The sequence below is a fragment of the Mucilaginibacter lappiensis genome (genome assembly GCF_900155965.1).
Classification (GTDB): Bacteria; Bacteroidota; Bacteroidia; order Sphingobacteriales; family Sphingobacteriaceae; genus Mucilaginibacter; species Mucilaginibacter lappiensis.
The window spans coordinates 1-230,686 of record NZ_FTMG01000007.1 but is presented as its reverse complement, the minus strand read 5'-3'; the positions used below and the strand labels follow the sequence as shown (position 1 = coordinate 230,686).

187 protein-coding genes and 2 tRNA genes (1 of these 189 cut by a window edge) are annotated in these 230,686 nt (G+C 42.6%); 89 read left to right on the top strand and 100 right to left on the bottom strand.

The annotated features are described in order from the left end of the window. On the top strand, positions 1-76 hold the final stretch of the coding sequence (locus tag BW976_RS15335; RefSeq protein ID WP_076374186.1) for an amidophosphoribosyltransferase. The gene continues 1,832 nt to the left of window position 1, outside the view; only the last 76 of its 1,908 coding nucleotides appear in the window; its start codon lies beyond the left edge, outside the window; it ends in the stop codon at positions 74-76. 167 nt (positions 77-243) lie between these two features. Here the strand turns inward: BW976_RS15335 and BW976_RS15330 are convergent, their stop codons facing one another. After that, positions 244-900, bottom strand: a complete 657-nt coding sequence (locus BW976_RS15330; RefSeq protein WP_076374185.1) for a LysE family translocator — start codon at positions 898-900, stop codon at positions 244-246. 170 nt (positions 901-1,070) lie between these two features. Here BW976_RS15330 and BW976_RS15325 point away from each other — a divergent pair, with 170 nt between their 5' ends. The 3 genes from BW976_RS15325 (at position 1,071) to BW976_RS15315 (ending at position 3,609) form a co-directional block, all read left to right on the top strand. Next, positions 1,071-2,702: an MFS transporter gene (locus BW976_RS15325; protein WP_076374184.1), complete on the top strand. Its 1,632-nt coding sequence runs from the start codon at positions 1,071-1,073 to the stop codon at positions 2,700-2,702. 92 nt (positions 2,703-2,794) lie between these two features. After that, entirely contained in the window at positions 2,795-3,247 is a 453-nt protein-coding gene (locus BW976_RS15320; protein WP_076374183.1) for a deoxycytidylate deaminase, read from the top strand. A gap of 20 nt (positions 3,248-3,267) precedes the next feature. Further along, complete coding sequence (locus BW976_RS15315; RefSeq protein WP_076374182.1) at positions 3,268-3,609, top strand: DHCW motif cupin fold protein; 342 nt, start codon at positions 3,268-3,270, stop codon at positions 3,607-3,609. Positions 3,610-3,626: 17 nt separating this feature from the next. Here BW976_RS15315 and cmk read toward each other — a convergent pair whose 3' ends face one another. Further along, on the bottom strand, positions 3,627-4,301 hold the full coding sequence (gene cmk, locus BW976_RS15310) for a (d)CMP kinase (protein ID WP_076374181.1): 675 nt from the start codon (positions 4,299-4,301) through the stop codon (positions 3,627-3,629). 154 nt (positions 4,302-4,455) lie between these two features. Here cmk and arfB point away from each other — a divergent pair, with 154 nt between their 5' ends. After that, the gene (gene arfB / locus BW976_RS15305) at positions 4,456-4,863 is read left to right on the top strand and encodes an alternative ribosome rescue aminoacyl-tRNA hydrolase ArfB (protein WP_076374180.1); all 408 of its coding nucleotides are present in this window, start codon (positions 4,456-4,458) and stop codon (positions 4,861-4,863) included. Positions 4,864-5,025: 162 nt separating this feature from the next. Here the strand turns inward: arfB and BW976_RS15300 are convergent, their stop codons facing one another. Both BW976_RS15300 and lon read right to left on the bottom strand, forming a co-directional pair. Beyond that, positions 5,026-5,976: a lipid A deacylase LpxR family protein gene (locus BW976_RS15300; protein ID WP_076374278.1), complete on the bottom strand. Its 951-nt coding sequence runs from the start codon at positions 5,974-5,976 to the stop codon at positions 5,026-5,028. A 121-nt stretch (positions 5,977-6,097) separates the two neighbouring features. Continuing rightward, positions 6,098-8,572, bottom strand: coding sequence for an endopeptidase La (gene lon, locus BW976_RS15295; protein WP_076374179.1), 2,475 nt, complete (start codon positions 8,570-8,572; stop codon positions 6,098-6,100). 369 nt (positions 8,573-8,941) lie between these two features. Between lon and BW976_RS15290 the strand changes: the two genes are divergently transcribed. Further along, positions 8,942-9,583, top strand: a complete 642-nt coding sequence (locus tag BW976_RS15290) for a tetratricopeptide repeat protein (RefSeq protein WP_076374178.1) — start codon at positions 8,942-8,944, stop codon at positions 9,581-9,583. 93 nt (positions 9,584-9,676) lie between these two features. Here the strand turns inward: BW976_RS15290 and BW976_RS15285 are convergent, their stop codons facing one another. Both BW976_RS15285 and gpmI read right to left on the bottom strand, forming a co-directional pair. Next, positions 9,677-10,222, bottom strand: a complete 546-nt coding sequence (locus tag BW976_RS15285; RefSeq protein ID WP_139332308.1) for a hypothetical protein — start codon at positions 10,220-10,222, stop codon at positions 9,677-9,679. A gap of 1 nt (position 10,223) precedes the next feature. After that, a complete protein-coding gene (gene gpmI, locus BW976_RS15280; protein WP_076374176.1) occupies positions 10,224-11,747 on the bottom strand; it encodes a 2,3-bisphosphoglycerate-independent phosphoglycerate mutase in 1,524 nt (507 codons plus the stop codon). A gap of 189 nt (positions 11,748-11,936) precedes the next feature. Between gpmI and BW976_RS15275 the strand changes: the two genes are divergently transcribed. The 5 genes from BW976_RS15275 (at position 11,937) to BW976_RS15255 (ending at position 15,923) form a co-directional block, all read left to right on the top strand. Continuing rightward, positions 11,937-12,332, top strand: coding sequence for a DUF4783 domain-containing protein (locus BW976_RS15275; protein ID WP_084192205.1), 396 nt, complete (start codon positions 11,937-11,939; stop codon positions 12,330-12,332). Between the two features lie 144 nt (positions 12,333-12,476). Then, entirely contained in the window at positions 12,477-13,319 is an 843-nt protein-coding gene (nadC, locus tag BW976_RS15270) for a carboxylating nicotinate-nucleotide diphosphorylase (RefSeq protein WP_076374175.1), read from the top strand. An 85-nt stretch (positions 13,320-13,404) separates the two neighbouring features. Further along, on the top strand, positions 13,405-14,052 hold the full coding sequence (gene plsY / locus BW976_RS15265) for a glycerol-3-phosphate 1-O-acyltransferase PlsY (RefSeq protein ID WP_076374174.1): 648 nt from the start codon (positions 13,405-13,407) through the stop codon (positions 14,050-14,052). A gap of 5 nt (positions 14,053-14,057) precedes the next feature. After that, positions 14,058-14,858, top strand: a complete 801-nt coding sequence (locus tag BW976_RS15260) for a M48 family metallopeptidase (protein ID WP_076374173.1) — start codon at positions 14,058-14,060, stop codon at positions 14,856-14,858. A 306-nt stretch (positions 14,859-15,164) separates the two neighbouring features. Then, on the top strand, positions 15,165-15,923 hold the full coding sequence (locus tag BW976_RS15255; protein ID WP_076374172.1) for a YqjF family protein: 759 nt from the start codon (positions 15,165-15,167) through the stop codon (positions 15,921-15,923). Positions 15,924-15,946: 23 nt separating this feature from the next. On the opposite strand, the gene BW976_RS15250 is transcribed toward BW976_RS15255, so the two are convergent. The 4 genes from BW976_RS15250 to BW976_RS15235 all read right to left on the bottom strand — a co-directional run bounded on the left by BW976_RS15250 (position 15,947) and on the right by BW976_RS15235 (position 21,488). Then, entirely contained in the window at positions 15,947-17,230 is a 1,284-nt protein-coding gene (locus BW976_RS15250; RefSeq protein ID WP_076374171.1) for an anthranilate synthase component I family protein, read from the bottom strand. An 86-nt stretch (positions 17,231-17,316) separates the two neighbouring features. Beyond that, positions 17,317-18,594, bottom strand: coding sequence for an adenylosuccinate synthase (locus BW976_RS15245; RefSeq protein ID WP_076374170.1), 1,278 nt, complete (start codon positions 18,592-18,594; stop codon positions 17,317-17,319). Positions 18,595-18,632: 38 nt separating this feature from the next. Next, positions 18,633-19,100, bottom strand: a complete 468-nt coding sequence (locus BW976_RS15240) for a Fur family transcriptional regulator (RefSeq protein ID WP_076374169.1) — start codon at positions 19,098-19,100, stop codon at positions 18,633-18,635. A 165-nt stretch (positions 19,101-19,265) separates the two neighbouring features. After that, complete coding sequence (locus tag BW976_RS15235) at positions 19,266-21,488, bottom strand: RelA/SpoT family protein (protein ID WP_076374168.1); 2,223 nt, start codon at positions 21,486-21,488, stop codon at positions 19,266-19,268. A gap of 108 nt (positions 21,489-21,596) precedes the next feature. On the opposite strand from BW976_RS15235, the gene BW976_RS15230 reads away from it, so the two are divergent. The 3 genes from BW976_RS15230 to bshB1 are packed head-to-tail and all read left to right on the top strand — an operon-like array spanning position 21,597 to position 23,454. Continuing rightward, positions 21,597-22,214, top strand: a complete 618-nt coding sequence (locus BW976_RS15230) for a DUF4294 domain-containing protein (RefSeq protein ID WP_076374276.1) — start codon at positions 21,597-21,599, stop codon at positions 22,212-22,214. Between the two features lie 2 nt (positions 22,215-22,216). After that, positions 22,217-22,717, top strand: a complete 501-nt coding sequence (locus tag BW976_RS15225; RefSeq protein WP_076374167.1) for a glutathione peroxidase — start codon at positions 22,217-22,219, stop codon at positions 22,715-22,717. Between the two features lie 14 nt (positions 22,718-22,731). Continuing rightward, positions 22,732-23,454, top strand: a complete 723-nt coding sequence (gene bshB1, locus BW976_RS15220; protein ID WP_076374166.1) for a bacillithiol biosynthesis deacetylase BshB1 — start codon at positions 22,732-22,734, stop codon at positions 23,452-23,454. An 80-nt stretch (positions 23,455-23,534) separates the two neighbouring features. Here bshB1 and BW976_RS15215 read toward each other — a convergent pair whose 3' ends face one another. Together BW976_RS15215 and lat are read right to left on the bottom strand one after the other, a co-directional pair. Beyond that, the gene (locus BW976_RS15215) at positions 23,535-23,972 is read right to left on the bottom strand and encodes a hypothetical protein (protein ID WP_076374165.1); all 438 of its coding nucleotides are present in this window, start codon (positions 23,970-23,972) and stop codon (positions 23,535-23,537) included. Positions 23,973-24,210: 238 nt separating this feature from the next. Then, complete coding sequence (gene lat, locus BW976_RS15210; protein WP_076374164.1) at positions 24,211-25,542, bottom strand: L-lysine 6-transaminase; 1,332 nt, start codon at positions 25,540-25,542, stop codon at positions 24,211-24,213. Positions 25,543-26,249: 707 nt separating this feature from the next. Here lat and BW976_RS15205 point away from each other — a divergent pair. Continuing rightward, positions 26,250-26,873, top strand: coding sequence for a hypothetical protein (locus tag BW976_RS15205; protein ID WP_076374163.1), 624 nt, complete (start codon positions 26,250-26,252; stop codon positions 26,871-26,873). Between the two features lie 75 nt (positions 26,874-26,948). Then, on the top strand, positions 26,949-27,368 hold the full coding sequence (locus tag BW976_RS15200) for a hypothetical protein (RefSeq protein WP_076374162.1): 420 nt from the start codon (positions 26,949-26,951) through the stop codon (positions 27,366-27,368). Between the two features lie 30 nt (positions 27,369-27,398). On the opposite strand, the gene BW976_RS15195 is transcribed toward BW976_RS15200, so the two are convergent. The 12 genes from BW976_RS15195 to BW976_RS15140 form a co-directional block, all read right to left on the bottom strand. Continuing rightward, a complete protein-coding gene (locus BW976_RS15195) occupies positions 27,399-28,283 on the bottom strand; it encodes an SDR family oxidoreductase (protein ID WP_076374161.1) in 885 nt (294 codons plus the stop codon). Between the two features lie 271 nt (positions 28,284-28,554). Further along, positions 28,555-29,328, bottom strand: coding sequence for an enoyl-CoA hydratase/isomerase family protein (locus BW976_RS15190; RefSeq protein WP_076374160.1), 774 nt, complete (start codon positions 29,326-29,328; stop codon positions 28,555-28,557). 54 nt (positions 29,329-29,382) lie between these two features. Continuing rightward, entirely contained in the window at positions 29,383-31,215 is a 1,833-nt protein-coding gene (locus BW976_RS15185) for an AMP-dependent synthetase/ligase (protein ID WP_076374159.1), read from the bottom strand. Between the two features lie 100 nt (positions 31,216-31,315). Continuing rightward, on the bottom strand, positions 31,316-32,491 hold the full coding sequence (locus BW976_RS15180) for an acetyl-CoA C-acyltransferase (RefSeq protein ID WP_076374158.1): 1,176 nt from the start codon (positions 32,489-32,491) through the stop codon (positions 31,316-31,318). 104 nt (positions 32,492-32,595) lie between these two features. Beyond that, positions 32,596-34,977: a 3-hydroxyacyl-CoA dehydrogenase/enoyl-CoA hydratase family protein gene (locus tag BW976_RS15175; protein ID WP_076374157.1), complete on the bottom strand. Its 2,382-nt coding sequence runs from the start codon at positions 34,975-34,977 to the stop codon at positions 32,596-32,598. A gap of 114 nt (positions 34,978-35,091) precedes the next feature. After that, positions 35,092-35,544: a DUF2147 domain-containing protein gene (locus BW976_RS15170; protein ID WP_076374156.1), complete on the bottom strand. Its 453-nt coding sequence runs from the start codon at positions 35,542-35,544 to the stop codon at positions 35,092-35,094. A gap of 395 nt (positions 35,545-35,939) precedes the next feature. Beyond that, on the bottom strand, positions 35,940-36,200 hold the full coding sequence (locus BW976_RS15165; protein ID WP_076374155.1) for an acyl-CoA-binding protein: 261 nt from the start codon (positions 36,198-36,200) through the stop codon (positions 35,940-35,942). A 1-nt stretch (position 36,201) separates the two neighbouring features. Beyond that, complete coding sequence (locus BW976_RS15160; protein WP_076374154.1) at positions 36,202-36,660, bottom strand: acyl-CoA thioesterase; 459 nt, start codon at positions 36,658-36,660, stop codon at positions 36,202-36,204. 153 nt (positions 36,661-36,813) lie between these two features. Then, positions 36,814-37,791, bottom strand: coding sequence for an electron transfer flavoprotein subunit alpha/FixB family protein (locus BW976_RS15155; RefSeq protein ID WP_076374153.1), 978 nt, complete (start codon positions 37,789-37,791; stop codon positions 36,814-36,816). Between the two features lie 112 nt (positions 37,792-37,903). Next, a complete protein-coding gene (locus tag BW976_RS15150; protein ID WP_076374152.1) occupies positions 37,904-38,647 on the bottom strand; it encodes an electron transfer flavoprotein subunit beta/FixA family protein in 744 nt (247 codons plus the stop codon). 231 nt (positions 38,648-38,878) lie between these two features. Next, the gene (locus BW976_RS15145; protein WP_076374151.1) at positions 38,879-40,675 is read right to left on the bottom strand and encodes an acyl-CoA dehydrogenase family protein; all 1,797 of its coding nucleotides are present in this window, start codon (positions 40,673-40,675) and stop codon (positions 38,879-38,881) included. A 358-nt stretch (positions 40,676-41,033) separates the two neighbouring features. Beyond that, positions 41,034-41,942: a helix-turn-helix domain-containing protein gene (locus BW976_RS15140; protein WP_076374150.1), complete on the bottom strand. Its 909-nt coding sequence runs from the start codon at positions 41,940-41,942 to the stop codon at positions 41,034-41,036. A 244-nt stretch (positions 41,943-42,186) separates the two neighbouring features. Here BW976_RS15140 and BW976_RS15135 point away from each other — a divergent pair, with 244 nt between their 5' ends. From BW976_RS15135 to BW976_RS15115, 4 genes are all read left to right on the top strand, one after another. Next, positions 42,187-43,410, top strand: coding sequence for an OmpP1/FadL family transporter (locus BW976_RS15135; RefSeq protein WP_076374149.1), 1,224 nt, complete (start codon positions 42,187-42,189; stop codon positions 43,408-43,410). Positions 43,411-43,428: 18 nt separating this feature from the next. Beyond that, positions 43,429-44,751 carry an SGNH/GDSL hydrolase family protein gene (locus tag BW976_RS15130; protein ID WP_076374148.1) on the top strand — a complete coding sequence of 441 codons (1,323 nt, stop codon included), beginning with the start codon at positions 43,429-43,431 and terminating at the stop codon, positions 44,749-44,751. Positions 44,752-45,635: 884 nt separating this feature from the next. After that, positions 45,636-47,054, top strand: a complete 1,419-nt coding sequence (locus BW976_RS15120; protein ID WP_076374146.1) for a glycosyl hydrolase family 18 protein — start codon at positions 45,636-45,638, stop codon at positions 47,052-47,054. An 82-nt stretch (positions 47,055-47,136) separates the two neighbouring features. Continuing rightward, positions 47,137-48,534: a glycosyl hydrolase family 18 protein gene (locus BW976_RS15115; RefSeq protein WP_076374145.1), complete on the top strand. Its 1,398-nt coding sequence runs from the start codon at positions 47,137-47,139 to the stop codon at positions 48,532-48,534. A gap of 64 nt (positions 48,535-48,598) precedes the next feature. Here the strand turns inward: BW976_RS15115 and BW976_RS15110 are convergent, their stop codons facing one another. Continuing rightward, positions 48,599-49,486 (bottom strand): 1-aminocyclopropane-1-carboxylate deaminase/D-cysteine desulfhydrase, encoded by an 888-nt coding sequence (locus BW976_RS15110; RefSeq protein WP_076374144.1) that lies wholly within the window; start codon positions 49,484-49,486, stop codon positions 48,599-48,601. Positions 49,487-49,689: 203 nt separating this feature from the next. Here BW976_RS15110 and BW976_RS15105 point away from each other — a divergent pair, with 203 nt between their 5' ends. Both BW976_RS15105 and BW976_RS15100 read left to right on the top strand, forming a co-directional pair. Then, positions 49,690-50,727, top strand: coding sequence for an RluA family pseudouridine synthase (locus BW976_RS15105; RefSeq protein ID WP_076374143.1), 1,038 nt, complete (start codon positions 49,690-49,692; stop codon positions 50,725-50,727). A 207-nt stretch (positions 50,728-50,934) separates the two neighbouring features. Beyond that, entirely contained in the window at positions 50,935-51,771 is an 837-nt protein-coding gene (locus BW976_RS15100; RefSeq protein ID WP_076374142.1) for an aminotransferase class IV, read from the top strand. A 76-nt stretch (positions 51,772-51,847) separates the two neighbouring features. Here the strand turns inward: BW976_RS15100 and BW976_RS15095 are convergent, their stop codons facing one another. From BW976_RS15095 to BW976_RS15085, 4 genes are all read right to left on the bottom strand, one after another. Next, the gene (locus BW976_RS15095) at positions 51,848-52,681 is read right to left on the bottom strand and encodes a DUF3050 domain-containing protein (protein WP_245834707.1); all 834 of its coding nucleotides are present in this window, start codon (positions 52,679-52,681) and stop codon (positions 51,848-51,850) included. Between the two features lie 419 nt (positions 52,682-53,100). Continuing rightward, complete coding sequence (locus BW976_RS29890; RefSeq protein ID WP_260180801.1) at positions 53,101-53,232, bottom strand: hypothetical protein; 132 nt, start codon at positions 53,230-53,232, stop codon at positions 53,101-53,103. Between the two features lie 49 nt (positions 53,233-53,281). After that, positions 53,282-54,199: a methionyl-tRNA formyltransferase gene (fmt, locus tag BW976_RS15090; RefSeq protein ID WP_076374141.1), complete on the bottom strand. Its 918-nt coding sequence runs from the start codon at positions 54,197-54,199 to the stop codon at positions 53,282-53,284. Positions 54,200-54,305: 106 nt separating this feature from the next. After that, positions 54,306-55,556 carry an exo-beta-N-acetylmuramidase NamZ family protein gene (locus BW976_RS15085; RefSeq protein ID WP_076374140.1) on the bottom strand — a complete coding sequence of 417 codons (1,251 nt, stop codon included), beginning with the start codon at positions 55,554-55,556 and terminating at the stop codon, positions 54,306-54,308. Positions 55,557-55,641: 85 nt separating this feature from the next. Here BW976_RS15085 and BW976_RS15080 point away from each other — a divergent pair, with 85 nt between their 5' ends. Further along, positions 55,642-56,862 carry an ABC transporter permease gene (locus BW976_RS15080; RefSeq protein ID WP_076374139.1) on the top strand — a complete coding sequence of 407 codons (1,221 nt, stop codon included), beginning with the start codon at positions 55,642-55,644 and terminating at the stop codon, positions 56,860-56,862. A gap of 99 nt (positions 56,863-56,961) precedes the next feature. Here BW976_RS15080 and BW976_RS15075 read toward each other — a convergent pair whose 3' ends face one another. From BW976_RS15075 to BW976_RS15045, 7 genes are all read right to left on the bottom strand, one after another. Beyond that, positions 56,962-58,458 carry a RodZ family helix-turn-helix domain-containing protein gene (locus BW976_RS15075; RefSeq protein WP_076374138.1) on the bottom strand — a complete coding sequence of 499 codons (1,497 nt, stop codon included), beginning with the start codon at positions 58,456-58,458 and terminating at the stop codon, positions 56,962-56,964. Further along, positions 58,451-59,005 carry an RNA polymerase sigma factor gene (locus BW976_RS15070; protein ID WP_076374137.1) on the bottom strand — a complete coding sequence of 185 codons (555 nt, stop codon included), beginning with the start codon at positions 59,003-59,005 and terminating at the stop codon, positions 58,451-58,453. The genes BW976_RS15075 and BW976_RS15070 overlap by 8 nt, the downstream gene beginning before the upstream one ends. A 257-nt stretch (positions 59,006-59,262) precedes the next feature. Further along, the gene (locus BW976_RS15065; RefSeq protein WP_076374136.1) at positions 59,263-59,730 is read right to left on the bottom strand and encodes a hypothetical protein; all 468 of its coding nucleotides are present in this window, start codon (positions 59,728-59,730) and stop codon (positions 59,263-59,265) included. A 68-nt stretch (positions 59,731-59,798) separates the two neighbouring features. Further along, a complete protein-coding gene (mazG, locus tag BW976_RS15060) occupies positions 59,799-60,602 on the bottom strand; it encodes a nucleoside triphosphate pyrophosphohydrolase (protein ID WP_076374135.1) in 804 nt (267 codons plus the stop codon). Between the two features lie 86 nt (positions 60,603-60,688). After that, positions 60,689-61,432, bottom strand: a complete 744-nt coding sequence (mnmD, locus tag BW976_RS15055) for a tRNA (5-methylaminomethyl-2-thiouridine)(34)-methyltransferase MnmC2 (protein WP_317042937.1) — start codon at positions 61,430-61,432, stop codon at positions 60,689-60,691. 58 nt (positions 61,433-61,490) lie between these two features. Then, positions 61,491-62,825, bottom strand: a complete 1,335-nt coding sequence (locus BW976_RS15050; RefSeq protein WP_076374134.1) for an MBL fold metallo-hydrolase — start codon at positions 62,823-62,825, stop codon at positions 61,491-61,493. Positions 62,826-63,391: 566 nt separating this feature from the next. After that, positions 63,392-65,464: a M13 family metallopeptidase gene (locus BW976_RS15045; protein ID WP_175614114.1), complete on the bottom strand. Its 2,073-nt coding sequence runs from the start codon at positions 65,462-65,464 to the stop codon at positions 63,392-63,394. Positions 65,465-65,850: 386 nt separating this feature from the next. On the opposite strand from BW976_RS15045, the gene BW976_RS15040 reads away from it, so the two are divergent. The 6 genes from BW976_RS15040 to BW976_RS15015 all read left to right on the top strand — a co-directional run bounded on the left by BW976_RS15040 (position 65,851) and on the right by BW976_RS15015 (position 73,637). Further along, positions 65,851-66,468, top strand: a complete 618-nt coding sequence (locus BW976_RS15040; RefSeq protein ID WP_076374132.1) for a TetR/AcrR family transcriptional regulator — start codon at positions 65,851-65,853, stop codon at positions 66,466-66,468. Between the two features lie 25 nt (positions 66,469-66,493). Continuing rightward, positions 66,494-67,759 (top strand): MFS transporter, encoded by a 1,266-nt coding sequence (locus BW976_RS15035; protein WP_076374131.1) that lies wholly within the window; start codon positions 66,494-66,496, stop codon positions 67,757-67,759. A 17-nt stretch (positions 67,760-67,776) separates the two neighbouring features. Then, the gene (locus BW976_RS15030) at positions 67,777-68,085 is read left to right on the top strand and encodes a hypothetical protein (RefSeq protein ID WP_076374130.1); all 309 of its coding nucleotides are present in this window, start codon (positions 67,777-67,779) and stop codon (positions 68,083-68,085) included. Between the two features lie 30 nt (positions 68,086-68,115). Continuing rightward, positions 68,116-68,673: a cysteine hydrolase family protein gene (locus BW976_RS15025; protein WP_076374129.1), complete on the top strand. Its 558-nt coding sequence runs from the start codon at positions 68,116-68,118 to the stop codon at positions 68,671-68,673. Positions 68,674-69,060: 387 nt separating this feature from the next. Next, positions 69,061-71,712 carry a valine--tRNA ligase gene (locus BW976_RS15020; RefSeq protein ID WP_076374128.1) on the top strand — a complete coding sequence of 884 codons (2,652 nt, stop codon included), beginning with the start codon at positions 69,061-69,063 and terminating at the stop codon, positions 71,710-71,712. 89 nt (positions 71,713-71,801) lie between these two features. Further along, positions 71,802-73,637 (top strand): ATP-binding protein, encoded by a 1,836-nt coding sequence (locus BW976_RS15015; protein ID WP_076374127.1) that lies wholly within the window; start codon positions 71,802-71,804, stop codon positions 73,635-73,637. Here BW976_RS15015 and BW976_RS15010 read toward each other — a convergent pair. Beyond that, a complete protein-coding gene (locus BW976_RS15010) occupies positions 73,602-74,063 on the bottom strand; it encodes a type I restriction enzyme HsdR N-terminal domain-containing protein (RefSeq protein WP_076374126.1) in 462 nt (153 codons plus the stop codon). The genes BW976_RS15015 and BW976_RS15010 overlap by 36 nt on opposite strands. 246 nt (positions 74,064-74,309) lie before the next feature. On the opposite strand from BW976_RS15010, the gene holA reads away from it, so the two are divergent. From holA to BW976_RS14995, 3 genes are all read left to right on the top strand, one after another. Next, a complete protein-coding gene (gene holA, locus BW976_RS15005) occupies positions 74,310-75,332 on the top strand; it encodes a DNA polymerase III subunit delta (protein WP_076374125.1) in 1,023 nt (340 codons plus the stop codon). Positions 75,333-75,623: 291 nt separating this feature from the next. After that, on the top strand, positions 75,624-76,187 hold the full coding sequence (cysC, locus tag BW976_RS15000; protein WP_076374124.1) for an adenylyl-sulfate kinase: 564 nt from the start codon (positions 75,624-75,626) through the stop codon (positions 76,185-76,187). Between the two features lie 48 nt (positions 76,188-76,235). Then, positions 76,236-77,066, top strand: a complete 831-nt coding sequence (locus BW976_RS14995; RefSeq protein WP_076374123.1) for a sulfotransferase — start codon at positions 76,236-76,238, stop codon at positions 77,064-77,066. Between the two features lie 6 nt (positions 77,067-77,072). On the opposite strand, the gene BW976_RS14990 is transcribed toward BW976_RS14995, so the two are convergent. After that, a complete protein-coding gene (locus BW976_RS14990) occupies positions 77,073-77,669 on the bottom strand; it encodes a TetR/AcrR family transcriptional regulator (protein ID WP_076374122.1) in 597 nt (198 codons plus the stop codon). A gap of 87 nt (positions 77,670-77,756) precedes the next feature. On the opposite strand from BW976_RS14990, the gene BW976_RS14985 reads away from it, so the two are divergent. Beyond that, positions 77,757-78,551: an alpha/beta fold hydrolase gene (locus BW976_RS14985; protein ID WP_076374121.1), complete on the top strand. Its 795-nt coding sequence runs from the start codon at positions 77,757-77,759 to the stop codon at positions 78,549-78,551. Between the two features lie 12 nt (positions 78,552-78,563). On the opposite strand, the gene BW976_RS14980 is transcribed toward BW976_RS14985, so the two are convergent. Beyond that, positions 78,564-81,494, bottom strand: a complete 2,931-nt coding sequence (locus BW976_RS14980; RefSeq protein ID WP_076374120.1) for a PAS domain-containing protein — start codon at positions 81,492-81,494, stop codon at positions 78,564-78,566. A 188-nt stretch (positions 81,495-81,682) separates the two neighbouring features. On the opposite strand from BW976_RS14980, the gene BW976_RS14975 reads away from it, so the two are divergent. Then, complete coding sequence (locus BW976_RS14975; protein ID WP_076374119.1) at positions 81,683-82,252, top strand: DUF1572 family protein; 570 nt, start codon at positions 81,683-81,685, stop codon at positions 82,250-82,252. Between the two features lie 4 nt (positions 82,253-82,256). Here the strand turns inward: BW976_RS14975 and BW976_RS14970 are convergent, their stop codons facing one another. The 7 genes from BW976_RS14970 to BW976_RS14935 form a co-directional block, all read right to left on the bottom strand. Continuing rightward, positions 82,257-82,898: an RDD family protein gene (locus tag BW976_RS14970; protein WP_076374118.1), complete on the bottom strand. Its 642-nt coding sequence runs from the start codon at positions 82,896-82,898 to the stop codon at positions 82,257-82,259. 139 nt (positions 82,899-83,037) lie between these two features. Then, the gene (locus tag BW976_RS14965; RefSeq protein ID WP_076374117.1) at positions 83,038-83,796 is read right to left on the bottom strand and encodes a 6-phosphogluconolactonase; all 759 of its coding nucleotides are present in this window, start codon (positions 83,794-83,796) and stop codon (positions 83,038-83,040) included. A gap of 16 nt (positions 83,797-83,812) precedes the next feature. Further along, positions 83,813-84,079 (bottom strand): HPr family phosphocarrier protein, encoded by a 267-nt coding sequence (locus BW976_RS14960; protein ID WP_076374116.1) that lies wholly within the window; start codon positions 84,077-84,079, stop codon positions 83,813-83,815. Then, a complete protein-coding gene (ptsP, locus tag BW976_RS14955; RefSeq protein ID WP_076374115.1) occupies positions 84,076-85,791 on the bottom strand; it encodes a phosphoenolpyruvate--protein phosphotransferase in 1,716 nt (571 codons plus the stop codon). Before ptsP ends, BW976_RS14960 begins: the two co-directional genes overlap by 4 nt. After that, positions 85,788-87,383 (bottom strand): PTS system mannose/fructose/sorbose family transporter subunit IID, encoded by a 1,596-nt coding sequence (locus BW976_RS29725; protein WP_084192204.1) that lies wholly within the window; start codon positions 87,381-87,383, stop codon positions 85,788-85,790. The genes ptsP and BW976_RS29725 overlap by 4 nt, the downstream gene beginning before the upstream one ends. Before the next feature lies 1 nt (position 87,384). After that, complete coding sequence (locus tag BW976_RS14940; RefSeq protein ID WP_076374114.1) at positions 87,385-87,855, bottom strand: PTS sugar transporter subunit IIB; 471 nt, start codon at positions 87,853-87,855, stop codon at positions 87,385-87,387. Then, the gene (locus BW976_RS14935) at positions 87,848-88,252 is read right to left on the bottom strand and encodes a PTS sugar transporter subunit IIA (RefSeq protein WP_076374113.1); all 405 of its coding nucleotides are present in this window, start codon (positions 88,250-88,252) and stop codon (positions 87,848-87,850) included. The genes BW976_RS14940 and BW976_RS14935 overlap by 8 nt, the downstream gene beginning before the upstream one ends. 481 nt (positions 88,253-88,733) lie before the next feature. Between BW976_RS14935 and BW976_RS14930 the strand changes: the two genes are divergently transcribed. The 3 genes from BW976_RS14930 to BW976_RS14920 all read left to right on the top strand — a co-directional run bounded on the left by BW976_RS14930 (position 88,734) and on the right by BW976_RS14920 (position 94,873). Continuing rightward, positions 88,734-91,709 carry a glycosyl hydrolase family 28-related protein gene (locus BW976_RS14930; RefSeq protein ID WP_217696258.1) on the top strand — a complete coding sequence of 992 codons (2,976 nt, stop codon included), beginning with the start codon at positions 88,734-88,736 and terminating at the stop codon, positions 91,707-91,709. Positions 91,710-91,902: 193 nt separating this feature from the next. Next, positions 91,903-93,732, top strand: coding sequence for a glycoside hydrolase family 9 protein (locus tag BW976_RS14925; protein ID WP_076374112.1), 1,830 nt, complete (start codon positions 91,903-91,905; stop codon positions 93,730-93,732). Between the two features lie 16 nt (positions 93,733-93,748). After that, entirely contained in the window at positions 93,749-94,873 is a 1,125-nt protein-coding gene (locus BW976_RS14920) for a redoxin family protein (protein WP_076374111.1), read from the top strand. Between the two features lie 108 nt (positions 94,874-94,981). Here the strand turns inward: BW976_RS14920 and BW976_RS14915 are convergent, their stop codons facing one another. Further along, positions 94,982-97,900: a two-component regulator propeller domain-containing protein gene (locus BW976_RS14915; protein WP_076374110.1), complete on the bottom strand. Its 2,919-nt coding sequence runs from the start codon at positions 97,898-97,900 to the stop codon at positions 94,982-94,984. Positions 97,901-98,723: 823 nt separating this feature from the next. Then, entirely contained in the window at positions 98,724-99,494 is a 771-nt protein-coding gene (locus BW976_RS14910; protein WP_076374109.1) for a ThuA domain-containing protein, read from the bottom strand. A 176-nt stretch (positions 99,495-99,670) separates the two neighbouring features. On the opposite strand from BW976_RS14910, the gene BW976_RS14905 reads away from it, so the two are divergent. Genes BW976_RS14905 through BW976_RS14895 form a run of 3 tightly spaced genes read left to right on the top strand, consistent with a single transcriptional unit; the run spans position 99,671 to position 101,774 of the window. Further along, the gene (locus BW976_RS14905) at positions 99,671-100,216 is read left to right on the top strand and encodes a DUF4468 domain-containing protein (protein WP_076374108.1); all 546 of its coding nucleotides are present in this window, start codon (positions 99,671-99,673) and stop codon (positions 100,214-100,216) included. Between the two features lie 30 nt (positions 100,217-100,246). Continuing rightward, entirely contained in the window at positions 100,247-101,017 is a 771-nt protein-coding gene (locus BW976_RS14900) for a ThuA domain-containing protein (RefSeq protein ID WP_076374107.1), read from the top strand. A gap of 43 nt (positions 101,018-101,060) precedes the next feature. Next, complete coding sequence (locus BW976_RS14895) at positions 101,061-101,774, top strand: ThuA domain-containing protein (protein ID WP_217696257.1); 714 nt, start codon at positions 101,061-101,063, stop codon at positions 101,772-101,774. A gap of 104 nt (positions 101,775-101,878) precedes the next feature. On the opposite strand, the gene BW976_RS14890 is transcribed toward BW976_RS14895, so the two are convergent. The 3 genes from BW976_RS14890 to BW976_RS14880 form a co-directional block, all read right to left on the bottom strand. After that, on the bottom strand, positions 101,879-103,033 hold the full coding sequence (locus tag BW976_RS14890; RefSeq protein ID WP_076374105.1) for a glycoside hydrolase family 18 protein: 1,155 nt from the start codon (positions 103,031-103,033) through the stop codon (positions 101,879-101,881). 35 nt (positions 103,034-103,068) lie between these two features. Beyond that, a complete protein-coding gene (locus BW976_RS14885) occupies positions 103,069-104,241 on the bottom strand; it encodes a DUF5009 domain-containing protein (RefSeq protein WP_076374104.1) in 1,173 nt (390 codons plus the stop codon). A 376-nt stretch (positions 104,242-104,617) separates the two neighbouring features. Then, positions 104,618-105,052, bottom strand: coding sequence for a hypothetical protein (locus tag BW976_RS14880; RefSeq protein ID WP_076374103.1), 435 nt, complete (start codon positions 105,050-105,052; stop codon positions 104,618-104,620). Between the two features lie 352 nt (positions 105,053-105,404). Here BW976_RS14880 and BW976_RS14875 point away from each other — a divergent pair, with 352 nt between their 5' ends. Both BW976_RS14875 and rlmF read left to right on the top strand, forming a co-directional pair. Further along, positions 105,405-105,875 carry a pyrophosphohydrolase domain-containing protein gene (locus BW976_RS14875; protein ID WP_221283360.1) on the top strand — a complete coding sequence of 157 codons (471 nt, stop codon included), beginning with the start codon at positions 105,405-105,407 and terminating at the stop codon, positions 105,873-105,875. Between the two features lie 21 nt (positions 105,876-105,896). Then, a complete protein-coding gene (gene rlmF / locus BW976_RS14870) occupies positions 105,897-106,865 on the top strand; it encodes a 23S rRNA (adenine(1618)-N(6))-methyltransferase RlmF (RefSeq protein WP_076374102.1) in 969 nt (322 codons plus the stop codon). Positions 106,866-106,982: 117 nt separating this feature from the next. On the opposite strand, the gene BW976_RS14865 is transcribed toward rlmF, so the two are convergent. Beyond that, positions 106,983-108,134: an acyltransferase family protein gene (locus BW976_RS14865; protein WP_076374101.1), complete on the bottom strand. Its 1,152-nt coding sequence runs from the start codon at positions 108,132-108,134 to the stop codon at positions 106,983-106,985. Between the two features lie 133 nt (positions 108,135-108,267). On the opposite strand from BW976_RS14865, the gene BW976_RS14860 reads away from it, so the two are divergent. The 4 genes from BW976_RS14860 (at position 108,268) to BW976_RS14845 (ending at position 111,042) form a co-directional block, all read left to right on the top strand. Continuing rightward, positions 108,268-108,945, top strand: a complete 678-nt coding sequence (locus BW976_RS14860) for a pseudouridine synthase (protein ID WP_076374100.1) — start codon at positions 108,268-108,270, stop codon at positions 108,943-108,945. Positions 108,946-109,017: 72 nt separating this feature from the next. Beyond that, on the top strand, positions 109,018-109,296 hold the full coding sequence (locus BW976_RS14855) for a hypothetical protein (protein WP_076374099.1): 279 nt from the start codon (positions 109,018-109,020) through the stop codon (positions 109,294-109,296). Between the two features lie 178 nt (positions 109,297-109,474). Further along, positions 109,475-110,776, top strand: a complete 1,302-nt coding sequence (locus BW976_RS14850) for a DEAD/DEAH box helicase (protein WP_076374098.1) — start codon at positions 109,475-109,477, stop codon at positions 110,774-110,776. Between the two features lie 14 nt (positions 110,777-110,790). After that, positions 110,791-111,042 (top strand): DUF1456 family protein, encoded by a 252-nt coding sequence (locus BW976_RS14845; RefSeq protein ID WP_076374097.1) that lies wholly within the window; start codon positions 110,791-110,793, stop codon positions 111,040-111,042. Between the two features lie 288 nt (positions 111,043-111,330). Here the strand turns inward: BW976_RS14845 and BW976_RS14840 are convergent, their stop codons facing one another. Both BW976_RS14840 and BW976_RS14835 read right to left on the bottom strand, forming a co-directional pair. Continuing rightward, the gene (locus tag BW976_RS14840) at positions 111,331-112,008 is read right to left on the bottom strand and encodes an outer membrane lipoprotein periplasmic chaperone LolA1 (RefSeq protein ID WP_076374096.1); all 678 of its coding nucleotides are present in this window, start codon (positions 112,006-112,008) and stop codon (positions 111,331-111,333) included. A 70-nt stretch (positions 112,009-112,078) separates the two neighbouring features. Beyond that, positions 112,079-114,637 (bottom strand): FtsK/SpoIIIE family DNA translocase, encoded by a 2,559-nt coding sequence (locus BW976_RS14835; RefSeq protein ID WP_076374095.1) that lies wholly within the window; start codon positions 114,635-114,637, stop codon positions 112,079-112,081. Between the two features lie 348 nt (positions 114,638-114,985). Between BW976_RS14835 and BW976_RS14830 the strand changes: the two genes are divergently transcribed. Then, positions 114,986-115,633, top strand: a complete 648-nt coding sequence (locus tag BW976_RS14830) for an ankyrin repeat domain-containing protein (RefSeq protein WP_076374270.1) — start codon at positions 114,986-114,988, stop codon at positions 115,631-115,633. A gap of 149 nt (positions 115,634-115,782) precedes the next feature. Here the strand turns inward: BW976_RS14830 and BW976_RS14825 are convergent, their stop codons facing one another. The 6 genes from BW976_RS14825 to BW976_RS14800 form a co-directional block, all read right to left on the bottom strand. Beyond that, positions 115,783-116,274: a molybdopterin-binding protein gene (locus BW976_RS14825; protein WP_076374094.1), complete on the bottom strand. Its 492-nt coding sequence runs from the start codon at positions 116,272-116,274 to the stop codon at positions 115,783-115,785. A gap of 10 nt (positions 116,275-116,284) precedes the next feature. Then, positions 116,285-117,424, bottom strand: a complete 1,140-nt coding sequence (locus BW976_RS14820; RefSeq protein WP_076374093.1) for a cytochrome-c peroxidase — start codon at positions 117,422-117,424, stop codon at positions 116,285-116,287. Positions 117,425-117,588: 164 nt separating this feature from the next. Then, positions 117,589-119,592: a TonB-dependent receptor plug domain-containing protein gene (locus BW976_RS14815; protein ID WP_076374092.1), complete on the bottom strand. Its 2,004-nt coding sequence runs from the start codon at positions 119,590-119,592 to the stop codon at positions 117,589-117,591. A 308-nt stretch (positions 119,593-119,900) separates the two neighbouring features. Further along, positions 119,901-120,320, bottom strand: a complete 420-nt coding sequence (gene yiaA / locus BW976_RS14810) for an inner membrane protein YiaA (protein ID WP_076374091.1) — start codon at positions 120,318-120,320, stop codon at positions 119,901-119,903. A gap of 106 nt (positions 120,321-120,426) precedes the next feature. Further along, positions 120,427-120,771, bottom strand: a complete 345-nt coding sequence (locus tag BW976_RS14805) for a winged helix-turn-helix domain-containing protein (protein ID WP_076374090.1) — start codon at positions 120,769-120,771, stop codon at positions 120,427-120,429. Positions 120,772-121,030: 259 nt separating this feature from the next. After that, positions 121,031-122,086, bottom strand: coding sequence for a sterol desaturase family protein (locus BW976_RS14800; protein ID WP_076374089.1), 1,056 nt, complete (start codon positions 122,084-122,086; stop codon positions 121,031-121,033). Positions 122,087-122,272: 186 nt separating this feature from the next. Here BW976_RS14800 and BW976_RS14795 point away from each other — a divergent pair, with 186 nt between their 5' ends. Beyond that, positions 122,273-122,740 (top strand): macro domain-containing protein, encoded by a 468-nt coding sequence (locus tag BW976_RS14795; RefSeq protein WP_076374088.1) that lies wholly within the window; start codon positions 122,273-122,275, stop codon positions 122,738-122,740. 400 nt (positions 122,741-123,140) lie between these two features. Here BW976_RS14795 and BW976_RS14790 read toward each other — a convergent pair whose 3' ends face one another. Beyond that, positions 123,141-125,006 carry a M1 family metallopeptidase gene (locus tag BW976_RS14790; RefSeq protein WP_076374087.1) on the bottom strand — a complete coding sequence of 622 codons (1,866 nt, stop codon included), beginning with the start codon at positions 125,004-125,006 and terminating at the stop codon, positions 123,141-123,143. Positions 125,007-125,147: 141 nt separating this feature from the next. On the opposite strand from BW976_RS14790, the gene BW976_RS14785 reads away from it, so the two are divergent. Next, on the top strand, positions 125,148-125,384 hold the full coding sequence (locus BW976_RS14785) for a hypothetical protein (RefSeq protein WP_076374086.1): 237 nt from the start codon (positions 125,148-125,150) through the stop codon (positions 125,382-125,384). Positions 125,385-125,471: 87 nt separating this feature from the next. On the opposite strand, the gene BW976_RS14780 is transcribed toward BW976_RS14785, so the two are convergent. Further along, on the bottom strand, positions 125,472-126,233 hold the full coding sequence (locus tag BW976_RS14780) for an NUDIX hydrolase (protein ID WP_076374085.1): 762 nt from the start codon (positions 126,231-126,233) through the stop codon (positions 125,472-125,474). Between the two features lie 199 nt (positions 126,234-126,432). Between BW976_RS14780 and bglX the strand changes: the two genes are divergently transcribed. The 8 genes from bglX (at position 126,433) to BW976_RS14740 (ending at position 144,691) form a co-directional block, all read left to right on the top strand. After that, entirely contained in the window at positions 126,433-128,745 is a 2,313-nt protein-coding gene (bglX, locus tag BW976_RS14775; RefSeq protein ID WP_084192202.1) for a beta-glucosidase BglX, read from the top strand. Between the two features lie 867 nt (positions 128,746-129,612). Further along, on the top strand, positions 129,613-132,939 hold the full coding sequence (locus BW976_RS14770; RefSeq protein WP_076374084.1) for a SusC/RagA family TonB-linked outer membrane protein: 3,327 nt from the start codon (positions 129,613-129,615) through the stop codon (positions 132,937-132,939). Between the two features lie 26 nt (positions 132,940-132,965). Then, complete coding sequence (locus BW976_RS14765) at positions 132,966-134,786, top strand: RagB/SusD family nutrient uptake outer membrane protein (protein WP_076374268.1); 1,821 nt, start codon at positions 132,966-132,968, stop codon at positions 134,784-134,786. Positions 134,787-134,914: 128 nt separating this feature from the next. Further along, entirely contained in the window at positions 134,915-138,490 is a 3,576-nt protein-coding gene (locus BW976_RS14760) for a VCBS repeat-containing protein (RefSeq protein ID WP_245834704.1), read from the top strand. Positions 138,491-138,569: 79 nt separating this feature from the next. Beyond that, positions 138,570-139,817, top strand: a complete 1,248-nt coding sequence (locus tag BW976_RS14755; RefSeq protein WP_245834703.1) for a vanadium-dependent haloperoxidase — start codon at positions 138,570-138,572, stop codon at positions 139,815-139,817. Between the two features lie 84 nt (positions 139,818-139,901). Next, entirely contained in the window at positions 139,902-141,386 is a 1,485-nt protein-coding gene (locus tag BW976_RS14750; protein ID WP_175614113.1) for an FG-GAP repeat domain-containing protein, read from the top strand. A 48-nt stretch (positions 141,387-141,434) separates the two neighbouring features. Further along, a complete protein-coding gene (locus BW976_RS14745; protein ID WP_139332307.1) occupies positions 141,435-143,009 on the top strand; it encodes an FG-GAP-like repeat-containing protein in 1,575 nt (524 codons plus the stop codon). A gap of 365 nt (positions 143,010-143,374) precedes the next feature. After that, positions 143,375-144,691, top strand: a complete 1,317-nt coding sequence (locus BW976_RS14740; protein WP_076374080.1) for a flavin monoamine oxidase family protein — start codon at positions 143,375-143,377, stop codon at positions 144,689-144,691. Positions 144,692-144,878: 187 nt separating this feature from the next. Here the strand turns inward: BW976_RS14740 and BW976_RS14735 are convergent, their stop codons facing one another. From BW976_RS14735 to BW976_RS14710, 6 genes are all read right to left on the bottom strand, one after another. Then, on the bottom strand, positions 144,879-145,472 hold the full coding sequence (locus tag BW976_RS14735; RefSeq protein WP_076374079.1) for a YdeI/OmpD-associated family protein: 594 nt from the start codon (positions 145,470-145,472) through the stop codon (positions 144,879-144,881). A gap of 406 nt (positions 145,473-145,878) precedes the next feature. Beyond that, on the bottom strand, positions 145,879-146,322 hold the full coding sequence (locus tag BW976_RS14730) for a DUF1569 domain-containing protein (protein WP_076374078.1): 444 nt from the start codon (positions 146,320-146,322) through the stop codon (positions 145,879-145,881). Between the two features lie 3 nt (positions 146,323-146,325). Continuing rightward, entirely contained in the window at positions 146,326-146,739 is a 414-nt protein-coding gene (locus tag BW976_RS14725) for a VOC family protein (RefSeq protein WP_076374266.1), read from the bottom strand. Positions 146,740-146,806: 67 nt separating this feature from the next. Then, positions 146,807-147,229, bottom strand: a complete 423-nt coding sequence (locus BW976_RS14720; RefSeq protein WP_076374077.1) for a helix-turn-helix transcriptional regulator — start codon at positions 147,227-147,229, stop codon at positions 146,807-146,809. Between the two features lie 154 nt (positions 147,230-147,383). Further along, positions 147,384-148,724, bottom strand: a complete 1,341-nt coding sequence (locus BW976_RS14715; protein ID WP_175614112.1) for a family 8 glycosyl hydrolase — start codon at positions 148,722-148,724, stop codon at positions 147,384-147,386. Positions 148,725-148,740: 16 nt separating this feature from the next. After that, positions 148,741-149,688, bottom strand: coding sequence for a LysR family transcriptional regulator (locus BW976_RS14710; protein WP_076374076.1), 948 nt, complete (start codon positions 149,686-149,688; stop codon positions 148,741-148,743). Positions 149,689-149,777: 89 nt separating this feature from the next. Here BW976_RS14710 and BW976_RS14705 point away from each other — a divergent pair, with 89 nt between their 5' ends. From BW976_RS14705 to BW976_RS14695, 3 genes are all read left to right on the top strand, one after another. Continuing rightward, on the top strand, positions 149,778-151,178 hold the full coding sequence (locus BW976_RS14705) for a TolC family protein (protein WP_076374075.1): 1,401 nt from the start codon (positions 149,778-149,780) through the stop codon (positions 151,176-151,178). A 114-nt stretch (positions 151,179-151,292) separates the two neighbouring features. Further along, the gene (locus BW976_RS14700; RefSeq protein WP_076374074.1) at positions 151,293-154,544 is read left to right on the top strand and encodes an efflux RND transporter permease subunit; all 3,252 of its coding nucleotides are present in this window, start codon (positions 151,293-151,295) and stop codon (positions 154,542-154,544) included. Next, positions 154,531-155,652 (top strand): efflux RND transporter periplasmic adaptor subunit, encoded by a 1,122-nt coding sequence (locus BW976_RS14695; protein WP_076374073.1) that lies wholly within the window; start codon positions 154,531-154,533, stop codon positions 155,650-155,652. Before BW976_RS14700 ends, BW976_RS14695 begins: the two co-directional genes overlap by 14 nt. A 795-nt stretch (positions 155,653-156,447) precedes the next feature. On the opposite strand, the gene BW976_RS14690 is transcribed toward BW976_RS14695, so the two are convergent. The 7 genes from BW976_RS14690 to BW976_RS14660 all read right to left on the bottom strand — a co-directional run bounded on the left by BW976_RS14690 (position 156,448) and on the right by BW976_RS14660 (position 163,397). Further along, positions 156,448-157,887 carry a serine hydrolase domain-containing protein gene (locus BW976_RS14690; protein ID WP_175614111.1) on the bottom strand — a complete coding sequence of 480 codons (1,440 nt, stop codon included), beginning with the start codon at positions 157,885-157,887 and terminating at the stop codon, positions 156,448-156,450. 76 nt (positions 157,888-157,963) lie between these two features. Continuing rightward, positions 157,964-158,890, bottom strand: a complete 927-nt coding sequence (locus BW976_RS14685; protein WP_076374071.1) for an aspartate carbamoyltransferase catalytic subunit — start codon at positions 158,888-158,890, stop codon at positions 157,964-157,966. Positions 158,891-158,959: 69 nt separating this feature from the next. Then, a complete protein-coding gene (locus tag BW976_RS14680; protein ID WP_076374070.1) occupies positions 158,960-159,340 on the bottom strand; it encodes a four helix bundle protein in 381 nt (126 codons plus the stop codon). A 64-nt stretch (positions 159,341-159,404) separates the two neighbouring features. Next, positions 159,405-159,953 carry a bifunctional pyr operon transcriptional regulator/uracil phosphoribosyltransferase PyrR gene (pyrR, locus tag BW976_RS14675; RefSeq protein ID WP_076374069.1) on the bottom strand — a complete coding sequence of 183 codons (549 nt, stop codon included), beginning with the start codon at positions 159,951-159,953 and terminating at the stop codon, positions 159,405-159,407. Positions 159,954-160,030: 77 nt separating this feature from the next. After that, the gene (locus BW976_RS14670; protein ID WP_076374068.1) at positions 160,031-160,426 is read right to left on the bottom strand and encodes an ACT domain-containing protein; all 396 of its coding nucleotides are present in this window, start codon (positions 160,424-160,426) and stop codon (positions 160,031-160,033) included. 112 nt (positions 160,427-160,538) lie between these two features. Further along, on the bottom strand, positions 160,539-162,512 hold the full coding sequence (rpsA, locus tag BW976_RS14665) for a 30S ribosomal protein S1 (RefSeq protein WP_076374067.1): 1,974 nt from the start codon (positions 162,510-162,512) through the stop codon (positions 160,539-160,541). A 213-nt stretch (positions 162,513-162,725) separates the two neighbouring features. Beyond that, the gene (locus tag BW976_RS14660) at positions 162,726-163,397 is read right to left on the bottom strand and encodes a hypothetical protein (protein ID WP_076374066.1); all 672 of its coding nucleotides are present in this window, start codon (positions 163,395-163,397) and stop codon (positions 162,726-162,728) included. Positions 163,398-163,555: 158 nt separating this feature from the next. On the opposite strand from BW976_RS14660, the gene tyrS reads away from it, so the two are divergent. From tyrS to BW976_RS14645, 3 genes are all read left to right on the top strand, one after another. Further along, on the top strand, positions 163,556-164,839 hold the full coding sequence (tyrS, locus tag BW976_RS14655) for a tyrosine--tRNA ligase (protein ID WP_076374065.1): 1,284 nt from the start codon (positions 163,556-163,558) through the stop codon (positions 164,837-164,839). Positions 164,840-164,945: 106 nt separating this feature from the next. Further along, complete coding sequence (gene parS, locus BW976_RS14650; RefSeq protein WP_076374264.1) at positions 164,946-165,443, top strand: type II RES/Xre toxin-antitoxin system antitoxin; 498 nt, start codon at positions 164,946-164,948, stop codon at positions 165,441-165,443. Continuing rightward, a complete protein-coding gene (locus BW976_RS14645; protein WP_076374064.1) occupies positions 165,443-165,898 on the top strand; it encodes an RES family NAD+ phosphorylase in 456 nt (151 codons plus the stop codon). Before parS ends, BW976_RS14645 begins: the two co-directional genes overlap by 1 nt. A 119-nt stretch (positions 165,899-166,017) precedes the next feature. Here the strand turns inward: BW976_RS14645 and BW976_RS14640 are convergent, their stop codons facing one another. Both BW976_RS14640 and BW976_RS14635 read right to left on the bottom strand, forming a co-directional pair. Further along, entirely contained in the window at positions 166,018-166,710 is a 693-nt protein-coding gene (locus BW976_RS14640; protein WP_076374263.1) for a PH domain-containing protein, read from the bottom strand. 200 nt (positions 166,711-166,910) lie between these two features. After that, complete coding sequence (locus BW976_RS14635; protein ID WP_076374063.1) at positions 166,911-167,897, bottom strand: LuxE/PaaK family acyltransferase; 987 nt, start codon at positions 167,895-167,897, stop codon at positions 166,911-166,913. A gap of 211 nt (positions 167,898-168,108) precedes the next feature. On the opposite strand from BW976_RS14635, the gene BW976_RS14630 reads away from it, so the two are divergent. Next, on the top strand, positions 168,109-168,780 hold the full coding sequence (locus BW976_RS14630; RefSeq protein ID WP_076374062.1) for a lipid-binding SYLF domain-containing protein: 672 nt from the start codon (positions 168,109-168,111) through the stop codon (positions 168,778-168,780). Between the two features lie 55 nt (positions 168,781-168,835). Here the strand turns inward: BW976_RS14630 and BW976_RS14625 are convergent, their stop codons facing one another. The 3 genes from BW976_RS14625 to BW976_RS14615 all read right to left on the bottom strand — a co-directional run bounded on the left by BW976_RS14625 (position 168,836) and on the right by BW976_RS14615 (position 172,479). Continuing rightward, positions 168,836-169,174, bottom strand: coding sequence for a hypothetical protein (locus BW976_RS14625; protein ID WP_076374061.1), 339 nt, complete (start codon positions 169,172-169,174; stop codon positions 168,836-168,838). Positions 169,175-169,341: 167 nt separating this feature from the next. Continuing rightward, entirely contained in the window at positions 169,342-171,777 is a 2,436-nt protein-coding gene (locus BW976_RS14620) for a penicillin acylase family protein (protein WP_076374060.1), read from the bottom strand. Between the two features lie 183 nt (positions 171,778-171,960). Then, positions 171,961-172,479 (bottom strand): thermonuclease family protein, encoded by a 519-nt coding sequence (locus BW976_RS14615; RefSeq protein WP_076374059.1) that lies wholly within the window; start codon positions 172,477-172,479, stop codon positions 171,961-171,963. Between the two features lie 148 nt (positions 172,480-172,627). Between BW976_RS14615 and BW976_RS14610 the strand changes: the two genes are divergently transcribed. Both BW976_RS14610 and BW976_RS14605 read left to right on the top strand, forming a co-directional pair. Beyond that, positions 172,628-173,233 carry a DUF6624 domain-containing protein gene (locus BW976_RS14610; RefSeq protein ID WP_076374058.1) on the top strand — a complete coding sequence of 202 codons (606 nt, stop codon included), beginning with the start codon at positions 172,628-172,630 and terminating at the stop codon, positions 173,231-173,233. 75 nt (positions 173,234-173,308) lie between these two features. After that, positions 173,309-173,566, top strand: a complete 258-nt coding sequence (locus BW976_RS14605) for a (2Fe-2S) ferredoxin domain-containing protein (RefSeq protein WP_076374057.1) — start codon at positions 173,309-173,311, stop codon at positions 173,564-173,566. Positions 173,567-173,660: 94 nt separating this feature from the next. Here BW976_RS14605 and BW976_RS14600 read toward each other — a convergent pair whose 3' ends face one another. Both BW976_RS14600 and BW976_RS14595 read right to left on the bottom strand, forming a co-directional pair. Beyond that, positions 173,661-174,191: a ferritin gene (locus tag BW976_RS14600; RefSeq protein WP_076374056.1), complete on the bottom strand. Its 531-nt coding sequence runs from the start codon at positions 174,189-174,191 to the stop codon at positions 173,661-173,663. A 120-nt stretch (positions 174,192-174,311) separates the two neighbouring features. Next, a complete protein-coding gene (locus BW976_RS14595) occupies positions 174,312-174,674 on the bottom strand; it encodes a hypothetical protein (protein ID WP_076374055.1) in 363 nt (120 codons plus the stop codon). A gap of 216 nt (positions 174,675-174,890) precedes the next feature. Between BW976_RS14595 and pgmB the strand changes: the two genes are divergently transcribed. The 5 genes from pgmB (at position 174,891) to BW976_RS14570 (ending at position 183,446) form a co-directional block, all read left to right on the top strand. After that, positions 174,891-175,532 (top strand): beta-phosphoglucomutase, encoded by a 642-nt coding sequence (gene pgmB / locus BW976_RS14590; protein ID WP_076374054.1) that lies wholly within the window; start codon positions 174,891-174,893, stop codon positions 175,530-175,532. 110 nt (positions 175,533-175,642) lie between these two features. Further along, positions 175,643-177,955 carry a glycoside hydrolase family 65 protein gene (locus BW976_RS14585; RefSeq protein WP_076374053.1) on the top strand — a complete coding sequence of 771 codons (2,313 nt, stop codon included), beginning with the start codon at positions 175,643-175,645 and terminating at the stop codon, positions 177,953-177,955. A 1-nt stretch (position 177,956) separates the two neighbouring features. Beyond that, a complete protein-coding gene (locus BW976_RS14580; RefSeq protein ID WP_076374052.1) occupies positions 177,957-178,940 on the top strand; it encodes an SRPBCC family protein in 984 nt (327 codons plus the stop codon). Between the two features lie 69 nt (positions 178,941-179,009). Further along, positions 179,010-180,713 carry an alpha-amylase family glycosyl hydrolase gene (locus BW976_RS14575; protein ID WP_076374051.1) on the top strand — a complete coding sequence of 568 codons (1,704 nt, stop codon included), beginning with the start codon at positions 179,010-179,012 and terminating at the stop codon, positions 180,711-180,713. 255 nt (positions 180,714-180,968) lie between these two features. Further along, positions 180,969-183,446: a glycoside hydrolase family 31 protein gene (locus BW976_RS14570; RefSeq protein WP_076374050.1), complete on the top strand. Its 2,478-nt coding sequence runs from the start codon at positions 180,969-180,971 to the stop codon at positions 183,444-183,446. A gap of 416 nt (positions 183,447-183,862) precedes the next feature. On the opposite strand, the gene BW976_RS14560 is transcribed toward BW976_RS14570, so the two are convergent. Both BW976_RS14560 and BW976_RS14555 read right to left on the bottom strand, forming a co-directional pair. Continuing rightward, the gene (locus BW976_RS14560) at positions 183,863-184,258 is read right to left on the bottom strand and encodes a VOC family protein (protein WP_076374048.1); all 396 of its coding nucleotides are present in this window, start codon (positions 184,256-184,258) and stop codon (positions 183,863-183,865) included. Between the two features lie 299 nt (positions 184,259-184,557). Further along, the gene (locus BW976_RS14555) at positions 184,558-185,862 is read right to left on the bottom strand and encodes an NRAMP family divalent metal transporter (protein ID WP_076374047.1); all 1,305 of its coding nucleotides are present in this window, start codon (positions 185,860-185,862) and stop codon (positions 184,558-184,560) included. Positions 185,863-186,485: 623 nt separating this feature from the next. Here BW976_RS14555 and glgB point away from each other — a divergent pair. The 4 genes from glgB to BW976_RS14535 all read left to right on the top strand — a co-directional run bounded on the left by glgB (position 186,486) and on the right by BW976_RS14535 (position 191,848). After that, entirely contained in the window at positions 186,486-188,636 is a 2,151-nt protein-coding gene (gene glgB, locus BW976_RS14550) for a 1,4-alpha-glucan branching protein GlgB (protein ID WP_076374046.1), read from the top strand. Positions 188,637-188,717: 81 nt separating this feature from the next. Then, positions 188,718-188,909, top strand: a complete 192-nt coding sequence (locus BW976_RS14545; RefSeq protein ID WP_076374045.1) for a hypothetical protein — start codon at positions 188,718-188,720, stop codon at positions 188,907-188,909. 180 nt (positions 188,910-189,089) lie between these two features. Beyond that, positions 189,090-191,507, top strand: coding sequence for an ABC transporter permease (locus BW976_RS14540; RefSeq protein WP_076374044.1), 2,418 nt, complete (start codon positions 189,090-189,092; stop codon positions 191,505-191,507). Between the two features lie 38 nt (positions 191,508-191,545). Further along, positions 191,546-191,848: a DUF1330 domain-containing protein gene (locus tag BW976_RS14535; protein WP_076374043.1), complete on the top strand. Its 303-nt coding sequence runs from the start codon at positions 191,546-191,548 to the stop codon at positions 191,846-191,848. Positions 191,849-191,960: 112 nt separating this feature from the next. Here BW976_RS14535 and gap read toward each other — a convergent pair whose 3' ends face one another. From gap to pfkA, 3 genes are read right to left on the bottom strand one after another with little or no spacing between them, the layout of a single operon-like run. Next, positions 191,961-192,956, bottom strand: a complete 996-nt coding sequence (gene gap, locus BW976_RS14530) for a type I glyceraldehyde-3-phosphate dehydrogenase (RefSeq protein WP_076374042.1) — start codon at positions 192,954-192,956, stop codon at positions 191,961-191,963. 7 nt (positions 192,957-192,963) lie between these two features. Beyond that, complete coding sequence (locus tag BW976_RS14525; RefSeq protein ID WP_076374041.1) at positions 192,964-193,812, bottom strand: hypothetical protein; 849 nt, start codon at positions 193,810-193,812, stop codon at positions 192,964-192,966. A gap of 3 nt (positions 193,813-193,815) precedes the next feature. Then, complete coding sequence (gene pfkA / locus BW976_RS14520) at positions 193,816-194,802, bottom strand: 6-phosphofructokinase (protein ID WP_076374040.1); 987 nt, start codon at positions 194,800-194,802, stop codon at positions 193,816-193,818. Between the two features lie 130 nt (positions 194,803-194,932). On the opposite strand from pfkA, the gene BW976_RS14515 reads away from it, so the two are divergent. Further along, complete coding sequence (locus BW976_RS14515) at positions 194,933-195,625, top strand: NUDIX hydrolase (protein ID WP_076374039.1); 693 nt, start codon at positions 194,933-194,935, stop codon at positions 195,623-195,625. Between the two features lie 145 nt (positions 195,626-195,770). Here the strand turns inward: BW976_RS14515 and BW976_RS14510 are convergent, their stop codons facing one another. Together BW976_RS14510 and BW976_RS14505 are read right to left on the bottom strand one after the other, a co-directional pair. After that, positions 195,771-196,631: an N-acetylglucosamine kinase gene (locus tag BW976_RS14510; RefSeq protein WP_076374038.1), complete on the bottom strand. Its 861-nt coding sequence runs from the start codon at positions 196,629-196,631 to the stop codon at positions 195,771-195,773. Positions 196,632-196,942: 311 nt separating this feature from the next. Further along, a complete protein-coding gene (locus BW976_RS14505) occupies positions 196,943-197,134 on the bottom strand; it encodes a hypothetical protein (RefSeq protein ID WP_076374037.1) in 192 nt (63 codons plus the stop codon). 178 nt (positions 197,135-197,312) lie between these two features. On the opposite strand from BW976_RS14505, the gene BW976_RS14500 reads away from it, so the two are divergent. The 3 genes from BW976_RS14500 to BW976_RS14490 all read left to right on the top strand — a co-directional run bounded on the left by BW976_RS14500 (position 197,313) and on the right by BW976_RS14490 (position 198,492). Further along, positions 197,313-198,185, top strand: a complete 873-nt coding sequence (locus BW976_RS14500; RefSeq protein ID WP_076374036.1) for a hypothetical protein — start codon at positions 197,313-197,315, stop codon at positions 198,183-198,185. A gap of 100 nt (positions 198,186-198,285) precedes the next feature. Further along, positions 198,286-198,359: transfer RNA gene (locus BW976_RS14495), tRNA-Arg, on the top strand. A 60-nt stretch (positions 198,360-198,419) separates the two neighbouring features. Next, a tRNA-Lys gene (locus BW976_RS14490) sits at positions 198,420-198,492 on the top strand. Positions 198,493-198,751: 259 nt separating this feature from the next. Here BW976_RS14490 and BW976_RS14485 read toward each other — a convergent pair. Continuing rightward, the gene (locus BW976_RS14485) at positions 198,752-198,982 is read right to left on the bottom strand and encodes a hypothetical protein (protein ID WP_076374035.1); all 231 of its coding nucleotides are present in this window, start codon (positions 198,980-198,982) and stop codon (positions 198,752-198,754) included. A 411-nt stretch (positions 198,983-199,393) separates the two neighbouring features. Between BW976_RS14485 and BW976_RS14475 the strand changes: the two genes are divergently transcribed. After that, the gene (locus BW976_RS14475) at positions 199,394-199,747 is read left to right on the top strand and encodes a TetR/AcrR family transcriptional regulator (RefSeq protein ID WP_076374033.1); all 354 of its coding nucleotides are present in this window, start codon (positions 199,394-199,396) and stop codon (positions 199,745-199,747) included. 335 nt (positions 199,748-200,082) lie between these two features. Here the strand turns inward: BW976_RS14475 and BW976_RS14470 are convergent, their stop codons facing one another. From BW976_RS14470 to BW976_RS14440, 7 genes are all read right to left on the bottom strand, one after another. Further along, positions 200,083-202,446: a PDZ domain-containing protein gene (locus BW976_RS14470; RefSeq protein ID WP_076374032.1), complete on the bottom strand. Its 2,364-nt coding sequence runs from the start codon at positions 202,444-202,446 to the stop codon at positions 200,083-200,085. 78 nt (positions 202,447-202,524) lie between these two features. Further along, entirely contained in the window at positions 202,525-203,976 is a 1,452-nt protein-coding gene (locus BW976_RS14465; RefSeq protein WP_076374031.1) for a RagB/SusD family nutrient uptake outer membrane protein, read from the bottom strand. Positions 203,977-203,988: 12 nt separating this feature from the next. Next, the gene (locus tag BW976_RS14460) at positions 203,989-207,309 is read right to left on the bottom strand and encodes a SusC/RagA family TonB-linked outer membrane protein (protein WP_245834702.1); all 3,321 of its coding nucleotides are present in this window, start codon (positions 207,307-207,309) and stop codon (positions 203,989-203,991) included. Positions 207,310-207,569: 260 nt separating this feature from the next. Further along, a complete protein-coding gene (locus BW976_RS14455; protein WP_076374030.1) occupies positions 207,570-208,703 on the bottom strand; it encodes a FecR family protein in 1,134 nt (377 codons plus the stop codon). A 68-nt stretch (positions 208,704-208,771) separates the two neighbouring features. Then, on the bottom strand, positions 208,772-209,344 hold the full coding sequence (locus BW976_RS14450; protein ID WP_076374029.1) for an RNA polymerase sigma-70 factor: 573 nt from the start codon (positions 209,342-209,344) through the stop codon (positions 208,772-208,774). Between the two features lie 299 nt (positions 209,345-209,643). Continuing rightward, the gene (locus BW976_RS14445) at positions 209,644-210,366 is read right to left on the bottom strand and encodes a hypothetical protein (RefSeq protein WP_076374028.1); all 723 of its coding nucleotides are present in this window, start codon (positions 210,364-210,366) and stop codon (positions 209,644-209,646) included. Positions 210,367-210,530: 164 nt separating this feature from the next. Next, entirely contained in the window at positions 210,531-211,250 is a 720-nt protein-coding gene (locus tag BW976_RS14440; protein ID WP_175614110.1) for a DUF4397 domain-containing protein, read from the bottom strand. 206 nt (positions 211,251-211,456) lie between these two features. Between BW976_RS14440 and BW976_RS14435 the strand changes: the two genes are divergently transcribed. From BW976_RS14435 to BW976_RS14420, 4 genes are all read left to right on the top strand, one after another. Next, positions 211,457-212,422 (top strand): quinone oxidoreductase family protein, encoded by a 966-nt coding sequence (locus BW976_RS14435; protein ID WP_076374026.1) that lies wholly within the window; start codon positions 211,457-211,459, stop codon positions 212,420-212,422. Positions 212,423-212,717: 295 nt separating this feature from the next. After that, complete coding sequence (locus BW976_RS14430) at positions 212,718-215,843, top strand: AsmA family protein (protein ID WP_076374025.1); 3,126 nt, start codon at positions 212,718-212,720, stop codon at positions 215,841-215,843. 78 nt (positions 215,844-215,921) lie between these two features. Next, positions 215,922-217,211 (top strand): DUF885 domain-containing protein, encoded by a 1,290-nt coding sequence (locus BW976_RS14425; protein ID WP_076374024.1) that lies wholly within the window; start codon positions 215,922-215,924, stop codon positions 217,209-217,211. Positions 217,212-217,667: 456 nt separating this feature from the next. Then, positions 217,668-218,675, top strand: coding sequence for a hypothetical protein (locus BW976_RS14420; protein ID WP_076374023.1), 1,008 nt, complete (start codon positions 217,668-217,670; stop codon positions 218,673-218,675). A gap of 143 nt (positions 218,676-218,818) precedes the next feature. Here the strand turns inward: BW976_RS14420 and BW976_RS14415 are convergent, their stop codons facing one another. Beyond that, a complete protein-coding gene (locus BW976_RS14415; protein ID WP_076374022.1) occupies positions 218,819-220,477 on the bottom strand; it encodes an alpha-L-fucosidase in 1,659 nt (552 codons plus the stop codon). A 274-nt stretch (positions 220,478-220,751) separates the two neighbouring features. Here BW976_RS14415 and BW976_RS14410 point away from each other — a divergent pair, with 274 nt between their 5' ends. Then, the gene (locus BW976_RS14410) at positions 220,752-221,633 is read left to right on the top strand and encodes a helix-turn-helix domain-containing protein (protein ID WP_076374021.1); all 882 of its coding nucleotides are present in this window, start codon (positions 220,752-220,754) and stop codon (positions 221,631-221,633) included. A 21-nt stretch (positions 221,634-221,654) separates the two neighbouring features. Here the strand turns inward: BW976_RS14410 and BW976_RS14405 are convergent, their stop codons facing one another. Next, entirely contained in the window at positions 221,655-223,676 is a 2,022-nt protein-coding gene (locus BW976_RS14405) for a phosphatidylinositol-specific phospholipase C domain-containing protein (protein ID WP_076374020.1), read from the bottom strand. A 130-nt stretch (positions 223,677-223,806) separates the two neighbouring features. On the opposite strand from BW976_RS14405, the gene BW976_RS14400 reads away from it, so the two are divergent. After that, a complete protein-coding gene (locus BW976_RS14400; protein WP_076374019.1) occupies positions 223,807-225,267 on the top strand; it encodes a hypothetical protein in 1,461 nt (486 codons plus the stop codon). A gap of 215 nt (positions 225,268-225,482) precedes the next feature. Next, a complete protein-coding gene (locus BW976_RS14395; protein WP_076374018.1) occupies positions 225,483-226,754 on the top strand; it encodes a BamA/TamA family outer membrane protein in 1,272 nt (423 codons plus the stop codon). Here the strand turns inward: BW976_RS14395 and BW976_RS14390 are convergent. Then, positions 226,751-227,473: a hypothetical protein gene (locus tag BW976_RS14390; protein ID WP_139332306.1), complete on the bottom strand. Its 723-nt coding sequence runs from the start codon at positions 227,471-227,473 to the stop codon at positions 226,751-226,753. The two genes, BW976_RS14395 and BW976_RS14390, sit on opposite strands and share 4 nt — an antisense overlap. Positions 227,474-227,712: 239 nt before the next feature. Between BW976_RS14390 and BW976_RS14385 the strand changes: the two genes are divergently transcribed. Both BW976_RS14385 and lysA read left to right on the top strand, forming a co-directional pair. Next, on the top strand, positions 227,713-229,023 hold the full coding sequence (locus BW976_RS14385) for an aspartate kinase (protein ID WP_076374016.1): 1,311 nt from the start codon (positions 227,713-227,715) through the stop codon (positions 229,021-229,023). Positions 229,024-229,159: 136 nt separating this feature from the next. Continuing rightward, positions 229,160-230,350, top strand: a complete 1,191-nt coding sequence (gene lysA / locus BW976_RS14380; RefSeq protein ID WP_076374015.1) for a diaminopimelate decarboxylase — start codon at positions 229,160-229,162, stop codon at positions 230,348-230,350. The last annotated feature ends 336 nt before the right edge of the window (positions 230,351-230,686 follow it).

Below are 230,686 nucleotides of genomic sequence, written 5' to 3'. Positions count from 1 at the left end.
CCCAGGGGGTAACAAAGTAGTTAACCGTGCTTTTGTGAACTGGATGGAGGGTAAAAACCAAAGGGCTTATATGTAAACTTTTATCCTCTGAAGGAGGAATATGATATTCAAGGCGTTGATTTAAATCAACGCCTTTTTTGTTAATCATACAATCTTAATTGTCATTCTGAGCAGAGCGAAGAATCTATTTTAAGATGATGAAACTATGCTAATCAAAAGCTCTCCCTTTAGGGGGCTGGGGGGCTAACTCCCTGCCGGTGCAGAGAACACAAAGTGGGTAACCAGTTTATCCAGAAGTATCAGCGAGGCTATGATCAGCGCGATACCAGCTACCTCATTAAGGCGGTGTACCAGTTTAACCGATATCTTGTCGCGCAATTTATTGGCGTAAAAGGCTTTGGTAACATCCATGCCGAATTGTACAATAAGCACCGTAGCAAACATCACCCCAATTTTAAAAGAGCGGTGTGCAACACCTTCATGAAAAACGGTACTTGCAGTGCCAATAACGGTGATCCAGTGAAATAGTAGGGTGGGGTTAAAAATGCACATCAAAAACCCTTTTAAAAAGTAACCGGCGCGGTTTATACCCGAGGGCACTTTGTTTTCATAGTTCACCTTGCCCTTTTTAAACAGGTAACGTATACCTACACTAAACAATATGATACTACCAATAACACCAGCTATGGTTTTGGTATGGTTAGATATATCAAAATATTGGGAGCCAAATAAAATTGCTCCCACGAAAACCACATCACTGCTAACTACGCCGAGTGCCAATGCAACACCGGCATGAAAACCTTTTTCGATGCTGGTTTTAATAAGAGCAAAAAAGACCGGGCCAGTCAAAAACGTCAACACTAATCCTATCCCCAGTCCCGAAATAATAGCTTCTATCATTATTTAGACTTATGTTCCAAAATTTTGAACCATGCGAATATGCAATTTTATCTCTTAAACAACGAAACTTAAAATTGTGATTTATTTAATTTGAAAAAGAATAATAACATTTACAAAAATTGAATTATGTTTAGCGATTCAAAATACATTCTGTATAACTAAACTTAAAAATGGAACAAAACGACAAAAAAAATTACAGCTCGGCATTATATACGCTGATCACTGTATTTTTCTTCTGGGGCTTTTTAGCTGCATCAAACGGTATTTTTATACCATTTTGTAAAACGCATTTTCATTTAACTCAATTTGAGTCGCAGTTGATCGATTTTACCTTTTATGGCGGATACTTTATAGGCTCATTGATACTTTATTTTGCATCACAAGCCAGTAAGGTTGATATCATGAACAAGTTGGGTTATAAAAATGGTATCATCTTAGGTTTAGTTATATCAGCGGTAGGTGCATTAGGTATGATACCTGCTGTTGCCAGTGGCGCGTTCGGTTTTATATTAGCTGTTTTCTTCATTATAGCTGTCGGTTTCTCCTTACAACAAACCGCTGCTAACCCCTTTGTAGTGGCTTTGGGCCCTGCAGAAACAGGTTCAAACCGCTTGAATTTTGCCGGTAGTATCAATAACATCGGTGCTTTGTTAGGCCCGATTGTGGTGAGCGTGGTATTGTTTGGTACTGCAAACTCCGGCGCTAAGCCAGAGGTTAAAATATCGTCTATCAATAACCTTTACTATATGCTGGCAGCTTTATTTATAGCTGTAGCTGTATTCTTCTGGTTTTCTAACCTTCCGAAGGTTACCAGCGACGAAAAAATTGAATCAAGCCAAAAAGCTAACAAGCCGTTATTTATCATATTCATAGCGTTTTTACTCATCCTGGCTGCTGATCCGTTAAGTAAAGCTATCGGTATCCCGAGCCAGTATTTTGTTTATGCTTCTCTCGCTATAATTGTACTTACGCTTGTAGGTACCATATTTGCTGCTAAACAAAGCAAAGAAGGCTGGGGGGCTATGCAATACCCGCAATTGATTTTGGGTATGCTAGCCATTTTTACCTATGTGGGTACCGAGGTTACTATCCAAAGTAACATGGGCTCGTTATTGAAAACGCCTGAGTTTGGATCCTTCAACGAATCGGACATTGCACCTTATATATCTTTATATTGGGGTAGTTTAATGATCGGTCGTTTTGCAGGTTCAATCGGTGCTTTCAATCTTTCCAAATCAACCAAATACGTTTTATACGTTCTTGTTCCGTTTGTAGCATTTGGCCTGGTATTACTGGTAAATGCAGTTACCGGTGTAAACGTAAGTAACCTGTATGTTTACGCGGTTTGTGTAGCTATACTTATTGTGGCTTTCTTTATTGGTCAGCAAAAACCAACACGTACTTTATCTGTATTAGGTATCCTGGGTGTTATATTTATGCTGACAGGTTTGTTCACAACCGGCAGGGTAGCCACTTTCGCTTTCATTAGCGGTGGTTTATGCTGCTCTATCATGTGGCCGTCTATTTTCTCGCTGGCTATTACCGGTTTGGGTAAATACACCAGCCAGGGATCAGCATTTTTGATCATGATGATATTGGGGGGATCTATTATCCCACCGTTGCAAGGTAAAATTGCCGATGGTAGCAATGATCTTGTGAAAGGCATGAGCGGTATCCATTTCTCTTACATTGTACCGGTATTGGGTTTTGCTTATCTGGCATATTTTGCCTGGAAAGTGAGCCGTGAACTTCGCAGCCAGGGCATCGACCTTGACCACGTGGAGGTTTCGGGCGGACATTAATATTTTACAAGTCATTTTATCATTGGGTCATTAAGTCATTTTTAAATGAAGTAATGACCCAATGACGTTTAATGACTCAATGATTTTAAATTATGAAACCAAGTTTCGATCACATCTTCATGAACCTGGCTAATGATCTGGCTAAGCGTTCGCATTGCGTTAAAGCTCAGGTAGGCGCTGTTTTAACCCGCGACACCCGTATTATATCCATCGGCTATAACGGGCCGCCTGCGCATACTCATAATTGCGATGAAGAATGGCCTGGCGAGGGATGTCCGCGTGATTCAAAGGGGAGTTGCTCTTTGGCGCTGCATGCCGAAGAAAATGCCATACTCTATGCCGTAAAAAATGGTGCTAAGTTGGAGGGTGCTACGTTATATACTACCTTATCGCCCTGCCTGCCTTGTGCCCGCCTTATATTTTCAGCAGGTATTACGCAGGTGTATTTTGATAAATCGTACGCCGAGTACAAAGGTTTAGCCAGCGATGAGGGCGTTGATTTTTTGAATCATTTCGGGGTTAAGGCCGAAAAATTTATGGGATAGAATAACGTAATTCTCAAACTATGTACAATATACCTTTTCAAACTATCGATTGGGCATCAGTCGTGAAAACGGAACACAAAGGCGAAACCGGGACGGCATTCTGGCAAACTTTATTGCTCAATGGTCTTAGAGTTCGCTTAGTGGAATATTCTGCCGGATACCTGGCCGACCACTGGTGTCAAAAAGGGCATAGTGTGCATTGCCTGGAAGGTGAATTTATAAGTGAGCTTCAAAACGGAGAAGCCTTTACCCTGACCAAAGGAATGACCTATATCGTGTCTGATAACCTAAGCTCACACCGGTCAGTCTCTGCCGGTGGTGTAAAACTATTAATTATCGATGGGGCTTTTTTAAAGCCCTAACGGATCTGACTCCAAACTTAAAGAATAAGTGGTTTTACTCTATCCAGGGCAAAGTCCAGCTGATCTTGCGGTGTTAAGTTGGTATTATCCAATATAATGGCATCATCGGCTCTTACCAGCGGACTTTCTTCACGGGTGGTATCCTGGTAATCACGATGGGCTATATTCTCAAATACCTCTTCTAATGTAATTTCAGGGTTTTTATCCTTGATCTCTTTGTAGCGCCTTTCTGCGCGTACTTTAGGGTCGGCGGTCATGAATATTTTTACATCAGCATCCGGGAAAACGGTTGTGCCTATATCACGGCCGTCCATTACTATGTTTTTAGAATGACCCATGCGCTGCTGTTGTTTAACCATCTCTTTACGTACTTCGCGAATGGCCGATACTTCGCTTACCTTATCAGATACCGGCATCAGGCGGATCTCTTCGGATACCTCTTCACCGTTTAGGGTGATGTGGGTCTGATAATCACGTGAATGAAAGTTAAGGTTTATGTTTTTTAATGCTTCTGCAATTTGATCGTGATTGGTCACGTCGATATTGTTGCGTAAAAAATACAAGGCAACAGCGCGGTACATAGCGCCGCTATCCACATAAATAAAATGAAGTTTTTTAGCTAAAGCTTTGGCCAGTGTACTTTTACCACATGATGAATAACCATCAATTGCCACTACTATGTTTTTACTCATAAGCGTAGCTAAAGTACAAATAATTGTGATTTGTTGGTAGGTGAGTAGTTGATTAAGTGAGTAGTTGATTAGGCGGAAGAGCTGCCCACACATTCTGGTAAAATCCACTTAATCAACTACTCACCCAATCCACCTAAATAATTACCTTTGCCGCATGAACCTTACTAAATCTGAGCTGCAAAAAGAAATTACTTATAAAACCTCGCGTAGTGGGGGTAAGGGCGGTCAAAATGTAAATAAAGTATCGAGTAAGGTGGAGCTTTTATTTAATGTAGGCAGCTCCGAACTGTTTACCGAAGAGGAGAAATTACTACTGAACGATAAATTACAAAACCGCTTAAATAAAGACGGTTTTGTACAGGTGATCTGTGACGAGGAGCGTAGCCAATACCTCAATAAAGAGAAAGCTATTGAACGATTGATAGTATTACTCACCCGGGCATTGCAGAAACCCAAAGTGCGTAAACCTACTAAAGTAAGTAAGGCAGCAAAAGCCGCCCGTTTGGATAACAAAAAGAAACACTCTGCCAAGAAGGAAAACCGGAAGGTTGATTTTGATTGATCCTTGAACCGGTGCCTATTTTGTTAAAAAGTGGGTTTACATGGTTTACACTTTTTATGGTTAACATTGAATTAACTAATTGACTATCAATAAATTAATTAGTTTTCTTGCTAAAATGTGTAAACCATGATTTTTATAGAATTCTTGTCGAATTCAGGCAATCTATTTAAATCTGTACGCACCGGTAATGCTGGCCCATTGATGAGACCTTAACATCTCTTCCACATCTTTAGTATGGAAAATGGCTGCTATGTCAAAAGTGAAACGACTGGTGGTAAAGGCCACGCCTACCTGATTGCTGAATATAAATGGCTTTTTATCTAATGTAACCTCGAGGCTGTTTGGATCGTGATTTTTATTGAATAGAGGACCTTGTATAGTGGCATCATAAAGCACGCCATTGATCTGCGGTTTATAGTAAAAGAAGATCTCGTGAGTGTGCAATAATCCTGTTTGATCGGCAGCGGATACCGTACTTTGTGTACTCACTGAGTTGAAAAGCTGGTTAAAATTACCCAGACGGATCAACGGGCCTACACCTGCGCCGGTGAAGCCATTACCCAGGTTTGCGTACGAAGCCAGGCTTACATCAATCCACGAAGCCCTTGCCAGTAGTTTATTATACTCGGCGCCTAAATTGAGTTCCACATTGTTCTTAATCTGGTATTGCCAGCCATTTAAAGCATAAAACCCAAAAGTATTGTGAATGAATTTTTGTATCGGTTCGCCACCTGCTGCCGGGCCAACAATACCTAACTGGGCGCTTAGTTTAAGCGTGCTTTCGTTTTTATACAATAAGTTCAGTGTTGAACCAATGTAGGAGTAGGCCGCGAAAGGTCTGTCGATATAGGAGGCATTAGGAACATAGCCTGATTGTGCATTGTACATTTTTTGCCCAATCTCAAAACCTAAAACTTTATTCTGAAGATCGCCATCGGCTTTTAAAGCTTTACGGTAATAAATAAAGATGCCATTGGTATAATACCTGTCTGAGCCCTGCCCCAGGTAGCCGTCATTATCAGTTTGTATAGCAATTTCGTGACCGCGGGTTTGTGCAAATAGACTGATGGAGCCAAACAGGCACAACAGTGTGAGGAATAGTTTATTAAACATTAGGTTGTTAAATATATCAGCGCCTAATATAGAAAAAAGTAACGTCATTGAGTCATTAACGTCATTAGGTCATTAAATTTTTCAAAATGACCTAATGACGTTAATGACTCAATGATATTATTTAATTAACTACCGCTTTTTCGTCTTCCCTGACAGTAAGATCGATCGGATGACTTACCTTTTCATCCAAAAGGGCAAGCGCAATTACATCGCGCATATCCGCTACATAATGGAACTTCAGATCCTTAATATAATCTTCCTTGATCTCCAGGATATCTTTCTGGTTCGATTTACATAGAATGATCTCTTTGATATTGGCACGTTTGGCGGCCAGTATTTTTTCTTTGATACCACCTACAGCCAATACCCGTCCGCGAAGGGTGATCTCGCCTGTCATAGCCAGGTTAGGTTTTACTTTACGTTGTGTAAATGCCGAAACTAAGGCGGTAAGCATGGTTATACCGGCCGATGGGCCATCCTTTGGTGTGGCGCCCGCCGGTACATGTACATGCACATCCCATTGATCAAACAATTTGGGGTTGATGTTAAAGTAGTCAGAATGTGCACGCAGATAAGCCAATGCAATGGTAACCGATTCCTTCATGACATCGCCCAGGCTACCGGTTAGAGTTAAACGCCCTTTACCCGGACTTAAACTAGCCTCAATAAACAGGATATCGCCACCAACCGATGTCCAGGCAAGGCCTGTAACTACACCGGCAACATCGTTACCTTCATAAAGGTCTTTATCATAAATGGGAGCGCCCAGTATTTTTTCAATATCTTTTTTGTTTACCACAGGATTGTATTCCTCTTCCATGGCAATGTTTTTGGCTACCCCGCGAACTACCGATCCTATTTTTTTCTCCAGTGCACGTACACCCGATTCGCGGGTATAATCCACGATGAGTTTTTCCAATACATCGGTTTTCAAGCTTACATCCTTTAGTTTTAAGCCGTGAGCTTCACGCTGTTTAGGTAGCAGGTGTTGTTTGGCAATCTCAATCTTTTCTTCAATGGTATAACCATTCACTTCAATGATTTCCATCCTATCCAAAAGAGCAGGTTGTATGGTACTTAATGAATTGGCGGTAGCTATGAACATCACGTTTGACAGATCGAAATCCATTTCCACATAATGGTCATAAAAAGTGCTGTTTTGTTCAGGGTCAAGTACTTCCAGTAAAGCCGATGACGGATCTCCGCGGAAATCGTTACCAACCTTGTCAATTTCATCTAATATGAAAACCGGGTTGGCAGCGCCGGCCTTTTTAACTGATTGTATGATACGACCCGGCATAGCGCCAATATAAGTTTTACGGTGACCCCTTATTTCGGCCTCATCACGGATACCGCCTAAAGCCATACGTACATATTTACGACCAAGTGCTTTAGCTATCGATTTGCCTAAAGATGTTTTACCAACTCCCGGAGGGCCCACCAAACAAAGGATAGGGGCCTTCATATCGTGCTTTAATTTGAGCACAGCCAGGTATTCAATAATACGCTGTTTAACCTTATCCAAACCAAAGTGATCTTTATCCAACACCTTTTGGGCACGTTTCAAATCAAAGTTATCTTTGGTGAACTCGTTCCAGGGTAAATCAAGCAATAATTCAAGGTAATTGATCTGTACAGAGTAATCAGCGGCAGCCGGGTTGGTTCTGGCTAATTTTTCAAGCTCTTTGGCAAAATGATCTTTTACCTCTTTGCCCCATTTCTTTTTGAGGGCACGCTGACGCAGATCATCAATTTCCAGATCGGGCGAGTTTCCACCCAATTCTTCCTGGATGGTTTTTAGCTGCTGATTTAAAAAATAATCCCGCTGCTGCTTATCCAGATCAACACGTACTTTGGTTTGGATCTGGTTTTTAAGCTCCAGCATCTGCAGATCAAGCGTTAGGTGTTCCAGTACCATGTTGGCCCGTTCGCGCAGGTTGGCAACTTCCAGCAGGCGTTGTTTGGCCGCCATATCGGCATTCATGTTCGATGAAATAAAATTGATCAAAAATGAAGTGCTTTCTATATTGCGGATAGCTATACCGGCCTCGCTCGGAATATTGGGCGACAGTTGGATAATGTTCATGGCCATGTCTTTAATAGACGATACCATGGCTTTAAACTCTTTATCCTCTTTAGCCTTTATTTCTTTAAACGGTTCAATAGTAGCTTTTATGTAAGGCTCGCTTTGTACCTCATCTTTTAAAACGAAGCGTTTTTTACCCTGAATAATAACGGTGGTGTTACCATCGGGCATTTGCAGCATTTTTATAATAAGGGCAATGGTGCCAATTTTATTTAACTGGCTAAAATTAGGGTCTTCTATCCCCACATCCTGTTGCGCAACTACCCCAATCATGCGATTGCCTTTGTTGGCATCGCGTATCAGTTTAATTGATTTGTCTCTGCCAACCGTTATGGGTATCACTACACCCGGGAATAAAACGGTGTTACGCAAAGGCAGTATAGATAATACCTCCGGCATTTCCTCATTGTTCATTTCTTCCTCGTCTTCGGTAGACATTAGGGGAAAGAACTCCGAGTCTTCATTTATAACCGGTAGAGCATTTTTAAAATCGAATGGATCAAAAGTCATTAATTATATTTTATATATAGATAAAACCGTCATGTTGTCAGCCCGTATCATCATCAAGCTGTTAAATACAGGTAAAACTGCGGTTATTACATGTTGCTACTTATGTTTCAAGAGCTGTGCCAAGTTATGGTAATAATGCTTAACAAGCAATATGGCAGGGCAATGGTTTGGTTATTTGTTTATTTCCAAATCACTTATAAGTTTACTAATTAAATAAGAATTTATTGATAAATATGAAAAAAAGTCATACTATAGCCTTCTGGAATTTTTTGAAAATGATATTTTTTTGAAGAAAAATGCTGTTTGGCATAATAATTCGATATAATGGTAGTTAATGTTATACCGTTTCTGTTTCACTATTAATCGCTAATGAAGTTATCGGTCATCGTATCTTTCCTGATTATATCCTCGCTCGAATCGGCCGTGGCACAAAGCGCCTATGTAAAAATGGGGCAGCAGGCCTTGATGGATGGCGATTTCAGATCGGCTATATCACACCTGGAGAAGGCTTGTATCACCGATTCAACCAATGCCAACGCGCTGTGGATGCTGGGGTACTCCTATTACCATAGCGATAATTATAAAAAATCAATAACTGCCTATACCCGTGTTATTGCCATAAAGCCTGCAGATGCTTCTGCCTATTATTACCGGGCCAGGGCAAAAAGCTTTCTTGGGAAGGATAATCAAACATCCCCAGCCGATAAGGAACTGTATTTGTTAGGAGCTATTGTTGACTTGACCAAAGCTATATCTATCAACAGCGACCCTAATGATAGTAAATTCTACCAAAACAGGGGACTTGCTTATCGTGATTATGGATTGTTCAAACTACAAAATAGCTCACATTTTTATGACCGGGCAAGAGGCATCAATTCTCTCAAAGCATGTATAACTGATCTTGAAAGAGTACTGAATGATAATCCCGGAAGAACGGATATTGCCAATCTGATCGATCAGTCAAAAGATAAACTATCACAGGCTATCGCCCCAACAGTGGCCCGCCATTAATTTTTTTAGTATCAAGTAGTTAGTATCAAGTATCAAGATTTTAAATTCCTGATATCATAATGAAGCTAGTGTCTTGATACTAACTACTTGATACTATTTTTTCAAAATCCCTTCGATGCGGTAGTTGTTGAGCCCCATTAATTTTACATGTTGCCATTTTTCGATCAGATAGGCTGAATCAGGAAAATAACTTAATTTTTCCCTGGTTTCATACAGGAGATTTTTGGTGTGATTAAAAATGAGCACCCATTTTATCTTGCTACCTTCTTTTTTTATCACAATACGAGTGGTGCGCAGGTCAGGATATTTGGCCTGGTATACTATTAAGCTATCTGTGGTTTGAACTTTATAGCTATTTTTCCAGGCTGGCCGGTTAATATCCGATTGTATGAACAGGTTTAGCTCCTGCCCCCAATTGGTAATATGCAGGGTTTTATTTTCCGTTACACCATTATGAGTTACGGTTTTATTAACAAGCGGATTTAGTTTGGTGAGTTTTGCAGTGTCGGTTTTGAAAAAGCCACTGATATCCACATATTTTAATACAGCACCGCTTTGCTTGATATCCGGCCTGCACGATGGCAAGCCGGATATCAGCATGATACCGCCTAAAAAGGCGGTTATGGGTGATAATTTCAATTTATACCAATACATTCCCGGTCATTTCCGCAGGGATAGCTACGCCCAGTATACTTAAAATGGTAGGCGCTACATCGCCTAATTTACCATCTTTTACTTGTTTAACGTCTTTATCAATAATAATACAAGGCACCAAATTGGTGGTATGCGCTGTATTAGGCGACCCATCTTCGTTGATCATATAATCAGCATTGCCATGATCGGCCAGTATTATGAATGAATAGCCATTGGCCAGGCCGGCCTCAACCACTGCTTTGGTACAGGCATCGGCGGTTTCGGCAGCTTTAACTACGGCACTAAAAACACCTGTATGGCCTACCATATCGGTATTAGCAAAGTTAAGACAAACAAAATCTGGCCAGCCGCTTTCCAGTTCGGGGATAATAGCATCACGGATGCCTGCTGCATTCATTTCGGGCTGCAAATCATAAGTAGCTACTTTTGGCGATGGTGCCAGTAAGCGTTTCTCATTATCAAATTCTTTTTCGCGGCCCCCCGAAAAGAAGAAGGTCACGTGTGGATATTTCTCGGTTTCGGCTATTCTGATCTGTGTTTTGCCTGCATTCTGCAAAATCTCGCCCAAAGTTTTGGTCAGGTCCTCTTTGTTAAACACCACCTGTACGTTCTTAAACGTCTCGTCATACGGGGTCATGGTGATATAGCGGATAGCCAGTGGATGCAGATTATATTCAGGGAACGATTTCTGTGTTAAGGCTATACTGATCTCGCGCCCCCTGTCTGTACGGAAGTTAAAGCAGATCACCACATCGCCATCTTTAATTACGGCAAGTGGTTTACCATCAGCATCGACCCTAACAATCGGTTTTACAAATTCATCAGTAACACCTTCTTCGTACGATTTTTTAATCGCGTCAGTAATATGTTGGGTTGCTTCTCCCTCGCCATTAACCAGTAGGTCATAAGCCAGTTTTACCCGTTCCCAACGATTATCACGGTCCATAGCATAATACCTGCCAATAGTAGATGCAATTTTTGCATCAGATCCTTCGATATATTGTTCCAGGTCGGTAACAAAGCCCAGTCCCGATTTAGGATCAGTATCGCGGCCATCCAAAAAAGCATGGATGTATACGTTTTTAACCTCCAATTGCTTTGCTGCATCGCACAAGCCTTTTACGTGCCTGATATGGGAGTGAACCCCTCCATCAGATACCAGACCTATGAAGTGCACATCGCGGTTATTTTGTTTGGCATATTCAAAAGCATCTTTCAATACCGGGATGGTTGGCAGTTCATTATCATCAACAGCTTTGTGAATGCGCCCCAGTTCCTGGTAAACTACACGACCTGCGCCCAGGTTCATGTGTCCAACTTCTGAGTTGCCCATTTGTCCGGCAGGTAAACCTACCGCGGTTCCGGATGCTTCCAATTTTGAATTTGGATATTGCTGCAGCAAACCATCAACAAATGGTGTATTTGCGGCAAGTATAGCGTTCGACTGGTCATTACGGCCATAACCCCAGCCATCAAGAATAATTAATGCGAGTTTTTTTTGATTTTCCACAGCGCAAATATAAAGGCAACGCTGTACTTTATATGATTATTTTTTTAATTTCGGTGGGCGGAATATACTATAGCATGATTTGATAATAATTGCGTACAAAAACAGTTATATCTTATTTGAAGGTCAATAACCCCGTTGATTTTATTAGTAATCCGTGTTGTTTAAAATTTCTGTTTATTAATTAATTATATGAAACTGGTTTGTCTGTCGTCGTTTATTATGCTATTTCTTTTGCCTGGTTTTACCCCGGCCGATCCGATAGATGATGTGGCTAATCTCATAAAACAGGGCAATACCAAAGAATTAGCCAAATTATTTGCCTCCAGTGTGGAGATCACGTTAATGGACGAGGAAAATATTTACTCCCAAACCCAGGCTACCTTAATACTGGATAAATTTTTCTCAAAAAATAAACCCAAAAACATCAAATTACTGCATAAAGTAAACTCAAGTGCCAATTACCGTTTTGGTGTATTTATTTTAACTACCGATACCGGGTTATACCGGGTTGCCTTTACCTTAAAGGATGCCGGTGGTAAAATGTCAGTTATTGAACTTCGGATTGAAAATGAAAAAGTGAAGTGAGTTTAGTCTATAGTCGATGGTCCATAGTCCATAGTCCATGGTTAAATCATGAACAATAAACTATTCTTTACTATGGACTATGGACCATGGGCACCAAAAAATCTGCAAAATGTTGTTACTTTTGAGCTTTAAAAGTTAATACTCTTGGATAAGGAACTAATACACCATTTTATAATTGAGGCTTTAAAAGAAGATGTTGGTGATGGCGACCATACTTCTTTATCAACCATTCCTGCTAATAGCACTGGCAAAGCAAAACTCCTGGTAAAAGATGAAGGCCTATTGGCCGGAGTTGAACTGGCATTGGAGATTTTTAAGGTAGTTGATGCCAATCTTAAAGTAAACGTGTTTTTGAATGATGGGGCTGTTATAAAACCTAAAGACGTAGCTTTTGAGGTAGAGGGCAACTCTCAAAGTATTTTAAAGGCCGAGCGTTTGGTACTGAACTGTATGCAGCGCATGTCGGGCATTGCTACCAAAACACGGCAGATAGTTGATCTGCTAAAAGATACCCATACCCAAGTTTTGGATACCCGTAAAACTACTCCGGGCCTGCGGTATATTGAAAAATGGGCGGTAAGGATTGGCGGAGGTGTTAACCACCGTTTTGGTTTGTATGATATGATACTGATTAAGGATAATCACGTTGATTACTCTGGAGGAATAAGACAGGCTATTGAAAGAGCCAATCAATATCTTATTGACCATAACAAAAAGCTGGCTATTGAAATAGAGGTGCGTAATCTGGATGAGCTTGATCAGGTTTTGCAAACCGGTCATGTGAACCGTATATTGTTAGATAACTTTAACTTTGCTGATCTGAAGCAGGCTGTTAATGTTATTCAGGGGCGTTTCATCACCGAAGCATCCGGAGGTATAACCATCGATAATATACGTGGTTATGCAGAGTGCGGGGTTGATTATATATCAGTTGGCGCATTAACTCACTCTGTTAAAAGTCTTGACCTAAGTCTTAAAGCTATTTGATTTGGGATTTCGGATATTTGATTTCGGATTTAGAGTTTTAAATTTAGCCCTTAGTACCATATCAATTTCGTAATATTGCAGGGAAATGATAACCGTTTATTCAGTTTCAGCGCTCATTCTGGCTTATCTCTGCGGGTCTATACCTACGGCCGTTTGGATAGGGCTGGCTTTTTATGATATTGATGTTCGTGAGTATGGCAGCGGAAACGCCGGTGCAACCAATACTTTCAGGGTGTTGGGTAAAAAGGCCGGTATACCCGTAATGCTGCTGGATATTTTAAAAGGATGGACGGCTACCAATCTGGCTTATTTTATTGGTGTATCAACCACCGGCCCGTCTAATTCTATAGCTTATACCAATTACGCGCTTGCCTTAGGTATAGCCGCTGTAATGGGCCACCTGTTCCCAATTTTTGCAGGCTTTCGTGGTGGAAAGGGTGTGGCTACTTTATTTGGAATGATTTTGGCTATTCATTTGCATGCCGCTTTATTATGTGTTCTGGTATTTGTAATAGTGCTTTTAACTACCCGTTATGTATCGCTTAGCTCTATCGCAGCCGCGTTTACATATCCTATCGGAGTTTCGTTTATTTTTCCAACGTCTATCCGGTCGGTAGTTATTTATGGTATGTGTATCTGTTTGCTCATACTGGTAACGCACCAAAAAAACATCGAACGCTTACTAAAAGGCACGGAGTCAAAAGTTAATTTTTTAAAAAAGAAAACTACCTGATCATCATGAAAAAATTCAGACCTGCCCTTGCTCTGATATTTATCATTGCACTGTATTCCTGTTCAACAGTACCATTAACCGGCCGCCGGCAACTAAGTTTGGTAGGCGATGCCGACGTAAACCAATCGGCCGCCGCAAGCTATAAGCAATTACTAACAGACCCTAAAACAAAAGTGATCACCAGCGGTGCCGATGCGCAGCGCATAAAAAGAATCGGCGCTAATCTTTCGGCCGCTATTGAGCGTTATCTGCAACAGAATGGCTATGCTAATCAGTACAACTTTCAATGGGAATTTAACCTGATACAAAGCAGCGAGGTAAATGCCTGGTGTATGCCTGGCGGTAAAGTGGCCGTATACAGTGGCCTGCTACCCGTGGCTAATACCGACGCTTACCTGGCTGTGGTAATGGGGCACGAGATAGGCCATGCTATAGCACGTCATTCGGCCGAGCGCATTTCGCAACAAATGGCTGTGCAGGGTGTTGGCGGAGCGGTTGGTGTTGCCACAGGAGGCCAATCGTCGGCTACGCAAGGTATCATCAATCAACTTTATGGTGTGGGTGGTAATCTGTTGTTATTAAAATACTCACGCAATCAGGAGTCAGAAGCAGACCGCCTGGGACTTACCTTTATGGCCATGGCTGGTTACGATCCGCATAATGCGGTTGCTTTTTGGCAACGTATGATGGCCCAAAACAAAGGCGGAGCTCAGCCAGAACTTTTAAGCACTCACCCTGCCGATGCAACGCGGATACAGGATATTCAGAACAGGATACCTGAAGCTATGAGATATTACAAGCAATAAAGGGGTGAGTGGTGAATAGTGAGTAAAGAAATTAAACATTCGCCTATTTTATCAAGCGGGCTTGCCCGCACTTAAAAAAAACACCACCGCGCGGTTGTTGGTGTTGTCACCAACAACTTATTATCACCGCTCAAGCAGTAGAATGTTGGTGACAACACCAACATTGGCGAAATATTATAAGCAATAAAGTAGTTTGAGTTGTAAGTAATGAGTTTTGAGTGAAAAAACTTGAATCATTTGCTTTTACTTTAAGATCAGCATTGCGCTTAATACTCAAAACTCATTACTCAAAACTCATTACTGAAAATGGCCAAACGTCAGTTTCTAAAAGCGGAGTGGAAAAATCTGGTGATGCTCAATTACGTGATTGATCCGCAAGTATTAGATGCTTATTTACCGCCGGGTACGGTACTTGATCTCTGGCAGGGAAAAGCCTTGGTGAGCATGGTGGGTTTCGTGTTTGCCAATACCCGTGTGCTGGGCATCAAATGGCCATGGCATGTAAATTTTGAGGAAGTAAACCTACGCTTTTATGTAAAGCATTTTAACGGTAAAGAATGGAAACGCGGGGCTGTTTTTGTAAGCGAAATAGTGCCCAAAAGCATGATAGCCCTTATCGCCAATAATTTATATAAAGAACATTATCAGGCTATGCCTATGCGCAGCTCAATTACTTTAACCGAGGATGACCATACCCAATTTTTATATGAGTGGAAGTTTAAAGGCAAGTGGAATAAACTAGGGGCTACAGCAAGTAATCAATTACAGGATATTGAACCAGGCAGCGCCGAGGAATTTATTTTTGAGCACTATTGGGGTTACAATAAACTCAATAGTGCCAGTACTATGGAATATCAGGTTGAGCATATTTCATGGCAGACGGGCACAGTAAAAGATTATGTTTTTGAAGCTGATGTTGCGGGACTTTATGGCGACACCTTTGAACCTTATTTGAAAAAAGAGCCCGTATCGGTATTTTTTGCCGCCGGTTCGGATATTAAGGTGAGGATGGGAGATAAGATTGTAGTACCGTTAAGTAAGTCCGGAGTCTTTAGCCCTAAATAAGTAAAAAAACGGTGGACTTATGACTAAAGACTATCGACTTGTTCCGTCCCTCCCAAAACCTCCATTACGGCCTGTGCTTTGAGCAGGCATTCTTCATATTCTTTTTCCGGGTCGGCATGGTAGGTGATGGCGCTTCCTGCATGGAACGATAGGTATCGTTTGGCTGAATTGTACAACAGGGTACGAATTACCACATTCAGATCAAAATCATTATCCGGGCTTAAATAACCTATGGCCCCGGAGTATACACCTCGTTTACTGCGCTCATATTGTTCCATCAGTTGCATAGCACTGATCTTGGGAGCGCCGGTCATGCTGCCCATAGGGAAGGTGTTTTTAATGGCTTGTATGGCCGATAAGCCTTCCTGAAGTTCACATACTACAGTTGATATCATTTGGTGCACATACTGGAAGCTGTGTATGCCAAATAATTCTTCGGTTTTAACAGTACCTTGTTGTGCAGATCGGGTCAGATCATTCCGTACCAGATCAACTATCATTACATTTTCCTGCAATTCTTTGGGATGATTGCGTAGTTGTTGTTTGATCAATTCATCAGTTTGCGTATCTGTACCCCGTTTGGCGGTGCCTTTTATGGGTTGCGATATGAGTTTGGTGCCGCGTTTGGCCAGGAAGCGCTCGGGAGATGCACCCAGTATATAGTTCCCTTTCCACTTAAAAAAAGTGCTGAAAGGATTTGGTGATACTGCATTTAACTGTGTAAATATGGCCAGTGGATCTATTTTTGCTTGCTCCGCAAAAAACTCCTGGCAAAAATTGGTCACATAGATATCACCGCGGTTAATATGCTCCTGTATACCCTTCACGGCATCAATATATTCCTGCCGGCTAAAGCGGGATTTTAATACTATAGCTGCTTGTTCTTGATGGATAATGGGTTGCTGTTGATTAATCAGACCAAAAACCTGTTCGGGCTCATCACTAATAATCTCCGTTTGACTGCCTTTAATGATAATTAGATGTAAAGGCGCGAAAAAATAAAGATCCGGAAACTCCAAGCCATCGGGATTGGCAGATGATAGCTGTTCTATTTCATTCTTTAAGTCATAACCGAAGAAACCGGTTATCCAACCAGGGTTGTTTTGACGAAAAGCTTCCAGTTGACCAAAGGCGCTTCCAATTCGTGCGGTCACCTCATCTTTTACCCCAATAGCTATCAGGGTATCAAATTTTCCGTAAGGGTCATTAAACCCGTTAGAGTCAAGGTAACATACCGCATCAAATGACGAGGCCCATTGCAGTGCTTTTTTTTTAAACAGGGGAAGATCTTGAACAGGTATAATCACAGGACAAAAATAGAAACAAAAGTAAAAAGGCCGCGTAACGCGGCCTTTTATAATAATATAACGAATGCCGGTAAGGCATTAGGTTCTTAGTGCATTACCAAAGTTTGTTTCCTGTCTGGCCCTACGGATAGGTATTTTACAGGAACACCAAGCTCTGCCTCTAAATAATCAATATAGGATTGTAGCTTAGCAGGGATCTCTGAAAGTTCGGTAATGCCGGTTATATCCTCATTCCAGCCATCAATTTCTTTCAAAATTGGCTCAGGGCTTACCGAGCAAATATCGTAAGGCATGTAATCAATTTTTTCGCCCAGATAGTTGTAGTGGGTACAAGCATATATTTTATCAAAACCGCTTAATACATCGGCTTTGGTCATTACCAGTTGGGTAACGCCATTAAGCATTATAGCGTATTTTAAAGCCGGTAGATCGATCCATCCGGTACGGCGTGGTCTTCCGGTAGTTGCACCAAATTCATGGCCTGTTTGGCGTAATTCTTCGCCAGTTTCGTTCTCCAGTTCGGTAGGGAAGGGGCCGCCACCAACGCGTGTGCAATAGGCCTTAAAAATACCTATCACTTCACCAATTTGTTGCGGTGCTATACCCAAACCTGTACAGGCTCCGGCAGCAGTTGTATTTGACGAAGTAACAAAAGGGTATGAGCCGAAATCAATATCCAGCATAGCTCCCTGTGCGCCTTCGGCCAGTACTTTTTTACCTTGTTTTATATAGTTGTTAACCAGGTGCTCAGAATCAACCAATGGGAACCGGCGCAGCAGCTCAAGTGCTTCGAAAAACGCAGTCTCGCGTTCAGAAAAATCAGCTACCTCTCCGTACAAGGCTTGCAGCATGGATACATGCTTGTCAACCAGTTTCTGGTAACGTTCTTTAAAATCGGGCAGAGTGATATCACCTATACGTAAACCATTACGGCCGGTTTTGTCCATATAAGTCGGGCCGATACCTTTTAAAGTGGAACCAATTTTGCCATCACCCATCTTTTTTTCATTAGCGGCATCAAGCAATTGGTGAGTTGGTAGTATGAGGTGAGCCTTTTTAGCTATCAGCAAATTCTTTTTTGCTAAAAGGTCATGCCCGGCAGCTTTTAGTTTTTCTAATTCTTTTTTCAGCGTGATTGGGTCAATCACTACACCGTTACCAATCAGGTTCATGGTGTTCTCAAAAAATATACCTGAAGGAATGGTATTTAAAACAAATTTTTTACCATCAAATTCCAAAGTATGCCCGGCATTGGGGCCGCCCTGGAAACGTGCTATCAGGTCGTAACCTGCACTAAGCACATCAACAATTTTTCCTTTACCTTCATCGCCCCATTGGAGGCCTAATAATACGTCAACAGCCATTTATGTAAATTCAGAGTATGATATTAAGGGGGGCAAAGTTATGCTTTTCTGTCACAATTACCCTCTCTTAATTTGGTGCAATTGCCATAAAGATTAAGGGAATGGTGTTTGATCTCAAATTTCAGGATGTCGCCCATCATGCTTTGTATCTGCTGTATGCGTGGGTCGCAAAACTCAACCACCTTACCGCAGTCAATGCAAATGATGTGATCATGCTGCTTATAGCCGTATGATTTTTCAAACTGGGCCATGTTTTTACCAAACTGATGCTTGGTCACCAGATCGCACGATACCAGCAACTCCAGCGTGTTATATACAGTGGCGCGGCTTACACGGTATTTTTTATTTTTCATGTGGATGTATAACGACTCCACATCAAAGTGATCGGTACGAGAATAAATTTCTTCAAGTATAGCAAAACGCTCGGGCGTTTTACGCAGGTTTTTGTTTTCAAGGTAGGCCTCGAAAATTTTTTTAACCAACGCTATTGTATCCTGTTGAGGCATAGTTGTCTATTAAAGAGCCAAAGTTATTAATAAAAGATAGAATCCGAAAATAAGAATCAAGAGCTGAGAGTCAAGAATCAAGATGTGAGAATCAAAAGACAAGAATGTTGTTTTTATGCTTTGTTAAAACATCTTGATTCTTGTCTCTTGATTCTTATTTCTTTCTTAAGAAGCTTTTTCTATTGCCGAATCGAAACGGTTTACTGCGGTGATGCCCTTAACCAGTTTCAGGTTTTTGATCAGGTTGTCCAGGTGCTCGGTATCATTTACATATACCATAAGCGAGCCCTCAAAAATACCGTTATCACTGTCAACCGTTATGGAGCGGATATTCACCTTAAAATCCTGCGATATTACGGTAGTAAGCTTATTGATTAAACCTACATCATCAATACCGGTAATACGTAATCCGGTTAAAAATGCCAGTTCCTGTTGATTTGTCCAACGGGCCTTTACAATCCGGTAACCATAATTAGCCATCAGTTTGGCGGCATTGGGGCAATTGGTACGGTGGATCTTGATGCCATCGCTCACCGTCACAAAACCAAACACATCATCGCCAGGGATAGGGTTGCAGCAATTGGCTAGTTTGTAGTCAATTTTTTGCATATCCTCGCCAATCAGCAATATGTCGCTATCCTTGGCTTTGATGTTGCGTAACAGACTGTGAACCTGTTCCTGCTCAATTTTATCCTGTGGTTTATTTTCAATTACTTTTTCTGAAGCCTGGTAATCTTTCAGGTCCTTCATATCAATAATGCCCTTGGCAATATTGTAAAACAGGTCCTGGGTTGTTTGCAGCTTAAAAAAGTAACTCAGCTTATGTATGTTTTCGGAGTTGTAGGTAATCTTAAGCGATTTTAGCTTACGCTCCAGTATCTCCTTGCCATCTTCGGCAATTTTTCGTTTTTCTTCTTTTAATGCCGATTTAATTTTGGCTTTAGCTTTCGCGGTAACCACAAAGTTAAGCCAGTCCTCCTTAGGTGATTGCTTGCCTGATGTAATGATCTCTACCTGGTCGCCATTTTGCAGTTTATAGCTCAGCGGTACCAGTTTGTGATTTACTTTAGCGCCAATACAGCTGGCACCCACGTCGGTATGTATCTCGAAAGCAAAATCAAGGGCGGTAGCGTTTAAAGGCAATTGGATCAACGCGCCTTTTGGTGTAAAAATGAAGATCTCATCACTAAAGAGGTTCATTTTAAAATCATCCAGAAAGTCGAGCGCATTGGAGTCGGGGTTTTTAAGCATGTCTCTAACCTTTTGCACCCATTGATCAAGTCCGCTGTCGGTAGTTGATTCTTTATACTTCCAGTGTGCAGCAAAGCCTTTTTCGGCTATCTCATTCATCCGCTTGGTACGTATCTGTACTTCCACCCATTGACCACGAGGACCCATTACGGTAGTATGTAGTGATTCGTAACCATTGGCTTTGGGCGATGATATCCAGTCGCGCAATCGGTCGGGGTTTGGGCGGTAAAGATCGGTAACTATCGAATAAGCCTTCCAGCAATCGGCTTTTTCATTTTCAGGTGTACTATCTAAAATCACCCTGATGGCAAAAAGATCATACACTTCTTCAAAAGGTATGGATTTCTTTTTCATCTTATTCCAAATGGAATGTATGGATTTAGGACGTCCGAAAATATCTGCATCAAGGCCCTGTCCAAGTAATACTTTTTTAATCGGCTCAATAAAATCGCGGATGAATTTTTCACGCTCAGCCTTTTTCTCGTTGAGCTTAACTTTTAAAAATTGGTAGGTTTCCCTTTCCATGTATTTCATGGATAGATCTTCCAGTTCAGATTTTATGGTGTATAAACCCAACCGGTGTGCCAGAGGGGCGTACAAGTAAACGGTTTCTGATGATAGTTTAAGCTGCTTATCACGCGGCATAAACTCCATGGTACGCATGTTATGCAAGCGATCGGCCAGTTTGATCAATATTACCCGTACATCATCTGCCAGGGTAAGCAACATTTTACGGAAATTCTCGGCCTGTAAGGAGCTGTTGGTATCAAATACGCCTGATATTTTGGTAAGCCCATCAATAATCTTGGCTACCTTTTTACCAAACTCCATTTCAATATCGTCTAGCGTCATGTTGGTATCTTCAACCACATCATGCAACAGGGCACACACAATGGAGGTGGTGCCCAGGCCTATTTCTTCGGCCGCTATCTGCGCCACGGCAATAGGATGGTATATATATGGTTCGCCGCTTTTACGGCGCATGTCTTTATGGCTTTCCAGTGCCATATCAAATGCTTTACGGATCATGCGCTTATCGCCCTTTTGCAGGGTTGATTTACAGGCACGCAGCAAGGCCCGATATCTTTTTAATATCTCATTTTTTTCCGCTTCCAGGTCAATCACTAACTCTTTCATATGCTGATATTAATGGTATTTCTTGATAAACTTGTAATTATAAATTATTATTACAGATTATATGGAAATACCACAAAAAATTGCTTTAATTTTGTTTTAAGTAAAATTATGAAATTTATTGGTTTTCTGTTTCTGTTTTGTTTAGGCATCATGGGCTCGCTAAAAGCCCAGACAGATAAACCAGCACCCGTAACTATAGGCAAAAATGATACCATCAAAACGGCTATGACCGATCTTGACGGTGAATTGGTGCCCTGGATAGTTACTCCCGAGGTGAAAATTGTTGATACACGTATATTTGCCAGTGAAGCCGACAGGATGGCTTATAACAGGTTAAGGTATAATGTGTTCAAAGTGTTGCCCTATGCGCGTTTTGCGGGGCAGCGTTACCGTCAGTTGCAACGCGACCTGGCACTTACAGGCGATAAGCACAAACAGAAAGAGTTGGTAACCGCCTGTGAAACCGAAATAAAAACATTGTTTAACAAGGAAATAAAAAATCTGACAATTAGTCAGGGAGAGGTGTTGATCAAGCTGATCAACCGTGAATCGGGGCTAACCAGTTACGCTATGGTGAAGGATCTAAAAGGAGGTTTTAAAGCCTTTATGTTTCAATCTGTAGCCAGTATATTTGGCCACAACCTCAAGGAAACCTACGACCCTGAGGAGCAGAAAGATATCGAGGCCATATTGAAACAGGCCGGATATAATTCCACTAACAATTAATAATGGATAACAATAGTATCTACAAGTTTGATGTACAGACATTAAACGGAGAAGAGATTAGCCTTTCGGCTTATAAAAATAAAGTTCTTTTAGTAGTTAACACCGCTTCTCAATGCGGTTTTACCCCTCAGCTTAAAGATCTGGTTAGCCTTAAAAATCAGTTTAAGGAAACAGATTTTGAAATACTTGCTTTCCCTTCAAATGATTTTGGCGGGCAAGAGCCTTTAGAAGGGGCAGAAATTGCCACTTTTTGTGAAAATGTTGGTACCAATTACCCTGTATTTGAAAAGATAAGGGTACGTGGGCCTTACGCACATCCGCTGTATCAGTTTTTTGCTAATAAAAAAGATAATGGTAACCTGAAATCTGTTCCAAGGTGGAACTTTCATAAATTCCTGATCGACAGGACTGGTCATGTAACCGATTTCTATTATCCTTTTACCAAGCCTACATCTTCAAAGATCAGGAAAAAGATCGAACGCCTTTTGCAGGCCGCTTTATAATTCAACACATATTTATGCTTAAATTAGATATATTAGTTTTATCGGTTCATCCCGATGATGCCGAACTTGGATGTTCCGGTACTATTTTAAAACACATTGCCCTGGGTAAAAAGGTGGGTATTGTTGACCTCACCCGCGGCGAATTAGGTACCCGCGGTTCTGCAGAGATTCGCGATCAGGAAGCTGCGGCTTCGGCAAAAATATTAGGATTAACCATAAGGGAAAACCTGGGCTTACCCGATGGCTTTTTTGAAAATACCAGGGAATATCAGTTAAAAATAATTGCCGCTATACGTAAATATCAACCTTCCATTGTAATAACCAATGCTTATCATGACAGACATCCTGATCATAGGCGTGCCGGCGAGTTGGTAGAAACAGCTGCCTTTTTATCTGGCTTGCGAAAAATAGAAACCTCGGCAGACGGCGCTTTGCAGGATGCCTGGCGACCGGATCTTGTTTTACACTTTATACAGGATAATTATATAAAACCTGATATTTTGATTGATGTGACCGATTATTGGGATAAAAAAATTGAAAGTATCCATGCTTTCGGGTCGCAGTTCTATAACCCCGAGTGGGAAGGTGAACCCCAAACTTATATATCTTCACCAGAGTTTATTAGCGTTGTTGCAGCCCGTGCTATGGAATTTGGGAAAAGCATCTCTGTTAAGTATGCAGAAGGCTTTACCAGTAGAAAAATTTTAGGAGTGGGTAATTTATTTTCGTTAAAATAATATCTTTATTAATCTATAATAAATAAGCCGCAGGTTATATAACACTGCGGCTTAATAATAATATGTAAGTAGTTTAATTATTAGGCTTTTATGTATTCGAAGCGGTTGTTCTCATTGCTTCTTTCTCTTCTCAGCTTGTTTTCGTTAGCCAGTTTTAACAGGATGCCTGATAATTCTGATGTTTTGAAATCGGAATCAAACTGATCTTTACAATAGGTCGCGATAGATGATATTGAACGCGAGATATCGAAAAAGTCCGTACTCAATAACTGATTAAGTATTTTAGTTGCACCTGGCTTTTTGCGGCCCGGTATGCCAAAATTTTCATCGTCTGAACGTATTCTGCGCCCTTTTTTAAGGAATAGTTCAGCTCCGTCTGTATCCACTCTATCAGATTCAATCATTACATCTAATAACCGATCGATAATCCTAACCTGTACAGATTCTGATTGGAATGAATTAACAACTTCCGCTACTTCAACAAGTTGTTTTTTTAATTTCTCTATGTGTTTGCTCATGACGTAAAAAGATTGATCCGTAGTCTTTTAATAGGGGGATATTACAAAAGTAACAGAAATAATAATTAAAAATATAGCGTATTTTGTCTAAAAAATAGTATATATTAATATATCACTCCTTTTTACCCCTCAAAAGTACCATTTCACCCTTTCGGAAGCATGGTTGGCCACATATTAAATACAAAAAATCTTTATTCTATTGAATAATCAATTTGCCTGTAACGATATTATTGCATTATTATAAGGTGTGCGATATTCTTTCAAGCATGTTCAATCCTAGGTCAATGTGCTCTTTTTCAATAATAAGCGCCGGTCTGAAACGGATGCTTTTTTCGCCGCATCCCAGGTACATGATATTATTTTGCAACCCTTGTTGTATAAAAGTATCCCGCTTATTTTTATCGGGGAAATCAAAAGCGGTCAATAAACCCTTACCTCTAACATTACTGATAATTGGAGTACGGGAGGCGATATCAGCTAACTGGTCTTGTAAATATTCGCCCATTTTGGCTGCATTATCGCAAAGGTTATCTTCTTCCATGATCTCCATGATCTTTGACGACCTTACCATATCAACCAGGCTGCCGCCCCATGTAGAGTTAATGCGGGATGATACCCGGAAAACGTTATTCTCTACCTCGTCAACACGATTGCTGGCCAGTATGCCGCATACCTGCATTTTTTTGCCAAAGGCCAAAATATCCGGACGGGCTTTTTCGCCAAAATGCTCGTGACACCAGAATTTGCCGGTTAGGCCAACACCTGTTTGCACTTCATCATATATGAGCATGGCTTCATATTCATCGGCCAGTTCCCGTAGTTTTTCCAGGAATTCCCTACGTACATGATTGTCGCCTCCTTCTGATTGTATCGGCTCAATAATAATGGCGCATATATCATCCTTATTTTCGGCAAAGGCTGTCCTGATCTGCGAAATGGAGAACTGTTCTCTTTGCACCAGGTCGTCATGATTGGCGTCACTGTAAGGGAAATTTATTTGCGGTACCGATACCCGCGGCCAGTCGAACTTGGCAAACCATTTTGTTTTATTGGGCTGGGTATTGGTTAAGCTTAAGGTATAACCCGAGCGGCCATGAAAGGCTTGCTCAAAATGTAATACTTTATGCCCTTTTTCCTTTGTATAACCTTTTGCAAAGTTTTTTTGCACTTTCCAGTCCATAGCAACTTTAAGCGCGTTCTCAATAGCTAATGAGCCCCCGGCAATGAAAAATGCATGCGGGAGATAATCAGGTATGCCCACGCGCGAAAAAGTTTCAACAAATTGAGCGTATTGTGTGGTGTAGATGTCGGAATTTGATGGGTTGGTTAAAGCGGCCAGCATCAGGTTTTTTTTAAATTCTTCGTCGTTTACCATTTTAGGGTGATTATAGCCTAAAGGAACGGAAGCGAAGCAGGTGAAAAAATCAAGCAGTGTCCGGTTATATTTAGCATCGTAAATATAAACACCCTTACTTTTTTCCATGTCAAACGTAAGATCAAAGCCATCGGCAAGCACATGCTTCTGTAGGGAAGCCTGCACATTTTCGGGAGAAACAAGTAGGTTGTACATATAAATTTGGTTTATACAAATTTACTAAAATGCGCCTAAAAACAAAAATTAGGCGGTTTTTGAACCGATTGGCGAAAAAGTAACTTTAAATTGTTTAAAGTTACTTTTTGTACCAAAGCCAAAAGTAGTATAGCGAAATGACCTGCAGATTTTGTTAGTCGCGCCTCCAAATAATTCCTAAAAACGGCGCATTTGCCAAAGTGGAGGGGCTGAATAATTAATGATAAAATGAATAATAATCACAGGACTTAAAACAACCCGGTTTGCCCACTACCTGGTCTGAAAACTTTTTAAACCTTAAATTTTAACACTTTTCTGCCCAAAAATGAGGTGGAAACACATGGAAAACGCTTGAAAACCTTCATTTTAACACTTTTTAACAAATTTTAACACGTTTTTGAGCAGTTTTGAAAACTTTAAAAAGTATTAAATATTTGATTGTCAAATAACTAGATAAAAAACAGTCGATTTTTGAGCTATGTTTCTCTTTAACTAAACAGCCCGGATATCTCCTAAAAAGATACCCGGGCTGTTTGATATATAAATATACGAAAAACTTTCGACTAAGGCCTTACGAAGAAGGTAAACTTAATTAGCCCCATTCCATAAAATCAGTGTCATACTTTCTTCCTGATGGCTCTTAAATATAATATATCGTAAATTCGGGTAAACCAATAGTAATACTAATTGCGATTAAGGAATACGTTATGTTACAAAACCGTGTCGATCCTCGAGGAAACATCGTCAAAACGAGTGCACGTGGTGCCTGGCTAGGCAACCGGGGGCAGCTGCATGGCGATACCAAAACCATATTGCGCCCTTTTAAGTTGAAGGCTTGGCTGACCTGTGTGCTAAAATTTAAAGGCAGGCACCGACAGGTAATGGCGCCTAACCTGTATACCGAATTGTTCTTTTTTGATGAAGCCACCGCATTTTCGGCAGGGCATCGGCCATGTTTTGAATGTCGACGGGATGATGCCAACCGATTTAAAACAGCCTGGCTCAAAGGTAATCCTGAATATGGATTTGACCCAAAGGTGCACATCGAAAAAATAGATGAGATCATACACCAGGAAAGGATTGATAAAAAAGGAAATAAGGTAACATTTGAGGCAGCTGTTCATGACCTACCGGATGGGGTATTTATACAGATTGATAACGAACCTTATCTTTTAGCCAACAAAATGATTTGGCATTGGACACCTTCTGGTTATGAACAAATGGCTCCGCTGCCGGTATCGGTAAAGGTGATTGTGCTCACGCCCAGATCTGTTGTTAAAGCCTTTCGTTCTGGTTACCGGCCACAGATGGGGACTGATGATTTGAAATGAGGGGCCGGTCCTTATCCCATAGATAGAGGTTCTGAAAAAATATGATTTTGTAACTTTACCAAGAATCTTATCTATATGAAATTAAAGTTTAAAATTTCACAAACAACTAGTCTTGCCCCGGAAATTATAATTGACAGGATAAAGGCAGAGTTAGACCAAAACAAATACAGGGTTCTTAACATAACTAATAATAGTGTGAAATTTGATGAAAGCCCTTGGAAGCTGATGTGGAATTTTGAAGCTATGAGACGATTGGATGGAGGGAAATTTGACGTTAATTTGCAAGATAATTTAACCTCTGTAACCTTTAGCTATTATCGGAGTCTGATAGGACCCCTCATTATACTAACTGTTATTTCGATTGGTTTAATAAGAGATGGTGAATATTATGCGCCTTTAGGTTTTCTTTTATTTTACGTGATTGCTCTGACTTTCAATGCATTTACCTTAAAAGATGTTGCCAATGAAATGTTAAATGACATCCTGATTTTTTAGAATTTCGGATTTCGTTTTTCGAATTTAATATTACTGTGCTTTGCGGGTTGCCTGTTCAATGCTGTCCCACATTTGATCGGGTATCATTTCCAGACCGCTGAACTGGCCTGCGCCCTGCAGCCATTCGCCGCCATCTATCGTGATCACCTCGCCGTTGATATAGCCCGAAAAGTCAGATACGAGGAACGCTGCCAGGTTAGCCAGTTCCTGATGCTCGCCTACCCGCTTCAGAGGTACACGGTTTTTAAAATCAAACTTTTGCGCCATATCGCCGGGTAGCAAACGTTCCCACGCGCCTTTGGTAGGGAAGGGGCCCGGGGCTATAGCGTTGGTACGGATGCCGTGACGGCCCCATTCCACGGCCAGCGAGCGGGTCATGGCCAGTACGCCGCCTTTGGCACAAGCCGATGGTACTACATAAGCTGAACCGGTAAAAGCATAGGTGGTTATAATATTGAGGATGCTGCCTGGCATTTTTTCGGCTATCCAGTATTTGCCCAGTGCCAGCGAGCAATTGACAGAACCTTTCAGCACAATATCAATAACCGCCGAAAACGCGTTTGCCGAGAGCCGTTCCGTAGGCGAAATAAAATTACCCGCCGCGTTGTTCAGCAGGGCATCAATCCGGCCAAAGGTGGCAATAGATTGCTCCAGCATCTTTTGCACATCATCATAATTGCGAACATCGCAGGAAATGGCTAAAACCTTGCCGCCGGTTTCGGTTTCCATTTCGGCGGCAGTTTTTTCCAGCACATCCAACTTACGACTGGTGATCACCAGATTGGCGCCCAGTTTTAAAAAGTAAGTACCCATAGCTTTCCCCAGGCCGGTGCCTCCACCAGTAACAATAATGGTTTTTCCTTTGAGGGCATCATCTCTTAACATACCTGTGGTTACTGCTGTGCTATTGCTCATGTTTTTTGTTTTGGGAGTCAAGAATCGAGAGTCAAGAATCAAGAATCAAGACAAAAACATCTTGGTAACTCCATATTTCCCGATCAATTAGAAACTTACGAAGTTTTTAATTGATCGTAAGTTTGATTGTTATGTAAGTATTCTCTTGTTTCTTGACTCTTATCTCTTGGTTCTTATTTGGATTAGAAACTTACGAAGTTTTTAATTGATCGTAAGTTTGATTGTTATGTAAGTATTCTCTTGATTCTTGACTCTTATCTCTTGATTCTTTTTAAGCGGTTGTTGTTTTTGATTTTAAATTCTGGATAAGCATTTGCAGGCCTTTGCGTACTTCGGGTGCCCACCATTGTGCCAGCATATGGTTAAGGGCGGTGCTTTGGTCGGCGCTGAGCTTGGTTATCAGCTCCTGGCGCAAGTTTAGTTTACTTTGGCTCCAGGTAACCTGGTTAAGCTGCATATAGGTCCTGATTTTTCTTTCGGCGGTGGTGAGCAGGCTTTCGGGTGCGCTCACCTCATCTATCAAACCAACTTCCAGTGCTTCATTAACTTTCAGGAGCTTGCCTTCCATCAGGTATTGATAAGCCCTGCGCTGCCCCAGCCAAAAAGAGTAAAGCGTAGCCACGCTATCGGGCACAATGATACCTACTGGGATTTCATTTAAGCCGATAATAAACGAACCTTCGGCCATTACTCGGTAATCACAACAAATGGCTAATACACATCCCCCTGCAGGACTATGCCCGCTGATAGCTGCTACCATAGGCTTTTTAAAGGCCACCAACGATCGCTGCAGCGACAGGAAATCGGTCCACAAAGCACGACTTTGGTCCTCATTATACTCGTAGGCCTCAATCAGGTCGATACCTGAAGAAAAGAATCCCGGTTTGCCGGTGATGATGAGTCCGCCTACGCTTGTGTCGTTTTCCAGTGTTTGTATGGCGGTTATCAGCTCTTTAACCATCTGGTGGTTAATAGCGTTTGACCGGCCACGATCGAGCGTTAAAATTGCCAGGCCGTTGTTTATGGTTAATTGGAATGTTGTCATGTTGTGAGTGGTGAGTTGTGAGTAATGAGTAGCTAAGTCAGTGATGAGTTTTCGTTATTTTTTCAAAAACTCACCACTTACAACTGACAACTCACCGCCATGTTCTTCGCCAGAGTAAATCTTGTCAATTTCGGTTTTATATTTTTCCATGATCACTTTGCGTTTCATTTTGCCTGTAGGGGTGAGCTCTCCGCTGTCTATCGACCATTCTTCGGGTAACAAAGTCACCTTTTTCACCTGCTCTACATGGTTAAACTCGGGGTTAAAGCCATCAATTATGGATTGATAAAGCTCAATAACCCGGGAATTCCTGATAAGTTCATTGTGTGATGTAAAGGGAATATTGTTTTCGGCGCACCAGGGTTTTAAATTGGTGTACGAAGGCACTATCAAGGCCGCGGTGAATTTTCTTTCGGGGCCAACCACCATCATTTGCTCAATAAAATGATTTTCTTTCATCTTATTTTCAATTGGCATAGGCGCTACGTACTTGCCGCCAGATGTTTTGAAGATCTCCTTTTTACGATCGGTTATTTTCAAAAAACCATCCTTGTCCAGTTCGCCGATGTCGCCGGTGCTAAACCAGCCATCTTTGATCACTTCGGCCGTCATTTCGGGGTTTTTATAATAACCCACGGTAATGTTTGGTCCTTTGCAAAGTATCTCGCCGTCCTCGGCAATTTTAACCTGTACACCGTCGATCAGCTTGCCAACGGTCCCGAATTTACGGCCGTTAATATAGCAGTTAACCGCAACTACCGGTGATGTTTCTGTGAGGCCATAACCTTCCATCACCGTCATCCCGGCGGCGGTAAATATTTTTTCGAGCTTGATGGGACAGGCAGAACTGCCAATAACGATGGCTTTTACATTCCCGCCAACGGCTTCCCGCCATTTACTATACACCAATTTATCGGCAATGGCCAGTTGTATTTTATACCAAATACTTTGATTTTCGATCTGGAACTGCTCGGCCACTTTTATCGACCATAAAAAGATCTTCTTTTTGATGCCGGTGAGCTGTTGCCCGGCCGCCATAATTTTTTCGAATACTTTTTCAAGCAGGCGCGGCACGGCAGTAAAAATGTAAGGCTTAACCTCTTTCATGTTGGCGCCAATGGTATCCATGCTTTCGGCATAGGAAATGGAGAAACCATAAAAGAGATAAATGTAAGTACACATTTTTTCGAAAATGTGGTTGGGCGGTAAAAAACTCAGAGCCCCTTTGTTTTCAAGGGGGATCTGGTTAAGTACCTTGCCCGATGCTACCACATTACTCACAATGTTTTTATGGGTGAGCATCACGCCTTTGGGGCGGCCGGTGGTGCCCGATGTGTAAATAATAGTAGTTACATCATCCTCACCAATGGTTTTGCTGATGGCCGATAGCCTGTCGCGATAGCCATCTGGTAGGGGTTTTAGTAACACTGTCCAGTTGGGGCAATTGTCCAACTGATCAAAACTATAGATAGCTTTTAACGATGGTATATTGGCGCAAACCGCATTTACTTTATCATATAGGTCCTGACTGCTTACAAACAGGTATTTTACTTCGGCTTCGTTCAGGATCTGCTCCAGTTCTTTGGGATTGCTGTTAGGATACAGAGGTACCAGGATTGCGCCGGTTTGTTGTACCGCCAGATCAGTTACGATCCATTCGGGTCGTCCGTTGCTGATAAGGCCTATTTTATCGCGGCCCTCGGTGGTACCATCGCCGCCCGAAACGCCCAGGTCTAACAGTGCTATGGTTAACTGGTAGATCATGGTGTGGATTTCCTGCGTGCTATATGCCCGCCATACGCCATTTTCTTTGGCATTTAACAGATCGGTCCTGGGTTCCCGGGCCTGAATTTCCATGCAATCAAACAATCTTGCCACTTTTTCCATGTTAAAAGGTATTAAGAGCCCCACCCAACCCTCCCCGGAAGGGAGGGCTTTTAGTAAATAAAAGTCTCCCCTCCCGGGCGAGATTTAGAGGGGGCTGTTGTTATAGTAATTCAAAAATGCCCGCGGCACCCTGTCCGGTACCTACGCACATGGTAACCATACCGTATTTTTTATCCCGGCGTTTTAATTCGTTAAAAAGTTGTACGGATAGCTTGGCACCGGTACAACCCAGTGGATGGCCCAAGGCTATGGCACCGCCATTAACGTTGATGCGATCCATATCCAAATCGAGGCCTTTAATAACCGCCAATGATTGCGATGCAAAAGCTTCGTTCAGCTCAATCAGGTCAATGTCCTGTTGTTTCATACCAGCCTGTTTTAAGGCTTTAGGGATAGCCACCAGTGGCCCGATACCCATAATACGTGGCGGCACACCGGCAACGGCATAGTTCACCAGGCGGGCAATAGGTTTTAAGTTATTGGCTTTTAAAAAGCGTTCGCTTACTACCATTACAAAGGCTGCTCCATCACTTGTTTGTGATGAGTTACCCGCGGTTACTACACCCCTGGCATCAAATACCGGTTTCAGTTTGGCCAATGCTTCTAACGAAGTATCAGCACGTGGACCTTCGTCGGTATCTATTTTAAAGTCGCGGTTTTTCTTTTTGCCGGTTTCGTCCACATAAGTTTCGGTTACATTTACGGCTACTATCTCGTCTTTAAACTTACCCTCTTTGATAGCGTTGATGGCCTTCTGGTGCGAGTTATAGGCAAACTGGTCTTGCTCTTCGCGGCCAACTTTATATTCTTTGGCTACGGCTTCGGCGGTTAAACCCATGCCCCAGTAGTAATCTGGATGGGCCAGGGCTATATCGGCATTGGGTACCACGCGCCAGCCGCCCATAGGCAGCAGGCTCATGCTTTCCACACCACCGGCAATAATACAATCGGCAATGCCACTGTGTACTTTTGCCGATGCGATGGCGATAGTTTCCAGTCCTGATGCACAATAGCGGTTCACGGTCATGCCGGGTACTTTATCGGTATCCAGGGCCATGAGCGATATCAGGCGGGCCACATTTAAGCCTTGTTCAGCTTCGGGTGTAGCATTGCCCACAATTACATCCTCTATCTGATCCTTATCAACATTAGGTACCGATGCCATGAGATGTTTGATCACATCTGCCGCAAGGGTATCCGGCCGGGTAAACCTGAAGCCTCCCCGGGTTGCTTTTCCAACTGCGCTGCGGCTTGCAGCCACTATGTATGCGTTCATATTCTTTTCTGTTTAGTTTGTTGTGGTTCGGGTTTCGAGGGTCGGGTTTCGGGTATTTTAATCTCTCGTACCCGGAGCCACGCAACGCGAACCCCACCACCCATTTAATTCCTTAACACTTTACCACCTGTTATGATCGACTGGATGCGCTCCAGCGTTTTGCGTTCGGTGCACAGGGAAACAAAAGCTTCCCGCTCCAGGCCCAGTAAATATTCTTCACTTACCAGCGATGGCTGCGACAGATCGCCGCCGGCCAGTACGTAGGCCAGCTTTTGCGAAATTTTAACATCGTGCTCGCTGATGTAATTACCACTGTACATGGTATTGGCGCCTACATAGCCCAGGCCCAGGGCCTGTTTGCCCAGCACCCGGATATCGGTGCGCTGAACAGGTTGTACATAACCCTCGTTAGCCAGTTGTAAGCAATGCTGTTTGGCTTCTGCCAGCAGGCGGTTTTGTGATACTACCACCACGTCACGACCTTTTTTTAGATAGCCAAACTCAAAGGCTTCATATGCCGAAGTAGATACTTTAGCCTGCCCAATGGTCAGGAATCTGTCTCGGAAATTGTTGAGTTCGATATCGCCGTCCTGTAATTCGTCCGATAGGCGCAGGGCGAATTCCTTGGTACCGCCGCCGCCGGGGATCAGGCCAACGCCAAATTCCACCAGGCCCATATATAATTCGGCATGGGCAACTACTTTATCGGCATGCAGGCAAAGCTCGCAGCCACCGCCCAAGGCCATTTGATGAGGTGCCGCTACCACCGGAATGGATGAATAGCGAATACGCATCATGGCAGTTTGGAAAGCCTTGATCACCATATTCAGTTCATCAAATTCCTGCTCTACGGCCATCATAAATATCATACCCACATTGGCACCTGCGCTGAAATTGGCGCCTTCGTTCGAAATCACCAGACCTTTATAACTTTTCTCAGCCAGGGTAATGGCTTTGTTAATACCTTCTATCACATCGCCGCCAATGGTATTCATTTTGGTGTGGAACTCCAGGTTGATGATGCCATCGCCGATGTCGGTAATAGTAGTGCCGGTGTTTTTCCAGATGGTATTGGCTTCGCGAATATTGCTTAGCAGTATAAAATTCTCGGTTCCAGGAATTACTTTATAAGTTCTGGAAACGATGTCATAATACTGGCGGTTGCCATCGGCTATTTTATAAAAACTCTCGGCGCCGGAGGCCAGCATATCATACACCCATTGGGCAGGTTTGCTGCCTGCTGCTTCCATGGCTTTTACGGTATCGGCAACGCCAAGGGCGTCCCATTTTTCAAAGGGGCCCATTTCCCAGCCGAAGCCGGCATTAACGGCGGCATCTATTTTATAAAGCTCATCGGCAATTTCGGGGATGCGGTTACTGGCGTAGGCAAAAAGCTGATAGAAAGTGGCGCGGTAAAAATCGCCTGCTTTATCTTTTGCTGCGAACAGGATTTTTAACCGATCCTTTAAGCTGTCGACTGTTTTGGTAATATCCAGTGATGGGAATTTTACTTTTTGCGATGGTTTGTATTCCAGCGTTTTCAGATCAAGCGCGAAGAATTGATTGGCACCATCTACCTTTTCTTTTTTATAAAAGCCCTGCCCGGTTTTGCTGCCCAGCCAATTGTTCTTCAACATGCCGTTCACAAATTCAGGAATGGCGAATAGTTCTTTTGCCTCATCATGGGGTGCGTTCTTGCTGAGGCCATTGGCCACATGCACCATGGTATCCAAACCTACCACATCATTGGTGCGGAAGGTAGCCGATTTGGGGTGACCAATAACCGGGCCCGTTAGCTTGTCGATCTCTTCCACCGTCATGCCGGTTTTTTCGGCATAATGCAATATGCTCATGATGGCGAACACTCCAATGCGGTTACCGATGAAGGCGGGGGTATCTTTAGCCAAAACGGTAGTTTTTCCCAAGAACTTCTCGCCATATTCCATCAGGAAATCGACTACTTCTGGTAATGTATCTTTTGTGGGGATGATCTCTAGTAGTTTTAAATATCTTGGTGGATTAAAAAAGTGACTTCCGCAGAAATGCTTTTTGAAATCGTCACTTCGGCCTTCGGTCATTAAATGGATTGGGATACCCGACGTGTTGGAGGTAATGAGTGTACCTGGTTTACGATATTTTTCGACCGTTTCAAATACCTGTTGTTTAATGTCCAAACGTTCCACCACTACTTCAATCACCCAATCGTAATCGGCAATTTTAGCCATATCATCCTCAAAGTTGCCGGTACTGATGCGCCGGGCAAATGATTTGAGATAGATAGGCGATGGGTTTGATTTTAAAGCGAAATCAAGCGCGTCGTTAACAATTTTATTGCGGGCTTTTTTATCGCCTGCGGGGGCATCTTTTGGTACAATATCCAATAGCAGAACCTGTACCCCTATATTGGCGAAATGACAGGCAATACGGCTGCCCATTACACCCGAGCCCAGAACGGCTACTTTTTTTATAATTCGTTTAGCATTCATAGATTGTGTTTTATTAGAATCAAGAACCGAGAGGCAAGAATCAAGAGAAGAAAAATAATTACAGGTGGTTTTATCTTGGTTCTTGACTCTTATCTCTTGACTCTTTTTCGTTATTTATTCCGCCCGTTCCCAGACAGTTGTGCGGCCAAACAGCGATACGCCGATGTAGCCGCGAATTGATAATGTTTTGCCTTTGTAAGTGATATTGCAGGAGTAGGTTTTTCCGTTTTTAGGATCGTAGATCTTGCCATCGGTATATTTGTCGTCACCATCATGCACAAAGCCTTCCAGGATGTGTAAACCTATGATGGGGCGGCTGCGCAGTTTTTCGTCCTTGTTTTCATCATCTACTTTAGGTTTGCCATTTTTGAGCGGCTCCTTAAGCCATATTATTTTACCGTTAAACTTACCATCTGTGCCTTTGCTGATCTGTATTTTGGCGCTTTTGATATCATTGTACCAAAGCCCCTCAATTTTATCGGTCTGGGCCTTGGCCGCAATATTCACGGATACTACAGTAAGCAGGATTAATACGAAACGGGCGAAATGCTTTTTAGATAATGACATGGCTTTTTTTGATGCTATTGTCGAATAATTAAATATGTCTTTTTGAAGGCTGCCAAATCACCATATATACAACGGCAAATCAGCATCCCTTTTGCAGGAGACAAATACAATTAAACGACAGGGTTAAAAAAAATAATTTAGTATTGGTTTATTTAAAGAATCAAGATATTAGAATCAAGAATTAAGACAAACAGTAATTGTTGGCTATATCCTTATCTTGATTCTTGGCTCTTAATTCTTGGTTCTCATTTATAGTAAACAAATATCCTTTTTAGCGAAGTTTAACAAAGGGCCAAATGGCGGAAACATTTGTCAAAATTTCGGAAATTCTATTTGTGTTACTATAAATTGGTTCATTTAAAGATAGGTGTTTTTTGGGATTATTTTACGCCCCTTTACTTTCCTGACAATTCCCTTACCAGATCAATATATTGCTGGCGGGCAGTATCAGTAGTAACACCTTTTAAATTTAACCAGGCATCATATTTGGCCTTGGCCACAAAGTCAAACATTCCCGGTTGATTATCCGTGTTAATGTCGCCTTCGGTAGCTTGTTTGTATAGGCTATATAAACGCAGCAGCGTATCGTTATCGGGTTTGGCGGGTAACGTTTTACTGTCTGCTACTGCTTTTTCAAAAACTTCTTTTTGATCCATATTATTTGTTTTGATTTTGCGACTTGGGAAGTTCCTCCGCATAGTCGTCGCTTTTGGGCGCTTTGGTGAATAGCTCACCTAATTCGGCAGGTAATGGGGTCAGTTTGCGCTTCACGGTATCTATCCAGGCACCCTGCACCATGATTACAGCGGCTTTAATACCATCGCCGCGATATACCTCCTGCCTGAATGTCCAGCGTGAACCATCGGCCCGGGAGCTGACTACCTCGCAGGTTACTTTGATATGATCATTAATGGTGATTTCGCGCAGATAGTTAAGCTCTTCCTTAAACAATACCGGGCCTATTTTAAGCTCAAAAAGCTTGGTGGGCATGGAGCCGAGGCTTTCGAGCAAATTTAACCTGGCCTGCGCGGCAACATCGGCATAAGCCGAGTGTCGCATATGTTGGTTAGCATCCAACTGGGCCCATATCACCTGTCCTTCATAATAAACATTCATCGTTTTATTTAGCTTAAGGCTTAAAGCACAAAGCTTAAAGCGTTTTTACCTATTAAACCCCTGGCAGCTTTCAGCTTTTCGCTTTCAGCTCTTAATTATGGTTTTGCTTGAAATTTCTTACGGCTTTTAGCTTTCGGCTTTAAGCCTTAAGCTCTACTTCTGGTTTTGCTTAAAGTTCTTTACGGCTTCGGTAAGTCGTGGTAAAATCTCCATGGCATCACCCACCACACCGTAGTTGGCGGCTTTAAAAAAGGGCGCTTCCGGATCTTTGTTAATCACGACTATGGTTTTTGAGCCATTAACTCCAGCCAGGTGTTGTATAGCGCCAGAAATACCTACGGCTATGTACAGGTTTGGTCTTACTGTACCCCCGGTTTGGCCAACATGCTCATGGTGCGGGCGCCAGTGCGCGTCGGCCACGGGGCGGGAGCAGGCAGTACCTGCGCCTAATTCTTTAGCAAGACTTTCGATCAGTCCCCAGTTTTCAGGACCTTTCATACCGCGACCACCGGATACCACCAACTGCGCATCGGCCAGCGGAATCTCACCTTTGATCTTGTTAACCTCTTTAACCTTAATACCAAAATCTTTATCGCCAAAGCTTACATCCAGTTTTTCGATAGTAGCTTTGCCCTCGACTTTGTTTAATTGAAAAGTATTAGGCATCAGGGTGATCACTTTTACATCGCTGGTAATATTCACAAAGGCAAATGCTTTGCCCGAGAATACCGCCTTTTTGATCACGAAGCCATTATCCAGATCGGGATAAGAGAGCGCGCCTGCTACCAAACCTGCCTTTAATTTAGCGGATAAACGTGGCGCAACCGCACGTCCATTGATATCATGTAAAGCGATGATGATCTTACTACCTTCTTTCTGAGCGGCAGCCAGCAATGCGCTGGTGTATGCGCGGGCGTGCAGCTCATCCAGGCGGGCATCGGCCACATGTAAAACTTTTTGTGCACCGTATTGACCCAGGCTTTCCATTTCACTATTGGAAAGGGTGCCTAATACCACAGCGCTTACTGTTGTACCCGTTTTTTGGGCGATGCCGGCAGCATACTGCACAGCTTCAAAACTCTTCTTTTTTATATTTCCTTCGGTATGTTCTACCAATACTATTACAGACATTTTTATAGGTTTTAGACCTCACCCTGCCCTCTCCAAAGGAGTGGGTTCTAAAAAAATTGTTTTTAAAGTCCTCTCCTTTGGAGAGGATTTAGGTGAGGTAATTCATAATTAATTATATCACCTTGGCTTCCGCATGAAGCAATTCTACCAGCTCATCCATGTTATCAGCACTAACCATTTTTATACCAGCTTTAGCTGGCGGCAATTCGTAGGATAAAATTTCAGTTACCGAGCTAACAGCTGCTGGCGCAACCACTTTAAGCGGACGGGTACGGGCGGCCATAATACCGCGCATATTAGGGATGCGAGCTTCGGCAACACCTTTTTGACAAGCGATCACTACGGGCAGGCTGCAGGTATCTGTTTCTTCGCCGCCTTCTATCTCGCGTTTTACAGTGGCGGTTTTGCCATCTGTCTGGATATCGCTGGCAAAGCCGATGTAATCGGTATCCAGCAATTCGGCCAGCATGGCGCCTACGGCTCCGTTGTTATAATCGATGGACTCTTTGCCGCACAGAATCAGGTCGTAACCTACTGTTTTGGCATATTCGGCTATATAATTGGCTGTTTCATAAGGATCATGGCTGTCGGCATCAATGCGTATAGCTTCATCGCCACCTAATGCCAGCGCTTTGCGGATCACCGGCTCGGTATCGACCTTGCCAACGGTTATCAGATGTATATCGCTGGCAATTCCTGCTTCTTTCAGTTCAAGGGCACGCACCAGTGCATACCATTCGTCGTAAGGGTTTATTACATAGGTAACACCCTGGTTATTAATAGCTGTATTATTATCCTTTAGTACAATTTTGGTGCTGGTATCCGGCACCTGGCTTATACACACTAATATCTTCATGTTTTTATTTTAGGTTATGCGGGTTTGGAATCAAGAGATAAGAGTCAAGAATCAAGAAGGTCACAAAAGTTATTCAAAGTTTTTCTTGATTCCTGACTCTTATATTCCTGTCTCTCTTAAAAAGCCCCTGTGAGTCTCCCCACCGGCCTGGTAGGGGAGAATCTCGGTCCTCTTGTCGGGAAGCGTCGAGTGCATAGCACTCCCTTTCCTCTGGAGAGGTCGGGGTTTTCGTTAATAGCAATATTTATTTTCTTCGATCAATTTGGCGGCTATATTTCTGCGGGCCTGTGTAGTATTGATGTCTTCGGTTTTGGTGAAGCGTTTAAGACCCATCAGCATCATGCGGCGTTCGTCGCCATCGGCAAATGAATTGATAGCTTCGCGACCTGCCTTGGCTATGTTACCGGCTGCATCATTGATGTAAACCCGCATAATATCCAGTTGTTCTTTAACAGCATCTTCGCCTTTCATGCTTACCAGTTTTTCAACACGTAACTGTAATGATTCGCTTACGTAAAGCTCTATCAACATATCGGCCAGGTACATTAATACTTCCTGCTCTTTACCCAACTGGGTCATTAGCTTTTGTACTGCCGCGCCGGCTACCATCAAAACGGCTTTCTTGAAATTGGCGATATATTTTTTCTCATGAGTGAACAAGCCCTCATCATCCGAGCCGCCAAAATCAGGTACACTTACCAGTTCGCCGGCTGCTTTCTGGGCAGGGCCCATCAGGTCGAGCTCGCCTTTCATGGCGCGTTTCAGCATCATATCAACAGTAAGCATCCGGTTAATTTCGTTGGTGCCCTCAAATATGCGGTTGATGCGTGAGTCGCGATAAGCACGGTCCATCGGCGCTTCGGCGCTGTAACCCATGCCACCATAGATCTGCACGCCTTCGTCGACCACATAATCCAATGTTTCGGAGGCGTGTACTTTGATAATAGCCGCTTCAATCGCAAATTGTTCGGTACCTTTTAATTTAGCCTGGATGGCGTCCATACCCGATGCTTCATACATTTCGGTAGCTTCCTCCATGTTCTGACTGGCACGGTATATAGCCGACTCAGATGCATAGGTGCGGATAGCCTGTTGCGCAATCTTATAGCGGATAGCGCCATATTTAGAGATTGGCCGGCCAAACTGTTCACGCTCATTGGCATAACGGATAGCCAAGGTAATCACTTCTTTACTGGCACCCACAGTAGCCCCGCCCAGTTTAATACGACCGAGGTTGAGGATGTTAACCGCTATTTTAAAGCCGTTTTGTCTTTCTGATAACAGGTTTTCAACCGGTACTTTGCAGTCATTAAAAAACACCTGGCGGGTTGAGCTGCCTTTGATGCCCATTTTATGTTCTTCGGTATTCAGGGATAGTCCTTCAAAGCCTTTTTCTACGATAAAAGCGCTCAGGTTCTCGTCGTTATCAATCTTGGCAAACACGGTAAAAATATCGGCAAAGCCTGCATTGGTGATCCACATTTTTTGACCGGTGAGCAGGTAATACTTGCCATCGGCCGAAAGTTTTGCACGTGCCTTGCCCGAGTTGGCATCAGAGCCTGCACCCGGTTCGGTAAGGCAATAGGCGCCTTTCCACTCGCCGCTGGCCAGTTTGGGGATGTATTTTTCTTTCTGCGCATCGGTACCGTAATATAAAATAGGCAAGGTGCCAATACCGGTATGGGCCGAAAAAGCTACGGAAAATGAATTGCCCGCACCCAATTTTTCGGTAACCAGCATCGATGTTTTAAAATCTTTACCAAAGCCGCCATATTCTTCGGGAATGGAAATGCTCAACAGACCAAGCGCACCGGCCTCTTCCATCAAGTGTGGCATTAAGCCTTCTTCCTGCTCGTCAATGCGCGCTAAATTGGGTGCTACGTTCTGGGCCAGAAAATTGGTGCAGGTTTCGGCGATCATCAATTGCTCTTCGTTCCATTCTTCCGGAATAAAAACATTCTCAGCCTGTGTTTCCCTGATCAGGAACTCACCTCCTTTTAAGGCTTTTATTGATTCAGTCTCACTCATAGTTCAATGTTTTTAGTATCAAGTAGTTAGTATCAAGTATCAAGATTTTAAATGCTATTCAGATAAACACAAGTGTCTTGATACTTGATACTAACTACTTGATACTTGTTTTTGTTGGTTTTATAATCAGGAGTAAAATTAGAAGCCTTGCCTGCTGAAAAAAAGGGCAGCAATGCGGAGGTATTGGTCAAAAAGTCGGAAAGAGGAATGGAGTGGTGAGTGGTAAGAGACCCTAACAGGACGGAAATTTTCTTTTGTCATTCTGAGGAACGAAGAATCTATTATGGGGTATATAAAGCCGATGAATAGATTCTTCGTTCCTCAGAATGACAAACTGTTTTGAATGGTAATAACCCCATTAATGTGCAGCCACCACCCTATAATCTGATGGAGACATCCCGGTATGTTTTTTAAAGTATTTGCCAAAGGATGATTGATCGGGAAAATGGATGCCTTCGGCTACACGGGCAATGCTGATATCATGGTTGCGGAGCAATACTTTGGCTTCGAGTACAACGGCATCGTCTATCCATTCGCCGGCGGTGCGGCCGGTTACCTCCTTAATGGTTTCGGTAAGGTGCTTGGGCGATACATATAGCGAATCGGCATAATATTGCACGTTGCGGTGTTCTTTATAGTGATGAAAAACCAGTTCCTGGAACAATACATTTAATTCCTGCTTGCGCGTTTGCTTGCCTTTGATCATCACATGCTGCTTTTCGTAAATAGATTCCACCTCGTACAGCATGGTGATTAACATACTTCTGGATATTTCCATCCGGTAGGGATGATGCTCGCGTTCCAGTTTTTGCTGCATGAGCAGGTAAATATCCAGCAGCATTTTGGCATCCTCATGATCGGGGTAGATAACCGGGAGCGAGGCACTTTTAAAATAACTGAACGACTCCAGAAAGTGACTGCTCACATTGTTTTCGGTTAAAAAAGCTTTGGAGAAAACGATGAAACGGCATAAAAAATCATCACTGCTGTTATAGATCCTTAAGATGTGAAAAGGGGTGGCCAGTAGCATGGCATCAGGCTTGGCATCGTAAACCTGCAAATTGGCTTCTACCAACGCATGTCCGCGGGTACAAATGCCTATAATATAACCGTCGGAACGGTAGGGATATTCGCTTAAACTGAGTAACTGCTTTTCGTCGGCAATAAAAAATTCAGGGCTTACGCGCTTGTCTGCATAAAGGTCGGCAAATTTGGAAAGACTAAGCTGAGCGATCTTCTTGCTCACATATCTGGCATTCTTATTCATGTACGGAAAGATATGATTTTATTGTCTAATAATTAATGAAAATTGTTAATTAAACGGTAATAATATTTAATAGTATTGGTGCTAATTATACTATGAATTAAGCTTTCTCCGACTTTTTGACCAATACCTCCGCATTATAGCCCTTTTTTTCCTTTCAAACCATCCTAATTTTATTTTTTAAATAAATACCGTATTGTTCTCTCTCAAAGCAAGCGGCATATTATAAACCAATTATATTTTACTCATGAGAAAACTTATACTATTGCTATTTGCAATAATGCCTGCTATTGCATTTGGCCAGGGTTTCCAGGTTAATCTTCACGGACAGAAACAAATCGGTATGGGCCATACCGGGACCGGCTTGTTGCAGGATGGTGCTTCCGTATTATTTAACCCGGGCGCGCTTGCTATGCTGCCACAAAATTATGTACAGGCCGGCATGAGCCCGCTGCTTTTTAAGTCGGACTTTAACCCGAGCGGTACCACAGATCAGTTTCGTACCAAAAACAAGATAGCTACGCCATTTACGGCTTATGGTGTTTGGGGGCCAAAAGACGCCCGATGGAAAATTGGTTTAGGCGTTTATACCCCATACGGTGGTTTAACCGACTGGGGACAAGATTGGGCAGGTAAGTATTCGCTCGAAAGTCTTAACCTCAAGGCCATTTATTTTCAGCCAACGCTGAGTTATAGAGTAACCGATTTCCTGAGTTTGGGTGCAGGTTTTGTTTATAACCATGGCACGGTTGATCTGACAAGAGCCATTCCGGTGTCTAATTCATCGGGTCAGGATGGGCAGGCTGAATTGAAGGGTAACGGTCATGGATTTGGCTGGAATGCAGGCGCCTTTTTTAAAACCAATGTTGGTTTAACCATCGGGCTTGATTATCGCTCACAGGTAAATACCACCGTGAAAAATGGCGACGCTATTTTCAAAGTGCCATCTTCATTACAAAGCAGCTTCCCACAGCCTAATACTTTTACAACTACACTTCCTTTACCTTCCACATCTTCCATTGGTTTAGGATACAAGCCGTCAAACAAATGGACGCTTGCGGTAGATGTGAACTTTACCAAATGGGATGTGTACAAAACGCTTGGGTTTGATTATGCCAAAAACACCCCTACTTTACAGGATACCTATTCGCCGCGTAATTATAAGAACGGATGGAGTTACCGGGCTGGTGCCGAATATAAAGCCACTGATAAAATATTTGTACGCGGTGGCGGTGGTTATGTTACCACAGCGGTTAATGATGGCTATGTTACCCCAGAAGCGCCGGATGCTAATCGTTATTACTTAACAGCCGGTTTAGGTTATAAAGTAACCAAAAATCTTGATCTGGATGTTTCATTTGAGTACGAACATCTTGATGCGCGCACGCAAACAAACATCGAGTCGCAGTTATCGGGTACGTTTAAAACCAATGTTTATATCCCCGGTTTATCGCTTGCTTATCACTGGTAACATTTAAATTCTAATCAAATGAAAACTTACAGATCATATTTACATATATTTTTAGTTACGGGTTTATTAGGCTTTGGCGCCTGTAAAACCAGTATTAATACACCCGCACCTTCGCGCGGAACGGCCGATTTTTCAAGATACATTTCGGTAGGGAACTCGCTTACCGCAGGCTATGCCGATGGCGGCTTATACCTGGAAGGTCAGTTAAATTCCTATCCAAGTATTATCGCGGCACAAATGCAAAAAGTGGGTGGTGGTACATTTACCCAGCCCCTGTTTAGCACCGATCAGGCCGATGGCTCAGGGCACCTTATATTAACAGGTTTTAATGCTGACGGCACACCTAAAACGCAACAGGTTGCAGCTACAGCCGTACGTGATCAAATAACAATTCCCGGATTTGGCAACGTGGTTCTGTTTGCCAAATACACCGGTGATATCAATAACTATGGTGTACCGGGTATTAAGTTACAGCAAATTACGTATGCGCCTTATGGTAATCTGAATGGTTATTTTGAGCGGTTGCTGCCTGGTAATTCACCAACCAACACCACAACCTACCTGGATTTTGTAACCGCTAAACCTTATACGTTTTTTACAGATTGGTTAGGTAATAATGATGCCTTGTTGTACGCTACCAGCGGTGGTGCAGGCGATGTGTTGACAGATAAAGCCCAATTTTCGCAATTGTATAATTATTCAATTGGACAGTTAACCAAAAGCGGACAAAAAGGTGCTGTGGCTACCATTCCGGATGTTACCGCTGTGCCTTATTTTAATACGGTAACGGTTGGCGCCATTTTAGCCGCTGTACAAAAGGCAAATCCGGCAGCGAAGGCTTTGGTCATTAATGCGCTTAATGCAGATGGTTCTCATTCGCCAAGAGTAGCTACAGCAGCCGACTTGATCGTTCTTACTTTTCCAACCAGTATGATCGGGCAACCTGTAAATACACCTGTTGGGCCTCTTCCATACGGTTTAACCCCTTATACGCCAATTGATGATAAATATGTTCTTGACCAGGGCGAAGTAGCGATGACACAGGATTATGTAAACTCTTACAATGCAACCATTAAAGCCGCTGCTTCGGCAAAAGGACTGGCCGTTTTTGATGCTTATGCTTTCTTAAATAATGTAAAAGCCAATGGATTAGTTGTTGATGGGGTGAACCTGAGTTCGGCCTATATCAGCGGCGGTATATTTTCGTTGGATGGGGTGCACCTAACTCCACGTGGTTATGCCGTTGTAGCTAACGAGTTTATTAAGGCTATTAATAAGCAATATAACGCATCTATACCGCTGGCTAATGTTTCCAGCTATAGGGGAGTTAAGTTCCCATAAAGATATTCAAATAACTATTACTGATCTTACCAAAGCCGTTCTCTGAAAAAGAGAGCGGCTTTTTTTGTTTTATCTTATTAAAATAAGTCAGCACCCCTTTCAAAGAGCAAAAGGCATGTGCGATTCCCTCGGGAAGGGTCAATGTCATTAAGTTAAGGGGAAACGCAAAAGCAATTCCGCAAAAGCCCCCTCTAAACGGCGACGCCCTCATGTAATAATCTCCCCCGGAAGGGGAGACTTAGCTTCAATTTTTTAAAGTCCTTCTTACCGGGGAGGATTTAGGAGGGGCTCCATGTGCTTAACTTAATGACATTGCGGGAAGGGGGGGAAGGGGTTTATGGAATAGGATATTCCGGGCGTATAAACCCCTCCCGACCACTACACCTGCCCAAAGCACCTCCCGTGGGGAGGGAATTAGAAATGCCTCCCTTTGGTCCTTTATCATAATCTTTTGATTTTATAATAAAGACTCACCATAATGCCCAATTTGAACAACTCTCCTTTGATATACCATTATTCCCCAAAGCCATTTTAATTCATCATTCCCAATGCCCAAAGTTTAACTAATAAGTAAACTGCGAGCCAAGCGTATCATGAAAAATATTTTTCATTAATATTTATAATATACTTATCGTAATGATACCCTACAAAAGCACTACAATGCTTGTTATTTAAGCGTATTGTGCTGTATTTAAGCTATTTATAATAAAATATTACATTAGATTTACTTTTATAAAACATACCCTGAATTACTTATTACTATAACTATTGATATCATAATTTGATATTATAAGCACGCAAAACGCCTGCTACCAGGGTTCCTTTTGTTGAAATAGCGTACTAACCAATCATAAATACATTATTAACCACTTAACTCTTAACTTATGAAATTGAATTTTAACTCTTTTCTGCTCCTCGGAGTATTTTCGGTATTATTTGCCTTATCATCGTGTAAAAAAGATAACCGGGCCGATTTTGCACCTGTAAACAACAACGATGCGGCTTCAAAAGGCAAGCAAGGTACTAACGCCGTAACTGCCGCTACATTTAGGGTAGTGGCCTATTTGCCCAGCTGGGAAGGCGATGTAAATGCCGTTCAGTACACTAAATTAACCCATATTATTTATGCCTTTATTTCGCCTACAACCAGTGGGGGCTTAAGTGCTATCGATAACCCAGGCAAATTGGCCAGCATGACCACGCTGGCACACAATAACGGTATAAAGGCACTTATTGCTGTTGGCGGCGGTGGCGGCGGTGATGCTTTTCATACCATAGTGGCAAGTTCCAGCTTACGCACCGCATTTGTGAATACCATGGTTAACTATGTAAATCAGAATAATTTGGACGGTGTGGATATCGACTGGGAATTCCCTTCGGCCGGTACCGAAGCCAACAATTTTGCCTTGATGATGCAGCAACTGGCCAACGCCATGCACGGCATTGGAAAATTAACATCGGCGGCCGTTATTTCAACCGGAGCCACTTATGTAACCAGTACCACCATGACTTCTGTCGACTGGCTCAATATTATGGATTATGATGATAATAATTTTCAGCATTCTACCTATCAATCTGCAGTTGACTGCCTGAACTATTGGAGCGGTCGCGGACTGGCGTTGGAGAAAACCGTTTTGGGCGTGCCTTTCTACGCACGTGACAATAGGGGCGATTACATCACCAAAAACTATAATGATGTATTGGCTTTAGGCGGCAGTCCCAATTCAGATACCTTTCAAAATTATGGCTATAATGGTATTCCTACTATTACCAATAAAACTAATCTGTGTTTTACTCAGGGCGTAGGCGGTATGATGATATGGGAACTAGCCGGTGATGCTACAGGTGCAAATTCCTTGCTTTCAACCATTCATAATGTGATCTTAGCGCAGGGCGGTACCACCCCTCCAACGGGCAGCAATCCACCTATAGGTACCGTAATATCCCTCAAAGGGTTTAACAACGCGTTTGTAAGCGGCGAAAATGGCACACAAGCCATGACCTGTACCCGCACCACAGCCGGCGACTGGGAGCACTTTACCGTGATTGACGCCGGGGGAGGTAAAATCTCCTTACGTAGTATGGGCAAATATGTATCGTCAGAAAACGGAGCGATGGCCATTACCTGTAACCGTGCCACAGCCAGCGATTGGGAAAAATTTGACTGGATAGCCACTCCCGACGGTAAAGTAACCCTGCGTGGCAATAACGGTTTATTCATCAGTAGTGAAAACGGTACCCAGGCCATGACCTGTACCCGTACTACGGCTTCCGGATGGGAATCCTTTACCGTAGGCAACTAAATCAAATGACCAATTAATTAATACCGGCGACTCACCGCCGGTATTAATTAACTATATCTAACTAACCACTAATCATTCATTTATGAAAACAAAGTTTAACTCGTTCCTGCTGCTTTGTGTGGCCGCGGTGCTTCTGGCACTTTCTTCTTGTCGAAAAGACAACAATTTATCACCTTCTGCTCCAACCCCTTCGCCCGATGCGCCCAACAGGCCCTTAGGTACCTCGGCCATTCCTGGGGGTTTTAAGGTAGTAGGTTATTTACCGAGTTGGGCTGGTGCTGTTAACCAGGTTCAGTATTCCAAATTGACCCACATTAACTATGCGTTTGTAATACCAACCGCTTCTGGCGGATTGGGTGCCATTGATAATATTCCAAAATTGCAAAGCCTGGTAAGTACAGCCCATGCCAATGGCGTTAAAGTGTCTATATCTATAGGAGGTTGGAATGATGGCGACCACAGTGCTTTTGAATCCCTGGCTGCCAACTCCGGTACCCGTACCAGTTTTGTTAATAATTTACTTAATATGGTTAACCAGTATAACCTGGATGGAGTCGATATCGACTGGGAGTATCCTGACAATGGCACTTCGGCCAATAATTATTCGGCCATGATGCTGGCGCTGAGTAATGCTTTACATGCCCAGGGTAAATTATTAACCGCGGCTGTGATCTCCAGTGATGGTTCAACAATCAACGCCAATGTTTTTGGCTATGTTGATTTCCTGAACCTGATGGCCTATGATGGCGACGGACCTAACCATTCCCCCTATTCACTAGCTCAAACCTCATTAAATTATTGGATAGGCAGGGGTTTACCAAAAGCAAAAGCCATATTAGGAGTGCCTTTTTACGGCAGGTCGCCCTATACTTCTTATGCCGATATCCTGGCAGGCGGTGGTAGTCCTAATTCAGATACCTGGAACGGGATAGGGTATAACGGCATCCCAACTATTAAAAGCAAAACTTCATTGGCACTTAACCAGGGTGGTGGTATCATGATATGGGAATTATCGCAGGATGTTACCGGGGCTAATTCATTGCTTTCGGCTATTTATGATCAGCTTTCTGGTGGTGTAACACCTCCAAACGGCAGCAATCCACCAATAGGTTCGGTGATCACACTTAAAGGATTTAATAATGCCTTTGTGAGCGGCGAAAACGGCACCACAGCCATGACGTGTACCCGCACCACTGCAGGAGATACCGAACACTTTACGGTGATTGATGCAGGCGGCGGCAAAATATCCCTGCGCAGCAAAGCCAAATATGTATCGTCAGAAAATGGTACTATGGCCATTACTTGTAACCGGGCAACGGCCAGCGATTGGGAAAAATTCGATTGGATAGCTACCAGTGATGGTAAAGTAACCTTGCGGGGTAATAACGGCTTATTTATTAGCAGCGAAAACGGTACGCAGGCCATGACCTGTAACCGTGCTACAGCCTCGGGATGGGAATCATTTACTGTAGGTAACTGATCTATCCCGTATATTAATTATAGTGTAAATGCCTGGTTTCGGAGCCAGGCATTTTTTATGTTGATCAAAATTTATCTTTCATACCTAGTAAACCCCAGATTCCCCCGCTATGAATGGCCAGGATCTTGCTGCCGGGTTCAAAATGGCCTTTGCCGATGAGATCGTAAAGCGCGTACATCATTTTACCGGTATACACTGGTTCAATCACAATGCCGGTAGCGGCTACAAATTCTTTTATAAAACCGATTAGCTCAGCATCGGCTTTGCCGTAACCCCCAAAGTGATAATCTGTATGCAAATCATAATCTGCAGGAGTAATCAGAAATTTGTTGATTTCCTCCCGGATAAATGCACCATTTTTAAATACCGGAACCGCATTAAACCGGGTTTTAAGCTGACGCCTGCTTAAACCGTTGATAATTCCTGCCGCCGTAGTACCTGTGCCGCAGGCGCAAAAAATATGATCGTAAGTTTCGGTAAGTTCATCAACCAGTTCGGCGCAACCCAAAGCAGCTTCCGGCGATGCGCCACCTTCATCAATAAAAAAAGCATCGGTATCATCGCCGTAGTGTTGAGCAAATAGGGCATGTTTATCGCGATAGCTATCTCTGTCGGTAAATACTAACCGCATGCCATGCAGTTTGCATAAAAACAGCGTATCATTATTCACTTGCTCGCCGCGTACTATGCCGGTGGCTTTAAACCCGAATTTTGCAGTAGCTGCGGCAGTAGCCAATAAATGGTTAGAGTAGGCCCCGCCAAAGGTTATTAGGTGATTTTTGCTTTGGCTTTGCGCGGTTTTGAGCAAGTATTTTAGTTTGCGCCATTTGTTGCCTGATATCATGGGATGTATCAGGTCGTCGCGTTTCAGAAAAACTTTTACGCCGTGTTCATCAAACAGCGGGTTGCTGATGGCTTGAACCGGACTGAAAATTTCGAGATCAATATTCATTATTTAGTATCAAGTAGCTAGTATCAAGTATCAAGACATCTTGCAAATGCCAAACTGTTTAAAAATCTTGATACTAATGATCAAATATCAGCATTTTGGTTGTTTGGTGAGGGATATTAAAGTCGCTAATAATCTTGATACTTGATACTAGCTACTTGATACCCGCTACTAGTACGACAAAAAACGATTACTTTTGCCCTCAAATGGCAGACGATACCGAGTTTATAGAGCAGGAAGAACAGGACTTATTTGAGCACTTACGCGTTGTGGTTGACAAAGGGCAATCCCTGTTGCGTATTGATAAATTTTTGATGCACCGGGTGGAGAATGCCTCGCGCAACCGCATCCAGAATGCTATTGAGCTTGAAAACGTGCTGGTGAATGATAAGCCCATTAAATCAAGCTACCGCGTAAAACCACTTGATGTGATATCGGTAGTGTTGCCACACCCGCCTCGTGATACCGAAGTCTATCCCGAAAATATCCCCATCAATATTGTTTATGAGGACGATGATGTGCTGATAGTTGATAAAGCCGCCGGTATGGTGGTGCACCCTGGTTATAATAATTATACCGGTACACTGGTTAACGCCCTGGTTTATCATTTTCAGCAGCTGCCTACCTTGCCAGGTAACGATGGCCGGCCAGGTTTGGTTCACCGCATTGATAAAGATACTTCGGGACTGCTGCTCATCAGCAAAAACGAGCGCTCCATGAACTGGCTGGCCAAACAGTTTTTTGATCACACCATTACCCGTAAATATATAGCACTGGCCTGGGGTGATCTGGAACAGGATGGTACAGTAACGGGCTATATTGGTCGCAGTGTGAACGACAGACGGGTGATGTCGATATATGATGACCCTGAAAAAGGAAAGTGGTCGGTAACACATTATAAGGTACTGGAGCGTATGGGCTATGTTACGCTAATTGAATGTCAATTGGAAACCGGTCGCACTCATCAGATCAGGGCGCATATGAAACATATCGGTCACCCACTGTTCAGCGACGCTACCTATGGCGGCGATAAGATATTGAAAGGTACGGTATTCAGCAAATACAAGCAGTTTGTTGAAAATTGTTTTGAGCTGATGCCAAGGCAAGCCCTGCATGCGCAAACATTAGGTTTTTTGCACCCCACATTAAAAAAACAGATCGCCTTTGAATCGCCGTTGCCGCCCGATTTTGAAAGCGTGCTGCAAAAATGGCGTAAATACACGGAAACAGATATGAGAAATTAGATGTGAGATATGAGAAAAAACGAAATGAAACAATTACAATGTAGATTTCAAAAGAGATCTCATATCTCATATCTCATGTCTCACATCTCATATCTTCCTTACAATGATATGAGACGTTAGACAATAAACCCCATGTACACGAATTGAAAAATGAAAGATGTATCAAAATCTCAAATCTAATATCTCACATCTCATATCTACCTTGCAATGATACCCGTTTTAATCAATTTTAATGGAGATATAATTCCGGCAAACAGCCAGCTGCTTACTATAGCCAATCGAGGTTTTAAGTATGGTGATGGTTTGTTTGAAAGTATGCGTTTAATGAAGGGGCAGCTCAAATTTGCCGAGCAGCATGCCGATCGCCTGCAACGCGGTATGAAGGCGCTTAAAATTGATGGCTACTCGCAAATGGATGCCTGGTTTTTAAAAGATATTTCTGAAGAGCTGGCCAAACGGAATAAGGTAAAACATGGTCGCCTGCGCCTTACTGTTTATCGTGATGCCGAAGGTTTGTATACCCCATCGCAAAATAAAATGGGTTATTGTTTGGAGCTTACCGCATCCGAAGAACCCCGATACTTTCTGAATGAAAAAGGTTTGATCATGGATGTGTTTACCGAGCTACCCAAGCCGTCGAATTACCTGTCCAACATCAAAACTTGTAATTCGCTTATTTATGTGATGGCGGGCATCTACAAAACCCAGAACAAGCTCGACGATGTGTTTTTGCTCAACCAAAGCGGTTTTTTGTGCGAAGCCAGCAGCTCCAATATATTTATCTACTACCAAAATCATTTGTATACTCCTGCTTTAAGCGAAGGTTGTGTGGAAGGGGTGATGCGCCAGGTAGTGATCAAGCTGGCCCAGGATAACAACATTGAGGTTACTGAAGCCCAGATAAATCCCGATATCTTATACGAAGCCGATGAGGTATTTTTAACCAACGCCACCCGCGGCATTCAAACGGTGATGGGCTTTGGCGTACGGCGTTATTTTAACCGCATCAGCAAGGTGCTGATGGATGAGTTGAATAAGTTGTAAGCTACGTTTGGGGTTTTACGTGATACGTTGTACGTTTTTTAACTACATGCAAAACGTACAACGTATCACGTAAAACTTACAACACCGAAGCCACCGGTGCTTTTATAGCCGCCAAAATGCCATCCCACAAAGCAATACGTGTTTGCAGCGCCTCTTTTACGGCTTCTGTTGCTTCTTGCCATTTGGTATCATCATCGCCGCAAAGTTCGGCGGTCATTTGGTAGGCTAATTGGGAATGGTGATCGCCGTCAACTTCAATATGGCGTTCCAGGTAGTACAGCAAAATATCAACCTTTCCTGGCAATTGCTGGCTAAGCTCTTTTACGATGCTCACAAACATATCCGGGATCAGATCCTCACGACCAAAGGTGAATACGGCTGCCTGCACATGATTTTTAGGACTGTCAATCACCTCAAAAGTGTGCTGTACAAAGTTGCGTGCTGCCACCGGGATATCGGCAATGATCAGGGCCTCGTCAATATGTTTGCCAAAATTTAGCTCGTTGAACAGATTGTTGATAGCAACTGCCTGGCTGCCGGCCTGCTGCATGGCACGCAGATAAAGTTCAAAATGGCTGGTGCGGTTACCTGCTTCATCCACATCGCTCTCTTCGCCGGTAACTATTTCGTTGATGAGGTAGCGGGTATTGGAGTTTCCTGTAGGCATCCATGGCGTCACCGTACAGGTTAGTTTTTGTTGCAACGATTTTAATAGCGACATAAAATCCCACACTGCAAATACATGATGATCCATAAAAATGGTAAGTTCCTCCAGGGAGTTAATGTTTTTATAAAGCTCGTGCTGTATTAATTGCGCACGTAAAGGCTGGATCTCGTTTTTTAGCAGGGTGATTCTGTCGCTGTAATTGGCCATGGTAATAAATTTTGTGGCCGCAAAAATAGCAAACATGGTGATTATTAACGAAGTGTTTATTTTATTTTGACTTTGGGTTGATGGGAGATAATAAAATTGTTTGTCATACTGAGCGCAGCGAAGTATCTATTCTGCGATATGAATAGCTTGCAAACAGATCCTTCGTTCCTACCATGGCGTGTCTCCATCATGTCATTGCGAGGAGGAACGACGAAGCAATCTCGTAGCTATTCTTATCGATAAGAACGCGAAGAGATTGCCACGCTATCGCTCGACATAAAATTGATACCTTAATTTAACACGTCATTGCACCCTTAAAAGTCCCGGATTTTATAACTCAAGATGACAAGGGTGGTCACATTCCTTGTATTTGGATTTTAACGCGGATAAAGAAATCAGATCTGATTCGTCTTCACTTTCTTCATAAGCAGTTAAAATATCCTGTTGTTGTGTAGTTAAGCTTGCCAACCAGAATTTTTAGGTTGCAGAGATTGGGTGATCACATCATAAAATTGCGACAGCATTTCAGAGTCATCTATTTGATCTATCAGGTGGTGGAATTCCGACTTTAACTCTGCAAGTTTCATAGTATAAATTTAAGTATATTATTAAAGATTTACAATCTGTTCAATCCCATTACAACCTCATCCCTCTTAAAAAATCCTCAATACCCATGCGCTTTTTACCTTCCAGTTGAATATCAGTCAGACTGATAAAACCATCTTTGGCGGCAAATTTCAGATAGGTTTTATTGTCGGTAAGGAAATCGCCGGGTTGTATGGCGGGCTCGTCTGTTTGTAATTCTGAGCCGTATATTTTTAAAACTTTCCCATTTAATTCGGTATAGGCCGTTGGGATAGGACTAAGCCCGCGTATTTTGTTGTAAATGTTTTGTGCCGGTTGTGTCCAGTCGATCAAACAATCTTCTTTAAAAATTTTGGGGGCGTGTTTCAGTTCTTCGCCGGTTAACAGGGCTGTTTGCGGATGTTCATGATAGCGGCCGCTTTCAACCGCTTTTACGGTTTTAACTAATAATCCGGCACCTTTATTCATGAGCCAGTCGTGCAGTGTACCAGCTGTTTCATGACCTGTTAAAGTTACTTTTTCGGTAAATAACACATCGCCGGTATCAATTTCATGTTTCAGGAAAAAGGTAGTAGCACCGCTTTCTTTTTCGCCATTGATGAGTACCCAGTTAATAGGAGCCGCGCCACGGTATTGCGGTAAAAGCGAAGCATGTAAATTAATGGTACCCTTTGGTGGCATGGCCCAAACTACTTCGGGCAGCATCCGGAAAGCTACTACTACCTGCAGATCAGCATTAAGTGCCTTCAGTTCGGCTAAAAACTCCGGGTTTTTCAGCTTTTCGGGTTGCAGTACTTTCAGCCCGTTGGCTACCGCGTATTGTTTCACTGCCGATTCGCTTACCTTTTGTCCACGACCCGCTGGTTTATCAGGGGCAGTAACCACGCCTACAATGTCGCTACCTGCCTTGATTAGCTCATCTAATGATGCAACGGCAAACTCGGGGGTACCCATAAATACAATTCTCATGTTATTCTTTTAAGTATCGTTATTGGTATCAAGTAGCTAGTATCAAGATTTTGTTTTATGAAACATTCTTTTAAAGGTCGTGATACTTGATACTAGCTGCTTGATACTACTCATATAATAAATATTTACGGCGTATGGTTTTAAACTTAATTAAACCAGGTTCCCAGCTTTTGCGGATCTCTTCCTCACTTTTACCTGCTTCTATCTGTTTCCTTAATTCGGGAGTGCCGGATAGCTTGGTAAAATAGGCGTTAAAGAAATGTGCCTTATCCGGAAAAGCCTTGTATAACTCCATCAGTAACGACAAATCAAGGCGACCCTTCTTCCTGATCATATCTGTACTCTGTGCCCTTAAATCCACACCAAAACATTCTTTGTCTTTCTGTGGTGGATCTTCGCTCATGCCTTTGATACTAAGAGGAGTGAATGAAAAACTGTATTTGCCTTTTAACAAGGGATGGCCTACCTCCAGGAAAGGAAAAAATGTACCGCGGCCCAGGCTTAAGGTGGTGCCCTCAAATAAGCATATACTCGGGTACAGGATAATGGACTGATCGGTATTTAAATTGGGTGATGGGTTTACAGGTAACTTGTAAGGCAAAGAATGTTTGTAGTTGGCTACTCTGATGATTTTTAATTTACACTTGAGGCCGTCCTTTAACCAGCCCTCACCGTTAATCATTTGGGCGTATTCGGCAATGGTCATGCCATGGCTGATGGGTATGGGGTGCATAGCCACAAAGGCGCGGGGCACATTGGCGGTATCTAATATAGGGCCATCAATCAAGTAGCCGTTTGGATTGGGCCTGTCCAGTATCATCAACTCGATATTGTTTTCGGCACAGGCCTCCATCACGTAATGCAGGGTTGATATGTAGGTGTAAAAACGGACGCCTACATCCTGAACATCAAATATCATCAGGTCGAGCCCTTTAAGATCCTCGGCTGTGGGTTTATAGTGTTTATTGCCATACAGCGATATAACAGGTAACCCGGTTTTGGCATCCACATCGTCGTTTACGCTGGCGCCGTTACTGGCATTCCCTCTAAAACCATGCTCGGGCCCGAATATTTTTTTTATGGTAATACCTGCATGCAGCAAACTATCCACACTGGGCTTCAGATTTTTGCCAATAACAGAAGTTTGATTTATCACCATCCCAATATTTTTCCCCTTAAGATAGTTAATATACAGCGGAACTTGATCGGCTCCGGTAATTATTTTGGTAATTATTTCTTCGTCCGGATTAATTTTTGTTGAGTCGCAATTGGTACAAACAGCCGGGCTACCACATGCTGTATTTGCCCATAAAACCGTAATAAAAGCACATTGCAAAAAAATACGTGTCGTCAGCATAAAATATTATGGTTAAACAATTTTTAAAGTAGCAGGTTTAGCAGCAAAACCGCATATTTGCGAAGGTACAAAAAATCATTCTGCATTGAGTTTCGCCTCTTTTATATCAGCCCGGATAACATTTAAGTCAAAACGCACCTTTTCAAAGCTGATTGTGCGCATTGCCATTATAGGCATTATGCTGGGTTTGGGGGTGATGATACTTTCGCTGGCCATTGTGAAGGGCTTTAAGCGGGAGATCCGTGAAAAGATCCGTGGTTTTGCCGGCGACATCAGGGTAGTGAAATTCGATTTGAACAGCTCCTACGAAAGCTCACCTTTTGTGGCTGATCCTAAATTTGAAAACCGGGCGATGAAAAGTCCGTTGATCACCAGGGTAATGCCTTTTGCCACTAAGCCAGGTATCATTAAAGCTAATAATGAAATAGAAGGGGTGGTATTGAAAGGGGTTGATAAAAACTACGATTGGAGTTATTTTAAAAAGACCATGGTGGCCGGTGACGTGATCAATTTTACCGATTCGGTAGAGGCCCAAAAAGAGATCATGCTATCGCAAACTACAGCCAACCGTTTAAAATTGAAGGTGGGCGATAAACTGCTGATGTATTTTGTTCAGGAGCCACTCCGTAAGCGTCAGTTTAAAATAAAAGGAATATTTAGTATTGGGGTGGAGGAGGTAGATAAAACCTTTGTGATAGGCTCTTTATCATTGATCAACCGGCTTAACGACTGGAAGCCGGGCGAAATTGGAGAGTATGAGTTACATGTATCGGATTTTAACCGTGTAGACTATGCTGCTAATAAGCTTGATGATATACTGCCGGTAAAATTACGCTCCTATACCGTAGGAGAGGATTACCCGGCCATATTTGAATGGCTTAACCTATTGGATGTAAACTCTGTAGTGATGCTGGTGCTGATGGTTATCGTAGCGGTGATTAATATGATATCGGCACTGTTGATCATGATCCTGGAGCGAACTTCCATGATTGGTATGTTTAAGGCCATGGGCGCCACCAACTGGAACATACAAAAGGTGTTTTTATTTAACGCAACCTATCTTATTGGGTTAGGACTGCTGCTGGGGAACGCCTTAGGATTGGGTTTAGGTTTCTTTCAACAACAAACCCACTTTTTTAAACTCGACCAGGCATCTTATTACATGACCTTTGTACCCGTAGAGTTTAATTTTACCGATATTTTCCTGCTGAATTTAGGCACACTGGTTATTTGCCTGTTGGTGCTCATTATCCCTTCCATGCTAGTAAGCAAAATATCGCCGGTAAAAGCCATCAGGTTTAAATAGGTTTTTCAGTATCAAGTATCAAGATTGCTTGTATTAGTTGAATACTCCTTTTAAAAAGTCGTGATACTTGATACTAATTCAGCTACTTGATACTTCTTCCTATTTCTTTCCTGTAAAATTGAATTTCAAGTTCAAACCTGCCGAACCAAATTGGATCTGTTGTGAGCCAAGGCCATCAAGCGGGTATTTTAAGAATGGTTCAACAATTAAACGATTGCCTTTACCTACCGGATAGCCAATACCAAAGGACACGTTAAGTGTTTTGGCAAAATAAAAGCTGTTAAAGTTTTTGCGGCTTACATCTTCCGTTGTTTGAGCGGAGGCGCCGGCAGCCGAATAACCATAAACGGAGGTATAGGCCTCGTTGATAAAAGTACCTGAACTTAAACCTGCCGAAACATAGGCATCGGTTTTTTGCGGATTAAATTCATATTTTATATTTACGGGGATATCCAAACCAATTAAACTGGCATTGTAATTTTTAAGCACCGGGAAAGACGAGTTGGCCGTGAACAGAGTCTCCTTATCATAAGGAGCAAAAGCACGCGGAGCTTTGGCTAAGGCATCAAGGCTGGAGGTTGGGGGAGCACTCCCATTATAACTCAATGTGTTTTGGGCCAGCATTACACCGGTTGACAGTTTTAAGTTTTTAGTAAGCCTGATATCGGATGTGATACCCGCACCGGCGTTTACCTGGTTGTGGCTACCTTTGGCATAGTTAAAGAAGGTTGCTGCATACACACCAAAGCGTACTTTTTTATCTTCGGCATATTCCTGTTGGTTTTTTTGTGGCTGTTGAGCTTGCTCGCTGGCAAACAACGCCTCCATACCCTTTTTGGGTGGTTGTGCCTGTTGTTTTTGTAACATGATTGAACCGGTAGTAGTAGCCGGAGCAGTAACAGGGGGGCGTTGTGTATTGGTTTTAGCTATAACAGCTTTGGTGCTATCAACAGGTTTGGTTTTTTTAGTAGGTTCAGTTACAGGGGTATTGGAGCTTTTTGCAGTAGCTGCATATTGTTGCACGTTTGCTTTGGCAATCGCGTTTTTAGTACTGTCAATAACCGGTTTGGTTTTGATAACCGGATTCACCTGCGTATTAGCCAGGAGCTGAGACGCAGGATTTACATTAGTTTTGGCATAAACAGGAGTCTGGGTTGTTGTCGCGCCCAACACAGCAGGGGCAACGACGGGATTATTAGTCGTTGTTGTCTGAGCCGGTTTTTTTGTACTGGCTAAAGGGGCTGCACCTGTATCAGGAGCATTATTTTTATGAGCCGGATTTTGCGTTGCGGCTAATGATGCAGTGTTATCGGCATTTACGGCCTGTTCTGTATGTTTTTTAGCTGGTTTTAAAGCCAGCGTATCTGTAGATTGCTTTTTTTCGGTCATCCATATACCGAGACTTATAAATAACAAGATAGCCGCAGCCGTGCTTGCCCACCACAGCCAGGCAACCGGACGTTTCTTTTCCGTTTCAGGAAATTTTTCCCTGAGCAGTAACCAGCCTTCATCAGCAGAAGGAAATGTGGTGTCGTCAAAATTATCAAACACCTCCCTGATGCGGTTGCTTAAGTCGTTATCCAACTGCTCATCCATGGTTTTGTGTCTCTTTCCTTAACATTTTTCTTAATCTTTCTTTTGCCCGGCTCAGGTAAACCCTTGATGAGCTTACCGGAATAGCGAGCATGTTTGCAATTTCATCGTGATTGTATCCGTCTATCTCGTATAAATTAAAGATGGTAAGCTGAATTGCAGGCAGCTCATTCATCAGTTTTAAAATATCCTGCACATTTAAATTATCAACTGTGCCTATATTGCTGCTTAAGGGAGCAGCATTATCCAAATCAACATTAAGCTGAAATTTAAGATCCTTGCGCCTGCGGTCAATGGCCGTATTTACCACTATAGTGCGCAGCCAGGCTTTAAATGGTTTATCAATGTTATAACTGTTTATAGCATTAAAAACCTTTATAAAAGCATCATTTACAGCCTCTAATGCATCGTCCCGGTTTAAACTATAACGCAAACTTATACCCATGGCGTAGCCATAGAATAGCTTATACAGCATTTCCTGGTACTTTAAGTTGCCTGTTTTGCATTGGCTGATGATCTCTTCTTCAGTAATGCGAGGGGGTGAATGCATTAAGTGTGTTTAATTCCGCGTATAAACTTTGTTGTTGATCTATAGTACCTTACGTAGTAAGGTGCCTTATTGATACATATAAAAATAATAATTTTTCAGATGATCAATTTTTCAGATGATCAATTTTTGCCGATGGCGTTAATAGTTAAAAGATCAGCAGTTTTAAGTACCGCTGATCTTTAGCATTAACAGAGGTAGATGGCTAATGTAAAAAGCTGCCACTCCTAAAAGCGACAGCAGCTAAATTAAAACAATAATTAATTTGAAATCTTTTTAAGATCGTATCGCAAGACAGAATCTTGTACGCTATTGGAGCGCTGAATGATCAGGTTGCCAGTACCATTATCAAAAGCGTATTGATATGTACCAGCCAGATGTATTTTAGTTTGTGGTCCGACTTTATAAGTGCTGTCTATAAAATAGACAAATGTTCCATTGGATGCGTAAGCAAGTTGAAATAAACCTTTGCTACCCGCATGTACCGTAAGGGTATCGCCGGTTACTTTAAAAGTACCTGATGAGGTCATTGTAAGTAATAAAGGAGATGCCTTTTTTACAGTATCGTAAGTAGTATTTCCTGATTTTTTTACCAAAAGTTTACCAGTACCGCTAAAAGTGCCCAGCGGAGGTGTTGGTGCAGGAATTGGATCACTTTTGGTTGAGCATGCTTCACCTAGAACTATTAATGCTAACAATGGTAATACTAAAAATAAATTTCGCTTCATAATCTTCATCTTTTTTTAAACATTACGTGCGTATTTATTTGAACGTTACAACAGGGTGAAAAAAAAAGTTACATTTTTTTTGCTTCCTCCCAAAATATATCCATTTCGGCCAGGCTCATGTCCTGTAGTTGTTTACCATTTTCTTTGGCTTTAAGCTCCAGGTATTGGAAACGTTTGATAAATTTTTTATTTGTTTTTTCCAAGGCGTTCTCGGGGTTGATATTGATAAAACGGGCATAGTTGATAAGTGAGAATAACAAATCGCCAAATTCACCTTCGGCTTTTTCATGGTCGATGGTGCTTTCATCTTCGGCGTTAAATTCATTTCTGAATTCCTGCATTTCTTCTTCAACTTTGGCCCATACCTGGCTTTTCTCTTCCCAGTCGAAACCTACGCCGCGTGCTTTTTCCTGTATACGTGATGCTTTTACTAAAGCCGGTAATGAAGCAGGCACTCCACCCAGTACCGATTTATTGCCTTCTTTTAGTTTAATCTGTTCCCAGTTGCGTTTAACATCTTCTTCGTTTTGCACCTCCACATCGCCATAGATGTGCGGATGCCGGTTAATCAGTTTTTCGCATACACTGTTGAGCACATCCGTAATGTTAAAATCATTAGTTTCCGAAGCTATTTTGGCATAAAAAACCAGGTGTAGCATAATATCGCCCAGTTCTTTTTTTATTTCGGGCATATCGGCGCTTAAAATAGCATCACTTAGCTCATAGGTTTCTTCGATGGTGAGATGCCGCAGGCTTTCCAGTGTTTGTTTTTTATCCCAGGGACAGTTGGCTCTCAAATCGTCCATAATATGGAGCAGACGTTCGAATCCGGTGGCAGGGGTATTAGCGATAGCTGGTGCTTGTAGCGGCATATGTTTTGTTTTTTATGCTGCAAAGATAGGAGTTTTGGGAAGCAAGAGGTAAGAATCAGGAGTCAAGATAAGAAATTCAAAACTCGTTAAGCTTCTTTCACCGCGCGCAGCATTTCGCGTTTGCCGGGTGCGCCGGGTATTTTTTGTATGGTAAAGCCCAGGCTTTTTAGCATTCTTTTCAGGTTGCCGGTTATGGCGTAGGTAACAAACACGCCGCCTGGTTTTAAGAATTGGGCTACGTGGCTTATGGCAGGCAGATCCCACATTTCGGGTTGGTGTACGGCCGCAAAAGCGTCAAAATATAGGATGTCGAATAGCTGATCCGTTTTAAACTCCATGAGCTTGCAGTGAGCTATTTGCAGTTGGGTGTCAGCATCTATACTTACTTCATTTTTTAAAGCATCCGGATAATGTTGCAGATAGCTGGCCCATAATCCGGCGGGGATATATTGTTCATAGCCGGTTTGAGCCATCATATCAGCGGTAAGCGGATAGGCTTCGATCCCGGTATATTGAAGCTTTATTTGATGACGGGTACAGTAATTCGAACTCAATAAAAAATTTAGCCCCGTACCAAAGCCAACTTCCAGTATGCTGATGTTCTGAACATTGGTTTTAGCTAAAAAATAGTCCAGACCGGCATTTACAAATACATGCAAACTCTCTTGTAAAGCACCATGCCGCGAATGATAATGCTCGCCTACCTGTGCATTATAGATGGTTTTGGAACCGTCGGCAGTGGTTACTATTTTTAGTTCATGGTTCATAGATCGTGGTTCATGGTTTTGGGCTTTGCAGCTATTGGTGGTTTCTATGTGATGAATGGTCATTCGCTATAGTGACACTAAAAAAACGCCATGATCTATGAACCATCAACTATGAACCCCTTTATGCAAACTCCACAATCACCTCGCCCAGATCATAAACAGGTACCTGTTTTATTTGGGCGGCTACAATGCTGGCCGCTGCTGCCGAACGATAACCGGCGGCGCAGTGTATCACTATGGGTTTATCTGTTGGTATTTCGTTTATGCGTTCGCGCAGTTCGGGCAGGGGTATGGTGATGGAGTCTTTAAATACCTTGCCATCATTTACCTCGCCGTGGTTGCGTACATCTATAATGTGATAGTTGTTGGGGTTGATCCTGAAATCGTCAAGGTCAAGTGTTACTGATATTTCGGTAGCGTTGGCTGGTGATAACAGCGCGGCTTTGATGTTTTTTTCGTAACCTATTTTAGCCGCTTTTTTGATTAGGATATTCAAACTATCCTCCGTTTCGGCTACCAGGTAAAAAGTCTCATGAGGACCTAATATCGATCCAAGCCAGGTTTCAAATTTTTCTCCATCCTGTAGGTTAATAGCGCCTTTAAGATGGCCGCTCCTGAATTGTTGTTTCGGACGTGCATCAATCACCAATACCTCTTTTTCAAGCGATGCTTCGGTATCGATCCTGGCTACAGTATCAACACTTTGCTGAAACAAGGGTGCGCCGCTTTTATTCAAATCCACATCATAACCAAAATATTTAGGCATAAAAGGCTGATCGGTGGTGAGGGTTTTAACAAAGGTCATTTCGTCCATCAGCTGCAAGGCATAATTTTCGCGCAGCTCGCGACCAATGGTGCTTTCCAGGTCGGGGCTCATATTTTTGCCGCATAAGGAACCGGGGCCATGTGCCGGATAAACCACCACGTTTTTGGGTAAGGTCATCAATTTATGGCGGGTACTCTGGTACATTTGTTTTGCCAGTTCTTCTTTTTTTGCGGTAATATTACCCACATTCTCGCGCAGGTCTGGCCGGCCTACATCGCCCACAAATAAGGTGTCGCCGGTAAAAATCGCGGTTTCTTTGCCTTTTTCGTCTTCCAGTAAAATACAAATGGAATCGGGTGAGTGACCTGGGGTATTGATAGCTTTCAACTTTACATCGTTCAACTGTATCTGGTCGCCATCGTCAAAAGTTTCATGTGGATAGGTAGCACCGGTGAGCTTGCTGCAATAAATTACCGCATTGGTAGCCTGGTGAATTTCCAGGTGCGAGCTTACAAAATCGGCATGAGGATGTGTTTCAATAACGCCCACAATATCGGCATCGTGCTGATTGGCGAAGTCATAATAAGGCTGCGGATTGCGTGCCGGATCTATAACGATCATTTTACCTGTGCGGATCACGGCGTACGATGCATGCGCCAATCCTTTATCGTAGAACTGTTGAATAATCATATTATAACCACAAAGATAAGGGTTTCGGCGGGTTGTTTTAAGGTTGAAATGTTTGCATGTTGTAAATATTAAGACGATTAATACGATGGAATATGCAGTAATTTAGCTGACTTGCATGGAAAAATATGTCATTGCTGTGAGGAACGACGAAGCAATCGCATGCTATACAGGGTAGTTTTGCATGGCGTATACCCGCTCTTGGCCGCGGGAGGGCCAGTTACTTTGTAGCCACAAAGTAACCAGACCGAGCGTAGCGAGATAATGAGCACCAATAAAAATAAACAATTGCGAATAACGGCTTGTCACCAGAAATGCTTCTTTGCCGCACAGAGCCTTTGCCCCGCAAACCGGGCAGAACCAGGGCTGCAATTATTTTGCCCTACTGCGTTCGCGCAATCCTAAGCTTCAGCAAAAACTTGCTATGCCCCGCGTCCGCACAGGCCACCATTGTTCTGCCCGCTTTCGCCCGAAGCCGTTCTGCTGACGGGAAGAAAAAGTGATATAAAACAAAAAGTCCGGTTTTGCCGGACTTTTTGTTTTATATCACTACTCACTACTCAAACTCACTACCAAACCTTAATCCGGTCTTCTGGTTTTTTGTACATTTTGTCGCCGGCTTGTACGTTAAAGGCTTTGTACCAGGCATCGATGTTAGTTAACGGTGCATTGGTACGGAATTGCTCTGGTGAGTGCGGATCAGTCAGGATGCGTTGTGCTGCAGACTCCGGACGTTGCCTGCTGCGCCATACCTGTGCCCATGATAAAAAGAAACGCTGATCGGCGGTAAAGCCATCGATCTTTTTATTTTCCTGGCCTTGTTTGGTTTTTTTGTAAGCTTCATAAGCTATGTTTAAACCACCTAAATCGGCCAGGTTTTCGCCCAGGGTTAGCTTGCCGTTCACATGCAGGGTATCTATCACGGTAAAGGCATTGTATTGTTCAACCACCTGGTTGGCGCGTACTTTAAATTTATCGGCATCGGTTTTGGTCCACCAGTCGCGCAGGGTACCATCGGCATCGTATTGGCGACCCTGGTCGTCAAAACCGTGGGTCATTTCGTGTCCTATAACTGCGCCTATGCCACCATAGTTTATAGCGTCATCAGCCTTAAAATCAAAGAAAGGGAACTGTAAAATACCAGCCGGGAATACGATCTCGTTGTTGGTTGGATTGTAATATGCGTTCACAGTTGGCGGAGTCATACCCCAGCGGGTTTTATCAACAGGTTTACCCAAGCGGCTCAGGTTAAAGTTATAGCGCCAGATAGATAGGGCTTTCAGGTTGGCGGCATAATCATTACGATCAATAACAAGGCCTTCATATGCTTCCCATTTATCAGGATAACCAATCTTTACGGTGAATGCGGCCAGTTTTTTGAGCGCGCGGTCTTTGGTTTCGGGGCTCATCCATTCCAGGCGTTTAATGCGGTCGCCCAGGGTTCCTTTCAGGTTGTTCACCAGGTTGATCATGTATTGCTTGGCGGCCGGTGTGAAATATTTCTCCACAAAAAGCTGCCCCAATAATTCGCCAATGCTGCCATCAACCAGGCCGCTCATACGTTCGTTGCGCGGTGTTTGTACTTTTTGGCCGGATAATACTTTGCTAAAATCAAAAGTAGCATTTACAAACGGCGAGCTTAAGGAGGATGACGCGCCTTTAAGGATGTTCCACTTCAGGTAAACTTTCCAGCTGTCAACAGGAGTAACTGCTAAAAGGGAGTCGGCCGCTTTAAAAAATCCTGGCTGACCAACTAAAACGGTATCCTGTCCATTGGCTTTTAACTGTGGTAATAGGGTGTTCCAGTTTAAGTGCGGGGTGATCTTGCTGAAACCGTCAACAGAAAATTTGTTGTAGGTAACGTTAGGATCGCGCATGGCTACACGGCTCAGCTGTGCTTTGGCCAATGTGGTTTCCAGGCCAAAAATTACTTCGGCATTTTTAGCCGCTTCTTCGCTGCTGGTGCCGGTTAGGGTAAACAGCGCTACAATGTATTTTTTGTAGGCATCCTGGATGCCTTTGGTGCGGGCATCGGCTTTCAGGTAATAGTCGCGATCTGGCAAACTGGTGCCGCCCTGGTTAAAGCCTACTACATATTTGTTCACGTTTTTTTCGTCCTGGCCAACGCCAAATCTGAAAAGCGGACTAGCCTCACCATTAACACGCTGGTAAGTCATTTCGCCAATCACAGCATCGAGACTGTTTATCTGGTCGATACGTTGCAGATCAGGTTTTATGGGCTCATAGCCACGCTTTTCGATAGCCAGGCTGTCCATACCGCTGGCATACAGGTCGCCAACGCGTTGCCTTAAGCTACCTTTGGGCTGGGTGGCTGATGTTTTGCTCACCTCATTAAGCAAGCCCAATAATTTATCGGTATTTTCCTGCCGAAGGATGTTAAAACTTCCCCAGCGGGTTTCTTTGGCAGGTATAGCGTTTTGCTTTATCCAGTTACCATTGGCATAATCAAAAAAATCATCGCCAGGTTTTACACTGAGATCCATATTAGCCGGATCAATGAATTTTTTAGGGACTGCAGGTTTGTGTTTTGGTTTGGGGGATACGCCGCCATCGGCAGCAAAACTGTTGGCAGACAGTGCCAAAGCACCTGCCAGCATCACGTAAGATAACTTTAATTTCATGTTATATTTAAAAATTAAAGTTAATGAATTATAGCAGATATGAGCAAACCGGCTTATAAAAAATACTTAGCGGTTAAACCAGTTTATAAAAAAGGAAAGCTTTGATTTTTTCAGGATATCAAGCCAAACGCGATGTAAGTCCATTGATTTCACAGCTGTTAAGGTTGTTCCTGTAAAAAACGCCCCTTTTGTAAAATTATTGTGATATAATACCGTTAAGCCGAAAACCTTTAGTCATAAGCCCTAAGTTAACGGCCAACTTTTTCCTAACTTCAGACTCAGGACTTTCGACTTTTGACTATTTATGAGTTGAAATAAAACAATTAAACATTTTTTGTTAAAATGTCTAAAAATGCTTACCTTTGCCTTGTTAAAATTTATCCCGTATGTCGGCAAGTATTTCCACCAAAGAAGATTTCATGCAGCAACAGATCCTGGCTGCGGCTAAACGCCTGTTTCAGGTGTATGGCCTGGCTAAAGTTACGATGGATGATGTTGCCAAGGCCATCGGCAAGGGCCGGAGCTCCCTTTATTATTACTATAAAAGTAAGGACGAAATTTTTGACGCGGTTGTCCATATAGAGGTTCGCGAAATGCTGGCCGCGATGACCCACGCTACCAGTCAGGCATCAGGCCTCGAACAAAAGCTTCGGGCCTTCTTTTTGACCAAAATTGAAATACTTCGTGAAAAAGGAGCTTTTTTTAAATCGCTTGACGTAGGTATGGATGCCAATGCCTTATCTGAATTCCAGAAAACTAAGATTGCTCTTCATTATCTGATCGTTCGGCAGGAAAGTGCTTTGATGAAGCAATTGCTTACGGATGGTGTGAACAAAGGCGAACTGCGTAAAATGCCGGATCAGGAATTGGATGTGTTCATTATGGTGCTGTTGAGCAGCCTGCGCGGATTCAAGCGTGAACTGGAATTAGAAAATGATCCGGCAAAAGTTGAGCCCGCGGTAGATATGTTTACCCGAATGGCCCTATACGGGCTGAAGAACTAAATTTTTTTACTCTATTTTCGACAAAATGACAAATAACGTCCAAAAGAAAAATAAAAACGAACACACCTTCCGCGCTTTTCGCAACCGTAATTATTCCTTGTTTTTTACCGGGCAGTCCATTTCCCAAATCGGTACCTGGATGCAGCGCACAGCGGTGATCTGGGTTATTTATTCGCTTACACATTCGGCCTCCATGATTGGTTTTGCTGTTTTTGCACAGCAGTTTCCTGCATTTTTATTTTCGCTGTTTGGTGGCGTAATCGCCGATCGTTATCCCCGGTATAAAATACTGCTGGTCACCCAAACCGCCTCCATGATACAGGCCATACTGCTGGCGGCACTCATTTTAACCAACCATTATGTTATTTGGGAAATGCTAACCCTTAGCGCCATATTGGGCACTATCAATGCCTTTGACGTGCCCGCACGGCAGCCAATGGTACATGAAATGGTAGATGACAAGGCCGATCTGGCAAATGCTATCTCTCTCAATTCGGCTATGGTCAACTTGGCCCGGCTTATTGGCCCGGCTTTATCCGGTATGGTTTTGCAGAAATTTGGTGCAGGTGTTTGCTTTGTTGTTAATGCGGTGAGTTTTATAGCGGTGATTATATCCCTGCTGTTGATGAAGTTTCCGGAGTTTAAACTGCCCGCCGTTAAGAAAAAGGTTACCTCCGAATTGGCAGAGGGCCTGAAGTATCTGAAACAAACTCCCGCTATTAGTATGCTTATCCTGCTGATGCTCTGTTTAAGCCTGCTGATTTTGCCTTATGATACCATGGAGCCGGTTTTTGCCAAAGTTATTTTTAAGGGCAATGCTGCCACCTATGGGTATATCAGCGGCTGCATTGGTTTAGGAGCGCTTATTGGCAGTTTCTTACTGGCCTCGGCAAAAAAAGGCATTAATTTAAAGATGGTATTGATACTAAGTATTGCCACATTAGGTATGGGACTCATCTTGTTTTCCCGAACAAGTTATTTTGCCTTGGCGCTGCCGTGTGCGGTTATATTGGGACTGGGATCAATTACACCGATGTCAACCAGTATTACTATTATCCAAATGGAAGCAGCTGCCAATATGCGCGGCCGGGTAATGAGTTTTGTGGCCATGGCCTATTTTGGAATGATACCGCTGGGCAGTTTGCTTATTGGTACCATTTCTCAAAAATTAGGCGCGCCGTTAACCATGCTTTGCCAGGGTATAGCGGCACTTGTTATTGCGGTTTGCTTTTCTGTAATTTTAAAGAGCGACCGGCAGGAGTTAAAAGAAAAAAATCATTCAATTATTTAATCATTAAACTATTTAGTATGCAATGGTATCATTATTTCGGCGGTTTTTGGGCAGGTATGTTCCTGGCCAATTTCGTTCCGCATTTTATTAAAGGCATCGCCGGTGATCACTTTCCTACGCCTTTTGCCAAACCGCCAGGGAAAGGCTTATCAACCCCGCTGGTGAACGTATTATGGGCCCTGTTTAATTTAGCAGTAGCTTACCTGCTTTTCAGGGGGGCTAAAGTATCTGTTGATGACAGTCTATCTGTCCTGATCTGCTTTATCGGCTTTGGCTGTATGAGTATTTTTGGGGCGATGAACTTTGTGCATAAGGACAAGATTTAATCAGAAAATTAATCATCATAAAAACAAAAAATGGAACAAAATAAAACAAACACCGCCCTGTTGGTTATGGATATGCAGGCGGGCATAGTAGCCATGCTGTCGGCAGATATTCTGAAAACTACAGCCAAAGCTATTGCGAAAGCACGCGAACAGAAAATTCCGGTTATTTACGTGGTAGTTGGTTTCAGGAAAGGCATGCCTGAAGTGGGCTCAAACAATAAATCTTTCGCCGCCAGTAAAGAACGGTTATCAAGCGTTAACATGGATGAATTTATGCAGATTCATAACGATTTAAAACCGCAGGCTGATGAAGTTGTGGTTACCAAACGGCGTTTCAGCGCATTTACCGGCAGCGATTTGGAAGTTATCCTGCGGGCTTATGGCGCTCAGCATCTGGTGCTTGCCGGTGTATCTACCAGCGGTGTAGTTTTATCAACCCTGCGCGAAGCTGCTGATAAAGATTATCGCTTAACCGTACTGAGTGATTGCTGCGCCGATGGTGACGAGGAAGTGCACCGAGTACTCACTACCAAAGTTTTTCCGCGCCAGGCTGATGTGCTCACGGTGGAAGAATGGCATGTTGCGTAGTACGTTTTCTACTCCAGACTTTATTGCTTATATTTGTATATACCACAGCCCGGTTCTCTCAAAAGGAGAGAATCGGGCTGTTTAGTTAAAGGGAAATAAGACCCCAAAACCAACCATTTGGTATGTAGTTATTTGATAGTCAATTATTTAATACTTCTTAAACCTGTCAAAACCGTGTTAAAATTTGTTAAAAAGTGTTAAAATCGATGGTTTTGACTGAGTTTTCGAGTGTTTTTGATGTGTTTTTGCCCTGTTTTAATGCAAAAAAGTGTTAAAATAAAACTTTAAAAAGTATTTGTTTAACATTTTGCCGGTCAAAATGCAGCAGTAATTATCCATGAACTATCGACTATGAACTAAGCGCGTAAATCCCTATTTTTGCGCGTTATGAGTATTTCTAAAACATATTTGCCCAAAGAAACCGAAGAGAAGTGGTATAGTTACTGGTTAAAGCACGATTTTTTTAAATCGGTGCCTGATGAGCGCGAGCCTTATACCATAGTCATTCCGCCACCCAATGTTACCGGGGTTTTGCACATGGGGCATATGTTGAACAATACCATACAGGATGTGTTGGTTCGCCGAGCCCGTATGAAAGGTAAAAATGCCTGCTGGGTTCCCGGAACCGACCACGCCAGTATAGCTACCGAAGCTAAGGTGGTGGCCATGCTCAAAGAGCGCGGCATCAGCAAAACAGATTTGACCCGCCCCGAATTTTTGGCTTATGCCTGGGAGTGGAAAGAGAAATATGGCGGCATCATCCTGGAACAACTTAAAAAGTTAGGAGCATCCTGCGATTGGAGCCGTACCAAATTCACGATGGACGAGGATATGTCCGAAGCGGTAATAGATACTTTCATTCATCTTTATAAAAAAGGCCTGATATACCGTGGTATCCGCATGGTGAACTGGGACCCACAAAGTAAAACCGCTGTATCTGACGAGGAAGTTATCCGTAAGGAGGTTAACCAGAAGCTGTATTATATACGCTACGCAGTTTCGGGTGGCGAGTTACCAGGTTCGGGTGAAGCAACCGGCAATTACCTCACCATTGCTACCACCCGTCCGGAAACCATTATGGCTGATGCGGCTATCTGTATCAACCCGAATGACGAACGGTACGTACACCTGCATGGAAAAAAAGTATTTATCCCGCTGATTAACCGTGAGATACCGGTTATCCTGGACGAATACGTGACTATGGATTTTGGTACCGGCTGTTTAAAAGTTACCCCGGCGCATGATCTGAATGACTATGAACTGGGTCAAAAACATAACTTACCGGTTATTGATATTTTAAATGACGATGGTACGCTGAACGAAAAAGCGCAAATATTAATTGGCGTTGATCGTTTTGCGGCCCGTAAAAAAATAGCCGTATTGTTGGAAGAAGCTGGCGCATTGGAAAAAGTAGAGGACTATAAATCGCAGATCGGTTTTTCGGAACGTACAGATGCGGTTATCGAGCCAAAACTATCTATGCAATGGTTTTGCAAAATGGGCGAGATGGCCAAACCCGCCTTGGATTATGTACTGAATGGTGAGATTAAGCTAATACCTGATAAATTTATCAATACCTACCGTCATTGGATGGAGAATGTAAGGGATTGGAATATCAGTCGCCAGTTATGGTGGGGACAACAGATCCCAGCCTGGTATTTGCCAAACGGCGAATTTGTTATTGCTAAAAACGCCGAAGAAGCATTGGTTGAAGCCAAACTCAAAAATCCGGCACTCACAAGTCAGGACCTGACCCAGGACCCCGATGTGGTTGATACCTGGTTTTCATCATGGTTATGGCCCATATCAGTATTTGGTGGATTTAAAGATCCGAATAATGCCGATATCAACTATTATTACCCAACTAACGACCTGGTAACTGCGCCCGAGATCTTGTTTTTCTGGGTAGCCAGGATGATCATGGCCGGGCACGAGTTCAGGGGTGAGGTGCCTTTTAAAAATGTGTACCTTACTGGTATAGTAAGGGATAAACTGGGTCGTAAAATGTCTAAATCCTTAGGTAACTCGCCCAACCCGCTCGATCTGATCGAAACTTACGGAGCCGATGGTGTTCGTGTTGGTATGCTGCTTTGCTCGCCTGCCGGTAACGATTTGATGTTTGATGAAAGCTACTGTAAACAAGGCAGTGGATTCGCCAATAAAATATGGAACGCGTTTAAGCTGGTAAAAGGCTGGGAGGTTGATGACACGCTTGCCAATCCAAATACTATAGCTATAGAATGGTTTGCAAACCGTTTTGACCAGGCATTGGGCGAAATAGAAGATAATTTTGCACAGTACCGTTTGTCTGAAGCTTTAATGGCCACCTACAAACTGGTATGGGACGATTTTTGCGCCTGGTACCTGGAAATGATCAAACCGGTTTACCAGCACCCAATTGACCGGGCTACTTACACCGCTACCATACAATTCTTTGAAAATATATTAAAAGTTTTGCATCCGTTTATGCCTTTCCTGACCGAGGAATTATGGCATGATGAACTGTTTGGCGAACGTGCCGAAAAGGAATGTTGTATTGTTGCACAATTGCCAATTATTGGGGAAATTAATGCACGGCTATTGACTGAGGTTGAAACGGTGAAGGAAGTTATTGCCGCCATACGGAATACCCGCAAAACAAAACACATTGCTGACAAAGAGCCGCTTGAGCTTTTTGTAAAAGCCAATTCTGGTATAAATTATCTGGAATATGAGGCAATAATAGCCCGACTTGGAAATATAAGCCAGTTTTCGGAAGTTAAGGATAAAGTGAATGGGGCCATCAGCTTTTTAGCTTCAACAGATGAGTTTTTCGTTCCTTTTCAGGAGGAAATTGATCCGGTAGCAGAACGTGAAAGACTGGAAAAAGAGAAGGAATATCTTTTAGGATTTTTAAAATCGGTAAATGCAAAGCTGAATAACGAACGTTTTATGAGCAATGCCAAACCCGAAATTATTGATATTGAACAGCGTAAAAAAGCTGATGCCGAAGCCAAATTACAGATCATCCAAAAAGGGCTTGATGATTTGGCTGGTTAATTGCATATAAAAGGTCGCTGCAAACAGCTTAAGCTAACGGGTATTACCCCGGTTAGCTTAAGCATTAATAAGGTGTTTGCCGTTCGAGTATGTGCCAAAAAGCAAGTTTTTTTAACTTCTCTATCTACAAAATCCTTTCAAAGGAACAATCCGTTCTTGATCAGGCGCGTATACGTTTATTATATTATGGTTTCTTTCTGGTGTTTGTGGCTTCTGCTGCATTATTAACCAGTGTTTACTTCCAGGGGCAGATGATGCTGGCCTACACTTCTTTATTTTTGATGTTCAGCATCATCGTATTATTTAAGGCTCTAACCTACAAACCAAACTGGCTTAGTATATCGCACGTGTTGCTCATTGTGGGTACTTTGCTTAATGTAAGTATTGTATACATATCGTTGCAAAGCATCAATATAGTTACGGTGCAGGTGGTTATTATCGTAATTGTATTCAGCTATTACATGCTGGGTCAAAAGTGGGGATTGATCTATTCACTGCTTAACACAATACCTATACTGCTTTTTTTGTTTATCGAGCACAATTACAGTTATGTAATACGTATAAAGCCCGATAAGATAGATCAATCAACTATTGTGATTAGTCTGTTTGCTAATTTTATATTACTCATTTTTATTCACAGCCACCTATATAACGCGTTTATAAAAAATTTGAAACAGCTGAAAGAAAGTGCTTACAAGCAAAAGGCGCTGAATCAGAAATTAGAAAAGGCAATTGAGAAGGCCGAGAAATCGGCACATGTCCAATCAGAGTTTCTGTCAACCATGTCGCATGAGATTCGTACCCCATTAAATGCAGTGATTGGTATGAGCAACTTATTGATGATGGGCAGCCCAAGGCCCGAGCAAAAGGAGAACCTGGAAATATTGAAATTTTCGGCAAATAACCTGCTGGCCATTGTAAATGATGTGCTCGATTTTAACAAAATTGAATCCGGGAAACTGGTATTTGAAAATGTTCGTTTTGACCTGGTTGAACTGATGTATAATATTTGTGGCGGGCAGATGTTAAAGGCCCATGAAAAAGGCCTGCAGTTTACCCTTACTGTTGACAATGCGCTGAAAAATAAAGTTTTTTTTGGTGATCCAACCCGTATCACCCAGGTGGTTTTTAACCTGGTTAATAATGCTATAAAGTTTACCCCTAAGGGCAATGTGTGGGTGAGTGTTACCAGCCAGGAGGATAGGCATAACAATCTTACGGTAAGGTTTTCGATAAAAGATACCGGTATAGGTATCAAAGACAGCAGCCTGAAAAATATCTTTGAACCGTTCACCCAGGAGTCATTAGCTACCACACGTGAGTATGGAGGTACCGGGCTTGGTTTGGCCATTGTAAAACGCCTGCTTGAATTGCAAGGCACCCATATTGAGGCGATCAGTAAAATTGGTGAAGGATCTGAGTTTTTATTTAATATGGAACTCTCCGTATCAACAGAAGTGATTGCTGCAGGCATGGGTAAACAAGCAGAAACAGCTGAAGAAGAAGGTTTGAAAAGCCTGAAAGTGCTTATTGCCGAAGATAACATGGTGAATGTTATGCTGATGAAGAAGCTGCTATCAAAATGGAAAATAATACCCACTATTGCCGAAAATGGTGAACGCGCGGTTGAATTTATGCAGTATGGTAATTTTGATATTATACTGATGGATCTGCAGATGCCGGTAATGAACGGGTTTGATGCAACTCAGGAGATCAGGAAAATGGCCGACCCTAAAAAGGCAAGGATCCCCATCATTGCACTAACGGCCTCGGCCCTGGTTGATATTAAGGATAGGGTATTTAGGGTGGGGATGAATGATTATGTATCAAAACCATTTAAACCCGACGAATTGCTGGAGAAGATTCAAAAACTGATAACCCTCCCTGGTTTAAACAGTTCCGGGATAAGCGGGCATGTCCTCTAAAAATAGGTATTTTTTGTTGACATGGTCAATACAGCAATAATAATGTTGCAAACCATTGCTAACGGCCAGTAACGACACCTGGTGAACCATATTATACCGGGCTATCTGGTCAAATGTTTTTTGATCAATGGTTATGGAAGGGGCTTTGCACTCCACAATAAGTATTCGTTTACCTTCTGTATTAAATACAACAATATCGGTTCGTTTTTGTAGCCCGTTAAGTTTCATGCCGCCTTCCAGCTTGATCAATGCACGCGGATAGTTTTTGTGTTTAATAAGATATTGTACAAAATGCTGGCGTACCCATTCTTCGGGGGTGATAATGATGTTTCTCTTTCTGATTTCATCAAATAGGCTGAGCTGCCCGTTCTGATCGGTAATTTTAAAAGGGTAAGGGGGAAGATTAAGCGGCTGCAGCAAATCCATTCTTTAAATTCAAAATTCAAAAGTAAAAATTCAAAAGGATAAGCAAGCTGTTCAGTTAAAATTAAAAATAATAAAGGCCTATCTCGCCGCTGATCTGTCCTTAAATCAGAAACTAATGTCGATTTTGGATTTTCTCCTGGCGTTTATTTTCGTTTTGTAGCTCAAGAGTGCCCGGCAATTTTTACTTTTGAAGCCTGAATTGAAAAGTATTTTTGACTTTTGAATTTTTAATTTTGACTTACCAGCATGTCCGCAGCAGAGCTATTAAAAGATATTAAGAACCGTAAATACAAACCCTTGTATCTGTTGCATGGTGAAGAGCCTTATTTTATTGACCTGGTGAGCAACTACATTGAACATAGTCTGTTACCAGAGACCGAAAAAGGCTTTAATCAAACCGTGGTATATGGTAAAGACACCGATATGATGACGGTACTTAATGCTGCGAAACGTTATCCTATGATGGCCGATTACCAGGTAGTACTGGTAAAGGAAGCACAGGAGATGAAATGGGGTAAAGATGATGACGGTAAAAAAGGTATCGATCCGGTTTTAAGTTATCTCGAAAATCCATTGCCAAGTACCATATTGGTGTTCTGCTACAAGTATGGCAAGTTTGATAAGCGAAAAAAAACCTATAAAGCCATTGAAAAAAATGGGATCGTTTTTGAATCGGCCCCATTATATGATAATAAAGTACCGGCCTGGATAGAGGGTTATATCAGCGACAAGGGGTATAAGATCAACGCGCAGGCATCGGCCATGCTTTCAGAATATCTGGGCAATGATCTTTCAAAAATAGCCAATGAGCTTGAAAAGCTAATGCTCAATGTGGCTGCCGGTCAGGAGATCACGCTTAAACTTATTCAGGATAATATAGGCATCAGTAAGGAGTACAACGTATTTGAACTGCAAACAGCCCTGAGTAAAAAGGATGCCTATAAAGTTAACCAGATCATCAATTATTTTGAGGCCAACCCCAAGGCCAATCCCATTGTACTGGTACTGGGCAACCTGAATAACTATTTTAGTAAGGTGCTGGCCTATCATTATGTAAAAGATAAATCGCAGCAAAACCTGGCCCGGGAGTTGGGAGTGAACCCGTTTTTTGTAAAAGATTATGAGCAGGCTGGGCGTAGCTATAATTATCAAAAAACGATGCAAATCATTAGTTATCTGCGCGAGTACGATTTGAAAAGTAAAGGTGTGGAGTCAAACGCGCCGCATGGCGAGTTGATGAAAGAGCTGATGTTTAAAATTCTTCATTAAACTACTGTTTGTTGTTTGCAGCCCGGTTAATACACGTAACATTTCTGTTAGGTGTATCATTTGGGAACGGTTGCCCGTAAAGCTCAGAGCTTGATCAAAAACTGCCTTTAAAGGCCTTCCTGTGCAGTTTAAGTATTCCACAATTATTTCCAACGAAAGTATTGTACCTGATTGTAAATAATCTTTTACAATCGGTTGCGTCGTAACGCGTAAGTTATTTTATAAGTTCACGTTCAGAAAGTGTCCTGCAAGACTTTCGCAAGATGATGTTTATTAACTTAACCAACGGGTATGATACTTTTATTTTGCGGCCTATCAGGAGCTGGCAAAACAACATTAGCAAAAAATGTTGCTGCCGAATTAACAGAACTCGGAATAAAGATTGAAATTATTGATGGCGATGAATATCGACAGGAAATCTGTAGAGATCTTGGATTTTCAAGGGAAGACAGAAGCGAAAACATCAGGAGACTGGGGTTTGTAGCCAGTCGTTTCTCCAGCCAGGGTATAGTTACCATCATCAGCGCTATAAACCCTTATGATGACGTAAGACGCGAACTTGCTGACCGATATGGCGATGTAAATATAGTACACATTGATTGCCCCGTTAACAAACTAATTGATCGCGACACCAAAGGCCTTTATCAAAGGGCTCTTTTACCCGATGGCCACCCCAATAAACTTTTAAACTTAACCGGTATCAATGATCGGTTTGATGTGCCGTATGATGCTGACCTTTATATTAATACCAGCGAAAACTCCATACAGCAAAGCACCTCTTTATTGGTTTATTTTATATTGAATAACCTTTACGCTACCGAAAAAATTTCTAATAAAATGACAGATAATTTTTAAGCTATTTACCTGCTTAAGCATTTTAAAACGATCGTCCTTTTATAAATTATGCAAAAAAGAACCCTTATCATTGCCGGAATGCACCGTTCTGGTACCTCGCTTATCTCTAACTGGCTTACAAAATGTGGGTTGCAACTTGGCGAACAATTACTTGGCCCGGGTTGGGGAAATGAAGATGGCCATTTTGAAGATGTGGAATTTTTAAAAATGCACGAGGAAGTTTTGAATAACAACCATCTGCCAGCTTCTGGTTTAACTGATGTGCAAATTGACACTTTCTCTATATATGAAAAAGAGAAATTGAAAAGCATTATTAAAATTAAACAGCAGCTATATGATCAATGGGGCTGGAAGGATCCGCGTACATGTTTGTTTTTAGATGTTTACCAGGAGTTGTTGCCACAAGCCTGTTATTTGATTATCCTGCGTGATTATCAATCGGTTGTAAGTTCATTACTGCGGCGGGAGTTTAAGGAGGTAGATCAAAAATATATGAGCCGTAAATACTTATCCAGATTGGTATGGCAGAAATTCAGAAGAGCGCGCAGGCTTAAAAAATATTATGATGAAAATGCACCAAAGTTTTTAAAAGTTTGGATAGCTTATAATCAGGATATTTTAAACTGTATTAAGAAGCTTAACAACGACTCATTTATAGTAGTTAACTATTCTCTGTTAAATAGGGCAGATACGCAACTCTTCTCGTTTCTTGAAAATAACTGGAACTTTTCATTGAAATATTTCAAATTTAAAGATGTATTTAAAGAGAGCCAGATAGGCAAGGATATAGACCTCGATCAACACATCACCAACAAAATGCTTATTGGAACTGCAAACAGATTGCAAGATGAATTAAAAAGCTTCATCCAGTTTTTTTAACAATGCTTAATCTTTAAAAAAAACAATACGATTTACTGACCATTTCCAGGTTTGTAGTATTTCATCATTGGTTAAGCGGCATACATCTTTTAAAACAGTTATAGATTCGATGCCGAAGAATATACTTAATGAATTAACCATGTGATCAAAAACTCCCGAAGTTAATGTTGATTGTAATGGTTTAAGAGCCTCCCTGATCAGGATGATCCGCCGTCCGGCTCTTGATGGTGTCTCTTTCCGGATAACTGATTCGCCAATGATGGAACTTAAAAACAGGCGAAATTCAACCTCATTATTGATAAATAAGTTAAAATGATAGTCAATTAGCCGGTCCAGTCTTCCTTTCAAGTCGTTGATACTTAAATCCGCAAAAAGATTGTCGTTTGTTTTTGCCTTCAACTGGAGCGATGCTTCACGCTTTAATGCTTCTGAACTGGAAAAATACCTGTAAGCTGTGGCTTTTGAGATTCCAGCCTCCCGTGCAACTAAGTCTACGCTTATTTCTATGCGTTGTTTTAACAGTTCATTGGCTTTTAAAAGAAGAACCTCGCGGGTTTTCATTTTTTGGCTAACTCTTCCTTTGTCTAATGATAACTTTCCCATTGTGATACTTTTTTCTCATAAAATTCATTTCATAGATTAAAATTAATATTTTTGTGAGATATTAGTATCATAAAATAATATAATAAAATGATAAGCAAACTCAAAATTCGCGGCATTAATTTGGTATATGAAGACATGGGTACGGGCGATGTTATCGTATTTATACATGGGCAGCCTTTTAATCGTAGCATGTGGAATTACCAATCGCAGGTATTTAGCAAAACAAATCGGCTCATTGTTCCTGATTTAAGGGGGTATGGTGAAAGTATCACCACCGAATCTATAGTGCTTTTAGACGAGCTTGCGCTTGATATTATTTATCTGCTTAATGAACTGAATATTTCTAAAGCGGTATTTGTGGGATTATCTATGGGCGGACAGGTAGCACTTGAAATATACAGGCTTGCTCCCCACTTAGTGAAAGGATTAGTACTGGCAGATACTGATGCAAGGGCCGAAGACGCTACCAGTTATTTAAACCGGAAAGCGCTTGCAAAAAGGCTCTTAACTGATGGCATGGAAAGTTATACCACTCAAAATATAGGTCATTACCTTTGTAAAAATACTTTTGATACCAAACAAGAGGTGGTGGATCATCTTAATACCATGATGATCAATACGGATGCGGCTGGTGCAGCCGCGGTACAGTTGGGTCGTGCTGAAAGAAGAGATCATTCCGGCATTCTTTCAAATATTGATTTTCCAACGTTGATCATCGTTGGAGATCAGGACGTGTTTACCCCTGTTAGCACTGCAGAGTACATGCAAACCAGGATAAGCAAGGCTGCACTTGCCATTATAAAAGATGCCGGCCATATGCCCAATATGGAACAACCGGAGCAGTTTAATCAATTATTAAAGAATTATCTGGACAAGCTTTAAATGATGCAAAATTTACTGCTCATTTATCCATGCTTCGGCGGTTATTATATCAGTAAAAAATCTAATATCTATTTTGTTTGGGAGGGCATTCACGCTTTTACGGGCCGACAGCTGGCTGAATACACTTGGGGAATTAACCCATGCAAAATATCTTAAACCGGCTTTCTGCATAGCCGGGAACCATTCCTGCGCAACCCAATCAATAGCTTCAGACCAGTTGCCCAGTACATGAATATTATTATTAAGTATTTTATGCACATTGTTTTTTGTCATCATGCTCAACATATGATGGCAGCTTCGTTGTACCGACTCCAAATTTTGAAAACCAGTCCAGTCGGTATCAATTCGTGAGTGAATGTTATTATAGCTCAGGGTAATAGCACTGTCATGATAGTATAGATCGCCCTGTATGATGGCTTCTTGTTTGGGGATTTGGTGTGTCAGCAATCTGAAAAAGAAGGTAGATCCTTCACCAGGTATACTATCTATCCAAAAGCTACCATTATGCCTTTTTAAGATCTCGGCCGAAATAAATAAGCCCAGGCCAAGGCCTTCAAAACGCATGGCCGTATTATCTACCCGGTAGTATCGTTCAAACAAACGGCTCAGGTTTTTTTCTTCGATACCAATACCAAAGTCCTGAACAGATACAATCAGGCTGTTATCCTCATGCAGCATACAATTAACAATAACAGTATCTGCCTCGGGCGAATATTTGATCGCATTAGTCAATAAATTATTTACTACTTGTTCCAGTCTGAAACGATCGCCGGTATAGGTGATATCTTCAGCGCTTTGCAATATGATCCGGTGAGATGTAGTAGTGTGCTGCACGCCATCAATAGTATCTCTCAGCATTTCATGGAAATTGAAAGTTTCCATGTTATAATCCATTTTTCCGGCGTTGATACGTGATACATCCAGCAGATCACTAATCAGCTTTTCCAACCGTAATACATGTGCGGCCGACTTTTGGATAAGATCATTAAGCTTTGAGGGATCATTAATACGCATCATGAGCTGGTTAAACGCCTTGATGCTGGTTAATGGTGTTTTTAATTCATGGCTGGCAATAGAAAGAAACTCGTCCTTTTTTTGCTCATTGGTTTTCTGAATATCGATATTGGTATTGGTACCCAGCCATAGTTTGATCTCCCCATTTTCAATCAACGGCACTGCCCGGGCCAGATGCCAGCGATATTGCCCGTCCTGAAATTTTAAACGGAACTCCACCAGGTACTCCAAACCTGTTCTTAAAGCAGTAAGCCATTTTTTTAAGCAATTTTGCTGATCATCAGGGTGGATGAAAGCCTGCCAGCCCTGGCTGATAATATCTTCAGCGCTTCGCCCAAAATCATCACAGATCACTTCATTTACATAATCAAGCTTGCCATTGGGGCGAGCCGTCCATACCTGCTGCGGCATGGCGTTCAGCAAAAAGCGGAAACGTTCTTCGTTTTCCTTTTCTTTTAGCCTCACCAGCACTGCTTCGGTAACTTCAAAAGCAAAAACCATAATGCCATCTACATTATCGGCAGCATCATACCTGGCCTGGTAAATAAAGGTAAAGTAGCGATCTTCTAAAGGTCCGCCGGCTTCACGGGCCAAAGGCACCAGTAACTCTTTACCTTCAAAGGTGTTACCGGTTTTGTATACATTTTTTAAAATATCAGCTATCAATTGATCCTTAAGCTCAGGCAATGCTTCTAACATTGGTTTCCCGGTGAGTTTGCGTCCCGGAAAAAGCTTTTGGTACGGCGGGTTAACCAATTCAAATACAAAATCTGGTCCGTCAAGTATGCAAATACCGGCAGGGGCCTGCATAAAGAATCTTTTCAGCCGCTCGGTTTGACCGGTGGCATCCGCCTGTGCGGTTAACAATTCAAGGGTGCGCAATTCAACCCGGCTTTCTAATTCGTTATTTAACTTAAGCAGATTTTGTTGTGCCTGGAACAACTCCTCGTTGGTGGTACTTAACTCCTCGTTGGCCGATTGTATTTCCTCGCTGGTAACCTGTATTTCTTCGTTGGCATTAGCCAGCCCCTCATTAAGTGCTAACAATTCCTTACTGGTTTGCTCCAGCCGTTTTTTAGCTATAACCAACTCGGTGATATCATATTTAAAACTTAAAACACCGGTTATGTTTCCCTTTTCGTCGCGAATAGCCTGGTAAACAAAATTAAAATAATAGTCTTCTACCTTACTGCCAATCTCCCAGGCGAGTGGAGTATGAATTTCGTTCCCTATATAGGTTTCCCCTGTTTTATAAACGCGTTGCAGCTCATTCCAAACAGATTGATCCGCAATCTCGGGGACTGCTAAGAGCAAAGGTTTACCGAGTATTTTGCGCCCGGGGAAAAATTCTTTCTCGTACTGCGGATTTATAAAATCATAAACAAGGTCGGGGCCCATAAAAATGGCAATTTGAGCAGGTATTTCATCAAATAGCTTCTCCATTTGCCGGCTTAGTTGCTCCGCTTTTGCTGCTGCCGCTTTTTCCTTTTCCAGGCTGGCATTTAAATTCCGTTCGGCAATTACCTTTTCGGTAACATCCTGGGTATGGTGTATAATGTAACAGATATCGCCATCGGGGTCAAGTACGGGGGTATGGGCGGTGTCCCAGTAACGCTCCTGCAATTTACCTTCCTGGCCAGGTGTGTCAAAACGTGTTACAGGTAATTGATGTGGTTTACCGGTTTCTAATACCTGCTCCAATGAAAAAACGATGCCTCCTTCGTCTGCTGCCCAATCCGGTTTTTTAGGAAAAACATCAAACAGGTGCTTTTCGAGCAGTTCGGCCCGCTTTTTACCGGTTAATTGTAAATAAGCGTTACTGGCAGTAAGTATATACAGTTCCTTTGAAAGAATAAGATAAGGCTGAGGTAAAGTCTCAAAAACCCTTAACATTTCTGGGGGCAAAGCTGAACTGTGTTTAATGGGCATAGATTATACAAAATGGATAAAAGCAAGATTACTAATCCTAAGGTAATTATTAAAATATTATCTTATAAGAAAATGTTTTGAATGAAAATAAATTTAACTGTGCAGGCTGTATTTAATTAACATATTTGTCGGGCTCATGACCAAATAACAGGGATTGACGGGCAAGACTAAAATCTTTAATTTTATTTATGATATCTGATTACCTGGAAAGCGTTACAAAACAGTTTGCCTATTATAAAATGCTAGGCGAAAAAACATTTGCACAATTGACTGATGGACAGCTAAACTGGCAGTATAATGCGGAATCAAACAGCATTGCCATGATCGTTAATCACCTTTCGGGTAATATGATCTCCAGGTGGACAGACATCTTTAATACCGATGGTGAAAAAGAATGGCGTAACCGCGAGGCTGAGTTTACAGCTATAAATCCTGGCCGTGAAGTTCTCTTAGAATTGTGGAACAAGGGTTGGGAATGCCTTTTAAATGCCCTTGAACAATTGACTGCCGATGATCTGGACAAGATCATTTACATCCGTAATATGGGGCATACCGTTGCCGAAGCCATTAACCGGCAGTTGGCACATTATCCGTACCATGTTGGGCAAATTGTTTTTATTGGTAAAATGCTTTGTGATGAAAAATGGAGTTCGCTCTCTATTCCTAAAGGAAAATCTGACGACTATAATGCTGATAAATTTGCCAAAGAAAAACACCGGGAACATTTTACTGATGAATTTAGGAAAGATAAAGATTAAGCTATCACTTTGGTTTCCTGACTACATAGGTTTTGGCTCGTTGGTCGTGCCAGCATTGTTTCATTGGGCTCCATAGCATGGCAAAATAACCAAGAAAGAAAAGAAAGCTGGATAAAATTTTCAATAGATTACGTGATAATGCAGTACCAAAACTTAATCTTTGCCCATTAATGTTAACCACTACCAGTCTGCAAATGAACTTACCAATGCTCCCTTGCATTTTAGTAGCTTCAAAAGTTGAGTTATAGGAAGTTAAAATCAGGAGGAAAATGAGCCTGAACAAAAGGTCCCTTTCGGTAGATGATGTGGATGATAAAGGATCCATGCTTATGGTACTGGTTGTCAGCCGCCCAATAGCAACAAATATACCAACTGTTAGCCCTAAGCCGATGGTTATAATGACGTAATCAATAACAAATGCCAGTAATCGCCAGCCAAAATTGGCTACGTTGCTTGTTGTAGGTGCATATATACCAATAGATTTAAAATATTCATCAAATTCGGGTAGTTCAAAAGCCTCCTGCCAATCGGTAGCTAAGGGCGATAATACCAGTTCGGTAGCATTTACTTCCATATCCATTAATTCGATATGGCTATATGGGCCGTGCTTTTCGTTATCTCTTAAAATATAGTATTCGTTGATCATGATATGCAGGTTTAAGGTTCCCGAAAAATAAAGAAAAAATCTTTTGAGGTCAATAGCTATAGCAGTTTAATACGCATAAAAAAAGTCTTACAACAATTGTTATAAGACTTTATGATAAAGGTTCAAGGTGGGAAAATCTTTAAAAATTGTAACCTCGTTGTTTTACGCGTTCATGGATCAGCGCGCCGGCATCGGCATCTAATAAAATTTCGCAGTTGGGGTGCAATTGAACTACCGATGCAGGTATATCGGTAGTTACTGGGCCTAAAATAGCTTGTTCAATAATTTTGGCCTTATGGGCTCCCTTGGCTATCAATATCAGTTTGCGGGTATGCATAATGTTTTTTACACCACGGGTTAGGCCACCCAGCACAATATGTTCGGGCACCTGTGTTTCGCGGCGTACACGGGCCTCAAAGTCGGGGTCCATAGGCGATACCCATGTTTCACTTTCAAAGGGCGTACCGGGCTGGTTAATGCCGATGTGGCCATTGCTGCCGATGCCCAGCATCTGCAAGTCGGCGCCACCACGTTCGGCCAGGCGTTTTTCAAAAAGCAGGCTTTCGGCCTCAAAATCATCGCTTAGGGTAGGGGGCATAATAAAATTTTCCTCAGGAATACCTAGCGGGCCGGCTATCTGGTTCAGGATCATGGTGTAGCAGCTGCCTGCATATTCCCGGGGCAGGTTGGTGAGTTCATCCACATTAAAAAGGGTAATGCGTGATACATCAAATGGGTATTGCGTGTAAATATCAGACACTATCCGGTGCATATCCATCGTGGTTTGCCCGGTTGAAAGACCTATCACAGCCGCGGGTTTTTCCAGCATCTGACCGATGATGCGCCAGGCGGCAGTTTCGTTAAATTCCTTTTCGTTTTTGGTTATCGTGATCTTCATCGTTATTATGTTGCCTTTACAGGTGTTTTAATTCTTCCTCAAAAAATGCATCGATGGCTATGATAGCACTCGTTTCGTCTTCGCCATCAATAATAATGGAAACCGTTTCACCTCCTTTTATACCCAGGGAAAGGATATTCATCAGGCTGCTTAATTTAACCGTACGCTCTCCTTTTTTTAAGCTGATGAGTGAGCTGTAGTTTTTAGTTAGTTTTACCAGATTGGTTGCAGGGCGAGCATGCATGCCCTCGGCTGCTGTAATGATATAGTCTTTTGTGATCATAGGGTTATCTCCTGTAAATAAGCGGTGATTAATGCCGAGCTGTCCATTTCCATTACCCTCTGGTGTATCTCTTTTGCTACCAACAAGCTGTTGATAATGATATTTTTGATCTCTGGAATAGCTGTAGCGCTCATGGAAAATTCGGTAAGTCCCATGCCCAATAATAAAAGGGTTGCTTTGGAATCCGATGCCAGTTCGCCGCACATACCTACCTCTACATTGTTTTTATGACCCTGTTCAATCACATAGGCAATAAGCCGGAGCACGCCGGGATTGTAGGGGTCATACAGATCTTTGATCTGCTCGTTCATCCGGTCGACCGCCAGCGTATACTGACAAAGATCATTGGTGCCGATGCTGAAAAAATCCACTTCTTTAGCCAGCAGATCGGCAGTGATAGCAGCCGATGGTATCTCAATCATGATGCCCACAGGAATATTTTTATCAAAGGTGATACCTGCTTTGGTTAGTTCATCCTTGGCCTGTTGTAATATGACTTTAGCTGCTCTTACTTCCTGAATATTAGAGATCATCGGAAACATGATCTTTAATTGGCCGAATGCGCTGGCCCGTAATATGGCCTTTAGCTGGGTGATAAAAATATCAGGGCGATCCAAACAGATCCTGATGGCCCGGTAACCCAGGAAGGGGTTTTGCTCGGTAGGGAAGTTAAAGTAGGGAAGCTGTTTATCGCCGCCTATATCCAGCGTACGCACAATAACAGGTTTGCCTTTGGCTTTCAGCGCTACGGCTTTATAAAATTCAAATTGTTCGTCTTCGCCTGGTAATGCATCGCGACCCATAAAAAGTAGTTCTGTGCGCAATAATCCCGAGCCTTCGGCGCCAAAGCTGATGGCTTGTTCCATATCGTTTGCGTTGCCTATATTGGCAAATAGTTTGATGTTGATGCCATCGGGAGTTGTTGCTGGTGTATCTTTTAGCGACCTGAGTAAGTGGTTTTTTTTCAGCCAGTTTTCTCTTTTTACGTGATATTGTTTAACTATCTCCTGAGCCGGATTGATGATAATATCTCCGCTTTGCCCGTCGAGGATCAATTGGTCGCCATTTTTGATATTCATCAAGGTAACACCGCATCCAACAATGGCCGGAATACCGCGCGATCGGGCAATGATGGCGGCGTGTGATGTTCGTCCGCCCGCTTGTGTGGCAAAACCAACAACATGAGTAGTATCCATGCTGATGGTATCTGATGGTGTAAGGTCCTCGGCAATAATGATGGTATCAGTTTCGTAGTGTGGAGCATGGGTTGGGGCTGAAAAGCTCAGGTTTCTGAGTAAGCGGTTGCCAATATCCTGCACATCGGCGGCACGGGCACTCAGGTATTCATCGTCCATGTTTTTGAACAATTGAACCGCGTCTGCAATTACCTCGATCAAGGCATCATTTACGTTCTTTTTTTCTTTGGATATTTTCCCGGTCACATCCTCGCTGATCTGTGGATCGCTCAACAATTCAATATGGGTTTCCAGGATCTCCAGACCTTCATTGCCTTGCGACTGATCATAATTGCTGATCATCGCTTCCACTTCTTGAACCGAAAGCGCAACAGCATTGTTGAATTTATCTGTTTCGATAGCTATATCCGCCTCATTCAATAATACAACGCCCGACAAGGCAGCTTCCTGTTTTCTGAGCAGATGCGCTTTGCCAATGGCTATTCCGGGAGATACGCCTATGCCATTGATCGTCATACAAACAAATGGATTATACTGCCTGCAAAGCCTAACACCAATAAGCCCAGCAACAGCCAAGTGGTTTTAACCTGTTTTTTTACAAAATAATATACCAGGAAGGTGAGCCCCAGCGGTATCATGGCTGGTACTATCTGATCCAGGATGCTTTGCACCCCAATGGCTGATGAGGATGAACCAATATTCAGTGGTATTTTGATATTCATCAAAGTGGCAGGCATAGCGCCTACTACCATCAATCCTAATATAGCAGCACCAGAGGTAAGCTTATCCATTACGTTGCTTTTGCTCAGGTTCTGCAAAAATTTGGTGCCGGCGTTGTAGCCTATAAAAGTAAGGTTGTAACGCAGCAGCAAATGTGGTACATTAAATATGATCAAAAAAAGCAGCGGACCTAATATATTTCCTTTGATAGCCAAAGAAGTACCAACACCCGCGGCAATCACCTTAAAGGTACCCCAAAACAAGGAATCAAATACCCCGGCCAATGGTCCCATGAGTCCGAGTTTAACCGAGCTGATAGATTCTTCATCGAAATCCTTATCCTGCGCGTTTTGCTCCTCCATGGCGGCGGTAATGCCGATGATGAGCGTAGAACCATAGGGACTGGTATTAAACAATTGCAAATGCCTTTTGAGCGCGGCAGTCATGGCCTCTTTGGTATGATATAGTTTTTTGAGTACCGGGATAATGGCAAAGGCGAAGCCCGTATTTTGCCAGGTTTCGAAATTGAAATTAGCCTCCAGTGCAAGTGATCTTAAAAATAGTTTTCTTAAAGTGCCATTACTCAATTTGTGTTGCGGTTCAGCAGGTATTGTTTCCGCGGGCGTGTCATCAAAGTCAAAATCATCATCATTGGAGGTGGCTGCCGGTTTTGGTGCATCCTGTGTTACTATTAACGCAATGATCACCCCTAAACCTCCAATAGCGATAATGGGTAGCTTTAAATAAGCCGCCAGCATAAAACCCAGGAAAAAGTAGGGAGCAACCCTTTTGTTAAACATCAGGTTCATGAGCAGCGCAAAACCCAGCGCTGGCAGCATATTCCCGGCCACCTGCAGGCCCGATTGTACCCAGGCAGGGATCAGATCAAGGAATGATTTGATGGCTGTCGAGCCCAGTTCCAAAGCCACAAAAATAATGATACCCATCAACAGGGGTTTTAACAAACCCGAAAGGATATGCAAGCGCTGGATGCCTTTATAGTCTCCATCCTCGGCATATTGATTAAATTTTTTATTGAACACCGCCCGGAAAACGAACAATCCACTGATCACCATTTCTGAGAGGATAGAGATAGGTACCGCCAAAGCCAGCGCGATAGCAGGCCCTTTGTGCGACATGATGGCGAAGGCAGTGCCCAGCACCCCACCGGTAATAATATCGGGCGGAATAGCCGCGCCAACTTTAATATTGCCCATAAAGATCAGCTCCAGCGTAGCGCCTATCATGACACCCTGGGTTACATCGCCCAGCACCAAACCAACCAGTGGCCCCAGGATCAGCGGGCGACTTAACAATGTAGTACCCAGGAAATCCTCAAAATGCCCAAAAACGGCTATAAGTGTGAGTAGCAGATAGGTGGCCAGCATTTTAAATCAGGGTTTCTATAGGGGTTCTGTTGTCAGTTGGTACCTGCCTTACTTCCAGTTCAATGCCTTTAGTCAGGAGATCACGGATAATGGCTATATCGTCATCTGTAACCGCCAGTGCCTTGGCTATGGAACGTGCACCTTCTTTGGTACGGATGCCGCCGAAATTAATGCTCTTTATCTCGCTTACACCTGCAGCCAGTGTTGCGGCATCTTTTACCGAATTCACCAGTACCAGTATTTTCATGCTCTGTCCGCGCGGATCATTCAAAAATGTAATGGCATCGGCCAATGTTTTGATGAGTAGTTTGGCTGCGGCAGGTTTGGCGAGGCCCAGGGTCATCTTCAAAAATTCGTCGGTGGCGGCCTTGTCATTGGCTACCAGCAGGCAATCGGCGCCCAGGGCGGGTGTCCAGGTCATGGCAACCTGTCCGTGTACCAGTCTGTCGTCAATGCGGGTTAGCTTAATCATTTTGTTGTGTTATCAATTTGTTTACATATACCATTTGTTCTTTAGCATTAACAATGGCTTCTTCTATTACCTCCATAACCGGAGTGCCGGCATCGCCCATAATAACCTCAATTAACAAAGGCAGATTAAAGCCAGATACGATATGCACATTATCTTTCAATGCTTCGCGCATCATAATATTATTGACGCTGCCGCCCAGCAGGTCGGTAAATATCACCAGCTCGTCATCAGCGGTAATATGCGTTAACACAGTAGCCAGTTCATCTTCTACGCTGATATGATCATCCAGGTAAGCCTGAATCAGGAATACGTTATCGGTTTCACCAATGATCATATTTACTGATGACTGTATACCTTTCGCAAACGCCCCGTGGGTGGCAATTAAGAACTTTCTCATCTATACTTATATTAAAATCCCAGTGATCTTTTACCCTCAAAAAGAGCGATCTGTAGGGCCAGTAAATCAAAAATTTTAAATAAAATAAGCAATGCGACCGTATGCTTATCCAGGTTATAACACTTTGCAAGTATGCTATAAAGTTAAACCATTTTATAGTTTTAGTGCCCTACATTACCACTACTACAAACTGAAAATGATGATATTAACACGCTTTTAAGGAGTAAAACCCCATAGTGCCGGTACTACAGAAAAAATCCGAAACAACCCCGATGAAGGATGAGCCGGGGCCGTCTTCCAATTCTTTGTAACTAATTTGATATAATATCCTGCTGCCGATATTGGTAGTGGTGATGTAGTGCTGGTAAAATAGCACTTGGGAAAACTAATATCGAGCTTTGTTCAGGCCGATTAATGCCGCCTTATATCCTGTTATATTCAAATATCAATTGTGATACCTTATCTAAAAATAATACCAACTGTGAAGAAGTTCTTTTTATTGACTCTTTTTATACCACTAATTTATCATTGTGGCTTTGCCCAAAAGCCGGATGTGCCATTTGGAGCCGCCAGGTCATTTTATCAGCAACGTTTGGATGATCAAGAAGCGGTTTACTTTACTCCCGATAAATATCCTATTAAAGCTGATGGGAAAACCGATGTATCTGATGCTTTGCAACAAGCCATCAAAGACCTGAAGGATAAAAATAATTTTGGCGTGCTGTTTATTCCCGAAGGAAAATACTTGATCAGTAAAACCATATTTGTGCCACGGGCCATCCGCCTGATAGGTTATGGTAAAAATCGTCCGGTTATTATATTGGCCAAAAAATCGCCGGGTTTCCAGGTGGCTGATACCACGGATAAGGGCAACGCTAAATATATGTTCTGGTTTGTAAATAATATATCCAAACCGGGCGAAGAGGTATCTGACGCGGGAGCATCTACCTTCTATAGTGCGCTCTCTAATATCAATCTGAAAATAGAGGATGGTAATCCCGTGGCGGTGGCATTGCGCACACATTATGCCCAGCATAGTTTTATAGCCCATGCCGATATTGATGCGGGTAAGGGCAAGGCGGGCATGTTTGATGTGGGTAATGAGATGGAGGACGTCCGTTTTTTTAACGGTGATTATGGCATCCTGACCACCAAACCGTCCCCCGGCTGGCAGTTTATGATGGTGGATACCTATTTTGAAGGTCAGCGTAAAGCTGCCATCAGTACCCAGGAGGCCGGCTTAACCATTGTGCGGATGCACGTAAAAAATGTGCCTACGGTGATCGAGATCCACCCTAATTATCATGAAAAATTACTTGTGGAGGATAGCAGGTTTGACCATGTGACCGGTCCGGCTGTTATCATCAGTAATGAGGATAATGCCTTTAACCAGATCAGCCTGCGCAATGTGGATTGCCGCGATGTAAAGGTACTGGCCAGCTATCGCCGTAGCAAAACAACAACAGCAGGCGGAGGCGCCATCTACAAAGTAAAAAACTTTATATACGGTTTGCAGATGGATAACCTGAAGACTGACCCGGTATATAAAACCATAAAGGAAATTCAACCATTGTCGGCCTTCCCGCCGCCAGCCAAAAAAGACATTCCGGATTTTCCGGCGATAGGTACCTGGGCTAACCTGCAAACACTGGGTGCCAAAGGTGATGGCGAAACGGATGATACCAAAGCCATACAGGATGCTATTGACAAATACCTTGCTATTTATGTGCCATCGGGAAAATATCGAATCACCGAAACTTTAAAACTAAAGCCAAATACGGTGCTGATCGGTTTGAATCCTATTGCTACACAGATCTTGCTGAAAGATAATACACAGGCCTTCGGAGGTTTTGGCGGACCTGTGCCGATGATCGAAACGAGCAAGGGCGGCAGCAATATTGTCACCGGTATAGGTTTATCCTCAGGTCGTATCAACCCGAGAGCTGTAGCCTGCAAATGGATGGCCGGTGAAAATTCCTACCTGAACGATGTGAAATTTTTGGGCGGCCATGGTGGTATGAACAAGCCGGGAGAGCAAACAGGTCCGGGTTTGTATAAGGGTAATGACAGTGATATGTGGGACACTCAATACTGGAGCCTTTGGATAACCGATGGCGGTGGCGGCACGTTTAAAAATATCTGGAGCGCTAATACCTATGCTACTGCCGGGGCTTATGTTTCCAATACCAGCACGCCAGGGCGTATTTACGCCTTATCGGTAGAGCACCATGTACGCAACGAAGTGCGTTTTAATCAAGTAAGCAACTGGAAAGTATACGCCCTGCAACTGGAAGAGGAGAGCCGGGAAAGCACCGAATGCCAGCCGCTGGAACTGGAGAATTGTGCGGATATGACTTTCGCCAACCTGTATATGTTTAGGGTGATCAGGGTCAATAAGCCTTATCCATACTCCATCCGCAGCTGGAACAACAAAAACGTAGAATTGCTCAATGTGCATAATTACAGCCAGATCAAATATACCACTACCGATCCGCTATATGATATCGGTACCAATGTTACTGTTCGTCCCTGGGAGTTTACGCGTTTGGTGATTAACAGTGCTACAACAACCAGCGAGCAACCTGCTCAGGGCAATGTACAAAAGCTGGCCTCGGGTTTTGAATTTGCTAATAGCCTTTGTACGGATAGCAAGGGTAACGCCTATTTTAGCGAAGCCCGGATGCGTCGAATTTATAAATGGGATGTCAATACAAAAACCATTAGTCTACCGGCCGATTATCCCTGGGAACCGCTTTCACTGGCTTGCGATAAGAATGATAATCTGCTGGTAGTATTTAAATATGTACCCAAACCCGGCTATTTAATTGATGGTAAGCCCGAAATATTTAATAATCCACCAGATGCTGGGGGGACTTCCTTTAGCGGTTGGGGTAACTCGGGCTTTGGTAGTTTGGTGTACTCGGTAAATACCGACAAACCCGACGAGAGTATCAAATTGCTGAAGAAAGAAGCTATGCCAACCGACAAAACTATTTACCAGGCACTTTACCCGGCACACCGCTGGCGCGATTTTCATGATTTTAATACCGTATCCGTTAATAAAGCCACCGAGTGCTGGGTAGCGCCCGATGGAGTTACCATTATACCGGCGGTATATGACCTGGCCCGTTCAAGCACCTTGGTTGCTGCTTATCCTGGCAAACCGGTTTATACTACCGATGAATATGATAAGCGTACGGTACAGCTCAACGTAAGTGCCGATGGCTATCTGAGCGATCTGAAATATTTTGCCGAACGTGGTGAATTTGATTCGGCGGTTGACGCAAAGGGGAATGTGTATATAGCCGATGGACAGGTTTACGAGTACGATAGCGCTGGCAAGCAGATTGGCGTGATCAAAGTGCCCGAACGCCCTACTTCCCTTGCTTTTAGTACAGATGGGAAAACGTTGTACGTTACCGGACATAACGCTTTGTATTCGGTGGCTATTGATTGATATAACGCGCAGTTAAATTCCCTCCCTCGGGAAGGGGCACGCTGATATGTGTAATGGCAGGGAGGGGTTTATACGACCTGTATCACGAATAAACCCCTCCCTACACTCCCAGGGTAAGGAATCGCACGGGCCAACGCTTTAAAACCGTGCAATTGTTTTTATAAATTTATATAACACATTTAATACCCAATTCATGAATAAAACAACATACCGTTTCCTAATCTTTCTACTGGCTCTGTTCCCGACTGTGGCTTTTGCCCAACAAGTTAAAATAGTAGCCAACCAGGTAGGTTATGAAGACACCAAAGCCAAAAAAGCCATCGTGGTGACAGACAAGGCGTACCCCATCACAACGTTCCAATTAATTGACGCAGATGGTAAAGTAGTACTTTCTGGCAAACCGGTTTATAGTGGTAAAGTGGCAGGGTGGAAAAAATACGAATTTTATACACTCGATTTTAGCGGGTTCAATACAGATGGTACTTACCACATTGAGGTGGCGTTAGCCGGCAAGAGAATCAGTTCCTATCCATTTAAAATCGGGAAGAATGTATTGGAGCAGGCTACGCTATCAGATGTAGTGTATTACTTTAAAGGGCAGCGCAGTGCCGGCGAAATTGATAAGGCCGATCACCATTTATTGCTGGCTGGCAGAACCCAGAACACTATTGATGCCCATGGTGGTTGGTATGATGCTACCGGCGATTATGGCAAACATTTTTCGCATTTGTCTTTCTCCAATTATTTTAATCCGCAGCAGATACCACTGGTGGTATGGAGCTTGTTGAAAACTAAAGAGATCCTCGATAAAAAAACAACTACCGATTTCAGGCAGATCAACCGCCGTATTTTGGATGAAGCTATTTATGGAGCCGATTACCTGGTGCGGATGCAGGCAAAAAATGGTTCTTTTTACCGATCGGTATCGGCACCCGGTCCGGGTAAGCTGGCTAAGGATAGGGTGATCCGCGCTGAAGACGCGTCCTATCGTATCAAACAAACCAAAGATCAGCCCTTTAGCAATAGTTCAGCAAATAAGGACTGGCACCGCTATCAAACCAGCTATCGCTCGGGTGGGGGTATGGCCATTGCCGCGTTGGCCATGGCATCAACTTTCAAAGTAAATGGTGACTTTACCAGCGAACAATACTTACAGGCCGCTGAAAACGCTTTCCAATTTCTGGAAGCCAACAATAAGCTGATGACTTTTGATAGCCGCGAGAATATTTTAGATGATTATTGCGCCCTAAGCGCTGCCACCGAACTATATAAGGCCACCAAAAAGCCGGAATATTTAACAGCAGCGACCAAAAGGGCTAATAACCTGTTAAGCCGGCTATCTGCCTGGAAAAACTATCAGAACTATTGGAAGGCAGATAGTACCGACAGGCCATTCTTTCACCCTTCGGACGCGGGTCTGCCTGTTACCAGTTTGATCTATTATTATCCTTATGCTGACCAAGCCATGCAGGCATCTATCAAAAAAGCCATCAAAGCATCATTTGATTTTGAGTTGAAGGTGACCCATGAGGTCAATAATCCGTTCGGCTACAGTCGCCAATTGGTGCAGGATACCTTGGGCAACAGGCGTACATCGTTCTTCTTTCCGCAGGGCAGTGATGCCTCACCATGGTGGCAAGGTGAAAATGCCCGCCTATCTTCTATGGCTACAGCCGCACGATTGGCTGCCGGTTTATTTGCCGATGATAAAGCCTATCATGATCAGCTGGAAACTTTCGCGGTTGATCAGTTGAACTGGATTTTGGGCTTGAACCCTTTTGATGCCAGTATGCTGCAGGGTACCGGACACAATAACCCGGCGTACGGTTTCTTTGGTACGTTTGAGTATACCAACGCTCCCGGCGGTATTGTAAACGGTGTTACCGGGGGCCTGAATGACGAAAATGATATCGATTTTAATTTATCCTATGCACAGATCCATAAAGATTACGACTGGCGCTGGGCCGAGCAATGGCTGCCGCACACCGCCTGGTACTTATTGGCTGTAGCCATACATGAATAATTAGCTGAGGAAGAGTATGAAAAAAAATGATTTGATAATCCTGGTTGCTTTAATGTTATTGTCGCAATTTACCTTTGCACAGGTAACCCATACTACCTTGGCTATAGGCGTCACAGCACCCGATTTTAGTTTGCCAGGTATCGACGGCAAGACATATACATTGCAGTCGTTCAAAGATGCCAAGGTGTTGGTTGTGGTGTTTATATGCAACCATTGCCCAACATCGCAAGCCTATGAGGATAGGCTGGTGAAACTGACCAGCGATTATGCGCCTAAAGGTGTAAAAGTAGTGGCTATCAATCCGAACAACCCTGCCTCCTTGCGTTTGGATGAATTGGGTTACAGTGATCTGGGCGATTCTTTTGCCGATATGAAGGTACGTGCCAAAGACCGGCACTTTAATTTCCCCTATTTGTATGATGGTGCAACGGAAATCACCAGTAATAAATACGGTCCGGTGGCTACGCCGCACATTTTTATATTTGATAAGGACAGGAAATTGCGCTACAACGGTCGCATTGACGATATGGAGAATCCGGCCAAAACACCCCGATCTTTAGATGCCCGCAACGCTATAGATGCGGTATTGGCAGGTAAAGAAGTAGCTACTCCGGTAACCAAAACCTTTGGCTGCTCCATCAAATGGGCCGAAAAACAGGACTGGATCCAGAAAGCTGCCGTAACCTGGGCCAATGAGCCCGTAAAACTGGACACCATTGATGCAACAGGTATTGCTAACCTGGTAAAAAACAAAAGTGATAAGCTAAGATTGATTAACTTATGGGCCACCTGGTGCGGCCCTTGTGTAGCGGAATTTCCAGAACTGGTAACTATCATGCACCTGTATCGCGACCGTGGACTGGAACTGGTGACTATCAGCGCCGATGATCCATCGCGCAAGGATAAAGCCCTGAGTTTTTTGAACGGCAAACAGGCATCTGGCCCCAACTACATTTATACCGGCGATGATAAATACAAAATGATTGAAGCCGTTGACCCGAAGTGGGATGGCGCGCTGCCGTACACCATGCTGGTTGATCCGGATGGTAAAGTTGTTTACGGTAAACAAGGCATCATCAATCCCGAAGAACTTAAAAAGATCATTTGGGATGATCCTACGATGGGGAGGATTTATAAGTAACTGAACTATGTCATTGCGAGCACAGCGTGGCAATCTCCTCGCGTTCTCGTCGGTAAGAATAGCTACGAGATTGCTTCGTCGTTCCTCCTCGCAATGACATATTTTAATTTACTTCGTTATATCAATCAAAAAATCATACAAATTTACCTCCGTAGCTAAGCCCAGTTTTTTACGCACACGATACCGGCTGATCTCGACGCCCTTGAGCGAAATGTTCATGAGCTGCGCTATTTCTTTAGAGGTAAGGTTAAGCCGTAGATAGGCACATAATTTCAGGTCGGTGGGGCTAAGCCCGGGGAACCGGGTTTTCATGATGGAAAGAAAATTGTTATGTACCTGGTCAAAGTAAATGGCGAAATGGTTCCAGTCGTCGTCCTTTTTTTCGGTATCGGTTACCAGTTTAAAAACATTCCGGAATTCGTGGGTCAAATCGGGCATGTTTACTTTTTTAATGGCCGCTACCAGCTCTTCGCGAATATTGAGCAGGATACGGCCGCGCTCCACCAGGTGCATGGTAATGGTGGCCAGCTCCTTGTTTTTATAGTTTAATTCCGATTCCAGGTTGTTATTTTTCAGGGCCATGATCTCTTTCTCGTTCCTGTCAAGCTCCAGGCTGTGCAGATAACTCAGGCGGCGTTGTTCTTCCTCATGTTTTTGCTGGTGTAGATCGAAGCGTTTTCGCTGTTCTTTCATCGCTAAATAAATGGCGAAAACTACCAGTAAAAGATAAAAAAGATAGGCCCAGGTAGTTTGGTACCAGGCCGGATCTACCACAAAGGTATAACTAACCGGGGTAGAGGCATTGCCCAGGTTGTTACGTACCCTTACGGAAAAAGTATATCGACCATAAGGTAAATTTGTATAGTCCTTCTCGGTTTTTACCGACCATTTTGACCACTCGCTATCAAAGCCTTCTAGCTTGTAGGAAAACTCCTCATTGCTTTTTTGCGCAAACAGGGTAGAAGAGTATTCAAAATGAAAAGAGTTCCAGTGGTTGGATAAAGTAACGATCTGTTTTTTACCTTGAACACCAGCCACGTCGTTATCCTTCATAAAGTAACCGCCAAATATCAAACTGTCCTTTTCGGCAATAGCTTTTACGGTGGTTAGTAACACATTTAGCTTAGTTTCTGACTGAACATATTGCCTGTAATTTAAATGAAATACGCCATTGTTGGAACCTATGAAAATGTTTTCCTTATCATACGGATAAATGTAACCGGCACCCTTCACAGTTTGTCCGGCCAGCTCAGGAAAGTAGATCACCGTGTAGGGCTGGCTGCTTGATGGTTTACTAAAATCTATAACCCCAACCCGCTGATTACTGATAAACCAGATATTACCTGTAGAATCGGCAGTTAAATGTTCTATGTAGGTATTGCCCAAAGCCGGTTTGTAAAATGCCGATGGTGCAAATTTATTTTGACGGTTATTATATTCATACACACCCTTCTCCGTAGCTACCAGAACCTTGCCCCGAAGAAAATAAACATGATTATTCATTACCGAAGGCAAACCGTTACGATCAGTATATTGGGTATAGCGGATGATCTTCCTTCTGTCGGCAGATAGCTGTATCTTATAAACGCCCCGGTAGGAGTGCGAGGCCCATATCACATGATCGTCATTGTCTTTCGCCAACGTAGGTAACGATTCATACAAGGCTTCCATTTTAGCGCCAGCTGTGAAATCATTGCCATTGTTTTTGATCAATTGCAAGCCGGTATAAGTTCCGGCTATAATATCATGCGAAGAAGGAATAGGCAGAAACCTCCAGGCACCTTCCCGGTTGGTGATCTGTTTTACACGGTTATAATCAACTACTAAAGCGCCATCCTCGTGCCCAACCAACAGGTTGTGGTTTATTTCGCGGAGGCTCCATACCTGGCCCTTGGTATTTTCCACTTCCGTAAATACACCCTTATTGTTGCTGATATCATTTTGCCGGGCATCAAGCGGAACGTTGTATAGTCCGTTTGAGGTACCGATGAACAGCTTGTTGTTAAACACACTTACCGCATTGCTTTTTAACTGGTTATCCTTGTTGGCATAAATACGTTTAACTGATGTGTTATAGTTAATGAAATCAATGCCGCTTTCCAAGCCGAGCCACAGGTTCTTGTCGCGGTCAAGCAGGAGGCCTAATACGTTGTTATTTTGCAGCCCTTCGTTATTCGAAAACCTTTCTACCACGTTTCCTTTGCCATCAATAATGATCAAACCACGGGCTTTGGTACCTATGGCATAGCGATCATCGCCTATTTTTTTGGCGCAGTTAACCAGGTCGTTTTGTAAAATAGGGTCAATGGCGGTAGGTTTTTTTATTAAGGTTGATCCGGTGAATAAAAACAAACCTTGTTTCAACGTAGTAAGCAGCACCGTATCGCGGTTATAATCCATCACCCCGGTAATGTGCAGACTGGCAGTTTGTAACTGGGTACGACAGGGCTGCCATTGATAATCCTTAAAAAACATCAGTCCTTCATCCTTATCCTCGGCAAAAAGTTGTGACCCCGCTTTTGATAACAAGCGCCAGCCGCCGGGTGCATCGAATGTTTTGATCTCGTTGTTATTATATTCAAAAACACACTCAATGGTGCGGAAGAATACCTCGTTTTTAAACAGCACAATGCTCCATATATCGGCAAACTGTCTGGCCTTTTGCGGCATGAGGTGTTTAATGGAATGATATTTCAGGATACCGTTTGCATCGGGAAAAAAGTAGCCTATCTCGTCCTGCCCGCCAACAAATATCTTTCCATCAGGGTCAATGGCTAAAGCCTTGATGGTGCCTTTGTTGGGTAGGGGATATATTTTCCAATAGCTGCCGTCAAAAGTTAAAAGTCCGTCGTTATTGGCAAAATAAAGGATGCCATTACGGTCCTGCTTTACATCCCATACCTCGGTACTGGCATTGTAATCGGTATGCGTGTAGTTTTTAATGGCGGGTATACCAATGGTAGTTTGTGCCGCAGCTGCAAAAACTAAAGCATGGCAAATAATAATCAATAGTATGATTTTCTTCATCAACAAAGCTTTCCCCGAAGGGTATTTTAAAATGTTTTATAAAACCGGCAGTACAAGGTGAGCTCGGTAATTGGATTAAAAAGGTAATTTAAAAAACATTTTAATATAAAGGGTAAATGTTTTGTTTGTAGTGGAGGTATATATCGATTTTTAACGGTAGTAAGTTTGTTTGAAGGTTTTTGTAGTGTTAATGTAGAGGTGGCCTGCATTGGTATTATTGGCACCCTTCGACGGAGCAGCATGCCATCCATCAAAAGAGCCAGAGCCCTGTGTGATTCCTTCCCTTGGGAAGGGGCAATGTCATTAAGTTAAGCACATGGAGCCCCCCTAAATCCTCCCCGGTAGGGAGGACTTTAAAAAATTGAAGCTAAGTCTCCCCTTCCGGGGGAGATTATTACATGAGGGCTTCGCCGTTTAGAGGGGGCTTTTGCGGAATTGCTTTTGCGTTTCCCCTTAACTTAATGACATTGCCCCTCCCGTGGTGAGGGAATTAAAAATGACTTTCTTAGGCCCCTTATCAAAATCTTTTGCTTTTATCATAGGAATCAACATAACACCTTTTTTGAACCACTGTTTTTTTATGGACTATTACCTCTATCGGGGACAGGTATTGAGAAGACAAAAACTATAAAAAGTCGGTTAACATAAATTGGACATAAAATTTCATAATTAATTGATTTTCAATTTAATAAATCAATGTTAACCATGAAAAGTATAAACCATGTAAACCCACTTTTGTAACCTATCAGGCAGTTCTTTCCCGGTTACATCCGAAGCTTATCTGCTTACAAAAAAGGAAAAAGTGTTTCCAATCGATAATTCACTAATTAAGCCTCGCCGCCCAAAATATCGTATTCCTCACCAAAGTAGTAAATGTACTGTCCTGGAAAAGTTCGGGGAAGTGTCCCATAGCTATATAGATGTTTTTTGCCTTGATGTGCTCGTTGGTCCATATTACCGGGTGATCACCCATTTTAATGGGTTTATCGGGTACATAGGTGCTCTCGTCAATGCTCGCCAACACGTGTACATTGGGGCGCGGACTTTTATTGTAAGTATACCATTCATCTTTGGTAGTGAACGATGCCGGTAGGCCGGCCATAATCGGGTGGTTTTTATCCTCTATGGTGAGCAGTGCAGTTGTGCCGCCGTGTATGGTATCCTTAAACTCAATACCGCCCATAAACTGGCAATACCATTGCCACATAGGGTAACCATCAAACACGCCCAGCAGGGTGGGGTGATGAAAACCCATCCAGCCGCCCTTGCCCTGTTCCAGGTATTCTGTAAAAGCCGCCTGGGCTTCTGGTCCCCAGGGGTAAGGTGGGTAATCCAGCTGGATGAATAATTGGTATTGCTTCAGAAAATCTTTGGTTATGGGTTTGGTATCGGTAATATAGTCAATCGTGAAATTACTATCGATAGCCAGTTTATCCAGCCATATTTTGGCGGCGGCATCAAACAGGGCATGGCCCCCGCCAACTTCGGCAATGGCAATGGCCCTGAAACGCGGGCGTTTGGTTTGTGCAGCACTGATGAGTGAGGTGCCAACGATGAGCAGCAAGATAACGGATGTAATTTTAAAAGTTTTCATAGTATGACCTTACGGTTTAGGTCGGGCAATTATAGGGGAAACTTTTTGTTCAAAAATGGCAATCCGTGTATCGTAGTGGTAAAGTAGGGCAGCCATAAAGGCTTTTTATAGACGCAAATTAAGATATTTGGTTGCTGTAGTGCCGCTGAGGTACTGCACTCTATTTTATCACCTGTATGAAAAAAATACTACTACTTGTTATCCTTTACTTTACGATAAACTGTTTAGCATTGCCATCTGTTGTATGGGCGCAAACAGATACTACCAAAATCGATATCCCTATGAAAAACGGGAAAGTAAATTATGAAAGCACCTCAAAAAATATTGCCGTTAAATCCGAATTGTTTCAGCGGGCGAGTAAATGGTTTGGCATGGTATTCCCCAATCAGTCGGAAGGTAATGCTGTTATTGATCAGCAAGCCGGAACTATTAATGGCATAGGGTTGTTTAAAGTGGTCACCAGCGACTCTGGGAACTACTACTGGTTAAAGTTCAATGTAACTATCACGGTAACCGATACCGGGTATATCTATCGCGCGTATAATTATTATGAAAAGCCGGTAGAAAAAGGCATCACCAATGAATACTCTAAAATTGAATATCGCTGGTGGGATTATCGCCGGGGCCATCCCTGGTCGGCAGAAGATAAAAAGTTGTTTACCGGTTTAAATAACAACTCACGTACGTTGCTGGCTTCGTTAAAAACCATCATGGATAAATAAAATCTTAGAAACATTATACTCAAAAAACGTATGAAAAAACTACTGTTGTTTATTTGCCTCGGCATTTTTATCTGCTTTAACCTCAACGCACAAACCAAGCACTTTAAAGTATTGGCCCTGTATGAGAACGGCGGGCACCATATTGAATTCTCCAAACGCGCCAAAGTATGGCTGGATAAACTGGCCACTGAAAAGGGTTTTACTATTGACTATATACAGAATACCGATAAAATCGACGACGCATTTTTGAGCCAATACCAATTGTTTTTGCAGCTGGATTACGTGCCCTATGCCTGGACAGACAAAGCCATGGCTGCCTTTCAAAAATACATTGATGAAGGTAAAGGTGGTTGGGTAGGTTTTCATCACGCTACGCTTTTGGGCGAGTTTGATGGCTATCATGAATGGCAATGGTTTTCGAACTTTATGGGGGGCATCACCTACAAAAACTATATCGCCACTTTTGCCAAAGGAAAGGTGAACGTAGAAGATAAAAAGCACCCGGTGATGAAAGGCGTTCCTGCATCTTTCCTGATACAACAGGAGGAGTGGTATACCTATGATAAAAGTCCGCGCCCCAATGTGCATGTGCTGGCCAGTGTTGATGAATCAACCTACGATCCGCAAGGCGATATCAAAATGGGCGATCACCCGGTGGTTTGGACAAACGAGCAGAAAAAGGCCCGTAATGTTTATATTTTCATGGGGCATTCGCCAAATCTGCTCGATAATCCGGCTTGGGTAAAACTGGTGACTAACGCCATTTTCTGGGCTGCAGGTAATAACACCAACATTAAATAACCATATGATGTTTAAAAAACTGTTTTGCCTACTTATAACGGTCATGTGCTGCACGGCAATATTTGCCCAGGGCGCTAAATTTAAAATGCTGGCACTTTATACCACCACGGTTGAATCGGATCATGTTGATTTTGCCAAGGATGCCATTAAGTATTTTACCGATCTGGCAGCTAAAGATGGCTTTGCTTTTGAGGCTACTACCAACTGGAAAAATTTGAATGATGATAACCTGAAAAACTATCATCTCATCATCTGGCTGAATGACTTTCCACAGAACGAAGAACAACGCGCCGCTTTTGTAAAATACATGGATAGGGGCGGCGCCTGGATCGGCTTTCATGTAGCGGGATATAACGACAATTACACCAAGTGGTCTTGGTTTGTGGGCTTTTTGGGTAGCGCTGTGTTTTATAATAACAGTTGGCCCCCGCTGCCGGCAAAGTTGGTGGTTGATGATACTAAACACCCGGTAACTCAAGGCATCCCTGCACATTTTGTATCGCCTATTAATGAGTGGTACGGATGGAAACCAAGTCCGCGGTTAAATAAGAATATTAAAGTTTTGGTAACGCTCGATCCAGCCAATTATCCTCTGGGTAAAAAAGATATTATCCGCGAGGGCGATATCCCGGTAGTGTGGACTAATACCAAATACAAAATGCTATACATTAACATGGGTCACGGCGACCAGATATTTACTTCTGATACCCAAAACAAACTGTTTGAAAACGCTGTGTTGTGGTTGGGGAGGAGGTAGAGAACTAATTTATTTATCATCCTGAGCGCAGCGAAGGATCTATTCGCCGATTTGCGTGTCGTAGATCAGATCCTTCACTCCGTTCAGGATGACAAGTCTCTTTTTTACTTAGTTTTCAATCTCGCGTCTATCTCATTAAGCAAGTATTCCTTTTTGTCATCGGCATATTCCCAAAACATCACCCCGGCCATTTTATGTTTGATGAGGTAATGACATTTGGCTTTTATAGACCATTCATCATCATATGATATAAACTGCTTGGTTGTGGCATTGAAGAGGTAGGGAGCATCGGCATTGCGGTCGCGGTAATATTTAAAACCATTGCGGTTCAGGAGGCTGTCTTTGATCAGCGTATAACCACCTACGTGCATATACTCTGCCCTTTTCATTCCCAGCCCATTCTGGGCAATATTCAGTACTTTCGAGGAACGGCCATAGAAAGCCACGCCTAATACCAATTTGCTGGCAGGCACACCTGCGGCAATATAATCGGATACAGCTTTATCGGCATAGTTTTCGGTTTGGTATTGTTTGGAGGCATACAGGTTGGTATGATGAACCGCTATACCCGAGCCATCCTGGAAATAATCATACGTCATGAGGTTTATATAGTCGAGGTATTGCTGTACTTTGTCCATTTCGGTATGCTCCAGAAAACGTTTAAAGCCACCCACAGCAGTGGTCAACAAAAGCTTTTTGTTGGTTTGTTTCTCCAGCGTATCCAAGTGTTTGCGTAACGATTTAAACATCAGCGTATAGTTCTCCTTGTCTTCCTTGCGGTATATATTACCAGTATTGCCACCCATAGCAGGATATTCCCAGTCAATGTCAACACCATCCAGATTGTATTTTTTGATGATAGCTACCGCACTGGCCGAAAAGGCCTCGCGGGCGGTGTCCGTTAATACAGCATCGGAGAAGTTTCCGCTCCAGGTCCAGCCACCTATTGATATAAGCACTTTAAGCGCAGGGTTACGCTTTTTAAGTAATACCAGGTTCCTGAAATTAATGGTATCGGTTTTTTCGTGACTTAAAAATGCCCGGTTATTTTTTACGTTTACAAAGGCATAATTAATATGGGTAAGCTTTTCGGGGTTCACCATTTCCATATTGGCTACGCCCTTATAGCCGCCAACGTACCCAATAATTACATACTTAGTAGCTTTTTGTGCTTTAAGCGTAATTGCGGGTAATAAAAATGGCAATAAACAAAGGATGGCTTTGGCCAGTATTTGTTTATGAAGTTTTAGGTTGATCATTTTATGATGAGGTTTAAGTATGGTATGATTATTTATTAAACTTTGAGTCTGATCCGCTTTTTTTCCATGAGTCCAACCAGCGCGATCAATATGAATGCGGTAGCCATGGAACGGGCCAGGCCAATAATACCTGAATTAAAAATATCCGGGTAATTGATATGGAAAAGCATCAACAGGAAAACCTGGAAATAAGGCATGAGGTAACAGGTGAGTGTGCTGGTGCCCGCTGGCCAGATCCATTTGAACCAGTTTTTTTTGCCTTTTACATCAACCAGGTATATCATTAATTCAAATACCAGGATAGTGATGCCGCTGCAAATGAATATCCAGGCCGGGGTGGAGCGGATCTTGGAGATGCCTTGAGTGTAAGGCCGTATCACCAGTCCCAGCACAATCAACAATACGCCGGTAAGTCCGAAAATAAGCCACATGCGCTGCGTTTTGCCCAACGAAACCAGGCGTGCGTATAACTCTGATATCACAATACCGCCCATAGTTAAACACAAGGAGGAGGCATCGCCAATGAGGAATAGTCTTTTGTGGATGATGCCGGTATGCCGGGCTATATTGATGGCCACAAATAATACCAGTACCAGAAAAAGAATATTCAGTTTTCCCTTGGCCAGCAGATAAACAATGGCGCATATGAGGTAAGCCCAGCCAATGATGCCCAGTATTCCCCACCATTCTGGGCGCATACCAGTAATTTCACCGTCGTCATTACCTTTATATATGATAGCCATGGCAATCAGTATGGCTATACCCAGGCCTGATAAGGCATATCTTTTGGCTTTTGCCATGGTTTCGGGATAATCCAGCCATATCAGGAAAAAAGCCAGGGTGATTAATATGGCCCAAAGTGGTTTAGGCAGCAGGGAAGTATCGCTGTAGCTTTCCAGGTTCACATGATAAAAACCCATGATCAGCAGCGCCGCGCTTCGGGTAAGTATATAAACTAAAATAGAGGAAAAAGAGTCGCCTTTGTTGAGCCTGTTTTTGATAGCAAAGGGTAACGATAAGCCCACAATGAACAAAAACGCAGGGAATATAGTATCGGCAAAACCCATGGCGTCGGCTTTACCTGGTGCATGATCTATCCATTCAGGGATATTTTTTACACCGCTGGCATCGTTAACAAATATCATCAGTAACATGGTGATGGCTCGCAGCACATCAATAGATAAAAGGCGTTTAGGTAACTGTTGCATTTAAACGGGTTTAACTGTGAAATATGAATAGGTATGGTACGTCTCTTAATTTTAAGTAATGCAGGCTTGCCTTCAGCAGATCAATAGACGAATTTATTTAAACAAATTTAGTTTTCATCGCCTGTAAGCAAAACTAAAGTAGAAACAAGCCGGATTATATTAATGAGGCACTACTTTACCACTACGATATTCAAAAACAAATAAGCTTCGGCCTATATGCTGATGTTAAAGGGCCGGTATCCGGATTCTGGAGAAGGGTGAATTGGGAATTTGAGGTATGTTCAGATAAGAGCATAGTAAAAAAAATAAGCAAGGCTCTGTTTGAGTCTTGCTTATTTTTGAGCATAGTTATGCCCTATATATGGCAATATAAAACTTACGCTTTTGGTGTAGTTACCTTTTTAGTTACTGTTTTTGCAGGAGCCGGTGCTGGTGTTGCAGCTGGTTTTTTTGCAGCAGCAACTTTCGGAGCAGTTACCTTTGGAGCAGCAACTTTCGGTGCGGCCACTTTTGGAGCAGCAACCTTTGGCGCTGGTGTAACAGAAGCTGTTTTAACAGCAGGTACAGCTGTTGTTGTCTTTTTTTCTTTTACGGTTTTAACAGCAGGAGCAGCGCTCTCTGCACCAATTTTTGCAGCTAATGTTTTAGCCAGGTTTTTTGAAGCTTTTTCAATAGCTTTGTTCACCTTTTTTAAATCTGATTCAAATTCGCCTACCACAGTTTTGATCTGGGCAAACAGTTTATCGTTCAATTGTTTCTTAAGTGTTTTGCGGGCCTCTTTTGCGGCGGTTTTATTTTTATCGTTTTTCATATTATTGGACAAGGAAATTCTGAAGTGTTTGTGAAATTATTTTTCGGCACAAAGCTAAGTTAATAAACAGTGATTTTAATATTATGTTTATGTTAATAAAGATAATCAATGTTAATTAATTATTAACAAGATAAATGAGCTATTGTGTTCATTTTTAAGTCTGTAGTATTAACTTTTAATATTAATTGTATATTATTAATCAGTGTAATTGGATTTGATGCTGATGAGGTTAATGAATATGTATGATATAAATGGTTGTATCAGACTATATTCTACTGTTTTGTGGACAATCATTTTTTGAAAGCTTTTGAGTTAATTGATAACTTAGCAGCGCTTATATTGTTTTCATACCATGATCAAAGATTTAAACTCATTAAACCAGGTAGCCGAATTTCATACCACCTTTAAACATCCCATTATTGCCGAGCCGGCTATCCCATCCAAGGAACGCAGCCAGTTGCGTATTGAACTGCTGGCCGAAGAGTTGAAGGAGCTTCAACAGGCCGTTGATGATAACAACCTGGTTGAAATAGCCGATGCTCTTTGCGATTTGCAATATGTACTGTCGGGTGCCGTGTTGGAATTTGGACTGGGTCAAAAATTTAAAGAGTTGTTTGACGAAGTACATCGCTCCAATATGAGCAAAGCCTGCAAAAGCATTGAGGAGGCTAACCAAACTATTGAGCACTACCGTAACACAGCCGGTACCGAATCGCACTATAAAGAGATTGACGGATTATTTTTGGTATATCGTACAGCAGATAACAAAACCCTGAAATCCATAAACTATTCACCTGCCAATCTGGGCAGCATTGTAGGATAAATCATTAATAAAATAAAGAACTTGCCAGAATCAGCCCCAAACCAACCCGAAGCAAAGGAAACCATGCACCCGCGTAACCAGCACCGCCTGGGATACGATTTTAAAGCGCTGATGAGGGCTACGCCAGCTTTACGGCCTTTTGTTACGGTAAATAAATACGATAATCAAACCATCAACTTTGCCAACCCCGAAGCAGTAAAAATGCTTAACAAAGCATTGTTGAAGCATCACTATCAAGTTGCTAAGTGGGATATTCCCGAGGATTATTTATGTCCGCCGATACCTGGTCGGGCCGATTATATCCACTATGTTGCCGATTTGCTGGCTACATCGAATGGTGGCGTTGTCCGGAAGGGTAAAAAGGTACGGGTGTTGGATATTGGTGTAGGCGCTAACTGTGTTTATCCTATTATTGGTGTGCAGGAGTACGGCTGGGGTTTTGTGGGGATAGATATTGACGAGGCAGCTATTGAATCGGCACAAAAAATCATTGACAGCAATGACCAGCTTAAAAATGCTGTTGAATTACGCCTGCAAAAGCATCGTGCAGATATTTTTGTATTTGCCATAAAACCCGGCGAGGTTTTTGACTTGACCATTTGCAATCCCCCATTTCATGCTTCTATCAAAGAGGCTGCCGAAGGCTCGCGCCGTAAATGGAATAACCTGGGCTTACAGAAGGCAAAAGGCAAAGAGGAACCATTACTAAACTTTGGTGGTCAAAATACCGAATTATGGTATCCCGGCGGCGAGGCCTCATTTTTAAAGGTGATGGCTACGCAAAGCACCAGGTTTGCCAAACAATGTTTATGGTTCACCTCGCTGGTATCCAAAAAAGAAAACCTGCGCGTTTTGTACAATGCCTTGCAAAAGGCCGGTGCCAAAGAAGTGCAAACGATCAATATGTCGCAAGGGCAAAAAGCTAGCCGTATCATGGCATGGACATTTTTTACGCCCGAAGAGCAGCAGCAGTGGGTTAAGAAAAGTTGATAAGTCCGTCATTGCGAGATACGAAGCAATCTCTATATCGTACAGAGGACTCTGTAAGTCGGGGATTGCTTCGTATCTCGCAATGACGTGTGAGGGGAAAGTATTTGTGTTGTTTTATCACACCCGCAAAAATGTCTTCTTCTGGTACAGATAGTAAAGAAAAATCCATTTCACCAGAATAAAGCAAACAGCCATCACCACAATATTATAGGGATCGCCAACCAGCTGACCTATCCAGCCAAAAAAGCCGTCGGTGGTATATTGCCACTTGATAAAGTGACCTGAGATATAGATCAGGATAGAGTTCATGCCAATGACCCTAAAAAAGAAGGCCCATTTTTTATAACCCAGTACATCAATAACATAATAGAATAGGGCCATCAACAACAGACTTAAACCACCTACCTGCATCACGAATGAGCTTGTCCACAAATTTTTATTGATCGGGAAATCAAGGTTCCAGATTTGTGCTATAATCAGGAATATGACGCCCGTAACCGCCATAATAGCTACTTTACGGGTTTGAGCCAAGCCTGTTTTTTTTAGCAATTGGCCGGTTAATATACCCAGCAACCCTGTGCTGATAGTCGGTATGGTAGAAAATAGCCCTTCCGGATCATGGATACCTAAATACAGTTTGCCCGGCAATATCAAACGATCCATATAGGATGCAAAATTACCCTGCATAGTCAAATCGCCATGCGGAAAACCCGGTGCCGAAGTAAATTTGAGCAGCAACCAATACCCTATAATGAACACCCAGAACCATACCATTTGCATACGCTCCCGGCTGTACAGGTAAATGATATTGGCAAACATATACGCAATACCAATACGGCCCAGTACACTGGCAAAGCGTATTTGCGATATGGGCATAATATTTAACCCGTTATTGTAAACAATGCCCAGCAGCACCAGTATGGCTGCCCTTTTGATCACCCTTAGGGTCAATTGCCCGCGGCTTTTGCCCTTTTCCAGTTCGCGGCCTACCGAAAATGGGGTGGATACGCCGGCCATGAACAGGAACAATGGAAATATCAGATCGTACAGGTGAAAGCCATTCCAATCAGGATGGGTAAATTGCAAGGCTATGGCCTCCCAAAATGGCGATTTGGTGGTTTTGGCCAGGGTATGAAAAATTTCTTCGCCGCCCATTATCCAAAACATATCAAAGCCGCGCAAAGCGTCTAACGAAAATAAGCGGGTTGACGCTTTATTGATATCATCAGCAGGGGCGCCCTCTGATGATGCGGTTGCGGTAGTGGCCATATTGCAAAAAGATTTTAGTTGGTACTAAAGATATAAAAAGCCCACTATTTAAAATGTTTTTTTTAGTTAACTATACTTTGTAAAATGAAATTGTTACGCGGCGTTGTACCTTCGCGTTTTGAATGAGAGCTGCATGTTAGAGATCATATACCGCGATGAGCATCTTATCGCCATCAATAAACCACACGGACTGTTGGTACACCGGTCGCCTATAGCTGCCGATGCATCGGAATTTGCCCTGCAATTACTGCGCGATCAGATAGGCCAGAAGGTAAACCCGGCTCATCGTATCGACCGTAAAACCGGGGGCATATTGTTGTTTGCGTTGGATAAACCTACCGAGATTGCCATGCAACAGCAGTTTATGGAAAACCAAGTGCACAAGAAATACCTGGCCATTGTTCGCGGTCATACGCCCGATCAGGAGGATATTGATTATCCGCTGCGTAAAGAAAATGGCACACTTCAAGATGCTTTTACTCAATATACTACTTTAAAAAGGGCCGAGCTGGATGTGCCTTTGGGAAAACATGCTACCTCGCGGTATTCGCTGGTAGAGGCGGTGCCAACTACCGGGCGCATGCACCAGTTACGCAAGCACTTTAGCCACATTTTTCATCCTATTATAGGCGACCGTACCCATGGATGCAATAAGCAGAACAAATTGTTTAAAGAAACCTGGGAGATGGAAACCATGCTGTTGCATGCCTCGCACCTGGAATTTACGCATCCTGTTACCGGCGAAACCATGCAAATAGATGCCGGCCTGCAGCCTGAATTTAGCCGGGCGATGCAAATTATGGGCTGGTAAAGGCTTCATTTTTAGGTTGATAAAATAAACAAAATCGTTTGGTGATTGTCTTGTACGTAAATACCTAAAAAGATGATCAAAGTGGCAGAATATACGTTATATACTGAAGATGGGAAACGTGACATTACCATAAAGCCCGTAAACCAAACCATATCTGGCGGGGCCTTATACGTAACCGGTGTATTTAAACTAAGTGAGGGAGAAGTGGGTTTGGGCGATATTGTTTTTGACGATGATCTGCGCGAATGGGAATATACCGGCTTTGGCGACCTGACCCACGAGCAGGCAGCCGAAATAGCCCAATATATTCAGGATAAAACGCATCAAGAACTGGAAGACGAGAAGATTTAATTTTTTTCTTTTTGTCATCCTGAGCGTAGCGAAGGATCTATTCTACGATAAGCATAGCGTCCAACAGATGCTTCACTCCGTTCAGCATGACAAACCATTTTTACACTCTTTCGGCCTCAAGCGATGACCGGGTGAGTCGTTTATTTAGCTTATCTTTGCGCATACTCCAGCACAAATAATGATCAAACAAGCCCTTCTGAATCTTAAGATAAACGCGTTAAACCCTATGCAGGAGGCTGCTATCAGCGCCGCCAAAAAAAGCGATGTGATACTGCTGTCGCCTACAGGATCTGGTAAAACGCTGGGCTTTTTATTGCCATTGTTGAGTTTGCTTGATGCCAAAATACCTACTGTACAGGCCCTCATTATGGTGCCATCGCGCGAGTTGGCTTTGCAGATAGAGCAGGTTTTTAAAGCCATAGGCAGCGGTTTTAAAGTGAACTGTTGCTATGGTGGTCATGCGGTAAAAATTGAGCGGAACAACCTGTCGCAGCCACCTGCGGTATTGATCGGCACGCCGGGCCGTATCGCGCATCACCTGCGCCGGGAAAGTTTTAATACCGATACCATCCACTCGCTGATACTGGACGAGTTTGATAAGGCCCTGGAATTTGGTTTCCAGGAGGATATGACTTATATCATTAAACAGATGCCGGCCATTAAAAAGCGCATCCTGACATCGGCTACTAAAATGGATGAGATTCCGGCTTTTACAGGCATGATAAGGCCTACCACGCTGGATTACCTCACCAATGCCGCTTCGGTGCCTGATATTAAGCAAAAGGCCGTTATAGCCGAAGCCGCCGATAAGCTGGATGCCCTGTTTGCGCTCATCTGTAAAATAGGCGATAATGCTACTTTGGTTTTCTGTAACCACCGTGATGCGGTGGAGCGGATCAGCGATCTGCTGTTTGACCGTGGATTGCCGCATGATATATTTCATGGTGGTATGGAACAAGAAGACCGCGAACGGGCTTTACTTAAATTCCGGAATGGGAGCCATCGCCTGCTCATTACGACCGACCTGGCCTCCCGTGGACTGGATATACCGGAGATTGATCATGTGGTACATTACCAACTGCCGCATAATGAGGAAGCCTATACCCATCGTAACGGTCGCACCGCACGTATGCACGCTAAAGGGACTTCGTACCTGATCCTGGCACCTGATGAAAGACCATCATACTTAAAGGAAATGCCTGAGGTAGAGGAATTACCCGAAAATCCGGTGATACCACCACTATCGCCGTGGGCCACGTTGTATATTGCCGCCGGTAAAAAGGATAAGGTAAACAAGATTGACATTGTTGGTCTGCTGCTTAAAAAAGGTGGACTCGATAAGGAAGATGTAGGGCTGATAGAGGTACACGACTTTGCATCATACGCGGCAGTAAAACGTAACCGTATTGAACATGCGGTACAAGCTGTGAAAGGCGAAAAGATCAAAAACAAAAAAGTTAAAATAGATATTTCAAGATAATAAAAGAGAAGAGCATGAGCAATAATGATATCATGAAAAAGCTACGCGTAGCGATGAAATTTACCGATGATGATATTGTAAAAGTTTTGGAACTGGTTAACTTCCGCATCACCAAAACGGAACTCGGCGCTATTTTCCGCGCAGATGATCATCCCAACTTTAAACCCTGCGGCGACCAGATCCTACGTAATTTTCTAAACGGCCTGATCATTCATCAACGCGGTCCTATGCCTGATAAAAGAGCGCCTAAAGTGGAAGGGAAATAAGTTTTACGTTGGACGTTTTACGTAATAGGTTTTTCTTCCCGTCAGTTGCGTCCCCCCGCCAATATTGGTGACAAATCACAATAAAAAAATATGTCATTGAGAGGAGGAACGACGAAGCAATCTCATCAGGCCAAGTGTTAAACTTTGCAGGATTGATTAGCATGAGGAGATTGCCACGCTATCGCAATGACATAAAAGAATTTACTCAAAACAAGAAGAGCGATGGTAAAACCATCGCTCTTCTTGCAAAATATCAGAACGTAAACATATCACGTCCAACGTAAAACGTTATCGCAGGTCAACCAGCTCCACGCCGGGATGTGCTTTCGCGTCCCATGCAAATGTGGCATCAGCAACCTGCGCATTTGGGGTAAAGCTGCGTACGGTGTAATTATATCTGTTGCCGTTTTTGTCGAACAGTTGCGCGCTGTAGATCTGTTTCTTCGCTTTATCTATCAACAGGCGAACCTTGAAAATATTTTGTTTTTCGTTTTCTGGGGTCAGATCGATGACCTGGTATGCTTTTCCGCCTATTTTTTGCTCGCCGGTGTACAGGTATTTGTAACCGTGCTCATAAATGGTGAAAATTTGCGAAGGGTTGCTGATACCGTCAGTGCCTTTTGGCGCGTCGCCCACCTGTACTTCTTTATCTTTTTTGAGGTAGGTCCACTGAGTTTTGCCATCGTTGATGATCTCTTTGTCTACATCTTTGGCTCCGGCCGAAGCATAAAGGGTTACCCTGTATTTGCCCGATTTGGCCTTTGAAATTAAAGTACCGCTCTGGGTTTCTTTAACACCGGCCTGTGGGTTATCCAGCGTAAAACTAAAATCGGTTTTGATAGCATCGTACGATTTGTATTTTTGACTTACCTGGTTCAATATAGCTTTGGCTTGTGTATCTTTTTGGGCGAAAGCGGTGCTGCAGGTGCTTATAGCTAAAATGGAATAAAGGATTATCGTTTTCATCAGTGTTTTTTACATCAACAACTATTACTGTTAATAGTTACTGGATTAGAGCAAATAAATTTGAATAAGTTTAATCTTTGGGTTTTTGAAGAGTTTCCAGATAGCGTTCCAGGCTATATTCATCAGGATAAAGTACATCGCGGGCCTTGCTGCCTTCAAAGGCGCCTACAATGCCTGCTGCCTCCAGCTGGTCAATGATACGACCGGCACGGTTATAACCCAGTTTCATTTTACGCTGGATGAGCGAAGTTGAACCCTGCTGATGCATCACGATAAGGCGGGCAGCTTCTTCAAACATCGGGTCGCGGTCATCCGGATCATATTCTTTGGCGCTGCTGGTTTCGCCTTCGCCCACATATTCGGGCAGGAACATGGCAGTTGGGTAACCTTTTTGGTTACCTATAAAGTCTGAAATGGCTTCTACCTCAGGTGTATCCACAAAGGCGCATTGCAGGCGGATCAGGTCGCTGCCGGTACTGAACAACATATCCCCGCGACCGATCAGTTGATCGGCGCCACCCGCGTCCAAAATAGTTCGTGAATCGATCTTTGACAGTACCCTGAAAGCCAATCTGGAAGGGAAGTTGGCTTTAATAGTACCTGTAATGATATTAACCGATGGCCTTTGGGTAGCAATAACCAGGTGTATACCCACCGCACGGGCCAGCTGGGCAATACGGGCAATAGGCATTTCTACTTCTTTACCGGCAGTCATCATTAAATCGGCAAACTCGTCAATCACCAGTACAATGAATGGGAGGTAACGGTGTTTTTCGGGATCGCTTATTTTGCGGTTTACAAACTTGGCGTTATATTCTTTCAGGTTACGTACCTGCGCGTCTTTCAGCAGGTCATAACGTTGATCCATCTCAATACAAAGCGAATTGAGGGTGTTCACCACCTTTTTGGTATCGGTAATAATGGCATCGCCCTCATCAGGGAGTTTAGCCAGAAAGTGTCTTTCAATTTTGCGGAAAAGCGTGAGCTCCACCTTCTTAGGATCCACCAACACAAATTTCAGTTCAGATGGGTGCTTTTTGTATAGCAGCGAAACCAATATGGCATTGATACCAACTGATTTACCCTGACCGGTAGCACCCGCCACCAGTAAGTGAGGCATCTTGGCCAGATCGGCAATGAATACCTCGTTAGATATAGTTTTACCCAAAGCAATGGGCAGATCCATGGTGGTATTCTGGAATTTCTCTGTCGACAGGATAGAACGCATCGACACCATCTCGGGATTCTGATTTGGTACCTCGATACCTATGGTTCCTTTGCCCGGCATTGGCGCTATGATACGGATACCTAATGCGGCCAAACTCAGGGCGATATCATCCTCCAGGTTCTTGATCTTGGAGATACGCACACCTGGCGCCGGGATGATCTCGTACAGCGTAACCGTTGGCCCGATGGTAGCCTTGATCTTATCGATCTCAATATTATAATGGTTCAGCGTTTCAACAATCTTGTTTTTGTTGGCTTCGAGCTCTTCGGCATTAACCGATATTTTGTTCGATCCATGGTTCTCCAACAGATCCAGGTGAGGCATTTTGTAGGTTGCCAGGTCGAGTTTATGATCGTAAATACCAAACTGGCTCACCAGGTCCTTAGCCTTGTCATCGTCAGTCTTTTCAACGTTCAGCTCAGGCATTGGACGATTGGTATCAATGGTGAGCGGGATCTCCGTTTCTTCCTCCGGTTCATGTGTAGAAGAAGGTGTAAGCACCACAGGCTCATGATAAATAGGCGTTTGTGTCAGCGGGTGTTGCTGCATGGGCTCGGGCATAATGGAGGTCACATGCGTTTCTTTGATGCGATTATTACCCCGTGGCCATTCCAATGGAATAGAGGGTTCTTCCTCCGTCATTTCAACTGGTTCGGGCGATACTTCATCAACAGCTATCGGCGCTACAGGTCTGTTTTTACGCTGCGGCAGTTTAAAATCGATGTTATAGGCAATTACCAAAACCGCAAGCGCGGCAAATACCAGAAAGCCACCGGTACCTGCCGGACCGATCTGCGCATCTAGCAAGCGGTTTGTCCAGTAACCAAAACCACCTTCCAGGTAGTGCGGATAATCAATAATAAAAGCGTGGAAATAAGCTATGGTGGTGGAAATAAACACAATACTAAACAAAGTGTAACCCAGAGTCTTGATCATTGAAAATAGCCGTACCTTGAACAACAGGCGATAACCAATCACAAAAAAGATGAACACAAACAGGAACGACGCCACACCAAACCATTCATAAATAAACTGATTGCTGAGCAACGCACCGAATTTGCCCAGCCAGTTTTGTGCTATTTGCGGGTTGCCAGTGTCGGCAATTTCCTGTATGGTTTTACCAGTGGCCAGGTTGTGCCAGCCGCCATTAGTGGTTGATATATAACTCTGGTCTTCCTGCCAGGTAAATAGGTAGGAGGTAAAGGCTATCAGGAAAAAGATAGACATTAAAAGCGATAGCAAACCTGCTATTTTGATCGCCTTGCCATTCTCCATATCAAAACGCGGCATACTGGGCAGCCTGCGCTTTACCACACGTTCTTTTTCAGCTTTTCCCGTTTGGCGGGGCTGATTATCGTCCTTAAAACTATTTGATTTAAACTGATTTCCTTTTACCGGCATCGCTGATGTAACATCCTTTAAGTGCAAACTTACATAAAATTTCACGTGATTTCGGATTTGGAATCTCGGATTTCGGATGTTCGATTTCGGATTTAAGTGAATGTAAAAAGGGCTTACATCTTCAAATATGATAAATCCGAAATCGAACATCCGAAATCCCAAATCAAAGTAAATCCGAAATCGAACATCCGACATCCGAACTCCCTTCCCATAAAGTTAGCAGATTAAACAATTATTTAATCGTATTTTTATTTTTTAGTATTATTGAAAACCATCTGGTACCATCCTCGTAAAAGAACCTTATTAAAAGCATAGCCCGAGTAATTGCGGCTTGAACCAATGTACGCCATGAGTATAGAAAAGCTGGAACAATACATCACCACCGCCGATCTGAGTAAGCTGGAAGCCTTACTGATGCAAAGCCCTGCGCTGGCCACTACCATAACCAGTCACCAGGTTTCACCCTTAATGTTGTCGTGTTACTACAAAAAATCAGAGGTTACCGATGTGTTATTAAGATACGTTAACCAGATCACGCTGTTTGAAGCCGCTGCTGCAGGGAAATTAGAGGTAGTAAGTCATTTTGTAGAAACTGCTCCCGATACTGTTAATGATCACGCCTCCGATGGTTTTACCCCACTGGGTTTGGCCTGTTATTTTGGGCATGAAGCGGTTGCCCGTTACCTTGTAAGTAACGGTTCGGATGTAAACCGGCCATCCAATAATGGTTTCCAGGTTGCTCCCATCCACTCGGCTTGTGCCGGTAATTATACCGCTATAGCCCGTTTGCTGGTTGAAAACGGCGCGCAGGTAAATGTAAAACAACAGGCAGGCGCTACGCCTATACATTCGGCTGCGCAAAACGGCAATATCGAAATGCTGATCCTGCTGCTGGAGCATGGTGCCATTACCAATGTACGTATGGAAGGTGGTAAACTCCCCGCCGATCTGGCCCGCGAAAAGGGCTTTGAAGATATTGCGGAAATATTGGGGTGATTTTTAAATGCGGTCCGCTCCAGAAAAATAGAAAGAATTCCTATAAACACAAAATAGTTTGTCATCCTGAGCGAAGCGAAGGATCTATTATTGATTGCTAAGTTCACGAATAGATTCTTCGCTTCGCTCAGAATAACAGTTTTTAAATATTATTTCACAAAATGCACCTGCATTGCCGTTACTTGTTTAATGCAGCGGGCGGGTTTCTTTTCGTCCTGTACAATGATGCGGTAGGGGCCATCTGCAGTGGCAAGGGGCGCGCCGTCCACCTTATCTGCCAGGATGATGGCACGGTCGGTAAAGCTTTTATCCAGTTCGGCCAGCGCGAAGATTACCTGGTAACCATCGCTGGCTTCCACCAGCAGGTATTTGGTTAAGTTTTCGCCTTTCAGTTCCGGGCCCAGGGTAACACCGGCACCTTTCAATATCTCCGACAGGATAACCCCACTGTAGGTATGATCTTTCCCGTCCCGGTCTTTACGTACCACCGTGGTTTGGGTGAATTTTTGCAAGTAAGCAGCATCAACAGTTAAGGGTGTACTAACCTCGCCGCTTATTTTAATGGTTTGTGCCTGCGATATAAATGGGATAGTTGTAAAGCTTAGTAAAACCATACAGGCTATCAGGAATTGTTTCTTCATGGGTATAAATTTAGTGCTTTTTATTTTTTGTGCTGAGTAAATGCGGATCGGAAAACGCGGGATTGGTGATAAACGCAGAATCAGTAAGCATATTCAGGAAAGCGATGAGCTGTTTTTTCTCCACCGGCAGCAGTTTCAGGCTTTTACCCCCGGGCTCGTTGGACTCGCCCTGCAGAAATGAGCTTAATGAGGCTGATTGCTCGATGTGTTCACTGTAATGATCAACTACCTCTTCCAGCGTTTTAAACCTGCCGTCGTGCATGTAAGGGGCTGTGAAGGCTATATTGCGTAGTGTAGGTACTTTAAAACGACCACGATCGGCCGGTAAGCGGGTCAGTATTTCCATTCCGGAGTCTTTGGGCAGACTATCAAGGCCGTTGTTATGAAACAGTTCCATATAGGTTTTGGGACCACCATGGCAATGACTGCAATTAGCCCCGCGGATACCTTTTTCAGGATGAGGCATCGTATTAAACAACTCCATGCCTTTTAATTCGTCAGGCGTAGGTTGGTAAGCGCCCCGCAGGTACTGATCATACCTGGAATTGGCCGATATCAGCGTACGCTCAAACTGTGATATAGCTTTTACTATTCTATCACCAGTGATCTTTTCATCACCATAAACCAATTTAAACAAGGTAGGGTAGTTGGTTGCTTGGGTTAATTTTTGTGCTGATGTAGTTAATGATTGCCCCATTTCGTGCGGACTGGTCAATGGTGTCATGGCTTGTTCTTCCAAACCACTGGCGCGGCCATCCCAAAAAAACTTACGCGCCCAAAGCAAGTTGACCAGCGACATAGAATTGCGTGGTGTTAATATACCATCTACCCCGGGGCTAAATGCCCGTCCATCGGTGAATGCCTTATCCTGCTGATGGCAGCTGCTGCAGGAGAGTTTGTTATTGCTCGAAAGTTTGGTCTCGTAAAAAAGCATCCGACCCAGGTAAACACCTTGTTTGGTGGTAGGATTATCAGCCGGGATGTTAACTCGGTTGCCAAAATTGGTGGGATATACCAGATTGTATGGGCCTGTTTCAATGCTGCTATCTACATAACACCAGCCGGATACTATAACAAAGATGAGCAGCAGGAACATAACCCGGCCTTTTCTTAGCCGATTCAAAAGCGGGTTATGTTTGGGGTGGTTCATGTACAAATTTAATAAATAATGACCTTGTGCTATTTGATACTAAACGGAAGGGGGCATTAACTTTAAAATTAAAAGACTGTCATTCTGAACGGAGTGAAGAATCTATTATTGAATTGGAAAGTGCAGAACAGATTCTTCACTCCGTTCAGAATGACAATGGTTCATCAATAACTAAATATCACATTAGCAAAATAATTACGCCCGGCTTCGGGGAAGCCTTCTACCAGGGTATAGTTCTTATCAAACAGGTTATTTACGCCGCCTTCAATCGAAAATCCTTTAACCAGTGTTAAATGCGCTTTTACATTGGTGAGGGCAAACTCACCGGATACGGTGCCGTAGCTAGTACTGTATCTTTTAGAGTTATACTCCTCCGATGCCATCACATATAGCTTTTTGATGGGTGTGTACTGTATCGATCCAAATACTTTGTTTTGCGGTACATCGGTCAAATAAATAGATGGGCTTGATAGATTTTTACGTTTCAGATAAGTGTAATTGGCATCAATCCGCACCTGGTCGGCAATAGGGTAACCAATGGCCAATTCAGTACCATAATACTCCGCACGACCTACATTTTGTACTTGTGATAAGTTAGTGCCCGTTTTAGGATCAACCTGTACATTGTTTACCGTTTGTATCAGGTTACCTATCTTGCTGTAAAATAAGGATGCCTGTACCGATAGTTTGCCCACGAACAAGGTATGATAGCTCAAATCGTAATTCAAAGCATTCTCGGCTTTCAGATCAGGGTTGGGGATAAACGTGCCGAATTTGTAGGAGTATCTGTCCTTAATGGTAGCGAAGCGTGTTTTGCGGGCTACCGATAAGGTAATGGCATTGGTAGTGTCGATATCGTACTGTAACAAACCCTGCAAGTTCCAGGCACTGTTGCTATTGGCGGGCAGCTGGCTCACCACATTGTTGGTGTATTGTTGAGCATCAATACTGTGTCTGTTCATATAACTTACACCGGCATTGGCTTTTAAAGCCGATGTTAGGTGATAAGTATCCTCGGCACCAATGGTAAAGTTGTTGTCCGCATCGCGTCTTATGGGCTCCCCTACATTATGCTCACGGTGCACATCCTGCTTAAAATGACCGGCTACGCTAAAACTGTTGTTTTTTAAGTCGGTATTTTCAAATACGATACTGCTCCCCAATGTGTAGTCATTGTAAATACTGGTGAAGGCATAAGGTTTGGTCATGCTGTTGTAGGAGGCATTATCAAAACTTTGCAGGTTGTTTCTAAACTGATCATAGTACCAGCGGGTTTTGATTAAGTTGGTACTATTAATGCGGTTATTGCTGATCAAATAAAGGCTTTGTGTATCCCAATTTGGCCATTTCCAATAGCGCGGACTTTTAAATAAAGGGTTAGCCGCATCATCGCCGGTGTAAACAGGAGTACCTTTGGTTCCATGCTGATAGCTGTAACCTACAGCATATTCCTGGTTAGCCGTGGGGGTAAAACCAACTTTTCCGCTTACAGCGATGTCGTTATTATAAGAGTTGTCGCGGTGACCGCCATCCTCGTTCTTTGTTGGTACAAAATCATGCGACAACGGGTACCAGTTACGTTTTAACTGCGATGCCGAAATCTCGTAATAAACCTTGCCCAGGTTGGAGCCTATATTAGTATTTAGCCCATAGCCGCCACTTAACCAGCCGGCAATGGCGCTCAGTTCAAACGGTTTTACCGGCTTACGACTGATGAGGTTGATGGCACCACCTTCGGCATTGGGGCCGTACAAAACGGATGAATAGCCTTTGGCAACCTGTATTTCTGATAAATTGAAGGTATTGAACCGGGCCAGGTCTACATAGCCATCATAAGGTACATACAGGGGCACGCCATCCAGGTAAATAGGAACCGAACGTACATCAAACCCGCGGATGCTCACCGCCGATTCATTCCTGGGGCCCACGGCTGTTAACGTAACACCAGGCAGCAGATTTAAGGCGCTGGATACGGTTAAACGATTATACCGGTTGATAGTACCCGAACTTAATTTATCTGATCGTAAACTATCTTTGGTACCAATGATATTCACTTGCCCAAGCTGGAAAACATGTTTGGAGGTGTCCCTTTCCTGGGCATGTGTATTTAAATGAAATAGGGTGAGCGTGGTTAAAACAGTTGTAATAAAAAGTAAAGGTTTTTTCATGGACGATACGTTATATCTTATTTTATATAACGCAAATTCGCAATTTTGACCGAAATTTAGTGTATCCGGGAATTATTTGTTGAATTTGAGCGGATGTTTTAGATATGAAACTACGGAATACTCAAAAAGGAGGGTTGTCAGTCTGAGCTTGTCGAAGGGTTGAGCGCAAAGGCCTGCTCTCCATGTTTCGACAGAAATCAGCATAACATTCATTGTATATGCAAAGACTTAAGTTTTCAAAACTTCGTCTGAAATCTGAAAACACAGTTAAGAAATGTGGCTTAAAGGGTTGGAAAGAAGACCCCAAATTAATCTACGTTATTGTTTTTGCCGGATACCTTATCATAGTTGATCATATCCCTGGTATTTTTCTGTACCGCTATGGCCGCAAATAAGGTTAGTAAAAAGGACATGGCATAAAAGCCTTTTTCGCTCAATGTTAAAGTGGCGTTCCACAAGCCTATGGTTAATAATAGAATCGGGATGAGAGTACAAGCCCAGCTTAAGCCATAATAAATATTGGTTACAGGGATACCCTCTAATCTGTCGCGAACACTTTTTTGTACAGATATAGCTGCAAACAATCCAAAAAGTAGTATCGTAAAGTAGTAGCCTTTTTCGTTAAGGGGCATTTGCGCATTCCATAAACCAATGTTATAGGCTACAAAGCCTATAATTAAAGCTGCCCATGCAGCGCCTATAAACGCGTTTGAAGGTTTTTGTTCCATAAGGTTTTTTAAAAATTTGTGTTAAAGATAACAGAAGGCGGAGAAAAATAAATTGTACGCCAGACTTTTGTTCAATCTGATAATATAATTTAACCTGGGCGAAAATTTATAGCCGGATATTTGGGTTACTATCTTTTAAAAACTCCTGTAATTTTTGATGCAACAGGTGAAACTCCCCGATCACCCTTATACCATACTCGGTTATCACTGCATTGCCACCACCTCTACCTCCGCGGTGGGATATCACCAGCGGTTGCCCAAAGTGCTCATTCATGTGGTTTACCAGGTCCCACGCTTGCTTGTATGACATTTTCATTTGCAGGGCAGCCTGCCTGATAGAACCGGAAGCCTGGATGCGCCCCAACAGTTCTACCCGCCCATGGCCGAGAACTTTTTCGTCCCCGATCTCTATCCACACCCTGCCATTCAATTTAAATATAGGATCACTCATTATTAATAATGAAAGTAAGGCTATTTTGATGAAAAGGCAAATCCCGGGATATCATCGCGGATATTTTGCGGCAAGCAACGCTGGGCTGGAGAAAATCAAAACTCAAAAAAATGTCATTTCGATAGAGCTGCGTAGGGCAAAGCGTTGTGCGAAAGAGAAATCTTGTGCTGTGTACAAATCCCAAATTGCTTGCCGAAGAAGATTTCTCCTCGTGCCTCATTCGAAATGACAATTCTTTTTTTTCTTACGAACATCATGCTTATGACAGCACAGGTTCGTTATTTTGGGTGCCTGCCTTGTCTGCATCGTTTACAGGGTTGGTCTGTTGCTGCAGCAGCTCTTCAAAATATTTCTTTTTTACTACGGTGGTCATTTTATGATCGCCGGTATGGCTCCATCCCGGGGGCATTACCATGTACAGGAATTTGTTTTTGATGCCCGGCGCCCGGTATACATCCTTAGCCAGGGCAACTATCTCACCAAAATAAGCATCCAGGAAGCTGTTCTTGATCATCGGGCGACTGATCCCGTATTCGATAGGTATGTCGCGGTCTTCAACCTGGTAAGTGCCAAAAACCTTATCCCAGATGTTCAGCAGGTTGCAAAAATTGGTATCCATATAAAGTGGGTTGCGGGCATGATGCACGCGGTGGTGCGACGGAGTTAAGATGATATTATTCAGGAAACCCAGGCGACCATCATGTACCAGGTTTTCGCCAATATGGATCATACCCCCCCAAAAGCCGTCAATAAACATAATCACAAACAACATGGCCGGTGGCACGCCCAGCAAAATACAGGTAGTGGTGCGGATAAAATCGGCATAAGGTCCTTCTAAAAAGAAGTGAGCGTAACTTACCGAAAGATTCATGGTTTCGGGGGCGTGATGGGTGGAGTGCAGGCACCAGAACAACCTTACTTTGTGCCCGAAATAATGATATAAAAAATGGCCAAACTCCCACACGATGTACCCATAAATAAACCAGTACCAGGTAAACGAAAGTTTAAATATGGCGTACTTTTCAAACAGGCCAATGCAAATACCTACCATGGCAATGGATATTACCCGGCCAATGAAGGCGTTGAACACGTAGGATACAAAAGTCAGCTTATAATTGATCACCTTAAAACGCTTGTAAAATGCCGCCCGGATAATCTCGATCACGAGTAAAAAGGGCATGATGGGTACCAATAAAGCAGTAAACCCCCCATAGGTAAGCAGCTTGCCATAATCGCCCGATTTGATGATTTCGATTAATTGGCCAAATCCAAAGAAGCCCGTAAATTGATTCCATATGGCGTGTAAAAAGTCCATTCGCTAAATTTTTATAATTGGTTTATTGATCTAAAACGGAATTAATATGTAATTATGTATATACATAGTAATTTTTATAAAAGTGAGCAAAATTTATTTACCCTGCAAGTTAAAATTGAATTCAAAGAGTTGAACAAATAGTACTTCAAAGAGGATTGTCTTATCTTTCGCATTATTTGATTAAGCATGGATATTATTTATTTAAAAGGTGATGCAACAAAGCCAGCTGGGGGCGGAAATAAAATTATAGTTCACGTTTGTAACGATATCGGTGGCTGGGGTAAAGGTTTTGTACTGGCTATATCAAAACGCTGGCCAGAACCCGCGCAGCAATATCGGCAATGGCATAAATCACAACTGAGTTTTACGCTTGGTCAGGTTCAATTTGTACCGGTTGAACCGGATATATGGGTTGCCAATATGATAGGACAGCATAAGGTTTATAAGGATGAGCAGGGAAATCCTCCCATCCGTTATGAGGCTATCCGCGACTGCCTTCAAAAAGTGGCTGGATTTGCGCGCGAAAATGGGGCCACAGTGCATATGCCCAGAATTGGCTGTGGGCTTGCGGGAGGCACGTGGGACAAAATAGAACCTATCATCACCAATGAACTTACAGATAAAGGAGTTGGGGTAACGGTTTATGATTTTTAAGGTGATTGGTACTTTGCTCAGACAGAGTTGACTCCCCCGATCTGTGCTTTGCAAGATCATCCTCCTCGCCTGTGGCGGAAATTAGAATCTGCGAACCCCTCCACCAAATCTTCCTATAATTTTTCGTATATTTATATGAATCAACAGCCCGGTTTTTCTCCTAAAAGAGAAAATCGGGCTGTTTTGTTAAGACCAAAACAAGCTCAAAAACCGACTGTTTGGTGTGTGTTTATTTGATAGTCAGATATTTATGACTTTTTAAACCTTTTAAAACTCATCAAAACTGTGTTAAAATTTGTTAAAAAGTGTTAAAATGAGGGTTTTTCGAGCAGTTTTCGAACGATTTTTACCCGATTTTGGTCGGAAAAGTGTTAAAATTTAAGGTTTAAAAAGTTTTTGATCAGGGTTTCCAGATGTTATCTTTTTTATCGGTGTCCGGATCATAGGTGGTGCCTAGCACCAATTGTTTAACCGGTTTTTTAGCCACGAAGGTAACACCGGTAGTTTTATTGCCTTTGGCCCAGCAGGCAATACTTTGATGCACCAGCTGCGAGCTGCCATCCTGGTAATATACAGTGAGATTAATGGGTACAGGTTTGGTACCGATGCTGGTGATAGTCACACTATATTTTTGCAGTTGGTGGCTTACCTTGCTGATAGCCAGGTTGGGCTGTCCATTATCAAAGAACCAGCTTTTCCAGAACCAGTTAAGGTTGATACCTGAGCCGGTATTGATACAGTTGAAAAAATCATAAGGCATGGGGTGTTTACCATGCCATTGGCTAATATAATAGTGGAGTGCTTTGGTAAACAGCTCATCGCCCAGCATATCTTTTACATATAAATAACCCAGGCCAGGTTTAGGATAGCTGTCTGTGAATTTTGAAACGCCGGTAAGCTGCGGGGTTAAGGTCATGACAGGCACATCCTGCTCAATCCCGGCACTATTTTCTGTTGCAGCAATGCCATAAGTATCCACAATGATGGGGTCTATAACCGGACTGACGAGCCATTCGCCAATAGTGGCCCAGCCTTCGTCCATCCAGCCGTATTTGGTTTCGTTGGTGCCCATATAAAAAGGGAACATGGTGTGAAATATTTCGTGGTCGGTTAATTCAATGGCATCGGCAGTGTTTTCTACCGGGTTATCATTCACCATCATGGGGTATTCCATCTGGTCGAGCCCGTCAAATACAGTTTCATGCGGGTAAGGGTATGGCCATTTCGGGAACTGGTAACTCATAGTTTCTACCGTTTTGCGGGCGTAATTAATTACTTCGAAATAGTCTTTATGAGCTGGGTTAAAAACAGCATCAACACGGGTACGGCGATTGGTTTTAGGATCAACCACCAAACTTGATGCCTTCCAGATATAATGGTTGCTGGTAGCAAAAACGAGGTCGGTAACGCTGTCGGCTTCAAATTTCCAGGTATTGGTAGGGTTGTTTCTGGTGATATCGGCGGCCTGGATATCGGCCTGGGTAATAATATCGGTTACCTTATCGCTGATGCCGGCTTGGTTTATGAGTTTTACATATTTGGGGTTATATACCTGTTCGGGGTTTTTCAGGGTTCCGGTGGCCCAAACCTGGTAATTGCCTGGCACGGTGATTTCGGCATTGAAATGGCAAAAATCGTTGTAGAACTCCTGCGAGCCCAGATATGGAAATTCGTTCCAGCCATCAATGTCGTCATAAACGGCTATGCGCGGGAAAAAATACGCCACAAAGAAGGCCCCGGTATCAATTTGCCCGGTACGTATATGCGATGTTTTGTTGAGCGTATAGGCATATTCGATATCAAAATGAGTCTTTTGTCCGGGTGATAAATGAGTGTTCAGCATCATATTGGTACCTTCAATACGGTGTTTGGCGCTGTCTTGTAGTTGGTTATTAACGCTGATTGATTTGATATGTACGCCATCGGTAAGGTCCTGAGCAGATACAGGCATATCACGAATTGCCCCTTTTTTATATAAATTAGGGTAAAGCTTAAACAGAACTGTGTTAAGCGTATCGGGACTGTTGTTGGTATAATCAATAGCCACTGTGCCGGCAATATTCCGACTTTGGGGGGCTAAGCTTACTTTTATATGGTAATCTGCGGTATTTTGCCAGTAGTTTTTCCCTGGAGCGCCTGCTTTAGTACGTGTTCCTTTGGTGTAGGTATTTTGCAAATTTACGGCTATGGGCAGGTTAACCTGCGCGTATGAGATAGTACTACCAGATAAGAGTACTATTGCGAGTAATTTTTTGAGGTTAAGCATTAAGCGAAATTATATCAGTTATATTTGAAGGTAAATATAATAAACTGAACAGGCAGCAAGGCATGTCAGGCAAATAAGTGATTTTAACATATTTAAGTTTAACGGATAAATACCATCATTATACCCCATATAAATAAACTAATGACCGCAGAAAAAATGATCATGATAACAGGTAAGCAATACCTGGAATTAAAGCAAAAGCTGGAAAGTGGTGATGGCCTTACCTATAATATAGGCACGGATAAACATCCGGAGGAGGTGAAAATTATTAACATGTACATGGATACCGATCCTGATTTTACGCGTAACCCCAGGCAGTTTGCCAAAATGCACGAAGATTTGAATATTCAAGTAAAACTGGAATATATAACCGAGTAGGCAGAAGTTCTAAGTCCTGAGTTTTAAGTCGAAAGTCTATGATCGTTTTTTACTTATGGCTAAAGGCTAAGCACTTCGGGCTTAAAACTACCATCCGCCTTTAAAACCTTCGGTTAGGGCATTTTGATATTTTTCCAGATCAAAAGAGTATAAGTAGGGAGCTTTATGAGCCCCTCCTTTACGGGGTTGCTCGGCCCGGGTCAGGATACCAAAGCCAAGTATGCGGCGCTGAAAATTGCGTCGGTCCAGCTTTTTATCCAGAATGGTTTCGTATAATTTTTGCAGCTCGGGCATGGTGAACTCTCCGGGCATCAGGTTATAACCTATAGGTTGATAATTGAGTTGGAGGCGTAGAGTATCCAGGGCAGTTTTAAATATCAGTTCATGATCAAGCAGAAGCTCGGGCATATCATCCAGATCACGCCAGGTGCAAAGTTCAGAAAACTGGTCGGCTTGCGGTACAACTCCAAAAAAATCAACCAAGGCATAATATCCAATCGATAAAAAGCGCTTGGCAAACCAGTTTTCTTCATCAGGTACTGTGTCTTTATAGAGGTCATGGTGAAATTTTGCACGATCGGGATCGCCAAAAATGTGAAATTGCTGCAAAAATATTTTATCAAGACCTGTACGTTCTTTCAATATGCGGTTAGCGGCCATTTCAATGGGTTCAAGTTTCTGTACAAAACCACCGGGCAGCAACCATTTCTCTTCATCATCGGGTTTTAGCAGCAAAACCTTCATCTGCCCCTCATGAAAGCCAAAAACAACGCAATCGATAGAAATATGATCGAGATAAGTTTTGCGCGCGTCTTCGCTATATTCAATAAGTTGTTCTTTAGTTAACATTTGTGCTATTGTACAAATAAAGTTTGATTATTTAATTATAATAATTACAATTGTGTACTTTATACACCATTGTTTTTGTTTTATTGCAACCAATTTAAACCGGTAACTTTCTATTAAAATAAGTAATTAATATTCAGTTACATGGCTTTTATTTTATTCATATTTGTTTATCCAATTCTGTTATCTCTAAATTAAAAAAATGAAAAAGTGTTTTTCAACCCGAATCACCAATAAGGTTATTCCGCTTTGTTTTGTGGCATTGATACCCCTTTATAAAGTATCGGCCCAAACCAAAAGCGAGGATGCCAAAATGAATACTTATGTTACCGGTTTGATGAGTAAGATGACCCTTGATGAAAAAATCGGACAGCTTAACCTGGTAACTATCGGTGCCGCAACAACAGGCTCTGTAGTAAATAAGGGTGTTGAGGAAAAGATAAAAAATGGTGCTATTGGTGGTGTATTTGGTATATGGGGAGCCGATCAGGTAAAACAGATACAGGATCTGGCAGTAAAAAACTCCAGGCTACATATCCCGCTTATTTTTGGATTGGATGTGATTCACGGGCACCGTACTATTTTTCCTATTCCACTTGGGCTTTCAGCTAGCTGGGATATGGACCTGATCAAACGGTCGGCACAGATTGCGGCTAAAGAAGCTACTGCCGAAGGTTTGAATTGGGTGTACTCACCCATGGTTGATATCGCCCGTGATCCGCGCTGGGGCCGTATTTCAGAAGGTTCGGGTGAGGATCCGTGGTATGGTTCGCAAGTGGCTAAGGCCATGGTACAGGGCTATCAGGGCAGTAGCATGAAAAACGCCGATGCGGTGATGGCCTGTGTAAAACACTTTGCCTTATACGGTGGTGCCGAAGCCGGTCGTGAATACAACACGGTGGATATGAGCCGGATTAAAATGTATCAGGATTATCTGCCACCTTATAAGGCGGCAGTTGATGCCGGTGCAGGTAGTTTTATGAGCTCTTTTAATACGGTTGATGGCGTACCGGCCACGGGTAATCAATGGCTGTTAACGGATGTGTTACGTAAACAATGGGGTTTTAAAGGTTTTGTTGTATCTGATTATACTGCTGTTAATGAAATGACGGCACACGGATTGGGCGATTTGCAAACCGTATCAGCATTAGCTCTTAAAGCAGGATTAGATATGGACATGGTAGGCGAAGGCTTTTTAACTACATTAAAAAAATCATTGACCGCAGGTAAAGTAACCCAACAGGAAATTGACCTGGCCTGCCGCCGAGTGTTGGAAGCCAAATATAAATTGGGATTATTTGATAATCCTTATAAATCAATTGATGCAAGCCGCGAAGCTAAAGATGTATTAACAGCCGAAAACCGTACAGAAGCCCGCAATATTACTAAACATTCGTTTGTGCTGCTGAAAAATAGTAATCAAACACTACCGCTTAAAAAAGCAGGATCCATTGCACTGGTAGGTCCCCTGGCAAATAACCAACGCGATATGTTGGGCACCTGGGTTGTTGCCGGCGATTGGCAAAAATCAATTAGTGTAATGCAGGGTATTAAAGATGTTGTAGGAGATGGGGTTATTATTAATTACGCCAAAGGTGCCAACATTACTGAAGATAGTTTATTTATACAGCGGCTGAACTTTTTTGGTCAGCAAATGGTAACGGTTGACCCTAAACCTGCTGATGAATTGCTGAAAGAAGCGGTTGAAGCTGCTAAAAAATCAGATGTGATTGTAGCTGTGGTTGGGGAATCACAAAGCATGTCGGGCGAGTCATCAAGCCGCTCAGATATTGATATTCCCGAGAGTCAGAAAAATATGTTGAAAGAGTTGGCCAAATTGGGTAAACCGTTGGTTATTGTATTATTTAATGGCCGCCCTTTGACTTTAACCTGGGAAGATAAACACGCCAGTGCCATACTGGAGGTTTGGGCTCCGGGAACCGAAGCCGGTAATGCAGTAGCTGATGTACTGTTTGGCGATTATAACCCTGCAGGAAAAATTACCGCTACCTTTCCACGCAGTGTAGGTCAGATACCTATTTATTATAACCACAAAAACACCGGGAGGCCATATACTAGTGGGCCATCAAAGTTTAAATCAAATTATCTTGATATTTCAAACGACCCGCTTTATCCATTTGGTTTCGGGTTAAGCTATACTACTTTTAGCTATACTGATGTTAAGCTCAATAAAACAACATTAAAAGGTAATGAGAACCTTACGGCAACTGTTACCATAACCAACACCGGTAAGTATGCCGGCGAAGAAGTAGTTCAGCTTTATATCAGCGATCCGGTAGCCAGCATTAGCCGGTCGGTAAAAGAGCTGAAGGATTTCAAAAAGATAAGCCTGCAGCCAGGAGAACAAAAAGAAGTATCATTTACCATTTCTCCTGATGAGCTTAAGTTTTATAACAGCCAACTTAAGTATGATTGGGAGCCTGGCAAATTCATTATTCAAATTGGTACAAACTCCAGTGATACCCACAATGCTTCTGTACAATGGAATAAATAACAAACTGAATTTTTCTTAATGGGCCTAAAAGGGCGGGGATATTATAATATCTCCGCCCTTTTGAATTTTTTGGAAAATGAAGAAAGTAGCTTGAGTGTTAATAAGTGTTTTTTTGACAATTTTAAAGATGTGTATTAATCTTGTAAATAGTTGTGCAACAGTTTTGTATGTTTTGTTATAAGTGTTATTGTGACATTATTTACGGCTATAAGCATATTTTTAACACTTAAAATGAAATCGATTGCGTGACGGTCTGGTGGTTCGTTCTCCGAAAAAGAAATAGATTTTATTCTCTTCTATTAATAATTATTGTTCATAATCAACTTTTTGGAGTATAGTATCGGTGGTATTAACAATTTTACATTGCTATATTTTTATAAAAGAAGGTGTTTTGTTAATAATTTATTAATAAAATATTCACAAAATGTCATGTTTGATTGCTATAATGATTTACTAATAATTAATTTGTAAATCTTCATTTTTCCCTTGTGTAAACAGTACACTCTCATTACATTAGATGAGTAGCCAATTTAAATTTCTGAAGCGACAGAAATTACACTGAATCTAATATTATTATAACATTTTATCTTAGTGTGCTTAACCCGAAAGGGTATGCAAAAACGGATGGTAGCTGGGAATAAGTTTAAAATTTATTACGGGAAGATCATATGATAAAACTTTTACACTCTTTATTTTTCGAATCTTCTAAATTTAAGTGTTGCTATTTTAAAAGTTACACCACTAGGTTTTCCTTACCCGGCAAGCTATTCATTCCCGAATATTTTATAGTCCAATTACAAACTTAAAACTCCGGTTATCGACTTACAATCTTAAATCAAATATATTAATCAACTAAATCTCAATCTCATGTTTAAAAGTTTACTCCTAAAAGGAAGATTCCTTGGTGTGCTGTTATGCTGCCTTGTTTCTTCATTGGTAGTTACAGCACAAACAAAGTACAAGGGTAAGGTTATCGGTAGCGACGATAAATTACCCGTAGTAGGTGCGTCAATACGCATTAAGGGTACTACCACAGGTTCTGTAACAGATGTTAACGGCGAATTCACGCTGAGCCTAAGTCCAGGGAATACACTGGTGATTTCCTACATCGGCTATCAAACCACCGAAATAAAAGTAGGCACAGATGCCAATATTAGGGTCACGCTGCAAGCCGGCAGCAATTCACTGAATGAAGTTGTTGTTACTGGTTACGGATCTCAACGTAAAAAGGACATCACCGGTTCAGTAGCTATTGTTAATGTAACCACGATGAAATCTGTACCTGCGGGTAACACTTCGTCATTGTTGCAAGGACAGGCATCTGGTGTAACGGTTACCAACTCCGGACAACCGGGTGGTACAGCATCTGTTAATATTCGCGGTGTAGGATCAATTTTCAGCACACAACCACTTATTATTATAGATGGTACTCCTGGAAAATTAGATGATATTAACGTTAATGACATTGAATCAATCCAGGTATTGAAAGATGCTGGTTCTGCATCAATATATGGTGTGCGTGGTTCAAACGGTGTTGTAGTGGTAACTACCAAAAAGGGTAAATCAGGTAAAGCGCAAATTACTTATGATGGTTTATACGGAACTACCCGGCCATTAGCTGATGGTTTTAAACTGGCAGACTCCAAAACTTACATGGAAGCCGAGTATGAATCATTTAAAAATGATGGCAAAATTGGAGGAGGTGTTAATGGAAATACCAATAAACAGTTTGACCCGCTTGGAACAGGCACTTTCACTCTCCCTGATTACATCACACCAGCGGGCGCTCATGTAGGAGACCCTGGAACTACTCCTGATTGGTATAATCTGAATCCTGTTACAGGAAATCCTCTTGATCCTAATCGTTTAGGTCCAAACGGAGTAGACAAACTTGGTGCCAATCCTATTACTTTGGCAAATAAACAAGGTACCGATTGGTTTCATGAAGTATTTAAACCAGCACCTTTAACATCGCACAATATTACTGCAAGCGGTGGCAGCGATAAATCAACCTATTTGATGTCTGTAGGTTACCTGAACCAGCAAGGTACATTAATAGGAACGTATGAAAAACGTTATTCATTAAGAGCCAATACAAACTTCAACATTAGCGATCATGTTCGCGTAGGCGAAAATGCTTATGTTTTTAACAAAAACAACCCTCAGATAGGTAACCAGAATGAAGGCAATGCAATTTCTTTCATTTATCGCGAACCACCAATTATACCTGTTTATGATATTATGGGCAATTACGCAGGTTCAAGATCACCTGGATTAAGTAATTCTCAGAATCCAGTAGCCGTTGTTCAGCGGAACCTGGCCAATACCCAGTTAAGGGGTAATAACCAGGATTGGCAAATACAAGGCAATTTATTTGCTGAGGTAGACTTCCTGAAACATTTTACCGCACGTACCCAGTTTGGTGGAACTGTGGATAATTTCTGGAATCGCTATTTTAGCCCTACTCCTTATGAAAATGCGGAAGGTAACACTGGCGCCAATTCTTATACAGAATATTCAGGCTATAACAGCAGCTATACCTGGACAAATACATTAAGATACGATCAGCAAATAGGCAAGCATAGTATTAAAGTATTAGCCGGCGAAGAATCGATCAATAACTACGGTCGCTTTTTACAAGGCCAAAGAGGCACCTATTTAGCCTCAATTGATCCTAATTATGTATCCTTAGATACAGGTTCACCTGCAGGGCAAACAAATGCTAATAGTGCTAATGGTTTTGCACCATATTCAAACACAATTCAGTCGTATTTTGCAAGGGTAGATTACGCCTATGACGATAAATACCTGTTAAGCGGTACTATCAGGCGTGATGGTTCTTCCTTCTTTGCGCCGGGTCATCGTTACGGTACCTTTCCATCAGCAACAGTAGGCTGGAGGCTTTCAAAAGAGGATTTCCTGAAAGGTGCAAGCTGGATCAATGATTTGAAATTACGTGCCGGTTATGGTACTTTAGGATCATTAAGCGGTGTTCAAACCCAACAATATAACGCCTTTAACCTGTATACTGCGGGAGCAGGTACGCAATATTATGATATTAATGGAACCGGAAATTCGGCTATATTGGGTAGTTCACTTACCCAGGTAGGTAACCCGCTTACTACATGGGAGACCGATAAAGAATTAAATATCGGTTTAGACGCAACTATTATTAATAATGCACTTGATTTTTCTTTTGAGTATTATAAGAAAACAACATCAGGCTTATTATTTAAATCACAAATACTGGCACCTGGAGCTATCTTGAATCCTCCATATGTGAATGCCGGCGATTTACGCAATACAGGGTTTGACGCAAGCTTAAATTACCATGGAAGCATCAATGCATTTAAATTTAATATAGGCCTAAATGTTAGCCATTACAGTAACTTAGTTAACTCATTAAACTCAGGTGTACCATACCTCGATGTTAACTCAGGAGGCTCAACCCGTCTGCAAAACTTTGTAAGGTTACAACCAGGCCAGCCAGTAGGTGAATTTTTTGGATACCAGGTTTTAGGCTTATATCAAAGCCAGGCAGATGTTGATGGTTCTGCTAAATATCCAGGAGCTATGCCGGGTTTGTTTAAATTAAAAGATGTTAACGGCGATGGTAAGATTGATGCCAATGACCGTACATTTATCGGTAATCCTAATCCTAAATTTACAGGTGGTTTAAACTTGAATGGTAGTTATAAAGGTTTCGATTTTAGTGCATTCTTCTACGGGGTTTATGGCAATAAAGTGGCCAATTATGTTAAATATTGGACAAGTTTCCCTGCTGTGTTTGATGGTAACGTTTCATCAAATATCATAACTGATTCATGGCATCCAGGTGCCGACAACAGTAAGGCAACTATTCCTATTTTAACCAGACAAGCTAACCTGGGTAATACCGGAGCATTTAACTCATTTTATATTGAAAATGGATCATTCTTGAGATTGAAATCATTGCAAATCGGATATACCTTCCCGACAGCAGATTTAGCTAAAATAGGAGTTTCCAAACTCAGAATATTTGTACTAGGAAACAATTTATTTACAATCACCAAGTATAGCGGGTTAGATCCTGAGCTTCAGGGTTCAAATTTGAATAACAGTACATCGGGTGATAATACCAGCTTCGGAATAGACTTTGGTAACTATCCTGCAAACGAGAAGAGATATAGCATTGGATTACAGGCAACATTTTAATGTTTAATGTTTTAAGAAAAGAAATTATGAAAAAAATACATTTAAAAGTCATAGTACCATTAGTATTGGTGGCGCTATGCCTGGCATATAGTTGTAAAAAGAATCTTTTAACACAAAATCCATTAGGTAACCTAAAACCTGAAAATGTTGCAAACGCGGCAGGGGTAAATGGGATGTTGATAGGTGCTTACTCCTTGTTGGATGGTGTAGGTGGTATAGGCGGAGGTTCAAACGCATCGGGCTCCAATTGGATGTTTGGTAGTATTACTGCAGGTGATGCTTATAAAGGATCACAACCATCAGATGGCGGCCAGGATGCATTGCCTGTTGGTAACTTTACTGCAAATACGGCAAATCCATATATTACTGCCAGATATACCTTATTGTTTGATGGTGTGGCAAGGTCAAATGACGTATTGCGAACTATTCCACTGGCTAAAGATTTGGCTGCATCTGATGCTAAAGTTTTAGCAGCTGAGGCTAAATTTCTTCGTGGTTTTTATTATCTGGAACTAAGGAAAATGTATGGCCAGGTGCCCTATGTTGATGAAACTATGAAGGATTATAATGTACCTAATACCGCTGAAATATTTCCGAAAATTGAAGCAGATTTTAGTGCAGCAATAACAGATTTGCCAGCTACTCAACCGCAGGCTGGTCGGGCTAACAGTTGGGCAGCAAAAGCATATTTGGCCAAAACTTATATGTTTGAGCATAAATACACCCAGGCTTTACCAGTTTTGCGGGACTTAATAGCAAATGGGGTTACAGCACGTGGCCAAAAATATGCCCTTAACCCAGTTTTTCAAACCAATTTTAGTCCAGAAGCCTCACAAAAGAATAGCCCTGAATCAGTATTTGCGGCGCAAAACTCCGTAAATGATGGTAGTTTGGGTCAAAATGGTAATGCAGGCGATGATTTGAATTTTCCTTATGGTGGCCCTGGCGGTTGCTGTGGTTGGTTTAATCCATCCCAATCATTAGCCAATTCATTTAAGACCGATGCCAACGGTTTGCCGCTGGTTACGGGCTTTGATGTTGTTGGTCAGGATGTAAGTAATGGGGCCACTCCATGGTCTGGTAGTGTCGATCCCCGTTTAGATATTACTGTAGGCCGTCCTAATATTCCGTATCTTGACTGGGGTAATCCTCCGGCTGCATGGATACGTGACCCTACAGATGGTGTTTTCAATCCACGTAAAAATGTTTATTCGCAATCAGAAAAAGGCTCCAATTCAGATGTTACGCCTGGTGTTTGGAACAATGTTCAGCTTACATCAAATAATATTAATTTGATGCGTTATTCTGATATACTGCTAATGGCTGCGGAAGCAGAAATTGAAGTAGGTATCACCGCTAATGCAGAGCAGGATGTTAACTTGGTGAGAGAAAGGGCTGCTAATCCGGATGGTTGGGTTTATAAAGGTGCGGCATACAGCACCGGTACTTCTACGTATGCCAGAAATACAGCAGGTGCCACCGCTGCAGATAATTATGTTGTGAAAGATTATCCAGCCGGCTCATTTAGTGATAAAAATTATGCACGCAAAGCTATTCGCTTTGAAAGGAAGCTTGAGTTTGGTATGGAGGGTATCCGTTTTTTTGACTTACAACGCTGGGATGGTGCTTCTACAGGGCTTCCTAATGGCTCGTTGGTGAGTGACGGTAGCATGGCAACCGAAATTAATGCCTTCTTCGCTTATGATGTAAGAATAAATTCTCAATTGCAGGGAGCACATTTTACCCCTGGGTTAAATGAGTATTATCCAATACCTCAGTCACAGATTGATTTATCAAAATCATTAGGCGGCGGTAAAACTATTTTGGTACAAAACAAAGGTTATTAATTTAAACCTGTTATAATTTATAAAAATGTAATTTTAGGTGGAGATGTTTATCTCCACCTTTTTTATAGCCTGATATTAATTTCATGAAGCATAGTACCTCTTTTTTATGTCTCTTCGTATGTGCATTTATGGCTTGCAAAAAGCCAACATTATTCGAAAAAATACCTTCATCATACTCAGGTATCACCTTTAGTAACACTATAGTCGAAAACGAAAAAATAAACCCGCTCACCATGCTTAATATTTATAATGGCGGTGGTGTAGGTATAGGCGATTTTAACAATGATGGTCTGCAAGATATTTATTTTATCGGTAATGCCGTGCCCAATCGTTTATACCTGAACAAGGGTAATATGAAGTTTGAGGATGTAACAGCTAAAGCAGGGGTTGGCGGTAAAGGTGGCTGGGGGCGTGGCGTTGCTGTTGTCGATATAAACAATGATGGGCTACCCGATATCTACGTGTGTAATACTTTATTAGACGATTCTGTTAAAAGAACCAACCTTTTATATGTAAACCAGGGAGTCGGGGCCGATGGTGTACCCAGGTTTAAAGAGATGGCCAAAGAATATGGCCTGGATATTAATGTGCATTCCACCATGGCATCGTTTTTTGATTATGATAATGATGGCGACCTGGATATGTATCTTACCGTTAACGAGGCTGTAGCCAGTGATAATCAGAGTACATTCAGGCCAATTATCACAGATGGTAGTCATCGCAGTACAGGCAGGCTTTATCGGAACGACTGGAACCCGGTACTAAAACATGGTGTATTTACCAACGTATCCAAACAGGCCGGTATCACTATTGAGGGCTATGGTCATGCCGCAAGCATAGCCGATATTAATGGTGATGGTTGGAAGGATATTTATGTTACTAATGACTTTTTACCCAATAATATCCTATATATCAATAACCACGACGGCACATTTACAGACAAAACACAGGAGTACTTTAAACATACATCTTACAGCGCCATGGGGCAGGATATTGAAGATGTAAATAATGACGGATTGCCCGATGTTTTTGAGGTTGACATGAACCCCGAAGATAATTATCGGAAAAAGATGTTCATGCCATCAAACAACTACCAGATATTTCAAAATTTCGACAGGTATAAATACCAGTATCAATATACACGCAATACATTACAAATTAATCAGGGGCCACGGGTAAAGCAAAACGATTCTATTGGTGATCCCATTTTTAGCGAAGTTGCCTTTTTAAGTGGAGTAGCACAAACCGATTGGAGTTGGGGACCCATGCTTACCGATTTTGACAATGATGGTTATCGTGACCTGGTAATAACAAACGGCTACCCTCGTGATGTAACCGATCATGATTTTATTGTATTCAGGCAGCAGGCCTATTCAGTAGCATCAACAAAACAGGTGCTTGGTCAAATCCCTATTGTTAAAATATCCAATTACGCGTTCAGAAATACTAATGGATTACAATTTGAAGATGTAACCAAAAGTTGGGGCTTGGATATTCCATCATTTTCAAACGGAGCAGCCTATGCTGATCTGGATAATGATGGTACTATGGATATGATCATCAATAATATTGACGACGAGGCATTCATCTATAAAAACACGTCCCGCGAAAAAGATAAAAATAACCATCACTATTTACACATACAATTTCATGGGGGCAGCCAAAACCTGAATGGTATTGGAGCGAAGGCCAATATTTACTATGATCACGGCAAGCAGCAGGCGTATGAAAATATACCTTACCGGGGTTATTTATCAACTATACAAAATATTGCCCACTTTGGTTTAGGGAAGATAGGACAGGTCGATTCTGTAGTGATCAGGTGGGAAAACGGTAAAAAGCAGGTATTACTAAATGTAAAAGCTGATCAAACGCTTAAGGTAAATGTTGCTGACGCTAAAGAAAATTATAATTACAATCATCCGGTTATCAATAAATCGTCTTTATTTAAGGAGATAACCACATCCGCGGGTATTACCTACAAGCATCAGGACAAAGACTATGTTGATTTTAATGTTCAAAAGTTGATACCACATAAATTATCAGAATATTCACCGGCGGTTGCTGTTGGTGATATAGATGGTAATGGTTTTGATGATATGGTAGTAGGGGGCACAACCCAATATCCCGCCCAGGTATTATTACAACAAGCCAATGGCAAATTTATACAGCGCGATTTATTGACGCGAACAAAAGATGTGTTGCCAGCGCTTAACTCGATCTCGGCTCATAATGACTTTTTATCGCAAAAGGTTAGGGTTAAAGATGAAGGCATCCTGCTTTTTGATGCTGATGGAGATGGTCACCTTGATTTATATATAACCAGCGGTGGTTTCGAAAGTGAATCCGGGTCAGCAAATTATCAGGACAGAATATACCTGAACGACGGAAAAGGGAACTTTAAACTGCAACCAGATGCGCTGCCAAAAAACTTCACCAGTAAACTGTGTGTTAAAGCAGCCGATTTTAACCGGGATGGTAAGCTTGATCTTTTTGTATCCGGTCGTGTTGATCCCTGGAACTATCCCAAGCCGGTTTCTAGCTTTATTTTACGTAATGATAGCAAAAAGGGCGTCATCAAATTCACCGATGTATCCGCAACAGCCGCAAAAGCATTAAAGGATATTGGTTTGGTATGTGATGCCACTTTTACCGATTTTAATAATGATGGCTGGCCCGATCTGATACTTACAGGAGAATGGATGCCTATTACTTTCCTGCAGAATGACCATGGCACTTTTAAAAATGTAACCAATAATACCGGGGTCGAAAATAAACTGGGCTGGTGGAACACTATTGCCGCGGGTGATTTTGATCATGATGGTGATATTGATTATATAGTGGGTAACACCGGTTTAAATACTTTTTATAAGGCTACAGATCAGTACCCTATATTTATTACCGCGAAGGATTTTGATAGCAACGGCAGTTACGATGCTTTTCCATCGGTTTTTCTGAAAGATCAGCAGGGAGTAATGAAAGAGTTTCCGGTTAACGGGCGCGATGATATCATTAAACAGATGATCGGTATGCGTGTCCGGTACCAGAATTATAAATCTTTGGCCGTAGCTACTATGGATTCGGTGATAACGCCCGAAATGCGTAAAGGGGCCATAAGGTTAAAAGCAAATTATCTGCAGTCGTGCTATTTGCGTAATGATGGTAATGGCAAATTTACTGTTATACCATTGCCGCTGGAAGCTCAAATGTCTGAACTATGCGGCATCACCGTTGACGATTTTGATGGCGACGGTAATCTGGATGTAGCCATCAACGGTAATGATTTTGGCACCGAAGTTACCACTGGCCGTTATGATGCCTTTAATGGTCTTATACTCAAAGGCGATGGTAAAGGTGGTTTTAAGCCGCTTACATTGCTGCAAAGCGGTCTTTTTGTACCCGGTAACGGTAAGGCACTCGTTAAGTTAAAGGGAGCTAAGGGAAACTATTTACTAGCCGCTACACAGAACCGCGATGTGATGAAACTATTTGAATTAAAAAGACCGGTTAAAACAGTTAACCTACAGCCATTGGATATGTACGCTGTTATTAAATACAAAAATGGCAAGATAAGCCGACAAGAGTTTTACAACGGTAGCTCTTTCTTGTCGCAGTCTGGCAGATTTTTTAATATTGAGAACAATATGGCCTCAGTAACTATAACTGATAGCAATGGTCATCAAAGAAACATACAGCTAAACTAATCGATATATGAGGTGCTTTAAAATAGTTATAACTGCTACCTGCATTTTTTTTCTTTTTAGCTGCGGCGATAAAAAGAAGATGGCATTAATGAAAGATACGGATGTAATACACCAAAACGTCGATCAGCTAACGCAGGTAATTATATATGACGTATTTACCCCACCGGTTGCCAGTCGTATTTATGGGTATACCACACTTGCAGCTTATGAAGCGGTACGTTATGCAAACCCCGGTTACAACTCCATTACTGCGCAACTCAGAGGCTTTGGTGAGCCTCCGAAGCCTCAAAAAAACAGATCCTACAATTTTACTTTGGCCGCCACAAAGGCATTTTTTACTGTAGCCCATAAGGTTACCTTTTCTGTTGATACCCTGAAAAAGTATGAGAATAAAGTGTTTGCCAGCTATAAAGATAACCTTGACGATTCTACGTATACCCGTTCCATCGCATTTGGCGAACAAATTGGCAAATACATACTCAAACGGGCTTCTGTCGACAATTACCCTCAAACCCGCGGCAAACCCAGGTTTTTAGGTAACGATAACCCCGGTCAATGGCACCCAACACCGCCCGATTACCTGGATGGAGTGGAATTTTGCTGGGGCACCATGCATACTTTTGCGGTAGATACCTCAACCAATTTCCAGTTGCCGCCTCCGCCATCTTTTAGTGAGGATAAAAACAGCGCCTATTTTAAACAGAATTTAGAGGTTTATCAGCAGAGTAAGAACCTGAACAAAGAACAGATCGATATCGCTAAATTTTGGGATGATAACCCTTTTGTAATTCAGCATAGCGGGCATGTGATGTTTGCCAATAAAAAGATTACACCCGGCGGTCACTGGATAGGTATCACCGCCATTGCCTGTAAGCAAACTCATGCCGATGTGGTGAAAACGGCACAAGCCTATGCCTTAACATCCATAGCTCTTTTTGACGCGTTTATATGCGGTTGGCAAGTAAAGTATGATCTCAACTACATCAGACCGGTAACAGTTATTAATGATAAAATTGATCCTAACTGGTTACCCATGCTGCAGACCCCTCCGTTCCCGGAATTCCCGAGCGGACACAGCGATATCAGTGGTGCATCAGCAATCATATTAACTCATATGTTTGGCGATAACTTCGCTTACCAGGATACCAGCGACCTGCGATACATCGGTATGCAGCGCCATTTTGACTCCTTTTTAAAAGCTGCTGACGAAACCTCGGTCAGCCGTTTTTATGGAGGGATACACTATCGTAATAGTGTTGATCAGGGCGCAGTTCAAGGCCGTCAGGTAGGCGAGTACATTTGGAAAAAATTAAAACTTAAAAAATAGTCAACAGGTAGTTCTATGAGGAAAAGCTATTTCATAACATTTTATATAGTGTTATTTATTGCGGTGTTGTCTGGTATAACACTCTTGAACAGCTGCAAAAATAAAACTAAACAGCCTTACCAGTTAACAGGCAATGTATTGGTTGATGGGCAAAACCTGGCCCAGGAAAAATGTACAAGCTGCCATGCTTTGGTACCCGCCAATGCCTTAAGTAAAGATGTTTGGGAAAAGCATGTATTGCCTTATATGGCAAGTTTTATGCATATCTCCATTTATGGGTCAACCTATTATAAGCGTAATGTGGCAGATACCGCCGGTTCATCATTACAGGAATGGCTTGCCCTGGTAGCGTATTATAAAAAAACAGCTCCCGATACCATCGTTGCTGCGCCCAAGCCCATCCCGTTGATAAATGATTGGGCTGGTTTTACACTAAAAATGCCGGCGCCTGTAAACTATAACAGTTTTACCACTATGGTAGCGGTAAACCCGTACACGCATAAACTATACAGCGCCGATTTCACTAGCAGCAAACTACTTGGCTGGGACAATAACTTAAAATCCGATTCTCTGGGTACATTGCCATCACCAGCTGTAAATGTGAATTTTACAAAAGATACAGCCGGTAACAACACAGGTTATTTTAGCTGTATAGGACGCCTGGAACCCGCCGATTTCCCCAACGGCAAAATTGTAAAAGTAAATCTGGATGCTAAGGAACTAAACAGCGACCAAACCTTTATAGCATCAGACTTGCCCCGGCCTCAGCAAACCGTATTTGCCGATTTTAATAAAGATGGCCTTACCGACATGATAGTTTGTGGGGCCGGCAAGCTTAAAGGTGGTGTATTTCTCCTAAAGCAGAACCCTGATCACACCTACAGCCAGGAAACGATTTACGATAAACCAGGAGCCGTTCAGGCAATTACCGGCGATTTTAATAAAGACGGCTGGCCCGATGTAATGGTACTGATTGGCAGCGGCGACGAAGGTCTCTGGCAGTTTTTAAATGACCATAAAGGAGGCTTTACCAAAAGAAACCTGCTGCGTTTTCCACCGGTATACGGCTCATCCAGTTTTCAGCTGGCTGATATGGATCATGACGGAAATCCCGACCTGATTTATACATGCGGTTATAATTATCATGATTCGCGCAGGATAAAACCTTATCACGGCCTGTATATTTATACCAATACTGGCAACTGGAATTTTAAACAGCGCTGGTTTTATCCCATCAATGGTTGTACTAAGGCCATCGCGGCAGATTTTGATGGCGACGGCGATCTGGACATAGCCACGATTGCCTTTTTTGCCGATATGAAAAATACCCCGGCCGAAGAGTTTATCTATTTTGAACAGGTTAAACCTTTTGATTTTAAACCACATGCCATCCCGGTAAGCCAGTACGGGCACTGGATGTGTATGGAAGTTGCCGATCTGAATAATGATGGCAAACCAGATATTATATTGGGTAACTATTCAAGTGGGTTTTTATTTATACCCGGGTTTAAACCCACATGGGATAAAAAGTTACCTTTGATAGTGCTTGAAAACCACACCAAAAAATAAGTATAAAAGTTGCACCCTGCTTGTGTTTGCCTAAATTGAAATGTGTACATGACTAAAAACTTCAGGATGCCGGTAAACAGGTTGTGTTTACTGAAAGTTATGGTGTTAAGTATAGCGATGTTCACCATTAGCTGTTCCAACAATAACAACAATACCCAGAGCAAAGAAGAGTACTTAGCCGATGGAAAAAAGCTGGCCACAACGCATTGCTCAAGCTGCCACCAGCTTCCGGATCCGTCACTATTGGACAGTGCTACCTGGGAAACAGGTATTATGCCCGCAATGGCTCCCAAATTTGGTTTCAAAAGTTTTATGGGTAACTACCTGGTATCAGCAAGCACTAGTATATCCAAGGAAGACTGGTATAAGATAGTAGCGTATTATAAAAATACATCGCCCAAAAAGCTGATCATCCCCAAACCTACTGCGGTAAAAGATTGGGCCATCTTTAGCCTCAGGCAACCCCAAAACACCAATCGCAAAGGCTTGCAGGCCATGACCACAATGGTGGCTTACAATCCGAATGATCATTTCATTTATACCGGTAATGCAGGCAATAACCTATACAAATGGAACAGTGATCTGCAACCAACCCTGGTCAAAAAATTTCAATCGCCGGTTACGGATATTAATTTTTTTAAATCAAAGAACCAAGTCAACAGAGCCGTAATTACTTGTATTGGTTTTTTACCACCAAGTGATGCGTTGAAAGGAAAGCTGATTAATATTAACCTCAACAGGTCTGCCAAAAACGATTCCACCTTAATTACCGATAGTTTACCCAGGCCTGTAAAAAGTGCCTATGCCGATTTTAATAAAGATGGGCTTACCGACTATGTATCCTGCGGTTTCGGGCGCAATAATGGCGGCTTGTATCTGATGCAACAACAAGCCGGAGGTCAATTTACCAAAAAAATATTGCGGGCATTACCCGGTGCCACGCAAGTTTTTACCGGTGATTTCAATCATGATGGCTGGCCGGATATTGCCTGCCTGTTTGCCCAGGCCGATGAGGGGATCTGGATGTTCCTGAATGATAAAAAGGGTGGTTTTACCAGTCAGAATTTATTGCGTTTCCCCTCGGTGTATGGCTCAAGTAGTTTTCAGTTGATTGATTTTAACCATGATGGCCTGCTGGATATTGTGTATACCTGCGGCGATAACAACGATTTTTCGCCGGTATTTAAACCGTATCATGGTGTGTATATTTTTACCAACCAGGGTAACTGGAAATTTAAGCAAACCTATTTTTACCATATCAATGGCTGCTCAAAGGCCATAGCGGCCGATTTTGACCATGATGGCGACCTCGACATTGCGGTGATCGCTTTCTTCCCCGATTTTAAGTACTATCCCGAAGAAGGTTTTACTTATCATGAGCAAACCGCTCCGGGTAAGTTTAAGGTACATGCCATACCTGTTAACCAATATGGCCGCTGGATAGCTATGGATGTAGCCGATGTTGACCATGATGGTTACCCCGATATCATCCTGGGGAATTTTTCATTTACAGCAAAAGGGCTAATGGTGCAAAAAGATATAGAACCCAATTGGGACCTTTACCAACCTTTCATCGTGCTGCATAATGATGCCAAAAGTATTGGCGTATCAAAAGGCAAATAAAAACTTTTTAAACCTTCAATTTTAACACTTTTCTGCTCAAAAATGGAGTGAAAAAGGTCTAAAGCTGCTCGAAAAACCTTCATTTTAACACTTTTTAACAAATTTTAACACAGTTTTGAAGCTTTTTTTAAACTTTAAAAAGTATTAAACACTTGGCTATCAAATAACTACATTCCAAACGGTCAGTTTTTGGCCTTGTTTGGGGCTTAACTAAACGGCCCGGTTCTCTCTTTTTACAAGAAAACCGGGCCGTTATATAGATATAAAAGTACGAAAATTTATGGACAAAAACAAATGGAGGGATACCGAAACCGATCTATTGCCATCATCGATACAAAACCTAACTTTGCCCGCAAAATACATTAATGAACACTGCTGATATACTGATCATAGGCGCTGGTGCCGCTGGATTGATGGCTGCCCGTGAACTGGCCAATGCCGGTAAAAAAGTAATAGTACTGGAAGCGGATAACCGTATCGGTGGGCGGATATATACGCAATACGATGCCAGTACCAGGAAATATACAGAACTGGGGGCCGAGTTTGTACACGGCGACTTGCCCGTTACGCTCGGCTTGCTAAATGAGGCCGGTATTAAGTATCGTTCCGCTTCGGCAGAAATGGTGCAGTACGATCAAGGCGCATTTTTGGAAGATGAATCATTTATTGAACATTGGGATCTGCTCATCGATCAATTGAACAGCCTGCAGCAGGATATCAGTATCGATGAGTTTATGTCGAAAGAGTTTTCCGGTGATAAATACGACAGGATGAGGACCTCGGTACGGCAATTTGTGTCGGGCTATGATACCGGTGACCCGAAGAAAGCCAGTTGCTTCGCCCTAAGGAAGGAATGGCAAAGCGATGATGACAGTGCCCAGCATCGTGTAGAAGGAGGATATGTGAGTTTGTTGAATTACCTGGCCGGTGCATGTAAAGTCAATGGCGGCGAGATATTGCTAAATGCTATCGTAAAAGATATTTACTGGGAACCCGGAAAGGTGAGCGCCATCATAGCTGATGGAACAGCCTACCATGCCCAACAGATGATACTGGCTGTACCACTTGGTGTTTTGAAGGCCAGTGAAGGGCAAGCAGGCGCCATAACTTTTCATCCGCAGCTTAAAGCACACCGGGAAGCTATAAAACACATGGGTTTTGGCGCGGTAATCAAAATATTATTGGAGTTTGACGAGCCTTTTTGGTACAGCGAAGAAACCGAAATACGCATTGGCCGGAGCCTTGACCATATGGGCTACCTGCTTTCACAGGAAGAAATACCTACTTGGTGGACACAGTTTCCCGAACGGTCCAGCGTATTTACCGGCTGGATAGGAGGGCCCGAGGCCAGAGCGAAGAAAGAGATGAGCGATGAGGATATATTGATGGAGAGTCTGCAATCGGTAGCCAATATTTTCCGGTTGGGGGTAGATGAACTGAGGCAAAGACTTAAGACCTGGCAGGTGATCAACTGGACAGCCAAGCCATTTACGCGGGGCTCATACGCCTATGATACCGTTAATGCGGCTGCCTGTCGCCATACCCTGAATACCCCGGTAGACGATACGCTGTTTTTCACTGGCGAATATCTTTATGAAGGCACAGCCATGGGTACTGTAGAAGCAGCCTTAACCAGTGGAAAAGGTGTAGCGGTGGCGATCCGGAGCATAAATATAAATTGACATGGTAGAGAAACCCCTTCCTCCCCTTCCCGAGGGAAGGAATCACACGAAGCCCTGGCTTTTAAGATTTAATTCATGATCAGTTAAATTTCAATTCCCTCCCTCGGGAGGGGCGCGTTTGGCTGGTGCGGTTGCAGGGAGGGGTTTATACAATTGGCGAAAATAAATTTGTTACAGCTAAAACTAATCATATTAATACTTCTCCCTGTTCCAGCTTAGCCACAAACTGCTGAATTCTCCTCTCCCTTGTTTGCATTGTTTTGGCCTGATGCAAATGGTAGTATATGATAAAAAGGTTACCCTTGTTGAGGGTATCAAAAAAGACTTTAGCTTTTTTATTGTTGTTTAGCGCCTTGATAAAATCCTCCGGAATAATCATCTCCCGTTGCGGGGCATAAGCTTTTTCCCAGCGACCATCAGCCTTGGCCATATCTACCTGCGCAATACCCGGCGGCCGCATTTTTCCGCTAGTGATGAGTCGTTGGATGTGCTCCGTGTTCCGGTACGACCAAACACTTCTGGTCCTTCTTGGCGTAAATTTTTGAATATAAGATACCTCGTCCAGCTTTTTTTTAATCCGATCTATCCATCCAAAGCAAAGGGCAATATCTAAGGCCATGGCATAGTTTATGGATTTTATACCCGAATCCTTTTTGAATATTCTCAGCCAGATGCCATCTGTGTTTTCATGGTTCTTTTCCAGCCATTTTTCCCATTGTCCGGAGGTTTTAAAAGAAAGTACCGGCAGCTCTTTGTTTGATGAGGGAATTGTTTGTTTCATGAAACAAAGAACAGCGGGTTGCGTGACAGCCCTATGTCAGTAGTGCAAAAAAGATGTTAGGGATTAAGTTCCCCTCTTGAGAGGCGCGGGATAGTGCATTGGCAGGGGTGAGGTTAACCAATTGTAGAGAAACACACCCCTACACCCCTCTCAAGAGAGTAATAATACATCAATAATATCACAAAAGGAGGGGCTGTCACCCTGAGCACCGTCGAAGGGCGTGCGTAGAGGCCTGCCCACCATGCTTCGACGGTGCTCAGCATGACACCCTTTTTAGGCAATTGTTTAATGATGGGCTATTACTCTCAAGAGGGGAATCGCACTGTCTCCCACTTTTTTTGATTATCCGAACACCTATAGGCTGGAACCGGGCAATTTTATCAGGTATCAATTAATATACATTATTTCACGCCCCAAACTGCCGTAGATGATGGTCCACGTGTTTATAAACCATGTATCCAATCTGTTCCTCGGTCATGGTGCCAAAAAAAGGATGTATAAGACCGGGATCGGAAAAATGAGCGTAATCCTGGATTTTAGAAATCCATTTCGTTCTCTCCGGAAACATATCGCCATCACCCGAAATCCGAAGCTCCGGAAGAGTAGGGGTGTTTCTCCTCAAAGGTGATTCATCTTTCATTACACTCCGCAACGCTATTTTGCCAAATAGGTGACTGATAAACGGACGCTTATATTTTTGCCTGCCCTGCATCATGTCTTCCCAAAGCGTGCAATGTTTTACCATTTGATATACATTCATTTTGCCCCATTGAGCTTTACTATCGATGTTCAATGAATTCACCCTGTTGATGAGTTCATCCCTTGTTTCCTGGTCAAAGATCGATTTCATAGCTCAGGATTCAATTTGTGCGAGTGAAAACCAATTGCCCGAATCATCTGTAAACAAGGCTTCATAGCCATAAAACTCTTTTGTTGGCACCTTTTTAAATACCACTCCTTTTGCCGATAATTCTTCATAAGTAGCCAGCAGGTCGTGACAGGTAAATACTGCCGCCCCGAACGTTCCTTTTTTGATAAGGTGTGTCATGGTACCTACGGTTTCCTTATCGAACATACCGCCTTCGGCAACCAGGAACAGGGTTATTTCCAGCTCCGGTTGTTCGGGCGGGGTTACGGTTAGCCACCGGGCGCCTTCGCCCATAGGGGCATCGGTGTGTACTTTAAAACCCAGTTTGTTTACATAAAAATCGTATGCGCTGCTCTGATCCAGAACATAAATGCACATATGCGTTACTTTGGTGATCATTTTTTGTATGTATTGGTTTACCATACAAACATGGGTAATGAATTACAGTATCACCTCTTGAAAATTGCTATTTTTTGATGTAACCATGAGATTCTGCAAAGCAATTAGGAACGGCCGACAGCGGGTTGACACGAATAGCCTGCTGCTTTATTTTTTGATCATTTTGAAAGGCAGAAGGGGTTTTACCAGCTAGTTTTTTAAATACCGCGGTGAATGAGGTAGGACTGTCAAAACCTATCTGAAAACAAACATCTATGATGGCTTTGCCCTCGGTTAGTAATAATTTGGCCTGATCTATCCGCACCTTTGTGAGATAATTGTGGGGTGTTTTGCCGTATATGGATTTAAAGAGTCTTATAAAGTGATATTTCGAAAAGCAGGCTTCATCGGCAATGTTGGAAACGTCGATATTTTCGGAGAAATGACTGTCGATGAATAGTTTTGCCTGAACTATTCGTTTGTACAAATACATTTTCTCGTATTGTTCCATTGATTCTAAAATTCTAAACACTAAGATCGAAATTCTAAATCTTAAAACCGAATATTCTAAATCCTAAAAACTAAATTCTAAGCTCTAAATTTTTAATAATCAGAATTTTAAATCCGAAATCGAACATCCGATATCCGATATCCGATATCCGATATCAAGATGCTTTCCAGTAGTTGCCCGAAACGATGATCATATCCAGCATTTTAATACTGTTGTCATAATAATCGTAATCTTTTAGCTTAAAGGCTATTAGGTAATCCCACAGTTTGTTGAGCCAATGCTGGTTATTTAAATCAACCGTGGCCGATACGGCAAAGGGGGCTATAAAACTTAGTGCTTCAAAATATCGCCCTTTGATATCATTGCCGGCCAGCGTATATCCCGCCGAAATATTATCGGGATTGCCATTGGTGGTTTCCCTGATCCAGTGGTTTATTTTATCGGCGAAGGTTTTAGCCCGTTTATCGCCATATAACAAATAGTCGCTGGCTATGCGCCAGGGTACACGACAGGCATTATAGTTATAAAAACCATCATAGGGCGATTCGAGGTAATTGCGTTGCGCCGGATGAGGTGCCTTATTCACACTGCGGATAAAGTCAGGCACCAGGCCTGCCTCCGGGCTGTATTGGGCCTGCATGGTGGCAATGAGGCGATAAGTATTATCGGTTACTGATTTCCACTTGCCGTTATGTAAAGTGGCCTCAAAGGCTTTAAAATGCGCCGGCATAAAGTCGGACGAACGGGTGTCAAAGTAGTCGGCGCTATCGTATTCAATAGCGTCGCTTAGTAAAACAGAATAAGTTTTTGGGTTGATTTCATGCTGCATGATAGCCGCAATGCTATTTTGAGCCTCGTGCAGATAATTGATGCTCCCGGTATTGCCCCATTGTTTGGCGGCCAGCAGCAGAGAATAGGCAATGTCCATATCCCCATCGGTAGCGGTGCTGCGGTCAAGATCTTTACAGCCCTTTACCTGTGCCCAGGCCATGAGATAGGGTGATGTTTTAGCCGGATGGGCCTTGTAATATTGGTAAAGACCGTCAAAAGTATTTTGGGCGTTCTTGTCGTACCCGGACATCAGTACGGTGATGATCATACCATAACCCTGACCTTCGGATACACATTCCTTACCTTTTCTTTCAAACCAAATGTAGTATTGACCGGGGCTACAGCTGGGTTTTACATACCGTTTTTTCCACTGGTCATAAAATACCTCCACCTGTTTATCCAGTTGCTGCTGGGGGAGGTGGTTTGGCTTGATGGTGCCTTTGGTGTAGGGGTAATGCTGAGGGAAGGGCATGGAGACCACTTGACTCACCCGACCATCGCTGCGCTTGGTCACCCTCTCTTCGCCTGCGGCGGAAAGAGGGGATTTGAGAATGATCGTAAACAAAAGGAAAAACACACAAATTCTCCACCCTCTTTGCTGCGAAGCGGGAGAGAGGGGCGTCCAGCGGAGTGCAGACGCGGTGAGTCGTCTACGCTCTGTCACGATTATTAGAAGGTCTTTACACCACCTGTAGTTCCAGTAATTCTTCAAAATGTTCGTCTTCCATGCACATTTGGTTCTGGGCAAAATAGAGTTTTAAGCAGGCCAGGAAATTTTGTATCACCGGGTTATCCTTGCAGGTTGCGGCGTACCAGGTTCTTTTGGCTACACTATGGTGAAGGGGCCTGGCTACCACATTTCTGTTGGCCAGGTAAGGTTTCACTATCCAATCGGCCATTACGCTGATGCCTAAACCGGCGTTTACCATTTCGATGGTAGCATCGGTGTAGTGGATGCGGTTTAATGTTTTGGGTTTTACGTGTTGATCCTGTATCAGGGTTTCAATAAGTGGGGTATCCTGATAGCTGGGATCGTAAAGGGCCAATATGAGATCCTGATCCTGAAAATCGCAGATATTGATCACGTCTTTTTTGGCCAGCGGATGATCGGCTGGTAATATCACATTCAGGCGATCCTCGAAAATAGCCTCATAGGTTATCTTCGTATTTATCATTTGAGTGCGTACAATGCCCAGGTCCAGATCGCCGCGCATCAGGTACTCCAGCGGGCGGCGGGTTGCATCTGATACAATATTGATTTGAATATCGGGCCATTGGCTTTTAAAATCTTTGATAACTCCCGGCAACCAGTGGTAAGCCGTGTAGCACTGCATACTGATATTCAGCTTGCCGGTTTTGCCGTTCTTGTAATTGCGAATATCCTCTTCCATCGACCGTATTTCGGCGATGATCTTCTCGGAACTGCGCAAAAATCGGTAGCCAATCTCAGACAAATGTAATTTTTTGCCTTCGCGATGAAAAACTTCGATATCCAGCTCTTTTTCCAGTTCCTTTAACTGGTGGCTCAGTGCCGACTGGGTAAGGTGAAGCGTAGCGGCTGCTTTAGTTAAAGTTCCCTCTTTTGATATGGTATCAACTAAGCGGAAATGGTGGAGTGCTATATTCATTATGAATTTTACTAATGATTATGACAAAATTAATTCATTTTTTTCATACATCCTATAGCCCTACCTTTGCCGTGTATAAAATACACAATATGTATAATCTACCTTCAAAACAACTACTTCTGTTTTTAGGTGTTTTATTTGTCTACCAGGCTCAGGCTCAGCAAAAAGTTTTAAACATCAAAGATGCTGAACAAATGGCACTCGCTAATTACGGTACCATCAAATCCAAGGCTAATCAGTTAAACGCTGCTAAGGCATACTTAAAAGAAACACGTACAGAATATTTACCAGATGTAAGCATCTCGGCACAACAGGATTACGGAACGGCCAACGGTCAAAACGGACCATTGTATGGTTACCGTGGTTTATCCGTAGCATCATCAGGCCCGGCCCAGGCTAATCAAAACTGGAACGCGGCATTCGGTTCATTGTATTTAAGTAACGTAAGCTGGGATTTTTTCAGCTTTGGCAAATCACATGAACGCATCAAAGTTCAAAAGAACATCGTTAACCGCGAACAGGCCGACCTGGGACAAGAACAATTTCAACATGAAGTGCGCGTGGCCAGTACCTATTTAAATTTACTGGCGGCCCAACAACTGGCAAAAGCTCAGCAGGATAACCTAAACCGGGCCATAGACCTGCAAAAGGTGGTAGTTGCCCGTGTAAAGAACGGTCTGAACCCGGGTGTTGACTCGGCTTTAGCCAACGCGGAAGTATCCAATGCCAAAATTTCACTGACCAATACGGAGCAAACCGTGCAGGATCAGAGCAACCAGCTTTCGGTGTACCTGGGTATCCCTGCGCAGGATTTCTTATTGGATAGCGCTTTTGTTACCAAGCTGCCTACCACGCTCGAAGCTTTAAGTTCCGTGCAACTGGCAGATCACCCGCAGTTACGTTATTTGCAAAACCGAATTGGCGTAAGCGATGAACAGGCCAAGTATTTAAAAACCTTCAGTTACCCTACATTTACCTTGTTTGGCGTTTACCAGGGCAGGGGCTCTGGCTTTAACTATGATTATACCACCAACCCTAACAGTGTTAACAGCAGTTATGGTGCCGGTGCCAATCCAACCCGGTACAACTACCTGTTTGGCGTGGCCATGGTTTGGAACATTACCAGTCCGTTCAGGGTACATTACCAGGTACAGTCGCAAAAGTATACCTCGGAGCAGTTTAAAAATGATTACGACCTGGTGGAGCAGCAACTGACAGCACAGCTGGCATTGGCGCAAACCCGTATCGGTAACTCTTTGAAAAATTACCGCGAGGTACCGGTTGAGGTTTCGGCCGCAAGCGATGCTTATAAGCAGAAGTATACCTTATATAAAAACGGACTGGCCAACATTGTTGATTTTACCCAGGCTCTTTATACATTGAACCGTGCCGAGGTTGACCGTTACATTGCCTTAAACAATGTATGGCAGGCCCTGCTGTTTAAATCGGCAGCTACAGGCGATTTTGGCATATTCATTAATAATTTTTAATAACAGTAGCCCCACCCAAACCCTCCCCGGTAGGGAGGGCTTTTAAAAAAAGTCTCCCCTGCCGGGGGAGATTTAGAGGGGGCTAATTTTTAATAACAGTAATACACATTTATAATGGGAATGATCAAAGGGGCGCTACAAAAACCAATTACCATATTGGTTATAGTTGCCGGACTGTTTTTTTTCGGGGTCAATGCGGTACGTACTATCAAGATAGATATCTTTCCTGATCTTAACCTGCCGGTTATCTATATATCCCACCCTTACGGAGGTTTTACCCCCGACCAGATGGAGGCTTATTTTGGTAAGCAATATGTGAACCTGCTGCTTTTTGTTTCGGGTGTAAAAACCATCGAAACCAAAAATGTACAGGGTTTAACACTGATCAAAGTTACTTTTTACGAAGGTACTAATATGGCACAGGCCGCGGCGGAGGTCACGGCGTTCACCAATAGGGCCCAGTCGGCATTCCCGCAGGGCTCGCAGCCTCCGTTTATTTTGAGGTTTGATGCCTCCACGCTACCGGTTGGTCAGTTGGTGCTCAGTAGCCCAACCCGATCCAACAACGAGTTGCTTGATTTTGCGTTGGTTTACGTAAGGTCGGCATTTACATCAGTTCCCGGCCTGGTGGCACCGGCTCCTTTTGGTGGTAACCAGCGTACCGTGGTAATCAAGGTAGATCCCGGATTGTTACGCTCGCATAATTTAACACCCGACCAGATCGTGGCTGCTTTACGCGAAAACAACCAGAATACCCCGGCAGGTAACGTACGTATAGGCGACTATAACTACCTGGCCCCATCAAACACCACCATTAAAAAGATTCCCGATTTTGGTAACATCCCATTATACAAAAATGGAGTACAAACAGTTTTTTTACATGATGTAGCCACCGTGGAAGACGGTGCGGATATCACCAACGGTTATGCGCTTATCAACGGAAAGCGTTCGGTTTATCTGCCTATTACCAAATCGGCCACAGCATCCACCTGGGATGTGGTTCAGAATTTGAAAAAAGCATTGCCCCGTTTCCAGGCTTTGGTTCCGGATGACGTGAAATTGTCGTTCGTGTTTGACCAATCGGTTTATGTAATTAACGCGGTGAAGAGTTTGGCCGAAGAAGGCGCTATAGGCGCGGTATTAACCGGTTTAATGGTATTGTTGTTCCTGGGCGATAAACGTGGGGCACTCATCGTAATATTAACTATTCCAACCTGTATTATATCAGCTATATTTTTCCTTTCGCTTTTTGGGCAGACGATCAATATCATGACGCTGAGCGGTTTGTCGCTGGCTATTGGTATCCTGGTGGATGAGTCGACGGTGACGATCGAAAATATTCACCAGCACTTTGATATGGGTAAACCTAAGGCTTTGGCTATATGGGATGCCTGTAAGGAGATCGCTTTCCCTAAATTGCTGATCCTGTTTTGTATCCTGGCTGTATTTGCACCGGCCTTTACCATGAAAGGTATACCGGGAGCATTGTTCCTGCCGCTGGCGCTGGCCATTGGTTTCTCCATGATTGTTTCTTACTTCCTGGCGCAAACCTTTGTACCTATCATGGCCAACTGGATCATGGTGAACAAACACGAAGATCACAGCCATGCTGATGGTTTTGCTTTGGAAGATGAAGGCGAGCCATGGGAGCAAAAAGAAAAAGCCATGAAAAGGGCTCTGGAACATACCGGTAAAGAAGTAACCCGTTTTGACAGGTTCAGGGATAGCTTTATGCGCCTGATGGACAGGATGATGCCTAACCGGAAAATCCTGGTAACTGTTTATGTTATTGCTGCTTGTGGCTTAGCCTTTTTACTCCTGAATATTATCGGCCGTGACGTATTGCCTAAAGTAAACTCCGGAACCTTCCAGGTACGTTTACGTGCTCCGGATGGTACCCGTTTGGAGCGTACCGAGATAGAGGTAGTAAAAGCACAACGTATACTGGGTAACATTGTAGGTAAAAACCACATTGCTATTACTTCCACTATGGTGGGTACACACCCTTCATCGTTCTCCACCAACCCGATATATATGTTCATGGCTGGTCCGCAGGAAGCGGTGATGCAGGTGAGCTTAACCGAAGATTATAAAGTGAACCTGGACGATCTGAAAGAAAAATTCAGAGATTCTATAGCGCAAAGAATGCCCGGCATAAAGATCTCTTTTGAGCCGATAGAATTAACGGATAAGATTCTGAGCCAGGGATCGCCTACACCGATAGAGGTAGCTTTGACTGGTAAAAACAAGAAACAAAACCAGGAATATGCCTTCAAGGTGTTGGATAAATTAAAACAGATCAAATATCTACGCGATGCACAGATAGGTCAGTCGTTCAATTATCCGTCGTTAGATATTACTATCGACAGGCAAAGGGCGGCACAACTGGGTGTGGGTTTAAATGACATCTCCCGCTCGCTGATTGCCTCTACCTCATCATCAAGGTTTACCGAAAAAAACAACTGGATTGATGAACGTGCCGGGCTAAGCTACCTGGTACAGGTACAGGTACCTGAATATCAAATGGCCAGCCTGAACGATGTAAAGGAGATCCCTGTACTGGCTAATCAGTCACGTCCAACCTTAGGTGATGTGGCCGATGTAAAAACCGGCATAGCTAACGGCGAAGATGATAATATTGGTGCCATACCAACCATGTCTGTTACAGCCAATATCAACAAAAAAGATTTGGGCACGGCTACGCACGATGTGCAGGAAGCTATTAAATCCATTGGTAAACTGCCGCACGGCTTAACTATAGAAATGCGCGGTTTGAGCCAAACGCTAACCGATACGCTGGATAGTTTACAATCAGGTTTGTTGGTAGCTATTATCGTGATATTCCTGATGCTGGCAGCCAACTTCCAGTCGTTCAAGATGTCGTTTGTAGTATTGTCAACGGTGCCGGCGGTATTGTTCGGGTCGTTACTGCTGGTTAAAATAACCGGGGCAACACTCAACCTGCAATCCTACATGGGTATGATCATGTCGGTAGGTGTATCCATATCCAACGCGGTATTACTGATCACCAATGCCGAAGAATTACGTAAACACAACGGCGACGCATTGAAAGCCGCCCGCGAAGCTGTAGCTTTGCGTTTGCGCCCTATATTAATGACCAGTTTAGCGATGGTTGTAGGTATGATCCCGATGGCATCCGGTTTGGGTGAAGGTGGCGACCAAACCTCGCCGCTTGGCCGCGCGGTTATTGGCGGACTTATTGCTTCAACATTTGCAGCCCTGTTAATATTACCATTGGTTTTTGCCTGGGTACAAGGTAATGCCAGTACACAATCAGTATCATTAGACCCAGAAGATAAAGAAAGTAAATTTTATGTCCCTTTGCATCATCATGAAAAAGCTTAAAAATAGATCGATCCTTATGCTTGCCGTATTGGCGGTAGCTGTAAGTTTCCTGAGTGCGTGTCATTCAGAAGAAAAAGAAAAAGAGAGTGCCGAAGAGCAACAACAGGAAGCGGTGGAAACCCCATCGGTTGAACTGGTTGCGGTTAAAAAAGGAAAGTTGAGCGGCTCGGTTACTATTCCCGGCGAGCTGATTCCTTACCAACAGGTTGACCTGTACGCTAAGGTGAACAGCTATGTGAAAAAACTATTAGTTGATATCGGTTCCGAAGTTCATCAGGGGCAATTGCTGGTAGTTTTGGAAGCACCGGAAATCAACTCGCAATTAGCAGGCGCACAATCCAGAATAAAACAACAAGAGGCTATTTACTATGCCAGTAAGGCTACTTATGACAGATTGGTAAGCACCAGCAAAACTCCTGGTACCGTATCACAGAATGACCTGGAGCAGGCCGAAGCCAAGAAAAATTCAGATTTGGCTAATGTGGAAGCTGCAAAATCTGCCTATAAAGAGGTAGGTGCTAACCTGGCTTACCTGGAAATACGCGCTCCGTTTGATGGAGTTATCACCAGTCGTAACGTGAATTTGGGTGCCTATGTAGGCCCGGGTGGTAAAAGTACCGATCCGCTGTTTACCCTGCAGGATCAGAAAAGGTTGCGTTTGGTAGTATCTATACCAGAAAGCTCTACAGGTTCATTAAGCAACAAAAGCGAAGTGGATTTTACGGTGAAAGCATTGCCCAACCAAAAATTTACAGCGCAGGTGAAACGTTTAGCCGGCGCTTTGGATGAAAAGCTAAGATCTGAGCGTTTAGAAATGGACGTATACAATAAAGACAAAAAACTTTTGCCTCACATGTTTGCCGAAGTAAGCGTACCGCTGCCTGGTGGCGATAGTGCCTATGTGGTGCCTAAAACCGCTGTTTACACTTCTACCGAAAAGGTATTTGTAATTAAGGTGGTAAACCATAAAGCAATATGGGTTGACGCCAAAAAAGGCTTAACATCGGGCGACATGATGGAAGTTTACGGCGACCTGAAACCAGATGATAAACTGGTAAAAGTAGCTTCGGACGAGATCAGGGACGGATCAACAGTAAAAGATAAATAATTAGTTGATAGGATAAGGATTGAGTTAATTCAGTTGACTGATTACTTTTGTTTGCATCCCGCTTTGCAGTAGCAAGGTGGGATGTTTTTTTGTGTGTCTGGATTTGCTCTGTGTGATCTACAAAAAGCAGTGTCATTTCGAACGAGCAGCAGAGGTAATGAGAGGGAGCGAGGAGAAATCTTTTACGAGCGACAAGCCGTAATGCATGGCGCAAAAGATTTCTCCTCACCCAAAGCATGATTCCACCCCACTGTTCGTTCGAAATGACATCGGTTTTTAATAATAGAACCGAACTTCGTCTCCTCAGGTTCCCTTTTAAGACCCTGAGGGAACGAAATTTAGTTAATGTTCTGCTGTATACCTTGTATATCTAAGATGCTCAAACTCAAGTTCGGCAAGACCGGATTGTTTGTCTCTTTCGTCCCCTTTGGGTCCCTCGTAGATTAAAGTTAACCCACAAAATTCGCTAACCTAAAATTCCAATAGGAGGCACCTACGGAGCCTATTGATGTGCACTTTAGGACTATAAACACGTGGCCCCGCTGGGGCCGAATAGCACGTCAGGCATACTGTTTACACTATAAAACATTATCGGCCCCAGCGGGGCCACGTGTTTATAGGCAAAATTTGAAGAAATAGTGGACTCCAGCGGAGTCTCCTAATCATAAACTTACTTATTAAGCCTTATTCGGTGCGCATTTAGATTTTATGGGTTAACCTAAACTCGTAGAGGACCCTGAGGTTTAAGCAGGTTAACAGATAGAATGGCTTGATTATTAATGCCTTAGTCCTATCTTACTTTTGCAGAAGCTGCAGCATTTTAACGCCTAAAGCATCTGTACTTTCGGCCGAGTTGGAAAGTATCACTACCGCCAGGTTTTTTTGCGCGTTGAATGCCAGGAAACTGCTGCTGCCATAGGTTCCCCCGTTATGAAAGTAATACTCTACACCATCAACAATAATTATGTGCCAGGCCAGTCCCATTTTGGCATCTTTGCTAAAGGTAATCTGGTGGGTTAACTCAAAGGCCTTCCCGAGCTTGTCAGCGGCCGGATTCATATTGGCTTCCGCATATACCAGCAGATCATTTACAGATGAATGCAGCGCCCCGCAGGAGGCTAAAACGTCAAAATTCCAGGCCGGGGTCTCGTTGCCTGTAATATTATAAACGGTTGCAAAATTGCTTAACCGGGCCGGACTTAAACGCTGTGTAGTACTCGACATCACCAGGGGGCGGCAGATGATATCGGCCACCATCTGCTCAAATGTTTCACCACTTACTTTTGACAAAATGGTTCCCAGCAAGCCAACACCTAAATTGGAGTAATCATATCTTTCGCCCGGCTGACTGTTCAGTTTACAGGTTTTGAGGTAGGTAAATAGCTGTTGTTTGATATAGTCTTTATAAGGATTAAGCTCATCCGTTGCATTAGCCTCTAGATTGTCAGGGATGCGGGCCAAACCCGAGGTATGATTACTTAACGACTCCAGCGTGATCAACTTTAGCTCTGGGTTTTTGGCGACAGAATCGGGCAGGTATTTGGTGACAGGATCGGTTAGTTTTACTTTGCCTTCGTTTACATAATAAGCCAGCAGCGTGGCGGTAAACGTTTTGGTGATGGACCCTATTTCGTAAATGGTGTGGAGCGTAGGCAGTTGCTTGTTGTCTTTGGTAGTTTCGCCATAGTTATAAGTGGTTATTTTACCATCTTTTAAAACGCCTACGCTTAAACCAACAGTATTGGCCTTTTGAATGTACGGGCGTACGGCGGATTCGATCACTTTATCCATGGAGGTTAGTAGCTTATTGGTTGAGGCGGCCTGATTTAATTTGTCGGCAGTTACCTGGGTAAATGGTTGAAACAGGAAAAGATCCAATTTATTGTCCTGATCAAGACTCATTTGCAGCTGTAAGGTAACCGCTCCAAATATCAGTTTATATGTACTTACTTTGTTATTGACGAAACTAACAAGTGACGAACCTTTAATATCGCCCATAGGGAAAAGTTGCTGGTTGGCCACCGACCGGAAGCCTTCGGGGGTTAATGTTTTTTTGAATAACTCGCCGCCAAGGGCGTAAAGCGAATCGGCTTTTTGCGCATTAAAAAACTTTTGTACCAGTGCAAAAACCGAATCTGTTTTTACCTGCTGACGGCTTTGGGCAAGTGCAGGTGCCGAGTGAATTACAAATACTATAAAAAGGGATAAACAGCAAACATTCTTAAACTTTATCATTTTACTTTGATTATCAACGCTGATAACAAGCATTGTTATATAAATGGGGCTAAGAAATTAAACGTTTATCGTATCATTAAGGCGTTTGCCCGGCCAGCAGGTACAGCACGGCCATGCGTATGGCTACACCGTTCTCTACCTGGTCAAGAATGATAGATTGCTTACTGTCGGCCACGTCACTGGTGATTTCCACACCGCGATTGATAGGGCCGGGGTGCATTACCGTGATCTCTTTATCCAGCGAATCTAAGATGGTTTTATTGAGGCCGAAAAGCATGGTGTACTCCCGCAGGGAAGGGAAATATTTAATGTCCTGGCGCTCCAGCTGTATGCGCAGCATATTGGCTACATCGCACCAGTTGAGGGCCTTGATTAAATTGTGTTCGACTTTTACACCCAGGGAGCCAATGTATTTAGGGATCAGTGTGGTAGGACCGCAAACCATTACCTCGGCGCCTAGCTGCTTCAGACAAAGTATATTGGAAAGCGCTACGCGTGAATGCAGTATATCACCTACGATCACCACTTTTTTACCCGCCACATCACCATATTTTTCGCGGATGGAGAAAGCATCCAGCAGGGCCTGGGTAGGGTGCTCATGAGCGCCGTCGCCGGCGTTTACAATCTGAGCTTTGACGTGTTTGGACAGGAAGATACCTGCACCGGCATAAGGGTGGCGCATCACCACCATATCCACCTTCATGGCCAGGATATTATTTACCGTATCAATCAGTGTTTCGCCTTTGCTTACCGAAGAGGAGGATGCCGCGAAATTCACCACATCTGCCGAAAGTCGTTTTTCGGCCAGTTCAAACGACAAACGGGTGCGTGTGGAGTTTTCAAAAAATATGTTGGCAATGGTTACATCGCGCAAAGAAGGCACTTTCTTGATCGGCCGGTTCAAAACCGATTTAAAAGTATCGGCAGTTTCAAATATCAGTTCGATATCTGCCCGGTTCAAATCTTTTATGCCTAATAAATGCCTTGTGCTTAGTCCTGCCATTTCTTTTGTATTTCGGATTTCGGATGTTCGATTTCGGATTTATTATTTTCTGAATTTCGATTCTGAAATTTATTTTTTTACCTCTAATTTATTAAGCCGCTGTTTTTCTCTTGCCGTTTTACCTATGGCGGTAAATATGGCTGTGAGTTCATTGGCTTCCTTTTTTAATATGGTTATACCAATTGAATTAACAAGCTCCGACTCTTCCATCAACTCTAACCAATAAATGGATTCATCAGCCTCTTCTTCAACTATAATTATTTTATTAATAAAATCGGCGGTTGATTTACCTCTGCATGCCGACCTGTAATTTGCACCAATTGATGTTGCACACCTGATTAATTGATTTGATAAAACATCAAGCGAACGTTTACGAGGAAGGCTTTCTATAAATTTGATGACATCTATAGCAAATCTTTGTGTTCTTCGTTTTAATTCTGCTTTATCCAAGTTTTTAAATCAAAAATCAATTCTTAATAAATCCGAAATCGAACATCCGAATTCCGAAATAATATTACTCCGCTGCTTCAGATACCAGCACAATTTTATCTTCGCCATCGGTATCTTTCCAGCTAACAACCACTTTTTGCGATGCGATGGAATCCACTTCAATACCTACATAGTCTGCTGATACCGGTATATGGCGTGAGTAACGACGATCAACCAGAGCCAGTAGTTCCACTTTTTCCGGGCGACCAAAAGCCTGCATGGCATCCATAGCGGCGCGAATGGTTCTGCCGGTCCAAAGCACGTCATCCATCATGATCACTTTTTTACCTTCAATAATAAAATCTATTTTGGTTTGATTAGGTACCAGTTGCGATTCGCGCCTTCGAAAATCGTCGCGGTAAAAGGTAATGTCCAGGTCGCCCTGTAAAATGCTTTTGCCGGGTAATATTTTTCTGAGTTCTTCGGCTACGCGTTTGGCCAGGTATATGCCCCGGGGTTGGATACCAATGAGTACCGATTGTGAAAAATCATCGTGATTTTCAATCAACTGGCGACATAAACGTTGTATGGTGATCTGAAATTTTTGTCCGTCGAGCAGTGTAAGATTTTGCATCGTATGGGTGGATTTGGGCAAAAATAGTAAATAGTTTTGAAAAGCCTCCTCTAAATCTCCCCCGAAAGGGGAGACTTTTATGGATTTGATAACTTTTTAAGCGCTACCATCGCTTTATCAGCATCTTCTTTCGCCACAAAAATATGATCATGGTAGTAGGAGGCAACCACATTGCAGCTTATATTTTCCTGCGCCAGTGCTGTAGCGAATGCAGCTGTTAACCCGGTAGCGGCTAATGAGGAATGTACGGTGAGGGTTATCCATGCGGCTATATAACTATACTCCAATTGAAGCTGATCGGCAACTTCTTTTTTAAGAATAACGGTAAATCCTTCTGACTCCTTAAAAAGGCCTAAAATATGGGCTGTATTAATAGTATGGAGGGATGATACTGTACAATAAACATAATCACCTTCATTTAATACGGGCGTCATGTTTTTAAGCAGGGTGGTAAGATTGGTTTCTCCGGTCATGGTGTAAATATAAAACAAAGAACCCTCTCCTTTGGAGAGGGTAGGGTGAGGTAACAAAAAAGCCCTTCCGTTTTTCGGAAGGGCTTTGTGAGAATATTGCTTCAGTTAAAGCTTACGCTTCTTCTTCAGATCCTTCAGCTTTTTTAGCTGGTGCAGCCTTGCGGGCTTTGTTTTCAGCACCTTCCATTTGCTCTTTTAACTGAGCTAATACGCTAAGATCGCCTAAGGTTGATTTTTCAACTGATTCTTTCACTTTTTTCACCGCATTGCTAGCAGATTTTGCTTCTTTTTTGCGGTTTTCAAATTCCTGTACACGAGCGTCAGCGCGAGCTTCTTCCCATATACGTGAGTGTGAAATAACGATACGTTTGTTCTCTTTGTTAAATTCAATGATCTTGAATTCAGCGGTTTCTTCAGCTTTTACTGATTTACCGTCTTCTTTAACCAGGTGTTTGGTTGGCGCAAAGCCTTCAACACCGTAAGGTAAAGCTACGATAGCACCTTTGTCAGTTACTTTCAATACAGTACCTTCATGAATTGAATCAATGGTAAATACGGTTTCGAAAGTATCCCAAGGGTTTTCTTCCAGCTGTTTGTGACCTAAGCTTAATTTACGGTTCTCGATATCAAGTTCTAAAACAACCACGTCTAGTTTTTCACCAACTTTAGTGAATTCGTTAGGGTGATTTACTTTTTTAGACCAAGAAAGATCAGAGATGTGGATTAAGCCGTCAATACCATCTTCCAGTTCAACAAACACACCAAAGTTGGTCATGTTTTTAACTGTAGCGATGTGCTGAGTGCCGATAGCGTATTTCTCGCCAGCATTTTGCCATGGATCAGGAGTTAATTGTTTAACACCTAATGACATTTTGCGTTCTTCGCGATCAAGTGTTAACACTTGTGCTTCGATCTCGTCACCAACTTTCAGGAATTCCTGAGGGTTGCGCAGGTTTTGTGACCATGACATTTCTGATACGTGGATCAAACCTTCAACACCAGGGATGATTTCAAGGAATGCGCCGTAATCAGCAACGGTAACAATTTTACCTTTAACCTTTGAACCAACCTGAATATCTTCAGAAAGGCTTTGCCAAGGGTGAGGAGTTAATTGTTTTAAGCCCAGAGCAATACGTTTTTTCTCGTCATCAAAGTCAAGCACAACAACGTTGATTTTTTGATCCAATGCCAGAATTTCGCGTGGATGCTCAATACGGCCCCAAGATATATCAGTAATGTGCAGTAAGCCGTCAACACCACCAAGGTCAATAAATACACCAAAGTCGGTAATGTTTTTAACGGTACCTTCCAATACCTGTCCTTTTTCAAGGCGTGCAACAATTTCTGTTTTTTGGTTTTCCAAATCGTCTTCGATCAGCACTTTGTGCGATACCACTACATTTTTAAACTCGTGGTTGATCTTAACAACTTTGAACTCCATTGTTTTACCTACGTACACATCGTAATCACGGATAGGTTTGATGTCGATTTGTGAGCCAGGTAAGAAGGCTTCAACACCCATGATATCAACAATTAAACCACCTTTAGTTCTGCTCTTCACAAAACCAGTGATGATCTCATCATTGTCAAGGGCCGAATTAATGCGCTCCCATGATTTTTGAGTTTTTGCACGTTTACGTGAAAGTACTAACTGACCGTTAGCATCTTCCTGTGACTCTACAAATACGTCAACTGTGTCACCGATCTTCAGATCAGGTGTATCACGGAATTCTGATACTGAAACTAAACCGTCTGATTTAAATCCTACGTTCAGTACCACATCTTTGTTGTTAACATTAACAACGGTACCGGTGATGATTTCGCCTTTGGTGATAGAGCTGAACGTTCCATCATACATTTTCTCGAATTTCTCACGGTCACTATCGGTATAGTTACCAAATTTTTTGTCATCTGCATCCCAGTCGAAATCCGCACTTGGAGTAGCTGCAATTTTTAATTTGATCTCTTCGATAGATATTGAATCAGCTTCCGATTCAATGGTTTCTTTTTCGCCAGATGCGGTAACTGTGTCCAGTTCAGCCTCTTTCGCTTTTAATTCTTTTTCTGCTTCTTGTTTTTTTGCCATTAAATAATTTTTCTCCTTTTCCCAATTTGTTAATTGGGACTGCAAAGGTAGGTATATAATTTTATTAAATAAAAGAATTTTTAAATGTTAATTGCTGATATTTAAGGCTTTTTGATATAAACAAGGCCTTTGTCATGGAGTTTTTACCATTTAAAGTCGGAAAAAGGCTTGGGTAGATGAGTTTTAACAATAGGTTAAATGGTATCCTTGCTGTTAAATAGCAATCAGTTTATTAGTGATTTCTTCAAATATCGACATGAAATCGGGAAGCAGGTAGTCGCGGTAATCACTCAATACCTCATTCATTTGTGCCTCATGCTCTGGAGTAAATGGATTTCGCCAAATGCGCATGCAAATACGTTTTAAGGCATAGGCTATCTGGTGTGTTTCGGCATAGGTATGCAGATATTGACTGCGGTTGAAGTCAGCATAGAATTTTAAAAAAACGCTGCTGTCGGCTAATCCCGAAAAGATTAAAAACTCGTCGATCGCTGCTGTTTCGCAAGTAGCCAGGTTAGTATAAAAATCTTCAACCTGTATTTTACCGGTGGTCAACAGCAAGTTGTCGATAATCAACTCCAATGCTACATGACCCAAAAAAAACGGTTTTACCGGCGAACCTTCAATAGCAGGCAGCAATTGTTTTTTTAATTGGTGCGAATGGGTAGCAAAAAAGTCAGATGAGTGAAAATAACGGTCGACGGCCAAGTGTTTGTTCCAGCCGGCAATGATGGAATTGATGTTTTTATCGGTATGCTGTAGTTTTTCGGGGTGAAGAATGATGTTTTTATCAGCATTTTTTAAAAGATCGGGCAAAACGATACCTAATATATGGTAACAGTTGTTTATATCACGATCAAAGTAATAATGCGATAAAAAATTCATAGGCGCTGTTGTGCAAAATACTGGCTTTTGTTCAAGGTACAAAAAATAAGTAATTATTTGAAATAGATTTTACCTGTAGTTAACCCTGCTTTGGCGTGATATAGCTATTCGGCTCAGCCAATTATTCTCTTATATTTGCAGCCTTTGAAATATTGAATATGAACTTTGTTGAAGAATTACGCTGGCGCGGTATGTTGCATACCGAAATGCCGGGTACCGAAGAAAAGCTGAATAAAGGCATGACTTCGGGATATATAGGATTTGATCCAACTGCTGATTCATTGCACGTTGGCCACTTAACCCAGATCATGACCCTGATCCATTTTCAGCGTGCCGGTCATAAACCTTATGCTTTGGTTGGTGGTGCTACCGGTATGGTTGGCGACCCGTCGGGTAAATCGCAGGAGCGTAACTTGCTGTCTGAGGATGTTTTACAGCATAACCTGGAGGCGGTGAAAAACCAACTTACCCGTTTTTTGGATTTTAACAGCGGTGCCAATAGCGCCGAGATGGTGAATAACTACGACTGGTTCAAGAATTTTACCTTCCTTGATTTTATCCGCGATGTGGGCAAACATATCACGGTTAACTATATGATGGCTAAAGACTCGGTAAAGAAACGCCTGGAAGGCGATACCGGAATGTCATTTACGGAGTTTACTTACCAGTTGGTTCAGGGTTACGATTTCTATTATTTATGGAAACACCATAACTGTAACATCCAGATGGGCGGCAGCGACCAATGGGGTAATATTGTTACCGGTACCGAGCTGATCCGTCGTAAAGATAGCGGCGAAGCATTTGCCTTAACCACCAACCTGATTAAAAAAGCCGATGGTACCAAGTTTGGTAAAACCGAAAGCGGCGCGGTTTGGCTGGATGCTGAGCGCACATCGCCATACCAATTCTACCAGTTCTGGTTAAATACTACCGATGCCGACGCGAAAGCGTACATCCGGATATTTACCCTGTTTAAACGCGATGTAATTGAGGCTTTGGAAGTGGAGCATGATGCAGCGCCACATACACGGGTATTGCAAAAAGCGCTGGCTAAGGATATTACCGTACGTGTACATGGCGAGGCAGAATACGAAAAAGCAATCAAATCATCTGAATTTTTGTTCGGTACCATTGGTATTGAATTTTTAAATGAACTGAATGATACCGAGGTGCTTGGCCTGTTTGCGGGTGTGCCTAATTTTACCATAGCCCTAAGTGAGCTACAACAAGGTATCAATGTGAGCGATCTGCTGGCCGTTAAAACAGCGATATTCCCATCAAAAGGCGAAGCCAAAAAAATGATACAGGGTGGCGGCTCGGCAATTAACAAAGTTAAAATTGCTACTGCCGACGATATTTATACAGCCGATGTATTGATCAATAATAAATTCCTTGTAGTACAAAAAGGTAAAAAGAACTACTTTTTAATTATTGCTGAATAAGAAGATATTAGATCAATAATCCTCGAAGCGATGAGTTTTAAATTCATCGCTTTTTTTATTGTTAAAAATTTTGGAAATACGACAAATGGTAAGTATATTTGTATATATGTCGTACAAAGCAAAAGCTGATAGCAAAAAAAATGAATTGAATGAGCCCATGGCAGCGTACGCTGTTCAGGCTCCGGTTCCTTCATTTTACCATTTATTGGAGGGGGCAAGGTCTGTCAAATTTTCTACCGATTTTGATATCATTAACCTGGCGCGTAACGGGTTCCCTAAAAGCGTTTTACTTTCATTAGCCAAAAAAATATCGCTCAATATACAGGAGCTGGCCAATATATTACACATCTCTGAGCGTACCCTACAACGTTATGATGATAATGCCATTATTAAAACCGAGTACGCCGAAAAGGCCGTTGAGCTTGCCCGCCTGTACACCCGTGGTGAGGAAGTTTTTGGCTCCATGGATAAGTTTAAAATATGGGTAAAAACTCCGGGTTATGTATTTAAAGGTGAGGCCCCAGTAACCATCCTCGATACCTCAGCTGGCTTTGATATGGTTTTTAGGGAATTGGGGCGTATTGAACATGGTATTTTTGCCTGATGGTTTTATATCGTATTGCGAAATGCCATTATGTGGATGATTTGAGCGGGACAGGTGCCCGTTTGTACGGCGGCTGTTGGAACAGCGAAGGCAAGTCGATGCTTTACATGGCGTCGTCAAGATCGCTGGCGGTTTTGGAGGTACTGGTGCATTTAGATCCCTTAATTGTTCCTGCAAATTTTTGCATTGCACAAATTGATGTACCAGATTATAGTATAACACAGCTAAATCCTGCATCGCTACCTGATAACTGGCAGGATGTTTCGGGGCCTGTAGCGCTTAGAAAACTGGGCGACGAGTTTTTGAAAAAACAAGAATACCTGGCCATGCGGGTGCCATCGGCCATTGTACCGGCAGAGTTTAATTACATCCTTAATCCTTTGCACCCTGAAGCCAAGAATATCAAAATAGTTAACAAAGAATCTTTTAGTTTTGACGACCGGCTTTTAAATTAGTCATTATGAAAAGTCATCGAGTCATTTGATAAATCGTCATTGAGTCATTAAAAATGACGTAATGACAAAAAGGGCGATAAGTTTACTTATCGCCCTTTTTTATAATGACTTAATGATAATTATAAATCACTCAACAAATCGAGTTTTTTGTGATTGTACTCTTCCTGGGATATCAGGCCATTATCAAACAGCGTTTTTAATTTTTTTAGTTTTTCGGTAAGCTCGTCCGGCTTTGGCACTTCGTGCACAACCGGGGCCGGTGCTGGTGCCGGTGGAGCAATCGGAGTTGGTACGGGCTGTTCAACAACTACCTGAGCTGGTGCAGCAAAGGCTTGTTGCGCTGTAGTTGTACGGGTAGCGGGACTGTCAAATTGGACAGCGCCGGATTCGGCACGTTTCTGTTCCAGATCACGCTGACGACGGGCCTCGCGCTCAATCTCTTTGCGTTCCTGGGCGTATTGGTATAGTTTACGACCCTGGATCTTGGGCAGGTAATCAACGGCCATTTCGGCACCATTGGTAGTTTTTACGCTAAATACAGCACCAATGATCTCTTCTTTGGTATGTACGTCAACAATATCCTTCCAAACAAAGTCAACAAACTTGATAGATAAACCCAGGTTGGCGGGGGTAAAAAACAATACACGTTTGTTAGTAATGGCAATACAATCCGGAAATAAGTTTACCAATGGCTTTTTCTGAACGGCTATATAAATGATCTCTTCACCAGATGATAGCAGATCCACCAGGCGGGAGTATACTTTTTCAACTGCTTTAGGATCTTGTTCCTCGTTTAAAAATTTCTCAATCATGTTTTTAGCATTTGTGCTGCGTGCAAAAATAATAATAATACCTGTTAAAGCGCCAAGAATCAAGAGGCAAGAGTCAAGAAAAAAGACAAAACTGCTTCGTTTACCGATGCTTAGCTTAAATCTCTTCTAATTTGCTGTATATATTCAATACTTAATTGTTATCTTGATTCTTGTCTCTTAATTCCTGCTTCTCTCAAGCGTTAAGCAATCAATAAATTACATCCGCGGATGTCTGATTGATCAAATCTGCCCAAAACCTCAAATGCACCATCGGCATTGATCTTGCCCAGGTCCTGGGTGGCAATGAATGAGCAGGAATTGATATTAGCCAGATCGATCACATTGATGCCGCCCGTTTTGCCCTTTGCTAACGTGCTGATGGGGTCGTTAGTATCGCGGATGATAATTTTCATCCAGGGTGGGCATTCAAAAATACCGTCGCCTTTGGAATAAGCTTGCGACAGCAGCTCGGTCATGCCGTATTCTGAATGTATATGACTTACACCGAAGCCTTTGCAAAGCGTATCATGCAGTTCTTCACGGATCATTTCTTTACGGCGGCCTTTCATGCCACCAGTTTCCATCACAATTAATTCTGGGAAGTTGATTTGATAGGTTTCGATAAAATCAAGCAGGCCAAAGGTAACCCCTATTAAAAGCGTGGGTTTTTTGGCTTCCTGTTGTTTTTTTAGCTGCTGGTATAATTCGTCGTGATTATATAAAAAGAAACCACTGTCTGGGTTTTCTGATTGTTTTATCAGGTCATCAACCATGTAAATAAGTGATGAGCCTTCACGCTCCAGGTAGGATGGTAGCAGAGCCAGTACCGTATAATCCCTGATATCGCCATAAAACAATTGAAACGCACGGCGGAAACTATCCTCATACCAGGTTTTGTCGCTTACCAAATGGCTGCTGGTAATCATGCCCGTGGTGCCTGAACTGGTAAAGGTTAGTTCAACCGGGGCATCGGTACTCAGTATCCGGTGCGATTTGAAAAATTCTATAGGTAAAAAAGGGATCTGCTCAACCGAAATGATCTTATCTGCATCAATTCTCAGTCCTCTAATAAATTGCCGGTAAACGCTACAGTTTTTGGCCTGGTGCTGAAATATTTGCAGGGCCACCTGATCAAAATCGGTGGAGTTATTGATAGAAAATACCTGTTGTTTATCCGGTGTGTTCATTGCGTGCAAAGATAAGAATATTGATGTGCGGATGTGCAAATATGCAGATGTGCAAATTTTAGATTAAAAAGTACTCCGGAATTTTATTGATTCTGTGAATCCTGTTTCAAACAAAAAAACAAATGACCTTCCGCTTGCACAATTATGTAAACAAGTATGCGTTTTGGGGGTTATTACTTATATAACATTGTACAAATTGTAATTTTACCCCATGAAAACATTAAAATTTTTGAAGTTCCCATTGATCCTAAGCTTGTTTTTTGTGCTGATATCGGCCAAAGCAGGCGATAAGGAAACGGAACGCGTACATAATGCTGCCAACGTGTTAAAAGAGTTTGGCAAAATGAAGGAGACTATTCCACACCAATTAATGGAGCAGTCTGAAGGAATTGTTATTATCCCTAAAATGATCAATGCCGGTTTTGGCATTGGCGGTAAGCGCGGTAGAGGTGTTGCTATGGTAAAACTGGGCAACGGCAAATGGAGCGATCCGGTATTTGTAACCTTAACCGGCGGTAGCTTTGGTTTACAGATTGGTGTACAATCTGTCGATTTGATCCTAGTATTTCATCATAAAGGTGTACTCACCAAAGTTGAAAATGGCGATTTTACAATCGGTGGGGATATTTCGGCCGCCGCAGGCCCGGTTGGTCGCAGCTCTTCTGCCAGTACCGATTATAAGCTGGAAGCCGAAGTTTACTCGTACTCGCGCAGCCGCGGGTTATTTGCGGGTATAACTATTAATGGTTCAAACCTGGCCATTGATAAAAATGCCATCGCTAGTTTTTATGGCGATAAATCGACCTCGCAGGAAGTTTTCGCTTCATCAAAAAGCGAGAAAGATGGAGTTGCTGTGCTTAAAGAAGCTGTAAGCGCATTTTAAGGTAACCGAAATGGAAACTAAAAGCCCGGACCTGTAAAGGTCCGGGCTTTTTTGTTTAAGATTTTCCGAAGGCCTTTTGCAGCAATACGCCCGAGAGCGCTGCGAACCCGCTCACCAATCCACCAATTATACCGGTGATCACCAGCAAATAGCCCCAGCCTGGTAAATGGAATAGAACAGCCACTTTTTTGGCCAGTATATGATCGTTAGGGATGCTTTTAAACAAAGCCAATACTATCCACACGATAAATACAGCTAAGAATCCCGACCAAAATGCCTGTCCTGATGTTTTGCCGATAAAAAATGCTGCCGAAAATGCCGCAATAGCCACTACCCACCAGGGCAAAAAGAAACCGCTTGCAAATGATAGTATGAGTATGATGAGGAATAACATATGGTATAGAATCAAGAGTTAAGAATTAAGAACCAAGATCAGCAAAAAATAGCTAATCTGTAAATTTTTAATGGTCGGGCTTTTTATAGAGTTAAGAGTTAAGAATCAAGAGCCCAGATGAGCATTAGTTTGTTTTCTCTTAGTTCTTGATTCTAAACTCTTGCCTCTTATTTACTGCCTATAGTTAATGTTGTTTTGATACGATCAGACGTTTCATCTGGCGATTGCAGGAATAGCAGTTCTTTTAATTCGCCTTTTTGCCAGATTTTTAGCATATCATCATAAAAAAAGCTGCCGGGATTGCCCGATTCGCCGCCGGGTAAAATGCCGTAGCCTTTTACTGTTGGCCCCATTTGTACCACCATGCGCCATGACGGACCGTGCCCGTTGTTTAACGCGTTAATGGTTGAGCCTGTACCGCCTGTAGCAAAATTTCCTGAGCTGAATGCTTCCTGACGGGTAAGGTGCTTAATCTCCATTTTTTTAACCGAACCCCATTCCCAGTTTTTGCCCGGTTTACCGTGTTCTTTAATTAGATCGCTAACCGTGGTTTTAAAGGCTTTGTTTACGATATCGGCACAGGTTTCTTTTGCCGGGGTGCGTATATCATCAAACCATTTGGAATTGGGCTCTTTTAATAAAAGTTGCTCGGTTCTGTCAACTGATGGATAGTTTGTCTGTAAGTCTTTTGCGGCAAAATCATCGCTCCAGATCATGGCGTACATTTTAAGCCACCAGGCATTAAATATAGAAGCCCCGGTTGAATTGATGCTGAAATCTTTGTTCCAGCTTTTGATGATGCCGAGCGCTTCCAACTGAGGTTGATCCAGTTTTGAGGCATCAACGTATTTTAACATAGCGGGTAAAATATCCTGTGCACGTATGCTGTAAGTATCGGTTTGCAGCATACGCATGCTATCAACCGTAGCTTTTTGCATAGCAGTAAGCCTGTCATTTATCCGTTTACCACGCTCATAAGGAGCAAATGACCAATTGATATAATACGGATAGGTAGGGTCTGTTGATGATTGATTGGCTGAACTTACAAAACCGCGCGGTGGATTTTTAACCGTGGGGTTTTGATCAAATGGGATCCAGCCATGCCAGTCGTCGACCGGGTCTGAGCCATCGAGTATAAATTTACCCTGATCACGATACTTTAAGGGGTATTTACCGTTAGGGGTGATGGCGATATCGTTATCCTTGCTGGCAAATACAAAGTTGGATGCCGGGGCGTTAAAATAAGTAAGCGCTTTGCGGTAATCGGCATAGTTTTTACCCCGGTTTAAAATATACATAGTCATCAGCTCGTCCGATTCATCATGGGCTATCCATCTTAAGGCGTCGCCTACAGGAACAAAATCTGGACCGTCTCCTTTTTTTGCCTTATCTTCATAAACAACCGGGCCATGATGGGTGTAAATAACAGTATCATATAAAGGTTCCTGCCCGCGGATGTTGATCACCTCTACACGCCTGTTGGTTTTGTTCCATTGGTTATTGTACCAATACTCTTCTTTTTTACTGTTCCTGAACTTTACCTGGTACCAATCCAGCACATCGGCATCTACATTGGTAATACCCCAGCTAATGTTATTATTAAAACCCAGTATTACGCAAGGCGCACCGGGTAAGGAAACGCCATAAACATTTACCGATGGTGCCGTAAGCTGTATCTGGTACCATATAGATGGGAATGTAAGGTTTAAGTGAGGGTCGTTGGCTAAAATAGGATAGCCATTAGCTGTTTTACTGCCCGATACGGCCCAGTTATTACTGCCGATACCTTCTTCTTTTACAGCGCGTTTAACACTATCGTTCATCAGACCCAAAAAACTGGCTGAAGGATGGGGGATAGGCAGCGGTTTAAAATCCCATTTGGTACCTACCGGGATAATAGGATCCTCGTGCATAGGATAATCCGGGAACAGATCGGCAGTGGTTTTGGAACCGAACCGTTTTAAAATATTGGTCATGGCAAACTCGTTCGAGCCTCCGGCCAGTGTTTCGCTCATGAGTTTGAGTAAGAATGCACAGTTAATGGGCTTCCAGTCTTCGGGTGCATAATCCAGCAGTTTAAATTCAATGGGATATTGGCGTGGGTGCAGGCGGTGGATATAGGCGTTAATACCATCGGTATAGGCCAATATCATTTGCCGTACCGCCGGTTCGCTCATCATGGCCTTTAGCGTTTTTTCGGCGCCATAAACCATGCCCATGCGGCGATGGTAACGGTCAACCTCTAACAATTGCGGGCCAAGTACTTCGGCCAGCCTACCTGCGGCCTGGCGGGTTTGTATATCCATTTGCCAAAGGCGCTCCGTAGCGGTTATGTAGCCCTGCGCATAATACAGGTCATGTTCGTTATCGGCAAAAATATGCGGGATGCGGTTTTCATCATATTTAATGGTCACCTTACCGGTTAAGCCCGGAAGCATCAGATGAGTGGTTGGTAATATATTTTTACTTTCGGCATTTTGCCAAAAACCATTGGCCGGACTTAAAAAATCACCAAGAGGCGGCGCCGGGCCGAATTTTTTTTGTAGTGCCCAAATCAAAACAAGAGTAAAGGCGATGGATAAAAAAGCTTTTGTAAATTTCATAGTTAGTATCAAGTAATTAGTATCAAGTATCAAGACCGATTGAATATCGATACATGTGGTTTAATTTAGTATCGGAATTTCAGACAGCGTGCCTAAAGCAAAGTAGTCTTGATACTTGATACTAATTACTTGACTTGCTATAAAGTTAATGTTTTAATATACATCCTCAAGCTTTGGTTTGTGCTAATAATGTTTTTTATAAGGATTATTATCGTAACCGGATGAACGGCCTTCTTTACGATACTCCCAGGGTGGGGTGGGATTGGCATCCTGCCAAAGGCCCAACTTATTTTTGCGGGCATTTTGTTCCAGTTGGGCTAATTCGGCGCTTTGTGAATAAGCTTTGTAATGCCAGGCAAAACCATTTTTTACCAGCTGATAATTGACATTGGTGCCATCGGGCAAAATGACCAGGGCAATCGTACGGCCGTAACGGTCTTTGGTATTGCCTATCAAGGTTACATCCTTACCAAAACAAAGATCGGAAGTGAATTTTTTGGCCGCTTTGCCAAAGGCTTGTGATTTTTCGGGGCAATCAATTTCAGCCAGGCGAACAGTAACTTGCTGGTTATCATTGCTGAGCAAGCCTATCGTATCACCATCTTTTATTTTAACTACTTTGTATTGGTTAGCAGGCTTAGGATTACAAGCCCAAAGGAATAGCAGACAGAGGAGAAGGCAGGTATGATACTTTTTGAACATTTCTCAAATGTGCATATTTTTTTACAATTGTTTGTTTTCAACGGTGCTTCCAGATTTCACCATTTAGACCTTAAATGTGCAGGTGATTTTCATTTTTTATTTTGAATAAACGTGATAATAACTATATCTTTAGTTATTAATTGCCTCTATGAGAATATTACTTGCCAAAACGTTGCTTATTATTGCGCTCCTCTGCGGATATTTTGCCATTACCCCACCGGCACAGGTTGTTAAAAAGAATACTGCGTTAATAAAACAGATCGACTCTATGTTTAAAACCGATCAATTCTGGCGTGTAGAGTTTACAAAAAGGTATCGGAAGGAGAAATCAGCTTACAGCGATGAAACTATTCAAAATAAATGGGAAGAAGCCGATCGGATCAATGAACTGAAAGCAAAGGCTATCATCAAAAAGTATGGTTATCCGGGTTATGACTTGGTTGGCAGCTCAAGTGATAGCTTTTGGGCCATTATACAACATTGCGATGATGACATACCTTTCCAGGAGCGAGCGCTTGCTTTAATGAAGCAGCAAATGGTTAAAAATAATGCCAGCAAAAGGAACTACGCTTACCTTATTGACAGAGTTTTGGTTAATAAAGATCAGAAGCAAATTTATGGTACGCAGCTATCCCGTGATAATAAAACCGGAAAGTTTTCGCCATTTCCACTGAAAGATCCCAAATCCGTTGATAAGCTTCGTAAGGAGGTTGGCCTTGAGCCACTTGCCGTGTATATAAAAAACTTTCAATAATTTGCTGACTGCGCAAGTGGAACTTTATTGTTTTATCTTTGTTGCTTTAATGTTAACCATAAATGAAGTATCCTGATGGGGAAATTTACGATACCAGACAAAGTACTGTATGTATGCGTTGGTAGCAAATGCGGCAAGAGGGGTGGCAAGGATATGTTTAAACTGGCTAAAGCATATGCCAAACATCATCACGGACCCGAGGAGATAGAAGTAATAGAGACGGAATGTACCGACAGGTGTAAATATGCCCCCATATGCAGCATCCAACCGGGCAATACCTGGTTGAAGGAATATCACCCTAAAGATGTATTGAAGCTGATGGATTTGATATAAAACCCCCAAGACTTTTGAAAATAAAAATGTCCTTCTGCAAACGCAAAAGGACATTTTTTTATAGCCCTCTCCTTTGGGGAGGGTTGGGAGGGGTCTACGCCTCGCTATTATAGGTAATCTGACCAACGTTTTTGTCAATTTGCCATCTGCCGGTACCTTCTTCGCCAATAACTTCAAACAGCTCAAGGGCACGACGGGCTTTGTATTCTTCTTCACGTTGTTCTTTCAGGAACCAGTTCAGGAACTCCATGGTCACAAAATCTTGTTCTTTCATGCAACGGGCATAAATGTTTTTGATAGATTGTGTAACACTGATTTCCTGGTCCAAAGCTTCTTCAAATACTTCACGGAAAGAGTTATATTCCTGTTTAATGCCGGTAACTTCCGGTGATATAGCGTTGCCGCCCATATCCAGGATATATTTATAAAATTTTAACTGGTGAACTCTCTCTTCTTCGGCTTGTTTAAAAAAGTAGTCAGAAGAAAAGTCGTAACCGTTACGGTTACACCAGGAAGCCATAGATAAATATATAGATGAAGACAGGGCTTCTTTTTTTACTTGTTGATTTAAGAGCGCTTCAATTTCTGTTGAAATGAGGCTTTTTATGCGGAGTAGATCTTTCATAGTTTTATTAAATTGAACAGTAATATTAACGTGTTGCAAGTATTACGATACAATAATAGTGCTATAAGTTAATATAACTATAATTTAATAATAATATGAATTTAGTATTAGTCTAAATAGTTAACTGGCTATGCTACAGAGACGTTCATGCAGGATATGATTTAACTCCAGCATGACAAAAGTGCCTTCCAATAATTCTTTCAGAGCGATGATCTGTAGTAATGAAAGTACGTAGCAATGATCGCAGGCGCAGATAAAAATGATCTCCACATCAGGATCTTTGGTGGTGTTAAGCAAAGTTTGCTCAATATCGATATGATAAACCGCTTTACGCAGCTTTAACAGGCAGCGGTAATCGAATTTGGCAACCTTGCCCGCAAAATCAACATACCAGCAACGCTCGGCATCGCATTGGTAAATGGCTCCTGCCGATGTTTTAAAAACATCTGTCCAGTGGGTGGTTGTTGTAATGGTGGTTATCATATCCGGGCACAAAGATTATTATTATTTATAATTAATCCAAATAAAGGAGTTGTTTTTTATTAACATAGCTCAGGGAAGGCATAAAAAGCTGATGCCGATACTGGATTTGAGATTTTTGGAGCAAGGAGCAAAGATTTTTTCTTTTGTCATTTCTCCAAAAATCTTTGTTCCCCCAATCCAAAAACAATACTTTAGAGCTCACATACACAGTATAAAATGAACAACATTAAAGCTTGTATTTTTGATCTCGACGGTGTAATTGTTGATACAGCCATATACCATTATAAAGCCTGGCGACGCCTGGCCAATTCCCTGGGTTTTGATTTTACCGAGCAACAGAACGAACAGTTGAAAGGCGTAAGCCGCGTACGATCGTTACAACTGATACTGGGCTGGGGCGGCATAACTAAGACCGAGGCCGAACAGGAGCAACTGGCCACACAGAAAAATACCTGGTATGTAGAAATGATAAACCAGATGACGCCCGCCGAAATACTGCCCGGAGCACGCGAGTTTGTGCAAAGCTGTCGCGACGCGGGTATTAAAACCGCGTTGGGGTCGGCCAGTAAAAACTCCATGACTATTTTGGAGAAATTGCAGATTGTACACCTGTTTGATGCTATTATCGACGGTAATAAAGTGACTAAGGCTAAACCCGATCCCGAAGTGTTTTTAAAAGGTGCAGAGGCACTGGGTATTGAACCGCAATATTGCGTGGTGTTTGAGGATGCCATTGCCGGTGTGGAGGCTGCCAAAGCAGGCGGCATGAAAGCCATTGGCATAGGCGACCCGAAGGTGCTATACGAAGCCGACCTGGTGGTGAGCGGTCTTAAGGAGATGACTTTAGATAAATTATAATAATACTCATGTCATTGCGAGGAAGAATGATGAAGCAATCTCATAACATGCATGGTTTAAACAGACGATGAGATTACTACGCAATGACTTGAATACCATAGTACTATCACATGAAAAACTACATCAAACCTGATGAGTGGAGCATTATTGAAGAGGGCTTCGATCCGCAACATCATCAAATATCGGAGAGTATATTTAGTTTGGGTAATGGCCGCATGGGCCAGCGGGCTAATTTTGAGGAAGCTTACAGCGGTCAATCATTACAGGGTAATTATGTGGCCGGGGTTTATTATCCCGACAAAACCCGTGTAGGCTGGTGGAAGAACGGCTATCCCGAATACTTTGCCAAAGTGCTTAACGCTGCTAACTGGACGATCATCGATATTAACCTCGATGGCGAGCAACTCGACCTGGCCAACTGTGTAGTAAGCAATTTTCGCCGGGAACTGAATATGAAACAGGGCTACCTAAAAAGAAACTTCAGTGCTAAAACGGCCAACGGTAAAGCGGTGGAGGTAGAAGCCATCCGCTTTTGCAGTATGGTTGATGATGAGGCAGCAGCTATAAAATATACCATCACTCCCGTTAATTTTAGCGGTAACATTACCCTGACACCCGCCATCGACGGTGATGTGGTAAACAAAGATTCCAACTACGACGAAAAGTTTTGGGACGAAGTAAGCAAAGCCAATCAACCCGATGGCGGCTACGTGCTGATGCGCACCAAAAAAACAGGCTTCGAAGTAGCCACAGGCATGAAGTTTAGTCTTTTGCAAAACGGACAGTTAATACAACCACAGGTAGAAGCTATCGCCAGAGAAAAATATGTAGCTTCGGCTATAACTGTACAGGCACAACAGGGGCGAAGCATCAGCATTATAAAGTACGTAGCTAATTTATCTTCCCAAAACCATAAGCCGGAAAATCTGGTAGCTAATCTGAATGATACCCTAAATCGCATTGTCGCCAAAGGCTTTGATACCATGCTGGCCGAACAAGCGGCGGCCTGGGCCAAAAAATGGGAGCGTAATGATATTATTATCGAGGGTGATGTATCCGCGCAGCAGGCTATCCGCTTTAATATATTTCAGCTCAACCAAACCTATACCGGTGAAGACGATCGCCTGAACATCGGCCCCAAAGGGTTTACGGGCGAAAAATACGGCGGCTCTACCTATTGGGATACAGAAGCCTATTGTGTGCCCTTTTACCTGGCCACCGCCGATCAGAAGGTAACCCGTAATTTGCTCCTGTATCGTTACAAGCAATTGGGGAAAGCCATTGAGAACGGGGCGCTACTGGGCTTTAAGGATGGCGCAGCTTTATATCCGATGGTTACCATGGATGGCACCGAATGCCATAACGAATGGGAAATCACTTTTGAGGAGATTCACCGCAACGGGGCTATTGCTTATGCCATTTTTAACTATGTACGTTATACTGCCGATGAAGCCTACCTGGTCGATTATGGCTTGGAAGTACTGATAGCCATAGCCCGTTTTTGGTCGCAAAGGGTAAGCTGGTCGCAGGCTAAGGAGCAATATGTAATGCTGGGCGTAACCGGGCCAAATGAATACGAAAACAACATCAACAACAACTGGTACACCAGCACGCTGGCTACCTGGTGCATGGGATACGCTATGGAGGTTATCGAAAAGGTAAAAGTTGCAGATAAAGCCAAATATGATGCTTTGGCAGCGAGAATAAATTTTGACGAAGCCACCGAAACATCGAGGTATCAGCACATCATCGAAAAAATGTACTACGGCTACGACGAAAAACTACAGGTGTTTTTGCAGCAGGATGGTTACCTGGACAAAGAACAGATCCTGGTGAAAGACCTGCCCAAGGCCGATCGCCCGCTGAACCAGAAATGGAGCTGGGACAGGATCCTGCGGTCGTGCTATATCAAACAGGCTGATGTGTTGCAGGGAATTTATTTTTTTGAAGACAGGTACGATCTGGAAACCATCCGCCGTAACTTTGATTTTTATGAGCCGCGCACCGTGCATGAGTCGTCCTTATCGCCTTGTGTACACGCCATATTAGCTGCCAAACTAGGCGACGAGGCCCGGGCCTACGAATTTTACCTGCGCACCGCCCGTCTGGATCTGGACGATTATAATAATGATACCGAGGATGGCTGTCACATTACCTCAATGGCCGGCACCTGGATGTCGGTAGTAGAAGGTTTTGGAGGCATGCGTGTGCGCGATGGTAAGCTGTCTTTCCAGCCTTTCATCCCTGCAAAATGGTCGTCGTTTTCCTTTCATATCGGTTTTTGTGGAGCATTGCTGAATGTTAAAGTAAGTAAGGATGGCGTGCAGATTAAAAATACTTCGGATAAATCAACTACGGTGGTGGTTTATGGTAGGGAGCAAACCATTACCGCTAATGCAGAAATAAAGGTTAATATCCATTAAAATGAATAAAACACAGCGTATCATCCTGGCTGTTATCGCCGCGGTTGCTTTTGCTTTAATCATGAGAGGCTTATTTGCTCTGGGGCTGCACGGGCTTTACAGCGTAATGACGGTTACTTTTTTGCTGGGCCTGCCATTTGGCGTGGGGTTTTTAACTGTTTATTTATGTAAAACCGAAACCATAGCGTATTCGGCAGCGGCCTTTTTTATACCATTTATCCCCATATTCATTTTCTTTATCATAACCCTTTGTTTAAAAATTGAAGGCATGGCCTGCTGGCTCATGATCATGCCCATTTTTTTAATCATGGCAGGGTTAGGCGGTATCACTGCCCGGCATTTTAAATTAAAAAAGTGGAATAAAAATAAAGGGTTTGTTTATGTGGTACTGTTACTGCCGTTTTTTCTGGCGCCAATAGAAAAAATGATAGGAGCAATTCCCGGTACTTATCAAGCCTATACCGAAATTGATATTCGGGCCTCTAAAGATCAGATCTGGAAGAACGTAACCCGTGTACGGGCAATTGATCAAAAACAGGATAGCGCAGCCTTTACTCGTTTTTTAGGTTTCCCAAGACCGATTAAAGCAGAGCTGGATAAAGAAGCAGTAGGTGGTAAACGAAAAGCCATATTTGATAAAGGTTTGGTATTTGACGAGGTAGTAACCGCCTATAAACCGCTTCAATCCATGACTTTTACCATTCATGCTAATCCGTATGATATCCCGTCAACTACAATGGATAAGCATATTGTAGTTGGTGGTGATTTTTTTGATGTGCTTAACGGAACCTATCAGTTAGAGCAAGTAGATCCACATCATTGTAAATTGCGATTGTTCAGTACCTTTAAATTAAGTACTACATTTAATTTTTATGCGGGTATCTGGGCCTCCTGGATCATGAAGGATATCCAGCAAAATATATTAAAAGTGATCAAAGAACGGTCGGAGTCGGCGGATGTTCCAATAGCGTCCTTACACCAATAAACAATCATTTCCAAACAAAATCCCGTAAAAAGTCTTGATACTTGATACTCGTTACTTGATACTAAAAGAATGGATAAACTCATCATATATCAATTACTGCCCCGTCTGTTTGGCAATGCGCAAATACGTAATAAAGTCAACGGTTCAATCGAAGAAAATGGCGTTGGTAAACTGAACAACATCAGCGATAAAGCGCTACAGGAAATCAAGGCCATGAGTTTTACCCATGTATGGTATACCGGCGTTATCGAACACGCCACCATGACCGATTATACCGCTAATGGTATTGCCAATGACGATCCGGATATTGTGAAAGGCAGAGCTGGCTCGCCTTATGCCATTAAGGATTATTATGACGTAGCGCCCGATCTGGCGGTTGATGTCAACAACCGCATAGCCGAATACGAGGCTTTGATACAACGCACCCATAACAATGGCCTTAAAGTGATCATGGACCTGGTGCCCAACCATGTGGCCCGCACCTATGCCTCGGATGTAAAGCCAGCGGATGTTCGCGATTTTGGGCAGGACGACGATAAAAGCAAAGCTTTCGATCCCCGGAACGATTTTTATTATATCCCCGGCCAGTCTTTTGTAGTGCCATCGGGTTACAATCCCGGTGGGGATGAGTTTCAGAGCCCCTTGAAAGACGGCCGCTTTGACGAGAACCCCGCTAAGGCTACTGGCAATGATGTGTTCAGCGCCAGGCCGTCTATCAACGACTGGTTCGAGACTATGAAACTCAATTATGGGGTCGATTACATGAACGGCCGTTACGGTCATTTCGACCCGATACCTCCCCTCTGGAACAAGATCTATGATATCCTAGACTTTTGGAGTAAAAAAGGCATAGATGGCTATCGCTGTGATATGGTGGAGATGGTACCCACCGAATTTTGGGCCTGGGTGATACCCAAGTTAAAAGCAGCCTATCCCGGTACCATATTTATCGGCGAAGCCTACGACAAAAACAAATATGGCGACTATATTTCCAGAGGCGGCTTTGATTACCTGTATGATAAGGTGGGTTTGTACGATGCTATCCGTCGGCTAACCCGTAACGATTATGGCGCCAGTACCTGGGAGATCAACAACGTATGGAATACCCATTGTCATGGTATCGACCAGCATATGCTGCGCTTTATGGAAAACCATGATGAACAGCGCATCGCCTCCCGCTATTTTGCCGGCGACGCCTGGCTGGCCGTGCCCGGTATGATTGTGACGGCAACGATGAACACAGGCCCGGTCATGATCTATTCAGGCCAGGAAGTGGGCGAACCTGCCTTGGGTAACCAAGGTTTTAGTGGAGATGACGGACGTACCTCTATCTTTGATTATTGTGGTGTGCCCGAACATCAGAAATGGCTCAATAACGGTGCATTTGATGGCGTAAACCTGTCCGAAAGTCAGCAAAACCTGCGCGGTTTCTATCAAAAACTATTGCTAAGTGTGAAGAATAACGAAGCATTAAGCAACGGACTTTTTTATGAACTGATGATGGCCAACGAGCACCAACCCGGCTTTGATCAGTTATTATACATCTACCTGCGCTACACCGCCGAACAGCGCGTACTGGTGATCGCCAATTTTAACCGGACTGAACGTGCAATAATAGTTAAACTGCCAGACGATCTGCTCAATAAATTAAACATCAGCGGCAAAACAGCATTTACCGATCTGCTCAGCGGGGTAAAATTCAACACCGTTGATATCAGAAATGGAGTGCAGGTGAAAGTGCTGGCCTCGGGTGGGCTGTTACTGGCGTTTTAAAAGCCCCCTCTAAATCTCCCCCGGAAGGGGAGACTTTTGGGAAGTATTTTAAGCCCTCCCTTCCGGGGAGGGTTGGGAGGGGCTCTTCCGCCATGTTTACCCCCTGCCAATAAAAATTCGATATAAAAATTAAATTAAATTTATGAGAAATTGCATTTAATGGCACGGTTAATGATTTTTCATTAATTCAATAGTCGTATATTGCGTAGTAAGTACACTTTATACATATTTGTAGCAGACCCCTAATAGATTTGAATGGAAAGTAATATACCAAATGAGGAGCTGATACCTCGTAAATTAGTTGAAGCGGAACACATAATTGAGGAAGAAGATGAGGAGTTTCATCACCTCAATAACCCGGCTGATGCTATAAAGCCCATCATCAAGAAGTACCTCGGTACGCCTAATCATGCCGAGCAGTTGGGGAATAAATTTTACCTTACCGATGGCGACGCGAAAGTGGAGGTGGTAGTAGTGACTGACGAGATCATCCGGATCAGGGTTGCCCCGCATGGCGTTTTCCTGGAAGATTTTTCCTACGCGGTTCCCAAACTGGAACATAATGCCGCAGAATTTACCCTGTTTGAAGATGAGCTTGAGTTTCGGATAGCCACTAAATCGATAAACTGTCATATCCGTAAAAAGGACTTTTTTATATCATTTTCTGATCAAAACAGTCATGTAACCAGTACCGATGCTGTGCCTATGCACTGGGAAGAGAATGTGAAGTTTGGCGGTTACTATGTTTTCTGTACCAAAACCTGCCATCCAGACGAAAGCTTTTTTGGCCTGGGCGATAAACCAACTGAGTTTAACCTGCGTGGCAAACGCTTAAAAAACTGGAACACCGACGCTTATTCGTTTCAGTGGAACCAGGATCCGCTTTACCGCAGTATTCCGTTTTACATCAGTGTAAATGAAGGTATCGCGCACGGTATTTTCTTTGATAATACGTTTAAGGCGCAGTTTGATTTTGGCGGCGAAGATACCACCAAAACAAGTTTCTGGGCAGATGGAGGCGAATTGCAATATTACTACATCCACGGTCCGCACATGATGGACGTGGTAAAAAGCTATCATATTTTAACAGGAACACATCCCATGCCACCACTTTGGGCGCTGGGCTATCACCAGTGCCGTTGGAGCTATTATCCCGAGGCCAAGGTGAAAAAGATTGCCAGGGGTTTCCGTGAAAATAAGATTCCATGCGATGGTCTGTACCTGGATATTGATTATATGGATGGTTACCGCTGTTTTACCTGGAACCGCAAATATTTCCCTGATCCTAAAAAAATGATCAGCGAACTGGCCGCCGACGGGTTTAAAACCGTAGTGATCATTGACCCGGGAATACGGGTTGACGATAACTATGCCGTGTTTAAGGAAGGTAAGGAGAAAAGATATTTCTGCCGCCGCAGTGATGATTATTTTATGGAGGGCCACGTTTGGCCGGGTCGCTGTCAGTTTCCTGATTTTACCAATCCAGAGGTACGTACCTGGTGGGGCGGTTTGTTTGACGAACTGGTACAGATGGGCGTAGCCGGTGTTTGGAACGATATGAACGAACCCGCCGTATTTGGCGCGGGTACTTTCCCCGATGATGTGCGCCATCAGTACGATGGTTTCCGCGGATCGCATCGTAAAGCACATAACATATATGGCATGCAAATGGTACGCTCCACTTATGAGGGTTTGCGTAGCATCATGAAAAATAAGCGCCCTTTTACCATTACCAGGGCGGGTTACTCGGGTGTACAGCGTTATTCATCTGTGTGGACGGGCGATAACGTGGCTTCCTGGGAGCACCTTAAATTAGGTAATATCCAATGTCAGCGTCTTTCCGTGTCGGGCATACCGTTTTGCGGTACCGATATAGGCGGCTTTAGCGGCGAGCCAGATGGCGAACTGTTTACCCGCTGGATCCAGATGGGGACTTTCTCACCTTTCATGCGCGCGCACTCGGCGGGTGATACCAAGGAGCGTGAGCCCTGGAGTTTTGGGGAACCATTTACCGCCATCAACCGCAAGTTTATCGAGTTGCGGTATAAACTGATGCCTTACTTTTACTCTACCTTTTGGGAGCATCACCGTTATGGTTTCCCGATATTAAGGCCGATAGTAATGCATGAGCAGGATGTGAAATTAAACCACTTCCGCCAGGATGAGTTTACATATGGCGATAAGATATTGGTTTGCCCGGTAATGGAGCCGGGACAAACCAGCCGTAACGTGTATTTACCCAAAGGCAAATGGTTTAATTTTTGGAGCCACGAAATTGTAGAAGGGGGCAAAGAAGTAACCGTAGACACACCGCTGGAAACCATACCGCTGTTTGTAAAAGCCGGTTCGGTAATACCAGAATACCCGGTAATGCAATACGTGGGCGAGCATGAAATAGAAGAAGTAAAACAAAATATCTATTATTCAGACTATGAAGTGAACTCCTTCCTGTTTGAGGATTATGGCGAAACCTTTGCTTATGAGCAGGATATTTACCTTGAGAAAAAGTTTGTGGTAAACGGCAATTCCCGCCAGATGACCATTCACCAAAGTATGGAGGGTCTGTATACCCCGCGTTATGAAGGCTATCACCTCAATATCATTGGTCTGCCATTTAAGCCAGGCAAAATACTAGCCGATGGCAAAGTAGTCAGCGACTTCATCATCAATACCGATGGTACGGTAGAGTTTAAGTTCAGCAAGAATTTCAAACACATCGAAATTTTAAAATAAATCAAAAGGCCCCAAACGGGGCCTTTTGATTATCTATTCCACGCGTCATTGAGCCCCACCCAACCCTCCCCGGAAGGGAGGGCTTTAAAATATTTCGAAAAGTCCCCCCTTCCGGGGGAGATTTAGAGGGGGCTCTTTGCTTCGTACCTCGCAATGACGTGTGAAGAAAATATTCAGCTTATGGTCGGTGTTATCTCCGCACCATCCGTCGAACACGATATCTGAATTTTTCAGTTTCCTCTGCCGTCGCTGGGCTCCAGCCGAGTGACCACTATCGCCCGGCCTCCGGCCGCAGTAAAAATCAGGGTTATATTTGAATCGCAGGCCAGAGGCCTGTAAATAATCGTCACGCGGCAGGAGCCGAGCGACGGCGAAAGAGTTTAACATTCCGCGGAAGTAAGAAAAGATCTCAAAACTTAATTAAATCGTTCAGCAGCTTCAGCAGAAACAGGGGTAAAAAAGTTAACTAAATTACCCTCTGGATCGCGAAATAATAAGGAGCGATTACCCCAGGGCATCGTTGTTGGCTCTTGAATGATGTCATTCAGTAAATCTTTAATTTTAGCATATTGATCATCAACGTCTGCCACGCGAAATTCTATAATCACGCTTTTGTTACTGGCGGCTTCAGCAAAGTCGTTCCCGAATAAGCTTAATGTCCGGGTACTGGCAATAGCTAAATTACTACCATCTGTAGTTATTTCTGCAAAGTCGTTCGTATACCATTTGGCGGGCAAACCAGTGATTTTTTCATAAAACGGTACCAGGTTTTTTATTTCGTTGGTGATAATTCTTAATGATGATAATTTCATAGTGGTATTATTTGATTGTTATTTACAAGCAAACATAAATGTACCTGATGACAACAGTATGTCAGGAGCATTTGTATAAATCCCGCTTTAATTTAAATCCCGCCTATGGCCGATGCTATCATCGCTATACCTGCAGTATTCTTCAATTCGCTCCCCACGGGAGGGGTGCGGCTGCCGGGGCGTAATGGCAGGGAGGGGTTTCTGTAAGCAGTATAAGCTTATCCCATAAATCCCTTCCTTCACTTCCCCGAGGAAGGAACCGCATATCGCCTGGTATAATCCCCCCTGTTTTAAAAGTTTTAAAAAGTAAAGAACATAGCAATAGCAGCGGTTCCCATAGCCACAAAAGTTACCCATAGTAAAATATTGGATAGAGGGCCGCTTCTGAACGTACCCATAATGTCTTTGTTTCGGGCTATCCGGGCTACCAAAAACAATAGGGGGACTGCCGCCACCCCATTTAATACGGCAGCATAAACGAGTGCCTTTACCGGATCAATACCAATAAAATTGATCAGCAAACCGATCAAAGTAGCCACGATGATCACCCCATAAAAACCACGTGCACGGTTTAATTTTAAATTCAGGCTGGCTTTCCAGCTTAATGCTTCGGCAACCGCATAAGCCGCCGAACCGGAAAGGACAGGAATGGCCAGCATGCCCAAACCAATAATTCCAATAGAAAAAATAAGCTTAGCCAGATAACCGGCATGCGGAAAAGATTTCACCAAAGGCTCCAAAGCCTTAGCTGCGTCGGCAGCCGTTTTAACATCTTTAATACCGCCGCCGTGTAATACGGTAGCTGCTACCAGGATAATGCACCAGGTAGTAATTTCTGAAATGACCATGCCTACATTATTATCTATCCTCATCCGGCTGATATCCCTGCGGTTCACCGGTCGTACAACAGCACCTTTTTTTAGGTGTTTTTCGGCCTGGTCCTCTATTTCCTGTGAAGCTTCCCAAAAGAACATATAAGGCGATATGGTGGTACCCAACACGCCGGTAATGATAAAAAGGAACTGAAAGTTAAATTCAATATGCGGAATTATTGACGCCTTGAGTACCGTAAGCCAGGGTTGATGTACCAAAAAAACGGTTATAGGGTAGGAGAGTAGCGCCAGGGCCAGCCATTTCAGTATACGCGAATAAACTTTATAATTGGTAAATATCTCCAATAGCAGGATAGTGCCGGTAAAAAACAACGTAATGGCTGCAAAGGGCAACGGTACCAATAATTGTGCAGCCGAAGCCATAGCGCCAATATCAGCACCGATATTAATGGTATTGGCAACAACAACCAGAGCCACCACACTGTACAGTACGGTTTTATTGTAGTGTATTTTTACTACCGCAGCAATCCCTTTTCCGGTAACCAGCCCTATCCTGGCGCAGGCCTCCTGAACCGCGGTCATAAAGGGTAGCATAAAAAGGGCCGTCCACAATTGCCCATAACCAAATTGAGCGCCCGTTTGCGAATACGTGGCAATACCCGACGGATCATCATCCGCAGCACCCGTGGTAAGGCCAGGTCCCAAAACCGTTAGGAACTTCCAGAGCTTTTTTTTGCTGTATCCGGGCTGGGGTTTGGTGGGCTCTTTCATGATATTTTATAGGTATTCATAGGTTATCATTCTTATTTTAAGGAGGGAGGTTTTATTGATTAAATATAAAATGATCTTTAACCTGATCAAGTTACCTTAAAATAACCTGAATGATGAAAGAATAATTGAATTTGGTGAGTATTATCACCGGCCCACTCCCACAGTCGCTCTATGAACTCTCCTCAAAATTTCGTATCTTTATAAACACCAGCCCGGTTTCCTCCAAAAGAGAGAACCGGGCTGTTTTGTTAAGGACAAAATAAGGCTAAAAATCAACCGTTTTGTATTTAGTTATTTGATAATCAATAAATTAATACTTTTTAAAGTTTTAAAAACTGCTCAAAACCACGTTGAAATTTGTTAAAAAGTGTTAAAATGAGGGTTTTTCAAGCAGTTTTTGACCCATTTTAGCCGCTTTTCGAGCAGAAAAGTGTTAAAATGAAAGGTTTAAAAAGTTTTTCAGGCCACCGGAGGGCAAGAGGTAATGATACCAAATAAGGGATCGAAGTATAATCTTTTAAATCAAATCAAAATCTTGCAAATCCTGTTATATTTGATAGCATATAAACCAAACATTCCCGTACATTGGGTTATTCTAAAATACCTTAACAGGTTATTACATCATGGCCAAACAAACAAAGAAAACCGAAACCCCGTTACCGGAAGCTAAACCTGTAAAAGAGAAGAAAGCCGTAAAAGCGGCTGATAAAAACGTAGTTACACCGGCAGAAAAGCCTGCAACAGCTAAAAAGGCCGCTGCAAAATCGAAACCTGCCGTTGCTGCTACGCTTGTGGCAAAAGTAAAGCCATCAACACTTAAAACGCATGTGATACTGAATGCTGTGGAGCCGTACAGCCGTTTTACAGATTTTGATATTAGTTTATTTAAATCGGGCAAGCACTACAAGCTGTATGAAAAGTTTGGCTCGCACGTGGTGGAATTTAACGGGGTTATTGGCACCTATTTCTCTGTTTGGGCGCCAAACGCGCAGTATGTATCGGTTATAGCCAACTTTAATGGCTGGAACCGGGGTTCGCATAGTTTAAATGCCCGCTGGGACTCGTCGGGTATCTGGGAGGGTTTTATCCCTAATGTGGGCGTGGGCGAAACCTATAAATATTATATCAAAGCATCAAGCGGTGAGGATCTGGAAAAGGCTGATCCATTTGCGTTGCGCTGGGAAGTACCACCAAGCACGGCTTCTATTGTTGCCGATACCTATTATGAGTGGAAGGATGCCGACTGGATGGCCAACCGACATGAACATAATGGCCTGCATAGGCCTTATAGCGTTTATGAGGTGCATCCGGGTTCATGGGCGCGCAGCCTGGAGAGTCCCGAAGAGTTTTTAACCTATACCCAACTGGCCGATAAGCTGGTGCCTTATGTAAAGGAAATGGGCTTTACACACGTAGAGCTGATGCCGATCATGGAATCGCCGTTTTACCCGAGCTGGGGATACCAGATCAGCGGATATTTTGCCGCCGCATCACGTTTTGGCGACCCGAAAGGGTTAATGTACCTGGTTGAGGAATTTCACAAGGCTGGTATAGGTGTAATACTGGATTGGGTACCTTCACATTTTCCGGGCGACGCCCATGCCTTATACAAATTTGATGGTACACACTTGTATGAACATGCCGACGATCGCAAAGGCTTTCACCCGGATTGGAAATCATATATATTCAACTATGGCCGTAATGAGGTAAGGGCTTTCCTGATCAGTAACGCCTTATTCTGGCTCGATCGTTACCATGCCGATGGCCTGCGTGTAGACGCGGTGGCCTCTATGCTATACCTGGATTACTCCCGTAAACAGGGCGAGTGGGAACCCAATATTTACGGCGGAAACGAAAACCTGGAAGCTGTTTCTTTCCTGAAAGAGTTTAATGAAGCTGTTTACAGTCACTTCCCATCGGTACAAACCATTGCCGAAGAATCTACCTCATTTACAGGGGTTAGCCGCCCGGTTTATTTAGGTGGTTTAGGGTTTGGTATGAAATGGATGATGGGATGGATGCATGATACCATAGGCTACTTTAGCGAAGATCCGATCAATCGTAAATATCATCATAACGAAATTACTTTTAGTACCATATATGCCTTTACCGAAAACTTTATGCTGCCTTTTTCGCATGATGAGGTGGTATATGGCAAAGGATCTATGCTGCGTAAAATGCCTGGCGATGAGTGGCAGCAGTTTGCCAATCTGCGTTTAATGTACAGCTATATGTTTACGCATCCGGGTACCAAACTGCTGTTTATGGGGGCTGAATTTGGCCAGGGCGATGAATGGAACTTTGGTCAGTCGTTACAATGGCATGTGCTGGAATATGCTAACCACCAGGGCATGAGCGAAACAGTAAAAGCGCTGAACCACCTGTACCGTGATGAGCCCGCCCTGTATCAGAAAGCCTTTGATTTTAGCGGGTTTGAATGGGTAGACGGTGGTAATGCCAATGACTCTATACTAGTTTACCGACGCATGGGCCACCTGGAAAAAGACGACATCATGATCATTCTGAATATGACCCCTGTACCGCGCCATAATTACCGTATAGGTGTGCCAGCTGGAGGCCAATGGAAAGAGATTTTTAACTCTGATGCTAAAAAATTCTGGGGTAGCGGCTTAACCAATCCGCAGGAAATAACCGCCGAAGCTCTAAAGTGGCATGGTAAGGATAATTCTATCGTAATTACCCTGCCGCCGCTTGGAGCTACTATATTTAAAATAGCGAAAGACACACCTGCCAAATATGAGCTGAAACGCTAACAGATTAAAAAAATCGATTAACAATGTAACCATTAACCGGGAATACCCGTTTAGCTCGGTTACATTGTTAACCGAATACCTATGAATCCTAAATTTCGTTACCTGTACATCGCTATAGGCGGTGTGCTGCTCATATTGTTAATAGTGCAGGTAATCGTAACTTATCCCGAGGTAAATGCTCAAAATGTATTGCTGAATGCGTTGCCTGCTCTGCTGTTCTTTTACCTTGCCTATAAAACCTATCACGAAAAAAAGGATAGCGAGCTAATGTGACCGCTCTTTAATCGCTGACATTTAGTAATATGTGCCTGCGTTTCTCTGTTCAATACTGAACAATAATTGTAACGAATCCGAACAGTTAGTAGATTAGTTTTTATTTTAAGTAATTGAACTTCAATGATTTAAAATTGAGGTATGTTTTTAGCTGTATTTATGGCCTAAACTTAATTGATTATGCTGAAAAATTACCTGTTGGTTGCCCTTAGGAATCTGTCTAAACATAAAGCCTTTTCATTCATCAACATTGTTGGTTTGGCTATAGGCATGGCGGCATGTCTTTTAATTTTGCAATACGTCAATTTCGAATTAAGCTTTGATAATTTTCACGCTAAAAAAGACCGTATTTTCCGCATCAATCAGGATAGGTATAACAATGGTAAATTAAGTACACAATGGGCGGGTGGGGCCTTTGCCCCGGGCAACGCTTTTAAAGCAGCTTTACCAGAGATAGAAGACTTTGTAAAGATAGTGGGTGCTGACCGTGTGCTGGCGAATTACAAAGATCAGAAAATGGCCATCACCAATGATTACTATGTGAGTGAGTCGTTTTTTAATATTTTTTCGTTTCCGCTAATCAGCGGCGATCCAAAAACAGCCTTAAAGGAACCCAATACGGTAGTGATATCCGAAGAAGTAGCGCAAAAACTTTTTCATGATACAGACCCGGTGGGGCGGTCGTTAACTATCAATAATGATAAGCCTTTGAAAATTACAGGTGTGATGAAAAATGTTCCTGTCAATTCTCACATGAAGTTTGATTTTTTACAATCATACAATACCTTACTGAAGGAAAATCCGCCCAATAAAGATTTTAACCTGGATAATGCATGGTTAAATGATGGCTGTAAAACTTACGTACTACTTAGAACTGGTGTAGATCCTAAAATACTGGAACGTAAATTTATACCTATTGTAAAAAAGGTTTACGATGCCTATAAAAGTGCAGGGGAAGATGCTGTTTATACCCTGCAATCAGTACAAAATATTCATTTGTACTCTAACCGGATGATAGAGTTTCAGCCCAACGGGGATGGGAAGTCGGTTTATTTAATGCTGGGCATAGCTATATTTGTGATCATTATTGCCTGGATCAATTATATCAACCTGGCTACAGCACGTGGTATAGGACGTGCCAAGGAAGTAGGGGTCCGTAAAACATTGGGTTCGGCCAAAGCACAATTGATTGCCCAGTTTATGTTGGAAGCCATGTTGCTTAATGGATTAGCCATAGTGTTAGCCATAGTGTTTATCCTGATCTGCCTTCCTGTTTTTTCGCGTGTATCTGGCTTACAAATGGGGTTTGATATGTTTACCAAACCCATTTTCTGGGGATTTATGTTGGGCATATTCGTATTAGGATCATTCTTCAGCGGGTTTTACCCCGCCATCGTATTATCATCATTCAGGCCTGTTGAAGTGATGAAGGGTAAAATACTGGCATCGCCAAAAGGAGTTGTATTGCGTAAAGCGATGGTCGTATTTCAGTTTGCGGCCTCTATATTCCTGCTGATCGGCTCGCTTACCGTGTTCAGGCAGCTGAAGTTTATGCAAAACCAAAAGCTGGGTTTGAAGATCGATCAAACGCTGATCATTAAACCACCATTGAATAAGATCGATTCGTTTTACCGTGATATGAGCGCGTTTAAACAGGAAAGCCTAAGGCAATCGGTTGTTAAAAGTGTAACAGTATCCACTTCCATTCCGGGAGAGCCAATTGGCTGGAATGCTGGGGGGATTAAATTAACTACAGCTGACCAAAGCCAGGGTAAGCAATATCGTATTATTGGCTCCGACTATGATTACCTGGCTGCTTATGATTTAAAGCTGGTGGCCGGACGCAAATTCTCCAAAGATTATGGCAACGATCCTCACAGCGTGGTGCTTAGTAAAAAAGCTGCAGAACAAATGGGCTTCACCAAGCCTGAAGATGCATTGGGAAAACAGGTTGATTTTTGGGGACAGGCATATAGGATAGTGGGTGTGGTTGATAATTTTCATCAGCAATCATTACGGGATGCTTATGATGCCATCATTTTCCGCTGTATCCCTGATGTGAGGGGTTATGTATCGATAAAAATAAGTACAACTAATCTCCCTCAAACCATTGCCGACCTCAAAAAAACATGGGCGGCATTCTTTCCCGGCGATCAGTTCGACTACTTCTTCCTGGATCAGTATTTTAACGAACAATACCAAACCGACCAACGTTTTGGACAGGTATTCGGCGTATTTACCGGTATTGCCATATTTGTAGCTTGCCTGGGCTTGTTTGGACTGGTGTCATATACTATTGTGCAGCGTACCAAAGAGATCGGGATCCGCAAAGTTTTAGGAGCTACGGTGAACAGCATTCTGACACTGCTATACAAGGATTTCGCGGCATTGGTGATTATTTCCTTTGTAGTTTCAGCTCCATTGGCCTGGTATGCCATCAACCAATGGTTGCAAACCTATGCCTTTAGGGTTGATATTGGTCCTTTATTATTTCTTGTTCCATTTTTGATAGTTATGGTGATCGCGTTTGCTACGGTATCATATCTGAGTGTAAAAGCGGCTTTAACAAACCCGGTTAAAAGTTTAAAAACGGAGTAGCTCTTTATCTCTTTTATATATTTAAACCTTATTAACACATGCTTTACTTTACCCAGATCGTATTTATCAGGGACAATAAAGAATACGAGTTTAATTTGTTTGAATCGTACGTATTACCCTTGTTGCATAAACATAGCGGAGAGTTGATTTACCGTGTCAGACCAACTGCGGATTGTGTTATAGAAACAGCTTTAGGAAACCCGTATGAAATACATATTGTAACATTTGCAACTCAGCAAGGCTTTGATGAATATTTGAACGATGAGGCAAGAGTAAAGTATATGCAGCTTAAAGAAAATGCTATAGAAAAAGTGTTATTGATAGCAGGCTCCCTGATTTAATTGTTCCCTGTTTTATAATATCTACGTTAACTGGAGGTATTTTCCACAAAACAACAAAGCCTGCGGTTTACCACAGGCTTTGCTATATAAATTTAAAATTGATGAGTCAGGATTAGAATTTACCAAGTTCCTGAACCAGGTCGATCAGTTTGTTTGAATAACCCCACTCGTTATCGTACCATGATACAACTTTAACGAAGTGATCATTTAAGCCGATACCTGCTTTTGCATCAAAAATTGAAGTGCGTGCATCGCCTTTGAAATCTTCAGACACTACTTCATCTTCGGTATAACCTAAAATGCCTTTTAATTCGCCTTCAGATGCAGCTTTCATAGCAGCTTTGATAGCCTCGTATGAAGCACCTTTTTTCAAACGTACAGTTAAGTCAACTACAGATACGTCGGCAACTGGTACGCGTAAAGACATACCTGTTAATTTACCTTTTAACTGAGGTAAAACTAAACCAACCGCTTTAGCAGCACCTGTTGATGAAGGGATGATGTTTTGGTAAGCACCACGGCCACCTCTCCAGTCTTTAGCCGATGGGCCGTCAACTGTTTTTTGAGTAGCTGTAACAGCATGTACTGTAGTCATTAAGCCTTCTTCGATACCAAAGTTATCATCCAATACTTTAGCGATAGGTGCTAAACAGTTGGTAGTACATGAAGCGTTTGATACGATAGTTTGATTGGCTTTTAATTCTTTATGGTTAACACCCATCACAAAAGTAGGGGTATCATCTTTAGCTGGCGCGCTCATTACTACTTTTTTAGCACCGGCGTCGATATGTTTTTGTGCAGTTTCCTGAGTTAAGAATAAGCCTGTTGATTCGATGATCACTTCGGCGCCTATTTCACCCCATTTAAGGTTAGCAGGATCCTTTTCAGCAGTAACACGGATAGTTTTACCGTTTACAACCAAATGTCCGCCTTCAACAGCAATAGTGCCTTTGAACTGACCATGAGTTGAATCGTATTTTAACATGTAAGCCATGTAATCAGGCTCAACAAGGTCATTAATACCAACAACTTCAATGTCGGGTCTTTCAATTGCGGCTCTGAATGCCAGGCGTCCAATACGGCCGAAACCGTTAATTCCTATTTTCATGATTTTTTTAATTTTTATTAGAATAGTAGGTTAATAAATTATTTATAGGTTCTTTAATGATATTTGCTATTTGAAGGTTTGCCTCAGATGCAGCTTCATGTAAATACTCCTGAAAGTTGGCAGCTACCGTACCTGCAAAATGAATGGAGGCATCGGGATATTGCTTTGATAAAGGTAGTAAATATGTTGAAATTAGCTTGCTAAAACCTTTTTTTATGACGTTTTGTAGATAGTGGTCGTGCAGGTTATCCTGGTAAAATTCGGTGAAGGAACTTAAAAACAAAGCGGGTTGTTTTTGTCGGTAAACTTTTTCCAGCAGGGTTTTTCTGTCTACATCATACTTGCTCACAAACTTCTTTTTAATATTTGGAGGAAGGGTTTCGTTCATAAAGCCCTTGATCAGCTGTCGGCCTAGCCAATTGCCAGACCCTTCATCGGCCAGGATATAACCCAGACCATAATTGTTGGTGAGTACCTTTTTACCATCGTACCAGGCTGCGTTGGATCCGCTGCCACAAATACTGATAATACCTGGCGAATTTTTACAACAGGCAATTGCCGCTGCCGTAATATCGTGCTCAACTATCACCTTGCCAAATTTAAAAAAGGCGGACAACGCGTTGTGTACAATTTGCCTGCGTTCATCGGAAGAAGCGCCGGCACCAAAAAAATAAATACGTTTTATTTCTTCGGCGTGATGTATCAGGTTAATGTTTTTATTGAGTAGCTGTAGAATGTACTTTTCGTCGTTAAAATAGGGATTGATGCCATTGGTTTTAAACGAAGCAACAGTTCTTCCTTTATCGGCAAGCCGCCAATGTGCAAAGTACGATCCACTATATACAACTGCAATCATTTATTATATCGATAATATATCTGCCATTTCCAGAAGATCAGCCTCCAGCTTAAATTCATGGTGGTTAAGGGCGTCTTCCAAACTGGTAAGCAGAATATGGTTGGCCTGTAAACCTACCATTTTTTGTGTTTCGCCCGCAATTAACGCATTTACAGCAGCATAGCCCAAACGGCTACCCAAAATACGGTCAAAACTTGATGGACTGCCACCTCTTTGCAAGTGGCCTAATATAGTTACTTTAATATCGTAATCTTTAACTTCTTTTTGCACAGCTTTGGCTACATCATATACGCCGCCATTTTTATCGCCCTCGGCTACAATAACAATGCTTGATGATTTTTTGTTAGATGAGCCATCCTTCAAATTCTTGATCAAATCTTCAATAGCTGTTTGTTTTTCCGGAAGCAGGATAGCCTCGGCACCGCAGGAGATTCCTGCACGTAAAGCAATTGCGCCAGAATCGCGACCCATTACCTCAATAAAAAACAGGCGGTCATGCGCATCGGCTGTATCCCTTATCTTATCAATAGCTTCAATAACGGTATTGGTAGCTGTATCAAAACCCAGGGTATAGGTTGAGCCGCAAAGGTCGTTATCAATGGTGCCTGGCACGCCAATTACCGAAATGTCTGGATACTTTTTTGAAAAACGCAGCGCTCCGGTAAATGTACCATCTCCGCCAATAACTACAAGGGCATCAATGCCGTGTTCCTTTAAGTGTTTGTAGGCAGTGGCCATGCCTTCATCTTCTTTAAAAGGTAAACAACGGGCTGTTTTTAAAATAGTACCCCCCAAACTAAGTATGTTACTTACCGACCGACTTTGCATATCATACATATCGTTCTCAATAAGCCCTTTGTAACCTTGCCTAACACCAACAACCTCGAGGCCGTTGTATAGTGCTGTTCTAACAACCGCCCTTATACAGGGATTCATTCCGGGTGCATCACCACCAGAAGTTAAAACCGCAATTTTTGAAATTTTCTGCATTTTTACATTACTTAGATTTGCGCTACGAAGATAGTGTGTGTAAATTACACCATTAAATTTTATTTGTTTTTTTTTGGATTAGGAATTAAGGTCATATATTTAACAATTAAACTTAAATCCCCGTACAGTTTTGGAAGTAATGCTACCCAAGTTTGATTCCGTATTCTCTATTGACTGCGTAATTTTTGGTTTTGAAGCCGGCGAACTTAAAATTTTGCTTATTGAACGTAACGAAGAGCCATATAAAGATGAACTCGCGTTGCCCGGTTATATTGTGGAACAGGACGAAAGTATTGATGATGCTGCCGAACGTATCTTGTACGAGCTTACCGGCTTGCGCGATTTGCACATGCAGCAGTTTCATACTTTTGGTGAAGTAAACAGGCACCCGCAGGGCCGCGTTATTACCGTGGCTTATTATGCGCTGATCCGTATAAATGGGCAAAAGGAGCTACGACCAGTTACCCAGTATGCCAAAAAGGCTTTCTGGCACCCGGTTAATGAATTGCCTAAGCTTGCGTTTGACCACAGCGAGATATTTAACACAGGTTTTAACAAGATCCGCCGTAGGTTGCATTATCAGCCAATTGCTTTTGAGTTATTGCCCGAAAAATTTACGCTTACACAGCTGCAATCCCTTTATGAAGCCGTTTTAAGTAAAAAGTTGGATAAACGAAACTTCCGTAAGAAAATGCTGAGCTACGGATTTTTAAAGGAGCTTGATGAGAAACAAAAAGGCGTATCCTATCGCGCTGCCAAATTATATAAGTTTGACAAGCGTAAATATGGCAAAATATTCCAGGGTGAAATGAATATTGGATAGGAAGAGAGAGGCAAGAAATAAGAGTCAAGAATCAAGAGGAGGACAAACCCTCGTAAAATATAAAAGGGCCGAAAAATTAATTTCCGGCCCTTCTTTTTATTGCCTTTTTTATCTTGATTCTTGGCTCTAATTTCTTGCTTCTCTTTTATAAAGAGCTTGGAGCTAGTTCCAGGTGATATTTTACCAGGTTATCTATAGGAGAGCGGATGATGCTGCCTACAACCATGCCGTTTTCGGTAGCCACTTCTTCTAAAACATTTCTGAAGTTGTAACCAACTGAACCGATACAGTTAAAGCTGTATTTTTGATAATCAGGGTAGTGTGTTACCAGGTTACGGAAAAAGTCTTCAAATGATGTACGCACCAGGTTACGTGAGTATTCAATATGTACGTTGTTATCATAAACAAACTTGCTGAAGCTTGCACAAAAACGATTAGCGCGAGGCTGAGTATAAACTTGCTCGTTGATATCATCGGGTGTAAGTTTAAACGTTTCCCAGAAAAGGTTACGTACCGGCTCGGGCATATAACCACGTAAATAATCAACCAGTAGTTTTTTGCCAATATAGCAACCGCTGCCTTCGTCACCTAAAATATAGGCTCCTGAGTCGATATTATTGATCACATCTTTACCATCATAGATACAGGTATTGGTGCCGGTACCTAAAATAGCTGCAAAACCCTCGTTGTTGCCTAGCAGGGCACGGGCGGCGGCAAGCAGGTCATGACCAATGTTCACCTTTGCTTTGGTGAAAACAGCTTTCATGGCTTCTTCAACAATTTTACGCATCTCGGGCGTTGAGCAGCCGGCGCCGTAATAATTTACTTCGGTTATTTCATCCTTCTCCAGGTCGGTAGGCAAACTTTCATTTAAAGATTGTATGATATACTCCGTACTAGAAAAATAAGGGTTATAACCCTCAGTGTTAAAATACACTTTTTTACCTTCTTCGGTAACCAGACACCAATTTGTTTTAGTTGAGCCACCGTCAGCAATTATGATCATAAATTAAGTTTTATTAAAAAAAATTGGGTTAAAAGTATGATTAACTTATTGTAAAAAAAACACTTTCCATTTTAAAAAGCAAAAATTGCGATTTTCAAGTCAATCAGGCTTTGTTTTTGCATAAATTATCACTTAAAAATAGATTAAATATTAATGTTGATACATGTTTTGTCAAAAAGCTGTTCATTATAACAAGTGTATGATTAACATGTAATTAGCGTATCAGTAATTAATCTACTTAATTTGCAATTGTACGTAATGTTAAATTATTTAGCAACAATTAATGTTTTATAATCAATCATGATTTACAACTACAAAAATGACAGGGAATTGTTGGATAATATATGCGTTGTTTTGATGTTACGTAACTTTTCTTTTAACCAGTTTGCCATAAACTCAGTGCCCGGCTCCTCGCTGGCAATATGACCCAATACAATGCGCGATAATTTTTGTGCGTAATATTTTACCCAATATTTTTCCCCATAGTCCTTGGTTTTACTCATGTTTTTTGAATTTACGGATGAGATCAAACACTTACCGATCGGTACATAGTTGCTTTACAGTTAAATCGACTTTTTTATTTGGTTAATTAATTAACGGCATTTGAATTGCTTACTTGGCACTAAATTCACAATCATCTAATTATATTAATATTAAGAAAAATCTACACCTGTCCTTATCATGAAATTAAAGTTAAAAACCCTCCTTGTAGCATTAGCGGGCACTACACTATTTTATACCGCCTGTCAAAAAGAAGTAAAATTGAATCCGAAGGTTGTTCCTCCCCCGGTATCTAAGATTGATACTGTAAGCCTTGCCACTAGTCAAATAATTAGGAATATAACACAAACTTTGTCGGGTGCTTATGGAGGTGTAAACATCAGTAAAGGGTTGATCCTGCCTGATCTTACTACCATTAGGCAATCAAAACCACTCATCATAGGTCTTGTCAATCTATGTTCTTTCTTTCCTGATACCATAGTTAACTATAAAACAGTTATAGGTGATACCATTAAATCAGAAACCACCGGATTATTCAAATTTTACTTTAGCTGCGATACTGTAAGGGCTCCTGGAGCAAAGTATCCTGATTTTACAGATTTAAATGGATATGTGGCTTATGATTCTTTGGCGACTACAGGCCAAACCCCCAGCGCACTGTTTGTTCATAATATAAAAGCTTTTTATGAGGCCAAGGCTCTTGATAAAGATGCCCTTCTGGCTATTAATGGCAGCACTAACAAGCTTATCTCTTTTAATAACGGGAGCATCAAATCATTTGTTGATACCGCATCAATTAAAAAAGCGCAGATACCATCCTCAATACATGCTTATTATACGTTAAATAATGTAAATAAGGTAACTGTTGATTTAACTAAGAATGGTGACATAACAGCAGGTGCAATAACTTTTGCAGCCATCGGTGAGGTTAATGGTATAAAGTGGTATTATGAGGGCGTTATTAATTTTTTAGGTAATCATAAGGCAAGTGTAGTTATAAAAAATAAAACCTATAATGTCGATTTGCTTACTGGCAAGGTAACCACAACTTAAGCAGTCAAATATTACACATACGCTAAGCACAAGAGAATTCAAAAAATTGATTGATATTTCCGTATAATTTTGCATCTTTGCACCGCGAAAAAATCGCGATGGTCCCATAGCTCAGCTGGATAGAGCAACTGATTTCTAATCAGTAGGTCTCAGGTTCGAATCCTGATGGGATCACGAAGCCGCTTTAGATTGGTAAGGCGGCTTTTTAATTCATATAATAGTAACAGGTACAACGATTCCGTAGCTCAGCTGGTAGAGCATAACACTTTTAATGTTGGGGTCCTGGGTTCGAATCCCAGCGGGATCACTTTTAAGCCCGAAGCCTTAAATCGAAAGATTTAAGGCTTTTTGTTTTTGACTATTTTGTAAACTACATGTTTTATGTATCCGAAGTTGCAAACTTCGGACAGCGGGGTTTTTAACAGTTGATATGATAAATTGTGTCCTAGCAGGGTCTTTCAGAAAGGACCCTGCGTTTTTTATTGACCGGTGTTAGCCTCAGGGTTCCTTCCAGGAGAACCTGGGGGAACGTAATCGCTGTTTAAATGACTAAATCATAAAGAGAACTATTTTTCACTTTTTAAAAATCTCCAATCTTCAAAAGGCACGTTTAATACCGATCTATATTCCTGGTCATTAATCAGCTCCAATACTTCATCCAGTAAGCGTTCCAGTTGCCAGCAACATTCGCTGTATTTATTTTTAGAAGCATAGCCATGCTGCTTCCATATTAAGCGCTGTAGTATAAGCCTATCATTTAAAAGGCCTATTAGTGTAGCCATTAATTGAAGTGTCATTGTATTAGGCCTTTCCGCTCTCTGTAGTACTGTAAAACATTTATTTTATATACGTGGTTTCTCGTAAGGCAGTCCGTTCTGTTTTTAAGTTTTTGTTGTATAAATGCTGCATTAATTATAGTATTGTGTAGTTTGTTGCTATAGCCATCTTCTTTAAAGAATCGCATTGCCATCCACCTGCTTATATTTGTATCATATTGCTTTTTATAGGCCGAAATGATAATCCCGACGTACTTATATGGCATATTTAATTTTAATTCAATTAGTGTTTCTTTTGCAAGCATAATACTGAAGTGTTATTATATGTGTAGTAATTGTGTGGTGTTTATGTTGTAAATATGTGGTATTTATTTTAATAATAAAACACTTTTTGAAGGAAAAATGTAACACTCTGTAAAATACATTTGTTTCATGCCACATAAGGGAGAAATATTAGAAAGAGCCGTTAGGAAAACTGCTATCAGTATATCTGAATTAGCCCGTAAAGTGGACTATGATAGAGGTACTATATACCGACATTTTAAGGATGAGGATTTAGACGATTCAATCATTTTAAAATACTCTAAAGCATTAAAAAATGATTTTAGGAAAGAGTTTCCACAACTCCCTTTCTATGGTAATCTACTACAGGAGCCATTAAATGAATACCGTGCCTTAACGTTATCGGAGGCGTTGCAAGAGGCTGATATGTGGAAGGAAAAGTATATAAGCCTACTAGAGCAGTACAATAATCTGCTTAAAAAAATAGTAGATGAGGATAAATAAACTATACGAATATTACAATATTATACATTAATGATTGCTGGCAAAGAAATTAATTCTGACGGAGATCACATAATAAATCGAAAGCCTCAAGTCGAAAGTCTTGAGGCTTTTTATTTAAAAATGGTGCTGTGATAACACCGACCATGGGCTAATGTAAACCAGCTATTTGACAACAAAACATGGTTAACACTATTTGATGGTAAATTGTAGTTATTTTATTGATTTACAGGTAATTAAATAAATTTTAACTATAAAATGTGTAAACCATGTAAACCCACTTTTCAAGAACGTGGTCCGCCAATGAATAAAGGGGAACCTTACTAAGGTATTCTGCATTATTTAAAATTCACACTGATTACCTGCTGATTTTGGTTGCGGACTATAATGAGTTTAGCTTTTCCCATCCATTTAATTTTTTGATATGCCTTGAGTAATTTTTCTACAGCGTTAACGCTGTCTTCATTTATCTTAATCACCACATCCCCCTTTTCTAAGCCGTTTTTTGCAGCTACTGATGATGCTGACAGATCTGTAAGCAATGCGCCATTGTTATCGAGTAATCCAGCTGCCGATCTTTCTCCCAGGCTCTCGATGTTTTTAAAATGTGCACCTAGCCATTCCACCTGGTTTTGTTTGCCCTGATTTGCTGAAGTAACCAGCGGATTGATCACCGGTTTTTGAGCCAGCTTTTTTAAAGTAGGAGAAGTAACTCCAAAATTCATATCAAAATCTTTAAAGCCTGTTTTTAAAGCCGGGGAACCTGGTTTTAAACGATAGTTTCCGCTTTTGGCATCGATAAACTGGGCATCACCATACATGCTATTTTTATCTAAACCCAAAATCTGGGCCTCAGTCAAAGCTTCCTTGGACAGGAAAAAATTCTGATCGATGATCTTGCCCCAGTTATTCATTAAGATGGGCGCATATGGCAAGCTCACTATGTTATGCTCAAATAAGTCATCACTATTTTTTAACCATACATGCGGATGGAAGGTATTATTGATAATGATGTTATTGGTAACTGTACGACTGTAGCCTTCGCGTAGTTTTAAGCCTCCGCTCAGGCAAACATTATTGTATATATGGTAATTACTGCTGCCGTCGTCCAGGTCAATATCCCAGCCATGATCGCACTGGAAGCGATTATTACGGATAGTGATAGGATCAATTACATCCAGAAACTGGATGCCGGGCCTGGCGGCTACTATGCTATCAATCAGGTTGCGCTCTGGTCGCCAGTACCTATCCCTGCCCCAGGAATTATAGGCCCCGTTATCGCCGGTTTCAAGAACGGTATAGAATACATCATTAAATTCAATAATATGGCCTCCCCAGGTTCCCTCACTCATATTGAGCCCAGCCCTCGGCGTATGGTAAATGGTATTATGACTCACCGTAATATGCGATGACATGGAGATCTGAACGCCGGCCACCTGTTTTTCAATAGTACCGATGTGGTGTATCAGATTGCCGGTGGCCGAGCAATACTGAGGATAGTCCGAACTCTTTGGTCCCGGCTGGTAATCCATTTTATCCCAGGGGACAAAAGTTTCATAACTAAAAGCAGGCGACCGTACAGCATCGGGATTACCAACAAAAGCAATAGCATTTCCACCAATGGTATGTATATAGTTGTCCCGGATAGTATCGTTCTTGCTATAATTACTTAGAAACACGGCATTCCCGCCCAATTCATAAAAATTACAGTTGCTGATAATTACATGTTCCGTTCTGTCGAGCAGGATTGCCCCACCGCGGTACATCCTCCAGTCGCTACGTAGCAATGGCTCTTTGGCCAGCATAAATGACCGTGCCGTTTGCGTAAAGTCGATACCTTTAATAGTGATGTTGCTCAAAGGCTTCTCTTTACTGCCGATGACATGTATGAGATCTGTTAAACTACTAACAGTAAATACAGCCTTATTCAAATTGGTTCCTGTAGATGGATAGAGGTAAAGAATTTGGGTTGTTTTATTGAAAAACCATTCTCCGGGAGCATCCAGTTCCTCAAAAATATTTTCTACAAACCGGTATTGTTTGTTCATGGGCGAGGGGCGGTTGTTTTGCCAGCCTCCCTCATAAGTGAGTGCCCCTTTATCATCTTTCCCGGTGATCAAATAATCAAAGCTGCCCCATTCCCCTGCGTGTAAAGCGTGAATATAGCCGCCGGCAGGGGCTTGCCATGTTTTTACCCGGTTTTCGCTGATGGCATCCTTAGCCGTTCCGTTATAAACCCGAGCTGTAGAATCAAAGTTGGGATAGCGGGCCATGGGCAGGCTTTTACCATTCATAAATAATTGGTCTGGGGCAAAGCCTGTGGATAGTTTTGCTTGGATAATGCCACCTTTATATGGCTGCCATACCGGGTTTATTTTGCTTGAGCCTGTAATGGTTACTTTTTCGTTTGGATATGATTTAATAGTCAAAGAATGCGCTCTAAAATTAACTTGGTTTATCTCTATTGTTTTCTGCAGGGGATAGAGGCCTCCATGTAATATAACAACTACATCTTTATTAACATATCCGGTCGCCCTTAACAACGCTGCTTCCAGATGCTGAACGGGATGTTTAAAGGTGCCATCGTTTTTATCGCTACCACTATTGGCCACATAAATGTTGTTTTGCCCGAAGCAAGGTTGCATAAAAATGCCGGAGGTGACAAGTGTGGTGGTCAGGATGATTGATTTTAGGAGCTGCATTGACATTTAATATTAAATGGAATAAAAATCAATTATACTCCCGGCGCGACAAAGCTCACCGGAAGTACAATTTAAGGATTAATAAAGTGGATTTTGAGGAATATTATTAGCCGTGATTTCAATATCCGGAATAAGCCAGGTTTGATTGTATGGGCCTATGGGGTTAATGAGCTGGCTGCCTCTTTGAGCCTGGATAAGCTGGAAGGTATTGGTTCGTTTCATATCAAACCAGGTATTTCCTTCTAGTGCAAATTCCCATTTTCTCTCCTTCAAAACAGCCTGCCTGAAACCATCCTGTGTGAGGCCAGCCAGATCAGGGACATTGGTCGGATCACCCTTATCTACCCGGGCACGCCTGCGAATGGTGTTAATATAGACATAGGCGTTGGCCGGACCATTGATCTCATTTTCGGCTTCGGCAGCAATCAGGTACATATCCGCGTAACGGATATAAACAAAGTTCCAGGGATTAATAACGGTAGACGATGTGGCTCCTTTTGAAACACCGGTGGTATCGAAGTATTTCTGAAAGAAAGGCGCTAATACACCACCTTTTACTTTAGGATCCGGATACTGGTCCAGTATACCCCATGTTCTCCTGCGATCGCCTTTTGGGAAACTATTGATAAAGCTGGTGGCCGGTACCAGTAAAGGCCGGTATGTATCAGCTGTACCGGTTGATCCCTGTAATGGGTTACCACCTTTTGAAACCACATATGATTGTTCCCAGATAGATTCTGTGGTATAACTGGTATGATGAAAAACATTGGCATAATCATCTACAAGGGTAAATAGTCCGGAGTTGATCACTTTTAGGGCCTCATCCTTTGCATTTTGATAGTAAGCTGTCTGTTTCATCGGGTTACCGGCCATGGTAAGATAAACTTTTGCCAAAAGAGCCGAAGCTACTGATTTGTACACTCTGCCGGCCGTGGTCGCTTTGTCGGGCAAGTTTTGTTCGGCAAAGGTCAGGTCGCTCAATATCAATTTATAAATATCTGCCTGCGGCGAGCGGGGAAGCTGTAAACTATTCGGATTATTATCCACTATGACTTTTGTAGGCATGGGGATATCTCCATAAAGTTGTACCAGGTAAAAGTAGCCATAGCCTCTCATAAATTCGGCCTCGGCAGTTAGCTGGTTTTTAGTGGTCTGGTCAAGTGGTGATGTTGGCAAGGCGCCCAAAACAAAATTAGCATCTTTGATTAAGCGGTAACCACCACCCCAGCAACCTTGGGTATTATAATAATACGACTGAGGGGCATTCTGATACATAGGTAATCCCTGTTCAACAGATGGTGCGGGGGCACCGTAAATATCCGTAGCCATTTCCTGCATACTGCCATCATAAAGCGGTAAATCGCCATATAAACCTATAATGGCTAATTGATAGCTGGCCGGATCAGAGAAAAATGTACTGGGGGTAATAGATGTTTGAGGATGTTCTTCCAGGGTTCTTTTGCATCCGCTTATGGCTATGGCCATACCAATAGCACTGCTTAAAAACAATTTTTGATATGATTTTTTCATGACTTGTTCAGTTTAAAATTTTACCCTAACGCCTGCTGTGATTGATTTTGTTGACGGGTAATTACCACGGTCCCAGCCGTTTACTGTTCCACTTGCCCAGGATACTTCCGGATCATAACCGGTGTATTTGGTTACCGTAAAGTAGTTTTGGGCACTCACGTAAATATTAATGGACGATATTTTAATACGACGAAGCTGAGCTGCATTAAAAGTATAGCCCAGGGTAACATCTTTTATCTTCAGGTAATTACCGTTTTCTTCCCATAAGCTATTGGCATAATCGCGTGTGTATTGCATGCTGTTAGCCGATGGCTTATCGCCGGCATTACTGGTGCCAGGTCCTTGCCAGCGGGAATCATATGCGGCCTGGGTTGGCGTCCACTGTCCATTAAGGGTAAGGCTGTATTTCCTGAGCTCGTTCACCAGTGTTGCGCCGTATGAACCTGTAATTAAAATACTAAGGTCCCAGTGTTTATAGGTAAAGGTATTGTTAAAGCCTGCGGTAAATTTAGGTTGAAGGGTTGTTAATACGTGCTTGTCATTGTCATCTACCACTCCATCGTGGTTGTAATCCAGAAACTTGTAGTCGCCGGCATGTTTGGTCGGTTCGCCATTCGCTTTTGCTTCGGCATCTGTTTGATAAACGCCGGTTACCTGTTGGCCAAAAAATGAATTCATGGGCTGTCCAACAATCATCGGGAACCAATTACCTCCTGTGCCTATATATTGGTAAGGTATCGGTTTTCCATCGGCTCCAACACCCAGGCTTAGTAGTTTATTCTGGTTATGGGTGTAGGTTAGGGTAGAAGACCAGGTAAAGTCCCGGCCAATCATGTTCTGAGAATTTATAGAAAACTCAAAACCTTTGTTGGAAGCTTTGCCCACATTTTGCAGTTGCGTACCAAAACCGGTTGACGCGGGCAGGTTTACATATAATAATAAATTGCTTGTTTTTTTATTATAATAGTCGGCGGTGATGTTTAGCCTATTTTTTATAATACCTACATCAATCCCCAGGTCAAGTTCCTTGGTAGTTTCCCATTTCAGGTTGTTGTTGGAAACGGACGAATAATAATAACCGGTAGTATTTGAATTATTGAGGATGGTGTTTATACTGGATACCGAAGCCAGGGTTTGGTAAGGATTAATGGCCTGGTTTCCGGAAGTACCATAACTTGCTCTCAGTTTAAGATTGCTCAGCGTTGGGTTCTCTTTCAGGAAATCTTCTTCCGATACTGTCCATGCCAATGCCCCTGATGGGAAGAACGCATATTTATTGTTAGATCCAAATACCGAACTCCCGTCCCTGCGGGCAGTGAAAGTAGCATAATACTTACCGGCATAATTATAATTCAATCTGCCCAGGTACGAAATGAGCGTATTACTCGAAGTGCCTGTATTTGGATTGGCCAGTGTGGTAGCTGATTGAAGACTGTTATCAACATAAACCGTACTAACAAATCCCGAAGCGGTGCCGCTATTCAGGTAACGGCTATGATTCTGCTGGAAAGTAAACCCAGCCAGGGCGTTTAGATTATGTTTTCCCCAGTTATGGATATAAGTAATTGTATTTTCGTTAACAAACGAATTGGAGTTTGAATAACCTTGGGAAGCATTCCCCGCCGGTTGGCCAAATGTAATTGATGGAGGGTTATAAGTTTCCTGATGATTATCTTCATTATCAATGCTAACACTTGATCTTAGTTTCAGGCCGGGAACTATTTCATAGTTTAAAGCGGCAGTTCCCAGTATCCTCAATGTACTCAATGGATCGTACTGTTCTTTTGCCATAGCCACAGGGTTGGTTTGTCCATAATTTAAACCTGTAAATACAGTGTACGTTCCATTCGGATTATAAACACCCTCTGTTGGGGGCATCACGAAAGTTTGAAAAGGCACGCCTCCATAATCGGCATTCTGGTAATTGTTTTTCTTATACAGGTCTTTGGTAAGGGCTAAATTGATCGTAAAGTTGAGTTGCTGGTTAAGCTTCTGGTCAAGGTTAATCCTTCCGGAAAGCCGGCGGTAACTGGAATTGGTAATAATACCATCCTGGTTAAAATACCCAAAAGAAGTATAATATCTGGTGTTTTCGGTGTTGCCGCCTACAGATATAGTATGGTTTTGCGTAGGTGCTGTATGATAAACCAGATCCTGCCAGTCGGTACCTTTACCCAGGCCGTTAATCTGATCGGGTGTCCATGGCAAAGGTTTTGCCGGGTTATTTAATCCCGAGGCATTATCATTTGTGGTAACCTCGTTTTGTAATTGAGCATATTCAGAGGCATCAATCAGTTGTAATTTATGCCTTAAACGGGCTACCCCATAATAGCCATCATAACTTACCTGTGGTTTTCCGGAGGCTTTGGAAGTGCCTTTTTTAGTAGTGATCATAATGACACCGTTTGCTCCCCTTGAACCATAGATGGCGGTTGAAGATGCATCTTTTAATACCGCTATTGAAGCAATATCATCCACATTTAACTGGGCACTTATTCCCTGGGTAATCTGCCCATCAATCACGTACAAAGGATCATTGCCGCCATTAATAGAGTTTGTACCCCTTATGGCAATTTTCATAGCCTCACCCGGCTGCCCGGAAGCTTGGTTGACCTGTACACCGGCCATTTGCCCTTGCAAGGTTTGCGCAACATTAGATATACCTTTTACCTGTGTTACCTTAGCGGATGAAATGGTGGAAACAGAACCAGTAAGATCACTTTGCTTTGCTGAGCCATAGCCTAATACAACTACTTCGTTAAGTTTTGATTGATCAAGCTGCATGTGTACATTCATCTGTCGGTCTTGTAAAACAGGTAGTTCCTGTGTGGCGTAGCCGATAAATGAAAAAGTAAGTATTGCATTAGGATTGGGAACATCTATACTGAATTTTCCGTCCTTATCTGCAATTACAACTGCTTTTTCGCCTTTCAATCTCACTGTAACCCCAGGTAGCGTATTATTTTTTTCATCATAAATTTGCCCGGTTACCTTTATAGCAACTTGTTGTGAATTGGAAATGGGAGGCGCTTGAACAGCTACGGACTGCTCTTTAATAAAAATAGTGTTATTCACTATTTCATAGCTTAAATGCAGATCTTTCAAAAATGTATTAAGGGCCACATCGAGCGATGCATCTTTGACTTTGATGGTGACGTTTTTATTACGGATAGCTTTAGATTCATAAAAGAACACATAACCTGTTTGATCATTAATGATTTTCAATACCTTTTTTAAAGGCGTATTGGTTTCATTAAGATTAATCTTTTGACCAAAGACTGCAGCACTGCATTGCAGTATTGCCAGTAAAATCATGAGGATAGTCAATTTCATAATCAGTATTATTTTTTGGGGTAGCCACCAGCTTTTGGTGGACACAAAAAGAGACTTTAATTTCATACTTTTGAAAAGTTTGAGTTAATGGATGATTGCTGAATAAGATCATTTTTTTGTAAAGGAGGTTAACTCAGATATGCGTATCCCGATTGCAGTCGGGGTACGTTTCTGCTTTTAATTAACCACCGGCGGTTTGCCTAAGGGACTGTTTTTTGTACTTTTTTTCTCATATATATAGATTAAATAAATAATTGGGTTTAAGGCATAATAATGATGGTTCTGTCTTCTATCCGGTAATGAATTTGCTCAAAACTTAAAATATGCATAAGTTGTGCAGCAGTGATGTTTTTGTTCATTTGACCTGAAAATTCCCTTGTGGAAATTTGCCCTTCGTATTTTACAGATACATCATACCAGCGGGAAAGCTGCCGCATAACCGTTTGAATATCATCGTCCTTAAAATAAAAGAATCCTTTTTTCCAGGCTATGGCTTCTTCTATATCTGCTTGTGATACTGCTAAATGACCATCTTTGAATTGAACCTGTTCACCTGGCTTTATTTGGCTGCTCGTTTCACCGGCCAATACTTTAACACTGCCTTCCAGCAATGTGGTGCGGGTCACTTTTTCATCAGGATAGGCATTCACATTAAAATGAGTACCCAAAACCTCAACAGTTTGGCCGTTTGATATTATCCGGAATGGTTTATGCTGATCATGAGTAACTTCAAAATAGGCCTCGCCCGAAAGTTCTATTTCCCGCTTTGTGCCAGTGAAGATTACCGGGTATTTTAGGGTGGATGCGGCGTTTAGCCAAACTTTGGTTCCATCACTTAAAACAAGCTGGTATTGCCCTCCTTTTGGAGTAACAACGGTGTTAAATACATTGGCTTCTTGGGTTGTATTGTGCCCGGCTTGATCATAAGTGATGCGGCCATTCGCGTTTTTATGAATAACTATACCTTTTTCGTTAGCTAAAGCCCCGTTTTTGGTGTCGTTTAGGTTGATGGAGCTGCCACTGGATAAAATCAGAGTGGCTTTATTACCACCCGGCAGTAAATTATTATTGTCTTTTTTCGCCACTAAAGCTGGCTGATCCCGATGGGGTTTCCGTTGCTCTACAAACAACACGCTTATATATATCAACAAAATAACAAGGGCGGCAATGCTGATCAGTCGCCGGTAATTAATTTTCCGTTGGCCCGGCATCTCAGACATAATACGCCGGAGAATTTCTTCGCGATTATTTTCCAGCTCCTGATCATCAATTTCCGGAGTAGCAGCGTTTTGGGTATAATCTGCATACCAGCTTTCAACCAAAGCTTTTTCTTCTCCAGATACCTGGCCGTTACGGTATCGGTTTAATAGATCTGTTGCGTCCTTTTTTGACATAATTGGTAAAGGGGCGAGTACCCTTATTACGCTATATGCACTTCAGGAAGGCGTAGGGAGTAGAGGAATTAGAAAAAAAGTAAAAAAAACTTACTTCCTAGCTTTAACCTTAAAATTTTCAAGGAGTTATTAACCTGTTTTCTTACGGTTAGTACACTGATGTTGAGTTGATCGGCTATTTCCTGGTGTGAAAAATTGTTGTTCCGGCTCATTTGAAATATAAGCCGCATTTGTGGAGGGAGCATGGCTACTTCTGCTTCCACTATAGCGATGAGTTGTTTTATGCGTATAGTCTCATCCGCTTCAGGCTGCTTGCCAGTATCCAGGTAATTTTGAAAGGAAGTGATATAATCATTTTTAATTTTCAGATGCCTGAAGTTATTTAATACCTTATTTCGAACCGATGTGTAGAGGTAAGCAGCAAGATTATCTTCCGGATTTATGTTCACACGGTTGTTCCATAAATACACAAAGACCTCCTGGAGCACATCTTTTACCGCTTCGGGGTCAGGCAAACTTTTGTACGCATGCCGGTAGAGCATGCCATAAAACCGGTTATAAATTTCTGTAAATGCCGCTTCATCACTATCATTTAACAGACAGGCCAATTCTTTATCCGAATAAGCACGATAGTGGGGCATAACGTATTTTTAAATAATTGGGGCAGGCACCTGGCAATTTACCGCCGGGTACATGGTTACTATTAATCTGGGTTTTTAATAAATTAGTATATAATGGTTTATAAAAATGATAAATGTTTGTGGATTAAAATTTCGGGAATTTGTCATAAGAGTAAGCGAAATTGGCACTAGTCTGGCGCCCTTATACTGGCTGATAGAGAGGGAAGGGTAGGTAAGGGACGCTGTTGTATCGTCCCTTTGGGATGAAGTTGATAGATACTAATAATTGAAGAAGATAGCTTAGCCCGAGTAAATTGAATTTAGTCGGTTACCTTGATATAAAAATGATCGCCCCTGTTATCTCCGAAGTTTGCGAAGTTTTCGGGACCGAGGGATGACCTGAAGGCCTCAGAAACATAAAAATCATTCTGATAGGTGATGAGCTTTTGCACGCTGTTATTAAGGGTATACAACGTTAAATAGCTTTTGAAAACCAAAGGACTGTTGTCCTTTTCAAACTTAGCCATTTTTACTTTGAGATCGTTGCCGCCAAAACCCGATGGTACTTCCGATTTGGCAAAAAGCGTATCAGCAATGTACTGGAATTCCCGGCTATCTACATTGGTAATGGTTTTATTGATCTGAGAATGAGGAGGAATAAAAGTTAAATTCTGGGGCAAGGTTACTTGTGCGTTGATACTGCCATCAGAGTACCGGATTCCCCGGCCTATGGATGTTGAGGATACCGTTCCGTTTACCTGTAAAACGCCATCGGCATAACTGGTGCTTTTTTTATTCATAACAAAGGCAGAGCGTTCCCAGTCGGCATAAATAGGTTCGTTGAGTTTGTTATAAATATTGATGCGGATGGGCACATTTTCGCCGGCGAAAGAGTAGAGGATCTTTACGGAATCGTTCTCCAGTTTAAACTCACCGGTTTGTTCGTTATGAACGGTGTTGGTGCTGCTGAGTGTATTCATTTGATAGGTGCTGCATGACGATAATAAAGCTATCGCCGCACAAATGATAAGTAATGTTTTCATAGGTTAAATAGTTTGTGTTGTTTAGACTCAAAAGCCCCCATGAAGTTTAATCAAAGTCTTGATTTTTAGGTGAGTTTTGAATATTTAAAAATAAGGATATGCCTTAAAATAAAAAGCCTCTGCAATACAGTGCAGAGGCTTTTTATTTTATTTGAAAGGTTTCATTAATAGTAAAAGGCGTTGGTTTGTATGTTTGCGCTAAGCTTCTTTTGATCGGTAGCTGCGGCTAGCCCCTGTAGCCATATCGTATATACCGAGGCGCTGTTTAGTTGTACGTCCTGCAATGTAGCCAAAACGGTGGTAGTTCCTGCTTTACGAACTTCCAGCGTATAGGTACTGTTGCCTTGTATTGGTGTAAAAACCGAGGCTCCTTTATAGGCCTGGTTGCTGGCCAGTAAGGCCCCTGCTTTTATCCCCAGGTCAACCGCACCGGCATCCGGGCTAACATTTACCAGGCGAATAGTGGCTTTGCCTGCATCCGGGCGACTTATCGAGTCGCTGATTAATATCATATCCGGAGTTGCGGCTACATTGGCCAAATACATCGAATAGAATTTTTGAGCAGTAAGGTTTATGGTATCTGCTTTAAGCTTTTGCTGAGTGCCCGCTATATAAAAGCTGGCGACCCTTTTGCCCGGAAAAGCCCTAATGTAATCGATCCCGTGCCCATAATTAATGGGGAAATCATTGGCGCGGTTCTGATCCAAAAAGAAATTTACAGGCTGTGAATCCGGCGAAGCGTTAATCACCGATAAAAATGCTACCGGGGGATCAACATAGTCATTATCATGATTTTTTAAGCAGGAGGTCAGCAGTACAGCCAGCAAACATATCATCCCGACTATGCCTGCCCGCCTTTTTAAATTTTGTTGAACGTATTTCATAAAATTAATTGTTGTAGAGATAAACATATACTCAACCTTACGTAGCCCATAGGTAAGAATGCTACAGATGATTGAAATTTTATCTGTAAATTAAATGTTACGTTCGGGGGGCGGGGGGCTCTTCAAAATATCATGCTATTGTCTGTTTATGTTGAATTATAGGCCATGTTAAATGGATGACCCGAAAAAGATAGATATTAGATGATATGAAAGCATTAACATTTTCCGCTTTTGGCGACCCTGGCGTTCTTCAATATCAGGAGATCGCCCCACCTGTATTAAAAACCGGGGATATATTGGTTGAAATGAAAGCCATCGGCCTGAATTTTTCTGATACCGAAAGACGCAAAGGCAATTATCACCTGCTGGGCGAGCCACCTTATATTGCAGGTTACGAAGGCGCTGGTATAGTAGCAGACAATAATGGTCATCCGCATTTTAAACCGGGTGATAGGGTGAGTTTTGGCGATGTACCTTTTGCCAATGCCGAACTGGTTGCTGTTCCGGTAACCCACGCTATTCCTTTACCTGCCGAAATAAGCTTTGAGACAGCCGCTGCTATTCTTTTACAGGGTATGACGGCGCATTACCTGGCAACAGACAGCCATCAGGTTAAGCCCGGCGAAACAGTATTGTTGCACGCGGTAGCCGGAGGTGTTGGGCAATTGCTTACGCAAATATGTAAACTGCTTGGTGCAAAGGTTATCGGTCTTACATCTTCGGAACCAAAAAAAACAGCTGCGCTTGCCGCCGGGGCAGATACCGTCTTTTTATACCAGGACAATTGGAAAGAAAAAGTGTTGGATTACACCAGCGGCAAAGGCGTAGATGTAACCTATGATAGCGTGGCAAGTACCCTGAATGATAGCCTTGCGGTAACCCGGGTATTAGGTACAGTAGTGTTATACGGAAAAGCCGGAGGTTTACCGCAGCCGTCGCCATCTTTAGAGCTATTGATGGATCGTTCGCAAACTATTACAGGAGGCGATCTTTGGAGTTATCTCGATTCGAAAGAAGAAAGGATCAAACGCTCGGGCGTATTATTTAACTGGATATCCTCGGGACAACTGGTGTTGCAGGCTCCCACAGCTTTTAAATTGGCCGATGGCAAACTGGCCCATGAGTATATGGAAAGCAAACAAAGCACCGGGAAGATCATTCTAATTCCCTGATCAATTGGTTATTACAACCGAGCTTTTAAGTTGGAACTGTTCGTTATAAAATATCCCTGCCCCCGGGCCCTTTAGAGGGGGCCCGTAATGGGGACAAGGAACTTATAGTACCGACAATATACCATACGCTAAAAAAGGTGTATTCGATACACCGGTTGAATAATATTTATGCATTTAATCATCAGTTAAAACATTTTACCAAAAAAAAGCTTAATAATTATTTTACCCACGGCGTTTGGCTTTTATCCTTTATCCTTATCTTCATAGCTCCTTATCTGCAATTATTTTTATGCCGATGCCCGTCAAAAAAATTATATTTAAAACGCTTAAAATAAGCGGTATTACAGTGGTAAGTTTATTGCTGCTGATGTTTCTGCTACCCTATCTCTTCCCGCAAACCATAACCAACAAGATCAAACAATGGGCGGGAGGCAGCATCTACGGTAGACTGAATTTTACCAGCACGCGCTTGTCGTTCTTTAAAAGATTCCCGGCACTTACCCTTACGTTAAATGATTTTTTGTTAGATGGCAGTGCACCTTTCCAGAATGATACCCTGGTTGCCGCCAAAGAGGTTTCACTGGCGATAGATCTTTCGTCGGTATTTAAAACCAAGATCAAAATCAATAAAATATACCTTAGCCAGGCGGTTATCAACATCCAGGTTGATAGCAGCGGTAAAGCCAACTACAACGTATACAAATCAAAGGATAACAAACCTGCGAATGCGGCTGACACCAGTAGCGCGTCTTTAGGTATTGAACAGATACTGATCGAAAAAAGCCGGTTGGTGTATGATGATAAGTCGGTACCCATGCAAATTGGCGCCAGCGGTTTTAATTATAAAGGCAGCGGCGACCTGAGTAAGGATGTTTTTGATCTGTCGAGCCATATCGCGGCAGCCTCTGTCGACTTTATTTATGGTGGTAAAAGCTATGTTCATCATAAAAAAGTAAATGCCGACCTAGTCACCAGCATCAACACCAAATCATTGGCTTTTGCCTTTCAGAAAAACGATCTGCTCATTAATAAGCTGCCGGTTAAATTTAAGGGCCGGTTTGAGTTCCTGAAAGAGGGTTATGATATGGATTTCCGCATCACCTCTGACCAGAACGACCTGGGGGATATTTTTACTGCTCTGCCAGCCGAATATGAGAAATATGTAGACAACATGGATATCAGTGGCAACGGCAATATCCAGATTGCGCTTACCGGTAAATACATCGCCTCCAAAAACATCATGCCCGACTTTACTTTTAACATGAAGGTACGCGATGGTGCTATTGTGAACAAAAGTACCCCCGAGCCGGTAAAAAACCTGTTCATCAATATGGATGCTAAATTGCCGGGGCTCAATCCAGATAGTTTGAATCTGAATGTAGATTCGATATATTTTAACATCGGTAAAGATTATTTTGGCTCGGTGATCAAGGTAAAAGGTATCAAGGAGCCGCAGATTTTCGCCAAGATCAATACCGAGATCGACCTGCAAAAATGGAATCGTGCTTTTGGCGTTAAAGCGGTTGATCTGAAAGGGCGTTACTCGTTGCACCTGCTGGCAGAAGGGAAATATACCAAAGGACTAAAAAGAACCGGGGGCTTACGGCCAAAGACGGAAACAGTGATCACCAGTATTCCTAAATTTACACTGCATTCTAAATTTACAGATGGGTATATCAAATACGCCAACCTGCCCGAAGCGCTTAAAAATATCAGCTTTAACCTGAATGCCGCCTGCCCCGATCATGATATAGCTCATGCCACCTTGCAGGTGGACAACCTGAACGCAATTGCGCTTAATAACTATTTAAAAGGATACTTAAAACTGAGCAATACTGCCGGGGCTATGATTGACGCGGGGCTTCAAACAAAATTCCATCTAAGTGATGTGAAGCAATTTTTGCCTGCCGATAGCGGGATGGATGTCCGCGGCGACCTGGACGCCAATTTGCAGATCAAAGGCAGGTACATTCCTGCACGCCGGATATTTCCGGTTACCGATGCCAAACTGGAATTGAAGAACGGCTATATTCAAACCAAATACTATCCGCACCCAGTGAAGGATATACAGGTGAGTGCCAATATTACCAACACCTCCACTTCATTAAAGGGATTGAAAGTAAACATCAAACCGGTGTCTTTTAATTTTGAAGGACAGCCTTTTATGCTGAAAGCCGATCTGCATAATTTTGACGATTTGAACTACCGTATAGCCTCGCGCGGGCAATTGGATATCGGCAAGATTTATAAAGTATTTGCTATGAAAGGCTATGATGTAAAAGGCTTTATCAGCACCAACTTTTCGTTGAAGGGTAAACAAAGTGACGCTCTTGCAGGTAGGTATAACCTGTTAGGTAACTCTGGCACCATGAAAGTGAGGGATATTACGCTCCGGTCGGAATTATTTCCCAAACCCTTCCTGATCAAAACGGGTTTGTTTAGCTTTAACCAGGATAAGATGAAGTTTGATCAGTTTACCGCAAACTATGGCAAATCAGTAATTGTTTTGAATGGCGCGCTGTCAAATGTGATTGATTATGCCATCAAACCCAATGCTCCACTCAAAGGGCAGTTTAACCTGCAAAGCGACCTGATCATTGCTGATGATTTTATGGCCTTCGCAGGTACACCAGCTTCTGCCAAACCTACCCCAACTAAATCAAACGGGGTTATCCTGGTGCCTGCCAACCTCAACCTGGATTTTACCGCCAACGTGAAAAAGGTAAAATACATGGGCCTGGATATCAGCGATGCCAAAGGCCAAATGAGCATCAGCAATGGACAGATCATCCTTAAACAAACCGGCTTTACCCTGATAGGTGCACCAGTGGTGATGGACGCTACTTATGGCAGTACCACACCGCAAAAGGCCTATTTTGATTACCATATCAACGCCAAAGAATTTGATATACAACGTGCTTACAAGGAAGTAAAAATGTTTCATGATATGGCTTCATCCGCCGCGCATGTGCAAGGCATCGTATCGTTGGATTATAAGCTGAACGGTAAGTTGAACGGTGATATGAGGCCCATTTACCCCTCCATAAAAGGCGGTGGCGTGCTTTCGGTTAAAAAGGTGAAACTGTATGGCTTTAAGCTGTTCAGTGCGGTTGGCAAACAAACCGGGCACGATAGCCTGGCCAAGGGTGATGTTTCTAAAGTGGATATCAAAAGCACCATCGCCAATAATATCATGACCATTGAGCGTACCAAAATGCGTATGGCCGGTTTCAGGCCGAGGTTTGAAGGCCAGGTAAGCCTGGATGGCAAACTGAACCTGCAATTCAGGCTTGGACTACCTCCATTCGGTATATTCGGCATCCCGATGACCATCACCGGCACCCAGGAAAACCCTAAAATAAAAATGGGCAAAGCGAAGAAGGAAGATGAGTTGAAGGAGACGACGGAGGATGATAAGTAGTGTTGACTTTGTAATGAATACACCGGTTAAATTAATTAAGCCCGTGTAACAAAAGAGCCAATTTCTGATCATTAGATCATGAAGACCTTTATAGCCACTATCAGCCTTTGCATACTTTCTTTATTCCATATCAATAAGCAACAAAACTTCGATGCTTTTTGCAGCAAATTTGTGAGTGGTTACAAAGCACTCAATCTGCCGGAGCTTGACCTGAGTTATGTAACCGGGCTGGAGCACATTGGTTCGGCAGAGGCCTTGCAAAAACAGCTTGTTTTTTTCAAGTCCGTACGGGCGGAGCTCGGCAATTATAGCCCCGCAGAGCTAAACCCTTCACAAAAAACTGATTACGCACTGATTGATTATGAGAGCGAACTCAACCTGGAACGCCTCGTGTTGGAACAGGACTGGCTCAAACAAAAACCGGCGCAGATACCTGCAGGCGGAATCATCAATATACCCAATGGCAAAGCCTGGTATGCTTATTTATTAAAGCGCTGGGTAAATGCTGATGTAACGCCCGATCAGATATACCAGTTTGGCCTTACTGAAGTAAGCAGGGTGCAAAAACATATAGAGGCTATCAGGGCGCAAACCGGTTTAAGTGAAGATGCTTTTTACAAGCATTTAAATGACTCCTCCTTTTTTGAAAAAGATCCAGCTAAGGTACAGCAGGCGTTTGAGCATACCAAAGCCATTGTATATACCAACTTACCCAAGCTTTTTAACAATACGAATATCCGTCCGCTAAAAATAGAAAAGGGGGCCGCTAAGCAACTTGCCCAAACGCCGGGCTATTATGATAACGACACTTTTTATTATAACCTTTTTGATAAACCTTACAATAAACGGCAGGTTGATTGGCTTTTTATACATGAAGCGGTACCGGGTCATCATTATCAATCAAGTATAGTAGGCCAAACCAAAACATCTGCCGTTCAACAGCTTTTCTTTTATATGGGCTTTGCCGAAGGCTGGGCCGCCTATATCGAGGAGCTGGGCAAGCAATTAGGCGTATACCAAACCCCTTACGACGAACTGGGCAAATGGGAGTGGGATATGGTACGATCCGTACGTGTACCGCTTGATGTTGGATTAAATTACTACGGTTGGACCGACGCGCAGGCCCTTGCCTTCTGGAAAAAAAACATTCGTAACCAGGATGATATTGCCCAACGCGAAATAGCCCGTATCAGGCGTTGGCCCGCGCAGGTAGTAACCTATAAATATGGCGCCCTGCAAATATTACACTGGAAAGAAGAATTGCAGAAGAAACAGGGCAAGAATTTTAATATCAAAGATTTTCATTCCCGGGTGTTAGATCATGGTTCGTTGCCGCTGTTTTTGGTAAAGGAAAACGTGTTCAGATAGATAAATATTTCATTCTACTCCATTGAGGATAGCAAACATGCTAATCAGCTCTAAGCGCTTAAAAATATCCGCTATAACCAGTACTGTGGTCAGTGTTTGATTTTATAGCAGGTTTAGCAAGAAATTATTACGCAAACGTTTGTTTTGGATTTAATTATAATAATGGCAATTTAACCATTGGTTTATCTTTCTGTCATAAAAATTAAAGCAGATTTAGTATTAAATTTCTACTTTTTAAAAAAAAATAATATTCAATTTCACACATTGATGTTTCTGACCACTGATGCCCGTTTGATAGAGTTAAGTAATGCTATTTAATTGGTAAACAAACGATTGTGTTAATATTTTTCAATTACCCGTGTTGCTTAATGTTAATTTAGAATTAACTAAAATGGCCAATACATAGTATATGTTAATGCGTTTTTAAACCAATCAAACCAAACTACTAACATCATTATGAAACACAAAAAAATTAATTCTAACGCTAAGTTGGAAAGAAACTCATTCATGCTGCTTACGGCAGGGATCCTTTTTGCGTCGATATTTGCAGGCTGTCAAAAACAAGGTGCAGTAAATCCGGCTAAAACCAATGTTGCTGCTGCAACAAATCAACAAACGGAGTTTGTATTAACTCCTTTTGGAAAGGTGCCTGCCTCTAAAGTACACTTAGTGGAATCAGGTACCGAAATAGCGGTAATGAATGGGAATATTAAAAAAATAAATTCAACAACAGGAGCCATACTGGCCGACTATGGATCTGCTACCCCTGCAACAAATAATAATGCCGTAAAAAAAACTATAACACAAAGCCTGGCAGTTCAAAGTTCGGGAGGTACTTTAGGTAACGGCTATTATGTTGACTCACCTCTGCCATCAGGAAAAAATATCCAGTCATTCTCTACATCCTGGGTTGTTCCCAGCGCTCCGGTTGCTGGCGCGGATACCGTACAGTTTTTGTGGAACGGGGCAGATAATGCTGACGGTGGAAGTGCCTTTATGCAGCCTGTTTTATGTTGGAATAACGGCTATGGCCATATTTGGTATGTTCAAAACTGGGGTTATGTAAATGGAGCGTATTTCCATTCCAATGCAAGCGCGGCGATAGCCAGTGGCACAACCGTAACAGGGGTAATGACACAGATTTCTGCCACTCCCGGGGCATATAAATATACCATAGGTTTTACCGGCTATCCATCTGTAACTTATACACAAACTTATCCCGACCCGGCAAATGAAGTTATAGAATGCTGGGAGTCTTATGCCAGTAGTTATACCTCTTTTCCGCCTGACCAGTATGTTGCCATGAAATCAATGAACCTGCAATATGTTGGAAGCGGGTCAACCAATCAGCCAATTACATGGATACAAACCAATGATGGTGCAAGACCTACACCATCGGGGAAAAACACGGTTATAAAAAATAATGGCACCAATAACTCTATAGTCGATTTTTATTTTAGATAACATCATTTAATCTGTTGGCCATTTAAATAGCTGTAATAATCAATTATTTTGTACGTGATCCTTATAATTTAATGGGGATCACGTATTTTTTATGTTCATCCGAAATATAGAACCGTTTGCCCCCCACGGGCTTAATAATAATTTTACACGGCACCTTCAATTTTAAATACCAAGGCATTTTTGCCGGGTTGTTGTGCGGGCATCTGCACTTTTAATCCATCGGCATTTTGTTGCCAGTTAAGCTTGTCATTATAGCCCAGTATACTCACTCCGGTTATCTTTTTCCCTTTTAATTGCGGCGATGAGGTAGCTAATGATTTGATTAGACTGCCTTTTTCGCCGGGCCAGCCCATGGCTATAACATACAGCGTTTGACCTTTGGTAGTAAAACGGATATCATCTGCCGTAAATGGTTTCCCTTTGCCCTCATTAAAACCCTGCTCGTTGATAGGCACCGCCGATTCCATAGCTGGTCCCTCACCAAATACTTTCCAGGGCCGGGTGCCATAAATAGCCTCGCTGTTAATCTGCATCCAGGCGGCAACTCCTTCCACAATAGCGCGCTCTTCACTATCAATAGTACCATCACCACGTACGGGTATATTCAATAAGAGATTGCCGTTTTTACTCACTACATCTACCAGGGTATGTATTACGGTTTTGGCGCTTTTATAGCCTTTGTTATCAAATAGCCTGCGGTCATAATGCCAGCCGCCAATACAGGTATCGGTTTGCCAGGGCAGGGGTTCAATCTGGTTGCTTTGCCCGCGTTCAATATCCCATATCATACATTTACGTTGCTGTTCATCCAGCATTTTGGCAAATAGGGCCGCCTGTAGCTTGCCATGCTTTTTAATACTGGTATTATACATATGAGCCGCTATTTTCAATCCTGCATCACTCACCGGCCAAAGCGGTAAAACACTATCATCAAAATAAATAAGCTCGGGGCCGTATTTATCAATCAGTTCTATGGTCCGGTTCAAAAATTTATCACAATATGCTTTGCTCGGTACGCTGGCGCCGTTGCCCCAGTCCCAATGGCGGCTCATACTGCCGTCATTAAGGCTATCCTCACTTAACGCATGGTTTTGTGCATAGAGTTCCTGCGGATCGTAACCGTTCCACCATTTGCCGGCACCATCCGCTTTAGTCAGTTTGCCATCATAAGGTACACCTGCGTAAGGGCCCGTTTTATCAGAACGTTGGGCCACTTCATACCAAGTCCACGGGTGGGAAGCATGTACGGTTACCCCAAAGGTTAGGTCATGTTCCCGGGCTGCTTTTGCCCAGCCGCCCACGAGGTCTTTTTTAGGTCCCAGTTTGGTAGCGTTCCAGCTTTGATATTTGCTATCGTAAAGGTCGAAATTATCATGATGATTGGCCAGGGCCATAAAGTATTTGGCGCCGGCGCGTTTATATAAACCAAGCAGTTCGCTGGGATTCCAGTTCTCGGCCTTCCATTCGTTGATCACATCCTTAAACCCAAATTTTGAGGGGTGACCATACTTTTGGATATGGTATTTATACTGGTCGCTGCCTTCCTGATACATGCCGCGGGCATACCAGTCACCACGTTCAGGTTGGCATTGCGGCCCCCAGTGTGCCCATATGCCAAACTTAGCATCGCGAAACCAATCAGGTACCTGGTACGCAGCAAGCGAGCCCCAGTCAGGTTTAAAAGGTCCATCGGCTATGCCAGGAGTAGGATTAGAGCGCAACAGGCTGTGACCATAAAGTTTGGATAGATATAAAGAAGATATTCCTGTAGCTAAACTTTTTATTAATGTTCTTCTTTTCATGTATGGGTTTAATAATTACAATAAAACTTGGTGAGGTATCCGGGTTATTATCCGCAACTGCTGTAATATGAATAATCGGTTAATCAAACTTAAGTTGAAATAACCACTAAATGATTACCCTAATAGGACTTTTTTTTATACAAAACCGACTTTTTGTTTAATATTGCTGTGACAAAAACACAAAGATTTTTTTAATGTTTCCTGAGGGTGATAACGTATCAGGATATTCTTGTAGAAGAAATAGTAATTAAAAATAACTTGTAAACAGTGAATTATGATCAAGAGAACGTTAAGACATACATTTACATTATTAAATGTAGATCACGTAAAACTTGGCCCGAAATGGAACTATAAAAACGTGATCAGTCCTTATTTCAGGCTGTATTATATTGATGCCGGTGAAGGTGAAATCTCGGATGTTTCAACCACGTTGAAACTTGAACCGGGTTACCTTTACATTATACCAAGTTTCACTTTTTGTAATCTTACCTGCCAAAATCAGATGGGGCAGTATTTTATCCAGTTTTTTGAGGAGTCATCTGATGGTATTTCCTTATTCGCCCATAACCGGTCGATCTTTAAGGTAAAGACCAGCGAAATAGATGTCATGAACTTTGTACGCTTGTTGGAGATCAATCCCGGCCGGGGAATCAATCGTTCCGATAATCCCCGCATTTATGAAAAAAATATCTTCTACAAAGAATACCAGGAGCTTAATAATCAGCAAAACATGGCAACTTTTATAGAAACCAATGGCATTCTTTTGCAATTGGTGTCCCGCTTTTTAACTCCGGAAATACTTAAACATAAGGAAACGAGCCACATACCCGTTAAGATCCTCAACGCCATCAGTTATATTCAGCTAAACCTGCACCTGGATCTGTCTGTAACCCATCTGGCACAGCAAGCCAATCAGCATACCGATTATTTTTCGCGCCTGTTTCAACAATGTACGGGAGAAAGACCCGTAAAGTACATTCATGAAAAAAGAATTGAGCGGGCCCAATACCTAATGGTGACCACCCGGATGACCTACCCGGAAATTGCTGAGCAAACCGGTTTTGAAAATATTTTTTACTTCTCTAAGGTATTTAAAAAAGTTACGGGCATGTCGCCAGGCAATTATAAAAAACAAATTGAGTTGGTTCGTTTTTAGATTCTGTGCAGTACGGGAACCTTAATTATAAACCGGGGTACCATTCAGTTCAATACAATAATCAGTTACCCAGGCTCCGGCTACGTCAATATATAAAATATTGGGTTTATTGTTTTTGTTGATGGTGCCCGTGCTTATCCATTCATTAACTTTTGCCGGTAGATATTTGTTGCCCGCCGTAGCCATGTCAATGATACTCTTGTTTTTTTTGATCACATTGGTGAGCAGCATCAAGCCGTTAATTACCGGATCCACGTTCTCATCCTGAAAATCGTTACATACCAGTGCGGCTTCGTCACTGCTTTGGGTCAATTGCCAGTCGAGGCGTATCAGGTCGTTATTACTCACGCCGCTTTTCATCGAGGTGAAAAATAATTCCTCTTTGGCCAGTAATTTATTGATCTGATTGGTAGCTGCATAAGCCCTGCGGATGTTCAGAAATGTTTTGCTTTTATCGGCCATCGAGTTGGAGTCGATGAGTTTATCGGCGCTGGCATATTGCTCAAAAGTCACGATTACCTTACCTGCCAGGTCGTTTAGCTTAATATGGTCAATACTTTTCGACTGGTTATTATAAATTCGATCTTTACCCAACGCCTGGAAAATATAATCAGCCACCTCATTTGCCGAGGTTTCTTTAGGGCAAAAATGGCTGAAGGTTAAAATGATGAACTCCTTTTTATTACGGTCAAGGAAGTTTTTAACGGAGTCAAGGATATCCTTAAAACGTTCGCCGTAACCGCCGCCCATAGCCTCGGTCATACAATCTGATGAGCTGTGTTTGGTATAAATACTGTTTTTAAATGAGCCCACCCGCAAATCAAACATCCGGATGCCCGCGTTAAGCTGTTGGCCTATATTTAATTTTTGCGTAAGCGTATTGCAGTTATTGATAGAACCGGCCTGCTTACCACCTGTACCATTTAATGCCGACATGCCCGCATCATGCGAGCCGGGAATCACAATGTCTTTAAGCGTAAGATCGCCTTTGGCCGGAAAAAGGGTATCCTCCATCCACCGGGCCGGGTCGTAGGTAGTGAAAAAGCTCAGGTACAGTTTTTGATCGCTGCCAATAAAAGCCATCACAAATTTTTTAGCATCAACCTTGCAAACAGCAACCGGGTAGGCTGTTTTAAAATAGCCGGGCAGAGGGTGTCCGGTTAATGATCTGGCTTGTTCTTCGCCGGTAGCGTAGTATACATTATTGTCCTTTTTATTGTCTTTCCAGATATAAAACAAACGCGTAGTATTAAAAATGTGGTAGATAGCCGGCGATACCCTGGTTTTTGAACCAGATACCGGCGACTGGTCCGTCCAGGCCTGGGTATTGGTATTCAGATCGGTGTAGTAAATACCCTGGTCGTTGTAATAACAAAGCCTTACGGTGTTGTTGGAGAGGGTGACTATAAAAGGGTACTCTGAGCTTTTTTTATTGGGTACGGTTTGCAGTGTGGCGGGTTTAAGTATGCCGTTATTATCAGCATCAATAAAGGCCACAACCATATCGTTTTTATTGGCTGCATGCGATGCGATCATGATGCGGCCGTTTACCACAGTTGCCGTAATGCCTGATCGTAATTTGGGCGAATTTTCAAAATTCACGGTACCGATAGCTTGCGTATTAAAAGTAGTATCGCTGTTATTGATCATATATTTTAATGATCCATCGGTGCCCAGCCATAAAACATAGATATGGTTATTGGTTACTCTTAAAACCGGCGCGAATGCGGTTTTTTCTATTCCCGAACTTGCCTCTTTTGCTAAAAGCCGGATGTCGTGCTGTTTGCCCACATAACACACATGGATACTGCCACTTGGGCCCGCCTCTTTCCAGGTAACAAAGTAGTTGCCTTTAAAACTGGTAATATCAATAGCTTTATCAGTACGGGCGGCGGGTAAAAAATTAACAGGCTGGCTAAAGCTCAGATTCTGGGCATGCGCAAAAATGGAAAGGCAAAGTAGTGTTAAGGTAACCGTTATCGACTTCATAAAACAATAATAAACCTCAGCCCAACCCTCTCCTTTGGAGAGGATTATTACCATGATTGCTTTGCAATTTAGGCTAGGCAAAAGTGTTTAAACGAACAGTCGGGGCAAAATAGTTTAACATTAACAGCCAATATTTTTCCCTTAGGTTGAATTTATAATATTTTTACGTCAAATAAATACCCCGATGCTAAAAATCCTTACCACTTTTTTCTGCTTATTATTTTTATTTCAGGGAGTTAGGGCGCAGGATGCCAACTATTGGTCGTCAAATTATAATCCCGCGGGCTTCTTAACACCGGGGGCCGTGATTGCTTTTAATCGCGACAGCGGAGTGATGTTTTTGAACCCGGCGTTACTAGCTTACAGCAACAAAAGTACGGCATCCATTAGTGGGTCCATTTATCAATATAGCAATATCAGGGTAAAGAATGGGGCCGGAACCGGGCTTAATCTTAATTCAAGTTCGGCTACCATCATTCCGCAAATAGTATCTGCTACTATTTCACTCAAAGGAAAAAAGCCTTTTACCTTAGGGTATGCCCTTATCCATAACCCGGTAATGAATTACCAGGTGACGCAACAGCGCGATGCCAAGTTTAATGTGCTTAATGATTCGTACAGTCCGGGCGACGAGTCTTTTTTGGGACAGGTTAAAAAACAGAGCAGTATTAATGAAACTACCGGTATTATAAGCGGAGGTTTTAAAATATCCGATCATTGGGCCTTGGGTTTATCGGCAGAAGGGCAGCTACGTAAGCAAACCGGCGATTATGACGCTAGCTCGAGGGCCTTGATCAATGTAAATACCAATACAGGTTTATTGCCTTTAAGCTCAGCTGAAGAATCATACCTGGCTTCCTATTATCACATAGGTTTGAGGTTTAAAACCGGCCTGGCTTATGATGAAGGCCGAAACCATTTTGGCCTTACTATAACATCGCCCCTGTTGCATATAGCCAGCAGGGCAAATATATTGAGCGATAATACGGTGAATAACCTGATAGTACCCGGCGATGATCCGGAACACCCTGGTAATAAGGACACCATTAACTTTTTAACCAATTCCAGGCAGCAGCGGCTCAAGGCTATTTATAAAATGCCGCTGAGCATTGGTTTTGGCTATGCTTATGATTATAAAAAGGGGCAAATTTATTTTGCTGCAGAATATTTTGCTAAGGTAAACGAGTATAGTATCATAAGTCCGCGTGATGTGGATGTTGTAAAGGGCCAGATCCCTTTGGCAATTTCGGCTAAAACAAGCCTTCAGCTTAAAGATGTAAGACGGTCTGTAATTAACTTTGGGGTTGGGGCGAGTTATTTACTGCGACCCGATGTAACCGGTTTTGTATCATTAAATACAGATTTTAACTACGCCAATAATGACCTTTACAAAGATGATAATGGTTCGTCGAGCAATATCGCTTATTACAATATTTATCATTGTCAGCTTGGGGCTAACCTTAAGCGGCGCAAGTTTAATTTCAGGGCAGGGCTGTTATTAGCATACGGCACAACCAATAAATATTTGCAGGATATCAATTTTGATAACCCCAATGAAAATAACTTCTTGTCGGGAAATCCTGTGAATACCCATGCTTCGCATTTTTCGGCAGGTTTATTGTTAACCTACATTCATAATTTATAACTCCGGCGACTGGTTTCGCCAATTTACAACAGCCTTGTGTAATTTAAATACGAAACATTTTAAGGGTTCGGGGGTTTAAAATTTAGTTCAAAGTAATTGTAGCCAATATATTAGTGATTGATAATTAAATATTTAGCATCCTGAAAACACAACATATAACAAATCGAAGATTTTATTTAGCGTTTAATATTTTACTATTGATATCGTGGGTGGGCATGCCCGATCGGGCCCATAGTCAGACAGTTAACACCGACTCTTTAAAGAAAGATTCTTTACGAAAAAGCGCTGTGCTCATTAAAAGAAAGGAGGCAGCTGCGCTATCCAAACAATATGATATTGGCGATCTGGCAAATGCTATTCTTCATCCACATAAAAAGCCCGATTCTGTTCTGAAAAAATCATCAGGTATCACCGTTATACCTAATGTGGCGGCAAACCCCACTATTGGTTCCCAGATCGGGATCAAGGCCGTGGCCGGCCGTAAATTAGGGAATGATCCTAATACGCTGTTGTCTGTGGCGGCCACATCGGCCTCCATCACCACCAAGGGCATCATTTATTTTTATGTGAACCATAACATATACACGCCGGGCAATAAATGGAACTTCCAGGGTAGCCTGGTAGCGGCTAAAACGGTTACGCCCGATTTTGGACTGGGTATTGGTCGCCAGAATGTAGAAGGAACTGAAGCGGATAAAATACTGGCCGATCCGCAGCGTAAAGTATATACGCTTAAATCGCTTTATTTTAATTTCAGGGAGAAGGCCTATAAAGAGGTGGCGAAAAACCTTTTTGTGGGCGCGGGGGTATCATTTGATATCCGCCGGAATATTGAAGCCAAGGATACCACTAATAAATTAACCCCATCCCGTATCTATAACGAACAACATGGGCTTCCGCAGGATCATTATTCGGCAGACGGGCTGCTTTTTAATGTACAGTACACTACCCGCGATAACCAGAACCGGGCATACAAGGGTATTTATGTAGATGCTGGCTTCCGTGTTAATCAAACCTGGATGGGCAGCACTAAGAGTGCGGTACAGTTTACCACCGATTTCAGGAAATATTTTAGTCTGTCCGAAAGTCATCCGGAACACGTTATCGCTTTCTGGAACTGGGGCTCGTATTTACTCGGCGGTACTTTACCTTACCTGGAGCTTCCGGGCACTGCGCGCGATGGCAGTTTCCGCAGTGGCAGGGGATATACCTCTACCTATTTTAAGGGTACTCAATATAACTACTCCGAAGTAGAATACCGTTTCCCAATACTCCGCAATGGCTTTATCAGCGGAGTTACTTTCTTTAACCTGCAAACCGCCAATGACGAGCTGGGTACCAAACTATTCCAGGTATGGCAACCCGGTGGTGGCGGTGGCTTACGGGTGCTGTTTAACAAGGCTACGCGTACCAATTTGTGTTTGGATTATGCCTATGGTAAATACGGCTCTAAAGGGTTCTTTTTGGGTTTGAACGAGGCGTTTTAATGATCGGGCAGTATCTCTATTTGTTTAGGGTTGATAATGTTTACAGCGAATTTATCTTTGTAAACAATCACGGTACCTTTTATACAGATCTGCTTGTTCAGGAATGCGGTTTCAGGAGTAACCTTAAATTTTTCCTTTACCTTGTTCTTAATCAATATCACCAGGGTACTGTCGCTCAGATATAGTTCGGTAGCCGTTTTATCATCGGATGGTTTACTACCCGAAACCATATCACAATACCATATTTTTTTATTGACCTTGCTCGAAAAATGCTTGTAATTTTCTTTTTTTATACTTGCAGGATCAGGTGGAAGTAATTCGACACTGACAATCCGCGCCCTTGAACGTTTGTTGGTATCCCGTTGCATAGCCTTCATTTCCTTGAAAAAAGCAAGCTGCTCCCCTGATTTGTCCTCAGCCATAAAAAATTGGCTTACCACTTTAGGCTTATCATAGCTCCCGGTTACAATTCCGTATATAATTACAGTGTTGTTTTTGAGCTGTTTAATTAGATACGGCTTAGCTTCGGGATAACCGTAAGCTATCTCAACAGTTACCGGTTGGGTGTTTGATGCGGAATCGATCTGAGTTACGATAATTTTTTGGTCGCTTACTACTTTAAAATCGTGTACATGCCCGTAAATGCAAATAGTATCGCCTATATGGTTGGGTATTTCTCTTAATTCTACGCGTTTGGCTTTAGAAATATTAATATCCATTTTGGGTATATCTTGCGCTGACACTTTGCAAATGAACAGGCTTATAAAAACGATGATAAGGCCGAGGTATTTCATGATATGAAGATAGGGAAAAAGATTCCCTGGTTTATCTCAAAACTTTTTCCTAAACATTTAATTTAGCCTAATATAGCTATAAGTATTTTAAAATCTTATTTTTAGCGCCTCAAATACCGGCACCTGTTTAGCGCCGGTATGCTATAGAACATACAAGCTAAAAAATGAAAGTTTTAAAATTTGGCGGAACATCGGTGGGTAGCCCCGCGCGTATGAAAAATCTGCTCGACATCATTAATTCCTCTGAAAGGCAGATCGTTGTGCTTTCGGCAGTATCAGGCACCACCAACAGCCTGGTTGAAATTGGACAGGCTTATCTCACCGGCGATAAGCAAAAGGCCATAACCCTCATTAAGCTGCTGAAGGATAAGTACGAATTGTTTATCAAGGAACTATTTACTGATGACGAATTTTTAAAACAAGGCAAAGAGGTTATCGACTATCATTTTTCGGTGCTCAGTAACCTGGCCAATGACCTGTTTACTACTATCGAGGATAAGGTTATACTGGCACAAGGCGAATTATTATCAACCACACTGTATCATGTTTACCTGAAACAGATAGGTGTGCCATCAGTACTGCTACCCGCTCTTGATTTTATGAAAATAGATGAGGATAACGAGCCCGTTGTTGATCATATCACCGAAAAATTAACCCCGCTGCTGGATAAACATCCCGAAGTAAACCTGTTTATTACCCAGGGCTTTATTTGCCGTAATGCCTTTGGCGAGGTGGACAACCTGCGCCGCGGGGGCAGCGATTACACTGCATCACTGATAGGCGCGGGTATCCGCAGCGAAGAGGTACAGATCTGGACCGACATCGACGGCATGCACAACAATGATCCGCGCATTGTAAAAGGCACACAGCCCATTGCCCAGTTGTCATTTGATGAGGCTGCCGAGCTGGCTTATTTTGGTGCCAAAATACTGCATCCGCAAAGCGTGTTCCCGGCGCAAAAATATAAGATCCCGGTGCGTTTACTCAATACCATGGATCCAAAGGCACAGGGTACGTTAATTACGAATACCAGCGAAAAGGATAAGATTAAATCCATCGCTGCCAAGGATGGTATTACCGCCATCAAGATCCAATCGAGCCGGATGCTGCTAGCGCATGGTTTTTTGCGTAAAGTGTTTGAAGTATTTGAGCGATACAAAACATCTATTGATATGATCACCACCTCGGAAGTGGCCGTGTCTTTAACCATTGATGATACCACTTACCTGGGCGAGATCACCACGGAGCTTAACGCCTTTGGATCGGTGGAGCTGGATGTGAACCATACCATCATTTGCGTGGTAGGTGATTTTGGCGCCGAAAAACACGGTTACGCAGCACGGGTGCTTGAAGCCGTAAAACATATTCCGCTGAGGATGATATCATACGGCGGCAGCGATCATAACCTGTCGTTACTGGTAAAAACCGAGGATAAGATAGAAACATTGAGGAGCCTGCATAACAGGTTGTTTTGATTTCGGATGTCGGAGTTTCGATTTCGGATTTGTTTCATCCCCTGCTTAATATTTTTGACTTTTTAATTTTTCACGAAGTGTTTTTTCCTTAAGGAGTTCAAGAATGCTTCACAATTTTAATTTTTGACTTTACAAGATGTTCAATACAGATACAATAAATCGCTTTAATGATTTAGATACCCCGTTCTATTATTACGACCTGGAGGTATTACGCCAAACGCTTACTGCCGCCCGCGATGCTTCGGCTAAACATGGCTTTCATGTGCATTATGCGATGAAGGCCAACTTTAATCCGCGGGTTTTGGATATGATCCAATCCTTCGGTTTTGGCGCCGATTGTGTAAGCGGTAATGAGGTAAGGGCGGCTATTGACCGTGGTTTTGACAAAGGTAAAATTGTGTTTGCCGGCGTAGGAAAATCAGACAAAGAAATAAACCTGGGCCTGGATACCGATATCTTTTGTTTCAATGTAGAGTCGGTACAGGAACTGAACATCATCGATGGCCTGGCTGCAGCTAAAGGTAAAAAAGCCAAGGTGGCTATCCGCATCAATCCTAATGTGGATGCCCATACCCACCATTTTATTACCACCGGTCTCGACGAGAATAAGTTCGGCATCAATATCTGGCAACTGCCCGATGTGGCTACCGCTTTACGCCAATGTAAAAACCTGGAGTTTTTAGGTATCCATTTCCATATCGGTTCGCAAATTACCGATCTGGAGGTATACAAAAACCTGTGCACCCGCATCAACGAAATGCAAGACTGGTTCGAGGATCACGGTTTCCCGGTTAAGGTACTCAATACAGGGGGTGGCCTGGGTGTTGACTATTACAGCCCTGATGGCAACATCGCCGATTTTGAAAACTATTTCCAGGTATTCAAAAATTTCCTGAATGTAAAACCAGGTCAGGAAGTACATTTTGAATTAGGTCGTGCCTTGGTTGCCCAAAGTGCATCGCTGATATCACGGGTACTATATGTGAAAAACGGGTTGAAGAAAAACTTCCTGGTGTTAGATGCCGGTATGACCGAGCTGATGCGCCCTATGCTTTACCAGGCATATCATCAGATTGAAAATTTAAGTCAAAATTCAAAATTCAAAATTCAAAATCCGGAACCCGGCAACTCGCAACCCGCAGCCAATATAAAATACGACGTAGTTGGTCCTATCTGCGAAAGTACGGATTGTTTCCAGAAAGACGTGGAGTTCCCGGAATCATTCCGCGGGGATCTGATAGCCATACGCACAGCTGGTGCCTACGGTGAAGTAATGGCATCTGGCTATAACCTGCGCGATAGGGTAGGGAGCATATACTCGGAGTAAGGTTTGTAGATCAAAAACAGGGGCTGTCATCCTGAGTTTTAAAATCCGGGGGCCTTTAAGGGTTCAATGACATTATCTTTGCAAAGCCGTGCAGTGTGGCCGTCTAAGTTATAGTGCATTTTTGCCTGTCCCTGAGTATGGTTCTGAAGCAATGAGTCTAAGGGTATGGTACAACACTAACTGTGTTTGTCCGATGGGTAGCCTGTCTTTTTCTTTACACTCCTTCGGGCACGGCTTATTAACGATAAGTCAACAGGATGGAAAAGATGCATCATCATGCAGCCGGTATAGATATCGGCTCGCGTAAGGTATTTGTAGGATTGGAAAACAGTCCGG

What these genes read in the sequence shown, in the direction of transcription:
- BW976_RS15330 (WP_076374185.1), bottom strand. Translation starts at nt 900, where the DNA reads ATGATAGAAGCTATTATTTCGGGACTGGGGATAGGATTAGTGTTGACG.
- BW976_RS15325 (WP_076374184.1), top strand. Translation starts at nt 1,071, where the DNA reads ATGGAACAAAACGACAAAAAAAATTACAGCTCGGCATTATATACGCTG.
- BW976_RS15320 (WP_076374183.1), top strand. Translation starts at nt 2,795, where the DNA reads ATGAAACCAAGTTTCGATCACATCTTCATGAACCTGGCTAATGATCTG.
- BW976_RS15315 (WP_076374182.1), top strand. Translation starts at nt 3,268, where the DNA reads ATGTACAATATACCTTTTCAAACTATCGATTGGGCATCAGTCGTGAAA.
- cmk (WP_076374181.1), bottom strand. Translation starts at nt 4,301, where the DNA reads ATGAGTAAAAACATAGTAGTGGCAATTGATGGTTATTCATCATGTGGT.
- arfB (WP_076374180.1), top strand. Translation starts at nt 4,456, where the DNA reads ATGAACCTTACTAAATCTGAGCTGCAAAAAGAAATTACTTATAAAACC.
- BW976_RS15300 (WP_076374278.1), bottom strand. Translation starts at nt 5,976, where the DNA reads ATGTTTAATAAACTATTCCTCACACTGTTGTGCCTGTTTGGCTCCATC.
- lon (WP_076374179.1), bottom strand. Translation starts at nt 8,572, where the DNA reads ATGACTTTTGATCCATTCGATTTTAAAAATGCTCTACCGGTTATAAAT.
- BW976_RS15290 (WP_076374178.1), top strand. Translation starts at nt 8,942, where the DNA reads ATGAAGTTATCGGTCATCGTATCTTTCCTGATTATATCCTCGCTCGAA.
- BW976_RS15275 (WP_084192205.1), top strand. Translation starts at nt 11,937, where the DNA reads ATGAAACTGGTTTGTCTGTCGTCGTTTATTATGCTATTTCTTTTGCCT.
- plsY (WP_076374174.1), top strand. Translation starts at nt 13,405, where the DNA reads ATGATAACCGTTTATTCAGTTTCAGCGCTCATTCTGGCTTATCTCTGC.
- BW976_RS15260 (WP_076374173.1), top strand. Translation starts at nt 14,058, where the DNA reads ATGAAAAAATTCAGACCTGCCCTTGCTCTGATATTTATCATTGCACTG.
- BW976_RS15255 (WP_076374172.1), top strand. Translation starts at nt 15,165, where the DNA reads ATGGCCAAACGTCAGTTTCTAAAAGCGGAGTGGAAAAATCTGGTGATG.
- BW976_RS15245 (WP_076374170.1), bottom strand. Translation starts at nt 18,594, where the DNA reads ATGGCTGTTGACGTATTATTAGGCCTCCAATGGGGCGATGAAGGTAAA.
- BW976_RS15240 (WP_076374169.1), bottom strand. Translation starts at nt 19,100, where the DNA reads ATGCCTCAACAGGATACAATAGCGTTGGTTAAAAAAATTTTCGAGGCC.
- BW976_RS15235 (WP_076374168.1), bottom strand. Translation starts at nt 21,488, where the DNA reads ATGAAAGAGTTAGTGATTGACCTGGAAGCGGAAAAAAATGAGATATTA.
- BW976_RS15230 (WP_076374276.1), top strand. Translation starts at nt 21,597, where the DNA reads ATGAAATTTATTGGTTTTCTGTTTCTGTTTTGTTTAGGCATCATGGGC.
- BW976_RS15225 (WP_076374167.1), top strand. Translation starts at nt 22,217, where the DNA reads ATGGATAACAATAGTATCTACAAGTTTGATGTACAGACATTAAACGGA.
- bshB1 (WP_076374166.1), top strand. Translation starts at nt 22,732, where the DNA reads ATGCTTAAATTAGATATATTAGTTTTATCGGTTCATCCCGATGATGCC.
- BW976_RS15215 (WP_076374165.1), bottom strand. Translation starts at nt 23,972, where the DNA reads ATGAGCAAACACATAGAGAAATTAAAAAAACAACTTGTTGAAGTAGCG.
- lat (WP_076374164.1), bottom strand. Translation starts at nt 25,542, where the DNA reads ATGTACAACCTACTTGTTTCTCCCGAAAATGTGCAGGCTTCCCTACAG.
- BW976_RS15205 (WP_076374163.1), top strand. Translation starts at nt 26,250, where the DNA reads ATGTTACAAAACCGTGTCGATCCTCGAGGAAACATCGTCAAAACGAGT.
- BW976_RS15200 (WP_076374162.1), top strand. Translation starts at nt 26,949, where the DNA reads ATGAAATTAAAGTTTAAAATTTCACAAACAACTAGTCTTGCCCCGGAA.
- BW976_RS15195 (WP_076374161.1), bottom strand. Translation starts at nt 28,283, where the DNA reads ATGAGCAATAGCACAGCAGTAACCACAGGTATGTTAAGAGATGATGCC.
- BW976_RS15190 (WP_076374160.1), bottom strand. Translation starts at nt 29,328, where the DNA reads ATGACAACATTCCAATTAACCATAAACAACGGCCTGGCAATTTTAACG.
- BW976_RS15185 (WP_076374159.1), bottom strand. Translation starts at nt 31,215, where the DNA reads ATGGAAAAAGTGGCAAGATTGTTTGATTGCATGGAAATTCAGGCCCGG.
- BW976_RS15180 (WP_076374158.1), bottom strand. Translation starts at nt 32,491, where the DNA reads ATGAACGCATACATAGTGGCTGCAAGCCGCAGCGCAGTTGGAAAAGCA.
- BW976_RS15175 (WP_076374157.1), bottom strand. Translation starts at nt 34,977, where the DNA reads ATGAATGCTAAACGAATTATAAAAAAAGTAGCCGTTCTGGGCTCGGGT.
- BW976_RS15170 (WP_076374156.1), bottom strand. Translation starts at nt 35,544, where the DNA reads ATGTCATTATCTAAAAAGCATTTCGCCCGTTTCGTATTAATCCTGCTT.
- BW976_RS15165 (WP_076374155.1), bottom strand. Translation starts at nt 36,200, where the DNA reads ATGGATCAAAAAGAAGTTTTTGAAAAAGCAGTAGCAGACAGTAAAACG.
- BW976_RS15160 (WP_076374154.1), bottom strand. Translation starts at nt 36,660, where the DNA reads ATGAATGTTTATTATGAAGGACAGGTGATATGGGCCCAGTTGGATGCT.
- BW976_RS15155 (WP_076374153.1), bottom strand. Translation starts at nt 37,791, where the DNA reads ATGTCTGTAATAGTATTGGTAGAACATACCGAAGGAAATATAAAAAAG.
- BW976_RS15150 (WP_076374152.1), bottom strand. Translation starts at nt 38,647, where the DNA reads ATGAAGATATTAGTGTGTATAAGCCAGGTGCCGGATACCAGCACCAAA.
- BW976_RS15145 (WP_076374151.1), bottom strand. Translation starts at nt 40,675, where the DNA reads ATGAGTGAGACTGAATCAATAAAAGCCTTAAAAGGAGGTGAGTTCCTG.
- BW976_RS15140 (WP_076374150.1), bottom strand. Translation starts at nt 41,942, where the DNA reads ATGAATAAGAATGCCAGATATGTGAGCAAGAAGATCGCTCAGCTTAGT.
- BW976_RS15135 (WP_076374149.1), top strand. Translation starts at nt 42,187, where the DNA reads ATGAGAAAACTTATACTATTGCTATTTGCAATAATGCCTGCTATTGCA.
- BW976_RS15130 (WP_076374148.1), top strand. Translation starts at nt 43,429, where the DNA reads ATGAAAACTTACAGATCATATTTACATATATTTTTAGTTACGGGTTTA.
- BW976_RS15120 (WP_076374146.1), top strand. Translation starts at nt 45,636, where the DNA reads ATGAAATTGAATTTTAACTCTTTTCTGCTCCTCGGAGTATTTTCGGTA.
- BW976_RS15115 (WP_076374145.1), top strand. Translation starts at nt 47,137, where the DNA reads ATGAAAACAAAGTTTAACTCGTTCCTGCTGCTTTGTGTGGCCGCGGTG.
- BW976_RS15110 (WP_076374144.1), bottom strand. Translation starts at nt 49,486, where the DNA reads ATGAATATTGATCTCGAAATTTTCAGTCCGGTTCAAGCCATCAGCAAC.
- BW976_RS15105 (WP_076374143.1), top strand. Translation starts at nt 49,690, where the DNA reads ATGGCAGACGATACCGAGTTTATAGAGCAGGAAGAACAGGACTTATTT.
- BW976_RS15100 (WP_076374142.1), top strand. Translation starts at nt 50,935, where the DNA reads ATGATACCCGTTTTAATCAATTTTAATGGAGATATAATTCCGGCAAAC.
- BW976_RS15095 (WP_245834707.1), bottom strand. Translation starts at nt 52,681, where the DNA reads ATGTTTGCTATTTTTGCGGCCACAAAATTTATTACCATGGCCAATTAC.
- BW976_RS29890 (WP_260180801.1), bottom strand. Translation starts at nt 53,232, where the DNA reads ATGAAACTTGCAGAGTTAAAGTCGGAATTCCACCACCTGATAGATCAA.
- fmt (WP_076374141.1), bottom strand. Translation starts at nt 54,199, where the DNA reads ATGAGAATTGTATTTATGGGTACCCCCGAGTTTGCCGTTGCATCATTA.
- BW976_RS15085 (WP_076374140.1), bottom strand. Translation starts at nt 55,556, where the DNA reads ATGCTGACGACACGTATTTTTTTGCAATGTGCTTTTATTACGGTTTTA.
- BW976_RS15075 (WP_076374138.1), bottom strand. Translation starts at nt 58,458, where the DNA reads ATGGATGAGCAGTTGGATAACGACTTAAGCAACCGCATCAGGGAGGTG.
- BW976_RS15070 (WP_076374137.1), bottom strand. Translation starts at nt 59,005, where the DNA reads ATGCATTCACCCCCTCGCATTACTGAAGAAGAGATCATCAGCCAATGC.
- BW976_RS15065 (WP_076374136.1), bottom strand. Translation starts at nt 59,730, where the DNA reads ATGAAGCGAAATTTATTTTTAGTATTACCATTGTTAGCATTAATAGTT.
- mazG (WP_076374135.1), bottom strand. Translation starts at nt 60,602, where the DNA reads ATGCCGCTACAAGCACCAGCTATCGCTAATACCCCTGCCACCGGATTC.
- mnmD (WP_317042937.1), bottom strand. Translation starts at nt 61,432, where the DNA reads ATGACCATTCATCACATAGAAACCACCAATAGCTGCAAAGCCCAAAAC.
- BW976_RS15050 (WP_076374134.1), bottom strand. Translation starts at nt 62,825, where the DNA reads ATGATTATTCAACAGTTCTACGATAAAGGATTGGCGCATGCATCGTAC.
- BW976_RS15045 (WP_175614114.1), bottom strand. Translation starts at nt 65,464, where the DNA reads ATGAAATTAAAGTTATCTTACGTGATGCTGGCAGGTGCTTTGGCACTG.
- BW976_RS15040 (WP_076374132.1), top strand. Translation starts at nt 65,851, where the DNA reads ATGTCGGCAAGTATTTCCACCAAAGAAGATTTCATGCAGCAACAGATC.
- BW976_RS15035 (WP_076374131.1), top strand. Translation starts at nt 66,494, where the DNA reads ATGACAAATAACGTCCAAAAGAAAAATAAAAACGAACACACCTTCCGC.
- BW976_RS15030 (WP_076374130.1), top strand. Translation starts at nt 67,777, where the DNA reads ATGCAATGGTATCATTATTTCGGCGGTTTTTGGGCAGGTATGTTCCTG.
- BW976_RS15025 (WP_076374129.1), top strand. Translation starts at nt 68,116, where the DNA reads ATGGAACAAAATAAAACAAACACCGCCCTGTTGGTTATGGATATGCAG.
- BW976_RS15020 (WP_076374128.1), top strand. Translation starts at nt 69,061, where the DNA reads ATGAGTATTTCTAAAACATATTTGCCCAAAGAAACCGAAGAGAAGTGG.
- BW976_RS15015 (WP_076374127.1), top strand. Translation starts at nt 71,802, where the DNA reads ATGTGCCAAAAAGCAAGTTTTTTTAACTTCTCTATCTACAAAATCCTT.
- BW976_RS15010 (WP_076374126.1), bottom strand. Translation starts at nt 74,063, where the DNA reads ATGGATTTGCTGCAGCCGCTTAATCTTCCCCCTTACCCTTTTAAAATT.
- holA (WP_076374125.1), top strand. Translation starts at nt 74,310, where the DNA reads ATGTCCGCAGCAGAGCTATTAAAAGATATTAAGAACCGTAAATACAAA.
- cysC (WP_076374124.1), top strand. Translation starts at nt 75,624, where the DNA reads ATGATACTTTTATTTTGCGGCCTATCAGGAGCTGGCAAAACAACATTA.
- BW976_RS14995 (WP_076374123.1), top strand. Translation starts at nt 76,236, where the DNA reads ATGCAAAAAAGAACCCTTATCATTGCCGGAATGCACCGTTCTGGTACC.
- BW976_RS14990 (WP_076374122.1), bottom strand. Translation starts at nt 77,669, where the DNA reads ATGGGAAAGTTATCATTAGACAAAGGAAGAGTTAGCCAAAAAATGAAA.
- BW976_RS14985 (WP_076374121.1), top strand. Translation starts at nt 77,757, where the DNA reads ATGATAAGCAAACTCAAAATTCGCGGCATTAATTTGGTATATGAAGAC.
- BW976_RS14980 (WP_076374120.1), bottom strand. Translation starts at nt 81,494, where the DNA reads ATGCCCATTAAACACAGTTCAGCTTTGCCCCCAGAAATGTTAAGGGTT.
- BW976_RS14975 (WP_076374119.1), top strand. Translation starts at nt 81,683, where the DNA reads ATGATATCTGATTACCTGGAAAGCGTTACAAAACAGTTTGCCTATTAT.
- BW976_RS14970 (WP_076374118.1), bottom strand. Translation starts at nt 82,898, where the DNA reads ATGATCAACGAATACTATATTTTAAGAGATAACGAAAAGCACGGCCCA.
- BW976_RS14965 (WP_076374117.1), bottom strand. Translation starts at nt 83,796, where the DNA reads ATGAAGATCACGATAACCAAAAACGAAAAGGAATTTAACGAAACTGCC.
- BW976_RS14960 (WP_076374116.1), bottom strand. Translation starts at nt 84,079, where the DNA reads ATGATCACAAAAGACTATATCATTACAGCAGCCGAGGGCATGCATGCT.
- ptsP (WP_076374115.1), bottom strand. Translation starts at nt 85,791, where the DNA reads ATGACGATCAATGGCATAGGCGTATCTCCCGGAATAGCCATTGGCAAA.
- BW976_RS29725 (WP_084192204.1), bottom strand. Translation starts at nt 87,383, where the DNA reads ATGCTGGCCACCTATCTGCTACTCACACTTATAGCCGTTTTTGGGCAT.
- BW976_RS14940 (WP_076374114.1), bottom strand. Translation starts at nt 87,855, where the DNA reads ATGATTAAGCTAACCCGCATTGACGACAGACTGGTACACGGACAGGTT.
- BW976_RS14935 (WP_076374113.1), bottom strand. Translation starts at nt 88,252, where the DNA reads ATGAGAAAGTTCTTAATTGCCACCCACGGGGCGTTTGCGAAAGGTATA.
- BW976_RS14925 (WP_076374112.1), top strand. Translation starts at nt 91,903, where the DNA reads ATGAATAAAACAACATACCGTTTCCTAATCTTTCTACTGGCTCTGTTC.
- BW976_RS14920 (WP_076374111.1), top strand. Translation starts at nt 93,749, where the DNA reads ATGAAAAAAAATGATTTGATAATCCTGGTTGCTTTAATGTTATTGTCG.
- BW976_RS14915 (WP_076374110.1), bottom strand. Translation starts at nt 97,900, where the DNA reads ATGAAGAAAATCATACTATTGATTATTATTTGCCATGCTTTAGTTTTT.
- BW976_RS14910 (WP_076374109.1), bottom strand. Translation starts at nt 99,494, where the DNA reads ATGAAAACTTTTAAAATTACATCCGTTATCTTGCTGCTCATCGTTGGC.
- BW976_RS14905 (WP_076374108.1), top strand. Translation starts at nt 99,671, where the DNA reads ATGAAAAAAATACTACTACTTGTTATCCTTTACTTTACGATAAACTGT.
- BW976_RS14900 (WP_076374107.1), top strand. Translation starts at nt 100,247, where the DNA reads ATGAAAAAACTACTGTTGTTTATTTGCCTCGGCATTTTTATCTGCTTT.
- BW976_RS14895 (WP_217696257.1), top strand. Translation starts at nt 101,061, where the DNA reads ATGTGCTGCACGGCAATATTTGCCCAGGGCGCTAAATTTAAAATGCTG.
- BW976_RS14890 (WP_076374105.1), bottom strand. Translation starts at nt 103,033, where the DNA reads ATGATCAACCTAAAACTTCATAAACAAATACTGGCCAAAGCCATCCTT.
- BW976_RS14885 (WP_076374104.1), bottom strand. Translation starts at nt 104,241, where the DNA reads ATGCAACAGTTACCTAAACGCCTTTTATCTATTGATGTGCTGCGAGCC.
- BW976_RS14880 (WP_076374103.1), bottom strand. Translation starts at nt 105,052, where the DNA reads ATGAAAAACGATAAAAATAAAACCGCCGCAAAAGAGGCCCGCAAAACA.
- BW976_RS14875 (WP_221283360.1), top strand. Translation starts at nt 105,405, where the DNA reads ATGATCAAAGATTTAAACTCATTAAACCAGGTAGCCGAATTTCATACC.
- BW976_RS14865 (WP_076374101.1), bottom strand. Translation starts at nt 108,134, where the DNA reads ATGGCCACTACCGCAACCGCATCATCAGAGGGCGCCCCTGCTGATGAT.
- BW976_RS14860 (WP_076374100.1), top strand. Translation starts at nt 108,268, where the DNA reads ATGTTAGAGATCATATACCGCGATGAGCATCTTATCGCCATCAATAAA.
- BW976_RS14855 (WP_076374099.1), top strand. Translation starts at nt 109,018, where the DNA reads ATGATCAAAGTGGCAGAATATACGTTATATACTGAAGATGGGAAACGT.
- BW976_RS14850 (WP_076374098.1), top strand. Translation starts at nt 109,475, where the DNA reads ATGATCAAACAAGCCCTTCTGAATCTTAAGATAAACGCGTTAAACCCT.
- BW976_RS14845 (WP_076374097.1), top strand. Translation starts at nt 110,791, where the DNA reads ATGAGCAATAATGATATCATGAAAAAGCTACGCGTAGCGATGAAATTT.
- BW976_RS14840 (WP_076374096.1), bottom strand. Translation starts at nt 112,008, where the DNA reads ATGAAAACGATAATCCTTTATTCCATTTTAGCTATAAGCACCTGCAGC.
- BW976_RS14835 (WP_076374095.1), bottom strand. Translation starts at nt 114,637, where the DNA reads ATGCCGGTAAAAGGAAATCAGTTTAAATCAAATAGTTTTAAGGACGAT.
- BW976_RS14830 (WP_076374270.1), top strand. Translation starts at nt 114,986, where the DNA reads ATGAGTATAGAAAAGCTGGAACAATACATCACCACCGCCGATCTGAGT.
- BW976_RS14825 (WP_076374094.1), bottom strand. Translation starts at nt 116,274, where the DNA reads ATGAAGAAACAATTCCTGATAGCCTGTATGGTTTTACTAAGCTTTACA.
- BW976_RS14820 (WP_076374093.1), bottom strand. Translation starts at nt 117,424, where the DNA reads ATGAACCACCCCAAACATAACCCGCTTTTGAATCGGCTAAGAAAAGGC.
- BW976_RS14815 (WP_076374092.1), bottom strand. Translation starts at nt 119,592, where the DNA reads ATGAAAAAACCTTTACTTTTTATTACAACTGTTTTAACCACGCTCACC.
- yiaA (WP_076374091.1), bottom strand. Translation starts at nt 120,320, where the DNA reads ATGGAACAAAAACCTTCAAACGCGTTTATAGGCGCTGCATGGGCAGCT.
- BW976_RS14805 (WP_076374090.1), bottom strand. Translation starts at nt 120,771, where the DNA reads ATGAGTGATCCTATATTTAAATTGAATGGCAGGGTGTGGATAGAGATC.
- BW976_RS14800 (WP_076374089.1), bottom strand. Translation starts at nt 122,086, where the DNA reads ATGGACTTTTTACACGCCATATGGAATCAATTTACGGGCTTCTTTGGA.
- BW976_RS14795 (WP_076374088.1), top strand. Translation starts at nt 122,273, where the DNA reads ATGGATATTATTTATTTAAAAGGTGATGCAACAAAGCCAGCTGGGGGC.
- BW976_RS14790 (WP_076374087.1), bottom strand. Translation starts at nt 125,006, where the DNA reads ATGCTTAACCTCAAAAAATTACTCGCAATAGTACTCTTATCTGGTAGT.
- BW976_RS14785 (WP_076374086.1), top strand. Translation starts at nt 125,148, where the DNA reads ATGACCGCAGAAAAAATGATCATGATAACAGGTAAGCAATACCTGGAA.
- BW976_RS14780 (WP_076374085.1), bottom strand. Translation starts at nt 126,233, where the DNA reads ATGTTAACTAAAGAACAACTTATTGAATATAGCGAAGACGCGCGCAAA.
- bglX (WP_084192202.1), top strand. Translation starts at nt 126,433, where the DNA reads ATGAAAAAGTGTTTTTCAACCCGAATCACCAATAAGGTTATTCCGCTT.
- BW976_RS14770 (WP_076374084.1), top strand. Translation starts at nt 129,613, where the DNA reads ATGTTTAAAAGTTTACTCCTAAAAGGAAGATTCCTTGGTGTGCTGTTA.
- BW976_RS14765 (WP_076374268.1), top strand. Translation starts at nt 132,966, where the DNA reads ATGAAAAAAATACATTTAAAAGTCATAGTACCATTAGTATTGGTGGCG.
- BW976_RS14760 (WP_245834704.1), top strand. Translation starts at nt 134,915, where the DNA reads ATGGCTTGCAAAAAGCCAACATTATTCGAAAAAATACCTTCATCATAC.
- BW976_RS14755 (WP_245834703.1), top strand. Translation starts at nt 138,570, where the DNA reads ATGGCATTAATGAAAGATACGGATGTAATACACCAAAACGTCGATCAG.
- BW976_RS14745 (WP_139332307.1), top strand. Translation starts at nt 141,435, where the DNA reads ATGACTAAAAACTTCAGGATGCCGGTAAACAGGTTGTGTTTACTGAAA.
- BW976_RS14740 (WP_076374080.1), top strand. Translation starts at nt 143,375, where the DNA reads ATGAACACTGCTGATATACTGATCATAGGCGCTGGTGCCGCTGGATTG.
- BW976_RS14735 (WP_076374079.1), bottom strand. Translation starts at nt 145,472, where the DNA reads ATGAAACAAACAATTCCCTCATCAAACAAAGAGCTGCCGGTACTTTCT.
- BW976_RS14730 (WP_076374078.1), bottom strand. Translation starts at nt 146,322, where the DNA reads ATGAAATCGATCTTTGACCAGGAAACAAGGGATGAACTCATCAACAGG.
- BW976_RS14725 (WP_076374266.1), bottom strand. Translation starts at nt 146,739, where the DNA reads ATGATCACCAAAGTAACGCATATGTGCATTTATGTTCTGGATCAGAGC.
- BW976_RS14720 (WP_076374077.1), bottom strand. Translation starts at nt 147,229, where the DNA reads ATGGAACAATACGAGAAAATGTATTTGTACAAACGAATAGTTCAGGCA.
- BW976_RS14710 (WP_076374076.1), bottom strand. Translation starts at nt 149,688, where the DNA reads ATGAATATAGCACTCCACCATTTCCGCTTAGTTGATACCATATCAAAA.
- BW976_RS14705 (WP_076374075.1), top strand. Translation starts at nt 149,778, where the DNA reads ATGTATAATCTACCTTCAAAACAACTACTTCTGTTTTTAGGTGTTTTA.
- BW976_RS14700 (WP_076374074.1), top strand. Translation starts at nt 151,293, where the DNA reads ATGGGAATGATCAAAGGGGCGCTACAAAAACCAATTACCATATTGGTT.
- BW976_RS14695 (WP_076374073.1), top strand. Translation starts at nt 154,531, where the DNA reads ATGAAAAAGCTTAAAAATAGATCGATCCTTATGCTTGCCGTATTGGCG.
- BW976_RS14690 (WP_175614111.1), bottom strand. Translation starts at nt 157,887, where the DNA reads ATGATAAAGTTTAAGAATGTTTGCTGTTTATCCCTTTTTATAGTATTT.
- BW976_RS14685 (WP_076374071.1), bottom strand. Translation starts at nt 158,890, where the DNA reads ATGGCAGGACTAAGCACAAGGCATTTATTAGGCATAAAAGATTTGAAC.
- pyrR (WP_076374069.1), bottom strand. Translation starts at nt 159,953, where the DNA reads ATGCAAAATCTTACACTGCTCGACGGACAAAAATTTCAGATCACCATA.
- BW976_RS14670 (WP_076374068.1), bottom strand. Translation starts at nt 160,426, where the DNA reads ATGACCGGAGAAACCAATCTTACCACCCTGCTTAAAAACATGACGCCC.
- rpsA (WP_076374067.1), bottom strand. Translation starts at nt 162,512, where the DNA reads ATGGCAAAAAAACAAGAAGCAGAAAAAGAATTAAAAGCGAAAGAGGCT.
- BW976_RS14660 (WP_076374066.1), bottom strand. Translation starts at nt 163,397, where the DNA reads ATGAATTTTTTATCGCATTATTACTTTGATCGTGATATAAACAACTGT.
- tyrS (WP_076374065.1), top strand. Translation starts at nt 163,556, where the DNA reads ATGAACTTTGTTGAAGAATTACGCTGGCGCGGTATGTTGCATACCGAA.
- parS (WP_076374264.1), top strand. Translation starts at nt 164,946, where the DNA reads ATGTCGTACAAAGCAAAAGCTGATAGCAAAAAAAATGAATTGAATGAG.
- BW976_RS14645 (WP_076374064.1), top strand. Translation starts at nt 165,443, where the DNA reads ATGGTTTTATATCGTATTGCGAAATGCCATTATGTGGATGATTTGAGC.
- BW976_RS14640 (WP_076374263.1), bottom strand. Translation starts at nt 166,710, where the DNA reads ATGATTGAGAAATTTTTAAACGAGGAACAAGATCCTAAAGCAGTTGAA.
- BW976_RS14635 (WP_076374063.1), bottom strand. Translation starts at nt 167,897, where the DNA reads ATGAACACACCGGATAAACAACAGGTATTTTCTATCAATAACTCCACC.
- BW976_RS14630 (WP_076374062.1), top strand. Translation starts at nt 168,109, where the DNA reads ATGAAAACATTAAAATTTTTGAAGTTCCCATTGATCCTAAGCTTGTTT.
- BW976_RS14625 (WP_076374061.1), bottom strand. Translation starts at nt 169,174, where the DNA reads ATGTTATTCCTCATCATACTCATACTATCATTTGCAAGCGGTTTCTTT.
- BW976_RS14620 (WP_076374060.1), bottom strand. Translation starts at nt 171,777, where the DNA reads ATGAAATTTACAAAAGCTTTTTTATCCATCGCCTTTACTCTTGTTTTG.
- BW976_RS14615 (WP_076374059.1), bottom strand. Translation starts at nt 172,479, where the DNA reads ATGTTCAAAAAGTATCATACCTGCCTTCTCCTCTGTCTGCTATTCCTT.
- BW976_RS14610 (WP_076374058.1), top strand. Translation starts at nt 172,628, where the DNA reads ATGAGAATATTACTTGCCAAAACGTTGCTTATTATTGCGCTCCTCTGC.
- BW976_RS14605 (WP_076374057.1), top strand. Translation starts at nt 173,309, where the DNA reads ATGGGGAAATTTACGATACCAGACAAAGTACTGTATGTATGCGTTGGT.
- BW976_RS14600 (WP_076374056.1), bottom strand. Translation starts at nt 174,191, where the DNA reads ATGAAAGATCTACTCCGCATAAAAAGCCTCATTTCAACAGAAATTGAA.
- BW976_RS14595 (WP_076374055.1), bottom strand. Translation starts at nt 174,674, where the DNA reads ATGATAACCACCATTACAACAACCACCCACTGGACAGATGTTTTTAAA.
- pgmB (WP_076374054.1), top strand. Translation starts at nt 174,891, where the DNA reads ATGAACAACATTAAAGCTTGTATTTTTGATCTCGACGGTGTAATTGTT.
- BW976_RS14585 (WP_076374053.1), top strand. Translation starts at nt 175,643, where the DNA reads ATGAAAAACTACATCAAACCTGATGAGTGGAGCATTATTGAAGAGGGC.
- BW976_RS14580 (WP_076374052.1), top strand. Translation starts at nt 177,957, where the DNA reads ATGAATAAAACACAGCGTATCATCCTGGCTGTTATCGCCGCGGTTGCT.
- BW976_RS14575 (WP_076374051.1), top strand. Translation starts at nt 179,010, where the DNA reads ATGGATAAACTCATCATATATCAATTACTGCCCCGTCTGTTTGGCAAT.
- BW976_RS14570 (WP_076374050.1), top strand. Translation starts at nt 180,969, where the DNA reads ATGGAAAGTAATATACCAAATGAGGAGCTGATACCTCGTAAATTAGTT.
- BW976_RS14560 (WP_076374048.1), bottom strand. Translation starts at nt 184,258, where the DNA reads ATGAAATTATCATCATTAAGAATTATCACCAACGAAATAAAAAACCTG.
- BW976_RS14555 (WP_076374047.1), bottom strand. Translation starts at nt 185,862, where the DNA reads ATGAAAGAGCCCACCAAACCCCAGCCCGGATACAGCAAAAAAAAGCTC.
- glgB (WP_076374046.1), top strand. Translation starts at nt 186,486, where the DNA reads ATGGCCAAACAAACAAAGAAAACCGAAACCCCGTTACCGGAAGCTAAA.
- BW976_RS14545 (WP_076374045.1), top strand. Translation starts at nt 188,718, where the DNA reads ATGAATCCTAAATTTCGTTACCTGTACATCGCTATAGGCGGTGTGCTG.
- BW976_RS14540 (WP_076374044.1), top strand. Translation starts at nt 189,090, where the DNA reads ATGCTGAAAAATTACCTGTTGGTTGCCCTTAGGAATCTGTCTAAACAT.
- BW976_RS14535 (WP_076374043.1), top strand. Translation starts at nt 191,546, where the DNA reads ATGCTTTACTTTACCCAGATCGTATTTATCAGGGACAATAAAGAATAC.
- gap (WP_076374042.1), bottom strand. Translation starts at nt 192,956, where the DNA reads ATGAAAATAGGAATTAACGGTTTCGGCCGTATTGGACGCCTGGCATTC.
- BW976_RS14525 (WP_076374041.1), bottom strand. Translation starts at nt 193,812, where the DNA reads ATGATTGCAGTTGTATATAGTGGATCGTACTTTGCACATTGGCGGCTT.
- pfkA (WP_076374040.1), bottom strand. Translation starts at nt 194,802, where the DNA reads ATGCAGAAAATTTCAAAAATTGCGGTTTTAACTTCTGGTGGTGATGCA.
- BW976_RS14510 (WP_076374038.1), bottom strand. Translation starts at nt 196,631, where the DNA reads ATGATCATAATTGCTGACGGTGGCTCAACTAAAACAAATTGGTGTCTG.
- BW976_RS14505 (WP_076374037.1), bottom strand. Translation starts at nt 197,134, where the DNA reads ATGAGTAAAACCAAGGACTATGGGGAAAAATATTGGGTAAAATATTAC.
- BW976_RS14500 (WP_076374036.1), top strand. Translation starts at nt 197,313, where the DNA reads ATGAAATTAAAGTTAAAAACCCTCCTTGTAGCATTAGCGGGCACTACA.
- BW976_RS14485 (WP_076374035.1), bottom strand. Translation starts at nt 198,982, where the DNA reads ATGACACTTCAATTAATGGCTACACTAATAGGCCTTTTAAATGATAGG.
- BW976_RS14475 (WP_076374033.1), top strand. Translation starts at nt 199,394, where the DNA reads ATGCCACATAAGGGAGAAATATTAGAAAGAGCCGTTAGGAAAACTGCT.
- BW976_RS14470 (WP_076374032.1), bottom strand. Translation starts at nt 202,446, where the DNA reads ATGCAGCTCCTAAAATCAATCATCCTGACCACCACACTTGTCACCTCC.
- BW976_RS14465 (WP_076374031.1), bottom strand. Translation starts at nt 203,976, where the DNA reads ATGAAAAAATCATATCAAAAATTGTTTTTAAGCAGTGCTATTGGTATG.
- BW976_RS14460 (WP_245834702.1), bottom strand. Translation starts at nt 207,309, where the DNA reads ATGAAATTGACTATCCTCATGATTTTACTGGCAATACTGCAATGCAGT.
- BW976_RS14455 (WP_076374030.1), bottom strand. Translation starts at nt 208,703, where the DNA reads ATGTCAAAAAAGGACGCAACAGATCTATTAAACCGATACCGTAACGGC.
- BW976_RS14450 (WP_076374029.1), bottom strand. Translation starts at nt 209,344, where the DNA reads ATGCCCCACTATCGTGCTTATTCGGATAAAGAATTGGCCTGTCTGTTA.
- BW976_RS14445 (WP_076374028.1), bottom strand. Translation starts at nt 210,366, where the DNA reads ATGAAAACATTACTTATCATTTGTGCGGCGATAGCTTTATTATCGTCA.
- BW976_RS14440 (WP_175614110.1), bottom strand. Translation starts at nt 211,250, where the DNA reads ATGAAATACGTTCAACAAAATTTAAAAAGGCGGGCAGGCATAGTCGGG.
- BW976_RS14435 (WP_076374026.1), top strand. Translation starts at nt 211,457, where the DNA reads ATGAAAGCATTAACATTTTCCGCTTTTGGCGACCCTGGCGTTCTTCAA.
- BW976_RS14430 (WP_076374025.1), top strand. Translation starts at nt 212,718, where the DNA reads ATGCCCGTCAAAAAAATTATATTTAAAACGCTTAAAATAAGCGGTATT.
- BW976_RS14425 (WP_076374024.1), top strand. Translation starts at nt 215,922, where the DNA reads ATGAAGACCTTTATAGCCACTATCAGCCTTTGCATACTTTCTTTATTC.
- BW976_RS14420 (WP_076374023.1), top strand. Translation starts at nt 217,668, where the DNA reads ATGAAACACAAAAAAATTAATTCTAACGCTAAGTTGGAAAGAAACTCA.
- BW976_RS14415 (WP_076374022.1), bottom strand. Translation starts at nt 220,477, where the DNA reads ATGAAAAGAAGAACATTAATAAAAAGTTTAGCTACAGGAATATCTTCT.
- BW976_RS14410 (WP_076374021.1), top strand. Translation starts at nt 220,752, where the DNA reads ATGATCAAGAGAACGTTAAGACATACATTTACATTATTAAATGTAGAT.
- BW976_RS14405 (WP_076374020.1), bottom strand. Translation starts at nt 223,676, where the DNA reads ATGGTAATAATCCTCTCCAAAGGAGAGGGTTGGGCTGAGGTTTATTAT.
- BW976_RS14400 (WP_076374019.1), top strand. Translation starts at nt 223,807, where the DNA reads ATGCTAAAAATCCTTACCACTTTTTTCTGCTTATTATTTTTATTTCAG.
- BW976_RS14395 (WP_076374018.1), top strand. Translation starts at nt 225,483, where the DNA reads ATGCCCGATCGGGCCCATAGTCAGACAGTTAACACCGACTCTTTAAAG.
- BW976_RS14390 (WP_139332306.1), bottom strand. Translation starts at nt 227,473, where the DNA reads ATGGATATTAATATTTCTAAAGCCAAACGCGTAGAATTAAGAGAAATA.
- BW976_RS14385 (WP_076374016.1), top strand. Translation starts at nt 227,713, where the DNA reads ATGAAAGTTTTAAAATTTGGCGGAACATCGGTGGGTAGCCCCGCGCGT.
- lysA (WP_076374015.1), top strand. Translation starts at nt 229,160, where the DNA reads ATGTTCAATACAGATACAATAAATCGCTTTAATGATTTAGATACCCCG.